General features: G+C 35.7%; 191 protein-coding genes and 24 tRNA genes (2 of these 215 running past the window's edge). 108 read left to right on the forward strand and 107 right to left on the reverse strand.

All coding sequences use genetic code 11. From position 1 onward, the window contains the following. Both KORDIASMS9_RS01685 and KORDIASMS9_RS01690 read right to left on the reverse strand, forming a co-directional pair. Window positions 1–606, reverse strand: the 5' portion of a protein-coding gene (locus tag KORDIASMS9_RS01685) for a TIGR03915 family putative DNA repair protein (protein WP_371412751.1). It extends 165 nt beyond the left edge of the window; the window shows 606 of its 771 coding nt (coding positions 1–606); it begins with the start codon at window positions 604–606; its stop codon lies off the left edge, out of view. Next, window positions 603–1,865: a putative DNA modification/repair radical SAM protein gene (locus KORDIASMS9_RS01690; RefSeq protein WP_114901180.1), complete on the reverse strand. Its 1,263-nt coding sequence runs from the start codon at window positions 1,863–1,865 to the stop codon at window positions 603–605. Before KORDIASMS9_RS01690 ends, KORDIASMS9_RS01685 begins: the two co-directional genes overlap by 4 nt. A gap of 407 nt (window positions 1,866–2,272) precedes the next feature. Here KORDIASMS9_RS01690 and KORDIASMS9_RS01695 point away from each other — a divergent pair, with 407 nt between their 5' ends. Further along, complete coding sequence (locus KORDIASMS9_RS01695) at window positions 2,273–3,334, forward strand: hypothetical protein (protein ID WP_114901181.1); 1,062 nt, start codon at window positions 2,273–2,275, stop codon at window positions 3,332–3,334. Between the two features lie 5 nt (window positions 3,335–3,339). Next, window positions 3,340–5,139, forward strand: coding sequence for a zinc-dependent metalloprotease (locus KORDIASMS9_RS01700; RefSeq protein ID WP_114901182.1), 1,800 nt, complete (start codon window positions 3,340–3,342; stop codon window positions 5,137–5,139). A 71-nt stretch (window positions 5,140–5,210) separates the two neighbouring features. Here the strand turns inward: KORDIASMS9_RS01700 and KORDIASMS9_RS23005 are convergent, their stop codons facing one another. Further along, the gene (locus KORDIASMS9_RS23005) at window positions 5,211–5,378 is read right to left on the reverse strand and encodes a hypothetical protein (RefSeq protein ID WP_162819718.1); all 168 of its coding nucleotides are present in this window, start codon (window positions 5,376–5,378) and stop codon (window positions 5,211–5,213) included. 212 nt (window positions 5,379–5,590) lie between these two features. Next, window positions 5,591–6,397: an RICIN domain-containing protein gene (locus KORDIASMS9_RS01705; RefSeq protein WP_114901183.1), complete on the reverse strand. Its 807-nt coding sequence runs from the start codon at window positions 6,395–6,397 to the stop codon at window positions 5,591–5,593. A 268-nt stretch (window positions 6,398–6,665) separates the two neighbouring features. Between KORDIASMS9_RS01705 and KORDIASMS9_RS01710 the strand changes: the two genes are divergently transcribed. From KORDIASMS9_RS01710 to KORDIASMS9_RS01720, 3 genes are read left to right on the forward strand one after another with little or no spacing between them, the layout of a single operon-like run. Further along, a complete protein-coding gene (locus KORDIASMS9_RS01710) occupies window positions 6,666–7,202 on the forward strand; it encodes an RNA polymerase sigma factor (protein WP_162819719.1) in 537 nt (178 codons plus the stop codon). Further along, window positions 7,199–7,822: a HEAT repeat domain-containing protein gene (locus KORDIASMS9_RS01715; protein ID WP_114901185.1), complete on the forward strand. Its 624-nt coding sequence runs from the start codon at window positions 7,199–7,201 to the stop codon at window positions 7,820–7,822. Before KORDIASMS9_RS01710 ends, KORDIASMS9_RS01715 begins: the two co-directional genes overlap by 4 nt. A gap of 13 nt (window positions 7,823–7,835) precedes the next feature. After that, the gene (locus KORDIASMS9_RS01720; RefSeq protein ID WP_114901186.1) at window positions 7,836–8,786 is read left to right on the forward strand and encodes a hypothetical protein; all 951 of its coding nucleotides are present in this window, start codon (window positions 7,836–7,838) and stop codon (window positions 8,784–8,786) included. A gap of 396 nt (window positions 8,787–9,182) precedes the next feature. On the opposite strand, the gene KORDIASMS9_RS01725 is transcribed toward KORDIASMS9_RS01720, so the two are convergent. From KORDIASMS9_RS01725 to KORDIASMS9_RS01775, 11 genes are all read right to left on the reverse strand, one after another. Continuing rightward, entirely contained in the window at window positions 9,183–10,979 is a 1,797-nt protein-coding gene (locus KORDIASMS9_RS01725) for an ABC transporter ATP-binding protein (RefSeq protein ID WP_114901187.1), read from the reverse strand. A gap of 51 nt (window positions 10,980–11,030) precedes the next feature. Continuing rightward, entirely contained in the window at window positions 11,031–12,638 is a 1,608-nt protein-coding gene (locus tag KORDIASMS9_RS01730) for an MBL fold metallo-hydrolase (protein ID WP_114901188.1), read from the reverse strand. Continuing rightward, window positions 12,635–16,462 carry a non-ribosomal peptide synthetase gene (locus tag KORDIASMS9_RS01735; RefSeq protein WP_114901189.1) on the reverse strand — a complete coding sequence of 1,276 codons (3,828 nt, stop codon included), beginning with the start codon at window positions 16,460–16,462 and terminating at the stop codon, window positions 12,635–12,637. Before KORDIASMS9_RS01735 ends, KORDIASMS9_RS01730 begins: the two co-directional genes overlap by 4 nt. A 20-nt stretch (window positions 16,463–16,482) precedes the next feature. Next, window positions 16,483–18,219: an NAD(P)/FAD-dependent oxidoreductase gene (locus tag KORDIASMS9_RS01740; protein WP_114901190.1), complete on the reverse strand. Its 1,737-nt coding sequence runs from the start codon at window positions 18,217–18,219 to the stop codon at window positions 16,483–16,485. A gap of 12 nt (window positions 18,220–18,231) precedes the next feature. Further along, window positions 18,232–24,732, reverse strand: coding sequence for a non-ribosomal peptide synthetase (locus tag KORDIASMS9_RS01745; RefSeq protein WP_114901191.1), 6,501 nt, complete (start codon window positions 24,730–24,732; stop codon window positions 18,232–18,234). A 3-nt stretch (window positions 24,733–24,735) separates the two neighbouring features. Then, complete coding sequence (locus KORDIASMS9_RS01750) at window positions 24,736–26,667, reverse strand: lanthionine synthetase LanC family protein (RefSeq protein WP_114901192.1); 1,932 nt, start codon at window positions 26,665–26,667, stop codon at window positions 24,736–24,738. Window positions 26,668–26,672: 5 nt separating this feature from the next. After that, window positions 26,673–27,566 carry a DUF6734 family protein gene (locus tag KORDIASMS9_RS01755; protein WP_114901193.1) on the reverse strand — a complete coding sequence of 298 codons (894 nt, stop codon included), beginning with the start codon at window positions 27,564–27,566 and terminating at the stop codon, window positions 26,673–26,675. A gap of 114 nt (window positions 27,567–27,680) precedes the next feature. Next, window positions 27,681–28,850: an acyl-CoA dehydrogenase family protein gene (locus KORDIASMS9_RS01760; RefSeq protein ID WP_114901194.1), complete on the reverse strand. Its 1,170-nt coding sequence runs from the start codon at window positions 28,848–28,850 to the stop codon at window positions 27,681–27,683. Window positions 28,851–29,156: 306 nt separating this feature from the next. Beyond that, window positions 29,157–29,696 carry a LacI family DNA-binding transcriptional regulator gene (locus KORDIASMS9_RS01765; protein WP_114901195.1) on the reverse strand — a complete coding sequence of 180 codons (540 nt, stop codon included), beginning with the start codon at window positions 29,694–29,696 and terminating at the stop codon, window positions 29,157–29,159. Continuing rightward, complete coding sequence (locus KORDIASMS9_RS01770) at window positions 29,693–30,361, reverse strand: bifunctional 4-hydroxy-2-oxoglutarate aldolase/2-dehydro-3-deoxy-phosphogluconate aldolase (RefSeq protein ID WP_114901196.1); 669 nt, start codon at window positions 30,359–30,361, stop codon at window positions 29,693–29,695. The genes KORDIASMS9_RS01765 and KORDIASMS9_RS01770 overlap by 4 nt, the downstream gene beginning before the upstream one ends. Before the next feature lie 70 nt (window positions 30,362–30,431). Further along, window positions 30,432–31,478: a sugar kinase gene (locus tag KORDIASMS9_RS01775; protein ID WP_114901197.1), complete on the reverse strand. Its 1,047-nt coding sequence runs from the start codon at window positions 31,476–31,478 to the stop codon at window positions 30,432–30,434. Between the two features lie 148 nt (window positions 31,479–31,626). Here KORDIASMS9_RS01775 and KORDIASMS9_RS01780 point away from each other — a divergent pair, with 148 nt between their 5' ends. After that, a complete protein-coding gene (locus KORDIASMS9_RS01780; protein WP_114901198.1) occupies window positions 31,627–32,649 on the forward strand; it encodes a LacI family DNA-binding transcriptional regulator in 1,023 nt (340 codons plus the stop codon). A 221-nt stretch (window positions 32,650–32,870) separates the two neighbouring features. Here KORDIASMS9_RS01780 and KORDIASMS9_RS01785 read toward each other — a convergent pair whose 3' ends face one another. The 11 genes from KORDIASMS9_RS01785 to KORDIASMS9_RS01835 all read right to left on the reverse strand — a co-directional run bounded on the left by KORDIASMS9_RS01785 (window position 32,871) and on the right by KORDIASMS9_RS01835 (window position 48,079). Then, a complete protein-coding gene (locus KORDIASMS9_RS01785) occupies window positions 32,871–33,635 on the reverse strand; it encodes an SDR family NAD(P)-dependent oxidoreductase (RefSeq protein ID WP_114901199.1) in 765 nt (254 codons plus the stop codon). A 28-nt stretch (window positions 33,636–33,663) separates the two neighbouring features. Then, window positions 33,664–34,965: an MFS transporter gene (locus tag KORDIASMS9_RS01790; RefSeq protein WP_114901200.1), complete on the reverse strand. Its 1,302-nt coding sequence runs from the start codon at window positions 34,963–34,965 to the stop codon at window positions 33,664–33,666. Window positions 34,966–35,167: 202 nt separating this feature from the next. Next, window positions 35,168–35,869 (reverse strand): FadR/GntR family transcriptional regulator, encoded by a 702-nt coding sequence (locus KORDIASMS9_RS01795; RefSeq protein ID WP_114901201.1) that lies wholly within the window; start codon window positions 35,867–35,869, stop codon window positions 35,168–35,170. A 166-nt stretch (window positions 35,870–36,035) separates the two neighbouring features. After that, window positions 36,036–36,944, reverse strand: coding sequence for a polysaccharide lyase family 7 protein (locus KORDIASMS9_RS01800; protein WP_114901202.1), 909 nt, complete (start codon window positions 36,942–36,944; stop codon window positions 36,036–36,038). Window positions 36,945–36,949: 5 nt separating this feature from the next. Then, window positions 36,950–37,948, reverse strand: coding sequence for a PKD domain-containing protein (locus KORDIASMS9_RS01805; RefSeq protein WP_114901203.1), 999 nt, complete (start codon window positions 37,946–37,948; stop codon window positions 36,950–36,952). 19 nt (window positions 37,949–37,967) lie between these two features. After that, on the reverse strand, window positions 37,968–39,389 hold the full coding sequence (locus tag KORDIASMS9_RS01810; protein WP_114901204.1) for a RagB/SusD family nutrient uptake outer membrane protein: 1,422 nt from the start codon (window positions 39,387–39,389) through the stop codon (window positions 37,968–37,970). A gap of 29 nt (window positions 39,390–39,418) precedes the next feature. Beyond that, window positions 39,419–42,481 (reverse strand): TonB-dependent receptor, encoded by a 3,063-nt coding sequence (locus KORDIASMS9_RS01815; protein WP_114901205.1) that lies wholly within the window; start codon window positions 42,479–42,481, stop codon window positions 39,419–39,421. A 290-nt stretch (window positions 42,482–42,771) separates the two neighbouring features. Further along, the gene (locus KORDIASMS9_RS01820) at window positions 42,772–43,119 is read right to left on the reverse strand and encodes a cupin domain-containing protein (RefSeq protein ID WP_114901206.1); all 348 of its coding nucleotides are present in this window, start codon (window positions 43,117–43,119) and stop codon (window positions 42,772–42,774) included. Window positions 43,120–43,164: 45 nt separating this feature from the next. Continuing rightward, entirely contained in the window at window positions 43,165–45,201 is a 2,037-nt protein-coding gene (locus KORDIASMS9_RS23990; RefSeq protein ID WP_114901207.1) for a polysaccharide lyase family 7 protein, read from the reverse strand. Between the two features lie 102 nt (window positions 45,202–45,303). Continuing rightward, window positions 45,304–47,121 carry a T9SS type A sorting domain-containing protein gene (locus KORDIASMS9_RS01830; protein ID WP_114901208.1) on the reverse strand — a complete coding sequence of 606 codons (1,818 nt, stop codon included), beginning with the start codon at window positions 47,119–47,121 and terminating at the stop codon, window positions 45,304–45,306. 10 nt (window positions 47,122–47,131) lie between these two features. Continuing rightward, window positions 47,132–48,079 carry a polysaccharide lyase family 7 protein gene (locus tag KORDIASMS9_RS01835; protein ID WP_114901209.1) on the reverse strand — a complete coding sequence of 316 codons (948 nt, stop codon included), beginning with the start codon at window positions 48,077–48,079 and terminating at the stop codon, window positions 47,132–47,134. Window positions 48,080–48,348: 269 nt separating this feature from the next. Here KORDIASMS9_RS01835 and KORDIASMS9_RS01840 point away from each other — a divergent pair, with 269 nt between their 5' ends. Beyond that, window positions 48,349–51,540, forward strand: a complete 3,192-nt coding sequence (locus KORDIASMS9_RS01840; protein WP_114901210.1) for an AsmA-like C-terminal region-containing protein — start codon at window positions 48,349–48,351, stop codon at window positions 51,538–51,540. A 105-nt stretch (window positions 51,541–51,645) separates the two neighbouring features. Here KORDIASMS9_RS01840 and KORDIASMS9_RS01845 read toward each other — a convergent pair whose 3' ends face one another. Next, on the reverse strand, window positions 51,646–52,353 hold the full coding sequence (locus tag KORDIASMS9_RS01845) for a hypothetical protein (RefSeq protein WP_162819720.1): 708 nt from the start codon (window positions 52,351–52,353) through the stop codon (window positions 51,646–51,648). Between the two features lie 283 nt (window positions 52,354–52,636). Further along, window positions 52,637–53,368, reverse strand: a complete 732-nt coding sequence (locus KORDIASMS9_RS01850; protein WP_114901212.1) for an SOS response-associated peptidase — start codon at window positions 53,366–53,368, stop codon at window positions 52,637–52,639. 255 nt (window positions 53,369–53,623) lie between these two features. Between KORDIASMS9_RS01850 and KORDIASMS9_RS01855 the strand changes: the two genes are divergently transcribed. After that, a complete protein-coding gene (locus KORDIASMS9_RS01855; protein WP_114901213.1) occupies window positions 53,624–54,889 on the forward strand; it encodes a Y-family DNA polymerase in 1,266 nt (421 codons plus the stop codon). 3 nt (window positions 54,890–54,892) lie between these two features. Here the strand turns inward: KORDIASMS9_RS01855 and KORDIASMS9_RS01860 are convergent, their stop codons facing one another. The 4 genes from KORDIASMS9_RS01860 to KORDIASMS9_RS01875 form a co-directional block, all read right to left on the reverse strand. Continuing rightward, window positions 54,893–55,399, reverse strand: a complete 507-nt coding sequence (locus tag KORDIASMS9_RS01860) for a hypothetical protein (protein ID WP_162819721.1) — start codon at window positions 55,397–55,399, stop codon at window positions 54,893–54,895. Between the two features lie 2 nt (window positions 55,400–55,401). Continuing rightward, window positions 55,402–56,973: a S8 family serine peptidase gene (locus KORDIASMS9_RS01865; protein ID WP_162819722.1), complete on the reverse strand. Its 1,572-nt coding sequence runs from the start codon at window positions 56,971–56,973 to the stop codon at window positions 55,402–55,404. A 119-nt stretch (window positions 56,974–57,092) separates the two neighbouring features. Further along, window positions 57,093–57,314, reverse strand: a complete 222-nt coding sequence (locus KORDIASMS9_RS01870) for a hypothetical protein (RefSeq protein ID WP_114901216.1) — start codon at window positions 57,312–57,314, stop codon at window positions 57,093–57,095. Window positions 57,315–57,443: 129 nt separating this feature from the next. Next, window positions 57,444–59,129: a helix-turn-helix domain-containing protein gene (locus KORDIASMS9_RS01875; protein WP_114901217.1), complete on the reverse strand. Its 1,686-nt coding sequence runs from the start codon at window positions 59,127–59,129 to the stop codon at window positions 57,444–57,446. 345 nt (window positions 59,130–59,474) lie between these two features. On the opposite strand from KORDIASMS9_RS01875, the gene KORDIASMS9_RS01880 reads away from it, so the two are divergent. The 5 genes from KORDIASMS9_RS01880 to KORDIASMS9_RS01895 all read left to right on the forward strand — a co-directional run bounded on the left by KORDIASMS9_RS01880 (window position 59,475) and on the right by KORDIASMS9_RS01895 (window position 62,944). Continuing rightward, window positions 59,475–60,479 carry a hypothetical protein gene (locus tag KORDIASMS9_RS01880; RefSeq protein ID WP_162819723.1) on the forward strand — a complete coding sequence of 335 codons (1,005 nt, stop codon included), beginning with the start codon at window positions 59,475–59,477 and terminating at the stop codon, window positions 60,477–60,479. 376 nt (window positions 60,480–60,855) lie between these two features. Next, window positions 60,856–61,146, forward strand: coding sequence for a hypothetical protein (locus KORDIASMS9_RS01885; protein ID WP_114901219.1), 291 nt, complete (start codon window positions 60,856–60,858; stop codon window positions 61,144–61,146). 44 nt (window positions 61,147–61,190) lie between these two features. Further along, the gene (locus KORDIASMS9_RS23010; protein ID WP_162819724.1) at window positions 61,191–61,361 is read left to right on the forward strand and encodes a hypothetical protein; all 171 of its coding nucleotides are present in this window, start codon (window positions 61,191–61,193) and stop codon (window positions 61,359–61,361) included. 16 nt (window positions 61,362–61,377) lie between these two features. After that, window positions 61,378–62,115 carry an AraC family transcriptional regulator gene (locus tag KORDIASMS9_RS01890; protein WP_114901220.1) on the forward strand — a complete coding sequence of 246 codons (738 nt, stop codon included), beginning with the start codon at window positions 61,378–61,380 and terminating at the stop codon, window positions 62,113–62,115. A gap of 610 nt (window positions 62,116–62,725) precedes the next feature. Then, a complete protein-coding gene (locus KORDIASMS9_RS01895) occupies window positions 62,726–62,944 on the forward strand; it encodes a hypothetical protein (RefSeq protein ID WP_114901221.1) in 219 nt (72 codons plus the stop codon). A gap of 128 nt (window positions 62,945–63,072) precedes the next feature. Here the strand turns inward: KORDIASMS9_RS01895 and KORDIASMS9_RS01900 are convergent, their stop codons facing one another. From KORDIASMS9_RS01900 to KORDIASMS9_RS01930, 7 genes are all read right to left on the reverse strand, one after another. Further along, window positions 63,073–63,708: a hypothetical protein gene (locus KORDIASMS9_RS01900; RefSeq protein WP_162819725.1), complete on the reverse strand. Its 636-nt coding sequence runs from the start codon at window positions 63,706–63,708 to the stop codon at window positions 63,073–63,075. A 203-nt stretch (window positions 63,709–63,911) separates the two neighbouring features. Next, the gene (locus tag KORDIASMS9_RS01905) at window positions 63,912–65,396 is read right to left on the reverse strand and encodes a hypothetical protein (RefSeq protein WP_114901223.1); all 1,485 of its coding nucleotides are present in this window, start codon (window positions 65,394–65,396) and stop codon (window positions 63,912–63,914) included. Window positions 65,397–65,409: 13 nt separating this feature from the next. Beyond that, window positions 65,410–66,753 (reverse strand): helicase C-terminal domain-containing protein, encoded by a 1,344-nt coding sequence (locus KORDIASMS9_RS01910; RefSeq protein WP_114901224.1) that lies wholly within the window; start codon window positions 66,751–66,753, stop codon window positions 65,410–65,412. A gap of 21 nt (window positions 66,754–66,774) precedes the next feature. After that, window positions 66,775–68,970 (reverse strand): SNF2-related protein, encoded by a 2,196-nt coding sequence (locus tag KORDIASMS9_RS01915; protein ID WP_114901225.1) that lies wholly within the window; start codon window positions 68,968–68,970, stop codon window positions 66,775–66,777. Continuing rightward, a complete protein-coding gene (locus KORDIASMS9_RS01920; RefSeq protein ID WP_114901226.1) occupies window positions 68,957–69,193 on the reverse strand; it encodes a hypothetical protein in 237 nt (78 codons plus the stop codon). The genes KORDIASMS9_RS01915 and KORDIASMS9_RS01920 overlap by 14 nt, the downstream gene beginning before the upstream one ends. Further along, on the reverse strand, window positions 69,194–69,385 hold the full coding sequence (locus tag KORDIASMS9_RS01925) for a hypothetical protein (protein WP_114901227.1): 192 nt from the start codon (window positions 69,383–69,385) through the stop codon (window positions 69,194–69,196). After that, complete coding sequence (locus tag KORDIASMS9_RS01930; protein ID WP_114901228.1) at window positions 69,382–70,086, reverse strand: class I SAM-dependent methyltransferase; 705 nt, start codon at window positions 70,084–70,086, stop codon at window positions 69,382–69,384. Before KORDIASMS9_RS01930 ends, KORDIASMS9_RS01925 begins: the two co-directional genes overlap by 4 nt. 96 nt (window positions 70,087–70,182) lie before the next feature. Here KORDIASMS9_RS01930 and KORDIASMS9_RS01935 point away from each other — a divergent pair, with 96 nt between their 5' ends. Then, on the forward strand, window positions 70,183–70,365 hold the full coding sequence (locus KORDIASMS9_RS01935; protein ID WP_114901229.1) for a hypothetical protein: 183 nt from the start codon (window positions 70,183–70,185) through the stop codon (window positions 70,363–70,365). A gap of 44 nt (window positions 70,366–70,409) precedes the next feature. On the opposite strand, the gene KORDIASMS9_RS01940 is transcribed toward KORDIASMS9_RS01935, so the two are convergent. The 12 genes from KORDIASMS9_RS01940 to KORDIASMS9_RS01995 all read right to left on the reverse strand — a co-directional run bounded on the left by KORDIASMS9_RS01940 (window position 70,410) and on the right by KORDIASMS9_RS01995 (window position 77,669). Then, the gene (locus KORDIASMS9_RS01940) at window positions 70,410–70,877 is read right to left on the reverse strand and encodes a hypothetical protein (protein ID WP_114901230.1); all 468 of its coding nucleotides are present in this window, start codon (window positions 70,875–70,877) and stop codon (window positions 70,410–70,412) included. Between the two features lie 10 nt (window positions 70,878–70,887). Next, entirely contained in the window at window positions 70,888–71,259 is a 372-nt protein-coding gene (locus KORDIASMS9_RS01945) for a hypothetical protein (protein ID WP_114901231.1), read from the reverse strand. After that, window positions 71,256–71,864, reverse strand: coding sequence for a hypothetical protein (locus KORDIASMS9_RS01950; RefSeq protein WP_114901232.1), 609 nt, complete (start codon window positions 71,862–71,864; stop codon window positions 71,256–71,258). Before KORDIASMS9_RS01950 ends, KORDIASMS9_RS01945 begins: the two co-directional genes overlap by 4 nt. Before the next feature lie 7 nt (window positions 71,865–71,871). Further along, window positions 71,872–72,303, reverse strand: coding sequence for a carboxypeptidase-like regulatory domain-containing protein (locus KORDIASMS9_RS01955; RefSeq protein WP_114901233.1), 432 nt, complete (start codon window positions 72,301–72,303; stop codon window positions 71,872–71,874). Between the two features lie 5 nt (window positions 72,304–72,308). After that, on the reverse strand, window positions 72,309–73,052 hold the full coding sequence (locus KORDIASMS9_RS01960) for a hypothetical protein (protein WP_114901234.1): 744 nt from the start codon (window positions 73,050–73,052) through the stop codon (window positions 72,309–72,311). 16 nt (window positions 73,053–73,068) lie between these two features. Next, window positions 73,069–73,254 carry a hypothetical protein gene (locus tag KORDIASMS9_RS01965; RefSeq protein ID WP_114901235.1) on the reverse strand — a complete coding sequence of 62 codons (186 nt, stop codon included), beginning with the start codon at window positions 73,252–73,254 and terminating at the stop codon, window positions 73,069–73,071. A 13-nt stretch (window positions 73,255–73,267) separates the two neighbouring features. Beyond that, on the reverse strand, window positions 73,268–74,206 hold the full coding sequence (locus KORDIASMS9_RS01970; RefSeq protein ID WP_114901236.1) for a bZIP transcription factor: 939 nt from the start codon (window positions 74,204–74,206) through the stop codon (window positions 73,268–73,270). After that, window positions 74,178–74,471 (reverse strand): hypothetical protein, encoded by a 294-nt coding sequence (locus tag KORDIASMS9_RS01975; protein WP_114901237.1) that lies wholly within the window; start codon window positions 74,469–74,471, stop codon window positions 74,178–74,180. Before KORDIASMS9_RS01975 ends, KORDIASMS9_RS01970 begins: the two co-directional genes overlap by 29 nt. After that, window positions 74,461–74,829 (reverse strand): hypothetical protein, encoded by a 369-nt coding sequence (locus KORDIASMS9_RS01980; RefSeq protein WP_114901238.1) that lies wholly within the window; start codon window positions 74,827–74,829, stop codon window positions 74,461–74,463. The genes KORDIASMS9_RS01975 and KORDIASMS9_RS01980 overlap by 11 nt, the downstream gene beginning before the upstream one ends. A 25-nt stretch (window positions 74,830–74,854) precedes the next feature. Continuing rightward, the gene (locus tag KORDIASMS9_RS01985) at window positions 74,855–75,451 is read right to left on the reverse strand and encodes a hypothetical protein (protein WP_114901239.1); all 597 of its coding nucleotides are present in this window, start codon (window positions 75,449–75,451) and stop codon (window positions 74,855–74,857) included. A 145-nt stretch (window positions 75,452–75,596) separates the two neighbouring features. Beyond that, window positions 75,597–76,016: a hypothetical protein gene (locus tag KORDIASMS9_RS01990; protein ID WP_114901240.1), complete on the reverse strand. Its 420-nt coding sequence runs from the start codon at window positions 76,014–76,016 to the stop codon at window positions 75,597–75,599. A gap of 33 nt (window positions 76,017–76,049) precedes the next feature. After that, window positions 76,050–77,669, reverse strand: coding sequence for a hypothetical protein (locus tag KORDIASMS9_RS01995; protein ID WP_114901241.1), 1,620 nt, complete (start codon window positions 77,667–77,669; stop codon window positions 76,050–76,052). A 402-nt stretch (window positions 77,670–78,071) separates the two neighbouring features. Here KORDIASMS9_RS01995 and KORDIASMS9_RS02000 point away from each other — a divergent pair, with 402 nt between their 5' ends. Next, entirely contained in the window at window positions 78,072–78,287 is a 216-nt protein-coding gene (locus KORDIASMS9_RS02000; RefSeq protein WP_114901242.1) for a helix-turn-helix domain-containing protein, read from the forward strand. After that, window positions 78,272–79,324, forward strand: coding sequence for a hypothetical protein (locus tag KORDIASMS9_RS02005; protein ID WP_114901243.1), 1,053 nt, complete (start codon window positions 78,272–78,274; stop codon window positions 79,322–79,324). Before KORDIASMS9_RS02000 ends, KORDIASMS9_RS02005 begins: the two co-directional genes overlap by 16 nt. Here the strand turns inward: KORDIASMS9_RS02005 and KORDIASMS9_RS02010 are convergent. From KORDIASMS9_RS02010 to KORDIASMS9_RS02050, 8 genes are all read right to left on the reverse strand, one after another. Then, complete coding sequence (locus tag KORDIASMS9_RS02010) at window positions 79,321–80,388, reverse strand: DNA adenine methylase (protein WP_114901244.1); 1,068 nt, start codon at window positions 80,386–80,388, stop codon at window positions 79,321–79,323. The two genes, KORDIASMS9_RS02005 and KORDIASMS9_RS02010, sit on opposite strands and share 4 nt — an antisense overlap. Beyond that, on the reverse strand, window positions 80,389–82,122 hold the full coding sequence (locus tag KORDIASMS9_RS02015; RefSeq protein ID WP_114901245.1) for an N-6 DNA methylase: 1,734 nt from the start codon (window positions 82,120–82,122) through the stop codon (window positions 80,389–80,391). After that, window positions 82,119–82,409: a helix-turn-helix domain-containing protein gene (locus KORDIASMS9_RS02020; RefSeq protein WP_114901246.1), complete on the reverse strand. Its 291-nt coding sequence runs from the start codon at window positions 82,407–82,409 to the stop codon at window positions 82,119–82,121. The genes KORDIASMS9_RS02015 and KORDIASMS9_RS02020 overlap by 4 nt, the downstream gene beginning before the upstream one ends. 226 nt (window positions 82,410–82,635) lie before the next feature. After that, complete coding sequence (locus KORDIASMS9_RS02025; RefSeq protein ID WP_114901247.1) at window positions 82,636–82,848, reverse strand: hypothetical protein; 213 nt, start codon at window positions 82,846–82,848, stop codon at window positions 82,636–82,638. A gap of 5 nt (window positions 82,849–82,853) precedes the next feature. Then, entirely contained in the window at window positions 82,854–83,141 is a 288-nt protein-coding gene (locus KORDIASMS9_RS02030; protein ID WP_162819727.1) for a hypothetical protein, read from the reverse strand. After that, window positions 83,131–84,789, reverse strand: coding sequence for a hypothetical protein (locus tag KORDIASMS9_RS02035; RefSeq protein WP_162819728.1), 1,659 nt, complete (start codon window positions 84,787–84,789; stop codon window positions 83,131–83,133). Before KORDIASMS9_RS02035 ends, KORDIASMS9_RS02030 begins: the two co-directional genes overlap by 11 nt. Window positions 84,790–85,173: 384 nt before the next feature. Next, window positions 85,174–85,356, reverse strand: a complete 183-nt coding sequence (locus KORDIASMS9_RS02045; protein WP_114901251.1) for a hypothetical protein — start codon at window positions 85,354–85,356, stop codon at window positions 85,174–85,176. Between the two features lie 11 nt (window positions 85,357–85,367). Continuing rightward, entirely contained in the window at window positions 85,368–85,547 is a 180-nt protein-coding gene (locus KORDIASMS9_RS02050) for a hypothetical protein (RefSeq protein ID WP_114901252.1), read from the reverse strand. Between the two features lie 163 nt (window positions 85,548–85,710). Here KORDIASMS9_RS02050 and KORDIASMS9_RS02055 point away from each other — a divergent pair, with 163 nt between their 5' ends. Continuing rightward, window positions 85,711–86,127 (forward strand): hypothetical protein, encoded by a 417-nt coding sequence (locus tag KORDIASMS9_RS02055; RefSeq protein WP_114901253.1) that lies wholly within the window; start codon window positions 85,711–85,713, stop codon window positions 86,125–86,127. A 7-nt stretch (window positions 86,128–86,134) separates the two neighbouring features. Here KORDIASMS9_RS02055 and KORDIASMS9_RS02060 read toward each other — a convergent pair whose 3' ends face one another. From KORDIASMS9_RS02060 to KORDIASMS9_RS02080, 5 genes are all read right to left on the reverse strand, one after another. Further along, window positions 86,135–86,344, reverse strand: a complete 210-nt coding sequence (locus tag KORDIASMS9_RS02060) for a hypothetical protein (protein ID WP_114901254.1) — start codon at window positions 86,342–86,344, stop codon at window positions 86,135–86,137. Window positions 86,345–86,474: 130 nt separating this feature from the next. After that, on the reverse strand, window positions 86,475–87,812 hold the full coding sequence (locus tag KORDIASMS9_RS02065; protein ID WP_114901255.1) for a site-specific integrase: 1,338 nt from the start codon (window positions 87,810–87,812) through the stop codon (window positions 86,475–86,477). A 65-nt stretch (window positions 87,813–87,877) separates the two neighbouring features. Beyond that, window positions 87,878–87,950: transfer RNA gene (locus tag KORDIASMS9_RS02070), tRNA-Met, on the reverse strand. A gap of 56 nt (window positions 87,951–88,006) precedes the next feature. Continuing rightward, entirely contained in the window at window positions 88,007–88,189 is a 183-nt protein-coding gene (locus KORDIASMS9_RS02075) for a CPXCG motif-containing cysteine-rich protein (protein ID WP_114901256.1), read from the reverse strand. A gap of 17 nt (window positions 88,190–88,206) precedes the next feature. Further along, window positions 88,207–90,129 (reverse strand): ABC-F family ATP-binding cassette domain-containing protein, encoded by a 1,923-nt coding sequence (locus tag KORDIASMS9_RS02080; protein WP_114901257.1) that lies wholly within the window; start codon window positions 90,127–90,129, stop codon window positions 88,207–88,209. An 84-nt stretch (window positions 90,130–90,213) separates the two neighbouring features. Here KORDIASMS9_RS02080 and KORDIASMS9_RS02085 point away from each other — a divergent pair, with 84 nt between their 5' ends. After that, complete coding sequence (locus tag KORDIASMS9_RS02085) at window positions 90,214–90,606, forward strand: DUF983 domain-containing protein (RefSeq protein WP_114901258.1); 393 nt, start codon at window positions 90,214–90,216, stop codon at window positions 90,604–90,606. Window positions 90,607–90,817: 211 nt separating this feature from the next. Here the strand turns inward: KORDIASMS9_RS02085 and KORDIASMS9_RS02090 are convergent, their stop codons facing one another. The 12 genes from KORDIASMS9_RS02090 to KORDIASMS9_RS02145 form a co-directional block, all read right to left on the reverse strand. Beyond that, window positions 90,818–91,927: an FAD-binding oxidoreductase gene (locus KORDIASMS9_RS02090; RefSeq protein WP_114901259.1), complete on the reverse strand. Its 1,110-nt coding sequence runs from the start codon at window positions 91,925–91,927 to the stop codon at window positions 90,818–90,820. 62 nt (window positions 91,928–91,989) lie between these two features. Further along, a complete protein-coding gene (gldN, locus tag KORDIASMS9_RS02095; RefSeq protein ID WP_114905118.1) occupies window positions 91,990–92,883 on the reverse strand; it encodes a gliding motility protein GldN in 894 nt (297 codons plus the stop codon). Window positions 92,884–92,902: 19 nt separating this feature from the next. Continuing rightward, a complete protein-coding gene (gene gldM / locus KORDIASMS9_RS02100; protein ID WP_114901260.1) occupies window positions 92,903–94,471 on the reverse strand; it encodes a gliding motility protein GldM in 1,569 nt (522 codons plus the stop codon). Between the two features lie 52 nt (window positions 94,472–94,523). After that, on the reverse strand, window positions 94,524–95,159 hold the full coding sequence (gene gldL, locus KORDIASMS9_RS02105; protein WP_114901261.1) for a gliding motility protein GldL: 636 nt from the start codon (window positions 95,157–95,159) through the stop codon (window positions 94,524–94,526). A gap of 84 nt (window positions 95,160–95,243) precedes the next feature. Beyond that, window positions 95,244–96,608, reverse strand: coding sequence for a gliding motility lipoprotein GldK (gene gldK / locus KORDIASMS9_RS02110; RefSeq protein ID WP_114901262.1), 1,365 nt, complete (start codon window positions 96,606–96,608; stop codon window positions 95,244–95,246). A 151-nt stretch (window positions 96,609–96,759) separates the two neighbouring features. Then, window positions 96,760–97,929, reverse strand: a complete 1,170-nt coding sequence (locus tag KORDIASMS9_RS02115) for a formimidoylglutamase (RefSeq protein WP_114901263.1) — start codon at window positions 97,927–97,929, stop codon at window positions 96,760–96,762. Beyond that, complete coding sequence (gene topA / locus KORDIASMS9_RS02120) at window positions 97,929–100,436, reverse strand: type I DNA topoisomerase (RefSeq protein WP_114901264.1); 2,508 nt, start codon at window positions 100,434–100,436, stop codon at window positions 97,929–97,931. Before topA ends, KORDIASMS9_RS02115 begins: the two co-directional genes overlap by 1 nt. Before the next feature lie 104 nt (window positions 100,437–100,540). Next, the gene (locus KORDIASMS9_RS02125; protein WP_114901265.1) at window positions 100,541–101,701 is read right to left on the reverse strand and encodes a hypothetical protein; all 1,161 of its coding nucleotides are present in this window, start codon (window positions 101,699–101,701) and stop codon (window positions 100,541–100,543) included. Continuing rightward, window positions 101,688–102,284 carry an RNA polymerase sigma factor gene (locus KORDIASMS9_RS02130; protein WP_114901266.1) on the reverse strand — a complete coding sequence of 199 codons (597 nt, stop codon included), beginning with the start codon at window positions 102,282–102,284 and terminating at the stop codon, window positions 101,688–101,690. The genes KORDIASMS9_RS02125 and KORDIASMS9_RS02130 overlap by 14 nt, the downstream gene beginning before the upstream one ends. Continuing rightward, window positions 102,278–103,336, reverse strand: a complete 1,059-nt coding sequence (locus KORDIASMS9_RS02135) for a hypothetical protein (protein ID WP_162819729.1) — start codon at window positions 103,334–103,336, stop codon at window positions 102,278–102,280. The genes KORDIASMS9_RS02130 and KORDIASMS9_RS02135 overlap by 7 nt, the downstream gene beginning before the upstream one ends. Window positions 103,337–103,408: 72 nt before the next feature. Further along, window positions 103,409–104,797, reverse strand: coding sequence for a hypothetical protein (locus KORDIASMS9_RS02140; RefSeq protein WP_114901268.1), 1,389 nt, complete (start codon window positions 104,795–104,797; stop codon window positions 103,409–103,411). Between the two features lie 132 nt (window positions 104,798–104,929). After that, window positions 104,930–106,177 (reverse strand): LVIVD repeat-containing protein, encoded by a 1,248-nt coding sequence (locus KORDIASMS9_RS02145; RefSeq protein ID WP_114901269.1) that lies wholly within the window; start codon window positions 106,175–106,177, stop codon window positions 104,930–104,932. 160 nt (window positions 106,178–106,337) lie between these two features. On the opposite strand from KORDIASMS9_RS02145, the gene miaB reads away from it, so the two are divergent. The 14 genes from miaB (at window position 106,338) to KORDIASMS9_RS02215 (ending at window position 127,607) form a co-directional block, all read left to right on the forward strand. Next, the gene (miaB, locus tag KORDIASMS9_RS02150) at window positions 106,338–107,783 is read left to right on the forward strand and encodes a tRNA (N6-isopentenyl adenosine(37)-C2)-methylthiotransferase MiaB (RefSeq protein WP_114901270.1); all 1,446 of its coding nucleotides are present in this window, start codon (window positions 106,338–106,340) and stop codon (window positions 107,781–107,783) included. A 36-nt stretch (window positions 107,784–107,819) separates the two neighbouring features. Continuing rightward, window positions 107,820–108,776: a hypothetical protein gene (locus tag KORDIASMS9_RS02155; protein ID WP_114901271.1), complete on the forward strand. Its 957-nt coding sequence runs from the start codon at window positions 107,820–107,822 to the stop codon at window positions 108,774–108,776. 12 nt (window positions 108,777–108,788) lie between these two features. Continuing rightward, complete coding sequence (locus KORDIASMS9_RS02160; protein WP_114901272.1) at window positions 108,789–109,766, forward strand: hypothetical protein; 978 nt, start codon at window positions 108,789–108,791, stop codon at window positions 109,764–109,766. 11 nt (window positions 109,767–109,777) lie between these two features. Then, window positions 109,778–111,040, forward strand: coding sequence for a sigma-54-dependent Fis family transcriptional regulator (locus tag KORDIASMS9_RS02165; protein WP_114901273.1), 1,263 nt, complete (start codon window positions 109,778–109,780; stop codon window positions 111,038–111,040). A 16-nt stretch (window positions 111,041–111,056) separates the two neighbouring features. Then, a complete protein-coding gene (locus tag KORDIASMS9_RS02170) occupies window positions 111,057–111,560 on the forward strand; it encodes an LptE family protein (protein ID WP_114901274.1) in 504 nt (167 codons plus the stop codon). 1 nt (window position 111,561) lies between these two features. After that, complete coding sequence (locus KORDIASMS9_RS23015; RefSeq protein WP_162819730.1) at window positions 111,562–112,605, forward strand: hypothetical protein; 1,044 nt, start codon at window positions 111,562–111,564, stop codon at window positions 112,603–112,605. Window positions 112,606–112,611: 6 nt separating this feature from the next. Next, complete coding sequence (secG, locus tag KORDIASMS9_RS02180) at window positions 112,612–112,965, forward strand: preprotein translocase subunit SecG (protein WP_114901276.1); 354 nt, start codon at window positions 112,612–112,614, stop codon at window positions 112,963–112,965. Window positions 112,966–113,118: 153 nt separating this feature from the next. After that, window positions 113,119–113,397, forward strand: a complete 279-nt coding sequence (groES, locus tag KORDIASMS9_RS02185; RefSeq protein WP_114901277.1) for a co-chaperone GroES — start codon at window positions 113,119–113,121, stop codon at window positions 113,395–113,397. A gap of 26 nt (window positions 113,398–113,423) precedes the next feature. Next, the gene (gene groL / locus KORDIASMS9_RS02190) at window positions 113,424–115,061 is read left to right on the forward strand and encodes a chaperonin GroEL (RefSeq protein ID WP_114901278.1); all 1,638 of its coding nucleotides are present in this window, start codon (window positions 113,424–113,426) and stop codon (window positions 115,059–115,061) included. Between the two features lie 286 nt (window positions 115,062–115,347). Further along, on the forward strand, window positions 115,348–117,690 hold the full coding sequence (locus KORDIASMS9_RS02195; RefSeq protein ID WP_114901279.1) for a hypothetical protein: 2,343 nt from the start codon (window positions 115,348–115,350) through the stop codon (window positions 117,688–117,690). A gap of 51 nt (window positions 117,691–117,741) precedes the next feature. Then, a complete protein-coding gene (locus KORDIASMS9_RS02200; protein WP_240321113.1) occupies window positions 117,742–120,036 on the forward strand; it encodes a hypothetical protein in 2,295 nt (764 codons plus the stop codon). Window positions 120,037–120,122: 86 nt separating this feature from the next. Next, window positions 120,123–122,462: a hypothetical protein gene (locus tag KORDIASMS9_RS02205; RefSeq protein ID WP_114901281.1), complete on the forward strand. Its 2,340-nt coding sequence runs from the start codon at window positions 120,123–120,125 to the stop codon at window positions 122,460–122,462. Window positions 122,463–122,647: 185 nt separating this feature from the next. Then, the gene (locus KORDIASMS9_RS02210; protein ID WP_114901282.1) at window positions 122,648–124,987 is read left to right on the forward strand and encodes a hypothetical protein; all 2,340 of its coding nucleotides are present in this window, start codon (window positions 122,648–122,650) and stop codon (window positions 124,985–124,987) included. Between the two features lie 226 nt (window positions 124,988–125,213). Continuing rightward, complete coding sequence (locus KORDIASMS9_RS02215) at window positions 125,214–127,607, forward strand: hypothetical protein (protein ID WP_114901283.1); 2,394 nt, start codon at window positions 125,214–125,216, stop codon at window positions 127,605–127,607. Between the two features lie 92 nt (window positions 127,608–127,699). Here KORDIASMS9_RS02215 and KORDIASMS9_RS02220 read toward each other — a convergent pair whose 3' ends face one another. Together KORDIASMS9_RS02220 and xrtF are read right to left on the reverse strand one after the other, a co-directional pair. Then, complete coding sequence (locus KORDIASMS9_RS02220; protein ID WP_114901284.1) at window positions 127,700–128,140, reverse strand: exosortase F system-associated protein; 441 nt, start codon at window positions 128,138–128,140, stop codon at window positions 127,700–127,702. Further along, a complete protein-coding gene (gene xrtF / locus KORDIASMS9_RS02225) occupies window positions 128,141–128,668 on the reverse strand; it encodes an exosortase family protein XrtF (protein ID WP_114901285.1) in 528 nt (175 codons plus the stop codon). Between the two features lie 168 nt (window positions 128,669–128,836). On the opposite strand from xrtF, the gene KORDIASMS9_RS02230 reads away from it, so the two are divergent. From KORDIASMS9_RS02230 to KORDIASMS9_RS02275, 10 genes are all read left to right on the forward strand, one after another. Then, window positions 128,837–129,292 carry a GAF domain-containing protein gene (locus KORDIASMS9_RS02230; RefSeq protein ID WP_114901286.1) on the forward strand — a complete coding sequence of 152 codons (456 nt, stop codon included), beginning with the start codon at window positions 128,837–128,839 and terminating at the stop codon, window positions 129,290–129,292. 370 nt (window positions 129,293–129,662) lie between these two features. After that, window positions 129,663–131,195, forward strand: coding sequence for a bifunctional phosphoribosylaminoimidazolecarboxamide formyltransferase/IMP cyclohydrolase (purH, locus tag KORDIASMS9_RS02235; protein WP_114901287.1), 1,533 nt, complete (start codon window positions 129,663–129,665; stop codon window positions 131,193–131,195). 68 nt (window positions 131,196–131,263) lie between these two features. After that, window positions 131,264–132,301, forward strand: a complete 1,038-nt coding sequence (locus tag KORDIASMS9_RS02240; protein ID WP_114901288.1) for a rod shape-determining protein — start codon at window positions 131,264–131,266, stop codon at window positions 132,299–132,301. 7 nt (window positions 132,302–132,308) lie between these two features. Beyond that, window positions 132,309–133,133 (forward strand): rod shape-determining protein MreC, encoded by an 825-nt coding sequence (gene mreC, locus KORDIASMS9_RS02245; protein ID WP_114901289.1) that lies wholly within the window; start codon window positions 132,309–132,311, stop codon window positions 133,131–133,133. Beyond that, on the forward strand, window positions 133,134–133,640 hold the full coding sequence (locus KORDIASMS9_RS02250) for a rod shape-determining protein MreD (RefSeq protein ID WP_114901290.1): 507 nt from the start codon (window positions 133,134–133,136) through the stop codon (window positions 133,638–133,640). It begins immediately after the preceding gene. Then, window positions 133,637–135,520, forward strand: coding sequence for a penicillin-binding protein 2 (gene mrdA / locus KORDIASMS9_RS02255; protein WP_114901291.1), 1,884 nt, complete (start codon window positions 133,637–133,639; stop codon window positions 135,518–135,520). Before KORDIASMS9_RS02250 ends, mrdA begins: the two co-directional genes overlap by 4 nt. Further along, on the forward strand, window positions 135,513–136,805 hold the full coding sequence (gene rodA / locus KORDIASMS9_RS02260; RefSeq protein ID WP_114901292.1) for a rod shape-determining protein RodA: 1,293 nt from the start codon (window positions 135,513–135,515) through the stop codon (window positions 136,803–136,805). The genes mrdA and rodA overlap by 8 nt, the downstream gene beginning before the upstream one ends. A gap of 19 nt (window positions 136,806–136,824) precedes the next feature. After that, entirely contained in the window at window positions 136,825–137,301 is a 477-nt protein-coding gene (locus KORDIASMS9_RS02265) for a hypothetical protein (protein WP_114901293.1), read from the forward strand. Between the two features lie 175 nt (window positions 137,302–137,476). Beyond that, window positions 137,477–139,033 carry a vitamin K epoxide reductase family protein gene (locus KORDIASMS9_RS02270; RefSeq protein WP_114901294.1) on the forward strand — a complete coding sequence of 519 codons (1,557 nt, stop codon included), beginning with the start codon at window positions 137,477–137,479 and terminating at the stop codon, window positions 139,031–139,033. A gap of 12 nt (window positions 139,034–139,045) precedes the next feature. Then, window positions 139,046–139,528 carry a DinB family protein gene (locus tag KORDIASMS9_RS02275; RefSeq protein ID WP_114901295.1) on the forward strand — a complete coding sequence of 161 codons (483 nt, stop codon included), beginning with the start codon at window positions 139,046–139,048 and terminating at the stop codon, window positions 139,526–139,528. On the opposite strand, the gene KORDIASMS9_RS02280 is transcribed toward KORDIASMS9_RS02275, so the two are convergent. The 4 genes from KORDIASMS9_RS02280 to KORDIASMS9_RS02295 form a co-directional block, all read right to left on the reverse strand. After that, window positions 139,518–139,811, reverse strand: a complete 294-nt coding sequence (locus tag KORDIASMS9_RS02280; RefSeq protein WP_114901296.1) for a hypothetical protein — start codon at window positions 139,809–139,811, stop codon at window positions 139,518–139,520. The two genes, KORDIASMS9_RS02275 and KORDIASMS9_RS02280, sit on opposite strands and share 11 nt — an antisense overlap. A gap of 37 nt (window positions 139,812–139,848) precedes the next feature. Further along, window positions 139,849–140,691, reverse strand: a complete 843-nt coding sequence (locus tag KORDIASMS9_RS02285) for a DNA/RNA non-specific endonuclease (RefSeq protein WP_114901297.1) — start codon at window positions 140,689–140,691, stop codon at window positions 139,849–139,851. Window positions 140,692–140,820: 129 nt separating this feature from the next. Further along, window positions 140,821–141,930 carry an ABC transporter permease gene (locus KORDIASMS9_RS02290; RefSeq protein WP_114901298.1) on the reverse strand — a complete coding sequence of 370 codons (1,110 nt, stop codon included), beginning with the start codon at window positions 141,928–141,930 and terminating at the stop codon, window positions 140,821–140,823. A gap of 14 nt (window positions 141,931–141,944) precedes the next feature. Continuing rightward, window positions 141,945–144,071, reverse strand: coding sequence for a carboxy terminal-processing peptidase (locus KORDIASMS9_RS02295; RefSeq protein WP_205318025.1), 2,127 nt, complete (start codon window positions 144,069–144,071; stop codon window positions 141,945–141,947). Window positions 144,072–144,307: 236 nt separating this feature from the next. Between KORDIASMS9_RS02295 and surE the strand changes: the two genes are divergently transcribed. Genes surE through lpxB form a run of 3 tightly spaced genes read left to right on the forward strand, consistent with a single transcriptional unit; the run spans window position 144,308 to window position 146,493 of the window. Further along, entirely contained in the window at window positions 144,308–145,087 is a 780-nt protein-coding gene (surE, locus tag KORDIASMS9_RS02300; protein ID WP_114901300.1) for a 5'/3'-nucleotidase SurE, read from the forward strand. Continuing rightward, complete coding sequence (locus tag KORDIASMS9_RS02305; RefSeq protein WP_114901301.1) at window positions 145,077–145,373, forward strand: hypothetical protein; 297 nt, start codon at window positions 145,077–145,079, stop codon at window positions 145,371–145,373. Before surE ends, KORDIASMS9_RS02305 begins: the two co-directional genes overlap by 11 nt. A 10-nt stretch (window positions 145,374–145,383) precedes the next feature. Continuing rightward, the gene (gene lpxB, locus KORDIASMS9_RS02310) at window positions 145,384–146,493 is read left to right on the forward strand and encodes a lipid-A-disaccharide synthase (RefSeq protein WP_114901302.1); all 1,110 of its coding nucleotides are present in this window, start codon (window positions 145,384–145,386) and stop codon (window positions 146,491–146,493) included. 14 nt (window positions 146,494–146,507) lie between these two features. On the opposite strand, the gene KORDIASMS9_RS02315 is transcribed toward lpxB, so the two are convergent. Then, the gene (locus tag KORDIASMS9_RS02315; protein WP_114901303.1) at window positions 146,508–147,188 is read right to left on the reverse strand and encodes a hypothetical protein; all 681 of its coding nucleotides are present in this window, start codon (window positions 147,186–147,188) and stop codon (window positions 146,508–146,510) included. 193 nt (window positions 147,189–147,381) lie between these two features. Between KORDIASMS9_RS02315 and KORDIASMS9_RS02320 the strand changes: the two genes are divergently transcribed. Beyond that, window positions 147,382–147,915, forward strand: coding sequence for a C40 family peptidase (locus tag KORDIASMS9_RS02320; protein ID WP_114901304.1), 534 nt, complete (start codon window positions 147,382–147,384; stop codon window positions 147,913–147,915). 91 nt (window positions 147,916–148,006) lie between these two features. On the opposite strand, the gene KORDIASMS9_RS02325 is transcribed toward KORDIASMS9_RS02320, so the two are convergent. Next, window positions 148,007–150,295, reverse strand: coding sequence for a T9SS type A sorting domain-containing protein (locus KORDIASMS9_RS02325; protein WP_114901305.1), 2,289 nt, complete (start codon window positions 150,293–150,295; stop codon window positions 148,007–148,009). Window positions 150,296–150,499: 204 nt separating this feature from the next. On the opposite strand from KORDIASMS9_RS02325, the gene KORDIASMS9_RS02330 reads away from it, so the two are divergent. Next, complete coding sequence (locus KORDIASMS9_RS02330) at window positions 150,500–152,548, forward strand: ComEC/Rec2 family competence protein (protein ID WP_114901306.1); 2,049 nt, start codon at window positions 150,500–150,502, stop codon at window positions 152,546–152,548. 3 nt (window positions 152,549–152,551) lie between these two features. Here KORDIASMS9_RS02330 and KORDIASMS9_RS02335 read toward each other — a convergent pair whose 3' ends face one another. The 4 genes from KORDIASMS9_RS02335 to KORDIASMS9_RS02350 form a co-directional block, all read right to left on the reverse strand. Then, window positions 152,552–153,100 (reverse strand): thioredoxin fold domain-containing protein, encoded by a 549-nt coding sequence (locus KORDIASMS9_RS02335; RefSeq protein ID WP_114901307.1) that lies wholly within the window; start codon window positions 153,098–153,100, stop codon window positions 152,552–152,554. A gap of 134 nt (window positions 153,101–153,234) precedes the next feature. Beyond that, complete coding sequence (locus tag KORDIASMS9_RS02340) at window positions 153,235–155,253, reverse strand: peptide MFS transporter (RefSeq protein WP_114901308.1); 2,019 nt, start codon at window positions 155,251–155,253, stop codon at window positions 153,235–153,237. 27 nt (window positions 155,254–155,280) lie between these two features. Continuing rightward, window positions 155,281–156,852, reverse strand: coding sequence for a peptide MFS transporter (locus tag KORDIASMS9_RS02345; RefSeq protein ID WP_114901309.1), 1,572 nt, complete (start codon window positions 156,850–156,852; stop codon window positions 155,281–155,283). 43 nt (window positions 156,853–156,895) lie between these two features. Further along, on the reverse strand, window positions 156,896–159,064 hold the full coding sequence (locus KORDIASMS9_RS02350; protein ID WP_114905119.1) for a S9 family peptidase: 2,169 nt from the start codon (window positions 159,062–159,064) through the stop codon (window positions 156,896–156,898). Window positions 159,065–159,357: 293 nt separating this feature from the next. On the opposite strand from KORDIASMS9_RS02350, the gene KORDIASMS9_RS02355 reads away from it, so the two are divergent. Both KORDIASMS9_RS02355 and KORDIASMS9_RS02360 read left to right on the forward strand, forming a co-directional pair. After that, entirely contained in the window at window positions 159,358–160,686 is a 1,329-nt protein-coding gene (locus tag KORDIASMS9_RS02355; RefSeq protein ID WP_114901310.1) for a hydroxymethylglutaryl-CoA reductase, degradative, read from the forward strand. After that, window positions 160,683–161,612 (forward strand): GYDIA family GHMP kinase, encoded by a 930-nt coding sequence (locus KORDIASMS9_RS02360; RefSeq protein WP_114901311.1) that lies wholly within the window; start codon window positions 160,683–160,685, stop codon window positions 161,610–161,612. Before KORDIASMS9_RS02355 ends, KORDIASMS9_RS02360 begins: the two co-directional genes overlap by 4 nt. 68 nt (window positions 161,613–161,680) lie before the next feature. Here KORDIASMS9_RS02360 and KORDIASMS9_RS02365 read toward each other — a convergent pair whose 3' ends face one another. The 8 genes from KORDIASMS9_RS02365 to KORDIASMS9_RS02400 form a co-directional block, all read right to left on the reverse strand. Continuing rightward, window positions 161,681–161,875 (reverse strand): hypothetical protein, encoded by a 195-nt coding sequence (locus tag KORDIASMS9_RS02365; RefSeq protein WP_114901312.1) that lies wholly within the window; start codon window positions 161,873–161,875, stop codon window positions 161,681–161,683. Window positions 161,876–162,056: 181 nt separating this feature from the next. Further along, window positions 162,057–164,168, reverse strand: coding sequence for a peptidylprolyl isomerase (locus tag KORDIASMS9_RS02370; protein ID WP_114901313.1), 2,112 nt, complete (start codon window positions 164,166–164,168; stop codon window positions 162,057–162,059). A 96-nt stretch (window positions 164,169–164,264) separates the two neighbouring features. Next, complete coding sequence (locus KORDIASMS9_RS02375; RefSeq protein ID WP_114901314.1) at window positions 164,265–165,542, reverse strand: hemolysin family protein; 1,278 nt, start codon at window positions 165,540–165,542, stop codon at window positions 164,265–164,267. Continuing rightward, window positions 165,543–165,746 (reverse strand): hypothetical protein, encoded by a 204-nt coding sequence (locus KORDIASMS9_RS02380; protein ID WP_114901315.1) that lies wholly within the window; start codon window positions 165,744–165,746, stop codon window positions 165,543–165,545. Window positions 165,747–165,777: 31 nt separating this feature from the next. After that, the gene (gene lptC, locus KORDIASMS9_RS02385; protein WP_114901316.1) at window positions 165,778–166,350 is read right to left on the reverse strand and encodes an LPS export ABC transporter periplasmic protein LptC; all 573 of its coding nucleotides are present in this window, start codon (window positions 166,348–166,350) and stop codon (window positions 165,778–165,780) included. Between the two features lies 1 nt (window position 166,351). Then, window positions 166,352–167,725, reverse strand: a complete 1,374-nt coding sequence (locus tag KORDIASMS9_RS02390) for a lipopolysaccharide assembly protein LapB (RefSeq protein ID WP_114901317.1) — start codon at window positions 167,723–167,725, stop codon at window positions 166,352–166,354. Window positions 167,726–167,743: 18 nt separating this feature from the next. Continuing rightward, window positions 167,744–169,057 (reverse strand): hypothetical protein, encoded by a 1,314-nt coding sequence (locus KORDIASMS9_RS02395; protein ID WP_114901318.1) that lies wholly within the window; start codon window positions 169,055–169,057, stop codon window positions 167,744–167,746. Further along, on the reverse strand, window positions 169,050–169,787 hold the full coding sequence (locus tag KORDIASMS9_RS02400; RefSeq protein WP_114905120.1) for a type III pantothenate kinase: 738 nt from the start codon (window positions 169,785–169,787) through the stop codon (window positions 169,050–169,052). Before KORDIASMS9_RS02400 ends, KORDIASMS9_RS02395 begins: the two co-directional genes overlap by 8 nt. A 99-nt stretch (window positions 169,788–169,886) precedes the next feature. Here KORDIASMS9_RS02400 and KORDIASMS9_RS02405 point away from each other — a divergent pair. Then, window positions 169,887–169,959 (forward strand) — tRNA-Phe (locus tag KORDIASMS9_RS02405). 1,127 nt (window positions 169,960–171,086) lie between these two features. Here the strand turns inward: KORDIASMS9_RS02405 and KORDIASMS9_RS02415 are convergent. The 7 genes from KORDIASMS9_RS02415 to KORDIASMS9_RS02450 form a co-directional block, all read right to left on the reverse strand. Further along, window positions 171,087–171,683, reverse strand: coding sequence for a DUF6705 family protein (locus tag KORDIASMS9_RS02415; protein ID WP_114901320.1), 597 nt, complete (start codon window positions 171,681–171,683; stop codon window positions 171,087–171,089). An 11-nt stretch (window positions 171,684–171,694) separates the two neighbouring features. Continuing rightward, window positions 171,695–173,206, reverse strand: coding sequence for a hypothetical protein (locus KORDIASMS9_RS02420; protein WP_114901321.1), 1,512 nt, complete (start codon window positions 173,204–173,206; stop codon window positions 171,695–171,697). 774 nt (window positions 173,207–173,980) lie between these two features. Then, window positions 173,981–174,799, reverse strand: coding sequence for a T9SS type A sorting domain-containing protein (locus KORDIASMS9_RS02430; RefSeq protein ID WP_114901323.1), 819 nt, complete (start codon window positions 174,797–174,799; stop codon window positions 173,981–173,983). A gap of 29 nt (window positions 174,800–174,828) precedes the next feature. Further along, on the reverse strand, window positions 174,829–175,818 hold the full coding sequence (locus KORDIASMS9_RS02435) for a hemagglutinin protein (protein WP_114901324.1): 990 nt from the start codon (window positions 175,816–175,818) through the stop codon (window positions 174,829–174,831). Window positions 175,819–175,832: 14 nt separating this feature from the next. Continuing rightward, window positions 175,833–179,171, reverse strand: a complete 3,339-nt coding sequence (locus tag KORDIASMS9_RS02440; RefSeq protein WP_162819731.1) for a hypothetical protein — start codon at window positions 179,169–179,171, stop codon at window positions 175,833–175,835. A 115-nt stretch (window positions 179,172–179,286) separates the two neighbouring features. Beyond that, a complete protein-coding gene (locus tag KORDIASMS9_RS02445; RefSeq protein ID WP_162819732.1) occupies window positions 179,287–183,222 on the reverse strand; it encodes a glycosyl hydrolase in 3,936 nt (1,311 codons plus the stop codon). Between the two features lie 98 nt (window positions 183,223–183,320). Beyond that, window positions 183,321–187,415, reverse strand: coding sequence for a hypothetical protein (locus KORDIASMS9_RS02450; protein ID WP_114901327.1), 4,095 nt, complete (start codon window positions 187,413–187,415; stop codon window positions 183,321–183,323). Window positions 187,416–187,904: 489 nt separating this feature from the next. Between KORDIASMS9_RS02450 and KORDIASMS9_RS02455 the strand changes: the two genes are divergently transcribed. The 4 genes from KORDIASMS9_RS02455 (at window position 187,905) to KORDIASMS9_RS02470 (ending at window position 192,366) form a co-directional block, all read left to right on the forward strand. Continuing rightward, a complete protein-coding gene (locus KORDIASMS9_RS02455; protein WP_114901328.1) occupies window positions 187,905–188,426 on the forward strand; it encodes an RNA polymerase sigma factor in 522 nt (173 codons plus the stop codon). A 50-nt stretch (window positions 188,427–188,476) separates the two neighbouring features. After that, a complete protein-coding gene (locus tag KORDIASMS9_RS02460) occupies window positions 188,477–189,379 on the forward strand; it encodes a FecR family protein (RefSeq protein ID WP_114901329.1) in 903 nt (300 codons plus the stop codon). A 47-nt stretch (window positions 189,380–189,426) separates the two neighbouring features. Continuing rightward, entirely contained in the window at window positions 189,427–192,069 is a 2,643-nt protein-coding gene (locus tag KORDIASMS9_RS02465; protein ID WP_114901330.1) for a TonB-dependent receptor domain-containing protein, read from the forward strand. Window positions 192,070–192,144: 75 nt separating this feature from the next. Next, on the forward strand, window positions 192,145–192,366 hold the full coding sequence (locus tag KORDIASMS9_RS02470; protein ID WP_114901331.1) for a hypothetical protein: 222 nt from the start codon (window positions 192,145–192,147) through the stop codon (window positions 192,364–192,366). Between the two features lie 9 nt (window positions 192,367–192,375). Here KORDIASMS9_RS02470 and KORDIASMS9_RS02475 read toward each other — a convergent pair whose 3' ends face one another. Both KORDIASMS9_RS02475 and KORDIASMS9_RS02480 read right to left on the reverse strand, forming a co-directional pair. Continuing rightward, window positions 192,376–194,628, reverse strand: coding sequence for an endonuclease/exonuclease/phosphatase family protein (locus tag KORDIASMS9_RS02475; RefSeq protein ID WP_114901332.1), 2,253 nt, complete (start codon window positions 194,626–194,628; stop codon window positions 192,376–192,378). 37 nt (window positions 194,629–194,665) lie between these two features. After that, the gene (locus KORDIASMS9_RS02480) at window positions 194,666–195,679 is read right to left on the reverse strand and encodes a YafY family protein (RefSeq protein ID WP_114901333.1); all 1,014 of its coding nucleotides are present in this window, start codon (window positions 195,677–195,679) and stop codon (window positions 194,666–194,668) included. Between the two features lie 150 nt (window positions 195,680–195,829). Here KORDIASMS9_RS02480 and KORDIASMS9_RS02485 point away from each other — a divergent pair, with 150 nt between their 5' ends. The 54 genes from KORDIASMS9_RS02485 to KORDIASMS9_RS02720 all read left to right on the forward strand — a co-directional run bounded on the left by KORDIASMS9_RS02485 (window position 195,830) and on the right by KORDIASMS9_RS02720 (window position 229,557). Next, a complete protein-coding gene (locus KORDIASMS9_RS02485; RefSeq protein ID WP_114901334.1) occupies window positions 195,830–196,381 on the forward strand; it encodes a 3'-5' exonuclease in 552 nt (183 codons plus the stop codon). Window positions 196,382–196,573: 192 nt separating this feature from the next. After that, complete coding sequence (locus KORDIASMS9_RS02490; RefSeq protein ID WP_046756516.1) at window positions 196,574–196,870, forward strand: hypothetical protein; 297 nt, start codon at window positions 196,574–196,576, stop codon at window positions 196,868–196,870. Between the two features lie 407 nt (window positions 196,871–197,277). After that, complete coding sequence (locus KORDIASMS9_RS02495; RefSeq protein WP_205318026.1) at window positions 197,278–198,663, forward strand: RtcB family protein; 1,386 nt, start codon at window positions 197,278–197,280, stop codon at window positions 198,661–198,663. Between the two features lie 44 nt (window positions 198,664–198,707). Further along, window positions 198,708–199,175 (forward strand): hypothetical protein, encoded by a 468-nt coding sequence (locus KORDIASMS9_RS02500; RefSeq protein ID WP_114901335.1) that lies wholly within the window; start codon window positions 198,708–198,710, stop codon window positions 199,173–199,175. Window positions 199,176–199,189: 14 nt separating this feature from the next. Further along, window positions 199,190–199,903: a DUF434 domain-containing protein gene (locus KORDIASMS9_RS02505; protein ID WP_114901336.1), complete on the forward strand. Its 714-nt coding sequence runs from the start codon at window positions 199,190–199,192 to the stop codon at window positions 199,901–199,903. 135 nt (window positions 199,904–200,038) lie between these two features. Continuing rightward, a complete protein-coding gene (locus KORDIASMS9_RS02510; RefSeq protein ID WP_114901337.1) occupies window positions 200,039–200,263 on the forward strand; it encodes a hypothetical protein in 225 nt (74 codons plus the stop codon). Between the two features lie 11 nt (window positions 200,264–200,274). Then, window positions 200,275–201,021, forward strand: a complete 747-nt coding sequence (locus KORDIASMS9_RS02515) for a nucleotidyltransferase domain-containing protein (RefSeq protein ID WP_114905122.1) — start codon at window positions 200,275–200,277, stop codon at window positions 201,019–201,021. Beyond that, window positions 201,018–202,079, forward strand: coding sequence for a DNA polymerase beta superfamily protein (locus KORDIASMS9_RS02520; RefSeq protein ID WP_114901338.1), 1,062 nt, complete (start codon window positions 201,018–201,020; stop codon window positions 202,077–202,079). The genes KORDIASMS9_RS02515 and KORDIASMS9_RS02520 overlap by 4 nt, the downstream gene beginning before the upstream one ends. Further along, the gene (locus KORDIASMS9_RS02525; protein ID WP_114901339.1) at window positions 202,076–202,783 is read left to right on the forward strand and encodes a hypothetical protein; all 708 of its coding nucleotides are present in this window, start codon (window positions 202,076–202,078) and stop codon (window positions 202,781–202,783) included. Before KORDIASMS9_RS02520 ends, KORDIASMS9_RS02525 begins: the two co-directional genes overlap by 4 nt. Continuing rightward, entirely contained in the window at window positions 202,773–204,140 is a 1,368-nt protein-coding gene (locus KORDIASMS9_RS02530) for an SDR family NAD(P)-dependent oxidoreductase (RefSeq protein ID WP_114901340.1), read from the forward strand. The genes KORDIASMS9_RS02525 and KORDIASMS9_RS02530 overlap by 11 nt, the downstream gene beginning before the upstream one ends. 15 nt (window positions 204,141–204,155) lie before the next feature. Then, window positions 204,156–204,230: transfer RNA gene (locus tag KORDIASMS9_RS02535), tRNA-Cys, on the forward strand. Between the two features lie 35 nt (window positions 204,231–204,265). After that, a tRNA-Met gene (locus tag KORDIASMS9_RS23020) sits at window positions 204,266–204,336 on the forward strand. A 108-nt stretch (window positions 204,337–204,444) separates the two neighbouring features. Continuing rightward, window positions 204,445–204,520 (forward strand) — tRNA-Gly (locus KORDIASMS9_RS02540). 13 nt (window positions 204,521–204,533) lie between these two features. Then, a tRNA-Asp gene (locus KORDIASMS9_RS02545) sits at window positions 204,534–204,606 on the forward strand. Window positions 204,607–204,628: 22 nt separating this feature from the next. Further along, entirely contained in the window at window positions 204,629–204,853 is a 225-nt protein-coding gene (locus KORDIASMS9_RS02550; RefSeq protein WP_114901341.1) for a hypothetical protein, read from the forward strand. A 12-nt stretch (window positions 204,854–204,865) separates the two neighbouring features. Beyond that, the gene (locus tag KORDIASMS9_RS02555; protein WP_114901342.1) at window positions 204,866–206,896 is read left to right on the forward strand and encodes a hypothetical protein; all 2,031 of its coding nucleotides are present in this window, start codon (window positions 204,866–204,868) and stop codon (window positions 206,894–206,896) included. A gap of 738 nt (window positions 206,897–207,634) precedes the next feature. After that, window positions 207,635–207,709 (forward strand) — tRNA-Lys (locus KORDIASMS9_RS02560). Between the two features lie 6 nt (window positions 207,710–207,715). Beyond that, window positions 207,716–207,802: transfer RNA gene (locus KORDIASMS9_RS23025), tRNA-Ser, on the forward strand. Window positions 207,803–207,812: 10 nt separating this feature from the next. Beyond that, window positions 207,813–207,899: transfer RNA gene (locus KORDIASMS9_RS23030), tRNA-Ser, on the forward strand. A 142-nt stretch (window positions 207,900–208,041) separates the two neighbouring features. Next, a tRNA-Asn gene (locus KORDIASMS9_RS02565) sits at window positions 208,042–208,113 on the forward strand. 4 nt (window positions 208,114–208,117) lie between these two features. Continuing rightward, window positions 208,118–208,190: transfer RNA gene (locus KORDIASMS9_RS02570), tRNA-Cys, on the forward strand. A gap of 48 nt (window positions 208,191–208,238) precedes the next feature. After that, a tRNA-Tyr gene (locus KORDIASMS9_RS02575) sits at window positions 208,239–208,321 on the forward strand. A 6-nt stretch (window positions 208,322–208,327) separates the two neighbouring features. Continuing rightward, window positions 208,328–208,399, forward strand: a tRNA-Trp gene (locus KORDIASMS9_RS02580). Between the two features lie 189 nt (window positions 208,400–208,588). Beyond that, window positions 208,589–208,660, forward strand: a tRNA-Asp gene (locus KORDIASMS9_RS02585). A gap of 6 nt (window positions 208,661–208,666) precedes the next feature. Then, window positions 208,667–208,739 (forward strand) — tRNA-Pro (locus KORDIASMS9_RS02590). A 91-nt stretch (window positions 208,740–208,830) separates the two neighbouring features. Beyond that, a tRNA-Glu gene (locus KORDIASMS9_RS02595) sits at window positions 208,831–208,902 on the forward strand. A gap of 6 nt (window positions 208,903–208,908) precedes the next feature. Beyond that, a tRNA-Leu gene (locus KORDIASMS9_RS02600) sits at window positions 208,909–208,981 on the forward strand. Window positions 208,982–209,008: 27 nt separating this feature from the next. After that, window positions 209,009–209,080, forward strand: a tRNA-Arg gene (locus KORDIASMS9_RS02605). Window positions 209,081–209,087: 7 nt separating this feature from the next. Then, window positions 209,088–209,158, forward strand: a tRNA-Gln gene (locus KORDIASMS9_RS02610). A 5-nt stretch (window positions 209,159–209,163) separates the two neighbouring features. Beyond that, window positions 209,164–209,258: transfer RNA gene (locus tag KORDIASMS9_RS23035), tRNA-Met, on the forward strand. An 8-nt stretch (window positions 209,259–209,266) separates the two neighbouring features. After that, window positions 209,267–209,339, forward strand: a tRNA-Ile gene (locus KORDIASMS9_RS02615). An 8-nt stretch (window positions 209,340–209,347) separates the two neighbouring features. After that, window positions 209,348–209,418, forward strand: a tRNA-His gene (locus KORDIASMS9_RS02620). A gap of 6 nt (window positions 209,419–209,424) precedes the next feature. Further along, window positions 209,425–209,551: transfer RNA gene (locus KORDIASMS9_RS23040), tRNA-OTHER, on the forward strand. Between the two features lie 103 nt (window positions 209,552–209,654). Further along, window positions 209,655–209,969, forward strand: coding sequence for a hypothetical protein (locus tag KORDIASMS9_RS02625; RefSeq protein ID WP_114901343.1), 315 nt, complete (start codon window positions 209,655–209,657; stop codon window positions 209,967–209,969). Between the two features lie 158 nt (window positions 209,970–210,127). After that, entirely contained in the window at window positions 210,128–211,135 is a 1,008-nt protein-coding gene (locus KORDIASMS9_RS02630; protein WP_114901344.1) for an RNA ligase, Rnl2 family, read from the forward strand. 128 nt (window positions 211,136–211,263) lie between these two features. Beyond that, entirely contained in the window at window positions 211,264–211,749 is a 486-nt protein-coding gene (locus KORDIASMS9_RS02635) for a ribonuclease H-like YkuK family protein (protein WP_205318027.1), read from the forward strand. A gap of 436 nt (window positions 211,750–212,185) precedes the next feature. Beyond that, a tRNA-Lys gene (locus KORDIASMS9_RS23045) sits at window positions 212,186–212,262 on the forward strand. A 309-nt stretch (window positions 212,263–212,571) separates the two neighbouring features. Beyond that, the gene (locus tag KORDIASMS9_RS02640; protein ID WP_114901346.1) at window positions 212,572–213,672 is read left to right on the forward strand and encodes a slipin family protein; all 1,101 of its coding nucleotides are present in this window, start codon (window positions 212,572–212,574) and stop codon (window positions 213,670–213,672) included. Window positions 213,673–213,782: 110 nt separating this feature from the next. Continuing rightward, the gene (locus KORDIASMS9_RS02645; RefSeq protein ID WP_114901347.1) at window positions 213,783–214,223 is read left to right on the forward strand and encodes a helix-turn-helix domain-containing protein; all 441 of its coding nucleotides are present in this window, start codon (window positions 213,783–213,785) and stop codon (window positions 214,221–214,223) included. A 348-nt stretch (window positions 214,224–214,571) separates the two neighbouring features. Then, a complete protein-coding gene (locus KORDIASMS9_RS02650) occupies window positions 214,572–216,098 on the forward strand; it encodes a S53 family peptidase (RefSeq protein ID WP_114901348.1) in 1,527 nt (508 codons plus the stop codon). Between the two features lie 38 nt (window positions 216,099–216,136). Next, window positions 216,137–216,571 (forward strand): hypothetical protein, encoded by a 435-nt coding sequence (locus KORDIASMS9_RS02655; RefSeq protein ID WP_114901349.1) that lies wholly within the window; start codon window positions 216,137–216,139, stop codon window positions 216,569–216,571. 92 nt (window positions 216,572–216,663) lie between these two features. After that, window positions 216,664–217,971 carry a hypothetical protein gene (locus KORDIASMS9_RS02660; RefSeq protein ID WP_114901350.1) on the forward strand — a complete coding sequence of 436 codons (1,308 nt, stop codon included), beginning with the start codon at window positions 216,664–216,666 and terminating at the stop codon, window positions 217,969–217,971. Between the two features lie 94 nt (window positions 217,972–218,065). After that, window positions 218,066–219,148: a phosphotransferase gene (locus KORDIASMS9_RS02665; RefSeq protein ID WP_162819733.1), complete on the forward strand. Its 1,083-nt coding sequence runs from the start codon at window positions 218,066–218,068 to the stop codon at window positions 219,146–219,148. Between the two features lie 4 nt (window positions 219,149–219,152). Continuing rightward, window positions 219,153–220,208, forward strand: a complete 1,056-nt coding sequence (locus KORDIASMS9_RS02670; protein ID WP_114901352.1) for a T3SS effector HopA1 family protein — start codon at window positions 219,153–219,155, stop codon at window positions 220,206–220,208. Further along, complete coding sequence (locus KORDIASMS9_RS02675; protein ID WP_114901353.1) at window positions 220,201–221,463, forward strand: lanthionine synthetase LanC family protein; 1,263 nt, start codon at window positions 220,201–220,203, stop codon at window positions 221,461–221,463. Before KORDIASMS9_RS02670 ends, KORDIASMS9_RS02675 begins: the two co-directional genes overlap by 8 nt. Window positions 221,464–221,799: 336 nt before the next feature. After that, entirely contained in the window at window positions 221,800–222,135 is a 336-nt protein-coding gene (locus tag KORDIASMS9_RS02680; RefSeq protein ID WP_007095315.1) for an arsenosugar biosynthesis-associated peroxidase-like protein, read from the forward strand. 113 nt (window positions 222,136–222,248) lie between these two features. Further along, window positions 222,249–223,304, forward strand: coding sequence for an arsenosugar biosynthesis radical SAM (seleno)protein ArsS (arsS, locus tag KORDIASMS9_RS02685; RefSeq protein WP_114901354.1), 1,056 nt, complete (start codon window positions 222,249–222,251; stop codon window positions 223,302–223,304). 300 nt (window positions 223,305–223,604) lie between these two features. Beyond that, the gene (locus KORDIASMS9_RS02690; RefSeq protein ID WP_114901355.1) at window positions 223,605–224,126 is read left to right on the forward strand and encodes a rhodanese-like domain-containing protein; all 522 of its coding nucleotides are present in this window, start codon (window positions 223,605–223,607) and stop codon (window positions 224,124–224,126) included. 26 nt (window positions 224,127–224,152) lie between these two features. Continuing rightward, window positions 224,153–224,737, forward strand: a complete 585-nt coding sequence (locus tag KORDIASMS9_RS02695) for a TIGR04282 family arsenosugar biosynthesis glycosyltransferase (RefSeq protein WP_371412752.1) — start codon at window positions 224,153–224,155, stop codon at window positions 224,735–224,737. Window positions 224,738–224,745: 8 nt separating this feature from the next. Next, window positions 224,746–225,558: a purine-nucleoside phosphorylase gene (locus tag KORDIASMS9_RS02700; RefSeq protein ID WP_114901357.1), complete on the forward strand. Its 813-nt coding sequence runs from the start codon at window positions 224,746–224,748 to the stop codon at window positions 225,556–225,558. A 138-nt stretch (window positions 225,559–225,696) separates the two neighbouring features. Continuing rightward, window positions 225,697–226,665, forward strand: coding sequence for an arsenosugar biosynthesis arsenite methyltransferase ArsM (gene arsM / locus KORDIASMS9_RS02705; protein WP_114901358.1), 969 nt, complete (start codon window positions 225,697–225,699; stop codon window positions 226,663–226,665). Window positions 226,666–227,010: 345 nt separating this feature from the next. Continuing rightward, window positions 227,011–227,892: a sterol desaturase family protein gene (locus KORDIASMS9_RS02710; RefSeq protein WP_114901359.1), complete on the forward strand. Its 882-nt coding sequence runs from the start codon at window positions 227,011–227,013 to the stop codon at window positions 227,890–227,892. A gap of 4 nt (window positions 227,893–227,896) precedes the next feature. After that, window positions 227,897–228,739, forward strand: coding sequence for a DUF547 domain-containing protein (locus tag KORDIASMS9_RS02715; RefSeq protein WP_114901360.1), 843 nt, complete (start codon window positions 227,897–227,899; stop codon window positions 228,737–228,739). A 41-nt stretch (window positions 228,740–228,780) separates the two neighbouring features. Further along, window positions 228,781–229,557, forward strand: coding sequence for a TIGR04283 family arsenosugar biosynthesis glycosyltransferase (locus KORDIASMS9_RS02720; protein WP_114901361.1), 777 nt, complete (start codon window positions 228,781–228,783; stop codon window positions 229,555–229,557). A gap of 447 nt (window positions 229,558–230,004) precedes the next feature. Here KORDIASMS9_RS02720 and KORDIASMS9_RS02725 read toward each other — a convergent pair whose 3' ends face one another. Both KORDIASMS9_RS02725 and KORDIASMS9_RS02730 read right to left on the reverse strand, forming a co-directional pair. Further along, on the reverse strand, window positions 230,005–230,628 hold the full coding sequence (locus tag KORDIASMS9_RS02725; RefSeq protein WP_114901362.1) for a hypothetical protein: 624 nt from the start codon (window positions 230,626–230,628) through the stop codon (window positions 230,005–230,007). Next, a protein-coding gene (locus KORDIASMS9_RS02730; protein WP_114901363.1) for an RNA polymerase sigma factor crosses the window boundary here: on the reverse strand, window positions 230,618–230,686 show its 3' portion. It continues 435 nt past the right edge of the window; 69 of the gene's 504 nt are visible here — the last part of the coding sequence; its start codon lies beyond the right edge, outside the window; its stop codon occupies window positions 230,618–230,620. Before KORDIASMS9_RS02730 ends, KORDIASMS9_RS02725 begins: the two co-directional genes overlap by 11 nt.

A 230,686-nucleotide genomic window follows, 5' to 3' on the forward strand; every position in this document is an offset into this window, starting at 1 on the left:
AAAATCAAACTCCTTTGGAAAATCCATTACAATGGTTTCTACAGTATCTAAATTGTAATGCAAACCATAATTTCGTTTGATGTCGTAAATTACCCATTTCTGATCTGCATAGCGCGATTTGAAATGCTTTGCAATTAAAGGCAATACATTAAAATCGGGTTCCACATTTGAAAAATACAAACCATCTTTCGTCAGCTTAAAACGTACAAAAGCTTCCATACGATGCTTTTCACGACCGACACTTCTGGTAATTTTAGACACTTTTAAAACCGTCAAATTGGAAAAATCTTTTTCAATAGTATCTGAAGAAGCAAAAACTTGCCGAATATAATCGAGCAATACATTTTCAACCGAATTCATTTCACTTAAAAACGCATAATACAATTGATTTCGTCCATACGAAGTCAATTTTTTTTTGAGCCCATTCCACACACGATCTGCGTGTTTTTTATTGGAAATAATTTCTTCTGTATTGCCAAAAAAAGAAGGTTGTACACTCGTTTCTCGCTGAATGTCCACATGTTCAATTTTTTCTTCATACACTTTAAAAACTGCACTTAAAAATCCTTCAAACGAACCGTCGTACACCAATACTTTTTGCATCATCCGAATAAGTTTAATTGATTGCTCGTGGCTTGTCGAAACTTACTTTTAGAGTTTTGCAAAATGAATCCTTTGATTTTCTCGGGTTCCAAATCGCGACGCTCAAAATCGTTGGAATTACAGATGATGAAATACTTCGCTCGGTTCAATGCCACGCCCAAACGCTTTAAATGTTCCCAATTGAGTTGACGAAATTTTCGCGCATGTAAAATTTTATACACCGATGTCATTCCCAAACCTGGCACACGCGCCAACATGCCATTATCTGCACGATTTACATCTACAGGAAATTCGTGAATATTCCGCAATGCCCACGATAATTTTGGATCAATATCTAAGTCTAAATGTTGATGCGTTTCGTTGACAATTTCATGCACGTGAAAGCCGTAAAAGCGCATTAACCAATCGGTTTGATACAATCTATTTTCACGCAACATCGGCACTTCGCTTCCAATTTGCGGCAAACGACTGTCGTAACTAATTGGCACATACCCCGAATAATACACACGTTTTAGATTGAACTTTTTATAGAAAAAATTAGAAGCCGTCATGATTTGATAATCATTTTCGCCACTTGCGCCAATAATCATTTGTGTGCTTTGTCCCGCTGGCGCATATTTTGGCGTGCTTTTGATAATTTTTTTCTCTGCTTTGTATTGAATGATTTCATTTTTCACCTTTTTCATCGGTTTGATGAAATCTTCTCTATTTTTATCGGGAGCAAGTCGCTTCAAACCTTCTCGCGTAGGAATTTCGATATTAACACTCAATCGGTCTGCATACAAACCTGCTTCGCGCATCAATTCGTCAGAAGCACCTGGAATGGATTTTAAGTGAATGTAGCCGTTAAAGTTTTCTTCCAAGCGTAATTTTTTAGCGACAGACACCAAACGTTCCATCGTATAATCGGCATTTTTAAAGATTCCGGAACTTAAAAAAAGTCCTTCAATATAGTTTCTGCGGTAAAAATTAATTGTCAAATCGACTACTTCCTGCACTTTGAACGCGGCACGTTTAATGTCGTTACTTTTTCGCGTCACGCAATAGGCACAATCAAAAATACAGTGATTCGTCAATAAAATTTTCAACAAGGACACGCAGCGACCATCTTCGGTATACGTATGGCAAATTCCCATGCCAGTTGCGTCGCCTAATCCTTTGTTTTTATTCGTACGATTGCTTCCGCTAGAAGAACAAGACACATCGTATTTTGCGGCATCAGCCAGTATGTTTAGTTTTTCTTTAATTCGTTCAAAAGACATGAAAAGTTTTGTATAAGTATTGGGTTTTATTAAAATCTACGATACACAAATATAACATTTTACAGATGTTTTTAAAACATTTGTGGGAATTTTTTCTGTTAAATGTTTCAAATACGTCTTTTCTGAAAAAAGAAACTCATCATATGAATATAACTTAGACTATTTCACAATCACTTTTGTATGACTGGACATAATTCATACACCAAAAAGGAACTTTCGTTCCTAAAAATTTGATGCTCATGCTCTTTTTTTCGAATTACATCTGCTGTTTTTACAACTTTAAGCTATAAATCAAAACAAATAGTTCGATTAAGTAGCTACAAGCGTTTGTTCTTGATTTAGGAGGCGGAATCTGAAAAGCCTGAATGAATAGAGTAAGAAATTAAATAACCAAAAAACAAGAACTCATGAAAAATTTAAACGTAAATCAACAAAAACAGGCACAGACATTGTCTATGGCAAAATCTACAGTCATCGTACTCATTACAATGATGATGACCATTTTTTGTACCAATTCAGTTACTGCACAAACTTGGAGTAATTTAGGAGATGGAGAATACTTAGATCGTTGGACTATTAACGATGATAATTCAGATCATTGGTCACAATTACGATTACAAGTAGGTACTACTCAAGCTTGGAACATATTGAGCGAAGGATCCTTAAAATGGAGTTATGATACCAGTGCAAATCACTCAAATTTAGGTTACAGAAAAATGTCGTTAACTACCGATGGAAAATTAGGAATTGGAGATTTTGATCCTGTAATACATTTGGCAATTGGTGATAGCGACACTGGATTTAACCAAAATGGAGATGGAGAATTGGGAATTTACACAAACAATATAGAAAGAATTAGAATTGACAATTATGGTTTTGTGGGTATTGGAACTGTAGAACCAACAGAGAAACTTCAAGTATATGGTAATATCAGATTACAGGGAAATCTTGATATTGAACACAATAAAAGTATTAAATCAGAAGGTATTATGCATATTCAAGCTGATGATGATAATACTGGCGATGGTATTATCCACTTCAAAGCAGGACCTGATACAAGAATGACCTTGGCGGACAGCGGAAAGTTGGGAATCGGTACCACAAATATGCCTAATACTGTTGGAGGAGCCGATGTAAGTGCTTATAAACTTTATGTACAAGGAGGCGTATTAACAGAAGAAGTACGCGTACGCACGGGATGGGCAGATTATGTGTTTGCTGATGATTATCAATTACTTTCGATTAAAGAAGTAGAAAACTTCATCAAAGAAAACAAACATTTACCAAATGTTCCATCTGCAAAAACTGTTGAAGAAGAAGGACTAGAATTAGGCGATATTACAAGAATTCAACAAGAAAAAATTGAAGAATTAATGCTGTACATCATTGAGCAACAGAAACAAATTGATGCATTAAAACTGTCTATTGATGGCTTGATAAGAAGAAATAAAAACAGCACTAAAAATTAAATTTTATGAAACTAAAAATATATAGTTGCTGTTTCTTCTTATGTTGTATGTTCTTCTCCATGTTAGGACAGGAAAGTATCATTTACAGTAAGGTTCAGCAAGAAAAAAACAAAGGAAAAGTATTTAATAGCGTAAAGATTTTTTCTTCAAGCAAGTTAAATACAGATGTGTTGAGAAGTTTTAAAAATAAAGAAGAAGTCTACTTTTTTAGTTATGACAATTCTATCCTTAAAACTAAAAAGAAAACCATATCAATCGACATTCCTATGGGAAGCACAAAAATGAGTTTGGAACTTATAGAAGTTGACAATTCGTTTTACGATTATACGATTACGACAGGTAGCGGAAAAATAATTTCTGCAAACAGAAGTAATAAACATTATCAAGGAATTGTAAAAGGCAATCCTAATAGTTTGGCTGCTGTCAGTTTCTTTAAAGACGATGTTATGGGCATTGTAAGTACAGAAAAAGGAAACTTTAACATCGTTAAAATAAATGATATAGGACAATACATGATATATAACGATTTAAATCTCAAAGAACGTCCAGAGTTTGAATGTTCGGCAATTGATGATAAAAAGTTTAAAGGATACGATCCAAACGTATTATCACGAAAAGGCAAAACTATGAAATCAGCCAATACGCCTTGTGTGGATTTGTATTATGAAACAAAATATGATATGTTTCAGAATCTTGGTAGCATCACAGCCGTTGAAAACTATGTCTGTGGATTACATAATCAAGTTGCTGTATTGTATTTGAATGAAAATATTCCAACAAAAATTTCTGAAATTAGAGTTTGGGATATAAGTGATCCGTATACGGGAACAAACCCGCGTGATTTACTTTATGAATTTAGAAATAGTTCGTATCAATTTAGCGGAGATTTAGGGCAATTGTTAACGTTTGATAACATAGGAGGCGGAATTGCCTTTGTAAACACCTTATGTAATAGTATTTACAATGTATCTGTGTCTGGCAGTCTCAGTAATACAATAACCAATATTCCTAATTACAGCTGGAATGTATATGTCGTTGCCCACGAATTTGGTCATTCATTTGGTTCAGGACATACACATGCTTGTATATGGAATGGAAATAATACGCCTATTGACGGATGTGGAACTGTTTCAGGCTGTGTTGACCCTGGAATTCCCTCAGGTGGAGGAACCATCATGAGTTATTGCCATTTGCAAAGTGGTGTCGGCATCAATTTTTCTTTAGGATTTGGATTGCAACCTGGTAATGTGATGCGCAATAATGTTTCAAATGCTAGTTGTGTAAATTATTGTTGTCCCATTGATGAAATAGTTACAACCGATCTTTCCAACAGCACAGACGAAGTACAAGCGTCACAAACGATTACCGCGACAAATACAGTTTATTTTGGCGGAACTGCCATATACCATGCTGGACAAGAAGTGCTATTGCAAGACGACTTTAGTGCCTTGAGTGGTGCTACTTTTAGAGCGTATATTGAAGGTTGTACAGATTCATTTGCAAGCAGATCAGCTACGGATGCGCTCACTTTTTCAGATGAAATCAGTAAGGATGAAACTTCGGAAGAAATACAGCAAATGTACATTGCTCCCAATCCAAACCGAGGTGCATTTTCTGTGTATTTTGAAGAAGAAGAAAGCGGAATATTACAAATCTTAGATTTCAAAGGCGAACTTATACAAACTTTGGAATTTGAAAAAACTACCAAACTTTCTGTAGATATTCAGCAAAATCTTCCAGGTATGTATTTTGTAAAAGTCCGAACAGCGTCAAAAACTTTTATAGAAAAAGTGATCAAAAAGTAATTTACATACTTCATAAATACAAACAAAGATTGTCTAAAGAGTAACACTCATTAGACAATCTTTAGTTTTATCTATAAAAATACACATATTCTGTTGATACATCTCGAAGCACGGTCAATGAAGAAACAATCTCTACGATCTACACATCCTATTGGAAATTGAATTCCACCTTGAATGCCTTTTTGTGCTTCTTTCTTTAATTCTTGAACACCTTCTAAGTTTAAAATTGATTTTAGCATGATATAGGTTTTTAAAGTTATCCTCTAAAGTATTGTTTTAAACGCTGAATCCTTTACGGGAAAACCATAATTAATCTGCTGACTTATGGGTGATTATATTCAATAAAGATCATATTTGAGTGTTATGCTCCTTTTTTAACAACGTTTTTAAAGCTTTCTTTCACGTTGTAGTTTAGCTCGTGTAAAACATTCATATTTGGCAAATTACATCACTAAAAAACTTCCACTATAAACATAAATTTTTGCTTCTTTCTGTTTCGCATGTTGGGCATAGGTTTGTTGAGTAGTATGGTTGGCAAAACTCTTCGTATTAAAAACGTTTTCCCACAAATTGATGGCTTTTTAGGATTGAAAGAAAGCCCTTTTTTGTTTGCCGCGACCAATTGTTGAGGAAAGAAATAAATACGTTGTCCGTTTCTAGGCTTAATACCTTCAATCGTAATTTCACCTGTATTGCGTACATACGCCATTGCTATTTTTCCACCGTGTCTTGGTCGAAACGCATTGATATTGGTATTTCTTGGCAGTCCTTTATTTACGACTACCTCAGCAGGTTTCCATGTGATTCGTGAAGTTAATGCTCTGGCTTGTACCAAATCTGTTTGATTGTTTTCACTGGCAATTCCTATAAATAATAAAGAAACTTTATTTTGTAGTAACACGCTTCCTCCTTGAAGCTGTACAATTCTCCAAAGTGCGCCGCTGCCAGGTGTATCCGTTTGTCTAACACGTGAACCTATATTTGTTTTCCCATAAGAAGCCAAATACATTTTAGAAGCTTTGTTCTGTATTTTGTAAAGTCCATTGTCATTTGGAATGAATTTCCAGTGTCCACCAATAAGAACTCTTTGTTTCGCAACCATGATGTCTCCAGCTTCCATCTTACCACCATTCCCTATGAAGGTATCACTTTTTCCGTTTTGCAGCGTGTACCAAGTATTAGGTTTAATGGTGGTTTGTGCTTGAACAATGAACGTAATGCACATAAAAAGTGTCAAAAGAGATATATTTTTTTTCATACAATAGTTTTGAGTTAAATAGCTTATTTAATAAATAGAATCCGTTTTTTTTATCTTTTTAAAGATACTTAAATTATTGAATTACTGTGCAACCCTAAGAAATAGCAATGGTATTTTCCTTAAAGATTATGTGAAACTTGTTTGGAAAAATTTGCACAGGAATGATCTTCTGAATAACACTCAAAAAACACTTAGTAAAAAATAAAATGTACCTTTTTTGCGACATTTTTCAAAAACGAGAGTTATAACTATAAACTAACAACACATTTTGAACCAATCAGAATTAATAAAAGCATGCCAACAACATAATTTGAAAGCACAAATGCAAGTGTATCAGCAATACAAGAATATGCTGTACAATACAAGCTTTCGGATTGTGAAGAATCAACATGATGCACAAGATGTCGTGCACGATGCTTTTATGAAAGCGTTTCAGAATATTTCGAAGTTAGAAAAAGATCTTAACCTAGGCGCCTGGTTAAAACGGATTGTCATCAATTGTTCTTTAGATTTTTTACGGAAGAAAAAGAAATTAGGTTGGTTGCAAGACGTCACAGAATTTCTCGAAGAGGAAGAAGACACAAATGCATACGAAGACATTTCTTTTCAAATTGAAGAAGTCAAAAAAGCACTGAACGGACTGAAAGAAAAATACCGAATTATTATTGTGTTGTACTTGATTGAAGACTATTCGCATAAAGAAATAGCACAACAATTAGGGGTAAATGAAAGCACGGTACGAAATCAATATAGACGCGGAAAACGGCTTTTACAACAGCAATTTCAAAACAAAATAACATCATGAGTTTGGAAAAATTTATTAAGCAGCATCAAGAAGCATTTGACGATCAACAAATGCCCGAAAACGCAGCATTCGATTTTGAAGCTCGATTGAAAAAGGAGTTGCATACAAGTAATCGTGTAAAACGACTGAAAACGATTCGATATGTTTCTATGGCAGCGACTTTGGTTCTTTTATTAAGTGTTGGATATTTCTATGTAGATCAACAAAAAAAGCTAGAAATCAGAGACAATCTCGTGTTGGCTTTGGAAGAAGAGCAAACTAACAGTTCGCGCTTACAGACTATTTACGAAATTGAAGATAATGTACAATATCAAAAAGAAGACGAAAAAATACTCCATGCTTTTTTTAAAATTTTAAAAGAAGATTCAGATGCAAATTCAAAAGTAGCTGTCATTGAAGCATTGTTAAAATTTCCAGACAATCCACAAGTACGCAGCAGTTTAATTGATGCTTTAGGAGCTGAAAAAGAACCTTTGGTGCAACTTAAATTGATAAAGTCGATTGCCACTTTACGAGAACAGCGTGCCAAAGCACCTTTGCAAAAAATTATAGATAATAAAGAATCGCTGCCTTTGGTAAAAGGAAATGCTTCCGAGCTATTAGCGATGTTAAATCAATAAAAAAACGAACAAGATGAAAAAAATAGTAACCCTATTGACACTTTTTTCACTACTAGGTGTCTGCCATGCACAAGAAAGCGAAAAGCGAATCAAATTCAACAAAGGAACCTTAAAAATCTGTAGTACTTCACATATGACGATCAAAGGGTATGATGGAAATGAAGTCATCATTAAAAGTTTGAACAATACGAATCATTTTGTCTTTCGCAATAACTTTATTAGCAAGAACAAAGACTCTGTAAGATTCTATAGATCAACGGATTCCGCAACAACGAAAGGATATACTTTTATTACAAATCAATTAGATGAGATAAATCTTGAAAAAGGATTGAAACCATTAGGAAGTAAATCGACAAATCCAGCCGACAATTTGTACTTGGATATCACCCAAAAGTCAGGAGAATTGATTATTCGTGATTACCAATACAAAGACTCTGGTCAAAATAGTGTAATCGTAGCTTCAAGTTTTACTTCGCACAGTAATAAATATGAATTGTTAGTCCCAAATTCTGTAAAACTCCTTTGGAATACAGAAAATTGCACCAAAAAGAACTCAAACACCTTTTATTTTAGAACCAATTCAACTCCTTGGGAATTGTCTGATTTTACAGGAGAAGTAGAAATTTCCACTTCGTATAATTCTATTAACCTCACCAATGTGACCGGACCTGTAATTGCGAATACTATTGGTGGAAATATCAAAGTAGTTTTTGAAAATAGTGCGCCTTCTAAACTATACTCATTGGTCAGTAATGACGGCTATATTGATGTAACCTTACCCGAAAATGCCAATCTAAAAGTTGACGCTACTGGATATCGTATTCTGAGTGATATTGATTTCAAAATCATCACAGAAACCATTACAAATGCTTCAAAAAGCATGCAATTGCAGTTAAATGCTGGACGTACAAAAATGAAGTTAGATGCAGGTTCAGGAAGTGTCTATTTGAGAAAACGCGAGTAGTTCACTGAAAACCTAACTATTACACAAACTTAAAAAAGCTTCACTCTTCAGTGGAGCTTTTGTCGTTTTTATAGATTTGGTATTATACCAATTTACATTTAAAATGGTGTTTTGGATACGAAGTTGCTTTGGCTGTATAGAATGCTGTGAATGGTTTGCATAGCCGTAGCTACGGAAAGTATTCGCAAAGAACTAAACTGCCAAATGAACGAGTTTATAAACATCATTTCATGTGTAAATTGGTATTAGAGTATATTTAAGGAAATATTCCTTGAATTCAACCTATGAAAACACCCTCAAAATCACATATCATTCGATTCGTAATTGTGTTGGTTATTGGTGCTGGAATCTTACTGTATTTTAATACATTCCATAACTTCAATTACCAACTAGCTCCTACTGATACTGCAATTCACTCAAACCTTTATACACACCATTTTCTAACAAAATCAATTCATCATGCGTGCCAGTTTCATGAATCTTTCCGTGTTTGATGACCAAAATCGTATCGCAATCTTTGATCGTTGATAAACGATGCGCAATGATAAACGACGTTCTTCCTACCATCAATCTGTCCAATGCTTCCTGAATTAACAGTTCCGATTCAGAATCTAACGAACTTGTAGCTTCGTCCAAAATTAAGATGGAAGGATTTTTTAAAATCGCTCTCGCAATGGCAATCCGTTGTTTTTGTCCACCCGACAATTGAATGCCTCGATCGCCTACAAAAGTTTCGTATCCGTCTGGAAAATTCATGATAAAATCGTGTGCATTGGCGTCTTTTGCAGCAGCGATAATTTCTTCTTCCGTAGCGTTCAAATCGCCATAAATAATATTTTCTTTGATCGTTCCACCAAACAAAATCACTTCTTGAGGCACTAACGCCATTTCGTTTCGAAGTTTGCTCAATTCAAACTCTTTTGCGGGAATTCCATCAAACAAAATCGTACCCGAACTCGGTTGATAAAACTGTAATAACAACGCAGACAGGGTAGATTTCCCCGAACCAGACGTACCGACCAACGCAATTTGTTTTCCCGCTTCTACATGTAGTGAAATATTTTTCAAAACCTCTACATCCAAGCGTGAATCGTAGGCAAAGTTTACATTTTGAAGTGTTACTGTTCCGTTTAACTGTAACGGATCTTTGATTGGCTCTAAAATAATATTTTCGGTGTTTCCTTCTAAGATTTTCATCAAGCTTTCCGTAGCGCCAAGTGCTTTTTGAATTTTTGCATATAAATCGGGCAATCCGCCAATAGAACCGCCAATAAAAATGGTATACAATATAAAACTAATGAAATGTTTTCCGCTAATATCTCCAGCTTCTACCATTAATTTTCCTTGCCAAATGACAAACACAATCGAGCCAAACATACAGAAGATAATCAACGTCCCAAAAAACCCTTGCCATTTGACAATTTTCATAGTTTTGTCGCGCACTTTCAACACAGTTCGTGTATACCGTTTGATTTCAAAAAATTCATTCACAAACGATTTTACATTCGAGATTCCCATCAAACTTTCTTCTAAAATTGCATTGGATTTTGCAGCGTATTCCTGAGTTTCCATAGAAACTTTTTTGATAAAATTCCCAAAAAACATACCAATGATTGCTACCACAGGAACGACGGCTAAGGTAATTAAACACAATTTTGGAGACATTAAAAACAGTGCTGTCAAACAAATGACTACCGTAATAATTTGCCCAATAAAAGAAGGCAATGTCGTATTGAAGGTGTCGCGCAACAATTCAATATCTGTGGCAACTCTACTTGTCAACTCGCCTACTTTATTTTCATTAAAAAACTGCAACGGCGAGGTCACCATTTTTTGAAAAGCTTGTACTTTGATATCTTTCATCGTGTTCGCCGTAAAATACCCAAAAAGATAGGTTTTAAAGAACGAAAACAAGGCTTGCACACCAAATACGATGAACAAAACTTTCACAAGCGTATTGGTGTCGTCTAAGTTGATAAACGCTTCTGCGGCTTCCGTCGGATTTGTCGTGTCTTGTCCTAACAATTGCCCAATGAGATACGGAAATAACATCATGGTAATGCTGGAAAGTAAGAGAAACAACATGCCAAAAGAGAAGATGCCACGATACGGTTTTATAAATTGCAACAGCTTTTTTCGTGCGATTGCATTGCTCTTTTTGGGTGCTTTTTTAGTTGATTTTTTTGTGCTCATTGTATGTAAAAATGAAGGTGCTAATTATCGTTTTATTTCTTTTAAATGTACTTATATGTTGGAAACTTCTTGTCCTTGATATAGAATTTCTTTTTCTCCGAAAAGTCGTTCTGAAATGATTCCGTTGGCTTCACAGGCTTTGATCAACGCATTGGATTCTATGATCGGAATGGATGCTTCGGTGTATTTGATACTGCTGATGTATTTTAACCAAGGTTCCATGCCCATCGCGTACACGTAGACTTCCGAAGGATTGAAGGTATTCACTAAATCCATTCCTCGTTTTGAATTTGAACCTGCCAATCTTCTGGATTCGTCCATTTCTTTGGGAACTTTGTCAGTCAAATACGGCCCGTAAATCCACGACAATGGCGCGCCTTCACATTCCATTCCTAAAAAGATGACATCGGTGTCGCCGATAATTTGGTGGACTTTTTTATAGATTTCATTTTCTACATTGCAAGAATCTGCCACAAATAACATAGAAAAGGACGCTATTTTTACGTGAAAGCACAATTTGGTCGGAATGTTTAAATCGCAATGTTCACCTAAAAACGGAACGCCTGTAATATGACAATCGGCTAAGGAAAAACGTTCCATCACATCCAACTCGGTGACATTGTGAAACCCAATGTTTTGAAACATCAATTTTAAACTCGGATCTTGTAATTTTCCGTTTCCGCCGCGCGGAATGATGATATTTTTGATTTTATGGCGTAATGGCAAGAGCGTTTCAAACATGACATGATCTTGATGATTGTGCGTGATTAAGACATAATCAATCACATCGGGCAAATCTACATCTGAAAAATGATCAACTTCCGACACGTAGCCGTAATAACTAATTAATGGATCTACCAAAATGCTGATATCTTTCGTTTCTACCAGAATACACGCGTGACCAAAGTAACGCATACGAATATGATCGCCAGTGTATTTTTCGTATTTCGGCGGTTTTTCTTCTGTAAAGAACGACTTAAATAATTCGTCATTTTCACAATCCAATAATTTTGCAATTTCGGAAAACGAACCTGCTTCTTTTTTCATGCGACTCAATTGATCGATTGCAGAATTTGCAAACGGAATTTCAATATGTTTAATGTGATCTTCGTCCAAACGCGGTGTACTCAACACAAACGGTCGGTCGTCGTTATCGGTCATCCAAAGTGCAATACTTTGCATACTTTCGTCGTAATATTCACTTTGATACAACAAACTTTCAAAAATGTTGTACGAAGGATTGTTATTCAAATCGTACACCAACTCCACATAACCGCGCAATGGTGTTGGAATTTTAGCATATAAATCGTCTAACGATTGTCCGCTTGCCTCCTTTTTCAGCATGGTTTCCAGTTCAGAAATCGCATCTGCCAACTGCAATAATTGTCCTTGTCGCGTTTCCGTCGTTTGTTTTAACGCCATGACATCTTCTTTTCGTTCTGTGGGATAATCCATAAAAGGACCGCCCAACAGTTTTGGATTTTTCGTCGCGGCTTTGTGTGCTTTTGGCGCTTGAATGTATGAGTTGATAATCTTTAAGTTTCGCTCTTTGACAATCTTAGCTGCCGTTGCCGGAGAAATTAAATGCGACCAGCAATACCAGCGATTCAACAAAGGTTCAATAACTACATTCGGTTTTAAATATACCTGATCGTTCATGCGGTTGTAGTATTTAATGTGTTGATAATTTCTTCAAGTGTGTGTGTTTCGTTTTCTAATAACAATCGTAAAAGTTTGCTATATTGATCAGCTCTTTTGATGGCATCTGCTTCTGTAAATCGGTTGGAATTGTAGAGTACATTGAGCAAAATTGTATGTTCTTTTTCGGTGAAATTGAATGAGAAACTACGTCCAAACCATTTGTGCACCGATGAACTGTCTGTACTAAACGAAATGCCTTCCATTTGCGTGTCATTGCTTACTTTCGTGAAATTTTCTATTCCAATTCCAATAGGACATTCGGCAAATTTTAGTTGTTCCACCAACAGACTGTACGGATAGTTTTGATGCGAAAAGACATCTAACATATTCTGTTTACTGTTTTTTATAAATTCTTCGGCTGTGACAGAAGTATCAATCGAAGTTCTAAAAATAGTATCGTTCGCGTAGTAGCCAATTTGATTGTTTAAATCTTTGTGTTCACGTCCCGCATTGACACTGGCAATGGCGACATCTTCTTGATCGGTTGCAGCATGAATCAACAATTGCAACGTTCCCACCAAAAAGGTAAAAATCGTTGTATTGTATTTTATGGCATGATCGCGAAGCAATTTGGTAAATGCTTCATCCAAGATAATTTCATGCTCAAATCCGTTATAAATATTAAATTCTTGTTGTTCCACCGTGTGCGGGAAATCAACCGCTTGGGTTAACTCTTTCAAATACGAAAACCAAAAATCTTTCGAAGCGTCCAATTCTCCTTGATGGATTTTGTCATTTTTCCAATAGGCAAATTCTTTGTAATGAATCTTTAACGGTGCTAACGATGAATCTTCTCCTTTTGCAAAATTGTTGTAGCTTTCAAACAATTCGTCAAATAATACATTCATCGACCAACCATCCGAAACAATGTGATGAATGACCATAATCAACGAATGTTCGGTGTCTGATTTTTTAATCAAACGCATGCGCAACAATGGACCTTCAAACAAATCTATGGACAGTTTATCTTCAATTTCTAAGTATTCTGCAACCTTTTCAGATGGTTCATCTTCTTCCGATGCATCATGATAGGTAAAGCTAAACGTGTGATCGCCGTTTTCAAAGATTTGCTGTTTCAATTCGCCATCAACTTCTAAAAATAAGGTGCGCAAACTTTCATGACGTTGTACAATATGTCGCAAGGCTTTTTCAAACGCTGCTACATTTAAGTGACCTTCTAATTTGAACGCTCCAGGAAACGCATTGTTTGGTTTTTCGTCTTTGCTCATCATTTGAAACGCCTTTTCAAATCCTAAGAAACGTTTTTGATTGAACGATATGTCGTAAATACCACTTTCTTCATGTATGACAGGAATGATGACTTCTTTTTGCGAATAGTTTTCTGTGTGTTTTGCCAAAGTTTGCGGCGTAGAATGATCAAATACATCGCGGACATCAATGGTGATTCCTGTGACTTTGTATACTTCAGAAACCACTTGAATGGCTTTTAGTGAGTTGCCTCCAAATTCAAAAAAGCTATCGGTAATGCTCAACGGTTTGTGCAGTAATACTTCTTCAAAAATGGTGAGAATGTGTTGTTCATATTCCGTTGTCGGCCCCACAATTTCTTTTTCTTTTTGTGCTGTTGCCGCTATTTGAATTTGTGCTTTTAGGGCATTCATATCCACTTTACCTGCATTGTTTAACGGAAATTCATCAAAATACACAAAAGCATTGGGCAACATGTACGGCGGAATGATATTGGCGAGATACGATTTGAGTGCTTCCGAATCAATCTCCACAGTTTTTTCCACAAAAGCCACCAATTGTTTTCGGTTGTTGGCTTCATCCAGAATCACAACAGTATTTTTAACATGTTCATGTGATGTAATTGCGGATTCAATTTCGTGCAATTCTACGCGAATTCCGTTGAGTTGTACTTGCGAATCCATGCGTCCGTGAAATAACAATGCGCCATCTTCTGTAAACGAAGCATAATCGCCCGTTTTGTAGATGCGATCATCATTTAAGTAGGAAGTTGTCGTAAACTTTTCTGCGGTTAATGCATCATTATTCAAATATCCATCCGACAAGCCCAAACCTGCGACACAAATTTCGCCTTGCAATCCGTTTGGTACTAAGTGTAGATCTTCATCCAACAGTAAAATCGTGGTATTTTTAAACGGTTCTCCAATTGGCACACTGTTTTCTGCGTAATAGTCTTTTTTGTCATACTCAATTTTATAGAACGAAGCGCCAATACAGGTTTCCGTCGGTCCGTAACCGTTATACACATCTTTGGTTTGCGAATAGTGAATACAGTCTGGAATGGAAGCTTTTTCACCTGTCGTGATGATTTTTTGCATCGTTGGCAATTCGCGTTTGTTTAAGATTTTGAGATACGAAGGCGGAAAAATTGCCACATTTACATTGTATGTTTCTAACAATTGCGTTAAGACATTCGTATCATTTTTTTCACGTTCAGAACTTACAACTAGCGTATTTCCTGCCGCCAATGCCATAAAAATTTCTACCAAAGACGCATCAAACGAAATAGACGCAAATTGCAATACTGTGTGATCTTTCAATTCCAAATAATCAATATGATACAGCATACGATCGGAAATACTTTTATGCTTGATCGGAATGGCTTTCGGTTCGCCTGTAGAACCTGATGTATGAATGATATACGCTGTTTGTGCAGCACTCGATTTGTTTTGAAAAGCAATTTCTTCCGAAGAATCAAAATCAATTTCTAGGTCAATCGCGAGTAAATTTCCTGTGTATTCTTGCAAATCGAACATTAAATCGCTCACCGTAATTAACACATTCGTGTTGGTTTTTTCGAGAATTGTATCGCGGCGTTCCACGGGTAATTTTAAATCTAACGGCACGTAGATTCCGCCACATTTCCAAATCGCCAATAAAGCGATCAACCAATTATCAGAACGTTCTAGCATTACTCCGACACAATCGCCAATTTGCAAATTGTATTCTTCCATAAGATAGTTTGCTAAGATGTTGATCCGATTGTCAAATGCTTGATAACTTAGCGTTTCTCCGTTGTAAATAATCGCGTCTTTTTCAGGATTTGTCGTTACAAACTCTTCCATGATTGTTGCCAAGGTTTTGTCAGAATCGTATGCTTTTTTGGTATCGTTAAAAACATTGATGATGGTGTTTTTTTCTTCGTCAGACACTATGTTTACATCTTTCAGTACCGTTTCAGGTTGTTGAAATAATGCCAAACACACATCAAAATGTGAAGGTATGTTTTGAATGAAAAAAGTATCATAAGATGCTGTATCGTATGTGATATTAATTAGCATTTTATCGGTTTCTTTGCTACACGAAAACACGAAATCAACCGTTTCGGTTATTGCAGAATCGTGTGCATTTTCATAGACAAACAATACATTGCTTTTCGCCGTTTTTCCTAACAAATCACTTTTTTGCTTGCAGTATTGTTCTTTGAGCGTTTCTTGACACATTTTTAAATGTTCTTTGAAACTTCGGTTTGTATCTACGTGTAACGAAATCGGAATTTGTAGCGCATCTTTTTCTACATTTGCCAAATGTGGCGTGTTAATCACAATGTCTTGTTGCGCTGTATATTTACGAATCAATACGGAAAAAGCCGAAAAAAGTACTACTAAGGAAATGGTGTCATTGCTTTTTGCCAATTCGAAAAATTTGGCGTGTTTCTCAATATCAAGCTCAAATTGAAATGTAGCTTTTTCTGCTTGCGAAATTCCGTTTTTTTGCTTGAACAAAAATTGAATTCCTGCTTCGCCAGTCCAAGAAGTTTGTGATGTGGTTTCTATAGTATTTTGTGTATTCATAACGATGCTGACGTTTTATTTTAAAATATGGATATGTCTAAATCTATTTTTTCTTTGAGTTGATCTTTGTACTGAATCACCTTGAGGATTTGATGTTGTACAATGGTCAAATCGCGCGGTTTGGTTTTGGGTTCAAATAATCCTTCTTCATCCCAGGCATCTGGATTCAAACTAATAGCATTTACATTCAGCCAAATCGGTTCTTGGAAGCGTTCCAATTGTTCGGGCATCACATCTTTTACCACAATTAAGAAAATGGCTTGTGCAAATTCTTCCAAGCGTTCTACGGTGTGAATTCTGTCTTCAATAAGTGTTTCTAAAGATTTATTCGGCACTAAATTCCGCTTGAAAATATCCAGAATGAACGGAATGTTTAGATAGTCGATAAAGTCGAACGTAAAGGTGTTTTTTGCTACTTTATGCCAATCCAAGAAGAGTTTTTTCATTCTTCCTAACGCAAAAATGATGTTTGCATTTTCTTTGTCTAAGCGCGTTTTTACCTCAATATCTAAAAAAGTTTTGTTGAACATTTGCGGACAATCCAATGACCAACCAATGACAACGCTCCACAAATACGCCAACGTGTATACTTGCTGATGTCCGAAATACGGATAGGAACCTTGAATATGATCTATCAGCCATTCGTTTTGCGAGATGATGAACTGACTTAAACGATCGACATGCTTTTCCTCCAAATTGTTGCTCAAATCTTTTCGCAACATATCCACAATACAGGTGTTTTCATACCCAATCATGTTGGAACCTGGAGAATACAACGGATCGGCAAAAACCGCAGCTTCTCCCGTACACGCCCAACGATCTATGGAAGCGACGCGGGTTGCGGAATGACTGTAGTTTTTGTTTCGGAGAAAATCTTCCATCTTGAAGTTCTCTAAATGTTTCGCAATTGTAGGTTCGTATTGCTCCAACCACGCTTTTGCTTTGGCTTTGGTATTGTACGTACTAAAATCGTGATACGCTTCCGAAGTCACGATTCCGATGCTTGTGTGACCCGAATTGAGTGGAATTAACCAAACCCAATAGCCTTGTCCCATAATGTGAAACGTAGAATAATAGCGGTTTTTATGTGGCACATGATTGCGAAAAGTTGCATTGTCTTTGTTTACCATATCTTCTACATCAAAACGTCCTTTTACACGAAACCACGCGGCATTGTGCGGCGTTTCCATTTTTTTGGTGAGATTGTATTTGTTGTGAAAAAACAAACGTCGTCCCATCGAGTCAATTACCCAACGACATTGCAAATCGAACGTTTGATCATCTTTTTTAATTTTCACAATATTGTCTTGTGCTTTTTCATTGATTTCAATGTCTATAATTGCTGTATCGTCAATGATTTCCACACCGCTGACTTTGTTGATTTCGCACAAATCATTTTCCAACACGCCTCTGTCCATTTGCAAGGAATCGTACGGCGGATATTTGGACAAGCCAATTTCTGGGCGTGATGTCCATTCGTCGCGTCCGTCACCTAGAATAAAGCGGAATCCTAATTTTTTGAAGTGTGCATTTTTAAAATAGTCGGACAGTTGTAAATCTTCCTTAAAGTAGAACGACGCAATTTCCGTGGTTGATTCGCCCACTTTGTAAGTCGCAACAGGTTTTGGAAACGTGCGTTTTTCTATCACTAAGGTTGAAAGTTGTGGAAATTCTACTTTTAATTGTCTCGCTAATGTGAGTCCAGCTAAGCCGCCGCCACAAATAATCACATCATATTTTCTTTTCTTTGGGTTCATAACATTGCTTTTTTAGTTGTCAAAGAAGAAATCGAAGTCAAATGATTTCTTAATTTCTTGGTTACTGGTATCTTTTTTAAGTGCTTCCATCTGAATGCTTGGATTTTCAATGACTTCGTTGGTCACGAAAACAATCGCATCCGCAATTTCTTGAATCGTACTTGCTTTAAATAAGTCACTATTATAATCGAGTGCAATGAGCATGGAATCTTCCAATTCATTGAGTTCTATGCGTAAATCTACCATGCTGATGATGCCTGCATCGCTTAAATCAGCCGTAGAAATGTCTTCAGCATTTTGCAAACCTGTTTCTGCCAATTCTTTGTTTTGCATCACAATAACTACATCCGAAAACGGCATTCGGTCGTAATAGCGTTTTACATTCAAGTCGCTCGCTAGTTTGTCAATGGGATAGAATTGATAGTTGAAAACGCCCAACATAAAATCTTTGATCGTTTTGATCAGTGATAGAAATGTTGCTGCATCTTTCAATTCGGTATGTACAGGAATACTGTTAATGTACGGTCCAATTTGGTTTTGCAAATCCAAATGAAAGCGTCCGTGTACTGGCGTTCGTACGGTGATTTCATTCGCATTGATGTGTCGTGCCAAACTCATCTTCATCACACTCAACAACACCATGTACAGACTTGCATTTTGTTTTTCTGCCAAGGTTCTGAGTTTTTTTAGTTGATGTTCGGCAAGGTTTACGGAAATTCGTTGTCCGTTGGTTGTTTTTTCTTTTTTACGTTCAAAATCTGTGGGAAAGTGAAAATCGTTCACGTCATTTGGAAATTGTTTTTTCCAGAATTCCAGTGCTCTTTTTCCTAAACCGCCTGACAGTTGTGATTGCAACCAAACGCTGTAATCTTTGTAATGAATTCGTAAAGCTTCTGGTTGATAATTCGCATCAAGAGTTAATTTTTTGTAATTGTCTAGGATTTCTTCATAGAGTAATTTGATGGACCAACCATCTACAATACTGTGATGCAGCGTCATGACAAATACATATTTTTCAGCTTCCACTTTTATCAATTGTCCTCGCAATAACGGCGCGTTTGCCAAGTCAAAAGGTGTTGCATAGTCTTCTTTTGCAAGTTTTATAATCGAGGATTTCCAGTTGTCATTTTCAGAGAAATCTTTTACATCTAAATTAAATTCAAATGTGTCTTCGGATCGTATTTTTTGCATGGGCGATTGCGCTACTTCCACAAAAGCCGTACGGAGAATTTCATGTTTTTGAATGCACAAACGTATGGCTTTTTCAAAAATAGTTGTGTCAATTTTTTCTTTTAGATTGTATAAACTGATACTATTTGCCACAATTTTTAAGCCCATTTGGTATTGCATCCAAAAGCGTAATTGCGTGTTTGAAACAGGATAATAGTCTGCCATTGGTGCCGATTCTATCCGCTCGTTTTCAATGCCTTTTTGCGTATTGATCACTTTGGAAAGCTTCGCAATTGTTGGATGATCTGAAAATACCGTAACATCTACTTTTTGTTTGAATTCGTGTTGAATCTTCCCTAAAATCTGCATGATTTTTATGGAATCGCCACCAAGCTCATAGAAATTATCCGTAATACTCACGCTTTCTAGCTTTAGCGTTTCTTTCCAAATTTCTGCTAGCTTTTCTTCTATTTCGTTCGTAGGTTCCACAATTTCGCTTGCGGTTGCAAATGTAATTTCGTGCGCTTTTAGTTTCTTAAGATCAACTTTACCATTCAGCGTGACTGGCAAATTTTCTAATTGAATGAATTTTGAAGGAATCATGTAATCGGGCAGGTATTTTTGTAAAAACATGCGCAAATCCAACGTTGCTACCGTAATGTCATTTTCAGTACTGTAAAAACATACTAAGAATGATGCTGTGTCCGTTTTCTTGTGAATGACCACATTTTGTTGGATGCCTGAAAATTTGAGCAATGTGTTTTCTATTTCGCCCAACTCAATACGATGGCCTCTAATTTTGACTTGAAAATCGGTTCGTTCCACAAAAACTAAGTTCCTATCAGGCAACCATTTGACCATATCGCCAGTTTTGTAAATCGTTTCAGAGTTGTCGAACGGACTTTTTAGCAATACTTTTTTACTGAGTGTTTCATTGTTTATATATCCTTTCGTCAAACTAATTCCACCAATATATAATTCGCCTGCTACACCAATTGGTTGTGGATTCAAATGTTTATCTAAGACATATAGTTTTGTATTCGCTATTGATTTCCCAATAGGAATGTTGTGTGGAATGTTTTCAGCATCGACTACATAAAAAGTAGCACAAATAGAAGCTTCTGTCGGACCATACGCGTTGATATACGTTAGGTATTTACTGTAATGTGCAACATCTGCTGTTTTGGCTTTTTCTCCTCCAGACACCAAGGTTCGTAACGAAAGCTTCTGAGTTTTATCTAATGCCGCAATGTACGCTGGCGTAAACGTTCCGATCGTAATTTGATGCTCATTTAAGTATGAAATTAAATCTGTTCCTGATTTTTTCACCTTTTCAGGAATGATCACCAACGTTGCACCTGCAAATAAGGAAAGAAACATTTCCGAAATAGACGCATCAAACGATAACGACACAATTTGCGACAAGCGATCATTTGGCTGAATGTTGAAACGTTGTACTTTATCCGACATCATATTTACAAACGAACGATGCGCAATTGGAACGCCTTTCGGTTTCCCCGTAGAACCTGATGTGTAAATGATATACGCAGTATCCGTTTGCGAAACTTTTGGCATTGTATACTCTTTCGTTTCATCATTGAAATCCGTTTCTACTGTAATGATATTGTCAATCCTATCGTTAAAAATTGCTAAACGATCTTGTAGCTTTTCTTGCGTAATAACAGCTTTTACCTCCGCATTTTCCAAAATATAACCCACTCTGTTTTCAGGAGTCGCACTGTCAACAGGAACATAGATTGCGCCAGCTTTCATAATTCCTAACATCGCAATGATTACATCCGCAGAACGTTCTAAAAATACGGCAACTGCGTTTCCTGTTGTAATGTTTTGTTTGTGTAAGTAGTTTGCCAATTGATTGCTTTTTGCTTCCAATTCTGCATACGAAATTTGGGTAGAAGCATCTTGTACTGCAATTTTGTTTGAATATTGTAACGCTTGTTTTGTGACGATTTCATGAATGCAATCGGTTGGAATTGGCGCGGCATTGTCATTCCAATCGTACACCAACTTTTTGACGTCTTTTTCTTGTAATATTGGCAAAGAAGCTATTGTTAGATTTGTTTCATCGCGAATTATCGCAGTCAACACATTTTTAAAGTAATAGATGAGTGTGTCAATTGTTTTTTCAGCATAGCGATTTGCATCATAATTGAGAATGACTTCCAAGTTGTTGCTGAACGAAAAGGCAAATCCCAACGGATAATGATCTTGCTCAATGGTTTCCAATTTCGTGATGTTAATATCGGTTTGTTGACTTTCCACTTGGTATTTTGGAAAGTTTTGAAAACCGTATAATATTTGAAATAATCCTTCGGGCGATTTGTATTCCGAATACGAATAAATGTCTGCCATAGACGTGTGTTCGTACGCCAAACGTTGCAAACTGGTTTCTTGGATGATTTTTAAGAAATTTTCAATAGATTGTTCCTCTTCCAATTGCATTCGAAATGGCGTTGTGTTTACGTGCAATCCGATGGAATCTTTGGTGTCAATTCCACGCAACGAGCGTCCTGAACTGATGCCACCAACTAAAATATCATTCGTATTCGTCAGTTTTTTGAGCAACATAAATATCGCTGCAAGCGTGATGGTATTTGGCGTCACACGCTTTTTTTGTGCAAATGCCGTGAATGCTTCTGCATCTACTAAATTGGTATATAGTTTAGTTTGTTTTTGGATTTCTTTATTTGTAGTGCTGCGTTTGTTTTCCAAATTTTCTAGCGGCAACGGTGTAATTTCTTCAAAACCTTTTAAATGCGTTTCCCAAAATGTTTTTTCGGCAGTTTCATTCTTGATTCGCAATAATTGCGTTACGTAATCGCGGTATAAAATTGGCGTTGTCGGCTGAAAAGTTGTTTGGTATTTTTTGTGTGAATACGAATTGAAAATATAGTTCAACAGAATTCCATTGGACCAACCATCCATCAAAATATGATGCGATTCTACCAAGAGTTTTACCGTGGTATCATCAAATTCTATGAAACATATTCGAAGTAATGGCGGTTTGCTGACATCAAAGTTTTGCCGTCTGCGTTGCATGATGATTTCCTGTAATTTTTCTACTTTGTTCGGCTCCTTTCGCCAGTCTAAAACTTCTACAATTGGTTTGCAATATTTGAACGTAACTTGTAATGGATTTGCCATATTTTGATAAAAAACACCTGTGCGCAACGCATCGTAACGCGCAACAAGTTCAGTGATGCTTTCTTCAAAAAGTGTGTAGTCAATTTTTTCTTCAATCGTCACTACTGATTGCAAATAGTACAGATCGGAGTTCGTTGCTTTGATGTGTTCGAACAGAATTCCCAATTGCAATGGTGTGAGCTTAAAAACTGCTTCTATATTTTCTTTGGCTTCCGACAATTTATTTTCTTCTAAAAAAGTCTCAATTTCTTCTGCGCTAAGTGTTTCTATAGGAACAATTGTACCGTTTTCAGTTGCTTTGTTTGTTGAAAATTGTACATTTTTTGATAATTCTTGAATGGTTTGATGCTTGAAAAGATCTTCATTTTTTAAATCCAATCCGTATTTGGAAGCTTTGTTGATCACTTGAATATTTTTGATGGAATCGCCTCCCAAATCAAAGAAATTATCTTCCACACCAACTGCATCAATTCCTAAGATATCTTCCCAAATAGCGACCAATTCTTTTTCTGTTTTGCTTGCTGCAGCAACGTATTCATTTTCTAAATCGAGTTTGATTTCTTTGTGTTGCAGGTGTTCGCGATCTATTTTTTTGTTGATCGTTAATGGCATTTCTTCTAGTTGAATGAAAAAATGTGGCACCATATACGATGGCAATTTTGCTTCCAAAAATGTTTTCAGTTCCTGGCTTTTGATCGTTTCTACAGCAGTGAAATACGCAATTAAACTCAGGTTTTCATTGACTTTCTTCGGAATGATCGTGGCGCTTTCAATTTGATTGAATTCTTGCAACACGACTTCGATTTCTTGCGGATCTACTCGAAAACCTCTGATTTTGACTTGATGATCCGTTCTGCCTAAAAAGTAGATATTTCCATCAGGTTTGCACAATACGCGATCGCCTGTTTTGTAACTGCGAATTCCATCAATTGTGCAAAATCGCTCAGCTGTCAGTTCTGGATTGTGGAGATATCCGCGTGCTAATCCAGCTCCCGAAAGGTACAATTCGCCTGCTTGTCCTACAGAAACTGCTTGTTGTTCTTCGTCTAAGATGTGAAATTGAATGTTGCTCAGCGGAATCCCAATTGGAATTTCTTCGTGTAAACTATTCGGATCTACCGTAAAACTCGACGCACACACTGTACTTTCTGTCGGTCCGTACGCGTTGATGTACGTTAAATACTTTGAATAATGTTTTACATCGGCAATGCGAGCCGCTTCTCCTGCCGTGATGAGCGTTTTGAGTGGTAATTTTTCCTCTTTTGGAACTGTTGCCAAAAGTGTTGGTGGTAAGGTCGCAATTGTGATTTTTTTCTCGATGAAATATTCCAACAGTAAGCGTCCATTTTTTTTGACAGTTTCAGGAATCATCACTAAGGTTCCGCCACTTAATACCGCTAAAAATATTTCCGAAACCGAAGCGTCAAACGAAATCGAAGCAAATTGTGCATACACATCTTTTTCTGTGCATAAGAAACGGGTCAACTGATCTGTAATCATGGGCACAAAACTATTGTGTTGCAACATCACACCTTTGGGAACGCCCGTAGTTCCTGACGTGTAAATGATGTAGGCTAAGTTTTTTGGAGTGACTTTTTGAAGAATATTCGTCGTTCCATTTAGTTCTAACCTATCAATTGTAATATGGTTTTGGATTTTTATATCATCATCAATTGCTGCTAATTTTTCTTGGAAAGCTGTTTTTGTGATGATTGTTTTTAGTTGACTGTTTTGAATGATGTAAGAAATTCTAGCTGTTGGATAGTTGATGTCTAGCGGAAGAAAAGCGGCGCCTGCTTTTAAAATTCCAAGCATGGAAATAATGCTTTCTACAGAACGATCCATGTAGATTCCGACAATGTCATCAGGTTGTATTCCAGATTGCTGAATTTTGTGTGCCAACGCATTACTTTTTGCAAGTAATTCTGCATAGGAAATATGTTTTTCGTCATAAATTACTGCGATTTGTGTTGGATATTTAGCCGCAATTTCATCAAACAACGTATGGATGCATTTTTGGGAAGTAAACGGTTGCGCACGTTCATTTAAGGTATCAAGCGCACTTTTCTTTTTGGGCGCAATCAATGTTGCATTGCCTTTGTTGGCTAGCAATTCCTTGTAACTTTCGATCGAAATTTCTCCTTTTCGTAATGCTTGTATTAACTCTTTACTATTCATTCGTTAGTTTGATTTAGTCCTATTTTCCACAATTTCTAAAAGTCCAATTGCCATATATTCTTTGATGATTTTTAATAGAATCGTGTCTAAATTTTCAAGCACATAGCTTGATGCTGCCATGACGAATTGTGAAAAATTGTCTATATAGATGGCGTCTTGCGACAGATAGAATTGTTTGAGTTGTGCAATTGCAACAGCAATTTGTGTTTGATTTTTAAAGTATTCCAATACAACATTGTTGGGATGTTGCCAATATTCTTTGATCAAATGTGTGTAATATGGTAAGATATAGACATTCGTTTTCGATTCAGGAAGTTGTAAGTTTTCTTGTGAAATGTTGCCTTGTTTCTGTTCCCAACTCCACGAAGTGATGAGCTTTTTTGCTTTTGGATTTAATTGAAGTGTATGCGTTTTTACGACTTCATCAGATTGGTTGAAAATCGCTTGCACTTTTTGATACGTGTGAATGTTTTTTGCTTCTAATTGCGCATAGTTTTTGATGCTTTTTTTCAGGTTTTGCAGACTGATTTCTAGTTTTAAAATCTCGGATACTTGTTTTTTCTGAGCGATTGGAAATTGATGGAGATTCTTTTTGATGAACATCATAAAATTGAAAACGACTTTCTCTTCTATGGGTTGTGCTAGATAGTCTGAAATCAACTTTTCATGATGTGTTTTCAAATATGCCAACGTTCGTTTGAAGGTGTTTTGCAGTACACTTTCTTTGAGATTGATTGGCAGTGTTTGCACTTCACTATTTCTTTGCGGAATTGTATATGCTGGTATGACAGCATTGCGAATTGTTTCGTTTTCTAACGCCAATTGAAAGTGTGTAATTTGTGCGGCAATTACAGCATCTTCAAAGTTTTCAATTGTTTGTTTTGCTTGTTTTTCTTGAATGAAGTTCGAAATCGTTTTCGAGATCCATGCATATTTTTCATCTTTTAGTATTTGTGCAACTTCCCAAAAAAGTGTTCCTAATAGAAGGTGTTTTTCTGTAGCGAGTGTTGCTTTTTGATCTTCATATAGCTTTGTACATCTTTCTAAATATGTTATAAGTTCATTTTTGATGGTTTCATCGGCAGTTTTTTGCCATAAATGCAGTGTAAATTTGGCTACTCCAACATGAATGAACAGATTGTCCAACAACGGTCCGAAAAACGTACTGTTTTCTTGCTGTACAGCTTCTAGCGCAGCTTGATAGGTTTTTGTGTTTTCCATTCCTTTTTTCGTCGCTTTCCAACCTAAGTTTTCATCCCAAAATTGACGTTGGTAAGAATATATTTGTTTCGCAATTGTCACAAATTCATCTTGATGATACGCTTCTGAAAGTATTAAGAAAGCTGTTCCAATTCCTGCATTGCCGTATTCAAAATTGAGCAAGCCATGTTGTTTTTCTAACCGATCTTTCCAAAAGATACCTTTGTCCGTAATTTGTGCTTCTGCTATCATTTTTTCCGCAAGTGCATCGATCCATTTTTTCGCTTTTGCATCATTTGTTACATCATAATAATATTGCAATACCAACAAACAGCCAGAACGACCTGCATTGATAGTATTGTTCGTATATGGAGAAATGATAAAGTTGTGAATGTCTTTTTCTAGTAACGCAAACGCATCGTCAATAAAAGTTTTAGACGTGTCTACTTCTGACAATCGCAACGCGGCATATAAAAACCCTGCTTTTCCTTTTTCAAACGAACAATCGCCTTTTATTTTTTGAACGCATTGATGATACAATTCCATTAACGAATGTAGCTGCGTTCGTGTCTCTGCATTGCGTTGAACCGAATACGAATCTATATAGCATAGTAGTATTTGCATCCAACCTGCTGAATTTTCATCTCTTTTATGTAACGCATTAATATTTACATACAATTCCTCCGTGTTGTATGTGAAATTTTTAGGTTTTATAGTTTCATGTATCTCTTTCATAACGGCTAAATTTTATGCGAATCTAATAAGTCAATGATGTGGAAATAGTGTTCAGGATAATCCATCATCAAGCGATGTTCTATGTGATTGCAGATGGTTTCACTCTTTTTTGCGTAGTTGGCAGGATGCGCATAGTGTACGTTGGTAGGAACGCCATTGAATTCAATTTTTACACCTTCTACGCCTTTGTCAAGATCATTTAATACGGCACGTACCTCTTTGTTGTGATGATCTATCATGCAGTAAAAGAGATATTGTTCGTAGATACAGTTAAAATATCCTACATTAATTTTATCAAGATGTTTTAGGTTTTTGTTGACAAATTCAAACGCTTTGGCGCAGTATTCTTTAAGAAATGGAATGTCATTTCCGCCAAAAACGCCTGCGTTGCATGAATGTACAATTCTGTTTTTTTGGCGTTGTTTTTTGACAACTTTAGGAATGTATGTAAGGTTTTCTTCAACTTCGTTGAGAATTGGGTAGTAAAACGGTAAGTCTTTGTCTAAATTTTGTACGATTAACGGCGCATTGTTGACCTGTTCGTCAAATTTTTTCCAAATAAACACGTCACCATCTATATGCATGAAGGGTTCGTCTTGGATGGAATAGGTATACAACTTTCCTATTGCCCATAAGTCGTTGTGATAGTGATTGACATCTTCAAGCGTAACCGTGACTTTACTGTAGGGAAGATTTAGTTTTTCTATCAGCAACGCTTCGCCTTCTTGATCAGTGACTAATTCCACACGATCATAGAACGCATTGAGCTGAAGACAACTTAATGTCCAACTCATGAAATTGTATCGTTTGTCTAGCCATCCGCCGTTAAAACGATCAAAGTCATTTAAGTTTTTAAATTTTAAACTCGGTTTTGACCAAAAACTTTGTACTATTTTCATAAACTGTTTTCCTTTTTCAACAATTAGATTTGATGCAGGGGAATTACAGTTTTTAGGTCTTTTGTATATATATTAATTTCTGGGGAAAATAACTATACTATGTACTTCTTGTGTTTATATGTGTCCTTCTAGTAATTTTTTTGCGATTAGTATTTTCATGATTTCATTGGTACCTCCGTAGATTTTAGCGACTCTATTATCGGCAAATCTTCGTGCGATTGGATATTCCCACATATAACCGTAACCACCAAATAGTTGTAAACATTCGTCAATGATATTGGTACTCATTTCAGAGGCTGAGCATTTGGCAATTGCTGCTGATTCGGCACTGAGTTCTCCGCGTATTTCCAAGGCAATACATTGATCTATAAATGCCTGATGAATTTGTAGCTGTGTAGCACATTCTGCAAGCTTAAATTGCGTGTTTTGAAAACCTGCAATTGGCTTTTTGAACGCTTTTCGTATGGTCGTATATTTGATCGTTTCTTCAATAGCTCCTTTTGCCATTCCTGCACTAGCAATAGCAATGGTTAGACGTTCTCGTGATAGTTCATTCATCATCAACTGAAAGCCTTTCCCTTCTTCAAACAACACTTGTTCTTTGGGCACTTTTACATTGTCAAAAAATAATGTACATGTATCTTGCGCGTGCATTCCTAGTTTTTTGAAGGTTGTTCCTTTTTGAAAACCTTCTGCGGTGGCATCCATCAAAAGCAATGTAATACTGTCTTTTTGGGACGCATTGGGTGTTTTTACGGCAACAATTGCAAAATCGCACAACAACCCATTTGTGATAAAAATTTTCTGTCCGTTCACCAAATAATAGGAACCTTTGTCAACAGCTGTGGTTTTTATGTTTGACAAATCGCTTCCACAATCGGGTTCTGTCATGGCTATGGCACCAATTTTAGTTCCTTGTGACATTGCGGGCAGATAGCTATTTTTCTGCGCTTCCGTACCATATTTTACAATGTAATTGGCAATAATATCTGAGTGTAATGAGAAGCCAGGACCTGTAATTCCGAAATTGGCTAATTTTTCAATGAATAAGGCACTAAAAGAGAAATCGAACCCAACACCTCCATATTTTTCTGGAACGTCAATACAGAGCAATCCTTGTGTGCCAGTTTGTTCCCAAATTTCTCTGGAAACCTTGCCGTTTTTTTCCCATTCGGCATGAAATGGAAGTATTTCTCTTTTCAAAAAATCGTCAATCATTAACCCAATGAGTTCATGATTTTGACTTTCGTATATGTTTCTTTTTACTAGTAATTCGCTCAGCATTACGATACTTACAATCTTATTTTTTTGGCACTATAGCAATTATTTTCTAGGTAAGTTAGTAAAAAAATAGCTGTTAAAATAGATTTTAAATCAAAATTAACGATTGTTTGACTGTTCGATAAACACTACAACGATTGCGTAAATTGATCCTGGTATTTTTATGTTTAATTTGAGACGTTTTTTGTTCTGAAGATGATTTTTTCAAGATTCCAAAGCTGTCCGTATTTGCATACTTTTTTCTCAACCAAAAAAAAGCTTCACATGTACTGCAAAGCTTTTTTTTAATCTATTGATCAAACTATTTTTTTAAACCACAATGAACGAAGCAAGCAGCTCAGAAAACGCTTGCATACAGTTTTGCTTTAATTCCTTTTCTTGAATTTCTTCCGAAAGTTGAACACATTGTATTGGTAAGGAGTGATTTTGTGGTTTTCGAAGTGAGTTCAATGAATTTTTTGTGACTAAAATTGCGCCGTCTACACTGCCGTCGTTGATGCTTTTCAGACATTCTTTTTCGCGTTTTTTTTCCTCAAAAGATTGAAATACTAGGATGCGATAGCCATATTTGGAAGCTACTTTTTCAATATTGTATAAAAAGCAACTATAAAAATTCGTGTTAATTTGAGGAATGATCACTGCAATCGCTTTGGTTTGTTTTTTACGTAATGCCACCGCATAATTATTAGGAACATAATTATGCTGGTCGGCGATTTTTTGAATGGCTTTTCGGGTAGAAGGACTGATATCGAATTTGTTATTCAATGCCTTTGAAACCGTTGATACCGAAAAACCTGAAAGTTGCGATAAATCTTTTAACGTCATTGTAGAAAATGATGACAAACTCATGTTTTTAATTGTTTTATAATCTGAAGTGCTTTTTGCGTTGTTGCTTTTATTTTTTCTAGATCAAAGGTTCCATTTGCTTCTTTTTTCACCAATTTGGAACCCATTCCCACGCAAGTGGCACCTGCGTTGAACCAACCTTCTAAGTTTTCCTGTGTTGGCGCCACACCACCAGTTGGCATGATACTCGTCCAAGGTTGTGGTCCTTTGATCGCTTTGATAAAATTTGGTCCGTAAATTCCGCCAGGGAATAATTTCACAATTTCACAGCCTAATTCTTCTGCTTTCGCGATTTCTGTGAGCGATCCGCAACCTGGCGACCATAGTACTTTTCTACGATTGCAAACGATGGCAATGTCTTCTCGCAATACAGGTGTTACGATAAAATTCGCGCCAAGCGACATGTATAAAGAAGCGGCAGCAGCATCTGTAACAGAGCCAACACCCATAATCATTCCAGGCAATTCTGCAATGGCGTATTTTGTTAGTTCACTGAAAATTTCATGGGCAAAATCGCCACGTGCTGTAAATTCTAGCAAGCGAGCGCCGCCGTCATAACAAGCTTTGACTACTTTTTTACTTACTTCTATATCATTGTTGAAGAAGAGCGGAACCAATCCTGTTTCCTTCATTATTTGTGCTACTTCGAGTCTTGAATATTGTGCCATTAAATGATTTATTTTTATTCCCGTGAAAACGGGAAGTATTTTAATATTGAGCTGAAATTAAACAGATTACTTATCTCGCAACTCTTCCAGAAGCGTCTCCACCCATTAATTTTTCTACTTCTGCAATGGTGGATAGGTTTGCGTCTCCTTTGATGGTGTGCTTTAAACAAGAAGCTGCAACTGCAAAGTCCAATGCATTTTGATCATCTTCTGGGTATTTGAGCAATCCGTAGATCAATCCGCCCATAAACGAATCGCCACCACCAACTCTATCTACGATATCTGTAATTTGATATTGACGTGTTTCGTACATTTTTGAACCATCGTATAAAACGCCTGCCCATGTATTGTGTGAAGCTGAGATAGATCCTCTTAACGTTGTGATTACTTTTTTGGCTCTTGGAAATTTTTCCATCATTTGTTTACAAACTGATAAGAATGCTTCTGCTTTTACATCGTGTCCGTGTTTGTGTACATCGAGTCCTTCTGGGTGAATGCCGAAGTGTTTTTCCGCATCTTCTTCGTTTCCTAATACGATATCACAATAGGAAGTCAATTCAGTCATGACTTTTTCTCTGTGCGCGTCATCACAATATTTCCAAAGTTTTGCTCTGTAGTTTAAGTCGGTAGAGATTGTAATTCCTTTGGCGCTTGCTGCTTTTACAGCTTCTAAACAAACATCTGCGGCTCCTTGTGATATGGCTGGTGTAATTCCTGTCCAGTGAAACCATTTTACACCATCAAAAACAGCGTCCCAATCAATCATTCCCGACGTAACTTCTGCGATGGCTGAATGTGCTCTGTCGTACACAACTTTACTTCCTCTACTTACCGCTCCAGTTTCCAAGAAATAGATTCCCAAACGGTCTCCGCCCCACACAATTTTGTTGACACCAACGCCGCGTTTTCGCATTTCCATCATAGCGCAATGTCCAATATCGTTGTCGGGCAAACGTGTTACAAAATCTACATCTACTCCATAATTGGCTAATGAAACCGCTACGTTCGATTCTCCTCCTCCATACACGACGTCGAAACTATTTGTTTGCGAAAACCTTAAAAATCCTGGAGGTGCTAAACGAAGCATGATTTCTCCAAAAGTGACTACTTTACTCATTTTATATCGTCTTTATTTGTTAAAATTTCTTTTTTGCTTAAACGTTTAACCAAGAGTCGAAAAATAAATCAAAACGGGTATGTTTTGATTTTTTACTTTAAAAAAGCTACTTTTGCTTAATCGTTTAAGCAAATATATAAAAAACTACGTGAAAAAAAAAAGAACTACGATAAAAGACATTGCTACTGTGTTGAATATTTCTCCTGCAGCGGTTTCGAAAGCACTTCATGACGATTCTAGAATTAGTGCAAAAACCAAAGCTGCTGTGAAACGTGTTGCGAAGGAATTGAATTATCAACCCAATCATTTAGCAAGCGCACTGCGAAAAGGGAAAAGTAATTTAGTGGGCGTTATTGTTCCGAGAACGAGTAGCAACTTTTTTTCATCCGTGATTCAAAATATCGAAGAAGTTCTCAATAAGGAAGGCTATAATATCATTATTACACAATCTAACGAATCTTTTCAGAAAGAATGTAATAATATAGACACGTTGCTTTTTACCCAAGTTGATGGCATTATTGCTTCAATGGCAAATGAAACAGTTGATTTGTCATATTATGAAAAAGTAAAATCGAAAGGAATTCCATTGATTTTATTTGACAGAGGAGAGAACGATTTGAATGTAGATTATATCGGAATTAACGATTATGATAGTAGTTTTATGATTGTGGAACACCTTATTTCCAAAGGGTGCAAACGTATTGCGCATATTGGCGGTTTTAGACATACGCGAATTTTTAATAATAGAATTCGAGGATATGTTGATGCCATACATTCGTATAATTTACCTCATGATGATGATTTGCTTATAGAAAGTAGTTTGACCTTGGAAGACGGAAAGTTAAAAATGCAAGAATTGTTAGCCTTAGAAAATCCTCCAGATGCCGTGTATATTGCAGGAGATTATGCTGCCTTGGGCGCGTTGCAGTTGTTGAAAGAAAAGAATATCAATGTTCCTAATGATATTTGCTTGGTGGGTTTTGGAAACGAACCTTTTACTTCGTTAGTCACTCCAACCATTACAAGTATTAATCAACACAGTGCGCAAATAGGGCAATTGGCTGCCAAAACTTTTTTGGAACGTGTAAAGATGGATCCTTTGAAACAAACGCTGAATAAGATTATTTTAGACGCGGCGTTGATTGAACGCGATTCGTCTCAAAAAGAATAAGCGCTATTGCCAATACCATTTACACCTTGAATGTACCCAATAAAATGTGTCTTTTTGCGCTTTATTACGTTGTAAAAATAAAACAGAACTTAGGCTGTGCTTAATTTTCACGTCTCATCTATCACAAAAATTCATCATTTTATTTCTGGCTAAATTCAAAATATAACTGGTATAAAAAACAATAACGCCTATTCATTCTGAAAATAAAAAATATTTTTATGCTAGATTCCTAACGCTTGTCCACCACCAATTTGGATCGTTTCCGCAGTGATAAATGAAGCATCTTTACTTGCTAAGAATGAAATAACACCTGCTACATCTTCTGGTTGTCCTAAGCGTCCTAACATAATATTGTTTGCCCAAGAAGCAAAAACTTCTGGTTTTGTTGATTTTATTTGTGCGTGAAATGGCGTATCAATCGTTCCTGGTGATACTGCATTGGATCGAATCCCATATTCTGCTAAATCTTTGGCTAATGCTCTTGTGATGGCATGTACTCCAGCTTTTGAAGTTCCGTAAATTCCAGCACCTGGTCCACCAGCAGTCCATCCTGCATTTGAGGTGTAGTTAATGATGGAAGGATGTTCTCCTTTTTTCAGGTATGGTATTGCCGCTCTGGATGCAAAAAATACAGAATCAAGGTTTAGTGCCATGACAAAACGATAGAATTCCGTGGTCATTTCTTCAAATCGAGAACGTCCGCCTAATCCACCAGCGTTGTTTACAAGTACATCTATTTTGCCATATTTTTCTCCAATTTTGACAATGTTTTCTGTTACTTGATCTTCTTTTGTAACATCAAAACCGTAATATTCGGCAGTTATTCCTGCATCTGTTAATTGTTTTAGTTTTTCAGCACCAGCTTTATCATCTATACCATTTAAAATTACGGTATACCCATCTTCTCCCAATCTTTTTGCTACTTCGAAACCAATACCACCAGTAGCTCCAGTGATGATTGCTACTTTTCCGTTGTTTGTGTTCATTTTATATTCTTTTATGTATTGTTTTTGATTATTTTTTTGCTTTTAAAGGTTCTATTTTAGGAATTAAGCCCCAAACACTTGCTATGACTATAAATGCTAACACTGCTCCAATGATAAATGCAGGTGCATAATTTCCTCCTTTTGTTAACATTGGTACTAAGGCTACCAAACCTGCTCCTGATAATTTTGCGGCTGTTCCTGCAAAACCTGAAAGTGTGCCTACTGTTTTCTTTCCGTATAAATCACTTGGCAAGGTTTGTACATTTCCGATAGCTGTTTGAAAACCAAAGAGAACGACCGCCATGATTAATACTGCGGCAATAGGCGAACCTGGATTTGACAAGGCTAATAAAGCTGGAAGCATAATGACACATCCTAGCGTGATGACTACTTTACGTGTTTTATTGACATTCCAACCCGCTTTTAATCTGTTTTGCGCATATAAGCCACCAAACCAAGCGCCTAACATTGCACCTACATACGGAACCCAACCGTAAATACCAATGCCTTTTACGTCCATCCCGTATACTTCTGATAAGTATAGTGGAATCCAAAAAACAAATAACCACCAAATTGGATCTATTGCTGCGGAAGCTATAATAACTCCCCAACTTTGTTTGCGTGATAGTAGTTCGCCTGTAGTTGGATTATATTCTTCTTCTTTTTGAGTATTATCTTCAGCTTCTTTTACTTTTTGACCGCTTAGAATGTATTTTTTTTCTTCTTCCGTTAACCATGGATGCTTTTTTGGTGGTGCTTTTACGATGATTAACCAAGGAACTAACCACAGCAAACCGATCAAACCTACAATGACAAATATCATTTGCCAACTAAAATACACCGTTAAGAAAGCGATGGCTGGTATAGCAACGATACCGCCTATTGCGGCTCCAGAGTTGAATAATCCTTGTGCAAAGGCTCTTTCAGTTGTAGGAAACCATTCTGCATTTCCTTTGGCGGCTCCTGGCCAGTTTCCTGCTTCTGAGATTCCTAGTATAGATCGAAAAATAGCAAAGCTTGCGACGCCTTTTGCTAATGCGTGAAGTGCGGTTGCTATGGACCAAAAACCTATGGATAATACAAAACCTATTCTTGTGCCTACTTTGTCAAATATTTTCCCGAAAATTGACTGTCCAAAGGCATATGAAAACATAAAAACTACTGAAATAAAAGCGTAAATTTCTTTTCTTTCTGTGGTTGTTTTTTCTGGATACAAATCTTCTGCTATACTTGGCCATAGTACGACCAATGCTTGTCTATCGATATAGTTAATTATAGTTGCTAAGGCTATTAAACCTATAATCCACCATCGTAATCCTTTTATCTTCATGTTGTGTGTATGAGATGTATGCATACTTGAATGAACAAGTATCACACATTATTTTTTTAGAGCAATGTAGCCCATTGAATTTTTGAAAGTAATTCGTTTCATGAAGAAATGTATGTTACGTTTCTATCTATAAAATTACGTTCCCTCCTATTTTTTTGACAATTTTGAAGTCGTGCATCTTCAAAATTGGTTGTATTATTCATTAAACATTATAACAGTATTGATATAATATTTTAAAGTGTTCTTTCATTTTTTGTTTTGCCAATTGCGGATTTTGATTTTTGATAGCTTCATAAATTTCGGTGTGTTCATGAATTCCCGATTCTGCTAAATCTTTGTCACATACATGGTATTTTTCAAAGTTTGTGATGATTTCTGGTGTTATACTTAGCATGAAGGTATTCATGGTACTGTTTCCACAGGCTTTGGCAATGGCTAAATGAAACAGCAAGTCTTCCTGTACTGCATCTTCTCCACGCAGAACTTTTTCGGTATACGCATCAAGTGTAGCTTTTATTTTTTGAAGATCTTCATCCGTTCTGCGAAGTGCTGCGAGTCGTACTGTTTTTAGTTCTAACAAAATTCTAGTTTCTACCAACGATTTAAAGTCAGGCTCTTCTAAGCCTAAGATATCTTCAATCATACCATTCATTGCAACGACACCGATGTTGGCAACAAATGTTCCACTTTGCGGAATTGATTTTAGCAACCCATAATATTCAAGTTTTTGAATGGCTTCTCGAACATTACTACGTGTCACATCAAACTTTTCAGACAGCATTCGCTCAGACGGAAGTTTGTCTCCAGGTTCTAAGTTTTTTGCATTGATTAAGTCTTTTATTTTCGAGATAATCTCACTTTGAACGTTTAGTGTTTCTTTTTTTGTTACGATGTCTAATTTCATACGCTAGTGACTGTAATTGGTTAACCAGATTTGTATGTTAAATTTATAAAATTAATAAGGAATACACGTTAACATTTTTAGAAATCTTTACTGGAATCTTACTGATCAATTTTTCAGATCAGTAAAATCCGAGCAAAGCACAATCCAAATTAAATAAACTTTATTATTAATGTGTTACTTCTAAACTGTAATACCGAACTTTGGCAAACGCGCCTTCATCACGTGATTGAAAGTAGTTGCCAGCTTTGAAATAGTTTTCAAAGATTCCCCATTTTCGCATGTGTACGTTTTTATAGGTTTTGAATTCGTTATTGTTTAGCACTATTGTCATTTTTCCTTCACTGACTCTGACTTCCAACCGGAATTTTTTAAAGCTTACTTTTTCTTTGAATGTAAATCCTTTGTCATTACCCCAAGCATCTTCATGGAGCATTTCTGTTTCTGTAGCATTCAAATTTTTTAAGACTTTGGTCTTGACACGTATTTTACCATTTTGCCAATATATTTTTAACATTGGCGGTGCATTGTTATCTTTTTGACCAATTAAATCGCGCTGTGCATTGGTTAGTCGCCCATGAATTTGCATGATGATAATTTTGTGATATTTACCATCTTTATCACGAGAAACTTCATCAATTGCCAACTTCCCTTTCATGATACCACCTTGCTTAAATGTCCAATTGACATTGTTGTTGCCAGGTTCCATTTGCTCTCGCAATTCCGAACGCGAATATTTGGTATTTGCAGTCGTCGCTTTGCTTGGATAGGCATAGAAAACAATTGCACCGCGCACAGAATCATTGTACATATACGGTTTTAAGTCTTCATTTGTGGCATAGTCCAGTATTTCTGGTGGTGACACTTCCTGCGGTTTTTTTCCGCTACCCGCAGGTGTTGTCACTTTCCAATGCGATAAATCAATTTCAGGTAATTTATATTTTTTACGCTTCTTTTTTTTCTTTTTGCGTTTTCGTTCCTTTTTTACAACATCTGTAGTGCCACTGTCGTTAGACTGTGCCATGCCAATGCTTAGGTTGAAAGCAAAAAATAGTATGAATAGCGTTCTTAATGTCATAATACTTAATTAACGGCTTCTATTACTACAGAGTCTGCGCGTATTTCTTCGTCTCCACTACTATATCCATAACTACCAACACTGCTATCGCCTCCTAAACCTCTGATGAAGAGTGCAGCACTATCACTAGCTCCTGCAGTGAATAAATAGGTGTATGTAAAATAACCATCATCATCTGGATTTGAGATTGTCTCAGTTAAAAGGTTGTTTGCAGGATCTTCTACTTGTGCAACAGTAGTGTATCCATACCCTGAACTAGGAAACTCTGTAGCAGTTGCATAGTACGTTGGTGTGTATCCACTTATATAACCTGCACCTGACAACACTCTTACTTCAAGCATACTACCAGGATATGTACCAGGTGTAGAAGCTATTTCTTTATGAGATACTACTAGTGTAACTCTATACTCTGCATTTGGTGTAACGGCAAATTCTTGATATACGTGATCTGGCTCGTTGTTGTCAAATTTTACCACATTGTCAGAACCTCCATTACCTGAACTAGATTCTCCTTGTTCACCAATATCATCATTATCCCAACCAGAGCAAGAACAATCACTTGAGTTTCCATTGTTCTTCTCGAGTTTGTCAAAATCAGCATTGATTAATACTGGATCTGGAACTAGTGGCGCTTCTGGCTCAATTACTTCTATGGTTTGTGTAGATGTACTTACAACACCTAATGCGTCGGAAGCTGTTAGCGTTACTGTATATGTACCTTCTCCTGGATAGGTGTTTTGACCATCTATTTCCGTAGAAGTGTTTCCGTCTCCAAAGTCCCACACATACATGGTAGCACTTGTAGATAGGTTGGCAAATGTATAATCTTTCCATTCTTCTTCTGCTCCTTCTCCTTGTGTGAATGAAAAGTTAGCTTCTGGTGGTGTTGCATCTGCAATTGAATTTTCTCCTAGCGGTTCAAATTTGTCGATGTCACACGATTGATATATGAACGCTCCTGCAAGCAGGAATGCCATACACACGATTTTTATTGTTTTTTTCATAATATCTCTTTATTAATTTTTAGTAGCCTGGATTTTGAGTCATTACACCATTACTAAGATTTATTTCGCGCTGTGGAATCGGCAATAATAAATCGGTAGCAGTAAAGCTGTAGTTATTAGCCGTTGATAAAGCTGATAATACATTTTGCGCTTCTCCAAAACGCAGTAAATCGTATAAACGTTGATTTTCAAAAGCTAATTCTGCGCGTCTTTCATCTAAGAGTTCTTGTTTTGTGATGGAAGTTACAGGATCTGTTAAGCCAGCTCTGTTTCGCACCATTTGGAATGATCCAATAGCAGCAGTGTTGGTTGTTTCTTGATTTCCTGCTAAAATCGCTTCTGTATGCATGAGCAATACATCTGCATATCTTAATACTACCCAATCGTTTCCAGATAAGGTTGCATCTGAATTAAATTGGTTTCCATTAGCACCACCATCTTCACCGTTTGGCAGGTATTTTACCACTTGTCTTTGTGTTGGTTGAAATGGATCTATACGATATGAAAACTCCGTTCTGTTTCCACCGTTGTTATCTAAAAATGTAGCAGCATCTTGCGTTACGTAGTTTACTCCTACCGTACGCCCAACACCATTCATAAATTCCGCAGAGAAGTCTTGACTATCTGCTTCTACTCCTATTGAGTACGCTATTACAAAAATAAGCTCGTTGTTTCCTTCGTTGTAGAAGATATCATTAAAGTTTGGCTCTAAAGTATATCCATAACTCATTACGTTTTCGCAAAGAATTTGTGCGTCTAAATAGTTTCCTAGTGTTAGGTGAACTTTTGCCAATAATGCTTCTGCAGCAGCTTTGGAAGCTCTTGTGTATTCGCCGTTACTTAAATTTGCAGCAGCAGTTTCTAAGTCACTCACGATTAAATCGTACACGGTAGCTGTAGCCACTCTTGTAAAGGCTAATTCATCTTCTTGTGGTGTAATTGGTCTCTCTACCAAAGGAACATCTCCAAAGAGACGCACTAAGTTAAAGTAGCTATACGCTCTTGCAAATTTTGCTTCTCCTTCAAAAACAGGCGACATCGTTTCGGATGCATTTGCAAGATTCTCCAATACTAAATTCGCTCTAAAAATAGTGCTGTAACAGCTTCTGTAATAGTTTTCTACAATACCATTGTTTGGTGTAATGGCATAGCTTTCAAACTGAGCCGCTTCTCCTTCTTGATTTTTGGTTCTTGTGTTATCACTACGCATTTCTGTTACATAGTATTCTTCTTGTACACCACGATTGTCCCTTAAATCTGTGGAATTTACACCTTGCATCGCGTCATAAATAGCAATGACACCGGTTTCAATTTGAGCGTCATTGAGAAAGTAACCTTCACTACTTATGGCTGCTTGTGGCACTGGCTCCAAGAGGTCTTTATGACACGACTGAAAGCCTATCATTAACATCAAAAAACTGATATATTTTAGTTGTTTCATAATTGAATGTTTTTATAAATAGTGTGTTTTTAAAATTGTACGTTTACTCCAAAAGATACCGTGCTAAATATAGGTGAACCAGCACGCTGATATCCATAGGTTGTTGCACTTGTATCGTTTATTGATTCTGGGTTAAACCCTGTATATCCATCTGCCGTAAAATATAATAAATTTTGACCTGTTGCGTATATTCTAAATGAAGATGCACCCAATCTGTTCGCAAGGTCATCAGGAAGATTGTAGCCAAATGTCAAATTACGAAGCGCAATGTAGCTTGCATCTTGTATGATGGCGTCTGTAAATATTTTTTCTCTGATGAAACTTTGATCTGGCGTGGTAGATGTGCTAAAATCTTGTCCACTGTTAAAGTGATTGAATAAGTACTGATCTCCCATGTTACGGATTTCGGCACCGTGACTTCCTTGAAACATAAAGCTTAGATCGAAATTTTTGTATTGGAAATTGTTCGTTACACTCCAAACTAGGTCTGGATACGGATTTCCTAAGATCGTTTTATCATCATCATCAATAAGTCCATCACCATTTAAATCTTTTACATATACATCTTGCGCTTGTCCGCCAACTGGATGGTATGGATCGTTGATGAATTCTAAAGGAATTTCACGATCTACAACCCAACCATAGAACGACGAAATAGGATTTCCTACTAAGTTGATCCATTCTGCAGCTCTTTTGCTGTCTACATTTTGAATTTGTCCGTTAGAATCGGCAAAGTCAAGTAATTCATTTTTATTGTGAGAAGCAATTACGGTTGTATTCCATCTGAAATCTTCCGTAGAAATGTTTCTCGACGAAAGTTCAAGTTCTATTCCTGAGTTTCTCACTTCTCCTAAGTTTTCAAGCGCTGCCGAAAATCCTGTAGAAGATGGAACTGGATTGAATAGTAATAGTTGATCACTCGTTCTTGTGTAGTAATCGAAAGAACCTGTAATTCTGTTGTTGAACAATCCGAAGTCGATTCCTGGGTTAAATTCTATCAATCGCTCCCATTGTAATTCAGGGTTTGCAATGTTCAACGCTACAAACGCTGCCTGTGAGTTGTAATTGTCTGTTCCTAATAAGGAGATTGAAGGATATAAATCCGTCAAATTATCGCCTGTATCAATATCTTTGTTTCCTGTAATACCGAAACTTGCTCTCAGTTTTAAAGTACTTACAATTTCACTTTCACTTAAAAAGTCTTCTTGAGAAACTACCCAACCTACAGAAGCAGAAGGGAAATTTCCGTATTTGTTATCTACACCAAAAATGGAACTACCATCGCGTCTAAAGCTTAACGATGCTAAGTATTTGTCTTTGTAAGCATAATTTACTCTTGCGAATAAAGAAGAGAATCCTTCTTCATATATATATGATTCTATTTCATTTAAAACGGTAGCAGCACTTAGGGTTTGTACTAAATCTGAAGTATACCCAGATCCAAGTGCGCTATCGCCTTGCCATTCCCACTTTTCAGCAGAAGCTCCAGCCACTATATTGAATTCGTGGTCTCCAAAAGCTTTGTCGTACGTAAAGTATCCTTCCGATAAGGTGTGAATTCTAGTTTCGTTAGATTCAAAGTAACTTGCCGCAGCTGCAAGATTTCTGCTAGATTGAACTCCTTGCCATCTGTTTCTGAATGTGTTTTGGTAGTCACCACCTAAGCTTGCTCTAAATCGCAAACCATCTATGATTTTATATTCACCATAAAACAATCCTGCAATTTTGAATTTGTAATCATTACGATCGCGCTCTAATACTTTTGCTGCCGGATTTGTATTGGATGTGTTACTGATATCTTGTGACACTGTACCGTCACCAAATAAATCGTAGTTATCAAAGTGTCTTTGAAGTGCGTAATCACCAATTTGCACATTTGGATACGTTGCTGTATCTACAAATTGAATCGTGTTGGCATCATGGTATAGTGGCAACCATGGCGCTTGCCTTAGAATATCGTGTGTAGATCCGTCAAAACGTCTTCTTCTTGTGTATGAAGGCGCAAAGTTGACACCTAGCTTTATTTTGTCATTTAGTTTTGTGTCTAATTTTAATCGGGCATTGTAACGTTTGTAATCATCTGTTAGCAATACACCTTCATCATGATTGTATCCTAAAGAGGCACTAAATTTCGTGTTTTTGTTTCCTCCACGCGCATTGAATGAATGTGTCGTGATGGTTCCTCCTTCAAAAATAACATCTTGCCAATCTCTATCAATTCCTGTTGTTTGTACAAGTAATTCTTTATACGCAGTTCTGTTGGAAAGTGTTCCAGTGGCAGCGCGTTCTGCCGCAACAGTTTCTGCTACTGTAAAGTAGTAGTCATCACTTTGTCGGGCTTCTTTAAAACCAAAGAACGAATTGTAAGAGAACGTTGTTTTCCCGTCTTTCCCTTGTTTTGTAGTAATTTGAATAACACCATTGGCACCACGAGAACCATATATTGAGGTAGAAGCGGCATCTTTTAAGATATCAAACGTTTCTACTTCGTTCATGTCTAAGTTTCCAAGGAAATCACTATCTACAACCAATCCGTCAATTACAATTAAAGGCGCAGAATCTCCATTTAACGAACCGACACCACGAATACGAATCGTAGGATCGGAACCTGCTTCCCCTTCTGTGGCAGCCACATTTAAACCTGCTACTTGTCCTACTAAAGCATCATCTAATCTTGAAACTGCAATTTTGTCTAAGCCTTTCTTTTCTACATTTAAGGTAGACATTGCCCCTGTTAAGTTGCTTTTCTTTTGTGTACCGTATCCAATGACAACCACTTCATCTAAAGCATTTGTATCTTCTACCAAGCTAATATTTATTGTTGCCTGCGCATCAATAATTACGGTTTGTGAAGTATATCCAACATACGAAAATTGTAATACATCACCTTTCTTTACTTCAATTTGATAATTACCATCAAAATTTGTCGTAGTACCTTTCGATGTTTTCACTACCTGAATGTTTGCGCCAGGAATAGGTTGGTTGTCAGCTTTGTCCACAACTTTCCCTTTCAGAAGGTAAGGCTCCTGTGCATACGTTGCAATGCAAAAGAGGAGCATCACAATACAGGTAAGCTTAGTTTTTAAATTCATAATTAAGTTTTTTAATTAGTTAATATTCAACTAATCACTTAAAGCTTTCTTTCTACTGCTAAAAAATTTGTATTTTTACAGTATGCATGTTACTATAAGTAATTATGTATAATTTACTTCCCTCCAAAAGAAGTAATGATCAAAAAGGATAGGCGTGCACCTGTCCTTTTTTTGTGGCTAACTAAACTGGTTAACCAGATTGGTTTACCAAATATATATAATTTTTTGAAACTATCAACATTTTCTTAAATTTTATTAAGGAAATGTTAATTTAAAGTCGCTTTTTTTAGTTATTCCATAAAGTCTTCACGAATCGGACTGAATACATCGATAAGTATTCCTTCTTCTGTGCAGATAGCTCCGTGCAATACATGAGGTGGAATGTAGACGGTATCGCCTCCTTTGACAACTTTTGTTTCTTCCCCGATCGAAAATTCAAAAGAACCACTTTCTACATAAGTTACTTGACTGTGATGATGTTCGTGCTTGTATCCGATGCCACCTTTTTCAAAATGCACTTTTACGAGCATGATTTTGTCATCATAGCCCATTATTTTTCGTTTTACACCTTCGCCCACAACTTCCCAATCTAAATCGTTATCGTAGATGAATTCTTTACTTGCTCCAAATGTTTTCATATCGTTCTCTTAATTATTTTTTGATTGTTGTTCTTTTTATTTTTTCTATTTATTTGGTGGAGTTCCTGCGCCTATTGTAGCTTCTCTGAACCATACTTCTGTGTAGCAACCATTTTCATATTGCTTGGCAATGTCACCTCCATAGGTTTCTGCACCTGCACACCAAACCCTGTTTTTTTCAGGACTTTTTCCGTTGGTTTGATTGTATGCACCTTGCTTAAAGTAGTTGAGTTCTCCACTATACGCTTCCGCACGTTCAGTGCCGTCTTGTCCGATAGGTACAAATAGTTTTTTGACTTGTTCTGGAAGATCAGACTTGTGTACGTACTCCGATTTCAGTAGGTTTTTAGTGAATGTTTTTGTTGGATGACCTTCACTTGTAAATGTGAGGTACATGATTCCTTTGTATACATTGACTTCATAACTGAATTCTTCACCGAGTTCTATACCATCTGCAGGTTCCGCAGGATAGTCATCTTTACTTTTACCAATAACTGACATGTCGTGTCCCCAAACAGCCGTTGAATAATCCCATCTTCCTGAGTTATCATCACCCGCAGTATTGATTTCGTAGTTCCAAAAGACAGAACCTTTGGTATGTTTTGGGAATTTTTTGTAGAATAGTTTAAAAGGTTCATTTTCATGCCCTTCTCCACTGTGAATTTGTCCAACTACTGTTGCATACGAAGCCGCTACTCTAGCATCGCCCGAAGTAGAAACTTGCATTACTTTACAAGTTCCTGTGAGTTTTCCACCTTCTTCTGGCATCCATTCTCTTTTTTCTTGTAATTCCGTTCTAGTATTGCTTGAATTTTTTGAGGTAACTCCAGAATTTGGCGTTTTGTACACTACCCAACGACGTGTACCATCAATGACAGTGTAGAAAAAATCTTTTTGTTCATAATTGACAAGATTCTTTACGTTTGTACCATCACCTAGTAATATTTTAAATTTATCCATGAAGGGAATGACCTCGCTTGGATAGACTGTTTTTTTGCTTAATCCGTCATTTGCTTCAAAATATCCTGCATTCGAAATAGCATCGTCGCTGATTGTAATTTTTGCTTTTTTAAACCAAACTTCTGCATAGTTGCCATCGGCATATTGTTTTTGGAGGTCTCCGTTATGTGTTTCTGCGCCAGAACACCAAACTTTGTTTACTTTCGGATCTTTTCCGTTGGTTTGGTTGTAGCAGCCAAGTTTGAAAAATAATCCTTCGCCTGTGTAGGCTTTTTCACGTTCTACGCCATCTTGACCAATTGGCACAAATAGTTGTTGTACTTGTTGAGGAATGTCTGAACGCTTTGCATATTCTGAAGCTATCAAGTTTTTGGTGAAGGTTTTGGTTTCGTGTCCTTTACTTGTGAAAGTTAGGTGCATCATTCCATCTTTGATTTCCACTTTGTAACTGAATTCTTCTCCTAATGCAATTCCGTCTTTTGGTTCTGCCGGATAGGTATTTGCATCCGTTCCGACCACAGAAAAATCATAACCCCAAATTGGATATGAGTAATCCCATCGTTTTGAGTTATCATCTCCAGCAGTATTGATTTCATAATTCCAAAATACAGAACCTTTGGTGTGTCCTGGGAATTTTTTGTAGAATATTTTTAGCGGTTCATTTTCATGTCCGTCTGCACTATGAATCTGTCCTACTACAACCGAATACGTTGCTGCCACTGTTGCATCACCTGTAGTAGCTACATTCATTACTTTGAGTGTAGCATTCATGGTAGCTTCTGTCATTGGCATCCATTTTTTGAGTTGTGCCAATTCTGTGCGTGTGTTGTTGGACGTTCCGTGTGTATTTCCTGCATTGGGCGATTTGAATACTACCCAGTTTCCGTTGGCATCGTTTGCCGTGTAAAAGTAGTTTTTATCATCATAATCCGTAGCTTTTCCTACATTAGCACCATCGCCTAAGATTAAATTCCAATGTTGAAAAAATGGTATGACCTCGTTTGGCTTCACACTGTTTTCGATATTTTCTTTTTTGTTTTCAGCACAGCTATTACATAGCAAAATGACACTCATCAATAGCGTATTAAAAATAAAAGTTGATTTGGATATGTTGAATCTCATGGTGTATGATTTGTTTTGTAAAACTGTACTTAGTTTTCGGTGTAAAACTTGTTAAGGCACTTATTTCTTTATAAAACAAATGCCTTTATTGATATTAAAAAATTATTCTTTGATTATTTTTTTGGTGATACTTCCATCGTTGGTTGAAATTTTAACTATATACATTCCGTTGTTAAGATTAGAAATATCAATACTATTTGTTACGTTATTGGCAGTGAACACTTCTTTCCCTAACATATCGTACATATTTACCGAAACTGAACCAATGGTATTCGTTTGAATGTTTAGCGTTCCTTTACTTGGATTTGGATACAGTCTGAAAGTAGTAGTTTCCGCATCATTTATACTTAAAGTTGCATCTGATACTATTAGTTCATTAGAGTAATTGAACGCTTTGTCTACCGCATATATTTTATAAAAATTCCCTGTTGCATAAATGTCTGTAAAGCTTGTATCGGTTCCAATATAGATTACGGTTCCTGTAAGACCGCCTGTTCCGTTTGTTGTGGTTCCTCCAAATTGATAGATTCCATTTTGGTTAGGATCGTTATCTGCATTCGGCATTGAGGTATATTTGATAACAACATAACCTCCAGCATCTACGCCACCTGCGGGAGCTGTCCAACCTACTGTAGCAATACCTGAATTATTAGCATACGTTCCTGTTGTTGGATCACTTGGAGCAGTATCATCATACGGCCCTGAATATACAACAAAATCGTCTACTCTTACCGCTGTTAAATTACTTCCGCTCATTCTGGCAACTGCCCAATGTGATGCGTTGATAGCGCCACCTGTTGTGACAGTACCGTACGTTTTAGTCCATGTATTGGCCATAAAAGGTATTGCATCTGTTTTATTCGTTGTATTACTTCCAGACGTATTATTTAAATAGATTCCAGGATCTAAATCGTTTCCTGGATCTGCGCTTGCACTGTAAAAAAACTGTACTGTATATTCTGTATTGATTTGCAATTGATTTGGAGCAACGGTTGAAGGACTTTGCAATCTTAAATTACTACTTCCTGATGTTATTTGAAATGCTGCTGAAAAATCTCCAGTTCGTGCCAATGTTGCATTGTTTGTCATATCTCTAACTGCTGAGTTACCAGTGGATGAAACTGTCCATTCTGTTTGGGCTGTTCCAGATTGACCACTACCCGCAGAACTCATATTACCTGCAGTTTGACTTTCCATACCACCATCCATGATAGGAAATTCACCAATTACTTGACCAGATGTTGCTGGCGTCGTTGCTCCAGAGTACACAATTTGTGTGTTTACACGTTGCGCTTTCCTGCTTGTTAGTGTTGTTGGAGCGGATGAAGAACCAGCTCTGTAATTGAGGGATTGATGCGCTGTATTGTCCCAACGCCAATTTAACGAACCATTTCCTGAAAATAGTAAATTAGGTTGTAAAGGATCAGCAGGAACTAAATTAGAGCAATCCCAGTCTACAGCAACTTCTAACGCATCGCCTGTATAATTGAAAGGTGTTGTTAAAGCAAAACTCACATACCCTGTAGCACCAGGAAAGTTATTTGTTGTATTAAATGTGTAGGTTCCTACGATGGTAGCTCCGTTTATGGCATCTGTCCAAGTACTTCCACTAGCAACTACTTCTGTAGCACTTGAATTTCTCATGTAAATTGTCATTGTAGCATCGCCTGAAGCTGTAATAATGTTAGAAGAACCTAAGTCAAAATTAATTTGAGATATGGTTGCAGAAGGTGACATAGCTGCTAATTCCGTTGCAGTATACAATATACTCGCACGAGAATATACAGAACTTGATCCGTCATCTGAACGTTGAAAAGGACCTCTGGTTGCAGAGGAAGATGTTCCTGCGCCTAACGTAAGGGTTTGCGCTTCTGCAAAACTTATAAAAAGGATTGCTATAAAAAGTAATTTTGTTTTCATATAGTTGATTTTAATGCGTTATGTAAAGATTGTAGTATTTTATATAGGAAAATGCGTTGTTGTCAGTAGTAGTTAAATAGTTTCCTGCTTTGAAATAGTTTTCAAAAGGCCATTTGTCCAAACTTATATCTTCGTATATATACGGTGTATTGTTGTTCAGTTGTACACTTATTCGCGCATCGGACGCAATAATTTCAAAATTGAATGCATCATAGCCTACGTAGCCAAGGTTTTGTTTGACATCTGTCCAAATTGTGTTTGAAGTCGTTAATAATGCGTCTCCAGAAGTGCTTTCATCTACCAATGATTTTTTGTGTGACCAAATGTATCCGTCTTTCCAGTAAATTTTAATTAATGGCGGACCGTTATTTGACGGAAAATTGAATGCATTTACATCTTCTTCCGAGAGGATTCCGTGAATTTGCATGATGATGACATCGTGAAATTCATCACTTGAGTTGGTATCTTGTGAAACAGAAACTACTTTTAAACGACCTTTCATCGTGCCGCCTTCTGATAAGGTCCAATTTTCTCTTGAGTTGCTTGGATTGATGAGTTCGCGCAATTCGGTTCGTGAATAGGAACTATTTGTGGTTGAACTTTCAGGATATGTATAAAAAACGAGCGATTCATCTTCTGTATCATCATACATAAAAGGTTGTACAGACGTGAGTGTTTGATAGCCAAAATTGATCAATTCGTTCGGCAGATATTCATCGGGTTTTCCGTTATTATTTTCATCTACAGGAAGCGTTACTTTCCAATTAGAAAAGTTGATATCTGCAAAATTTACTGTCGGTACTTCAGCTGCCGGAACATCGCTTGACGGTGTATTTGTTGTGGTTCCTGTTGGAGGAGTTAATTCATCATTATTGGAACAACCTATAGTAAATACAGTAGCTAACAAAAGAGTTACTACTTTATTTTTGTGTTTTATGAATGATTTTTGTGTGTGCATTTTTAAATTGGTTAACCAGATTGGTTTACCAAATATAAACATATTTCTGAATGTTCCAAATTTTTATGGTGTGTGATTTTAAAAAAGGTATTTTCATTTTGCTTTATTGTGAGTTGAAGACTTACACTAGGTTTAAAGTTTTTTCAGATCTTATTTGCATCAAAAGAGTTATACTAAATTTGCGCTAGACATAATTATTATGATTTATTTCGTAAGAATTCGTTACTTTTAAAGGCAAACACTTTTTCTAATTCCAAAAGACAGCTACTTTGAAGATTAAAAAATTATGGAAACGAATTTTATTAGGGTTAATCTTAATTCCAATTTTAGTATTAGGAGGACTGATTCTTTACATTCAGAGCAACCAAACGGAAATTATTAAAAGTGAAATTGAAAAACTAAACCAGGAACATAAAGGGCTTGTCCGTATTGGTGAGAGTGAATTATCTCTTTTTGGCAACTTTCCATATATTTCTGTAAAGGTATATGATTTCCAAATTTTTGAAACCAAAGAAGACAATGCGCCTGTCATCATGGATGTGAAGGATATTTACGTTGGTTTTGATTTTTGGGACATTGTCAATGGAAATTATGACATTCAATCGTTAGTGGTGGAAGATGGTGTGTTTAATATTGTGATTCACGAAAATAATACGACGAATATTCAAAATTCCATAGCGAGTACTTCCGATACAGAAACTCCATCTACTAATATTCATCTCAAAAAAATAAAATTTAAAAATCTAGATATTCACACCTTAGATGAAGCCACCAATACAGATGTTGAAAAGTTTGTGTACGAAGGCTCAGGTGGTTTTACGCTAAAAGATAGCATCATCGCAGGACATATAGATGCCAATTTGGAATTAAATGTCATCAAAAATAAGGACACAACCTTCATCAATAAGAAGCATTTTGAAATTCACACCGATGTAGAATATAATGAAGATACAACCATTCTCGACATACTTCCTTCAAGGATTACTATGGAAAATGGCGATTTTGAGTTAGAAGGTTCTATAGATATTAAGAATGACGTAGACCTTAATTTTATAATGCGAGGAACAAAGCCCAATTTTGATATGTTTATTGCGTTTGCACCTGCAGATGTGATACCCGTTTTGGAAAAATACAAAAATGCTGGAGAAATTTATTTTAATGCAACAATTCAGGGACCCGCAAACAAAGGAAACAGACCTGCTATCGATGCTAATTTTGGAGCTGGAAAAGCTTTTTTAGAAAATACGAAAAGAGGCAAAAAAATAGACAATATGAGCTTTAAAGGTCATTTTACGAATGGTGAAAATAGAGATGCCAGCACGATGGAATTTTCGCTCACCGACATGACTGCTTCTTTGGACAAGGGAGAATTTAACGGTGCTATTCTTGTTAAGAATTTTGACGCTCCAGAAATTGACATGCAGATAGACTCTAACTTCAATTTGAATTTTATTGCAGATTTTTTTGAATTGGAGCAAGTACAAGGTGCTTCTGGAGAAGTTTCGCTGAAAATGAATTTTCACGATATTATTGATATTGACAAACCCGAAAAAGCATTACAAAAGCTCAATCAAGCCTACTTTGCACAGTTGAAAGTAAAAGACTTGCGTTTAAGCGCAGAAAACCTTCCCGCTCCTTTAGACACTTTGAATGTAGATTTGGTCATGAACGGTAAAGAAGCGACGCTGAAACAATTTGACATGTCTATGGGCAATACAAACCTATCTATTAGCGGTTTTATATCAGATTTACCCGCAGTAGTGCATCATACTGATATTCCAGTAGAAGCGCATTTTGACATTAGTTCTAAGTATTTGGATATTGCAGAATTGACAGGATATTCAAAGCAAGACTCTATTCAAAAAGGTATTGATGAGCAATTGGAAAATCTGAGTTTAGGACTTTCTTTTAAGGCTTCTGCAAAAGATTTTACGGAATCTAAGTATTTGCCTAAAGGTGAATTTTTTATTGATAGTTTGTATGTAGATTTAAAACATTATCCGCATACACTACATGATTTTCATGCCGATGTACTGATTGATAGTACAGACTTAAAAGTTGTAGATTTTTCAGGTTTTATTGATGATAGTGATTTTCATTTTGATGGATTGATTCACGATTATGCTTTTTGGATGCAACCTGAGCTTAACGGCGATGTAGATTTAGATATCAATCTTACTTCTAAAAAATTAAGACTAGAAGATGTTTTTTCGTATAAAGGAGAAAATTATGTTCCTGAAGAATACAGACATGAAAAATTTGATGATTTGGCATTGCATTTTGACGCTCGTATGCATTATAAAGATTCTGCTTTACACTCTATAGATTTGGCTTTAGATAAGTTAGACACAAAAATGGAAGTACATCCACTTCGTTTTCATGATTTTAGAGGAAACATTCATTATGAAGACCAGCACATTGTGATAAAAGACTTTCACGGTGAAATAGGAACTACAAATTTCAATTTCGATTTAAATTATTATGTGGGAGAAAATCCGCAAATAATGAAAAGAGATAATTACTTAGCGGTACAAGCAAATTATATAGATTATGATGCGCTTTTTAAGTTTAATACACAACCCCCAAAACCCGCGGAAGTTGTCAAGTCAGAAACTGCTGATGTGAAAGCACATGCTGATGCTTTTAATATCTATGAGTTGCCATTTACAGACATGCGATTTAAAGCAGATATTGCGCATTTTATATATCATCGAATTGATCTTCAAAAGATCAAGGCAGATTTCAGAATAACACCCAACCATTATATATATGTAGATACATTACAGATGAATGCTGCTGGAGGAAATATTCAATTCAGTGGCTATTTTAATGGGAGCGATCCAAAACATATTTATCTGCAACCCGATTTGGTTATTACTAATGTTGATTTGGATAAATTACTCTTCAAGTTCGAAAATCTCGGGCAAGATCATCTCGTTTCCGAAAATTTACAGGGAAAAATCACCTCCAGAATTACAGGAAAGATTAGAGTATATCCAGATATGGTGCCAGATTTGGATCAATCTACTTTAGAAATGGATGTAAAAGTATTGAATGGTAGACTGAAAAATTACGACCCAATGTTGGCACTTTCAGATTACATGGGAAATAAAAACTTGCGAAACATTCGGTTTGATACGTTGCAAAATAGCTTGAATGTAGATAAAGGAAAGATTTATATTCCTTCTATGACAATTGAATCTACTTTAGGTCACATGGAACTGTCTGGCTCACATGACAACAATCATAATATTGATTATTATTTGCGTATTCCATGGAAAACTGTACGAAAAGCTGCTTGGTATAAACTATTTAAACGCAAAGATCGTACTATTGATGAAGAACAAGAAGATGAGATTGTAGAAGTAAATACAAACAAGAGAACGCGGTATATCAATGTAAAAGTCAAAGGAACCATAGATGATTATAAGGTTTCATTGGGCAAGAAAAAGAAAAAGTAAAATACAGCACATATAGTAGCCTTGGAATGCATACCTAATGCTTTTTCACAAAAATACCTCCTTGATTTCTCAAGAAGTCTTGCTGTATTTTATACTTGTATGGTCTTAATTTTCTAAGAAATCTTTTAGCATCTCTTTCAATACGGTGGTGTCATTTTCCGTATTTCGGATCAATTTGCCATTTTCGTCACATTCAAATTGTGCAAAATTGATTTTCATATACCGAAATCTTTTGTTGAGAACCGCTTCTTTTTTGAGTTCGTCATAGTATTTTATTTGTGTAACACGCGCTTGTTCTTTTTCATCTAAATCTTCAAAATTTTTCTCTTTCTGAAAAAACTCAATCACAAGTTTTGAATCTTTGTAATACGCATCTAACGGTAGTTTTGTACGTCCTTTTCCTCTTTTATGAAGATTTCCTACCAAGGTGTCAAATGTGTGTTTTCGGGAAGCTTTCTGCGCTAACAACTCGTCACATACATCCAATAAGTAATTTTCATCACTATTTTTAATGTCTAGAATATGTTGTGCTTTTTTAGAAATTTCAGGAATTACTTCTTTTGGTGTATACTCTTTGCCTTCTCTTACCAAATACCAATAGGTGTTTTCTTTTTTTCGTTCTGCATGAACCGCAGGTATTTTAGCAAGTTGCGATTGTTTATCTAATTTCCGAAGTACTTTACGCAATGGAAATCCTTTTTTTACATCTTTTAAAAACACACCAGCCTCCACTAATGCGGGCATAATTGTTTTTACAGGAATCCAATCAACCGTAGTATTTTCATTAAAATACTGAGCTATTGCTTCATTCACTTTTGTTATATTTTCATCAGTCATATGTATACAGATTACTTTTATACAAGTATAATAAAAAAGCTCCACATTTCTGTGAAGCTTTTGCTTAGTAGCGGGAACTGGACTCGAACCAGTGACCTTCGGGTTATGAGTTCATCTTGGGACATTTCCCCTTTGATTATCAACACATTACCCATGCTCCATTCCGCTTAAACTCTCAAATCGTATTCAGAAACGTATTCGATTTTCGATTATTAATGATGTAAATATACTAAAATTATTAACTCTTCCTAATTGATTTTCAAAACAAAGTATGCATCTCTGCATAATAAAACGGCTCTACAATATCCGCTCTATCAGAATCAATCTTATTCGAAAACAAATCCTTTGAAACAGGATAATCTTCAAAATCTTCTTTGGTGAATGAGAACATCATTTGTTCTTTAATGTCGCCTTCTTTTAAATCGGGATTGAGCCATTCTATTTCTTCACTTTTATCTAAAATGATGGGCATTCTATATTGACCTTGACGATTTGGATTATTATGTACACGCTTAAAATAATCATTAGCAGTTGTTGTCAAAATACTTGCGGTATAAATATCATCTTCCAAGTGATTATAAATTCCCGCCATTGCAAATGCTTCTTGATTCTTACATCTAATAAAATATGGGTATTTCTTTCCTTGAAATTGATGTGGTTCAAAAAAACCACTAACTAAAATTAAACATCTATTCTCTAAAGTCGGTTTTCTAAATAAGCTACTTTCTAATACACGTTCACTTCTCGCATTTAAAGTATTCCAATTACCTAAATAATTTTTTCGTTCTGATATATCAATATTATTTGGCATTAATCCCCAATAGCTCGGTTTGATAATGTACGGATCATCTTGAGTAATGATATACAGTGACTTATTCTCCCATCCATTGAAGTGATAATAAGGTTCATATATGCCATCGTACTCAAAAGCTGCATCAAAACGTTTTTCGAGTTCTTTTTCTTTCTTTACTTGGGAAACATGGAAACACATATTTTTTAATTTTAGGGGATAACTTTATAAATATAACAAATATTTGTTGTCATGCTATCTTATGATTTTTTCTTTAAAATTTAGGTTCTTATAATTTTACATCCTTTTCTTTCAAACACTTACAACTATAAAAACCAATTCTGTAGTATTTGTTTATTGGATACTGCAACTACAGAAACGCTTGTAAGAAAGTGAAAATTACTTAAAATCTACACTCATACATTCGTAATCCCTTAACCCCTAAATGTATTGCAAATGTATGCGCTTGTAGACGTAAATAATATGTATTGTTCTTGCGAAAGAATATTTAATCCTGCATTAAATAAGAAACCTGTTGTGGTTCTGTCTAATAACGACGGTTGTGTTATTTCTCGAAGTAACGAAGCAAAAGCACTAGGAATTCCAATGGGTGCAGTCGCCCATTTATTCGAAAAAACCTTTAAAGAAAATAATGTGCTTATATATTCATCTAATTATTCTTTATATGGTGATATGAGCGATAGACTTATGCAAATTCTCTCTGATTATACGCCTGATGTTGAAGTGTATAGCATAGACGAAGCTTTTCTTCATTTTAAAGGCTTTAAACGCTTTAATTTTGATGAAATAGGCATAGATATTAAAAACACAGTAGCGCGCGGATTAGGGCTTCCTATTAGTATTGGAATTGCCCCTACAAAAGCACTAGCCAAAGTAGCGAACAAGATCGCTAAAAAGTTTTCGAATCAGACCAATGGTGTCTATGTTATGAATTCCGATTTGAAGCGAATCAAAGCTTTAAAATGGCTCAACGTAGATGACATTTGGGGAATTGGTAGACGGCATGCACAAAAACTAAATAGGTATGGAATTACAAAAGCAATACAGTTTGTGGACGCTCACGACAATTGGGTACGTAAGGAGTTTTCTGTTGTCGGATTACGACTAAAAAAAGATTTGCAAGGAATTCCAACACTTGGACTAGGTGAAGTACAGAATAAAAAATCTATTGCAGTAACTAGAAGCTTTGCAAAAATAAAAAGTGACATCAATGATTTGCAGGAAATTATTTCTAGTTATGCGTGTGTCACTGCTGAAAAGTTAAGACACCAAAAAAGCTGTTGTAATTTAATTATGGTATTTGTTAGAACAAATCCTTTTAAGAATGATAAACCACAATACAGTAACAATGTCGTTTTAAAGCTGCCTTATCCAACAAATTCAAGTATCGTACTGGCTAAGTATGCAAAACATGGAGTGCAACAAATTTTTAAAAAGGATTATGAATATAAAAAGGCAGGAGTTATAGTTATGGGATTGGTTCCAGATACGGCTAAACAATTAAATATGTTTGAACCTGTGAATGCAGATCATAGTAAGTTGATGGCTACTATGGATAAAATGAATACTAAATACGGAAAAAATACGCTAAATGTGGCAAGTCAAAAGCTAGACTCGCCTTGGGCAATGCGTCAGAATCATTTGTCACCAAATTATACGACTGACTTGAATGAGATTATTACAGTGAATTGTAACTTTTAAGTGTTAATCTATGGTAAAAGTTCCTGTGAGTTCTTTATATTCCTCGTATATTTTAATATCTAAAAAATACCAATCTAACACACCATGTACTGTGTATGAATATGTATTGCCACCTAGTTTGTCAATTTCTGCATAATCATAATTCCATCTGTGGTCACTTGTAAACCCATTTAATCCACTTCTTGTGAAAACTGGTATTAATTCTTCATCGTTGTTTTTACGGAATCGAACCAACATTGTTATGTCAAAAAGTGTATTATCTTCAATGAGAATTCGTTTTTGATCTACAATTCTCCCCAAGGATTCATCATCTGTTGGTAAAGTATATTCACCTCTTATAGAGTTTTCTTTTTCACCAGCAAGACCGACAAATCCGACAACTAGTATTACAATAATTACTATGCTATACTTTTTTTGAAGTAGTGTTTTATATTTTGCAATCATAGTTAATATCAATGCAAAAAATAGAATGATAAAGGCATAATTTATGATTGTCCAAATGAGGTACATGGTTAGTTCCGTTTTTTCTTTTTGGATACTTCTTCTGCCATGAGTAAAGCGTTGTACGCATTTACTATTTTTCCCGATTTGGAAAGGGAACTGAAAAGAACAAGTTCTTTTTCTTTGCTTGTAGATGGTTTATTGACCATAATATCATACGAAACTCCTGATTCCATGATAATTTGTTTGACTTCGGCTGCTGTTAGGTTTGGGTAGTAGGAACGGATGAGTGCGGCTACTCCTGATGTAATTGATGCTGCCATAGAAGTTCCATTTTGGAATTCATATTTATTACTTACAGCTGTAGTGTATATATAATAACCTGGTGCAAAAATATCAACGTCTACATTTCCGTAGTTTGAGAATGAGGAAACTAATTTTTCATTGACATTATAGGTTGATGCTCCTACCAATAGAAAATTATTTGAAACTTCTGTACCGTTATTTTCATTGTCATTAGGGTAATAATTATTTTCAACACTTAAATCTTGACCTCCATTACCAGCAGATGAAATAATCAAAACATCATTCTTCTCAGCATACTTAAAAGCTTCAAAAACCCACTCTTTATGTAATGAAAACTTTTTACCAAAGCTCATATTAATCACTTTAGCACCGTTGTCAACAGCATATCTAATTGCTAGTGCTATGTCTTTGTCATGTTCATCTCCATAGCAAGAAATGCTTAAAGGCATTATTTTAGCATTTTCAGTGATACCTTCAACTTCATCTAAGATATCTTTTGATTTTACCAAAACTCCTGAAACTAAAGTTCCATGATTTAAAACTTCTAAATTGTGACTAATGTCATTATTACCATAGCTGGTATCAGTAATATCATCAGAATCATCTCCTGTAATACCTCTATCATTAAAATCTTTATTCAAAAGTTTTTCAATGTGGTTATTATATATTAAATAGTTTCTGTAAATGTAATCTTTACCAAAATATTCCTTAAAATTAGACATTCTAAGAACTGCACTTTCAAGTATTGTATCTTTAGGATGCTGTAATTTTAAACTATCTAATTGCTCTAAAGAATAGTCTATACTTGAGAAATATTTTGACAATACTTTTTCTGCATCATTATATGAATTATGCATCATAGTAAAATAGTCTTTTTCTTTTAGTGACTTTTCTCGCATTTTATTATAATCAGCTTTTGCACTTTTATAGATTCTATAATTAGACTTATCAACGATATCTTTGTATTGCTTACCTTCGAAAACGGATTCATATTTTTGTAAAATACGTGAGCTTTCCATCTTAGAAAAAATTTGATTTTCACCACTACTATTGCCCAAAAAGTTCCAACCATGAACGTCATCTACGAAGCCATTTTTATCATCATCAATATTATTATTGGGAATCTCTTTTTCATTAATCCAAATAGCATTTTTTAAATATTGGTGTTCTATATCCACAGGATTATCAATGACAGCAATAATAATTGTATTACTCTTTTTTTTATCCATTAGACTATCATACGCTTTTATTAAACTTATTCCAGCGATAGAATCTTCATGGATATCTCCATATTGCCAGTTTTTAAGATCATTTTTAGAAATTTTCTTATTAAACACAATGGAAGTTGGTTTGATATAGCTATACTTTTGACTGTAGCACGACGTAAATATCAAACTAAGTAATACAATTATTATTAATCTCATTTTAGTACTATTAAGTTAAATCACTTCAATTTTTATATTACTACTTTAACTTCTTTAATTTTCCTTTTTGAAGTTTGAATACATCTAATTACCACAACTTCTGTTTCATTTATTGTTGGTGGTTCTGTTTCTGTATTCCCAGTATTGTCTGTTTCATTTTCGCCTCCATTTCCTGCGAAAATAGAATGTAAGTTGTTAAGTTTAGCCACATTTCTTTTTATTAATTCTAGGCTTTTTTTCTGTTTGTTCTTCATTTCTTTTTAATGTTTTAAATTGAATCCAAATATATCTTTTTACTCAAAACAAATCTATTCAATTTAGCTACTTGTTGTCTTAAATTAAAAATCAAGACTTTTAAAACATTGACATTTAGGCTTTTATATTTATTCTGTTTTATCGAGTTGCTTTATAAAATATGAAGGGTATATTCCTGTTTTTTTATAAAATGTCTTAGAAAAAGTTTCAGAGCTTTTAAATCCGACTTCTCTAGCTATAGCTTTTATAGTATAATTCCTAAACTTTTTGTCTTCTTTTAATTTTTCAATAGCATATTCAACACGTAGCTCATTCAAATACGCATTAATATTTTTTCCTTTGTAGTAGTTTATTGTTTTTGATAAATAATTTGTATTGGTATCTAAAAGTTTCGCTAAGGTTGATAATTTAATACTTGAGTCTAAAAAGCCTTTATTAGCTTCAAATGATTTCAGTCCTCCTAATATAATTTCGACTAATTCTTTAGGAACATCTAACAATGATTTTTGCTTTTCTATTTTGTTTATTTCAATAGCATTATTCCTATTTTCTTTTGAATCATATAATAGTTTTTCAAATCGTTTTTTAAATATTTGTTGTCGCCTGTAGAAAAAAACTATAACCAAAAGAATAAAGGCTACTCCTATATAAATATAAGTAGTTTTTGATTTATTAGTTTTCTTTAATCTTTGTATTAGATCTTCTTTTTCAGAAATTATCTTAGGGATATCAAATTCGTTCTTTAGATAATCACTGATGTACATATTATTGCTATTTAGAATACTATCAATTTTTGTTAATTTTTCAGTATACAGCAATTGTTTTTTCAAGTTTTTTTGTTGCTTGTAATAACTCCTTAGTAAGAGGTAATTTTCTCTCAATTCTGGAAACAAATCATTAATCTCAGAAAATATTGTATCCACTTTTTTAAAATACTTAATAGCTTCGTTTTTGTAGCTTTGGTCGTATGCTATCTTCCCCAAATAAAAATAAGCTTCTGATAAATTTGGAAGATCATTAGTCTTTTTAAAGCTTTCTTTTGATGATTCGATTCTGAATTTAGCAGAATCATATTCTTTTTTTAAATACATTACAACTCCTTCATTCATATTGAAATAGGGTTTCATTTTTTCAATATTGAATTCGTCTGATAATTCTAATCCTAGATTATTATAGTAAGATGCAGAATCAATATTTCGTGAATTTTTATGGGTAAAAGCCAATGCATATAAAGATCTTAGATAAGTAGCATTTTTCAACTCTTTAATGTTTTTTTTTGCAAATTGAGTATTTTTTTGATGTATTTTTAACGCTTCTAATTGGTTGCCAGTTCTATCTTTAATGCGAGCAATATAATTATTTGTTAAAAAAATAAATGCATTATTAGAATACTCTGTTGCATATTCATTTCCTTTTACAAAAGCATTGATAGCTTTTTTAAAGTCCCTTTCCTTATATAATAATATACCCTTATCGTAATATGCAGTTGTAGGGAAATCTGTATCAGGATATCTTTTAGATATATCTATTAAACTATCAAGATATAGAAGTCTTGGTTTTTTTCTGTTCCCTCTATATATGTTAGTATAAAAATAGTAAGCTATAATTTGCCTTAAAGTATCTTTCTCCTTTTTTGACTTTTGCAAGATACTTTCAGTAAAAACTTCTTTGTCTGCTAATTCTGAAGAATTATAAAAACTATCAATTAATACTTGGTAAGACAACTTACTTAATGAGTCAATATCATTATTATTTTGCTGTCCAAAGCCGAAATAAAAAAAGAATATAAATAAATAAATACATTTATTACGCATTGCTATATCAAAATTTACTATGGTAGAAACTATATTTTACTGAAAAACACACGAGTAGATCTGAAAAAAATAAGAGTCTGATTTCTAAAATTTTATCTATAAAAAAAGAGTCTTGAATTTTAATATGACGGTCTTGAATTAAGAATTACGACAACAAGTATTTGAAAAACACCTCTAAATTCCACTACATTTACATCAACAAAAAAAGCTTCCGTCTTACTGAAAGCCTTTTTGTAAACAAATAAACATTTGCCTACGATCTGCAAATCAAAGATAGGTATTTTTTTAATACACATCACGGCGAATGTTTATTTAAGTGTAGCTAATCACTTAAAAAAAACAGTCGTGGAAACCGAAAAACGTACGAGTAGGTGTATTTTAAAAAACAATAAAAAAATGAATAACGGAATTAAAAGAATTGGAAAAGGATTGTTTGCAATCTTTGTGATGAAGGTAGTATTAGTTTGTGGAGTACTTGTCTTTCAAGCATGTCAAACTGATAGCAATAGTGACTTGAATTATGAAACATCTGAAGAAATAAAAAATAACTTTTTGGATGCTTTAAAAATTACTAGTAATAATTTATCAAGTGTTCCAATAAGTCCAATACCATCAAAACTTCCAACCGAAAATGGAGCAATTGTTAAAAGAGATGGTGATACTACAAATACAGGAAGTAATGTTGAAACTCAAACATTTTGTTTAATGCATTATGATGCAAGTAGCACTAGTCAAGCAGTAGATGATATCGTTAATAGCATCAATTCTGTTGGTGACTTAATGAATGCTAGAACTCAACACGGTGTAACGACTCAGTTTGATCTCACTTATAATCCGAGTGATACAACAGATACAGGAAATAATCAAGATCCGAATAGTTTCGATCCAAATGATTGTTTATCAATTTTTGAACTCCCTGTACAACCTGTTATTGATGCCATGATTCCAGCTATTGTAGAAGCTAAAAATTATTTTTATTCTAAAGGTTTCTCAGATAATGAAATTACAGAAATTCTTGATGGAGAAGAAGAATATAATTTAGTACCTTTAGTTACAGCCCTAATAGCGCAAGAAGATATTACAAATTCAAATGTATCTATTGATTATATGCATTTATTTGGTTTTTCTGTTTATGCACAAGATAGTGAAAGTGTATCTGGAAGAATGTATGATTGTCTTATGCGTTCGCTAGGGGTTACAGCTTTACAAGAAGCAATGCAACAAGGACTTAAAAGTACAGCTGGAAAAAGGGCTTTAAAAAAAGCTATTCGAAAAATTGCTGCTAAGACACTTAGTTGGATAGGTGCTGCTTGGGCTGTGTTTGAGTTTGTAAGCTGCATGTTTTTCTAAACATTAATTAAAAACTTAACTATATATTTTATGTCTAAATTTAAAAATAATCTTCCAACCTTTCTTGTATACTGCATTTTACTAATAGGTGGATTATATGAAATACTATTTTCAGGCAATTTTTCATCTTACAGTACTTCGGGTAAAATAAAATCACTCATCCTTTTAGCCTTAATAGGATTATTGATTGTAATGTATTTTTACAGAGATAAAGAAAAGAAGGAGCACTAAACATTTCAATACTTAATCAATATTTTAAAGACTTTATAAACTTAAAAAGCCATGCTTTTACATAGCATAGCCTGCTATCCGCATGGCTTTTTTATACACCTAGTTCAATTTATTGATAGCCATTAATAAACAATTATAAAGAACTATGATTACAAAAAAACAACACGAAAAGTTGAAATCAATTTTGGGATATCATTATGCAAATGATGTACTAAAAATTTTAAAAACACGCGGCATCACCAATAGAAAAGGAACTGCGTACGGCAAGTCTATGATTCGAAATGTTTACAATGGCTTAAATGAAAACAAAAAAATTGAAGCTGCCATTTTTGACTTGTGCGCCCAAAAACTGAAAGAAAAGGAAGAAGAAACCAACAGAAGAAATAAAATGCTAGGCATTGAATCTAATACAGATACCCTAAATCAAAATAACTAAACAATAAAACCCTTTACAATTGGTAGCCATTAATTATAAAAAACATGGATACCATTACAAAAAGCTTATTAGTAATATGTATAATACTTGTCATTTTTATCATCATTGTACTGATACTTTATTTTAGAAACACTCCCGAAAAATATGCTCAAAAGTGTCAAAAGAAAAACGAAGTCGATGAAGAAATTGAAAAAGAATTAAAAAAGAAACATTAACACAAAAACCGTTACCATGAAGTTTATTTATAACTGTATTCTAATCATAAGTAGTTGTTTTTTGAACGTTAGCTCAAGCTACGGAAGTGAGCATATTGAAGCCAATAAAATTATTCAAAGCTTATCTATTTCCAAAAAGGAAATACAAGTAGACAGTTTAGCCATATTGCGGCAACAAGAAAAGATGATTGCAACGTTACTCGAAAAACAAGAAGCGTTTGAACTGAAGCATTTTGTGCTGATTGGTATTGTATTATTTCTAGTGATCCTTTTTGGAATGCTCTGCTTCTTAAATAAGCGCGGTGACAAACGATTAAACAAGATTGTGTCATTGTTAGAAAAAACAAAACAAGAAAATGTAGATATTAATGATAAAAAAGACACAAGTTTCAAACTGAACATTGATCCCGTAATTGTGCATGCGATCCTCGAAAACTTGAAAGCGTTTGAAAACGAAAAAGGATTTTTAAATACTAAAATCACACTACATAGTTTCGCTAAAAAACTACAGACAAACACTAAATACTTATCGAAAGTAATCAATACCCACAAATTAAAATCATTTCGAAATTACATCAATGATTTGAGAGTGCAGTACAGCATTGAAGAATTACAAAACAACACAAATTATAAAAATTATACGGTACACGCCATGGCACAAGAAGCAGGTTTCAGCAATAGAGAATCATTTTCAAAGGCATTCCGAAAAAAAACTGGTGAAACAGTTTCTGACTTTCTGAAACAAGCACCCTAAAAATAAATTAATTAGTAAGTTAAAAAAGCAGCTATTGATAGTTAAGTATCACGTTGGATTGGGGAATCTTTAGGTAAAGCTGTTTATTTAGCTAGGCAGGGCGGCATTGTCGATAGTTCCTCAGTCCGCCTTGCTGTTTTTAATAAGAAAATAAAAAGAGTCTAAAACGAAATCAGTTTGGGGGAGCTGTAACTGTATAACTAAAAACTAACATAGTATTGCTGAAATAGTATGGTTGGATAAAAGTTTATTCATGGTTTTAAGTTATGGGTTAATTTAGACTTTGTAGTAGTAGAGTAGCTATGTATTTAGCTGCTCTACTTACTTAAAAATAGAAACAAACATGTGTAAATTAGATACTCATTTTTTTAAAGGATTTGTTTTTGGCTTTTTAGCCGCATCTACACTCTTTGCGCTGATTGTGTTTATTGGAATCTATTTTTATGTGACTTGAAAATTTTCACTATAAAATTCCTTAATTTAATCTTAAAGCCTCAATGATTCCCAATATTGAGGTTTTTTATTTAAAAAAATGTCACGTTTATATAGTAGGTTAGTTATAAATATGAAAAGAAGTCAAAAGGACTTTTTGTAACTAAATTAATGTCAAATGAAAAAAAATAAAGTAAATCATCTAAAGCTTAGAAAAAGTAAAGTTTGTAAACTAAATGAAGATTTTCCGTTTAAAATTCGTGGAGGAGTATTTAGAGATTCTTGTTGGTGTTTAACTGGAACAACTAGTATTGGAACACAAATGCCTGATGATAAACCAAATGAACCAGACCAAGATCACACAAGAGGCTGTCCATCATGGAATGTTGCTTGCTAATACTTATTGATTCTTGTTTAATTATTCAGATTAATATTTTCAAGTAAGCTTGTCTAAGTAGTAGAAACCTAGTTAACATCATTATTTAGTTCTTCTAATAGTCTTTACTATTTAGACAACTTTTGATATTATAGATACAATAAACTCTGTGATTGTAATTCTTGAGATGGCATCAACTCCGCATATTTTTTTGGCTGAAGCTTTTTAAACTCCTCCTCCCAAACAATGTGAAAACCATTCCCATAACGTCCTCTAGTTTCCATCAAATAGTCTTTTACTTCCACAATTTGATCTACGATATGCATCCACTTTTGATCGCCTTTAAAGTTTCCTGTTTTTGTCACTTCAAACAAAAGAATAAAAGAAATATTCGGATACTTTTTTATGTATTTATCCTCAAATTCATGCGGCTTTATTTTGGTTCGGTCAATATAACTGTTAATTAAATCAATAAAGATATACTGAAATTCTCCCGAAGCGCATACCGAATCTAAATCTTCCAACGTATTAAAGTCCGAAGCTTCCGCATTTGGGTTTGTATGTAGCCCTGCCAACTTCCATAAATCTTGCGTGTTTTTAATAATCCCTTGATCGGCAAAATTATAAAGCACTTTTCCAAACTTAGTCAGATATGCTGCAAATTGACATGCACCTGCGGTTTTTCCGTTTTTAGGTTTTCCCGAAATCCCTAAATTCATTCGTTTGGTAGCATTGGGTAAAAAATGTTCCCAACCGCTATCAAATTGCACCGTATCAAAGTGCATGTTCATCAGTTCTTTGGAAGTGAGCGTACGTTTGTTTTTTGAAACTTTCTTTTGTTTTTTTCTACCTTTAGGTTGGTTGATTCCCTGGTCTTTATCTTTAACAACTGGTGTAACATCTTGGAGTGGAAAAGTATCTTGTATCGGAACTGTATTTTGAGGAACACCTTGGTATTCTAATTCGTTAATGACAAGAACGTTAGTACCTAAACCACTTTTTTTTTTACGCGAGCAACATTGCCACCATCCACAAAACGATATCCTTTATTGAGTTTCCCATCTTTTCTAAGTCCCGCACATTTGATACGATTGGTACACAAACTTCTTGCAGGAAGTGAGAGTCCAATTTGTGTGGGCTCTATTTTAGTTGTTGGTTTCTCAAGATAATCTATCAGTTCTGACTTCGCGATTAAGATTTGATGAAATAAACGATTATCCTTTGTTACTCTTCCTTTTTCTATAGCATTTTCAATTCGATTTAAAAGTCGTTCCACTTTTTCTGTATCGGGTTTTAACCCTTGTAGGGAAACAAATGATTTTAATAAGGTGATGGCATAATTTACTTTGTGACCTTTGACATAATTTTGCATCTGCTCCAATAGTTTTTTATCAGTAAAATCAATATTTGCATCACTTTTAGTTGGATTTACTGCTTTGAATAGTGCTACTACTTTTTTATTGATTTTCGTAAACAAATCAGCATCCGCACTCGTTTTACGAATAGAGCGTTCTAAAGGTGCTTTTTGAAATGCTGTGTAGAGTAATTGTATTTTTCTGAAGGTTGTTGTTTTGTGGAGTCTTATAAGATTGTAAAAACGTCTTATGAGCCTGTACTCGGTTGAGAAATGATCTACCGTTTTAATATCTACTACTTTCTGTATCGCTTTAGAATTTGGTTTTGATTTTTTAGCAGGTGCTTTGCCAGCAGACTTTGTATTGTTAGTAGTCGGTTTTGGATATGCTTTGGGATATCTTTTATATAGAATATTTTCTAGTGTATCCTTTTTAAAATGAAAATCAAGTTCTATAAATCCAATTCTAGCATTTCTTTCTTCCGTTAATTCATCAATAGAGAAATAACCCGCTTCAGCATCTTGTGTATTTCCATTGAGAATAATATATCCAAAAAGCAGATTATTTTCTTCCACGATATCAACAATATACCAATCAGTGTTTCCATGGTAATAATGGGCATGAACACTACTTTTTTCGATGGACTCACCTTGTGATTTTTTCGGTATTTCTTCGAGTTGCTTTTCTACTTTAGTGATGATTTTGTCAAACTCACTATTATCCATCTGCACAAGTGCCTTTTTTTGATTGTAGGGTACAAGTTTCTTAAAATATGTAGTCAAGCGAATTTGCTCGTAAGTACTTAGGCGCTCATCTTGCTTTTCTTCTTGGATAGTACCTTTTGAAGCTTGCTTGTTTTTAACAGGACGCTTTTCTTTTTTTGAAGTCGAAGCTGTACTACTTTTTTTTCGAGTCGTTTTCTGTTTTGCTGCTTTGTTAATTTCAGCTAAAAAAATAGTTATTTCTGTTTCGATTTCCTTGACATCTAAAGATTCGGGAACATCAATAGCCGTTTGCATGAGTAACTCTATATCTTTTATATTCGCTTTGGTTACTTCACTTATCTTTGACCAATCAATTTGATCTTTTTTTTCAAAATAGTTTTGTAGTGTAATCATCGGATTGTGTGTTTTATGCTGCTCTTTTTCGTTTTAATTGTATGGCGATTGCTTTAGCTTTAGCAATTTTTATTCGTTTTACTTTCGCTGCTAATTTTGGATTTTCTTTATCAGGAATAGCACAGGTGTTTTGCTTTACTTCGTTGAATTTATAGCTGAGTAAATGATTAAGGGATTCAAATTCCTTTACTCTAGTTTCAAGATCAGCACCAACTACGGAAAGCTTTTGTTTTTCTTCAATGATTTTCGCTTCTAGCTTGTCTTGAAACTCCTTTGTGGAGAGTTCTTCATATTCTTTTTCAGTTGCTTGCAATTCTTGTTGAAACTTCTCTAATATATCAGCCGTTTTCATGTTTTTCTCATACCCTTTTGAGGTAAACACTCTTTCAATTTTACCAAGTTTCGAAGCGGTTTCTTTAAAGTCATTAAAATAGGTTGGGTAGCCATAAAAATTAAGTAGCCTATAATATTTTGGAAGTGTTTGAATAAGCAGCGTAGCATCAAAATTATTGGTGAGACTGATAAGCTGCTCTTGTAATTCTTGCAGACGTTTCACCTTTTTCTGTGCAGCTTGCGGTAAATCTTCTATGTTGATATCAACTAGTTGATAAAAATATACTGTACGAACCGTGGTGGCATGTACCTCAAAATCTTGCAGGTTATTAAGTGCTAATTGAATGTCTTTTTGGACTCTTTCTTTTTGAAGTGCATATTTTTCTTTTAAATCGTCATACGTCTTGACATCTGCAATTCGCTTATTTAAAAAACTAATTTTCGATTGCAAATCATAAGCCATTTCTTTGAGTTCAAATCGCAAAAGTACCTTTGTATCAGTGATAAGCGCATATTTGATTTCATTGGGATTTAAACTTTCTTCATCCAAAACGTTTCCGCGATCAGATTTGTTCCAAATATCATTGATACGCGCGGTTTTCTCCTCTAGTTTTTGAAAAACAAATATATCCATGCTATTCTCCATCAGTGGCATGGTGACTCTGACAAATGCATTTTCATTTTTTTGTCGCCAAATACGCCCCTCAACTTGACGCAAGTCCGTAGGATTCCAATCGGGATATAGGTTGTATAAATCTGTCGCTTTTTTTTGTAGATTGATTCCCTCTCTTATGGTGCTTGTTCCAATAATTACTTTGCAAACGCCCTCATTAAAAGCTTGTTTTATTTTTTCTTTTTTAGCTTCAGATATACCGCCAGTGATGAATTCTACTTCATCTACTTTTTTTCTCGAATTGCTTTTTAAAGGTCTGTCTTTTTTAAAACCCAAAACCACTTCTAAATATTCTTTGATATAGGGGAAAAAATCTTTTCCACGATTTAGATAAATCACTTGTCCTATCATCGGCAAGTTTCTTTTCTCATGCTATTTCTTCACGCTCGCGATACATTCCATAGTATATTTGATTTTTGGCGCGCTATCTATAAAATCGACAAAGTCTTTTGGAACTCCTTCATTCAAATATGGACTTACAGCATTGTTTAAACTCTTACTTAAAAGACGTAATAATCTGTTAGGATCACTTCTTGTAGCACCTAAAGAAGCATCTTCATTAAAGCCTAACTGATTCATAGACTGTTTGGGTGTCATCTTTAAATACGTAAGTAGCTGCTTATCTTTTGGAAGTTTTTGAAGTCCTTTTTCAGTTTGCTGTGAGGTTTTAGGTAAATTTATCTTGCATGGACGCGGTATGTTGGCTTCTTCACCTGTCTTGTAATTAATGTGTGAATTAATGAGTTTTTGAAGTGACACACGATTGTTAAAACTCTTTACAATGTTTTTAGATTGTATTTCCCCGTCAATGGTGATAACATTATCAGTAGTTTCTTGTATGTACTGCTCAAAAAAGGAACGGATATTTAAAATTCCCCAACTACGCATATACTCATAAGCTACTAAAGATAACATCGAGTATATTTCCATCGGACTATTGGTAAATGGTGTCGCGGTAAGGAGCATTACATTTCTACCAAAGGTGCGCTGAATGTAATTACACAAAAAGAATGCTTTGATTCCTCGATTCGAGGGTGTTCCTCCTGTGATGTGAAATTGCTTTCCATTTTTTTGATCGCCTTTGACCTCAGAAAAAATATTTTTAAAATTGTGCGCTTCATCAATGACGATATAATCTATTCCTAAATCTTCAATATCAGCAATAGTACTCATGAGTCCTACACCAATAATTCCACGGATTCTCTCATAATCTTTTTCGATATTACGCTTACTTATGTCTGTATTTTGAGATAAAATATTAGCAAGTTGTTCAAAATGTGCATCCTGTGTACGTTCATTAAAACCAATTTTTTCTAGTCCTTTGTATGTGACCAGTGTAATAGAGTTTTCGGGCACTTTTTTGGAAAGATCAAGGTGCTTGTAGTCTACTCCTAGATTGAACCATTTATTTACAGTAATTCCTGTGCCTGTTAAAATTCCTTGCATAGTATCGCTTGTTCCTAGCATTTCTTTAAGCCAATTGGCATAGGTTGGATTGGGAACTACAATCATTGGGCGTTTACATTTTCCATTTAAAATCGCCGAAGCTGTTTCAATAATTGCGGTAATGGTTTTTCCAACGCCCACATCATAAGCAATTACTCCAGAACCGATGAGTTCCATAAAAGCAATCCCCTCACGCTGTGCAGCTCTGATATCTAAATCCAAGCCCATAAACTTTTTTGAAACTTCAATACCGACAGGAATTTTATGATGCTGTAAAGGTGCAATAGCATTGTAATTACTATTATAATGTGCATCTATTCGTAATTGATCGGTTATAGTAAGGGCAGTATGTAAAAACTCTTTAAAAAGTCGCTCTGCTTCATTGCGCGTAATTTTCTTTAGCTCGCGCCATGCAATTTTTTCTATGTCCATCGGTTTACGACTTTTTTGCAAGTAGTAACTCTTTATCTCAAAGGCATTGGTGTTTTTTATAAATTCATCGTCTAAAGCTTCAAGCCATTTAATATACGCCCCGCGTAAAGTAGTTTCTTCAGAAATCAGTACGCCCGATTCAATTTTTAAAGCACTAATTTTAAATTCATTGGTAAATCTTGCTATGGATAAAATTACAGGGCGTTCACTCTCAATCGGGTTTTGAATAGATAGTGCAGCAGGTTTATTCGCTTCCAGTATTTCCAAACTATTAACAAATACGGCTTCGCCATGATTATCAATAATAGTGCTGCGCATTTGTTCAAGCTTGCTTATTTTGGTATAGATGTTTCCAAAAACAAATACAGGATAGGGAACATACGTTTTAAGTACAGGATCAATAAATAGAAAACCTTTGGCTACAAAGTATGTGAGCCGTTCGTGTGTCATATCCACATGGTAGGCTTTCCAATTCTCCATAGGAATACCGTTTTGTCTGCGATACCATACCCACGCTTGAATTTCTTCTTTGGAAATACCAACATTGTGTTTGGCTATACTTTCTTCAATAGAATAGGTAGGCGCACTTGGTTTTCCAAGTCCTACACTGATAAGTCGTTTGAGTTTGCCCTTTGAAGCTTCCACAAGAGCAAGCGTATCTTTATAGAGTGTTCCTTTATATACGTTCATTTCTTTTTCTTTTTAATTGTAAGGCAATGGCTTTTGCTTTGGCTATTTTAATTCTTTGCGTATTGGTTTGTGTTTTAATTCCTGTTACTCTAAGTACATCTTCTTTTGTTCCTTTGACCATCACTGGAAAGTATAGTGAAGTGGTTAGGTATTCTTCACCTGCGATTTTTTGTGGATACTTTTTAAACCAATTATTATCACTTGTAATACCAACAAAATCCATTTATAAGCTATTTTCAATATGAACTATACAGGCACTTGCAGTCATATTTTCACTGATCATCATTCGGATGATTTGATCTTCAATATTTTTATATCCTTGCTGCTCACTGATGGCTAGATATACATTTGGTGCATTTTCAGTGGTAACTGCCCTTAGTGCATTTTGTATGTGTGTTCTAAGTTGTGTAATCATTTTCGTTTGAGTATTATAATATCGGTAGGAACTTGTGTATGTTTAAATACTTTAGGCATTCGGTAGGCATCAACAAATTCAGCAAGCTGACCGATGCGTTGTTTTTCTTTTGTGTAGGTATCTTTATTTCGTAAAAATGAAGATGCAGTGATAAATACCAACAAGCCATCTTTTTTTAATAGCTCTAAACATTTGTACATAAAAAATTGTTCAACTTGTTTAAATTTTAAAGACTTGAAATACGGAGCGTACATTCCTAGATACTTTCCGTAAGGTGGATTGCCAATGACCAAATCAAACGGTGCAGCTTCAAGCCAGGTAATCTTGTTTTTTAGTTTACTTCTAAAACGTGGCGGTTGTAAAAAAGCCGTTTCAAAATATTGATTATAAATAGTAGTTTTTGGACTTCTTTTTTGTGCAATTTTATAATTAAGGGTATCGAGTTCAAAGGCAGTTGCATTTTGTGGATTGTCCAACACGGTTAAAAAGTTCCCTGTTCCGCAGGCAGGTTCTAACACGTTACCATTTGTATCAAAACCATAACGAATGGCTAGTTTATACATTACTTCACAAAGCCAAATAGGGGTGAAAAACGAATACAAAAGATTTTGATTCTCTTTTGGCTCATAGCTTTCTAAAATAGCTATATCAGTATTGGAAAGTGTTTGTTTTGATAGTATGTTTTCGATTTTTTGATTCATTTTTAAATACTTATAATTTATAAATATCGAGAGGTATTACTTTTTTAATAAATTCACTTTTCCTACTTTTATTGTATAAACTTTAAAACAAAAGACATGAAAAAAAAGAAGCTTAAATTATTGAAATTGAACAAAAAGTCAATATGTAATTTTGAACAAAAAGTCAATGGAGGAAAAGCATATCCGACCTTCCAAGATAATTCAGTATGTAATTTTTGTGAAACTGAGTTAATTTGTTCTTCTTGGTGGGGAGGTCAGTTATGTAAACCATGTGATTGACAAATAAAAAAAGACTTTTAAGCGAACTAAAAGTTCGCTTTTTTTTATGTCCAGACTTTAAACTCTTTTCCAAAGGCTTTGATTGTGATTTGATACTGTAAATTATTAGTTGTGATTAATTCAATGATGGTGTCTAGTTTATCAATAAGTCTGTAGGTTGCTAGTTCCACCTGTATATTTTCAATTAAAAAACTACCATTAGCAGGTAACTCAATGGCTGAAATATCTGTCTTAATATCAGCAAGTAAAACAGCGTCGAGTGTAAAGACTTTAATTTCTGTAATCTCAATGAGCGAACCTGTGGTAAACCCTAAATCATAATGGGTTTGATTTAAAAGTTGTAAATCAAAGGTAAAGCTGAACTTTTCCAAACTCACTTTAACATTTTTAATATGTTTAGGGTGTACGACTAATTTTTCTATAATTGCCGCCGCAGCTTTGTATTTTTTTATGGAATAGCATCCAACTGCAAGTAGGCTAATCATTGTTATAGCTACTATTCTTTTTTTCATCTGTTTTTTATTAAAAATTATTGACTAAAAACTCTATATTGATTTCTTTAATCTCTTTGGATGCTATGGTGAATTCCTTTGTTAAAACCACATCTTTTCGAAACTCAATCGTGTAGCTTTTCGGGGCATTGATTGCATCAAAAATGTAAATTCCCTCATCACTAGTTAGGTTAAATGCTACCAGTGTATTTTCATCAAATACAGTGATATTTACATCTCTTATGTTTCGTACTTCATCAGAGTTGATATTTCGCTCTGTGACTTTGCCATAAATACCACCTTGTCCATCCTGTAAATTGAAACTTGGAATTGTATCTACGGGTGTGGGTATTGTATTGTCATTACTAGATTGTGATTGCTTTTTATTTTTTACACCGATCATTGGATGATTATTTTATAGGTTAGGTATCCAAGCAGCGATATTCCGATCACTTTAGGCATCAAACTTTTTTTTTTCGAATCATCACCGTCGAAATAAAAACGCCATGACTGCGGAATTTTATTAGTGATTACTTCTTTGATTTCTCCTACTGTAATTTTCCGATCATTGTTCAGATCAAAAACAGGGTTTACATCTGCGATAGCACTAGCACTGATTCCTTTTGTCTGAAGAATATAGCTATCCTGTTTTCCGATGGCTACGGGAAAAAAAGTAGCCAAGTACAAATCCACATAACTCTTTATCCGTTGTCTGTATGGATAATAATAACTATACACATAATACAACTGTTCCTCTGCGCTCATTAGTGCGAGTTCATCTATACTAGTTCCTAAATCTATTGCCGTTGTTGGCATAAACTGGATAAGCCCTGTAGCATCACTATACGGATTGCGAATGGATGCACTAAATGTGCCTGCGGTTTCAAAATACATCACAGCCATGAGCCAATTCGGATCAATTCCTAAAGACTCGCTATAATCTATAACCGAATCCACAAAACTGCTTCCGTATACCGTTGGTACACTTTCTTGAAAAATCAGTCTCATAGCTTGCCTATATTTTCACGTTCATTGGTTGTCCTAGTGCGGGTTTTTTCTTTTTGTCAGAACTAGACGCCATCTTTAGTGCTGCACCACCAAGGAGTAACCACCAAAGCCAATTATTACTTTTCTTTTTATTTTCTCCGTGAATGACAACAGGTGCTAACTGATCATCGGGCGTTAAAAACACTTCGGTAAAATTTTCATCTACCATATATTTAAAAGGATAATAGCCCACAAAACTCACTACGATGGTACTTCCCTTTGGAACACTTAAACGAAATTTTCCGTCCATATCTGCTGCCGTTCCAACACTACTATCTAAGGCTAGATATACATTGGCAAACGGCAAGGTTTCATTTGAATTACCATCAAAAACTTGTCCTGTTACGGTAATATGTGTAGTGTCTCTTGCACATACTGGATTTATAGTGTGTATACTCATTTTCTTTAGATTTGATAATTAATAACTTGATCGCTCCATACGATTCCTTCATAGCACCAAATTCCCCAAACGGCACACCATTCAATGATGTAGTAACGCTTATTTTCTGGCTCATAGATGTCGGTGGCAATAATTTGCCCTATATATTCTTTGTGTTTATAGTTTCCGTATAGTTCCTCGGTGGTGAGCCAAGAACCGTCACTTCTTTGTTCTACCAGTGGCACTTGTACTCCCGATTTTTTAGCACAATACAGGTAGTCACCAATCAAATAATGATCACCGTTATTTATTTGTGGATTTGGATTGTGATTTGGCGCGTTGATCGCATTGTAAAAAGAGTTGAGTTCATCGGTAGACAATCCGTTAAGAGTATCGCTAAATAAATCCCTGTCAAAAAGAATTTCGTATGCCTTAGCCACTTCTCTGATATCATTGATTTTAGAAGCAATTGCCATCAGGGAAGCTTCGTCGGTATAGATATCAAATTCAGGAATCAAATAGCTAAAGAGTCCATCTTTAAAACCTGCACGCGTAAATGACTCATGAATAATTGCAGCGGCAGTAACTACGGGATGTCCAATATTGGCACGCGCATAACGTTCAGCTTCCTTTCTTTTTAAATATGCAGGAATTGTATTCCATGCATAGACAGCGGCAAGTGTTCCCCCTATTAAAAGTGCATTATTGGATAGTAAACTTCCTGCGGTACTTGTGACTCCTGCGACTATTGGATTTCCTAGTTGACTCATTTTTTACTTTTTTATATTACATTCCTAAGAATGCTTTGACTGTTTTAAACCCACTCTCAGTCTTTAAATAGGTGAGTGCGCTTTGACTCTTTGATAGCTGTTCAAGTCTTGTAAGTACTTGTGTGGAAAGCTTGTTTAATGCTTGTAAAGCTTCCAAGCGTAAGTCTGTATCTAAATCGTTTTTTCCTTTTACTTGTATCATAATTACGTTTGTTTTATGGTATTTGAAATTGTATTATTAATTGCTGTACGGCTGCTGCAAAATCTTGATTTTTAACCATGTGTTTGTAGATTTTATAGACATTACCCACATCGGCATCAGTAACACGATCACTGGTGATAAAATCAATGAATTGTTTCTTTTCACTAGAAAGATTTGAAGCTGTACCCATTCCTATTTGCGCAGGTTGTCCGCTAATGATTTGTGGCAGTGCAGGCGCAAGATTGGCTGCAATGGTTTTCATCGCGTCACTGTCCATAAAACTCTTACGGTTTAAGTCCGCTTGCAAAATGGCTAGTTCCTTGTGCTTTTCAGCGGTGTTGACTTCCAATTTTAAAGAGTTATTTTCTTCTTTTAATTGACGTTCTGTAGATTGGAGGTCTTTACATTGACTTTTAAGATCATCGTAGCGTTCTTTTAAATCTTCATACTTGGCTGTAATGGCTTCAAGTCTACTTTCGGCGGGATGTACTCCCATCATTGGATTGCCCATTCCATAGTAGGGTTGACTTGACTGAATAGGTTGCATCTGACTGCTTAGTACTGCTGATTCATTATGTGATGCCTCTTGTGTCATAAACTCATTGTTTTTGATATCGCCGCTAAATTGTAAGGTGATCGGCTGCCCAATAACCTTTGAGGTGCTTCCGTTGGGAATACGTAAGTATATTTTTGTTCCACTTGGAAAACCATCATTTTTTAAGCCCTTTAAAAATTGTGGTACACTATGCCATCCACTTTCAATACGTTCTTGAGTAAAGAGGTATTTATTTTTTATAGCATAGGGATTCATCTTTTTACGACCGTTATATTCCACGCTTATGGAATTACTCGGATGCTGTAGTAAATGATGAATGATCTGTTGCATTTTGTTGCGACTTGTTGCGTTTTGTTGCGTTTTGTTGTTATTGTTGCTGACAATGAAGTGTTCCATACCAAATCACAAGTCGTGGATTGACTTGTTCTTCTTCATTAGGCACAAAGTCAATCCGAAAACTCGAATTGGTCGCTGCAAAGGGAACTTCCGCTACAAAAGTTTCTTCGGGCTTGATATCGTCTATACCGTTTATCATCGCTGTTTGATTACCACGATTTCGAATGGTTAGACGATATACACCACGCCCGTTCAACTGTTTTAAATTCAAGATGGTATCACTTGTAATGGCAATAACACTAATGGTTCCTGTCCTATCTATCATAGCCATCGGTATCAATTACAAATAAAAAGTGTCCGCTAAATGATCTACCAAATACCACTGGAGAAAACATATTGATAAATACTTTTCCATTGGTTTTAAAGTTAACAGACTTATAGGATTGTAAACCACCTATTGTGCCTTTTTTGTAGTCACGTATATCGACCGCTTCCAATATGGGATTGCCTTGTGTATCTTCAATAGATAGATTGATATTTTGTAGAGGAACACTTCCAAAGTCAAAAAAAGCGACACCAATACAACGACCTCTTACAAGTTCTTTTGGTTGTTGAACAAATTTACTGCCCGTATCGACGGTTAGATTCACACCAATATATTTTAGATTCCTTCGCGTTTGCATGACTCGTATTAGATTTTAGAGGTTATTACTTTTTACTTGCCGAAGTTTCAAACCCGATATAACGCAGTTCAATAAATCCTTTTTCACCTGCATTAAGACCAAGACTTGCACCATCGGGTACTCTGATTTCTGCATTTAGTGTCTTGTTGTCCCTAAAGAGTATGAATTTGTTGAACTTGTATTTATAGCTGTCTGTTTGAATGGCATCACAAATAGATTTGATCGGTAAATCCATAATGATATTTGAGTCCAGTTTTTGAATGATCTGTCCGTTTAAAAGTGCAATCGGCAGATTGTTGGTATATTCTACCAAACCGCGTGAAGTATCACTATTGGCAACTCCATAGGTAAGACGAACACTGGTTGCGATAAAATAGCGTCCTGTATCGAGTTTGTTGCCATCAAAAAGGTTTTCTCCCACAATCTTTTGTAGTTCCTTTTCAAATAAATCCTGCGAACTTCCATTGGCTTGTAATTCCTGTCGAATATAGATTTCACTATCCTGTAATTTGATGTTTTGGTTACGGATGTTAGTGATCATATCGTTTGAGAAGTTCCCTGACTCACCTGCAACCCTTGATAGAAATTGCAATACTTCGCCGTATAATTCTGTTTGTTTCATTTGTGTATGTATTTATAAAATTTGTTGTTGTGTTTTGTTGCAAACTGTTGCAAACTGTTGCGTTTTGTTGCAAGTTGTTGCGGGTATTTTAAGTTAGTGGAAACTCTAAGCGAGCTGGCTGCATGTTTGTTTGATAACTACCAACTTACGTGTTGTTTCGATTTGGCGTAAAACGATAGCCCATCCCCATGCGTCTGCGCGCTTCCACTGTTGGTTTGACAACATCACCGCCGCCTGTCTCTAACATGTCGTGCATGAATTTGTTCATCGCTGTTCCGTCTGCTTCGGGAAGTGTTGGTGTTGCTGCTTCTGCGATAAAACGTTGTCCTTGTCGAATTCCCATTCCTAATAACAAATTCCTTACAAGTTTTGCTGTAGTGTCATTTCCTTGTATGGAAGCTGCACCAAAAACACCCAATGCTGCTAATGCAGCTTTTCGCATTTTAGAATCTTCAATAGGTACTAAACCCTCAATTCCCGAAGAAAGTAGTCCGCCTGCAAGCATACCACCTGCATCAAAGGATGCACCTGCGATTGTCTTGCCTGTAAACATTTTTAATTTCATAGTGTATTTATATTTAATGATTAATACTTGATTTTAAGCCTTGGCTAATAGTGTTCCTATGACTGCTGTGGCTGTTAGTAAAAGTCCTGCATTTGATTTTTTCTTTGTTGGTATATCTGAGCCACCAACAACGGTTGGTAATGGTACTACATCGACTGGCTCTGTAGGATCAGTAGTAGTTTTAGATTCTACTAAAAAAACAGGATAGATCGCGGTGGTATTCTCTGACCACTGATGGTTATAGCCCTCAAATATCCATGCTGCATCGGTAGTTTCTTGTGCTATCTCTGTAATTCTGTAGGTAATACTAAGTGAGGAAACAATACTTTCAAAGGCAGGAATAAGTGCATAAAACACCTCATTGTATTGATCGAGTGCCAAGCGGGAACACCTGCGCCAATTTTCATTCACGCGTAAGAACCAATACATGTCACGACAAACATACACTGCCATTGCTAAGTAATTGAGTCTATCATTTAATTGATTGACCGTAATAGCCGTTTGTAATTCTTGAAATAAGTTTTGAAAATACGGTTCATGAATAGCGGATATTTCAGCTACGGTTTGTTGTGGCGTAAAGGTGGAGTTCCAACAGGTAAGTTCAAGTCCATTGGCGAAAATTGCGCCGAATGTATTGGAAAAGAAATTGTCTCCTAATATAGAACCAATTAAAGAATCTGCTATCGGATCGCCTGTGGATGGATTGCCTAAACCTGTATGTGATTTTGCTCTTTTTAATCGCGCAAAAGTTTTTGAAAAGTTGACAAACTCATCATCTACATAAATCCCTTTGCTAGTAAATTTTAGTGTAGGATTGTGACCATACCAAAGTTTGTCAAATATCTTTCCCCGAAGTAGATCACTACTGTGTTGTGAGGTCGTATAAGGTGTAAGTATATTTAAAAAGTCATCTACACGGTTTAAGGATTCGTAGATAGCTTTGTGATACTCATTTTTGTTAAAATCTGTAATGGATTGTCCTGCATAAGCTGCTGAGAGTCCAATAGGTTGCGAGTCGTTGTATGTGTTGTGATTGTTGCATCCGCATGATGGCGCGGAGAGTCCGACATATTGTAAGTTTGCTTCTTCCATGTAGATATCGTGTTTTTGTAAGTATGGTAATTCAGATAAAGAGTTGATAGTGCCATCAATAACATGATAGCCGCTTTTAAGACTGCCCCGTTTTTGATCTTTGGGTACAATCACATATACATGCGTGTAGAGTGTTGGGTAGTAGGCTGCTTGTTTAATGCGTCTTAGGTAATGTTTGATACCTAAATTCAGTAGAATCGTAGATGCGTTTAAGCTAAAACTTTTACAATCATTCCCCTCATGGCGTGTTGCCCACATACAATTCGGTGCTTTAAGGCGTTGCAGTTCGGTATCTAGTTCGTATTGAAAGTGATTGAATAAAAAAGAGTGAATGCGACGGCATGTATTGGAGAGAGAAAAACCTGAAAACTCTGCCTTTGCAATGGCTGCCGATTCACCCTTATGTTTTTTTGCCCAAGCAGCAATGGTTTTCATGCCATGTGCCGTTGTGCCTTTGCCAAGAAAATCTCTGCTGCAATTTGATGGCGCGTAGTACTTTTTGTAGGCTTCTCCCGAAGCTACGACGCGTTTTAATGAAGTATTGGTGTGTTCTCTTGACATTGTTGCTGCTTGTTGCAACTTGTTGCGTTTTGTTGCAAACTGTTGCGCTTTGTTGCAGCTAAATTGTTAAGAAATAAAATTTGTGTGGGAGGATTGTGTTGGGTAGGGGCGGATTGGGTTTGTTAATGTTTGATAATAAAAATTATAGGCTCATATGTCTATTTTTAAATTCATAAATGATTTTGAATCTATAATTCTTTTTTCATTTAGTTGCTTAACAACTATTTATTAGTATAATTAATTTTGTTTTCGCTCTATTTCCTTTTGTTTTGTTGGCAATGACTAATTATTCATTTGTAATTTTTGGCTTGTGTATGGCTGAAGCGAATTACAGATTCATATCACTTTAGTGTTGACTATTGTCCGTTGTATAGTTGTCAACATATGCTCAACTTTGCATTTATGGATATAAAAATCAAATTCGGTCAAAAAGTAAAAGAGTTAAGGCTTGAAAAAGGTTTGTCTCAAGAAGCATTTGCTCACTTGGCGGAACTTGATAGAACTTATATCTCTAGTATTGAGAAAGGTGATAGAAATGTTTCAATAACAGTTATTGAAAAAATTGCGACAGCTTTAGATATAGAGATTACAAAACTTTTCGAATGGAAAAAAGAGTAGAGAGCATAGTTTTTAGAAGAATGACCTATGCCGATTATAGACACATAAATAAAGTCGGAGGCGAAGAACAAGGAGGTGGGGGACAATCTTACATAGATTTTCCAATTGCAAATATAGGTTTACAAGAATGGTATTCTTTTTTAGGAGACCATACCTCCACAGGAGCTGGTAATAGACCAAAATGGGATTTTAAAATACAAAGTTTAGGAATAGCCGTAAATGAAGATATTCGGATTTATCAAAGAAGACCAGCTTCAGTTAGTATTGCATCTCAAAAATTGCCAGAACATAGTAGAGGAGGAAAAAGGATAGCTTCTTGGCACCCCAATAATTCATTTCCTCTAGATTATAACCCCGACAGTGATAACTTGGTTATTTATATAATTAAAACTACCGATGGAGAATATTGGGCTGGATGGTTTTTGAAAAATGATATACCAAAAAATTGGAATTTTAATGATGAATTAAAGGTTTTGTTTGAAGAAGAATCTGGTAAAATTGATGTTCAAACTAAAGTTTTGTTTGATACAGAAAATAAAGATTGGCCTTTCTACTTTGATGCACAAACAATTGTTAATCAGATTAAAACTGATGAAGATGTTGAAGAAGATTTATTGAATCAAGATACTTCTCCAAAGCTTGTAGAATTGGATGACGAAGGTGTTGAACCAGAATTAAAAGAGAGAATATTTAAAATAAGGAAAAGGAATAACAAAATAGTTAAGGAGTTAAAGAAGTTATATGGCGGAAAATGCCAAATAACAGGAGAAACAATGACTTTTAAAAAGAAAAATGGTGAACTTTATTCAGAGGTTCATCATTTGATTCCATTAGGGGAAAGCGGTTCCGATTCTTATGCTAACGCGATTGTTATATCTCCATTGATTCATAGAATGTTACACTATGCAGATGTTTCTGAAATAGATTTAAATAATATCGTGGATAACAAGCTAAAAATCACAATTAATGGAGATGAGTATGAAATAACTTGGCTACCACAACATCTTGAAACAGTGCAAAAATCTTTAGAAGACTAATCCTTTTTAAGATGTATTAAATACTCGTTTAAAGTTGATTCTTTCTTGCTATTATTGCTTTTGAATCGTTTGTATTCTATATTCTTTTTTGAAACAGTGCCATAATTAGATAAAAACAAAATTAAATCAGATATAGGAATTAGTCCGTCTTCACTATAACTAATTAAGAAATCTTGACAGTTAATACTTGTAATTATTTTATCGAAAGAGTCTCTAATTTTAACTTTCGAACAAAAATTTGAATATTGGTCACGCCAAGGTCTTAAACCACTTTCTCCAATAGCTTCTGGCTCATCTTCTCTTGCTAAAGTTTCTAAAATATGATAATTAGCTGCGTATTGTCTTTTGATATATGGTGGGTCTATATAACAAATATCACCAACTAATTTTGGTGCTATTTCTTCTGCATAACCTTTAAAAACTTGATGTCCTTCTGTTTGTCCAAGGTTTGAAAATTTTGATTGATACAGTAACATTGGACTTTCAGCTCGCTTTACAAATTTTGATAAATAATGACCGTAAGTACCTGCTATATTAGCAATATCATTACTAGCCATAATAAGGTCGTGTAATAAAAGAGAATGCTCTATGTCTGTAATTAAGTTTCTCTTCTTTAGGCTTTTAATTTCTTTTCTTATTGCATCAATTTTTGCGGCATTTTCTGCTGTATAATACTTTCTTGGTTTTGTTGCATTAATTGGATTTCCCTCAGGACTAAATTCATTAAAAAAGTAACCTTTTATGGGCTTAACATTATTTAAATAGTCAAGAATTAGGGTGTAATTACTTTTTTTGTTGTCAAGGTTTTGATTTTTAACGATTGACGAAATTTTATTAAAATCAGGTGCTTTTGATAATAGTAAATGTAAATGCAAATGATGATAAGAATAAGTCATTACATCATTTGCCACAACTTTAAAATTGTTTTCGCGGAGTGCAAGAGACAATAATCCAGTGCCAGCCATTAAATCAATTACTGTTTCAGTGTTATTATTTATTCTATGAATTTCTGATATTATTATATCGGAAAGCTTGTCTTTTGAACCAATGTACCTGTAACCCATTTATTGAAAAATTTCTTTAGTATCACATTCTAACAGCCTCTTAATTGGGATTAATTGGTCTGCTGAATGCAGGGTTTCAAATATTGTTTCATAGTCATTGTTATTTAAGCCGAAGAAACTCGCTATAATTTTCTCAATCAGTAAGTCATTTTCTATTGAGATGTTTTTATTATTTGAGTTTACAACTTCATTTTCAATTATATATGATATACTTTTAATCTTTGACAATGTTTTTCTACATTCAAAATTAATTTTTGGAAAAGGTAAATTTACAAGCATAGTTTGTGTCAAATAAGGATGACTTTTCCATTCATTCTCACCATATTTCTTTATTAAATAATATGTCATTAATCTTGAATTTAGTACTGCAAGAATAAACTCTAAAGTGATTTTTGATTTGTATTTAGGATTAAGTTTTAAGATGTAAACAACTTGATTTGTAATAGAGTTTTCATAATCAATACTAGCTGTTATGCCTATACCGGTTTTTCTGACCAATATTTTTTTCCCCTGATATATGGATAGATTTTTATAGTTAATTCCTTCTTTTTGAGTATTAATCCAGCTTTTTGATTTTGATGTATAGCGGTATAAATCTTCTCCTACTTTGATTTTTATATTTCCAACACCATTGTGATTTAAAATTATTTTTTCTTTTATGGTGTTTTCAACGAAAGGGGTGTTACACTTTTTACACCTAGGTTCTTTTGAGCGAGGTTCAGGTGTCCAATTTTTACATTTATGGCATTGCCAAACAATTCCCTTTTTAGAAATTTCAGCACCTCTAGTATTATTAACAAATGTTTTTAGCTTTAAACTTCCTTGTTGAATTTTGTCAAAAGTTTCTCTTGAATCAGCTTTTAAGTCAATATCAAATACGCAATTTTCATTTTCTGAAAATCGAGATTGCAAAACTTTATGTGAAAGTTCATTGTCTATTTCTAAAAGAGAGACTTCATTAGAAATAACTCTTTTCTTATTTGCTGTTGATAACCTGAAACAATCAACTTTGTGATTCTTTTTTGGCATCTTATTTTTTCCGATAATTACAACACAAGCTCTATTGATTCCTGGAAAGATTTTTTCTCCTAATCTGGCAATAAAATTTATTGTTGTGTTTTTCGACAATAAACACCTCAAAGAACTTTGTTCTTGACTAAAAATAGAATCAGGTAATATCAATCCGTAAGTTCCATTGTCGTTTAGATTATTTAAAATAACCTCAATGAATAAATTGTAAATATCAAATTGACCTTTGGTTAATTTAAAATTGGAATATAGTGTTTGCGAAGTGTAATTACTTAAATCAGCTCCCCAAGGTGGATTACTTAATGCAATGTCAAAACCATTTTCAATTTCAAGATTATCTTTTAATTTATTCCATCCATCTTTTGAATTCAATTCTGGATAAGGGAATAAACCATCACATTTAACGAAACTATGATTAAAGTTTTGAAAATCAGGCTCTGAAAATTTTATAATGGAATTATTTATTGCATTTATATCTATATCAAGTCCAATAAACTTTGTAGCATTATTCTTTTTAATTTGTTCTGCAAAACTTCTCAATAACATACTATCTCCACAAGCAGGGTCAAGTATTGAATAATTCTCTTTTTTTAAGGAATGATATTGAATTACTTTTTTTGACAAATAATTAGAAAGAAAATCAGGAGTATAAAAAACTCCGTTTTGCTTTCTTTTTTCTCGGGAGTATAATTCTACTAAACTCATTTTTTTTCGTATTTCATTTGTTTTTCGGCAACTTTTAAGGCATTCATTCCTTCTTTTTCATCTTTCACTATATCGTAAATCTTTGAACCAATCCACAGAGCTTCTAATTCTGAAAACGAACAATTGAAAGTTTCACTTATTGTTTTTAAGTGTTCTCGTTTTAAGGGTTTTTGGTCGCTTTCAACTTTACTTAAAAAACCATCTCCGATTTCAAGTATTGAAGCTAATTGCCTTTGAAACATTCCTTTTGATTCTCTTAATTCCTTAATTTTTTGCCCAAGTGTCACTTTACCAAATTTAGACTTGACTAATCAAGGTCAAATTTAATTAATTTTATTTGATAATTCAATTAGAAGTTGGATATTTTTAGCACTTTTGAATTATTCTAGTAATTAGAATAAATATTTTGATATACAAGAAATTAATTAAAATATATTCAGTAAGTCTAGAAAAAACGATAAAAAAAGATACATAATAATACGAATCATTCTTTTTGTATCTTATTGAAATAAATTAATCAACAACCTCAAACCCAAAATAATCAGCAACTTTCATAGCTTCATGTGCTAACACCAATTTCTTCTTTTTGGCTTCTTCTACAGATATATTTCGGCATTTGGCAATGGTTTCATTCGTTATTTCTCTAACATCCCTACGAGAAATTCCATATAATAACCTGCGAAGTTCAATTTTCCCCATCGTTTTAAATTGCTCTTTTTTAATCATACAACTTAGTTTTTCTTGAATTCAAATAATTGAGGTTTCCCTGCGGTTCGGTTATCAAATACTACTATTTTATGATATCGCCCTCGATGCAGCTTTGCAAGTCTATCAAGCATTTGCTGGGCTAATTCTTTACCATCTTTATACTTACGATCTTCCGCCTGAAAAGAATAGTAGACAGGGTTTTGAATATTACCCAACTCATAATCCATTAAAAACACCATTCGTAGCCTGGAACAATTACCGCAAGCTGTTCGTGTTTTACTGTTGCATTTGCAGTTTTTATTAACATTCATATAATTCAAATTCTTTATGCGTGAGTATATTTAAGATTCTTGGTACTTCCGAAACAAAGTAGTTTGGAATTCCTCTGTTGTGTTCTATATAATGATACACTTGTGGAAGCGTAAACTCACCTTTTATATATTGTTTGACTTTAGCACGTACTTTTTCTTCAGCGGTCATCACTCTACGTCTTACTCCTGCTTTTGTTGCGTTTTGTTGGCGTCTTGTTGCACGCATGTCTTGATACTTTTGATAATTTTTGAGCCACTCTAGTGTATAGGCAAATCCGCCCTCATTGGCTCGCTTTCGTGTAGCATCAAAGTAGATACATGGAAAATGTATTTGATACTGTTTTTTACGCCTAAAAAAGCGTTTAGCGCGATTGATTCGATACACCAAAAAGCCAAACATGTACAGCAGGGTTTCTTTTCGTGGAATACTTCCGTTAGGATTGCGTGAAACTTCATCATCCAATTGCACCAGTGCATTATGCCAACTCCCGTAATACACGTCTTTTCCTTTCCAAATCGGTGCGGCAATCTTTAGAAATAATTGCAAGAGCAGTTCCCGAAATTCTTCTTTGGACAGTGCGCCAGTGGTGGCTTCGGTGTCCAATCGTCGGTTCATCTGTGCTGCCGAAAAGCTGTAATTGTCGTAATGATGCTCGGTGAGTGCTTGTAAAAACTCGGATCGGTACTGAATTTGTGATCGCAAGTACTCGGAAAGCTTATTTTTGGGGAAAATTTCGCGCGCCCCTAGTTTGCCTGCGTTCTGATTGGAAGTTTCTAGGGCTTCATCTTTTGTGGTGATCTTGTAAGAGTTCTTGTTTTTGCTGATTTTTTCATCAGCAAAAGAATCAACTTCCGCTTCTCGGGAATGGTTATCAACATTCCCTACTTTTTTTATTCTTTTTTTAGTAATTGTTCTTGTATCTACACTATGTAGTACTAATTTTTGTGGTTTAAAATCACTAATGTGTTGATTTTCAGTAGTAGGATTTTGCTTGTCACGGAAGACAAAAATGGCTTCATTGATGAAGTAATTCACAGGTTTCTTTCTTCCTCTAGACTGATATTGTTCAAATACACCTGCTTTGTACAAACGCTTGATATGATTGAGAATCGTATTTTGACAATATAGTATTCTTGCGACTCCATCTTTGGTGAAATTGGCAATTTCGTATGAATTGGTATGCACTTTTGGAAATGCTACTTTCGCATCATCAGATAAGAGTTGTAGCTGTTTCCTAAGTTTAATGAGTTGCTGACTGTACAACCATAAAATGACCTCAAAAATGTTTTCATGAGGTTGTCGAACAGGTAAGTACTTTTCTTTGTAGAGCAGAAGCATACTATCTGTATTTATATTTTCAACAAGTGCATTATACGCCGAAGTAGAAAGTTGACTGTTTACAGTTCCATTTGTTTTTTGCTTTTTAAAATTGGTAGTAATGGTGTAGGCATGTGCTTGTAAATTATGTTCTTTGATAAAGGTGCGTACCTTTTGATTATATTGCTTCACTTCTTTGTTCAGCTTTGGAAGCTTCGCATTAAAATCATTGATAAAAATGCGGTAGCGTTGCATAGTTTCTATTTTATCCTCACTCAAAAAATAAGGACATGAAATATGTGAAGGTCTGTACTTACTGATTAATTGCATTGAGTTTACATTTTATGATTAGAAGATCGTAGGTATCGAAGTTTGTGAAGGTGTTAGATATTTGGGAAGCATTAACGCCAGTAAGATTGGTTACAATGCCGCAAATTGAATGAAGACTTACTAATTTTTCATCAACACAGTCAATCTTTTTGATCGTAATACTGAATTCAACAATGTCTTCATATTTAGAAATTAGCACATTGCAAAAGGATGGAATACTCAAAAATTTGAGAATGACTACTGTTTCTTTATTTGAAAAATTATGTATCGTTACATTTCTCCGATCAAGTATTGCACTTGCTATCGGTTGTTTTATTTGATCTGCATACATTAGCTATACTTTATTAGAAAAACCAAAGGCGATAAGAATCGCCTTTGATTTTATTACAGATGAAAAACTTCATCTTTCGTGGCTTTTTCTAAATCATTTGTACTAACAATTTGCCCATTGGCGAGTCTGCAAAACCCTTTTCGAGTCATTCCATTGGCTAGTTTTCCAAATCCTTTGTAATCTCTTAATGTATCTTTAATACTTAGTCTGACTTTCTTTCTACGAATTGTTGCCATATCTATTCCAGTTATGAATTATTACTATACATGATTAAAATATCTTCCATTGCTTGTTCAATAGTGATCAAAGCTTTTTTCTTTTGATTCTTTTTTTGTTTAGGATGATTTATACCTAACATTTTATACAGCTTTGATAACTCATCGTCAGATAAGGCTTGAATTACATTATATGCTGTTACTGCTTTCAAAGAATCTATTTACTGTAAGATTTAACTTATTTTATTGTTCTGTTTTCGTTTTAAAAACTATATTTGTGACTATAAATCACTCACAAAGTAGATTTATTTACTCAAATATAGAACATTTTAGAACATTAAAGAACATTAGTTCTTTTATTTAACATTTTCTTGTATGATAGATTTTAAAGATGCATTAGCTTATTTGCAGAAAAAAGGAGTAACAGCGAGAGAACTTTCCAATTTTTCAGGATTAAGTGCTGGCTCTCTTTTTGCCGTGTTGGATGGTACTACACAGAATCCTAGAAAAAAGACAAAAGATGTAGTGATTGAGTACGCAAAAAAGTTGATGGAAGATCATAAAGAAAGTTTCAATAATGGAGTGATCTTTAACAGTGATGTAGATATTCTTGATAAAAAAGATGCAAACTATATAAAGAAATTAGCACTTGAAATAAGAGCAAATGAGGAAGCTTTGTTGCAAGAACAATCATTTAAGGATATGATTTATATTCAAGCTTTGAAAATGGCGCTATTAGCCAAAGAGGGTGAGAGTATCAGTATTGAAAAGCTTATGAAGTTAAACAAATAGTATACACTCATTCTTCTTCGTTATTAATTTCAATATTGAGTTTAAAAGAAACTTTAGAATCAATTATTTTTATGTAGTTTTCTAAAGAAACAGAATCACTTCCTATTTCATTGAGTAATTCTTTAATCTTGTCTTGATCTTTAATTTTAATGATTTTCTCTAAAGCCTTTAGTTTTTTTAACTCTTGTTCTTTTTTTAATTTTTCGCTTTCTTCCATATTCAACTTAGTAACCAAATAATGATCGCTTAATTTTTTTATGAAATCAGCAGGGGAAGCTTACTTTAGAATTTTACGGAAAACCGTACAGCAAAAATAACGACAAATATTATACCATATTGTGCCCTTATTAAAATTCAATTGTATAAATATCACTGTAATCTTCGGGCAATGTTGCTCCAATATCACGTAAATAATTTTTAAGTCCTGCAATAGATTTGTGTCTAGTAATCGACATAAGTCGAAACAAAATTTGATCGTGTGGCATTCCTGTATCTCTCAAAGACTTAAAAATATTTATGGCTGCTGTATGCCTAAACGAATACAATGTATGGTCAGTATCTAATTTTAATGGTTCTCTTACATTCTTATTGAACCTCTTACCGAAATGGCTAGACTTATTATCTGCATCAATATCCCATGCAGCAGGATGACCAAATCGTGTAATTAAAAAATCATTTCGATCGTAGTTTTCAATATTCATTGCACGAATTTCATCTTCCAATTCTTTAATGATTGGAATTGCCGTTTGCGATTCTACTTTTGTACCAATAAAGATACGTTTTGAATCTAAATCAATATCCTTAATACGAATATTGCATACTTCTTTATTTCTTAAAAAAGCATAGGACATAAATTTTATGAATATTCTTAGATATGGATCATGTATATCTAAATGCTTACGAATTGTTTCAATTTGTTTATTTGAAAATGGCTTGTTCTTTTTTGGAGTAGTCTTTTTCTTTTCAATTGTCTCTACTATATTTTCAGAAATAATCTTTTCAGTTTTCAGAATAGCAAATAACGGTGATAAGGTTCCTCTATAATTATTTTTTGTTTTAGGAGAAACTGATACTGGTTTCAGTCCTAGCTCTTTTTCTTTTTTTGTTTGACGCTTTGTCAATGTGTTAAGAAAATAAGATATATGACTTCTTTCTAAGTCAACAATATCTTTATCTAGCAGATCATTCTTGCCTAACCACTCGATTAGTCTATTATAATGCCCATGCATTGATTCACCAGATTTTTTTGACCAATCCGATTCCTTTTGTTTTAAAGCAAATTCAAGTGCTTTTTTTACTGTCCATTTAGATTTCTTTTTGATTGTATGAACTACTTTCTCAGTTGTATCAATTGAACTCCGATGTTTTTCTAAACGATTTTTTGTTTGTTCATCGGTATCATAAGGTGAAAATCCGTCTTTTAATAATCTAAGTAATGCTCTACGATATGTATTTAAAACTTCCATTCGTTCGGCTCTAGTTTTAAATCTATTAGCTCCCTTGAAGATTGGTTTTTGCTTTTCCATCTTTCCCGATGTTGGATTTCTATAATAGAAATACACATACCAACGCTTAGAAAGATCGCCTTTGGCATCATATATTTTTGGCTCGGAAAACTTTTTTTTTGCCATAGAAATATACTCGTTTACATACTCGTTTGTTAAAAGTTCATCGAATTTAGTCATAAAAAAACGGTTTACCAAAAGAGGTAAACCGTGTAAATACTGACTTGAAGTCTATTTTATCTTAGTAGCGGGAACTGGACTCGAACCAGTGACCTTCGGGTTATGAGCCCGACGAGCTACCTACTGCTCTATCCCGCGATATTGGACTGCAAATATACAACCATTTTCCATTCCACCAACAAAAAAATGATTTTTTATTGCTCTATGTTTTGCGCTTGAAATCCTGTGATATATCCATCTTCACTAATAACCTCTAATTCAATTGGATTGCAGCAAACTTCGCAGTCTTCAATGTATTTTTGAGCGCGTACCGACGTGTCAATCAACATGGAAATTTCCTCCCAACAATATGGACATTGAAAAAAATGTTCGTTCATACTGCAAAAATACGACTTTACAATTGTGATTCCAACGTGTCCATTTCCTCTTGAATGGCTTCCCAATCTTCCATCAAGGTTTCTAAAGTTTTCTTTTTCCCTTGATAGGTGTCAAAGAAATCGGCTTGCGCAATGGTTTGTTCGTAATTCACCGCCAATTCCATGTCAATATCCTTGATTTCTTTTTCCAAATCAGAAATAGCACGCTCTACTTTGTTGAGTTTGTTGTTGAGCGATTTCAGCTTTTTCTGCGATTCGTATGATTGCTTTGGCGCTTCTTCTTTAACGATTTCCTGCTTTACCACAGTTCGCTTTTCAACTTCACGCAAATTTGCCACTTTTCGTTCTTCCAAGTAATAGTTGATATCACCGAGGTATTCTTTGATTTTTTGATCTTTAAATTCGTACACTTTGTTGGTCAGTCCTTGTAAAAAGTCACGATCATGCGAAACAAGAATTAAAGTTCCTTCAAAGTTTTGCAATGCTTTTTTGAGTACGTTTTTCGATTTGATGTCTAAGTGATTGGTAGGTTCATCCATCACCAATACATTAAACGGTTGCAAGAGCATTTTACACAACGCCAAACGGTTTCGTTCTCCTCCCGAAAGGACTTTTACTTTTTTATCCACTTCTTCACCACGAAATAAGAACGCACCCAACATATCACGCACTTTTGGACGCGTTTTTTCATCAGCAGCTTCAATCATAGTTTCTTCTACCGTAAGGTTTCCCTCTAAATATTCTGCCTGATTTTGCGCAAAATAACTAATCTGAACGTTGTGACCGTGTTCTAATGTTCCGTCATGCGAGATTTCGTTTACGATAATTTTAGCCAAGGTCGATTTTCCTTGTCCATTCTGCCCAACAAACGCAATTTTACTACTTCGCTCCACAAATAAGTCAACGTTTGAAAGTACTTGCTTCACACCATAATTTTTTGAAATTTGTTCGCCTTCTATGACCACTTTTCCAGGCTGAACTGACACTGGAAACTGAATCGCCATCACCGCATTGTCATCTTCATCAACCTCAATACGATCTATACGTTCCAGCTTTTTGATGAGCGATTGTGCCATGGTCGCTTTGGAAGCTTTGGCACGGAATTTTTCAATCAGTTTTTCCGTATGTTGAATGTGTTTTTCCTGATTTTTTTGTGTGGCTAATTGCTGCTCGCGAATTTCTTCACGTAATACTAGATATTTTGAATACGGTTTGTTGTAATCGTAAATTCGCCCCAAAGAAATTTCAATAGTTCTGTTGGTTACATTATCTAAAAACATTTTATCGTGCGACACAATGATGACAACGCCAGGAAACGTTTTTAAGAACTGTTCTAACCAAATGATAGATTCTATATCCAAATGGTTTGTGGGCTCATCTAAGAGTAAAATATCGTTTTTTTGTAATAAGAGTTTTGCCAATTCAATTCGCATCCGCCAACCGCCCGAAAAAGTATCTGTTTTTTTGTCAAAATCTTCTCGTTTAAAACCCAATCCTTGTAATACACGTTCAGTATCACCTTTGTAATTGTATCCGCCTAATATTTCGTATCGCGTGGTGAATTCGCTTAAATCTTCTATTAGTTTTGTATATGATTCGCTGTCATAATCGGTACGTTCGGAAAGCTGATGATTAATTTGATCTATTTTCAATTCTAACTCCCGAATTTCCTCAAAAGCTTCATAACTTTCTTCCAACACAGTGCGTCCTTGCGTGAATTCAATGTCTTGCTTTAAGAAACCGATTTCAATATCTTTATCCGTCGCAATTTCACCTTCATCAGGTTCGTTTTCTTTCGCCAGAATTTTTAATAATGTAGATTTTCCTGCGCCGTTTTTTCCGATCAGTCCGACACTGTCGCCCGCATTCAATCGGAACGCAATGTCTTTAAATAGATACGTTCCGCCGAAAGCGACCGCAATATTGTGAATATTTATCATGAGTGTGACAAAAGTTACCGTTTTTATAAAATGTATGTCTTATTTTTGTAAGTAATCAAGACAGTTTTATTATATATTTTACAAATGTTAAAAAAAGGAACGAAATTAAATAGTATTTTAACGGGAAGTTGCCCAAAATGCCAAAACGAAAGCATGTACTTGGTAAAAAATCCGTACAAATTAAGTACTACGTTAAAAATGCACGAAACCTGTTCGCATTGTGGCACTCGTTACAAAATTGAACCTTCCTTTTTTTACGGTGCCATGTACGTGAGTTATGGTGTCGGAATCGCTTTTGCGGTCGCTGCATTTATCATCACACGCTATTTTTTGGGAATCAACGATTTGTTGATCACCTTTTTTGCAATTATGGGAACCTTAATTGGTTTTATGCCGATCATCATGCGCTTGTCGCGAAATATTTGGATCAATCTTTTTATGTCGTATGATCAAGAGAAAGATTTGAAGCGAAGTTGACTTTAGTAGTGAGATGTTAGTATTGAGTATTGAGTATTGAGTATTGAGTATTGAGTATTGAGAAGTTTCAAAGAAAATCTTCAGCTCAACATAATTCGCGAAAATTTACATTCAACCTAAAAAGAAAGACTATTTGTGCATTCGTGACGAAAAGCAGTGAGGTATTAGTAGTGAGTATTGAGATTTCGTTGTGAAAATCTTTTGATTTGTTTTATTTTTCGCGATGAGAATGTTGTGCCCTTCGTTGTTCGTCTAGTGCTTTAGCAACACTTTTTCGGTATCTTTTTTCAAAACGTTTGATATTGATTTCATCTGGCAATGCTGTTTGATGCGTAAGATGATTGTAGAGCTGTTTGGCTACGGTTGGACCAATCATAACGCCACGCGTTCCCAAACCGTTTAAAACAGCCAATTGCATGTGCTTGGGATGCGTTCCGACTAACGGTCTTCGATCGGCAACGGTGGGTCGTATGCCTGCGACTTGATTTATGATTTCATAGTCACATTGTATCAAATTAGACAACTTTTCTTTTAATTCTTTTTTGGCTTTTTCTGTGGGAAGATGGGTTTTGTCTTCCCAATTATAGGTAGCTCCAACCGTATAAATGTCATTTCCTTGCGGGATAAGAAACACGGAAGATTTTAAGACGTAATCAATTTTTAATTGTGGTGCTTTGATGTATAGTAATTCACCTTTGGTTCCGTTGAGCGGTAAATATGAAAAGTACGGATTTTGTTTGATGCCAAAACCTTCACAGAATATAATGTGCTTCGCTTGAAGGTTGTCGTAGCGCACTGAATTTTCTGTAATGACTAATTTTTCGTAGTGAAAACGTTCGTTTCGAAAGCTGTGTTTCTGTTGAAGATACTCACGGTAAGCTTTGAGTAATCTTTCAGTAAAAACTCTACCTGTTTCTTTTACTTTACCCAATGCATACGACGCGTTAACAGCTTCATTTTTATTTGTGATTAGGTCTGTATCTAAATATCTGGATAGTTTTGGCTTGTCAGATGCTTCAAACCATAAGTTTTGTTCTTCAACACTTGCAAAGCGTCGTTTTACAGTAATTTTTTCATCAAAATGGGTTTGTAGTTTTTCTTCTAAAGCTTCGTAAAAAGGCAAGGCAACTTCCAATTGTTCGTTAGCATTCCAAGATAGTGTGAAACGTTTTAGAATCACAGGATTGTACAATCCGCCTGCAACTGTAGAAGATTTCTGAGAGTTATCTTCAAACACCACAAATTCTTTCCCTGTGGCTTCTAATTCTTCACAGAAAGCAATTCCTGCTAAGCCCAATCCGACAACTATATACTCTATCATAGTGCAAAAATAAAAAACGCCCACCAAATAGTGAGCGTTTTTGTATTGTTATGTTATGAATTTTAGTAATTCCACATGTCTTGTTCTCTTCCTCTGATCTTTTCTTTGATACGTTCAGATTCTAGTAACTGCATGAGTGAGTTATCTTTGACATACTCACGGACTCGTCGATCACCTTGCACATTTTCTTCTTTGTAGATGATCCCGTTAAAGCGTCTAGAGTTCAGCAAGTGATCAAATGATAATGGTACAGCGGCATTACGATCATTAAAGGCTTTCGATTCGTGCAAAATTTCTCTTGCATCTGGATAGAATACCCAAAACAATTCGATTAAATCTTGCTCACCATCCATGTCCACAAATTGTGCTTCTGGTGATACTGGAGCAATTCCTAACAATCGATATTTAAGTTCTCCTTGACGTTTATCAAAATACCAAACACCTTTTACGTGATATGCTTCAATATCAGCTGCAGTTAATTCTCTAACTTCTACAAATTCATCAGAAAGCTTTTCATTTCGGTTCAATTGGTCAAAACCTTCAGGCAATGTATCTACTTTCTTCAAACTTGCTTGAATGTCGTTTAAAGTACGTGTTTCTGTAAAGTTTCCGTCTACGTATATCTTATCAATTTTGTTAGACTTGATATTTTTCATCAAAACATCATATAATGAACGTCTATCTGAACGCATTCCAACAGAATCAATTGGATAGTATAAAGGAAAGTTTACTCTTTCATCCAAATCAATGATTTCCCAAGTGGTAGCTGACCAAAGAATATCTCTGTCGTCTACATAGCCATACGGCAATGGACCATCATTGTCTGCTTTTTTCTGCGCTTCTGTTTTTACTCCAATTTCACTTGGATCTTTCGCATTCAATAGATTTGCTTGCGCAAACATTGACGCTGATAGCAGCATAGCAAATGCAATTGTAAATAAACTCTTCCAATTCATAACAAATAGTTTAATAATTTTAGTTTGTAATTTCAATAATTACTGGCGATACTTTCTTAATAAGCGGGCCTCTACTTTTCGCTTTGATATTAAGAATTTGTACGGTTTGCCCTCTTTTTGCTCTGTTTAAAGCGTTTTTAGCTCTTGTATCTAACCTTCCTCCTTTGACAGTTATTGTTGGCTGCCCAGGAACTTTAAAATCAAATTGTGTTACCGTTAGTGGTAAGTCAAAATCAAAGTCTTCAAAGATTGCTTTCACAGTTCCTTTTGCAATACCAGCTTTAGACATTTTTTGAGCTCCTGAAAGTCCTCTAAATTGTCCAGTTGGTGCAGGAATTTCTTTAATTCTGAATGTTTTCTTATCGGTAGCTTTTGAACCGTCGTCAAGTGTAGCAGATACATTAATTGTAACTTCTCTTCCTCCTTGTGGTTTCATGTTATATGCGCCAGCTGCACTTCCTTTTTTACTCAATCCAGGGGCGTTAGCTGCAACTTTATTGTCAGACACACCTGCAAAAGAAATCGTCATTGGATTGTCTACCCCACGATATACTACGTTCATTTTATCAGCAGAAATAGTTGCTGAGTTTGGACGCGGTACTACTACATAGTTTGCTTTGATAGGAATTTTTAATTCTTTATTGTTTTCAATAAATGTAAATTCACCTTTTATTTCGTGCTCGCCTACATTTCCAACATTGAAATCTAAAGTAGCAGCTCCTTCGTCATCAATAGATTCTCCTAAATTGATCTCTTTTCCTTGAACTACTAGTTTTGTTGGCGGTACGTTTGCATACTTACCAATTACAACTTTTCCTTGGAACTTTTCTCCTGCAAAGAAAGCCGATTTATCAGCCAATACGATTGCTTCGTAGTTGTTCAATGTAGTTGCTTCAGTAACAATGTTTCCTAAGAAAAGACTAAACATGTCTGATTCAGTAACTTTTACATCATTTTGCATTGCTGTAAGCTTTGTGTATGATGCAATAGCTGGGAAACCTTGGAAATGGTAGTCTAACCAGTCAATTTTTTTTCCGTCTTTGTTTTCTACTTTATCAGTACTAAATGTTTTAGCAAATTCCTCTGCTTTTCCTCGGTAGTTCTCGTCAGTAGCTAAGATATCATTGATAGCAGTTTTGTACTCTTCAATGTTAGCCATTACTTCTTTTCCTTTCACCGTTAAGCCGTCACCTGTAAACCAAGCTTCGTCAAGAATATCTGTTTTATCCATTGATTCGAAAGGAAGTTTTCCTGTTTCGGCATCAACTTCATACTTTCCTTGCTTAATTAAGTCTTTTTTTAGTTCTTCAAGATATGCGTAGAATTTATCTGAAGCTATTTTTACTTGTTGAGCTCTTGCTGCTGGCGCTTTGAATTCTTTCGGATTCTCGTCAGCTTTTACTTTAAGCTCTTTTAATAATTTATCGTTCCTATCAGTTGTAGCTGTATTTGAGTCAGCAAACTTTGCTTCCATTAATCCGAAAGCCGAGAGTACTTCTTTTGACATTTGCATCGCCATCATTGCGATAAATACCAAGTACATCAAGTTAATCATTTTCTGCCTTGCAGATACTTTTCCTCCTGCCATTTCTAATTAGTTTTTTTGTTAAATTTTGTTGAATTAAATTATAAGTAACTAATTAGTTCTTGTTCATTGCAGATAACATTCCTCCGTATACACCGTTTAATGATGATAGGTTAGATGCTAATGATTGCATTTGGTCTTTCAACTTCGCAGCATTTTCTGCAGCTTCTTCGTTGATGGTTGCTTGACGGTTAGCACTTTCCATTTGAACTTTGTAAAGGCTATTCAAAGATTCCATTTGTGCTGCCGCTAATGACATTTCTTCACTGTATTTCTTTGTAGATGCAATTGCGTCTACTGTTGGAGAGATACTTTTTGCAGCTCCTTCAAAGTTGCGAATGCTGTCTCCTAAGCTACTCATTAATTCGCCGTCAATTCTAGCATCTTTTAATAAGCCATCTAATTTTTTAGATAATAATCCTTCTGCATCCGTTGCTTCTTCTTCTTTTTTAGCTTTCGCTTTAGCTGATCCTCCTGATAATTCAGGATATACTAGTGACCAATCCAACTCGTCAGATTGTCTCTCAAATGCTGAATATGTAAATACGAGTGCTTCTACAATCATACCTATAGTTAAAATTTCACTTCCGTAAGGCCAGTGCTGAATTTTAAATAATGCTCCTACAATTACAATTGCCGCTCCCAGTCCATATACCATGTTCGTTAGCGTGATCTTGCCATTCTTTGCCATAATAATCTAATTTTTAGTTTAGTGTTTAGTTAATAAATTTAAGTGTTGTTGGGTTAACCGTGGTATTTAAGGTATTACGATTTATTAATTTTTTACTGTTCCGATAACATCTGTTCCCATGTAACTTTGTACCGTTCTGAAACCAATGTAGCTTCTTGCTGAATCTTTGTATTCAAAATCCCTTGTACTTACTTGCAAGAAATATTCAACATCTTTCCAAGAACCTCCACGAATTACTTTTCGTTTGTTTAAAGTGTCATTTACGTTTGGACTCATTGTAGACATGTACTCATAAGAACTCGGATCGTAAGACGATGCTGTCCACTCAGCTACGTTTCCTGCCATATTGTACAAGTTAAAGTCGTTTGGTTCAAATGCATCAGCTTCTACGGTATATAACGCTTGATCTGCCGCATAGTTTCCACGTAAAGGTTTGAAGTTGGCTAAGAAACAACCTCTATCGTTCATTGTATAAGGTCCACCCCAAGGATATGTTGCTCCTTCAAGTCCGCCTCTAGCTGCGTATTCCCACTCTGCTTCAGATGGTAATCTGAATTTGTTGATCATGTGACGCTTTCTTTCTTTTCTGTAGATATTTTTCTTCAACGTTCTCCACTCACAAAATGCTTTTGCTTGTTTCCATGTTACACCTACAACTGGATAGTCATTGTAAGCATCATGCCAAAAATAGTCATTGTGCATTGGTTCGTTGTATGAGTATTCGAAGTCTCTAATCCAAACAGTAGTATCAGGATAGATTTCTAAGTTTTCTCTTTTGATGAATTTAGTACGATCCATTCCTTTGTTCTTGGCAGCACTTTGAATGTCCATCCAAGTGTATTGAAATCTTACTTTAGTCCAATCTATAGTACGTTGTCCGTTATACGCTTGTTCTTCAGGAATATAAATAGAGTCCATTACCTCAGCATAAAACTCATCTGGAATTTCAGAGAAATCCCAAATTAAATCCACATCTTGATTTAAACGTCTGCCTTCATACCCAGTTGGTCCCATTCCGGCATAATTATCATTATAATATTTTTGCCAAGCAGTTTGGTCAGTAGTATCCGCATCTTTGAATGCATATTTTGCAATTCCATCTTCGTTCGGATCAGTTTTATCTTCTTCATCCGCTAAGATTGCCAGTTTCGTTCTGATGACAGAGTCACGAACCCAGTATACAAATTCTCTATATTCACTATTTGTAATTTCAGTTTCATCCATATAGAATGATGGAACTGTTACAGTTTTAGTAGGTGCGTTTTTAGTCTGAGCAATGTCATCATCTGACTTACCCATGATAAAGGAACCACCCGGAACTAGCGTCATACCATACGGTTTTTCAGGATGCCATTTTTTACCTTTGACACCAACTAGCTCACCTCTGTCTTTAGAACCACAGCTATAAAGAAATGCTAAAACGGCTGTTAATACAACAATCTTTTTCATACGGAATTATTGAGGTTAATACGTTTTTTATAGATTTTAAGGGCGTAAACCTATCTATTTATTTTTAAAAAAACAATTTTTTATTCTAAAAACTAATGGTTTTAAATTGCTTTTTCTCAATATAATTTTAAGGTTTTCTTAACACGCTTATTTAATTTATACTCTTTTTATACGCCATCCACCATCTTTCAGGGACAATTTGATTGCAAGCATTCAAATAATCTTGGTGTGTGCAAGGTAATAACGTATGTCTTTTTAATTTATTATTCAAACTTGAAATAAATGGTATTTCTATCCACCATCTTTCTGTTTTATTGCTTTTGTAAAAAATCATTTCTTCTGTATCATTGGGCACAATATACTTTAAATACTGATCTTTTGAGGTAAAAGGATAATCTTTAACACGATAATTGACTCCTTCAATGAAGTACCAAATCATTTGTGCCGCTAACATCGCTGTAATTTCTTCGTCTTTTGAGTTTTTATATTCAAAGATACCAAAAGAAGATACTTTATCACTAATTCCTGCGTAACGACTAATAGCACAGATTTCTTTTCCATCCAAACCATTAGGTGATGTACTTTGGTTTCCGCTCATTTCAGAAGCTTTTACCGCAGATAAATCTATTCCGACAATATCGGCATCACGCGTAATAGGTTCTACAATGCTTATGTCGTTTGACACTTGCCCTAAACGATACGCATCAAAAAAGAGTTTTTGCATTAAGTCTATTTCTTCTTGTGCATTGAAATAGGTTTGATACCCAATGTTACTGTAATTAAATAGGTTGTGTGGTGCTTCGGTAATTATTTTTCCCATGTAGGAATGATTACTGACCGATTCTGTAATCGCACCAAAATCAAATTTACTGTCTACATTGACAATGTTGACCGTTTGCTCCAAATTGTCATACGCTCGATACATGGCGTACATTAAATCTTGACTTCCCCCTAATATAATAGGAATGCTGTTTTTTTTGAGCAAGGGCTCCATGATGGTTTTCAACGCTGCATATGTATCATCCACCGATGCTCCTTTTTGAAGATTGCCTAAATCTACTATTTTGTGATTCCAGTTGCCTGGATATAAACTGTACAGTGCTTTTCGAATTTCTAGCAAATCTAAGTTTTCACCTAAGTAATTGATGTCGCTTCGATTTTCTAAGACGGCAATGATGATAAATTTTGCTTCCGCCACCGATTCAGGGATTCCATGTTTGGACGTGTGAATGTCTATATGGTTTCCCAGTGCTTGTTTGGGCAATAGTTCATTATGAGCCATCAACAAATCATTGACTGGCGATAAGAATTCGAACTCCATTATTTTTTAGCTTTTGCTTTGCTTTTCGGTTTTGCCTTTGCTTTTGCTTTGGTTTTTTTCTTTGGTGCTTTGTCCTCTATTATTTTTTGAACTTCTTCTAACGTCAATTTGGTAGCATCCACCGTTTTTGGAAGTTCTATTTTTGTTTTTCCTTTGAGGATGTTACTTCGTCCCCAACGCGCTTTTTCCACACGAATGCCTTCTTCTTCCCAGTTATGGATGATTTTATCGCGCTCTTTTTGCTTTTTATCTTCTATCAATTCTTCAATATCAGCTTGTGAAAGATTGTCGAAATCGTATTTTTTATTCACATTGATAAAGATGCCATTCCATTTGAGGAAAGGTCCAAAGCGTCCTACACCTTTGGTCACATCATGACCTTCGTAATTTGCAATAGGCGCATCTGCTTTTTCACGCGCAACGATCAATTCCATCGCTCTGTCCATTTCCACACTGAGTGGATCTTCTCCTTTATCTAACGAAATGAATTTTTTACCAAATTTCACATACGGACCATAACGACCGTTGTTTACCTCAACCGTTTCGCCTTTGTATTCGCCCAACGTTTTTGGCAATTGGAATAAATCCATGGCTTCTTCGTAGGTGATTGTATTTAGTTGCTGATCGGGACTGAGACTGGCAAATTTTGGCTTTTCTTCATCGTCAACCGTTCCAATTTGCACCATCGGTCCAAATTTTCCGAGTCGCACACTTACTTGTTTGCCCGTGTCTGGATCGGTTCCTAAGATACGTTCGCCTGATTCGCGTTCGGCATTTTCTTTAACATCTTCTACTTTTGGATGAAAATCTTTGTAGAAATCCTTCATCATGTCTTTCCACTTTTCGTTTCCAGAAGCGATGTCGTCAAAATCTTGCTCTACTTTTGCGGTAAAGTTATAATCTAAGATAGAAGCGAAATTTTTTACCAAGAAATCATTTACAATCATTCCAATGTCTGTTGGCACGAGTTTCCCTTTGTCTGAACCTACTTTTTCCGTGAGTTCTTTTTCGATGATTTTATCACCTTGCAACGTGAGTTGTTCGTATTTCCGTTCAACACCTTCCACGGTTCCTTTTTCTACATATCCTCTATTTTGAATGGTAGAAATGGTTGGCGCGTATGTAGATGGTCGTCCAATACCTAATTCTTCTAATTGTTTTACCAAAGATGCTTCTGTAAATCGGTATGGTGCTTTGGTGTAGCGTTGTGTGGCGCTGATGAATTCGTTCGTTAGTGATTCACCTATAAATAATGCTGGCAACATGCCATCTTGCTCTTCATCGTCGTCGTCTTTTCCTTCTAAATATACTTTTAAGAAACCTTCAAACTTCAACACTTCTCCGTTTGCCGTGAAGCGTTCGTCATGCGTATTGGCTTCTATTTTTGCGTTGGTACGTTCTAGTTTTGCATCACTCATTTGCGACGCAACGGTACGTTTCCAAATTAATTCGTACAAACGCACTTGATCGTATTCTGCATCAACCGAATGGTTTTCCATGTTTGTCGGACGAATTGCCTCATGCGCTTCCTGTGCACCTTTTGCTTTGCTTTTGTAGTTTCTTGGGTGACTGTATTCTTCTCCGTATGAACGTATGATTTCCTCTTGTGCTGCATTTTTAGCATCGTTGGAAAGATTCACGCTGTCTGTTCTCATATAGGTAATTAGACCAGCTTCATATAAGCGTTGCGCCAAGGTCATTGTTTTACTTACCGAGAAATAGAGCTTTCGCGATGCTTCTTGTTGTAGTGTTGATGTAGTAAATGGCGCTGCTGGTGATTTTTTTGCGGGCTTGGTTTCTAAGTTTGCAATTTTAAAATCGGCACCTACATTTTTCGCCAAGAAATCTTTAGCAGCTTGATGCGTTGAAAATGTTTTATTAAGTCTGGCTTTGAATTTTTTCCCTTTCGAGTTGGTAAATTCAGCGGCAATTTTAAAAGATGCTTTTGGTTTGAAGTCTTGAATGCTACGTTCGCGCTCTACAATTAAACGAACTGAAACCGATTGCACACGTCCGGCAGACAATCCGCCTTTTACTTTTCGCCATAATACAGGTGAAAGTTCGTAACCCACCAATCTGTCTAAGATTCTTCGTGCTTGTTGCGCGTTGACTAAGTTGTAGTCAATATCTCTTGGATTTTGAATTGCTTTTTGGATGGCTGTTTTCGTAATTTCATGAAAAACGATGCGTTTCGTGCGTTCTGGATCTAACTTTAACGTTTCTGCCAAATGCCACGCAATGGCTTCTCCTTCCCGATCTTCATCACTAGCAAGCCAAACAATTTCTGCTTTCTTAGCTAAGTCTTTTAATTTTTTTACTACTGATTTTTTATCATCAGAGACAATATATTCAGGTTCAAAATCGCCCTCAACATTTACGCCCAATTCTTTGGAAGGTAGATCTGCAATGTGTCCAAAACTAGATTCTACTTTGTAATCTTTTCCAAGAAATTTTTCAATTGTTTTCGCCTTTGCAGGTGACTCAACAATTACCAGATTCTTTGCCATATATTATTTTTTCAGAATACAAAAGTAGTTAGATTTTTAAAAACGGACACATTTTTTTGTGAATACACTTTTTTAAGCGCTGTAATATTTTGTTTTTACCCAAGTTAAAAATCATATTTGACACCAATGGTAAATGCGCCAAATTCCTTAGTTCCGAGATAGTTTATATATGGTGAAAATTCATACTTAAATACCAATCCAACTTTTTTGTAATGAAAGATAGAAAAGAGTCCATAATTTATTTTTTCCTCAAAGAAGTTGCTCGTATTGTTATTGAAAAATTCATTATTTGGCGAATGCAATTCATATCCTAAGTACGGACCAGCTTCTATACCAAAGTTCCCAAAACGCTTTTCAATAGCTGAATGTATGTTGATACTGAGTTCGCCTTTGTTAAAACTGATGGAATCTTTTTTAAAACGCAGATTTCGAAATTGCAATGACGCTCCATATTTGAAGAAATAGTCGTTTTTCAACTTTTTTTCATCTGTATATGATAACTCCACTACATACGAACCTGTAAAATTGTAATCATTTGGACGTGTAAAACCATTGAAACCCACCATGACATCTAATTGTTCGTAGATTTTTTGAGGCTTTTTAGAGTTGTTTTTTGTTTTACGCTTCTTTGTAAGCATGTCTGATTGTATCAACTCCCAATTGTATAATTGGATTCCTGCGGCGTTTAAAGAGTCTAATCCGCCATCTTTATTTAAAAAAGAAGACGTTGCCTCTTTGTCAAGTTGCGATTCACTGTAGGTGAAGCTAGAAGCATTTATTGTAGTTGCAGTCGAATTTCTATCTTTTTCAACAAATCGTGAATGATGTTTTGTCTGCGTTTGCGCTAATCCATTTTTCTCTCCATGTACGTTGTTGGTAGTTGGATGCTGGTTTTTTTCTTCTGTTGCAACCGCAGCAGTGTTTGTTCCAGCTTGACTGGCATCATTCACGATAGAAGTTGAATCTGAATTTGAGATTGTGTTTCGTTCGTTATTATTATTAGTAGTAGTAGTAGTTGGTTTTATGTGTTCTGTTTTTGTGGTTTGGTTAGATATCGAAGCATCTTCGGCTGTTCCTGAATTTATGCCTACAAAAATCCCCAACGAGCAAAGCAGCGCGAACAACACTATATATATAAAGAATCGTTTGCGTTTTTTGCGCTTCATTTGTTGCTGCACCACAGTCCAGCCTTCTGCAGAAGGTTCCACAGTGCGATCTGAAAGTGCTTTTTTAGCAAGTGCATCTATGTAATCAAAATCTTCCATTCGCTTTTTTTAGGGTTTGCAATTGTTCTTTTAATAGTGTTCGTGCTCTAAACAAGCGTGTTTTGGACGTTGCAGCTGGTATTTTTAAGAGTTCGGAAATTTCTTTGTGCGCATAGCCTTCCACCGCATAGAGATTGAATACCAATTTGAATTCCAGCGGAAGCTCATCCACAAGTCGCTGAATTTCCGAAACTTCATCAACTGGTTTTTGATAGGTTTTTTGTCGTTCCAGAATGACGTCACTTTGCGAAGCGATGAGGAATTTTTTCTTCCGCAGAAACGACAAACTTTCTCGGATCATGATTTTACGAATCCAACCTTCAAAACTTCCTTCGTTTTTATATTTTTTTATGTTGAAAAATACTTTTACAAAACCATTATTCATCGCTTCTTCCGCCATCGTTTTGTCAGAAATAAAGTTTTGACACGCCGCTAACATTTTGGGTGCAAAGGCATCGTAGACCGCTTTTTGTGCCAACTCATCGCCTTTGATCAATGCTTTGATGTTATATGTTGCTGCGTTTGTGTTTTCCAAAAACGTTTGCCCTATTTGGTTGTTTTGTATTTGAATGGTTTTTAACAAGCTGTCGATATAATAATAATCGGAATGATGAAAAATTCGCCACTTATGCCATAATTCACACGTACATACATCGTTTGCTCTTGCTGAATATTTTGATACGAGGTTTGCGAAAGCGGATTGGTTTCTGCATCAGCATCTTGTTGTGTTTCATAAAAGGCGATGCTGTCATCATCTGTGAGTGTTGCTAAATCTTCAATTTGTAAAATGCAAGGTATGTAATTTTCAAAAACAAATTCTGAAATTTCAGCACCGACTGTGGTTTCACATTCCTCAAATATGAGCTGTGTGCAATAGTTGTCATCGCATTCTTTGGTAAGCGTAAAACTCACCCCATTATTTTCAAATTGCATTACTTCATCCGTAAAGCTAACTACTTTCCAGTCAAAATTCCAGTCGTCTGCGGTGATTCCTTCTTCCTCAAATGTGATATTTACATGCAATTCGTCTTCAATGAAGTAGAAAATCCAAGTGCCTTCATGCAATTCACCATTGTTGTAAAATTGAAACGTTCCGTTGTCAGCCACATCAAAAACCGCGTTTTCATAAATGTCTTCGGTTTCGTCATCGTGACTTACAATCCACACACATTCTTGAAATATTAAATTACATTCTCCTATAATTTCTTCTTGCTGTGCTTCTATACAATCGTCAATCGCTTGTTTCAGCTCGTCTTTGTTTTGAATGAGAAATTCTTCGCCACTTTCTAAAATACTTTGAATGGGAAAATTGATTCCGATACTGTTGCCGTCGGGAATGTTTTCAAGAATCGCACTAAAATCTGGATCGCTAGAAACCGTATATTGATTCACCACCATTAAATCCGCATCAAATTCTAACATTGTAAACGAATAAATAAATTTGATACAGGTAATTTCATCTTCATCATCTGTTTCGGCAACGCGTTCAATCAAGTCAAACAATTCCGATTCTTTTTGAATGATGTTTTCTAAAGATACTGTACCTACTTCTTCGTTGTCATCTAAATCAGAACATGAAAATGTAAAGATTCCCACAAAAAGGACGAGTACTATTTTTATAAATTGCTTTTTCATATATGGTTTTGTTAATGTTTCTATTTGTATAGACGTGTCTATTTTAGAAAAGGTTTCCAAAAAAATGTTTTTTTAATCTAACGTTGCCTCGTAAACTTTCCAATCTTGTGAAGGGAACGCGTTTTCACCATACAACACATATATTTTATTTCCTAGCAAACACATGCCTTGAATAGCATTTTGCGGATTTGTAGTATCCAAATCGTGTGACAAGTCTTGATACGTATTGTCCAATGTATTGAACACACTAATTGTATTGCGCAATCCTGTACTCGTTTCTGCTACGGATGCAATGTAGATTAAGTTTTGATATGCTCTTACATACGTAATTGCAGCACTTTGCGTCATTTGCAGGGTTTGCACAGCACTCGGATTGCTCAAAGGAACAATATAGATCGTTGTTTGCTCTGGCGCTGTAAAGTATGGAATGATGGTCTTTCCTCCAAAAACGTACAAATTATCTCCTACAACAACAGCATCGGCTCCAAAGCGATCTTCTGGAAGATTGGCAAATTCTGAATACGTTTGCGTCTGCAAATTATATCTGTAAATCAAGGAACGATCTCCATGAAGACGTCCGCCTACAATGTAAATATCATCTCCTTGTGTTGCCGATCCGAAATTTTCCCAACCTTCTAGCAATGTGTTTTCGACACCATTCCCTAAATATTGAAGTCCATTTACACTGTAATCATCCACTGTTAAAGCACTTGCTATGGACAAACGATTTCCTACAATATGTATTCTTTTATCCGCAAAACGATCTTCTAAAAACGTAACTTCGTTTTGAGCCATTGTGGTCATATTTACTTGTATGAGTTTTTGTAATAATAAGTCTTCTTGTGTAACAATGTAGATACTATTTTGACTTTGAGCACTTTCCATGCCTGTTTTTCCAATTCTGTTTAGGATGGTATTTACTGTGAATGCTTGCGTAAATTGAAGCGCCGTATTTTCCACAGAAGCATAATCTTGTACTGTTTTTGGAACTAACAAAAGCTGCAATTCCACTCCGTTAGACACGTCAAAATTTGCACTGATGGAATCGTTGTGTATAATTTCGTATTGCATTGCTGCGTTTGACGAAAATCGCGTAGCACTTTCTGGTTCAAAACTGTATGAATAGTTTTCGGGAGCTACATAATAATCTTGCTTTGCTTCATCAGCATTGGCAGCAATGTATTTGATTGCGTGCGCTTGTCGCCACTCAATGGAAGCGTCCGTAAAGATAAATTCGTCATCTACCACATTAAAATTAGAAGAAATATCAATATTGTTTTGTTGATTTTGCAAGGATGCTTGAATGATTTGCCACACTCTCCCATCGGTTCCTGCTAACATTTCGATGCTTTCTGCACGTAAATCCTCAAGAGCAGGTTCATCGATCACAATTTCATTTCCATCATCAGATGCACAAGAAACTACACAAACTATAATAAAACTTAGAAGTATTTTTTTCATTGGTAACTTTTTAATTGGTTTCTACATACATAGACGCCATTATTTTTAAAAGAGTTCCCGAGAATATGAAAAAAGGCTTATTTTTTTTCAAAATAGACCTTTTGTTTTATAAAGTTGTCGTAGTGTTTGTAATTATTGAATGGTAAATTCGCTAATGACCTCAATGCCTGTTGCCGTATAATTGTATTGTGTGAGTGTGTTTCCGCCGATGAGTAGTAATTTGTCTTGCATCGGAATGACGTCGTACGCTTCGTTTGTGTTGAAATTTTGCGTGAGTTGTAAATTTGAAATATCTTGTTTGTTGTACACTTTCAAGCCAGAAGCGCCATCGCAGATAAATAGTTTTTCTCCTTTAATTCCCAATCCGTACGGTTCGTCCATAAAATAGGTTTCTACCAATTGCGGATTGTAAATGTCTGAAATGTCTATGATTTCTAAGCGACTTTCCAAGGTTTGAAAATCTCCATTCATACAGCTAGAACCTGCGCGCAACGTTACATACGCATAGTTGCCATCAACCACAACAGGATCACAGAATTTCATGTGATCGTAACTGGAAATGAACGTTGGCGAACTCGGATTGGTAATGTCATAAATATACATTCCTGTGCGCGATCCAATGAATAGTTTGTTGTCTTGATAAAAAATTGTTTCAGATTCCCAGGTTACATATTCTTCATTTACTTTTACTGGTGCTTCTAAATTTTGAATATCAAATACATTTATTTGATTGATATCAACTGCATATAAATAATTATCTACAATTTTGAAACGCGCCAACGATCCGCCCGAACCTGTATTACCACCACCATCGGAAGCCGCTTCCGCAAGATCGATAGTATACATATTGTCATCTTGTATTTCTCTTTGTTCCACTACAATATCCCAACCGATAATGATATCTTCATAATTGTAATTTTCCAAATTATAAATATCCACACCTTCGGGATAATCTACGGTTTGCTGTACATTCAACACGTTTTCTACATGTCCTACAAACTGAATATTGTTTACTTGACTGATATCGAAAACCACCAAATCTTTTCCGCTATCAGCGTATAAATAGTTTCCTTTTACAGAAACATCTTTATTGTATGGAATTTTTAAAAAATTTACTAGTGTTGGTTGCTGTGGATTTCTGTTGTCAATAATATGAACACCTTTGTCCACATCGTTTATAAAAATATACTGTTCATACGCGTATATTTTTCCAGATTGCACCATACTTTTTGGCGATTGTACTTCAATGGATGCACGCAATTCTGCGGAAGTGATGGTAATAGGTGTTGCTACGTTAACAAGTTCGTACTGTTTATCATCGTCCGAACAAGACAAAAATAAGCAACAAACCATACCTAAAATGAAATGGTGTAGTTTCATGGTGTAGTTGTTAATTAATTGATTTACAGAAAAGATACAAATATCCTAAAAAGGTTGCGTATAAAAGTTGGTATTTAACATGTCATTATGTCACTATGACTGAAATAATTCTATCTTTGTACCTTATTTGAATACAAATACAAGGTCACACTACTAGGACATGGAGAAGATTATTGACGAAAGTAAACAAGGAGAACGTATTGTTTTAGCACAAAATCCTAAGAATACGCGAAAATTATATATAGAAAGTTACGGCTGCCAGATGAATTTTTCTGATAGCGAAATTGTTGCGTCCATTTTAGCAAAAGAAGGATTTAACACCACAAATAGTTTAGAAGAAGCCGATTTGGTATTAGTAAACACGTGTTCTATTCGCGATAAAGCGGAACAAACAGTACGCAAACGTTTGGAAAAATACAATGCAGTAAAAAGAAACAATCCAAAAATGAAAGTGGGCGTATTGGGCTGTATGGCTGAACGCTTGAAAAATAAGTTTTTGGAGGAAGAAAAAATTGTAGACATGGTCGTTGGACCAGATGCTTACAAAGACTTACCCAATTTAGTGCAGGAAATTGACGAAGGACGCAATGCCGTTAATGTCATTTTATCAAAAGAAGAAACCTATGGTGATATTTCGCCTGTGCGATTAAATTCGAACGGAATTAACGCATTAGTTTCCATTACCAGAGGTTGCGACAATATGTGTACGTTTTGTGTAGTTCCGTTTACGCGTGGACGTGAACGCAGTCGCGATCCGCAATCCATTATAGAAGAAATTCAAGAATTGGTCGACAAAAATTACAAAGAAGTAACGCTACTTGGACAAAATGTAGATAGTTATTTATGGTATGGCGGCGGCTTGAAAAAGGATTTTGTCAAAGCTTCTGAAATGCAAAAAGCTACCGCAGTTGATTTTGCCAAATTGCTGGAAATGGTGGCGACCAAATTTCCAAAGTTACGGTTGCGTTTCTCTACGTCAAATCCACAAGACATGCATGAAAATGTATTGTTAGTGATGGCAAAACATCAAAATATTTGCAATCACATTCACTTGCCTGTACAAAGTGGAAGCGACCGTATTTTAAAAGAAATGAACCGTTTGCATACGCGTGAAGAATATTTCAGATTGATCGATAAAATTCGTGAAATTTTACCTGGATGTGGCATTTCACAAGATATGATTGCTGGCTTTCCAACAGAAACTGAAGAAGACCATCAAGATACCTTATCGCTGATGGAATATGTAAAATATGGATTCGGATACATGTTTTCCTATTCGGAACGACCAGGAACTGTGGCAGGAAGAAAAATGGAAGACGATGTGCCAGAACCTGTAAAAAAGCGCAGACTTGCAGAAATTATTGCGTTACAGCGCAAGCATAGTGAATACAGAACCAACGCGCAACTTGGCAAGATCAAAGAAGTACTGATTGAAGGAACTTCTAAAAAATCAGACGCGCATTGGAAAGGAAGAACTTCTGAAAATACAGTTGCCGTGTTCCCAAAAGAAAATTACAAACCTGGCGATTTTGTCAATGTAAAAGTAATAGACTGTACTTCTGCCACTTTAATTGGTGAACCAATAGGCTACTCAGACAATAATTAAACACACCTATTTAATATCAATCAAAAAAACAAACACATGAAAAAAGCCTTTATACGAGCATTCATACTTTTAGCATTTTTTTGCGTTTCGTGTGATAATGAGCCGCTTGATAGCGATATTTCTCTACAAGTGCCAGCAGTTGGCATACCAACCGATCCGACTGACCCAACTGATCCAACCGATCCAACCGACCCGACGAATCCAGGAAGCATGCTTTCTACATATTCATTAGACACCACTTCAAACGTTCCATTTTTTGGAGAAATTATCATAAATTCTGATTTCATCATCAACAATGGTATTGTACTATCTTTAAATGTTGAAACAACACTATTAGGAAGTACTGCAAATGCTGTAAGCATCATTACGAGAGATGGAAACGGGCGCATTATACAAAGTGAAAGCATGCCGACTGGAAGTAGCGTAGTGAGCGACCGAACAACGATCACTTACACTGGAGATAACATTACGCAAATAGCGTATGAAGATATTTCCGAAGGAACAGACAGCTATACATACACATTTGCCTACACTGGCAATACCGTAACACGCACAGATGCTGCCAACGGTCAATCAGCTGTTTTTACGTTTGATGCTAATAGCCGTTTAATCTCTAAAGAATCATTTACTGGAACTACGAGCACACAACTGGAAACGCTTACGTATGCCAACGGGAACTGCACAAACTCTACGCTAACGGGAGATACGAATGTAAGCAATACATTTGTGTATGACACATTTACCAATCCGTTAAAAGCTGTTTTCAATGATCAAATATTAATTACAATTCTTGACAGTGATCAAGACGATGAAATTGGAAGTTATCTTGCAACTTTCTACTCTACAAACAATTGGACCGTTCTTGATTCAAGCGATGGAACTGTAGACTTAAATGCAATGTACAACACAAACAATGATATTATAAGTAGAAATGCAGTTATTGATTTGGGCGATGGTGTAGATGTCACGCAATCAGAAGCATTTCAATACTAAACAACGACATTCATGAAAAAAATACAATCATACTTTTTACTCACGTTATTGCTGGTTTGTTTTTCTTGCGATAACGAACCGTATGATGGTGAAATTTTTATAGAGCAACCCGTAACTGTAGATCCGACACCAGATCCTGAACCAGATCCCGTAGATCCTGATCCGATACCAGGCGCTTCGTTACAACTAAACGATTATGACTATATCAAAACATTTTCGTCAGATACTGGTGATGACTTAACATTCACCGCCGATTTCACCATTAATGCCAACAATCAATTCTTATCGCAACAAACAAGTATTAGTTTTCTAGGTTCGACAACGAACGCTGTAAGCAATGTCATTCGAGATGAAAATAGTAGAGTTACACAAGTTCGAACCACAGTTGATGGCGTATTGGTCAATAGAACCATTGTAACGTATAATTTAGATAAAATAACAGAAATTACTTTTGAAGATTTGCAAGACGCTTCAGGAGATTTCACATTTACATTTACACATCTAAACAACGAAATTACTCGCGTCAGAGAATTTACGGCTTTCTCAACCAAATTTACGTTTGATGAAACTTCCAGTAAATTAATCAAAAGAGAAACAATGGAAAACGGAACCATCGTAAAAACAGAAAATATTTCCTATGATGCCAACGGAAATTTGTCAACAGTTGTAATTACGGGACAAGATGCCAATACCTACAATTATGTATATGACAATAATACAAACCCATTGCTCATTTCATTAAACGATTTGTACTTGTACGCTATTTTAAATGACGAATATGACGATCAGTACGAGCATTGGCAAGCGATGATGTACAGTCCAAACAATGTAGCCAGCGTTACCACGCAACAAGGAAGCTCCAATTTGGACATTCAATACGATGCTAATGATAGAATCTTAACTAGAAACGGAACCATTTTTACATCAGTTCCCACAGTTTCTAGTGATGCTGTCATTACTATTGACGAAACATTTCAATATATAAACTAAAAGAACCACAAATGGAATCCATGCAAGCGATCAAACAACGTTTTGGAATCATTGGAAACAATCCAGGACTCAATCGCGCTATAGAAAAAGCCATGCAAGTTGCGCCCACCGATATTTCGGTATTAGTGACTGGTGAAAGTGGTGTTGGTAAAGAAAGTATTCCCAAAATAATTCATGCACTTTCGCACCGAAAACACGGAAAATACATTGCTGTCAACTGTGGTGCCATTCCCGAAGGAACGATTGATAGTGAATTATTCGGTCACGAAAAAGGCGCTTTTACAGGTGCTACACAAACCCGAAACGGGTATTTTGAAGTGGCAGATAATGGTACTATTTTTTTGGATGAAGTGGGAGAATTGCCACTGACAACCCAAGTACGTTTGCTGCGTGTGTTGGAAAATGGCGAATTCATCAAAGTAGGTTCGTCCAAAGTGCAAAAAACCAACGTTCGCATTGTCGCAGCAACCAATGTCAATATGTTTGAAGCGATCAAAAAAGGAAAATTCAGAGAAGATTTATACTATCGTTTGAGTACCGTTGAAATTCACCTTCCGCCATTGCGCGCCCGAAAAGATGACATTCACTTGCTATTTCGAAAATTTGCTTCTGATTTTGCCATGAAATACAAAATGCCGTCCATTCGCCTAAACGAAGAAGCAACAGAAATGTTGACAAAATACCGCTGGAACGGAAACATTCGTCAGTTGCGAAATGTAGCAGAACAAATTTCGGTATTGGAAGAAAAACGATCCATTACGCCTGAAACCTTACGTCAATACTTACCAAATAACACAGGAAACTTGCCTGCTGTAATTGAAAATGACAAAAAAGACAGCGATTTCAGTTCGGAACGTGAAATTTTGTACAAAGTGCTTTTCGACATGAAAAGCGACTTAAACGATCTTAAAAAACTCACGATGGAACTCATGCAGAAAGGAGTTTCTCAAAAAGTAAAAGATGAAAACGAAAGTCTCATCCAAAAAATATACGGCGAAGATGAAAACGAAGAATTCTTCCCAGAAGAAGAAACCGCAGCGGCACCCGTAAAACTTTTGTCGATTGCTCCAGAAGTCTCCGTAGTTTCTGAAACCGACAAATATCACTTTGCCGAAGATGTAGAGGAAGAAGAAACGCTTTCGCTACACGACAAAGAACTAGAACTGATCAAAAAAGCGCTAGAACGCAACAAAGGCAAACGAAAAGCTGCCGCTAAAGAATTGGGCATCTCTGAACGAACACTCTATAGAAAAATCAAACAATTTGATTTATAAATTCAAGAATACACACATGAAAAAGATAAAAATTATCATCGCAACAATTGTCTTCACAATCACAGTGACAGGTTGTGGCCTCTATAATTTTACAGGAACAGGCGATTTGAATGCAGACACGTTTCAAGTCAACTTTTTCCAAAACAGCGCGCCAATTATTGAGCCTGGACTCGACAGAGACTTTACCTTGGCATTACAAGATTTTATTCTGAATCAAACCAGTTTAGATTTGGTCAGAGCCAATGGCGATTTATTATATGAAGGTGAAATTGTAGAATATCGTGTATCACCAATGACGGCGACAGCAAACAATACGGCTGCACAAAACCGTTTAACGATTGGTGTACAAGTACGTTTCTCACACAAAAACAAACCTGAAGATGATTTTGATCAACGTTTTTCATTCTTTTATGATTTTCCCGCAACCTCACAATTGACAGCAGTGCAAGCAACCGCTTTTCAAGAAATCTTTGAACGTTTAACCTTAGATATTTTCAACGCAAGTTTAGCAAAATGGTAATATGAATATTTCTGATTTTACATACATCCTTCAAAACCCTGTGCACATCAACGAAGCGCAAACGGAAGCTATTGCCAGCATTACCAAGCAATTTCCGTACTTTCAAGCGGCGCGTGTGGTACATTTAAAAGGATTAAAAAATCAGGACAGCTTTCAGTACAATCAACACTTAAAAATTACGGCAGCGTACACAAACGATCGCAGTATTTTATTTGATTTTATTACCTCGAAAACCTTTGAACAGCATGGAATTTCAAGTACAATCAAAGAAGCACAAAACAATGTGAATGATATTGAAATTACTGTTGAAGAAGTTACCGTAGATCGAAATCTTCGCATGGAAGAAGCAATCAAAACGAAAATTCAAGAAGCCAACGCAATTCTCGATCCTAATTTGTTTCTGCCAAAAGAAGAAGTTGAAGCTGAATTTGAGACTGAGACTGAATTTGATACTGAGACTGAAATCAAATTAGAAACTGCTAAAGACAAAGAAAAGCGCAAAAAGAAGGAGAAAAAAGCGAAGAAAAAGAAAAAAACAAAAGAAAAGAAGGCTGCAAAAGCTGCTGAAAAACAAGAAACAACTCCTGATGCGCCAGAGGAAATCTTAGCATTGGGAAAACCACTTGCGTTTAACAAAAGTGAAAAACATTCTTTTGCAGAATGGTTGCAACTCACCAGTTTTCAACCGATTGATCGCTCGGAAAAAAATGAAGTCGAAACTGAAACTGAAGTTGAAAACGAGGCTGAGAATCTAATTTCCACAGAAGAAAAACAAAAAAGGTTTGAGCTGATAGACAAGTTTATAGACACCAATCCGAAGATAAAACCCAAACCAACTTTAGAAAAAACCACCAATCTTGCCAGTGAAATTCACGTAGATCAATCCGTACTCATGACGGAAACCTTGGCAAAAGTCTATTTGGAACAAAAAAAATATAAAAAGGCAATCAAAGCTTATGATATTTTAATTTTGAAATATCCAGAAAAAAGTGGTTTCTTTGCAGACCAAATTCGAGCAATAAAAAAATTACAACAAAATAATTAACATACAATGAGTTCAACTTATTACATATTTATCATCTTAATCCTTATTGTAGCATTCTTATTAATGCTAGTAATCATGGTACAAAATCCAAAAGGTGGAGGATTATCTTCTACGTTTGGTGGAGGCGGAAATCAGCAGATTGGTGGTGTGCAGAAAACGACAGACTTTTTAGATAAAAGTACGTGGGCATTAGGAACCATCTTAATCGCGTTGATCTTAATTACAAACTTTACAAATTTGAGTGCAGCCGATCAGCAATCAAAACTTGCTAACAAAAACATTCAAACAACAGAGCAGCCTGCCACTACAAACGATTCAAACACAAATTCTACGGACACGACAAACGGAGGTAACGAGTAGATATTAATTATAAAAAATCATATAAAAAATGCCAGCTTGTCAGAAGCTGGCATTTTTTTATTTCAATTTGTCAGCATTGCTACAATGGCACAATTTCTGACTACTGTATTTGCGTAAATAATCAAACAATTAAAACATTAAATACTTAACAAAATGAGCAAAGTTAATATCAAACCACTTGCAGATAGAGTTTTGATTTCCCCATTGCCAGCAGCCACAAAAACTGCTTCAGGGCTCTACATTCCAGATTCAGCAAAAGAAAAACAACAACGCGGAACTGTTGTGGCAGCTGGACCCGGCAAAAAAGACGAACCGTTAACGGTAAAAGTTGGTGACACTGTTTTGTATGGAAAGTTTTCTGGAACTGAAATCAAGTTTGACGGTGAAGACTACATCATCATGAGAGAAGATGACATTTTAGCAATTATTTAATTCAAAAAATAACATACCAAAAAATTATGGCAAAAGATATAAAATTTGATGTAGAAGCACGCGACGGACTCAAACGTGGTGTGGATGCATTAGCAAATGCAGTAAAAGTTACTTTAGGACCAAAAGGAAGAAATGTAATCATTAGCAAATCATTTGGTGCGCCATCGGTAACGAAAGATGGTGTTTCTGTAGCGAAAGAAATAGAGCTAGAAGATGCCTTAGAAAACATGGGCGCGCAAATGGTAAAAGAAGTAGCTTCTCGTACGAACGATTTAGCAGGAGATGGAACCACAACTGCAACTGTACTAGCACAAGCTATTGTAAAAGAAGGATTGAAAAACGTGGCTGCAGGTGCAAATCCGATGGATTTAAAACGAGGAATTGACAAAGCAGTTACTGCCATCGTTGAAGACTTACAAAAGCAATCGAAAAAAGTAGGTGATTCTTCTGAAAAAATAAAACAAGTAGCTTCGATCTCTTCAAATAACGACGAAGTTGTGGGTGATTTAATCGCGCAAGCTTTTGGAAAAGTTGGTAAAGAAGGTGTCATCACGGTAGAAGAAGCTAAAGGAACGGACACGTATGTAGATGTAGTTGAAGGAATGCAGTTTGACAGAGGATATTTGTCACCGTATTTCGTGACCAACTCTGAAAAAATGGAAGCAGAATTGGAAAGTCCGTACATCTTATTATTTGATAAGAAAATTTCTTCCATGAAGGACTTAATGCCTGTATTGGAACCCGTAGCGCAAACAGGAAAGCCATTATTAATCATTGCGGAAGATGTAGATGGTGAAGCATTGGCAACTCTAGTAGTAAACAAATTAAGAGGCGCTTTAAAAATTGCGGCGGTAAAAGCACCTGGATTTGGTGATCGTAGAAAAGCAATGTTAGAAGATATCGCCATTTTAACTGGTGGAACGGTTATTTCGGAAGAAAGAGGATTTACGTTAGAAAGTGCTACGATTGATCTTTTAGGAACTGCTGAGAAAATCACAATCGACAAAGACAATACAACCATTGTAAATGGTGCTGGTGATGCAGAAATGATTCAAACACGTGTGGGACAAATAAAAGCTCAAATTGAATCTACTACTTCTGATTACGATAAAGAAAAACTACAAGAACGTTTGGCAAAATTAGCTGGCGGAGTGGCAGTTTTATATGTTGGAGCAGCTTCTGAAGTAGAAATGAAAGAGAAAAAAGACAGAGTAGACGATGCTTTACACGCCACAAGAGCTGCGGTTGAAGAAGGAATTGTTGCTGGCGGTGGTGTTGCTTTAGTTCGTGCGAAAAATGTACTAGAAAGCATTACTACAGATAATTTAGACGAAGTAACAGGAATCAAAATTATTGCACGTGCTATTGAAGAGCCATTACGTACCATTGTTTCCAACGCTGGTGGCGAAGGAAGCGTAGTTGTTTCAAAAGTAATGGAAGGTGAAAAAGATTTTGGATACGATGCTAAAACGGAAGAATATGTAGACATGCTGAAAGCAGGAATCATTGATCCGAAGAAAGTAACGCGTATTGCATTGGAAAATGCAGCATCTGTAGCAGGAATGATTTTAACTACAGAATGTGCATTGGTTGACATCAAAGAAGAAGCACCAGCTGGAGGCGGAATGCCACCAATGGGCGGCGGAATGCCAGGAATGATGTAATCAATTACACTATAAAAACACAAAAAGTCTTTCGAATCCTTGAATTTGAAAGGCTTTTTTTATGGGTGAAAGTTTTGAAGCTATAGAAACATATAGGTTTCTACCTTTGCAGTAATCATCTTCGAAACTTCTCAATACTCAATACTCAATACTAATATCTCATTACTTTTCAAATTCGTCTTTACAAGAATTTGAAAATCTAAAAACCAGTCTTTCAGCAACTTTTCTTTAAAATATATACTATTGGTACTCTTTTTGTGGTAGTTTTTTGCAAAAATTGCTTCCTATGAAAAAAAATTATTCTTTTTTATTCATCCTCATCTGCTGTTTCTCTTTCAGCGTATTTAGCCAAGAATCCTTAAAAATCGAAGACGAATATTACGCGTACTTCAAACTTCCTAGAGAAGGCTTGTATCTTCACCTTAACAAAACTACGTATTTTCAAGGCGAAGAAATTTGGTTCAAAGGCTATGCGTACGATCAACGGAATCAGCTTGCATCCAAAGCTACCACCAATATTAATATTGGAATTTATGACGCCGCAGGAAATCAACTGCAAAAACATTTATTTGCGGCAGAAAATGGTGTAACCAATGGAAATTTTGCAGTAGATTCTACGTTTACAGCAGGAACCTATTATATAAAAGCGGAAACCAATTGGATGAAAAACTTCAAGGAAGACAACGCGTATATTCAAAAAATTGAAATTAAAACCAATGAACAACTAGCAAAAAGCAACGCTACTGAAGAAAAGCAATACGATTTTCAATTTTTACCAGAAGGCGGACATATCCTCACAGAAACCATCAACAATGTTGGTTTTAAAATCATTGACAACAACGGAAAAGGCGTCGCGGTTTCTGGCATTGTGTACGATCAGGAAAAAAATCAAGTGGCTTCCTTTGAAAGCAATACTGTAGGCATGGGAAAATTTATACTGCAACCCAAAAAAGAGGCAATATATACTGCGGAAATCACGCTGAAAGATGGCACCATGATTACCAAAGAACTACCGTCTATCCAAACACAAGGCATTTCACTTATAATTCAAAATTCATTACAAGATAAAGTGATTCTCGACTTTAGCACGAATGAAGAAACCTTGACAAACTATCCTAATAAAACGTATAAAATACTCATTCATCAAAATGGACAGTTAAAAATAGCAGCGTTACAATTTAGCAATCTTAAAAAAGCCGTGAGTATTGAAAAAGAACGTTTGTTTAAAGGCGTGAACACAATTACTGTATTTGACGATCAAAAACAACCCATTTTAGAACGTTTATTTTTTAATGATTATGGCATCAAAAACACAAAGATGCAAGTTTCTAAACTCAACACGATTAAAGATTCTATCATCCTTTCTGTAAAAGAACTCAACTTACAGAACAAGGCAAATGTGAGTATTTCTGTATTGCCAGAAACTACGCAAGGATACAATCCGCAGCACAATATCATTTCCAACTTTTACTTAAAACCACATGTGAGCGGTTTTATTGAAAATCCACAATATTATTTCCATAAAATGGACCGAAAGAAAAAGTATGAACTAGATGTTTTATTGCTCACACAAGGTTGGAGTCGCTATGATTGGAACGACATTTTTGGCAAAAAACCAACGGCAACACATCGTTTTGAAAACGGAATTGGTATTTCGGGACGTGTCAACAGACCTGCGACAGGTGTAAAGCAAGTATTTTTATATGAGACAAAAAATCATGCGGCTAAATTTATTGACTTGGACGAAAATCAAAAGTTTGAATTGGCAAACGTGTTTTTGGAAGAAGGAGAAGAAATAAAGTTTTCGTACATCACTCCAAAAGGTGCACTGAAAAAGCCAGGTATGTATTTACGATTTTTGATTACAAACAAAGAGGACAAAATTTCGGAAGCATTTTTAGAAAATACCAAAAAACTCAAATCTGACACTGCTAATTTTAAAGTTCCAGAAAATTTCTTTTATGAAAACGCAGAAGAGCTAGATGCTGTAGTGTTAAATGCGGAAAAGGAAAAACCAAAATACAACAGTATCTTTTTAATGAATCCGTCTGTTACAGAAATCACAATAGAAGAATACAAAAGATATCTCAACTTGGTACAATATCTTAATTTTAATGGTTTTAATGCTTCCGAAGACATGGGAAATGTATTTATTTCTTCTAGAATTGCGCGTGGCGGATCGCCTACTGTATTTTTTAATGACGTACGTTTAAACGATTTAAATATTCTATACAGCATGTCATTGGCTGAAATTGAACGCATTGTGGTAGACAGATATAGCAGAGTACCAAGTGCGCGTGGTGGCGGATTGGGCGTCATTAAAATATACTCACGCATTACACCATTGTTCAAAAAACCAGGAGTCGAAATTCAATATCTCGCAGCTACATCACCTGCATCATTTTCAACGGGTAAAAAATACTATGCACCTAATTATTCATCGTATTTAAATCCTGTATTTCAAAAATATGGTGCCATTTCTTGGTTGCCAACAGTTGAGCTGAACAGTGAAACGGCCACTACTTTTAAAATATACGATACGTATACTAAAAACGTAACGCTATTTATTGAGGGAATTGCGGAAAATGGTGATTTAATCTCCGAACGAAAAACCATTCAAGTGCGTTAACCGATTGCTATGAAAAAAAAGTGTTTTTTATTGTTACTGATGATATTAAGCATGATTCCACTTCTCTGTCAAGAGAAAACTGTGGAAGCAGTTTATACAGCCTATTTTGAACTTCCGCGAGAAGCATTATACCTGCATTTGAACAAAACCACGTATTTTCAAGGAGAAGAAATCTGGTTTACAGGCTATGCGTACGATCAAAAGAATCAGCTTTCTTCCAAAGCAACGACCAATATTAAAGTTGGAATTTACGATGCAAAAGGCAATCAAGTAAAAAAAGCATTGTATGCCGCAGAAAATGGTTTTACCAACGGAAACTTCTTAATTGATTCCACCTTTACCGCAGGAACCTATTATGTAAAAGCAGGCACCAATTGGATGAAAAATTTCAAGGAAAACAACGCGTTTGTCCAAAAAATTGAAATTGTTACTGATGAAAGTATCAATGAAAAGAAAGTTGCCAAAAAAGCGACGTATGATTTTCAATTTTTACCTGAAGGCGGACATATCTTAGCAAATACCAACAATAATATTGGCTTTAAAATCATTGGCAATGATGGAAAAGGTGTCAAAGTTTCAGGAATTGTGTTTGATGAAGCAAAAAAGCAAGTCGCTTCGTTTGAAAGCAATACATTAGGCGTGGGAAAATTTTTATTTCAACCTAAAAAAGAAATACAATACACCGCAGAAATTACCCTTGAAAATAATACCATAATTACAAAATTTTTGCCGTTAGCAAAACCAAAAGGCATTTCGTTAATACTGCAAAGTCTCACGGAAAACGATGTGATTCTCGATTTTAGCACAAATGAAGAAACGCTCAAAAATACTCCGAATAAAACTTACAAAATACTCATTCATCAACATGGAAAGTTGAAAACAATTGCTTTAAAATTTGATGAACTCCAAAAAGCAATTCGCATCAAAAAAGAGGAATTATTCAAAGGAATTAATACCATAACCGTTTTTGACAATGATCAAAATCCCATCTTGGAACGTTTGTTTTTTAACGATGTATACATTCAAAAAGCCAACATTAGAGTTTCAAAACTCAACAAAATTCAAGATTCTATTTTGTTGTCTGTGCAGAAATTGAACCTGCAAAAAAATGCACAAATCAGCATTTCTGTATTGCCAGAAGCAACGGAAAGCTATCAACCAAAACACAGTATTGTATCTAATTTTTACCTAAAACCGCACCTACGAGGCTTTGTGGAAAATCCGCAGTATTATTTTCAAAATATGGATCGAAAAAAAAAATACGAGTTGGATATTTTATTACTCACCCAAGGTTGGAGTCGCTACGATTGGAACGCTATTTTTGATACAAAACCAACAGCAACACATCGTTTTGAAAACGGAATTACTATTTCTGGACGCGTCAATCGACCAAAAACAAACGTAAAACAACTCTTCTTTCACACCACCGTAAATCACGATGCACGATTTATCAACTTGGACGAAAATCAAAAATTTGAAATGTCTGGTTTATTTTTAAAAGAAGACGAAGAAGTGCGTTTCTCGTATGTGAACGAAAAAGGAGAATTTAAAAAACCGAGCATGTATCTTCGGTTTATTCTATCGGATACAAAAGATAAACTTTCCAAACGTTTCTTAGATACAATTCGCAACATCAAAACGAGTGCTAAACAGGCATCGCTCAAAGAATTTTTGTACGCAAACAGGGAAGCTCTTGACACAGTAGTTTTGACAGGAAAAAAGAAAAGAAAAAGATACGAAGACCGTTTCATGAAACGTCCGGAAGTTACGGAAGTTACCGAGGAAGTCGTAAAAGAGTATGACGATATTGCCAATTTTATACGATTGAATGGTTTTTACACCGTACAAGAAGGCGGCGAAGTTTTTGATCCAAGCAAACTTATAGGAGGCAACCCAGTTATTTTTTATAACAACCAATATTTACGCAAAGAAAACATGGTGGTTTTATACAATTTAAAACTCGAAAACATAGAACGTGTTATTGTTGACAGATATAGCGACATTTTGTTTAATGGAGAAGTACGGACAGGTATTATTAAAATATTTACACGTGATACGCCCTTATTTTCAAGAAAACTGAGAAATTTTGTGTATTTGAGTACCAAAACACCGAAATCATTTACGGAAGGGAAAAAGTATTACACACCTAATTACGCGTCATTCCTAAGTCCAACATTTCAACAATACGGAGCCATTTCTTGGCTTCCGAACCTAGAACTCAATCCTGAAACTGCAACCACTTTCAAAATCTATGATACGTTTACTGAAAACGTAACTTTATTCATTGAAGGAATTACGGAAGATGGTGATTTGATTTCGGAACGAAAAACCATTCAAGTACGTTGACCATCATTTTCATGATTGTTCTTACCAAACACTTTTGAAAAAAACGATTCTTGATTTTTTTAATTATTTAGCTTAAACCGATTATTATGAAAAAAAAGTACATTTTATTACCAATTATTTTACTGAGTATTTTACCACTGTTCAGTCAAAAACAAACTGCGGAAGCAGCTTATGCATCCTATTTTGAACTTCCCCGAGAATCCTTATACCTTCATTTGAACAAAACTACCTATTTTCAAGGGGAAGAAATCTGGTTTAAAGGCTATGCGTACGATCAAAAGAATCAGCTTTCTTCCAAAGCAACGACCAATATTAATGTGGGAATTTACGATGCACAAGGAAATCAAATAAAAAAAGCATTGTACGCTGCAAAAGATGGAGTCACCAATGGAAACTTCTTAATTGATTCTACCTTTACAGCAGGAACATATTATATAAAAGCGGACACCAATTGGATGAAAAATTTCAAAGAAAATGATGCGTTCGTTCAAAAAATAGAAATCGTTACTAATGAAAGTATCAATGAAAAAAAAGTCACTGAAAAAGCACGTTTCGATTTTCAGTTTTTGCCCGAAGGTGGACACATTGTAGCAAATACCACCAACAATATTGGTTTCAAAATCATTGCCAACGATGGAAAAGGTGTGACGGCTTCTGGAGTGGTGTATGACGAAGAAAAAAACCAAGTCGCTTCGTTTGAAAGCAATACGTTGGGAATGGGGAAATTTTTATTTCAACCTAAAAAAGAAATACAATACACGGCAGAAATTACACTTGAAAATAATGCCATACTAACAAAACTCTTGCCGCAAGCAAAAGCACAAGGCATTTCTTTAATATTACAAAGTCTCACCGAAAATGATATCATTCTCGATTTTAGCACGAATGAGGAAACACTCAAAAACAATCCAAATAAAAAGTACAAAATACTCATACATCAACATGGAAAGTTAAAAACAGTTGCGCTTCAGTTTGACGAACTCCAAAAAGCAATTCGCATCCCAAAAGTGGAATTGTTTAAAGGAATTAACACTATAACGGTATTTGATAATGATCAAAATCCAATTTTGGAACGTTTATTTTTTAACGATGTAGGCATCAAAAAAGCCAACATTCATGTTTCAAAACTCAATACAATTCAAGATTCCATTTTGTTATCTGTAAAAGCATTTAACTTAAACGAAAACGCAAATGTGAGCATTTCTGTGCTGCCAGAAACGACCGAAAGTTACCAACCACAGCACAACATGCTATCAAATTTATACCTAAAACCACATCTAAGAGGTGTTATTGAAAATCCGCAGTATTACTTCCAAAAGATGGATAGAAAAAAGAAATACGAACTGGATATTTTGCTACTCACACAAGGCTGGAGTCGCTATGAGTGGAAAAACATTTTTGAAACAAAACCAATAGCAAGACATCCTTTTGAAAACGGAATTACGATTTCTGGACGTGTCAACGTTCCTAAAAAAGGGATAAAACAATTATTTTTTCACACCACAAAAAATCACAGTGCACAATTTATTGACTTGGACGAAGATCAAAAATTTGAAATATCAGGCTTATTTTTAGAAAAAGATGAAGAAGTGCGTTTCTCGTATTTAGATACAAAAAACGTATTTAAAAAGCCGAGCATGTATCTTCGGTTTATCGCAAAAAATCCAACAGATAAAATTTCTGAAGCTTTTTTGAATACAACAAAACATATTTCTACATCTGCCGATTTTACGATCCCAAAAGATTTCTTTACTGAAAAAGCAGAAGCGCTTGATACCATTGTATTGCAAGCTGAAAATCCGAAATATACATTTTTAGATGAATTTATGGCTGATGCAGAAATAACAGATGTCACAGAAGAAACCTATTATATGTATTACAATATTGTACAATTTTTAAACTTTAATGGATTCACTGCTACAGAAGGCGGAGGAAGTGTTTCTATTTCACACAGAGCCTCAAAAAGACCTAAACCTTCTGTGTTTTTGAATAATTTCCGAATTCGAGATCCTGGTTTGCATATTTTGTATAACATGTCATTGGCTAATATAGAACGTATTGAAATTGACAGATACAACATTATTCCGTTTAATGGAGGAAGATCTGATGGTATTATAAAAATTTATACTCGTGAACGGTCGATGTTTGCACAAACTGCCAAAGATTATATTTACATAGCGGCAAAAACGACCAAATCTTTCACCAAAGGGAAAACATATTATGCGCCAAACTATGCATCGTATTTACATCCTGTGTTTCAAAAATATGGAACGATTTCATGGTTACCCACAGTGCAACTCAATACCGAAACGCCAACGAGTTTTAAAATATATGATACGTATACAAAAAATGTAACGTTGTTTATTGAAGGAATTTCAGAAAGCGGACATTTGATTTCAGCACAAAAAACTATTAAAGTGCGGTAAAAATCTATTAAAATCATGTTAATCGGCGTAAAATTTTAGCTTTTTTTTAATAGTTAAAAAAGACATTTCAGCCATCAAAAATTGTAATTTAGAAACTGAGAAAAGCTTTCATCAACTCGTGAGAAAAACACAGTATGTTGGTGTTCTTTTTGTGGTGAACTGACCAAACATTAAAACCGCATAATATGAAAAAAAACTATCTATTTTTACTATTATTCATTATAGGAAGTTCTGTGAGTAGTTACGCGCAACAGAAAAAAGTGGAAGATGAATACGCCGCTTATTTTACCTTACCGAGAGAAGCACTGTATGTACATTTAAACAAAACTACCTATTTGCAAGGAGAAGAAATTTGGTTAAAAGGGTATGCGTACGATCAAAAAAATCAGTTGACTTCAAAAGCGACTACTAACATTCATGTAGGTGTGTACAATGCCAACGGAAAGCAAGTACAAAAAGCATTATTCAGAGCTGAAAACGGTGTTGCCAAAGGAAATATTTTAATTGATTCTACTTTTACTTCTGGCACCTATTATGTAAAAGCAGAAACCAATTGGATGAAAAACTTCAAGGAAAGCAATGCATTTATTCAAAAAATTGAAGTACTATCAGAAAAAATTACTGAAAAAAATGCTTTGGAAACTGCTGAAAATTATGACTTTCAATTTCTTCCTGAAGGTGGAAATTTAGTGGCAAATTCGCGAAATACCGTTGGTTTCAAAGTCATCAATACAGAAGGAAATGGAGTTTTGGCAACTGGGGTAATTTACGATGCCAATCAAAATAAAATCATTACGTTTGAAACCAATGGGATCGGTTTAGGGAAATTTCTATTCAATCCGAAAGCGAATGAAGAATATACGGCTAAAATTAGGTTTGAAACTGGAAAAGAAATCACGAAAGTGTTGCCAAAAGCTAACGAAAAAGGAATTGCACTCACGCTAAATGATCCGTTTCAAGATAAAATCATGCTAAATTTTCATACCAATGAAGCGACCTTAGCAAAATTTCCAAATAACAAATACAAAGTATTGATTCATCAAAATGGGAAACAAAAAACGATTGAATTTTCCTTTGACAATGCTTCACAAAAAGTGCTTACCATACTCAAGAAAGATTTATACAAAGGCGTCAACACCATTACAGTATTTACCGAAGACAACACACCAATTTTAGAACGATTATTTTTCAACGATTACTTCTTAAAAACGACAGCACTCAATGTTGCTAAAGTAAGCACTGTAAACGATTCTATCGTATTTTCAATAAACGAATCGCAATTGCAAGACAATATCAACCTTAGTATTTCTGTCTTGCCAGAATTGACCAAAAGTTATAAGCCGACACACAATATTGTATCGTATTTCTATCTAAAACCACATGTAAAAGGTACGGTGGAAAATCCACAATATTATTTTAGAAATATAAATCGTAAAAAGAAATACGAACTTGATATTTTATTATTAACGCAAGGTTGGAGTCGCTACGATTGGAAAAATATTTTTGAAGAAAAACCCAATGGAAACAATCGTTTTGAAAACGGAATTACCATCATTGGAAAGGTAAATCGTCCAAAACAAGGCATTGACCGCTTGTTCTTGTATGCAACCAAAAATCATGCTGCACGCTTTATTGATATAGACAAAGATCAAAGTTTCACACTTACGAATCTATTTTTAGAAAAAGGAGAAGAAATTCGTTTTTCATACATGAATAAGAAAGGTATATTTAAAAAACCAAGTGTGTATTTGCGCTTTAAAGTTTCTGATGGAAATGATGAAATTCCTTTGAAAGTATTACAAGAAAAAACGTCGGTATTGACAAATGCATCTAGTTTTCAAGTACCCAAAAATTTCTTTTACAAAGAAGCTGAACAATTGGACAGAGTTGTGATCAAAGCAAAGAAAAAGAAAGAAGAAAGAGATCCAATTTTAATGAATGCTAAAATTACGAAAGTCACCAAAGAAATCTACGAACGTTATTTTAATGTGACCGACTTTATTGTTGACAATGGATACGATGTGTATGAAAACATGGGACAAATTTCCATTTTTACGAGAAGACGCCCAAGAGCAACACCATTGGTCTTTTATGATGGTGCACAATTGACCAATTTGAGCATTTTATACGGTTTATCAACGGCAAATGTTGAAAAAATAGTCATTGATAAAACTGGGCAAGGACAAGGAATGAATGCAGGTTTTGGCGGTGTCATACGCATCTTTTCGCGTCAAACTCCACTGTTTGAAAAAGGGCCAGGTGAAAAAGTGTACACAAGTGCAAAAGCACCACAAGCATTTTCTCCAACCAAAGAATACTATGCTCCAAGATATGCTTCGTATCTAAGCAATACATTTGAAAAATATGGTACTATTTCTTGGATTCCAGAAATAAAACTGAGCAAATCGGAAGTTTCCAATTTTAAAATCTATGATACGCGTACTAAAAATGTAACGCTTTTTATAGAAGGTATTTCAGAAAGTGGTGAACTCATTTCAGAACGAAAAACAATTCAAGTACGATAATTTTCTTTACATACAATATAAAAAAAAAGTAGTATCTTTAAAAGATATTGAACCATGCGACTATTGTTCAGTAACACTAGTTGCATGCTTCTATATACAAATTCCTGTTTTTACAAAATCCTCGCAAAAGTGAATTGTTCCCAGCAAAATTCATTAAAAACTTGTAGCTAACGACGTAGTTAGTGATCGTATTTAAAAAAGAATTAAAACTGTAGAACCTGTATTTATGAAAAAAAAATATTGTTTATTATTCACTTTACTCTGTTTTTCTTGGACTGTATTTTCGCAAACGTATCTATCTATTCGTGAAAATTATCAAAAACACTTCAAACATTCCGAACAAGAAGCTGTCTACATTCACCTCAACAAAACCAGTTATTTGGTGGGAGAAGAAATTTGGTTTAAAGGTTATATTTTTAGCCAACGTGACGAGAAATCCTCGCAAAAATCTACCAATTTATATGTTGGATTGTACGATGCAAATGGCATACAAATCTCCAAAAAACTTGTTCATATCCAAAACGGAGTTGCTGCTGGAAATTTGGAGTTGGACAAAGAATTAAGTTCTGGTCGTTATTACATCAAAGCGGCAACACAATACATGATTGATACAAAATCGAAAAATGTGTTCATTGAAGAAATTACGCTATACGGAACAAAAGCTGCTGCGGAAACACAAAAAGATAAAACAAAAAACTACGACATTCAGTTTTTACCAGAAGGTGGACATTTGGTGAACAATATTGAAAATACCATTGCTTATAAAGCGATCAATCAAGAAGGAAAAGGCGTGTTTGCACGGGGAACTATATATGATGAAAACAATCAAAAAGTCACCACTTTTGAAAGCAACACGTACGGAATTGGCACGTTTCAATTCACTCCAAAAAACAATAGTTCTTACACTGTAGACACTACTTTTGAAGAAGAAAAAACGACGAAACAAACCTTACCAAATGCAAAAAATACTGGAATCAACATTCAGGTAAACAACATGGAAACAGACAGTGTAAAAGTTGCACTAGGCACCAATAAAGAAACATTGCGTGCTATTGTTTCCAAAGAATATACGCTATTGATTCACAAAGATGGAAAAGCGCGCTCGATGCCTTTTTCTTTTAAAGATACAGAAGAAGTGGTTTTAACCATTGCACGAAAAGGACTTTTTAACGGCGTGAATACCATCACTTTATTTGATGGCAAAATTCCTGTTTTGGAACGTTTATTTTTCAATAGAAAAACACCCAAAAACCTTTCTGTAGTTGTTAAAAAAGGAGACACTGAAAAGGAATATTCAAATTTCTCTTTATATCTTATCAAAAGAAGAAAAGGAATTTTGGAAGCCAATGTGAGTATTTCTGTGCTTCCAGAAACGACAGAAGCGTACAATCCTGCGCATAATATCTATTCTAGTTTTTACCTAAAACCGTATGTGCGAGGCGAAATTGAAAACCCGAAATACTATTTTCCAAACACGACCAAAACCAAGCGAAAAGCACTCGATGACTTGCTAATTTCACAAGGTTGGAGTGCTTATGATTGGACAGCCATTTTTCAAGAAGCTAGAAAAAATCAAGAGATTGAGCGCGGTATTACGATCAATGGCACGGTAAACTTTCCTGTAAAACGCGTGAAAGGAGTATTTTTACACGATTCCAAAAAACACCCTGCTCGCTTCATTCCGATAGATAAAGATCGAAAATTTGTAATCAAAGATTTATTTCCGCAGGCGGAAGAAGAACTTCGCTTTTCGGTGGTCGATTTCAACAAAAAATTTCTGGAGCCTAAGCTATATTTAACGTATAGCGCGAGTGCTGAAAAAGATCAAATTTCAGAAAATGCACGGATTGATCGTTCTTTTTTAAACAAAAACGAAATTTTTACGTTGCCAAACGGATTCTTCCCTAAAGATGCCGAAGCACTTGATGCTGTCCTTTTAAAAGGTGAAAACAACAAAGAAGAGGAAAATGTAGATCCTATGATGGTCAATGCAAAAGTGACTAAAATTGGTGTGAAAGAATATTTACAATACCCACAAGTTAAAAACATTATAGAAAACAGTGGTTATGATGTTTCCGATGATCCTTTTGACATGCAAAACCTCAGAATTTATACACGAAAAAGACTCACCCTAGAAACAGGAGATCCACCTGGTCACATATCTCCTTTAATATTTTTAGATGAAGCACCGCTGTCTGACTTCAATATTTTACGAAATTTCTCAACCGCAAATGTAGACCGAGTTGTGATCAATAAAACGGGACAAGGGTACGGAGTACGTGGTGTTGGAGGCGTAATTAAGATTTATACCCGAAAAACACCGTTGACACCTACCGCAAAAGGAAGAAGAGCATCGTATGTACTATATACGCCGCCAATTGGTTTCAGCGCTGCAAAACAATATTACGAACCCAAATACCGATCGTATACAAGTGATACGTATCAAAAATTTGCAGCCATTGACTGGAAACCTAATATTACAATTCCACGACGCGGACCTTTTAATTTTATCGTAAAACACAAAGAAGTAAAAGCAATCACGATGTTTATTGAAGGAATTTCAAAAGATGGAAGCTTGATTTCAGAAAAACGAATTATTGTTCTTGAAGAAGATGAATAGGGTTTTGGGAATTATACCAATTAAACGAAGAAACATCCCAAAACACCAAGAGCATTCATACGAAGCCTGTCGAAGTGAAGTGCAGCTAATTATTAAAACTCCTCATGTTTTATTTTCCGCTGGTAATAAAATGCTGGCAGTAAAATCAATACGAAAAGTGGTTGAATTAAAAAGCGGCGAACATAAAATGTGAGTAAATAATCTTCTGTCAAATCGTGTTTGATGAGATAAAAATACAGCGAGACTAAAATCACAAAAGCAATTGCATACAAGCCCAATGAAAATTTGACAACACTTTTATTTTCAAACGCAATGTAAATAATGGCTAAGGAAACTAGCATATTCAAACCATAGCGAAATATGTAATTCAAAAAAAGCGACCAGGTTTCATATTCGGGAATCGTTCCTTGAAAATAATCATACTTAAAAAAAAGCAAAAACGGATCGTAAAACAGTTCGTTTTCAAAGGCGCGTATCAACACCAATACTGCGAAAAGGAATCCAATAGCGATATATTTCCATACTTTTCCCATCTACTTTTTTGAAAATTTTTGAACCCACAACATCCACAATAAAAAAACCATTCCGTAAATAATTGTTGGAAATACAATTTGATGCAATAAATATTCCTGTTCAGGAAAACTGTACAATCCAATGCCTAACACAACAATTCGCAACAAATTTGCTACATACACTAAAACGCTTCCGACAAGAATAAAAAGTATCGTATTTTTCAAATTTCCCGTGAAAGCAATCACAAAAGTGATAAACAAAATCAATACACTAATGGAATTACATCCTTCTACAATTCTACCTACATAATTCCCATGAACGAGCAATTTCATGGTAGGTTCAGATTCGTGAACTTCTACGTTTGCAGCATAACCCAATGCATTGATAATACTTTCGGTCTGACCAGCGACAATGCGCGTTACGCCATCAGGTTCTCCTTCAAAATTGGACAAATACAAACTATACGCGTAGGTCAAAATCGCATACACGACAAAGAATTTGACAATAAACCCTAAAGCTGATTTGTATTTTTGAATGCTTTTTATCACAAATAATGAATGAATTCGAGTGTTACAAACTTACTCTAAAACGATTGAAAATATCACATTTTCTATAAAATTTGTCGAATTCATTTTTGAAGTCATTTTATTCCCAATTTCGTGAAAGGGAATTCGATTTTTTTCGACTATTTTTGCTCAAATTAAGATACAACACAGATGAAATTCAACACATACAAACCCGAAATCGAAAATATTATTGCCAACGAAACACTTTCTGTAAACGATCGCATGACGAAAATCTGCGAACTTTTACAAGAAAACATTGCACATTACGATTGGGTTGGATTTTACTTTAAAAACGGCGACAAACCTGAATTAAAACTACGTGCTTTTGCTGGTGAACCCACCGATCATACGATCATTCCATTCGGAAAAGGCATCTGCGGACAAGTAGCTGTTTCTAACGAAAACTTCTTGGTACCAGACGTAAAAGCACAAGACAATTACATTGCGTGTAGCATTTATGTAAAAGCAGAAATCGTAATTCCGCTATTCGTCAACGGCGAGAACATTGGACAAATTGACATTGACTCGCACACGCCAGATCCGTTTACCAAAGAAGATGAAGAGTTTTTGGAATTTATCAATGCGAAAGTGGCGGAGATACTTTAAAGAGTATTGAGATGTTAGTAATGAGAATTTAGATACCTTCAAAGAACAATCTTTATAAAAAACGAGATTTCCTTTGAAACAAAAACAATTCGTGAAAATTATTAAAAGCAAACCAACTAACAAAAAAATATTCGTGAATTCGTGACAAATTGTTTTACTAGCAGTAAACTATATTCATAAAAAATTATAAGCTGATGTACATATTTAAAAATGTTCATCAGTTTTTTTATGTATTAATTTTAACATTTCATGAATCAATCTAAAACCAAGCTAAATTTCTCTATTTTTTATTTGATTAAGAACGTGTTTTTTACCTGTTAATTATTACTTTTGCAGCTTCACAACAACACATTTAAACAACTCAATTCTAATGAATTCCCAAAAACAAGCAACATCCGCTTTAATTTCGGTTTTTAGCAAAGATGGTTTAGCGCCAATTGTAGAAAAATTACACGCTTTAGGCATCACGATTTACTCCACAGGTGGCACAGAAAAATTTATCAAAGACCTTGGTATTCCTGTCGTTCCTGTAGAAGATGTAACGTCGTATCCTTCTATTTTAGGCGGACGCGTAAAAACATTGCATCCAAAAGTATTTGGTGGTATCTTAAATCGTCAACACAACGAAAGTGATGTGGCTGAATTGGAACAATACGAAATTCCACAACTAGATATTGTCATTGTCGATTTATATCCGTTTGAAAAAACCGTGGCTTCAGGCGCAAGTGAGCAAGAAATCATCGAAAAAATTGACATTGGAGGAATCTCTCTCATCAGAGCTGCCGCGAAAAACTTTGCAGATGTCATGTGTGTGTCTTCAGTAGACGATTACGGAAGCTTTTTGGAATTATTAGAAGCGCAAGAAGGTGCTTTTTCTTTGGCAGATAGAAAAGCCTTTGCGGCGAATGCGTTCAATGTATCATCACATTACGATACGGCAATTTTTAACTACTTCAATCACGATCATGCCATTCCAACATTGAAAATAAGCGAAACACAAGGAAAAGTATTGCGCTACGGAGAAAATCCACACCAAAAAGGATTCTTCTTTGGCAATTTTGACGACATGTTTGAAAAGCTTCACGGAAAAGAATTGAGCTATAACAACTTATTAGATGTAGATGCTGCCGTCAATTTAATGAACGAGTTTACTAATGACGATCCAACATTTGCCATCTTAAAACACAACAATGCGTGCGGATTTGCAACACGCAACACAATTCACCAAGCGTATGTAGATGCGTTGGCAGGCGATCCTGTTTCTGCTTTTGGTGGAATATTAATTGCAAATACAGAAATTGACAGAGCAACAGCAGACGAAATTCACAAACTATTCTGTGAAGTTGTCATTGCACCATCATACACGGAAGCTGCATTAAAAGCATTGAAAAGAAAGAAAAACAGAATCATCCTTATTCAAAACGAAGTGGAATTACCAAAAACACTAGTACGTACCTGTTTAAATGGTGCCTTAGTGCAAGAAAAAGATGCAAAAACGGATGTGCTGGAAGATTTAACATACGCAACCAACAATAAACCAACCGATTCGCAGTTAGAAGATTTACTATTCGCTTCTAAAATTTGCAAACACACAAAATCAAACACAATTGTTTTGGTAAAAAACAAACAATTATGTGCAAGTGGAACAGGACAAACTAGTAGAGTTGATGCGTTAAATCAATCTATTGTAAAAGCTACTAGTTTTAAATTTGATTTAAATGGTGCAGTCATGGCAAGTGATGCTTTCTTTCCATTTCCAGACTGTGTAGAAATTGCCGGAAACGCAGGAATCAAAGCTGTAATTCAGCCTGGCGGATCTATAAAAGACCAATTGAGCATCGATTATTGCAATACAGCAGATATTGCAATGGTATTTACAGGCACAAGACACTTTAAACACTAAAATTTTTGTACCTTTAAAAGTCAACACGAACTGAATAACAAAACACATATTAATAGCAGACACAACACATGGGATTTTTTGATTTCTTAACAGAGGAAATAGCGATAGATTTAGGAACTGCAAACACGTTAATCATTCACAATGATAAAGTGGTTGTTGACAGTCCATCAATTGTCGCCAGGGACCGAATCACCAACAAAATCATTGCTGTCGGTCAAGAAGCTGCGCGTATGCAGGGAAAAACTCATGAGAACATTAAAACGATTCGTCCGTTAAAAGATGGCGTTATTGCCGATTTTGATGCGTCTGAAAAAATGATCAGTCTGTTCATAAAAAATATTCCAGCACTCAAAAAGAAACTATTTCCACCTTCGTTGCGAATGGTAATTTGCATTCCTTCAGGAATCACAGAAGTGGAAATGCGCGCCGTAAAAGAATCGGCAGAGCGTGTCAATGGAAAAGAAGTATATCTGATACACGAACCAATGGCTGCGGCTATTGGTATCGGCGTCGATATCATGCAACCCAAAGGAAATATGATTGTCGACATTGGTGGTGGAACTACGGAAATTGCGGTGATCGCTTTGGGCGGAATTGTCTGTGACAAATCGGTAAAAGTGGCTGGTGATGTATTTACTAACGACATTGTATACTACATGCGTACGCAACACAACTTATATGTGGGAGAACGTACGGCAGAAAAAATCAAAATTCAAATTGGAGCAGCCACGGAAGATTTAGAAGTTCCGCCAGAAGAAATGTCGGTACAAGGACGTGACTTGTTAACAGGAAAACCAAAACAGGTACAAATTTCCTATCGTGAAGTTGCCAAAGCCTTAGACAAATCTATCTTACGAATTGAAGATGCCGTGATGGAAACCTTATCGCAAACACCTCCAGAATTGGCAGCCGATATTTACAACACAGGAATCTATTTGGCTGGTGGTGGCTCTATGTTACGTGGTTTAGACAAGCGTTTATCGCAAAAAACAGATTTACCTGTATACATTGCAGAAGATCCATTGCGTGCCGTAGTTCGCGGAACAGGAATTACCCTGAAAAATCTAAGTAAATTCAAAAGTGTATTAATTGGGAAGAAGAACTAGGTAGCACATGCAACATATCATTAACTTTCTAATCAAGAATAAAAATTTTATTCTGTTTTTAGTGTTGCTATCGATTTCGTTGCTCTTTACGGTGCAATCGCATTCCTATCATAAAAGTAAATTTATCAACTCTGCCAATTGGCTTTCAGGTGGTATCTATGAAGGCGCCAATGGTGTTTCTTCGTATTTCAACCTAAAATCTGAAAATGAACGTTTGGTTGAAGAAAATCGGCAACTCAAAAACATTCTGTACAACAAAAAAGATAGTGTAAATTCCATTGAGTTTATCGACAGTATTTCTTTTCCAACCGATTATCTATTTCGTGGAGCAAGCATTACTAAAAACAGCTATTCCAACACTAATAACATCTTACTAATCAACAAAGGAAACAACGACAGTATTGCCACCGATATGGGCGTTGTAAATGCAAAAGGCATCATCGGAATTGTAGATCGCGTTAGTGGAAATCATGCTACTGTCATCAGCATTTTAAATGTAGATAACTCAAAAATTAATGCACAACTCAAAAACACCAATCATTTTGGAACACTTACGTGGGATGGAAAAAATCCAAACGTTGTACAGTTGGAAGACATCGAAAAGCTTGCAAAATTTACTGAAAATGATACAATTGTTACGGGCGGAAACTCTACGTTGTTTCCCAAAGGCATTCCTATTGGAACAGTGAAAAACTTTAAATTGAATACCACTGAAAATTTATACAACATAAACGTGCAATTATTCAACGATATGACCGATTTAGAACACGTCTACGTCATTGAAAATTTACACAGAGAAGAAATTGATAACTTATTAGCTCCTGAAAACTAAATGGGTCCAGTTATTTTTTGGAATAGTCTCCGATTTGTCATCGCGGTTTTAGCGCAAGTATTGATATGCAATCATATTGACTTCTTGGGTTACATCAATCCGTTGGTGTACATCTACTTTATCTTTCTATTTCCGCTCAACGCCAACCGAAGTGCCTTTTTAATCATTGCTTTTTTATTAGGATTGACCGTAGATATGTTCTCAGATACAGGCGGCGCGCATGCTGCTGCGTGTGTCATTATTGCATACATTCGTCCGTTTGTATTGCGCTTTGCGTTTGGAGTGAGTTATGAGCATCAATCAATAAAACTTGAAAATACAGCCGTCGGACAGCGCTTTGTATACATTCTCATTTTGACCTTTATTCATCACTTTTTCTTTTTCTTATTAGAAATTTTTAACATATCTTCTATCCTAATCATCCTAAGAAATACAGCTTTCTTTAGTATCTTTACTATCCTAATCATCACACTATCAATAACTTTATTTAGTCGAAAAAATTCATGAGGAAACTGTTGTTATACCTTATTGTAATCTCTGTTGGACTCATCTATACAGGACGTCTCTCCTATTTGCAATTATTCAATGATGTAGAAGTTGCCACTAATTTCTTAAATGATAGTGCTATCAAAACAGAATATACCTATCCTGAACGCGGTTATGTATACGATAGAAACGGAACATTGCTCGTTGCCAACCAACCGTCGTATGATGTCATGGTCATTCCACGCGAGGTGAAAGAATTCAACAAAGCGGAATTTTGCAAACTATTGCGCATTACGGAAGAAGAATTCGCCACAAAATTAGAAAAAGCTAAAAAACACTCTTGGCGTGTTCCATCGGTGTTTGTCGCACAAATGGCAAAGCGCGATTACGCATATCTTCAAGAAAAAATGCATCGTTTTAAAGGTTTTTACATTCAAAAACGTTCCATTCGTAACTACCAAACCGATCACGGCGCCAATGTGTTAGGGTTTATCAGCGAAGTAGACGATCGTGATTTAAAAAAGAATCCATATTACCAATCTGGCGAATTGATTGGTCGTACAGGCATTGAAAAGTCGTATGAAAACGAATTGCGCGGCGTCAAAGGTGTGAAGCGCATTCAAAAAGACATCCACAACAAGGTGATTGGTTCTTATGAAAATGGGCGTTTAGACACACTTCCCGTGAACGGAAAAGACATTCAAATCACGCTTGACGCGAAATTACAAGCATACGGCGAACAATTAATGGTTAACAAACGCGGCGGCATTGTCGCAATTGAACCTTCTTCGGGAGAAATATTAGCCTTGGTTTCTGCACCAAGTTACGATCCTGATCTGTTGGTTGGTCGTCAACGTTCCAAGAATTACAGTGCCATGCATTATGATTCTATCAGAAAACCAATGTATGACAGAGGTTTGTTAGCACAATACGCGCCTGGTTCGCCATTTAAAACCTTAAATGCATTAGTAGCACTGCAAGAAGGTGTGATTACGACACAAACAACCTACACGTGTCGTAGTGGCTATTATTACGGCAGAAGCGGACGAAAAATGGGCTGTCACTGTGGAAGCGGAAAGCGAAATGTAATCAATGGAGTAGCAAAATCCTGTAATGCGTACTTTGCCAATGCATATCGACAAATCATCAGCAAATACGATTCGCCACGAGAAGGCATGAATGTTTGGAGTGATCATATCAAAAGTTTTGGTTTGGGCGACTATTTTGGCAATGACTTATCTACAGGACGTAAAGGACGCATTCCGACAGGAGATTATTATACAAACAATTATTTTAAGCATGACAAATGGCACGTTCTCAACACTATTTCCAATGCTATTGGACAAGGACAAGTAGAATTGACGCCGATTCAATTGGCAAATATGACCGCAGCAATTGCCAACAGAGGACATTATTTTACGCCACACATCATCAAAAAAATTAATGGAGTATCTATAAATAATCCACATTTTACGGAACCAAAACACACAACTATTGACAAGCAACATTTTGAACCTGTGATTCAAGGAATGCACGATGTATTCAGTATGAAAAAAGGTGGAACCGCTCGTTGGCTAAATGTTCCTGGAATTGAAATTTGTGGAAAAACAGGAACGGCAGAAAACTTTATCAAAATTGATGGCGAACGAACACAACTGACCGATCATTCAATTTTTGTGGCGTTTGCTCCAAAAGATAATCCTAAGATTGCCATTGCGGTTTTTGTAGAAAACGGTTATTATGGAGCGCGTTGGGCAGGAAAAATTTCTAGCTTAATGATTGAGCAATATCTCAAAGGCGAAATTAGCTTGAAAGCTATGGAAAAGTTAGTCTTAGAGAAGAGTTTGGAAGAAGAATATGCAAAGCCACTAAGTGGAGAACCATTTACCATCAATGAGTAGAGAAGTAAAATTTGTCAAAAAAATAGACTGGCTTTCCATATTGCTGTACTTTTTGTTGGTCGGAATTGGTTGGATTAATATCTACTCCGCTTCTGTGACCGAAAGTGCTAACGGACTTTTGGATATGAATCAGTTATACGGAAAACAATTGTTTTTTATTGGCACAAGTCTCGTTTTAATTCTGCTCATCCTTTCCATAGAAGCCAAGTTTTACGAACGATTTTCTAGTATTATTTATGTCATTGCTTTACTAAGCCTGCTCGGTTTGATGATACTTGGTAAAAATATCAATGGCGCCACTTCTTGGTATGCCATAGGAAGTTTTACACTACAACCTTCTGAATTTGCCAAAGCTGCCACCGTACTTGCCTTAGCGAAGTTTCTGAGTGATATTCAAACGAATATCAACATCTTTAAGCATCAATTATTTGCCTTTGCTATTATTTTATTGCCGCCTATGCTCATCATGCTACAACCTGATGCAGGAAGTGCCATGGTGTATATGGCGTTCTTTTTTGTATTGTATCGCGAAGGTTTGCCTGCTATTTATTTGTGGATTGGCTTTTTGCTGGTGCTACTCTTTGTGGTCACCTTAAAACTAGGATATATTTATACCATTATTGGAACCGCTGTTTTAGGACTTGCCTGTATATTTTTCTTTTTCAAGAAGAAACTAAAGCGAGAACGCAAAACAACGCTGGCATTGACCTCTTTGGTTGCCGCAATCGGTTTTATTTTGGTGGTAAACTATATCTTTTACAATGTATTTCAGCAACACCACCGCGATCGTTTTACCTTGGTGTTAGGCTTGGAAAAAGATCCTGTAAAGCTTGAAAAGATGCGAAAAACCTTTGGCTTTAACACCAATCAATCAGAAATTGCCATTAGTTCGGGTGGTTTTTCTGGAAAAGGCTGGCAAAAAGGAACGCGTACACGAGGTGATTTTGTCCCTGAACAAGACACTGACTATATTTTTACAACCGTTGGTGAAGAATGGGGATTTTTAGGAAGTTCGGTTGTCATCTTTTTATTTGTCTTTCTATTATTACGAATTCTGCACAGAGCCGAACAGCAAAAAAACAAATTTAGCCGCGTATATGGTTATAGTGTTGCTGCGATTTTGTTTTTTCACTTTGCCATCAATATTGGAATGGTGATTGGCTTATTTCCAACGGTTGGAATTCCGCTGCCATTCTTTAGTTATGGTGGTTCAGGACTTTGGGGTTTTACCATTTTACTCTTTATTTTTATTAAGTTGGATGCGAATCGGATTAATGAGTGGTAAGTTTTAAAAAAATATTCTTATGAAATTATTAATTACAGGTATTACCGCGCTCCTATTTCTATCATGTGAAAGCATTCCAAAACAACCAGAGGACATTATCGAAGATTTCATTGTGAAAATTTTTAAGAGCGATTCATACACAATTGAAGATATAGAAGCCTTTATGATTCCTGAATACTTTCAAAAGAAGAATACTTTATCTGAAAAAAACTTAGATATACATCTTTCCTTCATGAGAGAGATCACAAATAGAATGAAGGTATTTCTTAAAGAGAATAATTTTGAATATAAAATTATACCAAAAAATTCTACTGAAAGTAAAAACTATAAAAACATTGTTTACAGTCGAAATGGCTCCGTATTTTTAATGACCTGTAATGACGAACATGTTGCTACTTTTATTATTGAAGACAAAAAACTATATGCATACTATGTAGACATTTATCTTTCTGATAAGAAAAATTATGTTCCTTATTTTTTCTTTGAGAAGAATTAATGCGTAAATAAGTAATAAAACGTAGAAATGATTACTGTAAGCTTATCATTTTATAAAACAGCCAATACGATTTCTTAAAATTAGCTTTTCATAGAATATTCTTCAAAAATACTTTCTATCTTTAGTGAGTAAAAAAGCAGTTTTAATTTCCCCTACCAAAATTAAAAATATTTGAATGGAACATATCATACTTTCTTTACTAACCAATAATGGGTATTTACATGTGGATCGTGAGTTGTTAAACCTACAATTATTATCGCATCCTGAGTATCCAAGTTTAAAATCTATTACAGATACGCTCGATTATTTTGAGATTGAAAATTTAGCCGCCACAGTTCCAAAAGAAGCTTTAGACCAAATGCCAGCATCATTTTTAGCATTGGCAAAAGGCGAAAATGGCGATGAAGTCGTATTGGTAGAAAAGAAACGCAATGGCATTCACGTTACAAATCCGGAAGAAAAGAAAGAGAAACTTACTGAAGCTGCATTTTCTGAACGTTGGACAGGAACGATTGTCGCGGTAGAAGAGCAAGAAAAAGCAAGTGGCATACAATCCATTCAACAAGCACTTCCCTATTTTGTGGTGGCAGCCGTAGCTTCCGCGAATGTGATTTTGAATTTTAGTATTTCGTACTTGTTATATACTTCGCTCACCTTAGTTGGTTTGTACATTAGCATTTTAATTATCCGAGAAGATTTAGGTATTAAAAGTAAAGCAGTTGCCAAAGTGTGTGGTGCCATTTCTAAAACGAGCACCTGTGGCGAAGTCATCAATACCGAAGGCAATAAAATCTTTGGAATTATTTCTTTAAGCGATGCTTCGTTTGTGTTTTTTGCAGGTTTATTTTTGATTTTATCTTCCATCGGATTTCACCAAGCAACCTTACTAGGTTTGTCGTTAGCAGGAATTCCTGTGGTGATTTATGCCTTGTACAGACAAGGAGTTGTGTTGAAAAAATGGTGTGCTTTGTGTTTGTTAATTGCTGGAATTTTGATACTTCAAACAGCTTTATTATTGGCAACCTTTAATTTTTATTGGTATTTCTTTACGCCATACATTGTGAAACTCGTGAGCATCTTTGCACTTTTATATATTGGTTGGATGTATTGCAAATCGTATTGGGAAAGTCATGAAAAATTGGCAACTACCGAAACTGACTTTTTAAAGTTTAAGCGAAATCCTCAACTGTTTAAAACCCTATTAGAAGAGCAAAGTGTGACGAATGCAAATGTGATTGATCCACAATTTCGGGTGGTTTTTGGGAATCCTGAAGGAGTAATTAAGCTGCAAGGTGTTACCAATCCGTTGTGTGGTTTTTGTACGGCTGCTTTTGAAGCGTATGACAAGTTGATGACAACCTACGGAAACGATATTCAGTTGGAATTTATTTTCAATGTTCCGCCAAATGCGGAAAATAAAAGTACACAAATTGCTTCACAGTTGATTGATTTGTACACGAAAGATCCTTTAAAATCGTATGCAGCTTTCAAAGATTGGTTTGCCAATAGAGATGTGGATTCTTGGCAAAAAAAGTTTGGTATTTCAGAAAATTCAATGGTGTTGGAAGTATTGGAAGCACATAGAAAATGGTGTAACACGAATGATGTGAATTATACGCCTGCCAGTATTTTGAACAATCAATTCTTCCCAAAATCGTATGAAATTAAGGATTTGCCTTTGTTTATTCAAGATATGATTTTGGAATTGCGAGGAAGTGAGGAAAACGCGTAATTTCTAAGAATCATGAATCAGAAAATTGAATCTATTTTAGTTGCTTTACAGCAAACACCTAGATTATTATGTGAATTGATTGACGAAATTGATACTGAGCTTTACCAAAAAGAAATCATACAAGGCAAATGGTCTATTCACGAACATGCAACACATATTGCGGTTGGTGATATTTATGGTTTTCAAAAACGTTTGGAAGATTTTAAGTTGCAAGAAAAACCTATTTTTCAGCCTTTATCTGGTGACAGTTTCCATAAAAACTTCTTTATAGAGTTAGACTTGCACAAGTCGATAGCTGATTTTTTTGAAATTCGAAACACAACGATTGAACTCGCCAGAAATTTCCATGAAAATGATTGGCATAAAGTATCTATTCATCCCGAATACAAAACCTATACACCGTATATTATGTTACGCCATTTATTAATGCATGATCATGCACATCTGTATAAAATAGAAGATATGGGATTTGGAACAAGGCATGTTAATCTTTAAAACTTGAATTGTGTTCGTTTGAGTTATTCCACCAATCTACCACTTCAATTGTCAGCTTGGAAACTTCATCATGCTGTACATCAAAACCATAATTGTCATTCAATTCGAACGTAAGTTTCTTTGATATTTTTACAGCATCAGCATCTTTATACAATTCACTGAGAAGCAAGTGGTTTATAGAGTCAAATTCATCTTCTGGCGAATCAGGTATCAATTCCCAAGCATTAATGATCGTTCTTAATTCCGTAAATTTTCTTTTGTATTCTTTGCTTCGTTTTGACATTATTTAAAAGCTTTTAATTTTTGCACCAATTAGTTCGCTATCGAAAACTCCATTGTTTATACGTCGTCATGGCTTCTAATTTATTTTCTTTAGCATCGTCTAATTCGGGAAAGAAGTCGATTCCTGTGCGTTTTTCGAGTTCATCTACGGAAACTACATATTCATACAGCGGTTTGTTGGAAACTTTGTGCGGCAACAAAAACGCAATGATTTTGGTATTTCCGCCAGAATTATCTAATAAGATTTTATAAAAATACTTAGGAACCGCCACAGCTTCGCTTCCAATAGTTTTGAGATTGTTTTCTAAAATGCCGCCTGTAACCACATATACGCCGTCATATTTTTTTGCCCAATAGCGTACTTTTTGCTCCAATCGGTTCCAAACACCTGCGTTAAATTCGTGCTGTTGCGGAGAAATATTACTCGTCAAGAAGGTTTCCGTAAAGGCAGCTTTGGTATACTTTCGGTCGGCAGCCGGACATAAATGCCCACGATCGTATCCAGAGTTTTTATAATTTCGCCAATGTGCTGATTCCGTTGGCACAGCTTCGTCCTGTTCAAAATACGGACGTTTAAAATCTGTATATACTAATTGGTTTTTCTTCAATTCGTACGCCACCCATTCTGCCTGTTCGAATGCTTCATGATACGACAACGAATAGCCTTCATGATGGATCACTTGTCCCGTAGTTGAACTTGGTAAGTAAAATTTGTTGGTTAGCTTTTTTGGTTGACTGTTATCAGATTGCTTTTTCGTTTCGTGAACTTCCACATTAGAATCGTCAGTATTTACAACCTGATTGTCAAGATATTGCTCAAACAGAATCACCGCTGCTCCAATGAGCAATGCGAGTAAAGGATATATTTTGTTTCGTTTCAATTATTTTAGTTTGTTTTTATGTTTATTCGCGGATTTGTTTTTGTGAATTTGTTTTTATGAATTTCCTTAGAAAATTTTCAGCCCAAGTTATCAAATTAGTACATTTTCAAATCATCAAATTAAAAACAACTAGCTTTTCACATCCAACGCATCACGCAACGCGTTTCCAATCAACATAAACGCCATCACCAAACTCATGATCGCAATTCCTGGAATGATAGCTAAATACGGTTTCCCAAGAATGATGTAACTGTAATGATCTTTAATCATCGCGCCCCAACTTGGCATCGGTGGTTGCGCTCCAATTCCTAAAAAACTCAGTCCACTTTCTATGAGAATTGCCGCTGCAAAGTTTGCTGCGGAAATTACAATGACAGGCGCCATAATGTTGGGCAATATATGTTTGATGATGATTCTAAAATCATGATAACCCAACGCACGCGCCGCAGTTACGTATTGCATCTGTTTGACGCTTAATACTTGCCCGCGCACAATCCGTGCAACTTCTACCCACATGGTCAATCCGACGGCGACAAATACTTGCCAAAATCCTTTTCCCAGCGTAAGCGTAATCGCGATGACTAATAATAAGGTTGGAATAGACCAAGTCACGTTGATAATCCACATGATAATAGCATCTACTCTGCCTTCAAAGTAACCTGCCAATGCACCTAATGAAATTCCAATGATGAGCGATATAAATACGGCGACAAATCCGATTGTGAAAGAAATTCGCATGCCAACAAGCATTCTACTCAATACATCACGTCCGTATTTATCGGTTCCTAAGTAAAAGGTTTTTTGCTGAATGAATTGTGTGGGAATGTCACTTGCTTGTGTCAATGTTGGAAAGGAATTCAGTGGAATTTCCTTTTCGATTCCTGTCACGGCTTCATCGGTATATTCTGTAATAAAAAGTTGATTGTTATCGATTCGATAGTTGGTGATGGGAATTTCTTCAGCGGCATTTTCTTTCCCAAAAAAAAGTGTGCTTATAAAACTTTCTTCCTTTTTTTCTGTAGAAGGAATGGTCAACATTTGCACAGAAAACCCAGGTTTTTTCGAGTGAATAGACAAGTGCATTTGGTTCGCATTCTTGGTATCGTCAGGAGTAAAAATGTATGCAAAAATTACCACAAACGCACAGAGTACAATAAAGCTAAAACTCAAAACGCCCCAAAAATTCTTTTTAAATTTTTGGAGCGCTAATTTTGTAAGTGAATTTGAGTTTTGACTCATTAATATCTTTTAAATTATCCTTTTACAACGGATCTTTTTTTCTTTTTGATGTTGTTCAATTGAATATCTCCCAATACGTTGATTGCTTCTTCTACGTATACATCTTTTGACAAATCTTCATGCCACGCTTGTCGTTTTCCTTGTAAGGTAGAATCTTTTTTCATCAACAATTCTTCGTACGGCAATGAGTTGAACACTAAATTGGTATCGTAGTCAGAAATAGCTTTGAAACGTTTTGCATATTCTTCATCCGCGTCTGCTTCTTTTTTATATTCCACATAGTTTAATGGATATACATTATCATCACGACGTTTCTTAATCCACTTTGCATTTTCTTCAATCAATTTTAATTGCGCATTGTTTGCCATACGCGCTTTGCTTTGATTAATGGTTTCTTCATATCCAATATACCCATCCCAAAGATCATACAAAGCAGGATCAATTTGATCCCAAGGTAATGGATTTTCTTGATCTTTTTCACCAATGTCAATAAAACTATATTTATCAACCACAACCACATCACTTTTTACACCTTCCAATTGTGTAGATCCACCATTGATTCTGTAGAATTTTTGTGTCGTAAGTTTTAAAGCTCCAACATTTCCGTCGTTGCCACGCACAAATCTGTTTAAGTCCACAACATTTTGCACTGTTCCTTTTCCGTATGTTTGCTTACTTCCGATGACAATCGCTCTTTTATAATCTTGCAACGCTGCCGCTAATATTTCAGAAGCAGAAGCTGATAATTCGTTTACCAAAATTACCAACGGTCCATCCCACTGAATGCGACTGTCTTCATCTTTGAGTACTTCTTTCGCGTCTATGGAACTTTTTACTTGTACAATTGGACCATCTTTAATGAAGAATCCTGCCATATCCACCACAGTTTTCAACGAGCCACCACCATTATTTCTTAGGTCTAATACCAAACCTTCCATGCCTTGATCTTTAAGACGCTCAATTTCTTTTTTCACGTCGCTTGCAGCATTTCGCTTGTTATAGTCTTCAAAATCTACGTAAAATTTAGGCAAATTGATGATTCCGAAGGTACGTTGTCCTTTTTTCACTACCGCCGATTTCGCATACGTTTCTTCAATTTCCACCAAATCTCTTTGGATCGTTATGATTTCGATAGAACCATCTACTTTTTTAACCGTTAAGCTTACTTTCGTTCCTTTTGGTCCTTTGATCAATTTTACAGCATCATCCAAGCGCATTCCCACAATATCCACAGGTTCTTCGTCTTCTTGTGCAACTTTTAGAATGATATCGCCTGCTTCAATTTTTTTGCTTCTCCAAGCTGGACCACCCGAAATTACTTCAAAGATTTTAGCACCTTCTGTACGTTTTTGCAAACGCGCTCCAATTCCTTCTAACTTTCCAGACATATTCATATCAAAACGATCTTTGTCTTGCGGTGCTAAATAAGATGTATGCGGATCGAATTCTTCTACGATTGTATTCACATAAATGCTAAACCAATCTTTTCGTTCTAAATCATCCATCAAGTCAAAAAACTCAACGTATGTTTTTGCTGTAGATTCACGTGCTTCTTTTTCTAAGCTATCAAAGTCTTTGATTTTATGAGAAGCATCTTCTTCTTTTTTATTTTTTTCAACTTCGAGTTTGATGTCATAGTTGGCAAGCGTAGAAAATTTCAATTCTTTTCGCCAGCGTTCTTTTAATTCCTTGACATTTTTGGCGAAATTTAATTTTTCGTAATCCCTATCAATCGTTTCATTCTCAGTAAAGTCGAAAGGTTTTTTCAAGAGTTTTTCTTGAAATGCTTTTGCTTCTTCCATACGTTTCATCAAACGACCGTATACCAAACTAAAGAATTTTACACCTGGTTCTTTGATTTCATCGTCAATTTTATCTTTGTATTCGCTGAATTCTCTGAGGTCTGACGCTAAAAAGTAACGCTTCATTGGATCAACCGCACTGATAAAATCGTTGTATACATTTTCAGAAAAATCGTCATTAATATCTTGCGGATTAAAATGCCATCTTTTTAGCACATAAGATATTAAATCAACTAAGTTTTTGTCTTTCCCTGGATCGTCAAAGGATTTTTTTGCAAAACTGCAAGACACCATCGCGAAGATTAATAGTGCCACTAAATATATTCTGTTCCTTCTCATAAAAGCTTTAATTTTCACACATTTATTTTTTTTCATTTTCATAAATTAGCATTTATCTGATTCTCAATACAAATGCCACAATAGCTTTTTCGCTACTCACTTTAATTTTTTACTAAAATAAAGAAAAAATTATGCCGTTTTTTAACAATCGTACTAATTTTTTGTTAAACCCAATTATTGATGCAAGTAAACTGTAAATTGTGTACTTTAGCAACTTAAAATGAAGTCCTTTTTTTATGGAAGAAAAACCTTTGATTTTAGTAACGAATGATGACGGAATTACGGCGCCAGGATTGCGCGCTTTGATTGATGTCATGAACGAATTAGGCGATGTAATTGTCGTAGCTCCAGATAGTCCGCAAAGTGGAATGGGACATGCAATTACGGTAAATTCTACGATTCACTGCAATGCCATTACAATTGATGATGGTCCACAGATTGAATATTCAAGTTCGGGAACGCCTGTAGATTGTGTAAAACTTGCCGTGAATGAAATTTTGAATAAGAAACCAGCCATTTGTGTTTCTGGGATTAATCATGGAGCCAATTCTTCGATCAATGTTATTTATTCAGGAACCATGAGTGCTGCGGTAGAAGCTGGTGTAGAAGGAATTCCTGCGATTGGTTTTTCACTCTTAGATTACGATTGGGAAGCGAATTTTGATGCTACCAAAAATTATGTCAAGAAAATTACACAAAAAGTATTGGAAAATGGCTTGCCAGAAGGCGTTGTGTTGAACGTAAATATTCCAAAGTTAAAAGAAAAGGAAATTAAAGGCATTCGAATTTGCAGACAGGCAAAAGCTTATTGGTCGGCAGATTTTGACAAACGCACCAATCCGTACGGGAAGCAATATTATTGGCTTTCTGGTAATTTTATCAATCAAGATAAAGGGGAAGATACCGACGAATGGGCATTGGCAAACGGCTATGTTTCTATTGTTCCTGTTCAGTTTGATTTGACAGCGCATCACGCGATACAAAAACTTAATAGTTTAGGATTCAATGAAAAATAAAAAAGAAGTTATCATTGGTGCTATCACAGGTTTGTGCACCACGATTTTAGGAACATTTTTGTATTTAATGCTTGTGGCATATCAACGAAATGCTTCTTTGGGTGCTGTTTGGGATTTTGCCACGGATGGAAGCGAAATTAGTTCGGTGATCGTTTTCGGAACCGCATTGAATTTTGCCTCTTTTTTTGGTTTTTTACATTTTAATAAAGAAGCGCACGCCAAAGGTGTGTTGATTGTGACTATTTTAACGGGCGTCGCCGTACTTATTCATAAAGTATTCGGATAATTTTATACAGATGAAGTACTATATTGTTGCAGGAGAAGCGTCGGGCGATTTGCATGGTTCTAACTTGATGAAAGCCATTGCAACGGAAGATCCTACTGCCGATTTTCGGTTTTGGGGCGGCGATTTGATGCAAGCCGTTGGCGGTACGTTGGTCATGCATTATAAGGAACGTGCTTTTATGGGGTTTATTGAAATTATTATGAATCTGCGTAAAATTTTGGGCATGATTTCTTTTTGCAAGAAAGATATTGCCGAGTTTCAACCAGATGTCGTGATTTTTATAGATAATTCAGGATTTAACTTGCGTGTGGCAAAATGGGCAAAAGCTGAAGGTTTCCGCACCAATTATTATATTTCTCCGCAAGTTTGGGCAAGCAGAGCGAGCAGAGTGCAAAAGATAAAGCGCGATATTGATGCTATGTTTGTGATTCTTCCTTTTGAGAAAGATTTTTACAAAAAATATGAGTATGATGTACATTTTGTAGGTCATCCGTTGTTAGATGCGATTGCCGATAGAAAACCTGTTGATGGTGAAATATTCCGCAAAGAACATCAGTTAGACGCACGACCAATTATTGCCTTATTGCCTGGAAGCAGGAAACAAGAAATTACCAAAATGCTCTCTGTGATGCTTTCTGTAGTGGATGATTTTTCGGAATATCAGTTTGTCATTGCAGGTGCACCAAGTCAGGAAAAAGTATTTTACGATCAATTCATTCAAGGGAAAAGCGTTCATTTTATAGATAACAAAACGTATGATTTACTCAGTGTTGCCAATTCTGCATTGGTCACTTCGGGAACCGCAACTTTAGAAACTGCATTGTATAAAGTACCACAAGTTGTTTGCTATAAAGCCAACAATATTTCTTATCAAATTGCGAAGCGCATTATTACGTTGGAGTATATTTCGTTAGTGAATTTGATTATGGACCGAGAAGTTGTCAAAGAATTGATTCAGCATGATTTCAATACAAAAAACCTCAAAAAAGAATTGACACGTATTTTAGACGATACAGAACGCAGCCAACTTTTTGAAGATTATTACGAATTGGAGCAAAAACTCGGTGGCAAAGGTGCAAGTGCCAATGCAGCGAAGTTGATTTGTGGAGCGATTCGGTAGTAGTAAAATGTATTTTATTCGTGATATTGTAACATTCTCACATGTTTTTGTCGCAAGGTATCATTTACAAACATGTTGCGTTCCATCCAGTTTCCGTTTTCGTCTGATTTGGTGTATTTGTAGGTTTTGATTCCGTAGCGTTTGCCTTTGGAGTTTTCATAAAACCCTTTGATTTCACGATTTTGATCATCAAAATACAAACTATCAATTCCGCGGTATTCGCCTTTGCTATTTTCATAGGTTTTTAAAACTGGATTCCCGTTTTTATCCGTTGTGATTGTAGATTTCCAAGAGATCTTTCCTTCTCTGAGAGATGCTTCTACTTTTTTTCCTTCCGAATTTGTATAAACTGTATCGCGACTTGGTTCTATATCACCAACTTCGTAATATTCGGCACCAATTAATTTTTTATTCGCATCATACTTTCGATAGAATCGTAAAATGGTATCTTTTTTTGCATCCAACCAAAATACAGTTTGTGAGTTTCCGTCTTTGTCAAAGTTTTCAATGGTTGCCGAATTGAAGATGATAGAATCATTTCGCAAATCGAATATATCTTCTTTTACTGTGGCTAATTCTTTGATTTCTTCTTTGTTAGTGTCTAATGTTGGTTTTTCTTTTTTAGTTGTATCCGCACAAGCTATTAAAAGCGTTATTAAAAAAGATATACCTGTAAAATATGCTACTTTTTTCATAGGAGATATGGTTTTTTAAGTTGATTTTCTTGAAAGTTAGACTTTTAAAGTTATTAGTATATACACACTTATCAAAGCTATGGATGTGCTTTTTACTTTTTTTTAAGTATTTACTTCTTTTTTGACACTGTTTTTGAATCATTCTCGCATTTTAAATTCATAGTTTTTATTATTTTAGCAAAAACCCTTCTTCATGATTCGAAAACTCCTATTACTTTTTTTGGCAATTTTTGTTGTGTCTTGTGGATCTTCTAAGAAAGCTTCTTCTTCGCGTAAAAGTTCAACATCGACCACAGTAGTAAATAAAACTTCAAAAAAGAAAACCACTACTAAAAAAGCATTTAGTAAAGCCAATGCCGTTGTAAAAACCGCGATGGCATACAAAGGAACACGCTATAAGTTTGGTGGAACGACACGCAAAGGAATGGATTGTTCTGGGTTGACATATATTGCTTTTGGGAAACATCAAGTAGCATTGCCAAGAGTTTCATATCAACAAGCGACGAAAGGGAAACGCATCAAATTAAACACCGTACAAAAAGGAGATTTACTATTTTTTCAGACGAATAAGAATCGAAAACGCATCAACCATGTTGGTTTAGTCGTTTCTCACAAAAGTGGTGATATTAAGTTTATTCATTCCACTACTTCTAAAGGTGTGTTGGTATCTTCTTTGAGCGAGCGTTATTGGAAAAATGCGTTTACGGAAGCGCGGAGGATTCTTTAGGTGCCGCATTTCGACTATGCTCAATGTGGCGGGTGTTGGTATTGGATTTTTGATACTATTTTCTATATGATCAACTTTTAAACTTTTTCGCTTACTTCACCGTAATTTTCTTTGTGAGTCGCGCGGTGTTTGAACTTAATTTTAAGAAATACATTCCGCTTTTTAAGTTAGAAATATTCAGTTCTATTTGTTTGCTTGTAGCGGTTTTTGTCAGTATTTGTTTTCCGTGTATGTCAACCAATTGCAGCCTAATGAGTTCACTTTTTTCAAGTTCTATATATAAAATATCCGTCGCAGGATTTGGATATAGTTTTACTTGAAAATCTGCAATTTCATTGACTGATAACGGTTCTACGAATTCCGTTTCAAAGATATTGGTAATCACAGGCGCGTTAAAGTCAAAATAGATGCCTGCCACTGCGGGAATGATGTCGCCAATGGCGTACCCTGATTGGGGTTTTATTTTAAAGTATACAAAACCATTGCTGCCTTCTGCATCAAACATTTCGGCTGGCAGATTGATATTGTCAAATGTCCAAATTAAATCGCCATCGACACGTTGTACTTGATACGCATGACTCGACGCAAGCATTTGAAACGTTGTTTCGTCTAGTTTTGTGTCTAAGGTTTCTTCTATGCGAACATTGATAGCATCGGCAGTTCCTAAATTTTGGAATCGGATCGTGTAGTACAAGTAATCATTAGCGGTAAAATCTTGAAATATAATTTCTCGGCCGCGCGATTCTCGGATATCATTCGGATCCCAAGAACCAATGACAACTTCTCTTAGCGTAGCACTATTGTTTCCAGGCACAAAATCGTTTGTAGTGGTTGTATAGGTTGCCGTATTGGAAACGATATCGCCTAGCGGAACACTTACCGGACATAGTAATTGTATTTCTATAGCTTCACTAGCTAACGGCGGTAAATTCACAAAATCGACCGTAAAACCTGTGGCTGTGTTGGTAATGATATAATTAGAGTTTACATTGGCAACTCCATTAAGCACCAAATCATCATCAATGATCACTTCTACCGTTCCTGAAGCAATGGTTGAAAATGTTAGATTGTTTAAGTATAGTATGTTCTCGTATGTAAATCCAGGTCTTGGTGGCGTTGAAGGATTGATTAAAATTACTTCTAAGTCTTCACACGCTTGCTGTTGTGTCACAGGAAAGTCTAGCGTGACAGATTGCCCAATGGCAACACTCACATCGTTAATTGTAGGCGTTGTAACGTTGTAGCAATTTTCATATCCGTCAAAAAGCGAAAACGTCACATCATACGAGTTTGTGGCATCATCACTCACAATAAAAAAGTTTCCATCAGACGAACCAACATTTATTTCTCCGTTATCATTTACTTCGTATACTATATTCCCGAAAGGAAAAGTCACTTCTCCAGTGTCAAAAGCACCATTGTTATTATCATCCAAAAAACTGTTCACATTGATGATGCCCACAGTATTGACATCCAAACATGAGGCTGTAAATTGCCAAGGTTCAAATGAATTGGTGGAACACGCAATAGAACCATCTGATTGAATTTGAATGGTAATTTCGCCGCCTGTAGACTGAAATGACAATCCGGTAAGGTCGCCATCATTACCATAACCAGAATATAGTATTGGGTCTGTTATATTGCCATCGTAAATAACCAACTCATCAAAGATGTTTTCTACTTCACCCGCTAAAAATTCTACCGTTATGGGAGCGCCGCTATCACTTTGAAACGCAAATGCTGTTTGATCAAAATTACCGTAACAAAAGGTGTTGATTTGTGGACTTGCATTGCAGGTTATGAGTGTGAAATTGTTTATTACTAGCGTAAAACTCGCAATGCTACTACAACTCGTTGTAAGGTCTTGCACACGTACAAATATTTCTTGCGGATTTATTATATTGACATAACTATTAGGACTTGAAATATTGTTTATATCGGTTTGTGCGTCTGCTAATGTTTCGTAAAAAGTGACGCTGAGATTGGCATTTCCATTCGTAATTTCTGGAATTTTGGTAGTGAGATCAAAAGTGCCAAAATCGACTCCATTCATTGCTTCTATTAGAAGATCAGTGATGTTTCCTATGGCTGGCGTGGGATTAAAAGTTACCAATACACTGTCCGTTGCAGGCATTCCACTGATGATAGCTGTCACTTCATACACACCACCTTGCGTTACAAATAATACAGCACTTACTTCATTCACTAATACTTGTCCATCCAAACTCCATTGATAGGACGTAGCATTTTGCGTAGTAGCATCTAACACTACTGTTTCGCCTTCGCAGGTTGTAACGTCGTCTCCTAAATCTACTTGAGCGAATCCTATGGTGGTAAATGCAATATAGAGTATAAGTGTGCAGTGTAGTATTCTTTTCATAATGCGTAAAAGGCTGATTGTGAGCTATAAATTTACGACTTTATTGACGGTTTTTTATTTGTTTCTTTTTTTAATTTCTTAAAATGTGTCTCAAATTATCATTACATACCTACGCTTACAAACTCAACTCAACGCTTATCAACTTATATGAAGAACGGAATCGTTTTTTGTCTATTTTGAATTGATTTTAATTATTTATAGACAATGAAGTGGCTCCATTTTATCGTAACCAAGTTGACGTTTTCGTTAATTTTAGGCATCTTAATCGCGTATTTCGGTACGATTTCTTGGGCCACAAGTTGTTTTATTTTTGGAGGATTGTTTTGTGTGTTGTGTGTCTTCTTTTGGATTGCCCGAAAGCAATTTATACAAAAGATCAGTTTCGGAATTGTCGCTTTGACGACCATGGTTAGTTTGGGAATGGTGATTGAAAATTTTCATGAAGAGAAAAATCACGCTTCGCATTACAGTCATGTAAATTTAGTTGAAAATATACAGTTTCGCATTCACGAAGTGTTGAAATCGAATTCCTATTACGATCGGTATGTTGGTGAAGTTTTCTGTGTGAATGATACAATGGCTTCTGGAAAATTGTTGATTCATATTCGGAAAGATAGTTTGTCGAAATCGTTGCCCGTAGACGCCATTTTGTATACCCAAAAGTTGCCAATTCCTGTGAAAGCAGCGTTGAATCCGACTGCTTTTGATTATAAAACATATTTGGAAGATCGGTATGTGTATGCACAGTTGTATTTGAAATCGGGTGAGTTTTTGCTGGCTACACATGTTCCGAAAACCTTGTATGGTGCTGCGGCTTCGCTTCGAAATACGATTCATCAACGATTGCTAGACAACAATTTTAAAGCAGACGAACTCGCAGTGATTGAAGCCTTGTTGTTAGGACAACGCCGACAAATTTCCAAAGAGTTGCAGACCAATTATGCCAATGCTGGCGCCATTCACATTCTGGCAATTTCAGGATTGCACGTTGGAATTTTGTCGTTTTTATTGCAGTTCATCTTCAAACCGTTGGATCGTTTTCGGTATGGAAAACCGTTGAAATTAGTGCTCATTTTAAGCATTTTGTGGAGTTTTGCGTTTATTTCTGGACTCTCTGCTTCCGTTGTTCGCGCAGTAACGATGTTTACCGCAATTGTAGTTGCCACACATTTTCGTAGGCAAACAAATACCTTACAAGTATTGACCGTTTCGATGTTTTTCTTGTTGTTGTGCAAACCTCATTTTTTGTTTGATGTTGGTTTTCAGTTGAGTTACGCTGCCGTTTTTGCGATTGTTTGTTTGCAACCTTTGTGGAAAAAACTTTGGAATCCAAGATCTTTTTTAGGGAAATCTTTTTGGGGATTGCTCACGGTAAGTTTGTCTGCTCAGTTAGGAGTTTTGCCTTTGAGTTTGTATTATTTTCATCAGTTTCCTGGATTGTTTTTTGTGGCGAATTTGACCATTGTTCCGGTATTGGGCATTATTTTAGCTGTTGGGATTTTGGTGATCATTCTTGCCTATTTTCAAGTGTTGCCTGAATTTTTAAGCCGTTTCTACAGTGAAATTATTCAATACATGAATGCCTTTGTTTCTTGGATTGCTTCCCACGAGCAGTTTGTATTGACAGACATTCCGATGCGTTTTTTGCAAATGATTGGTTGTTATCTTGTAGTGATTGCGTTTGCACAGTATTTTCATCTTCCCAAAAGGAAACACTTAAAGATAGCATTCTGTAGCATTTTGATGTGTCAAGGATTGTGGTTTTTAGATCGTTTACAAAACTTTCCAACTACAGCTTCATTTGCCGTATTGCATCAATCGAAAGCCACGATTTTAGCCAAACGACAAGGAACTTCTTTGCAATTGTTTCATAATTTAGACAGTTCTGCCACAGCGAAAAATTACACGCTAAAAAATCAACAACAGCAAGATTTTATAGAAAAAGTAACGCAAGACAGTTTGCAAAATGTGTATGCGTTTCACAAAGCTGTTTTGTTGCGAATTGATAGTTTGGGCATTTATCAGATTCCACAATTGAAACCGAACTATATTTTGTTGAGCAATTCGCCTAAAGTTAATTTGAATCGTGTTATGAATGATTTGAAACCTGAATTTATTATTGCTGACGGAAGCAATTATAGAAGTTATGTAGCGCGTTGGAAGGCAGCAGCTAGAAAACAAAAAATCCCTTTTCACTATACGGGTGAAAAAGGATTTTTTTCTATTCCTTATGTTCGACTCGAACTGAGATGAAGTTTAACTTTTAAACTCACTTACAAATTCTTTTTGATATTTTTCCCAATCTTCTTTTGAAACGACTTCTTTGTATTTATCTGTTTTGAAAAGTTTCAAATAGATTTCAAGTTGTTTTGGTAGTAAGTATCCTGAAATTGGCGCAATGAGTTTGAAATCTTCATCAAAAAACACCATTGTTGGATAGGCGCGTACACTTAGATAACGTGCAAATTGATGTTGTGCATTTCTACGTTTTTTCTTTGCCGGATCGTAATTTGGATTGGTAAAGGTGTTTCCTTCAAACGTTACACTCGAATCGCCTTCTGCATTGAATTTGATGGCGTAGTAGTTTTCGTTGATATACTTGGCAACATCGGTATTTCCAAACGTATTTTTGTCTAACATTTTACAAGGTCCACACCAAACAGTATATACATCCATGATGACTTTTCTCGGTTCCTTTTTCATGAGTTCCTGCGCTTCTTCTATGGAAACCCAATTGATTTTCTGTGCTTGAACGGTCGTAACACTTACGAGAAGTATACTTATTAAAAAAATGATTTTCTTCATGTGTTTGTCTTTTATATGGTCTCTGTCGCAAACTTTGTGCCTAGTTTACGAATACAAGGTACAATTTGCTTTTGTAATTTAAAAAAAGCGTTCTCCTAAGAAAACGCTTTTTTTGATTTTTATGATGTTGCTGGTTATTTTACACCGTGCATTAATTTTTTCAATACTGGATTTAACACTACCGATAAAAGCCCAAAACCTATTGGTATTAACGTAAACATTAAAAAGAAAGTACTTAATGAATATTCTTTTGTGATTTCATCAATCATTCCTCCCATCGTTCCCGCTGATTTTTGCCCAATGGCAATAGCTAAGTACCAAATACCAAACATAAACCCTATCATTCTACCTGGCACTAGTTTACTTAAATACGAGAGTCCTACGGGCGAAATACAGAGTTCTCCCATCGTATGAAATAAATATGCTAGAATTAAGAATATCATACTTACAGAAGCTTTTTCTGCCCCTTGTGGAATTCCTAAAGTTCCAAATACTAACACACCAAATCCTGCTCCTAACAATACTAACCCTATTCCATACTTCATAGCAGCACTTGGGTTGTATTTACTTTCCCACCATTTGGAAAATAGCGGCGCCAATGTAATGATAAAGAACGAGTTTAAAATTCCGAACCACGATGCTTTCACTTCCGTTGCTTCTTTACTAAACTCAGTATTTATTTTATAAAATACCACGCACCATAAAAATGCAAAGGTTAGTGCTAGTACAATATTTGAATATGGTATTTTATTATATGTTTTCTTGAATAATAAATATAAAACCCAAGTAATAATAGCCAGTGGCACAACCGTTAATATTAAATCTACTATTTTAAAGATTGTAGCTGCATTTCCTGTTAAGGCACGTTCTGTATAATCTCTAGCAAACAAGGTCATTGAACCTAACGCTTGCTCAAAAGCAGCAAAAAATATTACTGTAAATAATGCAAATACGGTTACCGCAACCATTCTCGCTTTTACCATTGGATTGTACCTAGACATTCTACTGAAAGCCAAGTATAAGAATATATATAATGATATTATTACTATGAAATATTGACCAGATAGACTAGCTTCAGGAGAACTTAATAGGTAGATAAAATGATCATATACACTAATAAAAAAGCTTGTAAAAAATGATATGTATACCAGAATACCCAATAAAACAACTGCTGCTATTCTAAGATGCAATGGTTTATATATGTTTTCAAATTCACTTAAAGTTTTCCTAAAAAACATTACTATAGCTATCAATCCTATTATAGCAACTAACTCTAGTGCAAATATGGTAATTCCTCCTACTTCCTTAAATGGCAACAAGTTAATCTCTCCAATTTTTAACAAAGGATCACTGAATAAAAATAACAATCCACCCATAGCAGATAAGATCATTAATACTTTATCTAACGTTGTAAACGGGTTTAGCTTTATGTTGGCTTTTTCCTCTTTATTTATTGTTGGACTTTCTTCATTAATATTTTGAGGGAGTTCAACTTCGTGTACTTTTGATGGTTTTGCACCGATTGAACCAAATAACCCTTTAGCTAACCAAAATTGAATTAAACCTAGCAACATAAATATACCTGCCAAGCCAAATCCATAGCTCCATCCCCAATCTTCACTTTCTCCAAAATATCCACAAAGCATCATTCCAAAGAAAGCTCCAGCATTTACACCCATGTAATAAATGGTGTATGCGCCATCTTTTTTAGCTTCTTTTCCTTTGTACATTTCGGAAATCATGGAAGTCATGTTTGGTTTAAAGAAACCTGTACCTATAATCAGTAATGCTAGTCCTGCATAAAATGAAAATGAAGTCTCAAATGCCATTGACAAGTGTCCTAGCATCATGATAAAACAACCTATGACTACTGCTAAGCGATATCCTGTAAACTTATCAGCAATCCAACCACCAACTATCGGTGTCAAATATAGAAGCGAGCCATACGTTCCAATGAGTGACAGTGCATTTTCTGATGTCCAGCCCCATCCTGGGTTGTCACCAATTAAAGGTGCTGTTAAAAATATTACTAATAAGATACGCATTCCGTAAAACGAGAAGCGTTCCCACATTTCTGTAAAGAAGATTACAAACAATCCCGCAGGATGTCCAATTACTTTGTCTTTAAATAAATTTTCTATATCTGTATTCATCAAGAAGTATTTTTAAGATTTTACGAATTAATTTTCACCATCAGCTAATTCAAAACCTTCCGCTTCTTCATTGAAAGTTCCTTCATTATCTTCAGCTCCATGCGTTAAACGTTTTAACGGTTTTAATATCGTAATGACAAGCAATCCAAAAATGACTGTAAAAATAGTGATGCTTACAAAGATTGTGTATTCACCATATTCAGAAGCGTTTTCTCCTAAGATTCCTGCTACTTTGTTTCCTAATCCTGTGGATGCAAAGTATAATCCCATCATTAAAGAAGCATAGCGAACTGGTGCTAATTTAGTCACAAATGATAGTGATACTGGCGATGAACATAATTCACCAATGGTATGGAAGAAATATGCTAATACTAACCAATACATTCCTGAAGAACCATTTTCATTGAAGTCTCTTACTGCAAAAACCATGAACACAAAACCTAATCCCATGATGATGGTTCCTGTTGCCATTTTGAATAAAGAAGATGCTTCTTTGTTTTTTAATTTTCTTTTAGCCCAATAATTTGCTACCGTAACAGCAAATAGTATGATAAATCCTGCATTTAAACTTTGAAACCATATAGTAGGAACTTCCCATCCAAATAGCATCCTGTTTGTTTTGTTTTCTGCGTACAGATTCATTAATCCTCCAGCTTGCTCAAAAGCTCCCCAGAAAACAATTACTAAAAGGAATGACAATAATACAACTAAGAAACGATCTTTTTCTACTTGAGAACGTAGGCTTTTGTAGATCATCATTAACATTCCTACTACAAGTGATAGGAATACAAACAATGCTGCATATCCCCAATGATCAACGCCTGTCATTACAAATCCAGCATAGTAAACAGATACTGCAATTAACACCACTACTATTGCTAAATGCATTGGTGATGCAATTAAATTTTTAAATACTTCTGATAGCGAAACCTGATCTTTCTTTTCACTCTCTTCCGTTTTGTTTCCTACATGAACTAAATATTTTTGTCCCCACACGTATACGAGCAAGCCGAATAACATTCCAATTCCTGCAAGACCAAATCCTGCGTGCCATCCCCATTTTGCGACTACCAATCCTACAATTGTTGTTGCCAATAACGAACCTGTGTTGATTCCGATATAGAAGATACTAAATCCTTTATCTCTTCGGATATCGCCTGGCTTGTATAAGCCTCCTACCATCGTAGAGATATTTGGTTTTAGCATTCCAACTCCTAGTATGATTAAAATTAATCCTGTGTAAAAAGCCCACATTTCTTCAATTGCCAAAGTTCCATGACCTAACACTAAAATGATTGCCCCAATAAGTACTGATTTTTTTTGACCGATAAATTTATCTGCTATCATTCCGCCTGGAATCGACATTACATATACAAGCATGGTATACCATCCGTATAATTTTATGGCTTCAGCATCTGTCCAGCCTAATCCTGGACCTCTGTCGTCTCCTACTAGTTCTGCTGCCATGTAAAGAGATAAAAGTCCTCGCATTCCGTAATAGGAAAAGCGTTCCCACATTTCCGTTAAAAACAAAACGTATAGTCCGACTGGATGTCCAAATATTTCTTTTTGTTGGACTTGTTTTTCTGAGTTTGTCATTATAATTAATTGTTAGGATTAGTGTAATTGTAATAAGGTTCGTTTATTTTAACAACGTGTCTTCCACAAATTTTGTCATTTTTGTATAGAGGTGTAAGCGTGTGAAACCACCGTAAATTCCATGGTTTTTATCTGGATAAATCATCCAATCAAATTGTTTGTTGGCATTGATTAATGCTGTAATCATGCGCATGGTGTTTTGCACATGTACATTGTCATCACCTGTTCCGTGAATTAGTAAGTAATCACCTTTTAGCTTGTCTACATGATTGATAGGTGAGTTATCATCGTATCCGCTTGCATTTTCTTGTGGTGTTTGCATATACCGTTCTGTGTAGATAGTATCGTAAAAACGCCAGCTTGTTACAGGCGCTACTGCAATTGCCATGCTAAATACATCGTTTCCTTTTAAGATACAGTTGCTCGACATGAATCCGCCGTAGCTCCATCCCCAAATTCCAATACGATCTTTGTCTACATACGAACGTTTTCCTAGTTCAATGGCTGCATCTATTTGATCTTCCACTTCATACTTCCCTAACTCTTTGTAAGTTACTTTTTTAAAATCTGCGCCTTTAAATCCTGTTCCGCGCCCGTCCACACAAACAACAATGATTCCTTTTTGTGCTAATAATTGATACCAATAGTCATTAGCTGAATTCCATCTGTTGGCAACTTGTTGCGAACCTGGACCTGAATATTGATACATGAATACAGGATATTTTTTAGACGTATCAAAGTCTGCTGGTTTTAGCATCCAAGCATTTAACTCATGTCCTTTTGCAGTGGTTAAGGTGAAGAATTCTTTTTTGGAAGTCTTATACCCTGCAAGTTTCTGTTGAACGTTTTTATTGTTTTTAATTTCTTTGACTAAATCACCATTTTTCGCCAAGTGTAACGAATATTCTGGTGCTGTGGTGGCGCTTGAAAATGTGTTGATGAAATAGGTGAAGTCTGCACTAAATTTAGCACTATTAGTTCCTTCTTTGGCAGATAATCGTTTCTTTTTCTTTCCGTTGATTTTGATCGAATAGATATCACGATTGATAGACCCATTTTCTACCGATTGATAAAATACACGATCCGATTTTTCGTCATACCCATAATATTTCGTTACTTCCCATGCACCATTTGTTACTTGATTGATGAGCGAACCATCTTTTTTGTAATGGTAAATATGGTTGAATCCATCTTTTTCGCTAGTCCAAATAAAGCTATTGTCTTTTAAAAAAGTTAAGTTGTCTGTAATATCTACATACGCTTTGTCCGTTTCTTTCAATGCTATTTTTGCTTGATTGTTTGCCGCATTGTACATGATCAAATCCAACTCGTTTTGGTGTCTGTTGATCACTTGTACGCTCAACACTACAGGATCGTTGGTCCATTTAATTCTTGGAATGTAAAAATCGGTATAGTTTCCTAAGTTAATTTGTGAAGTTTTATCTGCATTCAAGCTGTATAAGTGTAATGAAACATCCGCATTTTTCTCGCCTGCTTTTGGATATTTAAACTCATGTTGCTGTGGATATAATTCGCTTCCATACACATCCATAGAAAATTCTGGAACGCCAGTTTCGTCAAAACGAATAAATGCAATGTGATCGCTGGCTGCGTTCCATTGAAAAGCGCGTACAAAGCTAAATTCTTCTTCATATACCCAATCTGTCACACCATTGATAATTTTATTTTGTACGCCATCCGTAGTAATTTGTTTTTCTTTTCCAGATGACAAGTCTTTCATATAAATATTATTTTCAAATACATACGCGACTTTTTTTCCATTAGGAGACAAGGTAGGTTCTTGAATTTTGTTGTCCGAAATTTTTGTGACTTTTTTTGAAGCGATGTCATACACGTAAAAAATTCCAAGTGTTGATCTTCTAAAAACTGATTCTACTTCCGTAGCCAAGATCAATTTGCTTTCATCATCACTAAAACTATATGAAGAAAAAGAATTTATTTCAGAAAGATTGCTTGCTTTTACAATCGTTTCTACTTTTTCTAATGTTTTATAATCATATTTATCAACCGAGCCAGTACGTCTGTTAAATACGGTATATTGTTTTCCATTATTCATGGAATGTAGTACATCCATTCCACTAGTTCTAAAAGCTCCTGTCCATATTTCTGCTAACGTAATTTCCTTTTCTTGTGCGGTAGTTACACTAGCAATTCCCAAGAAGAGAAAAAGAAAAATGTATTTAATTTTCATTCGCATTGCGTTTTTTAAAGTAAGCATGTTAAATGCTTGTAAGTTTGAGTAATTTTAAATGATAAAGCTGACAATATACAAATATCAAGCAAGTACCACAAAAATCAAACCTTAAATTATGGAAGACGAAAAACACTTCATTTTAGCCCATTTCATAGAGGTTTTAGATTGTATTTTTCACTTTTAGACACATTTTGATTCAAAAACAATACTTTCCTCCTGTTTTTTAATGCTTTTTGGACTAATTTGTTACTATTTCATTGCGTATCTTTGTAGGTACAAAACCCTGTTGTATGATTGCTCCTATTGCTGGATTCTCTAAATTTTCCAAAGAAGAAAAGATTGAATGGCTTGCAAATACGTATTTTCACGATCGTGAAACGGTAATTTCCATGTTGAAAAGATATTGGAATTCCGACGAAAAACTACAAAAACTTCACGATGAGTTTATTGAAAATACCATTACCAATTTTTATCTCCCGTTAGGCATTGCACCAAATTTTTTGATTAATGATCAGATGTATGCGATTCCAATGGCAATTGAAGAAAGTTCCGTTGTAGCTGCTGCCAGTAAAGCCGCTAAGTTTTGGTTAGATCGTGGTGGATTTAAAGCAACGGTGTTGAGTACGGAGAAAGTAGGACAAGTGCATTTTATGTATTTCGGAGCCAAAGAAAAACTACAGCACTATTTTCATCATATAAAACCTGAATTGTTTGCTACTACGAATCATATTACTCAAAATATGGAGAAGCGCGGTGGCGGAATTACCAATATTGAATTGCGCGATAAAACCGACGAACTCAATGGTTATTATCAATTGCACTGCACGTTTGAAACCGTGGATTCGATGGGTGCAAATTTTATCAATTCGTGTTTGGAACAGTTTGCCAAAACCTTTGCAACTGCTGCGGAAGCGTTTGATGCTTTTTCAGCTGAAGAGAAAGACATTCAAATTGTCATGAGTATTTTGTCGAATTACGTGCCAAATTGTATTGTAAAAGCCGAAGTAAGCTGTCCTGTAGCAGCATTAACCGAGAGTGAATCGGTAGATGCTAACGAGTTTGCAGCAAAGTTTATTCGTGCCATAGATATTGCCAAAACTGAACCGTATCGCGCTGTGACGCATAATAAAGGCATTATGAATGGTATTGATGCTGTTGTACTCGCCACAGGAAATGATTTTAGAGCAGTGGAAGCAGGAATTCATGCGTATGCCGCTAAAGACGGAAGGTATTCAAGTTTGACACATGCCGAAGTTGCGGATGGTATTTTTAGATTTTGGATTGAAATTCCGTTGTCATTAGGAACTGTTGGTGGTTTGACGTCTTTGCATCCGTTGGTGAAATTGGCGTTGGAAATGTTGGGAAAACCGAATGCCAAAGAGTTGATGCAAATTGTTGCCGTAGCAGGATTGGCACAAAATTTTGCTGCAGTACGTTCTTTAGTGACCACAGGAATTCAAAAAGGGCACATGAAAATGCATTTGATCAATATTTTGAATCAATTGGAAGCTACCGAAGCTGAAAAAGCGTACTTTGTAACTTATTTTAAAGATAAAACCGTGACACACAGTGCAGTTGTAAATGCATTTACAACCTATAAATCAGAAAATGCTTCATGAAAGAATTCTACAGTAACGGAAAATTACTACTCTCAGGTGAATATGTCGTTCTCGATGGTGCCAAAGCATTGGCTATTCCTACGAAATACGGACAAGCTATGACTGTAACTCCTATTGATTTGCCCAATCCTATTGAGCCACCAAAACTGGTTTGGAAGAGTTTTGATTGTAGAGATATTATTTGGTATCAACGTTCTTTTGAAATCAGTGCTTTTGGCACTGAAGGTTCGTACTATGAAACTATTAGTCAAACATTACATGATATTTTATCGGCAGCCAAGCAGTTGAATCCTGATTTTTTAAATGGCGAAACTAGTTTTGAAGTACAAACAACTTTAGGCTTTCCACAAGATTGGGGATTGGGTTCTTCTTCTACACTCATTCATAATATTGCGCTTTGGGCGGAAGTAAATCCGTATGCATTACTTTGGAATTCGTTTGGAGGAAGTGGTTATGATATTGCCTGTGCAAAACACAACTCGCCCATTATCTATGAGGTGCATCAACAGCAACCAAAAGTAACAGAAATTGAGTTTTCGCCTTCATTTAGCGATCAGTTATACTTTGTACATTTAAACAAAAAACAAAACAGCAGAAACGCCATACAACACTACAACGTACAAAAAGGGACGATTGCCAATGAAATGAAAGTCATTAGCACGATTGGTATGGAAATGACAAAAACAACTTCGTTGGTAGATTTTCAATTGCTTTTGAAAGAACACGAACAGTTGATTGGAACTATTATTAGAGAAACGCCTATACAACAACGCTTGTTTGCTGATTATTTTGGTCAAATGAAAAGTTTAGGTGCTTGGGGCGGCGATTTTGTGTTGACCACAGGAAACCAAGATACAACCGCTTATTTTGAAGCCAAAGGTTATACAACTGTGATTCCTTTTAAGGAGATGGTTTTAGGTTCTTAAAAAAGAGCAACATATTTACCCAATTATAATTGAATACACATCTTGCTCTTAATGAAATTTACTGTCGATTACTTGCAATGCGCTCCGTTAGAATGACAAAACAATCCGTCAGACCAACGATCAATATCACAACGATAACATTGTGTACAATGCTGCCCGATAGATAAAATTCCTTTTCCTTGTACAGTTGCCATTTTTTGTGGATTCAAGTTTGAAATAGCTTTTTTACTAAGTTTAAGTGAAGTGCGATTCTTGTTTTTCATGATTAAATAGTTTTAAGTTTTTTTGAATTCTGAAGTAAACCTAGAGATTAATCATTTGATAAAAAAGAAGAGTTGGTGAGGATTTATAAAATATCATCAGCGTTTTTCCACTACGGAATTACAATAAAAAAACCTGTGAAATTTACTTCACAGGTTTTTTTTATATGTATTTGAACAGGAATTAGTAAAATTCTCCTCTGTTATCTTCTATTTCTGATGAGCTTTTTAGCGCATCGGATACTGAACTTAATGCTTTGGAAACTCTTTCAGTGCGCAGTGCATTGCTTTCCGCTAAGTAGGTATCTTTTGCTGGAGCCTCTTCTTTGGAAACCACTTGAATTATATATACCCCTGAGTTCCCTTCTATTAAGCGTGAAGTAGCTCCTTGCTCTAGTGCAAATGCAGTTCCCACTACTTTTGGCTCTTCTCCTGCCCCAGGAACGATTGGTGACAACATCGATAATGAAGTTGCTTGCTGTTCTACATTGCCTGATGCTGATGCCAAAGCTGCCAATGTTGTTGCAGATGCATATTTTTCTTTGATCATCGCTGCCTTTTTCTCGTTTCTTAATATTGGCAATACTCTTGAAGAAGCTTCAGAAATTGATGAAAGTCCTGCTGGATTTTTTCCAGTAAGTTGTACTATGATTGATCCGCCAGGAATGTTCATACGACTGATATCTCCAACATTGGTATCCTCTCTAAATGCCCATTTTACTACCGTACGTTGATCTAACAAACCAGGAATTCCTTCTTGCAATTCCTTGATATTGTTTGCCACTTTCACTTCGTAATTATTTTCTTTAGCAATGTCTATAAATGGAGCCTCTGATTTTTGTGCGTCAGATTCAAACTTAGATGATGTTGTAAATAAGTCTTTTAAGGTTTCTTCCGTTACTTCTACTTCACCATTGATAGTTGCCAATTTTACTACATCTTGCTTATTTTTTTGATCTTCTACTTCAATGATGTGATATCCAAAAGGAGATTCTACCACGTCTAAAGCACCAACTTCTTGTTCATACACAAATTCTTTAAATGTTGGTGTTAATCGTGCAGAACTGACATTATTGAACCAATCTAAATCTCCACCTTTGTCTGCCGTTGGCGTATCATCTGAAAACTCTTTAGCTAAGTCTGCAAATTTTGATCTGTTTCTTTTGATCAATTTCAATAGACTGTCTGCTCTATTTTTTGCTTCTTCTTTTGTTCTAGTTATTGCTGGATCTGCTCCTTGTGAACCTACAAAACGAACTAAAATATGTTTCGATTTTACAGAATCTGGCAATTGCTTTGTTTCAAGCAATCTTGAAATTTTGTACTTTTCACCTACTTTGTAAGGTCCGTATACATCACCTACTTCCATTGCCATGATATCATTGGCAAACTCTTTTGGCAATTGATTTTTGTATAAGAAATTTTCTGGCTCGTTTGTTTCTGTTTGAATGTTTGCAAATGCACTTGCATCTTCTGCATCTTCAAAACTTTTTTTCAACTTTTCGATTTCTGCTTTTACTAAGTCTTCGTCTGCTTTTGATGGCGCTTCAGGGAAAAACACATATTGAAGATTTCTCGACTCTTCTACTTGGAACGCAGATTTATGGTTGTCAATATATTTTTGAACATCACTCTTTCTTACTTCTACTAACGAATCTGCAATAGAAGTGTAAGGAACACGTACATATTTGAACGTTACTTTGTCGTTTTCTGCTTTGTACGCTAGTTCTCCTTCTTTTTGTGTTACAATTGAACCTGCTTTTACTAAGTTGTTGTACAACGCTCTTTTCGCATTGATGATTGTATAGCGCTCAGTTTCTAACCAGTTTTGGTATTCACCTGCTTTCTCAGGCATGTTTTTCGTCGCTTCTAAATTGTCAATGTATTCTTTTAGTTTTGCTTCCACAAAAACACCTGACTCATCTTTGAAACGCTCGTCGTTGATAATATTAGGGCTTGTGATTAAAAGACTCCATATTTCATCTTTTTCAATGGTAATTCCTAATTCGTCAAGTTGTTGCGTAATCAACATGTTGCTCACCTCTTGATCCCAAAGTGAATTTGCAATTTGCATAGAAGATTGTCTTCCACCATATATACTTTTAGCATATTCTACTTGGTTTTGAAACCTTTGGTAAGGAATGCTTTCTCCATTGATATTTCCTATTTCTGTTGATTGCTTTTCTCCTCCGCTATTGTTGTTAAATACGTCAGATATTACAAAAGCAAAAAGTGCCAATCCAATGATTAAGATTAGTACTAATGTGCGCTGTCTAATTTTTGCAAGAATTGCCATGTATCTTCAATTTTATGAAATTCAGTGGGCGAAAATACAATTTCCTAGTAAATAATAAAAGAAGAACAGCGTATTAATTCGTTAATTTTTGGGATTTTAATCCTCAGAGAGAATTTGTAGTTCAATTGTATCAATTTTAGTGTTCGATACTTCTATGATGGTAAATTTTAAGTTGTTGATCACAATGATCTCATCTTGTTGTGGAATTTCCTCCGTTTCACTCACAATTAAACCTCCTAAGGTTTCATAATTTTCACTTTCAGGAAGATTGAGTTTGTAGGTTTCATTGATATAATCTACTTCTAATCGCGCCGAAAATAGATATTCATACGCGCCGATGCGTTTTTCTAAAAGTTCCGTAACATCGTGTTCGTCTTCTATTTCGCCAAATAGTTCTTCTACAATATCTTCTACGGTTACAATTCCGGAAGTTCCTCCATACTCATCTAACACAACTGCAATACTTTTACGCTTTTTTGTCAATACGTTGAGCACATCGTTTGCCAACATTGCTTCTGGCACAAATACGACAGGCAGTACAATGCTGCGGATGGTTTTTGGTTTTTTGAAAAGTTCAAACGAATGAATGTATCCGATAATATCGTCAATCGTGTTTTTGTACACTAACACTTTGGAATACCCTGTTTCCGAAAACAGTTTGGCTAAGTTTTGCGTTGTTTCATGCAGTTCAATTGCCACAATTTCCGTTCGCGGAATCATGACTTCACGGGTTTTTACTGCTGAAAATTCTAAGGCATTTTGAAATATTTGAATTTCCGAATCTATATCTTCATCATCGTGTCCGGCTTCCATTTGTTCCGAAATGTAATCGCCCAATTCTACTTTGCTGAATTCGAGTTGCACTTCATCGCCTTCTGTTTTGAAGAATTTTTTGAGCACCACATTCGAAATCCACATGACAAATTCAGAAATCAACCAAAATAATTGATAGAAGATATATGCTGGGAATGCCAAAAATTTCAAGAGACTGTTGGCATATACTTGAAAGAATACTTTGGGTAAAAATTCAGCCGTTACTAAAATAACTAAGGTTGAAATGATCGTTTGAAAGAGCAATTCGTATTCTACCGTAATGTATTGATTGAGCCAAGGCGCATCGTGAACCCACGCCGTAATTAAATCGCCCATAAAAAACCCATAGATCACCAGCGCAATGTTGTTTCCAACAAGCATGGTTGCAATGAATTTTGAAGGTTTTTGTGTGAGACGTCTCAGTATTTTCGCAAGAATTCCATCCTGCTTTTTTTCTAGTTCGATATGAATTTTGTTTGCGGAGACGTACGCGATTTCCATACCTGAGAAGAATGCAGAAAACAGTAATGCCGTTACAATAATAAGCACCTGTATTTCCATTTATTGATCGTTGTTATCTTTTTTGTAATCTTGAAATTTTTTCTCGTAATGTCTTCTAAAGAAGAACATGAAGAGCGAAACTACTGTGAATGCAACAAATAAATAATCTACAGTACCATCAGCTTGCCAAACGGCGATTACTTTAAAAATGGATAATGCCGCTACAAGAAGATAAATGTATTTTGTATAACTTAAAACTTTCACCTTGATTTGATTTTGTTAGATTGTTTGAATTTTATTTGTCGTTTTCCTCTATCGGAATGGTACTATCATAGATTTCATGTGCATCAATAATGGTCAAATTTCTATTGAAGTCGATTCCATTCGTTCCTTGCAAAAGTACGCCATATTCGTTGCTCCACTTGAATTCTCCTTCCGTAAAAATCCATTCGCGATCTTGATCCCAATATAATTGTGGCGCTTCCAAAACGTTTCCGTCGTGTGTTGTTAATACCACATTTCCTTGTAAATCTACTAATCTTGTGTCACTATACAAAATAGCATAGTCAGAAGTTACTACACTTTTATTGTTTTCTTCATCAAAAAACTCCAACTCTATTCCGTTTGGGAATTCCATGAACGGGAATTTTTGATTGGAAAAATCTTTGTTATACGGACTTCTGAGAGTAGATTTCACTTTTCCAGAATCCGTATAGATTAAAAACATATTTTCGGCTTCACCCACAGGAAAACGTTTGGTATACGAAAGTTTTTGGATTTCGCTAAAGTTATCCTGACATGAAAAAAGCATTGCCACAATGAATATTGCGACAATGCTTTGTAAGATATGTTTTTTATGTATGATCATTTTATAAACTTGGAACTCTCACGCTTCCGCCAATCCAACAGTTTAATGGAATGGATTCTCCTCCTTTGTATCCTTTGCTGAATACATCTGATTTGCTTGGCGCAGATTTCATGTATGAATCTACAGTTCTGTTAGCAATACTTTTTAACGATGGATCAACTTGTCCCGCTTTTCTAGCCATTTCTGCTGCTTTCCAGTATCCTGCTCTTTTGGTAAACTCGTCGTTTCCACACTGGTTTACACTTGAAGCGTATAATTGTGCAATTTTTAAGTACGCTCCACCTAATGATGGATTGTTTTTTACTGCATCTAAGTAATACTTTCTAGCTTTCGATTTTTGACCTCTTTTCTTCGCTTTTGAAGCAATTTTATATAATAATGTCGCTTTTCTAATTGGATCTTTCTCCATATCTAACGACTGATTTAAGTATTCTTCCGCTCTTACTAAGTTTCCTTTTCTTTCGTAAATACCCGCCAAATATCTTTTAGAGTTTGCAGATGGTTCTAAGGCATCTACTGCTTCTACTAATTCTACAAATAATGGATCTTCATCACAACCTTTAGCATCTAGTCTTCCAGCAGCTCTTTTTAGCCATAAAGCATTGCTTCTGTTTGCGTCAAAGTTCTTTCTAAATAAAGGAATTAATGTTTCACACGTAGATACTTTTTCGATTAACGATTCCATGTTTCCAGAGAAAATTGCAATTGCTTTTACATTGGTATCTGCTACTCTTTCCGTTCTCTTTTCTTTAGAATCTAGCTCTTTTCCTGCGTCTTTTTTAGCGATTAATTTGTTTTTAATTTTCGCTAATCTTTCACTTTCTGACTCAAATTTTTCCGTTAATTCTTCAAACTTTTGAATTAAGTCTTCCAATAATACACCTGAATCACCTGTTTGGTACATTCCGTAGTATAATTCAAAATACTGATATAGTGATTTTGGATTTGTAAAGTTGGCCAAATCTTCTTTGAACGCTTGGTCAAATATATCGTACTGACTTTTTACATCGCCAATTTTATAGTCAACCATTAATGTTCCGATATCCGCCAAAACATCTCCTTTTTTAGTCTTCGCAGGGACATTTGCGAGTCTCTCATTATACAGTTTAATTAATTCTTCAACAACTGCTTTTTTATTGTCAGCTTTTTTAAGTTTCGCCTTGTAAATTCTTTCACCATATGCATAAATAGCTGAACTCGCCGTTGGACATTCTTTTCTTAGCTCGTTTAGCTGTCTTTCAGCTTCATCATAGTTTTTAGCTTTCGCATTTTCAGCAAAAAGAGATAACTTCGTCTTACAATCCTGTGCATTTAAAGTTGTGAAGCTCGCTACCGCAAACAACCCTGCAACCAATAATGTAATTGTCTTCTTCATTTCTTTAATATTTATCGATTAATTGTATTTTCTTTTGACAAACCATTTATCATTTAGTGACAAACTTAATTGAAAGTTTACATAATTCTCTTTGATCAATCCGGAGTTGGTGGTACCTCTTCTTCCGAACTCTACTCCTAGGTTTACATTTGATAATGATCTTGCCACTGGTAGTCCTACTCCAAAAGATATGCCAAAATCATTGATGGCTTCATTTCGGATCATGATTCCTGTGTCTTCATAACGAATTCCAGCTCTGTATGTAACTCGATCCCAGTAACTTGTAAACGAATTGTATTTTGGAATGAAAAATCCTCCAGCAGCAATTTTTGAGCCGTTTTCGTAATTTACGTTTTCAATTATCGTCAATCCATTTCCGAAGTCGCTATTGTTTTGCAAGGTATATTCTGCACCAGCAAACCATTTATTTTTTTCGCCAATTCCTGCTCCAAATGCAAGTCGTGTTGGCAATACTAAATCTGTTTTTGCTCTGTTTCCTAAATCAACTTCATCTATTTGCCCAGGACTGATATCTTCTCCGCCTGCTCCAGTAATGTTTAATGCGGTGAGTACACGAGAATTTCGTGATGTTAAATCCGATTGTGGTGAGAATGTAAGTGATGTTGTTAAGGAAAGTTTGTCATTGAATTTGGTTTCATAGTACGCTCCTAAGTTATAACTCAACCCACTGAGTTTAGATTCATCTCTGGAACGTGTTCCATAGTTTAACGTTCTAAAAAACAATCCATCTTCATTTAATTCTCCTAAAAATTCGGTGTTTTGATTTTCAATGGTACCAAAGTTATAATTTACCGTACCACCGACTGAAAATCCTTTGGAGATTTTATATCCCATAGAGAAAAATACGGAGTTCAAACCGCCTTCACCTTCGTATTGTGCAAACTTATACGGTGCGGATGGAAATCCAGTTTCTCCAATTCCTTCAAAGCTGTATCCAACCGAAGTGAAAGGAACCAAACCAAAACCAACTCCAATTTTACTTGATATTGGAAATGCTACTGCCAAGTAATCTAATGAAGTAGAAGAACCTTTGTCTTCTCCTGCACCACTTTCTAAGCGCAACTGATTGTAACTTGCTCCAAGTGTGTATGTTGTAAATTTTAGATTTCCGTACGCAGCAGGATTTTGTAAGTTGATGTGGATACTGTCTGAAAAGACACTAATGCCACCCATACTTCTATTTTCTATGGTTCCGTTGAACTTTAAATCGCCTATTCCGAGGAATGAATATGGGGAAGACGTTCCTTGCTGTGCAATACTAATTTGGCTACTGAGCAACAAAATCAATAATCCTAAAAACTTTCTAATCATTATATCTTTTATATTCTAAAATATTATTCAATCCTTGTAACAAGAATTTTGAATTCGCAAATATGGTATTTTTTAACCTTTTAGCCAAGAAATTAGTGTCGCCGCCTGTTAAAATAACTGTTAAATGTTGAAATTGTTCTTTATATCGGTCAATTATTCCATCGATTTCGGTGATTACTCCTACGCTTACACCTGAATGAATTGCGTTTTCTGTAGTGTTACCAATGTAACTTTCTGGTATCTTGGGTGCTAATAGTGGAAGGTTTGCAGTTAATAGGTTGAGTGATGTGTATCGAAGTTGGAGTCCTGGAGAAATACCGCCGCCTAGATAGATTTCTTTGTCAGTTTTGAAATCGTATGTAATACACGTTCCTGCGTCAATAACGAGTACATTCTGCTTTGGATATTGGGTAACGGCGGCCACAACGAGTGCAATTCTATCCACACCTAAAGTTGCTGGAGTGGCATAGTTGTTTTGAAACGGCACTTTTGTTTTGTGAGTTAGGGAATGTACTTTGATACTGAGATTTTCCAAAAATTCTATAGTTTCGTCGCTCAATGTGGTGACGGACGATGTAATCATTTGATCAATTTCGGGATACTCTTGTAAAATTTTTGCAATTTTTTTTTGGAACTGTTCTTTTGGAAAACTTTCATGCGAAAGCATTTTATCTTCCTGAAAAACAGCTATTTTTACATACGTATTTCCTGCATCTACAATTAAATTCATTCGTAGTTTTTTGAGATTGCTAATGTAAGAAACGTTTTTTTTGCAAAATAGTTTTGTCAAGTTTAAAAAACACTTATATTTGCATCCGCATTTGCGACTGGTGCCTTAGCTCAGTTGGTAGAGCAAAGGACTGAAAATCCTTGTGTCCCTGGTTCGATTCCTGGAGGCACCACTAATAAAAATGCTAACCCTTGATAAACAATGTTTTATCAAGGGTTTTTTGTTTTAGATACGGAAAATGGGCTGGAAAATTTTCTAATAAAAACTATTAGAATACACGTCAAAGTGAAAAATTTTCGGTAAAATCCGAAAAAATGACAATGAAGCATGAAAATATTTCATTAAAACTTATGAATTAATAGTTTTATTTTCTAAATAATAAACATTTCACTGTTTTATGAATAATAAATCAAGAAATTTGCTTAAAGAATTTTTATCTATAATCATTCATTAAAAGTATGTTAAGAAATATTAATGCTTTACTTATACCATAAGTAATTAAAGAGCCATAAAACATTTTCTTCACAAAAAACTAACTTGATTTATATATCAAGTTAAAATGCATCAAAAAAAAGACCTGTTTTCACATATAAGATATGTTCAAAACAGGTCTTAACTTAAGTCATTTCTCAACTAGTGAGTAACATAAGATGTCAATGTTCCTGTATTTTCGACGACACAGAACAAAAACAATATTTTGTAAATATACAAAAATCTGCAAAATTATTCTTCACTATTGTCTGAAACTACGGAGTTAAGCGTATGTTGGCAAAATCATTTTACTTATAACACTCAAGCAAAATGCAGTATTCCCGATAAGTCCAAAAAAGGGAAAAATGGTTAACAACCATATTCTTCAACTCACAAATAATTGAGGTAAACATATCAGTTGAATTTAGTTTAAGTTACAAGATTATGAAAAATATTTTCAATAAATTCATTGTATCTTTTTCTAAAACACTAGCTGTATCGTCAAGCATTTTAAAGAAAGTTAATTGCCTATTCAAAAACAATTTTTATAAGGTTCATAAAATTACTCAAAAGTTATTAGTTGTTGTTTCGCACAAATTAACGCATTCAATAATTATAGATTCTGCTGTTATTAGTGAAGTAATTGCAAATACATCAAATCAAAAAATAATAACTGAATATTATTTAATAGATATTTCATTAACCTTAGCAATACACATAGCTTATCTAATCTTAAAGGATGTTTATAAAAAACTGCGACAGTTCGTAAAATAGTTAAAGATCAAAACAATGAGGTCGTCTAAAAATTAATTTTTAGGCGATTTCTTCTTATTGTTTTGTTAGTGTGAGATCAAAAGGAATTTTGAAAGGATTAGGTGCCGTATTCCCAACCTCTTTGTAGTAAATAATATTCCATTTAAGTTGAGGATTACAACCAATTGTAGAACACGGTAAATATTCAATATCCAAACTTGGAGATGGCTTTAAACTCTTTGTAGATATTCTGTCATAAATTACAGTTGTTGGCTCATTATAGAATAAATTCATTTTGTTGAGATTGCTGAGATCGAAACCTGAACCAACTATTTTCAATCTAGCAGAGTTACTAAAATCTCCCAATGTATTGTATATTACTGTTCCATTTTCTTCATATTTAAAGCGCGCATAAATCTGATCACAATAATGTTTTCCTATGCTAAAATGTGTTTGCTTACTAAAGACCAACGTTAACTTCTTATTTCCATCATCATAGTGCCATGTACCCAGAAATTTATCTAAGTCTCTATTAATGTCTTTAAAATAATAACTCTTATTAGAGTCTAAATTGTCGTGACTTCCCAGTTGATGAATAGATATTATTTGATCTTCCTGGGCATATGTTAAAGATATACATGCCATAAATATTAAGAATATTACCTTTTTCATTGTTTAAATTTTTATAATTTTCGCCAGTCTGTAATTGTGTTACCATCATCGGCTATCGTTGCTTGGTAAACCGAAATCCCCATAGATTGACCATTTACACTATGTGTATTTATGAAATTAACTACTCTTTTCACAAAGTCAGCATCACTTAGGTTTTGAGAATCTTTAAGCACTAAAAGCCTAAAGGTATATAAAAAAACCTCATAATGGGAATCACTATTCTTTATTGACGTAGCTGCATTTTGCGCCTCATCCTTATCGTTAACAACTAAAGCAAAAGTGCCTTCCCTTGTTATAAGAATAGATGTTACTTTGTCTTTATTTTCATCCGCAACATCATCAATATTTTCAAAAAACTCTAAGATATCGCCTTGTGAATACATAGGAGAGGGAATTTGATTTTCTAGAATCGTTCCATCATCTAATTCAACATCAGCTTCATTTACATGTATGTGAACACTAACAATTTCACCTGTTACATAACGAGGCACATAACTTACCGATGCACCATTACGAGTTGTTGCTTCACGAGCTCCAAAAACACTATCGGAGATTAATCTAAAACGGGCTCCTATCTCTTTTCTATCAGTTGGAATTTTAGCACGATACTCAATCATTTTTGCTTTTATAGTATCGTCATTAGAATAATCCGTTAACCTTTGCTTAATTTGTTCTTGATTCAAATCTATGAATGGCTGCGTTACCACATCGGGATCACTTGGCAGATCATCATTTGAACCATCATTGGTTCCTCCACCTCCACCAGCTGTAGGATTCCCTGTTGAACCAGATGGTCCGCCACTACTACTGTCAGGACAATCATATTCTACAACTAAATATTCATAGCATGGATCGCCCGTAAGCGTATGCTGACATTGATTCTGTATAACGTTTCCATTAGTTGTTGAAGAATATACAAACGTTTCATTTGTATCGGGCGTGAGATGATACACTGTAAAATTAGTGGTACATGGAAGTGGTAGCGAATTTTTGGGTGCTACAACTGAAAAATCTAAATCAATAGATTCATCTGAAATTGTATAATTACCTGTTAAATGACCAGTCTCTATGAATACTTGTTTTTGACCAGCACTTAGATGATAAGTTATAATATTTGCTTCATAATCATCATCTGAAGGCACGTAAGTAAAAACTATATTCTCAATTAAATTTTCAGCACTGTTGGAGCGTCTCATTGAAAACGTGTATGAATGTAAATTACCATCCATATATTCAATATACTGAGTTTCATTAGTGTAAACTACAATACCATTTTGTACATCATAATAATCTTTATCAGAATTTGGCTTATTATCTGTTTCCGATGTAAAAAATTGTAAGCGACTAAGTAAATTCTTGTTTTGTTGATATTCATTTTTGGAAATAATCCTCGAAGTAAAAGGAGAGTCTTTAAGATTATTTTCATCCGAAATGTCATCAACATGATCCTTTAGACAGGCATTAAAGAATAGTCCAATCATTAAAAATAATGACAAGAACAGTAACTTTTGTTTTTGGCTCATCTATTTAACGTTTATTTTTAAACACCTAAAAGTAAGAAAAATTGTGTTTTTTCGCAATATTTTCATCTAAGTACAACATCTGATTTTTTTTAAAATATTCTCTGCATTCAAATCCGTTTCTTCAATTCTTTGTCAAAGCTAATCTTGGCGTAAAACCACAAGGGTTTCTTAGTGAAACTTTTCCTTGTGTTATATACGCTGTTCAAGATTGCTCTGCATGCCAAATAATTGTTTCACTTAAAATTTGGCAAACATGGTCATTACTAATTCTAAAAATCTAATCGGAGAAATTCAGCTTCATTATAAGAAGCAACAAAATATTGAACTTGAAAAAATTACAAGCTCACAACAAGTTAATGATTGCATTCGGAAATTTTTCCCTGTTGATCAAATAAATCATCGAGAGCGTATGTATGCACTTTACCTTAACAACTCTAATCGAATAACAGGATATTATCAATACATACCGCTAATGCCTTAGAAATCGGAAGAAGAATCTACAAAAAACAACAAATAGCAGCATAAAATTTTAAAATAGCTTACCAAAAGTATGGCATAGGTATGTCTTATCGTTAACAAAACTCACTAAAAAGAACATAAAAACAGTCCAAAATAAAAATCCAAGAAATGAAATAGATCAAATCTTGGATTTTTATGTTCTTGTTAGCTTTAAGGCAGCTATTTTCTGAAAGCGCCTTTTCAAATTCAACCCACAAAAAAAGCACCACTGTATGAAGTGATGCTCTTTTATATGTTATGTTTTAAAAGAATATGTTATTCCTTAATCAGTTTTACCGTTTTTGAACCTGCTGCTGCAGTGATTTTAGCAAAGTAGATTCCTGTTTGCAAACTTGTCATATCAATCGTTGAAAGGTTTGATACTTGATTTAATACGCGTTGTCCATTTAAATTTGTTACTACAATAGATTCAATGTCAGTAACTCCTGTAATAGTGGCAATGTTTTTTACAGGGTTTGGATATACATTTACACCTGCTAATTCAACTTCTGCTGTGCTTAACGTTGCAAAGTCAAATGAAGATGGTGCCGTTACAGCCGCTGCATTCGGATCTACTACATTTACAAATTGTGCCATTCCATTATCAATCATGTCAGCTTGCATGAACGATTTTAAAGGTGTTACTGTTGTTGCTAATGCAGAATTATTTTCTAGGATATACATATCTCCTAAAACAGGAGCTCCATTTACAGTAAATGTGTACATATTTGAGTTTGTTCCTGCAGACGGTGCTGATAATGATGCTGGACTTCCTAAGGTTTCTGTAATTAAATATCCATCAATAGTAGGTTGTGCTACATTAGTTCCATCAAAGAACGTGGCGCTTGCAGCTCCTCCCAAAGAAGTTGCTGATCCTGTATCAATTGTTACGCCATCAGGTAAAATGATTGTAAATCCATAACTCTGAACAGAAGTAGCAAAGTTATTGGCACTAGCGTTTGGTACTGCAACTATTGTGAAACTATAGCCTGTATTGTGTTGTAACGAGTATGTATAGCCATCCTGAGCACTTGCTTTGTTTGTAAATAGTGCAAAAGTTGCGCATAGTAATAAGATAAAAGTAGTTTTTTTCATATCGATTTGTTTAGATATTAGGTATTGTTTTAATTTTCTGGTAATTGTTCATTAATGGCAAAAGTACTAAAATTAAGGAAATTTCCGGGATGTGAAAGCACATTCTGTAAAATAAATGGTGTATCGGGGCTTGTTCCTGTATATTGGGTGATTCCATCCATATTGACATCGTGCACATTGTAGCCTGTTAATGCATATGTTGGAAAGTTTAAAAAGTTTCCGGGATCGTTTAAAACTTCTGATAAAATACTTGGCGTATCTGGCGTTGTTCCTGAATATTGTACAATAGTATCTGCATTTACATTTCCTGTCCACATGGCTACAATATTATTCGGCATTCCAAAAACGGTTTGTCCGTTGCTTCCAAACGTGATTTGATTGTTGCTGTTGGTAAAATCTACAATTTCTGTAGTGCTTGATAGCGAAATGGATGCCGCCGTCATGATGCTCAAGTGATTTCTGTGTTTAATGACTACATGGTAATTCCCGAAAGGGATATTAAACTTTATATCAGACATGCCATCAACATCTACTACATCGCCATCGCGTTGTAGTAATGCGGATTGACTCGCCACGATGGTTGTGTTAAGGACTGCGTCGCGTAATTCCACAAAAACCCAATCCACAATCGCGTTATTGCCAGTTTCCGAAAGTACCGTGTTTTGCATGGTAAGTCCATCACTATATGGAGATGTTAACGGAATAAAATCGCTTTCGCGCAAATCGTCACGCATTAAATTTTCTTCTCCTACGTTCGGATTTAATAAAGCGCCTTGTAAAAAAACAATTGGATTTACTTGAATTCCAAGTTTAATTCCGCCTTGCTGAAATCCTTGTGTTAGTGTTGTTGTTCCGTCTGAAATTGTTGTTACAACTAGTTCTCCTACTGTAAAATCGAGGGTAATTGTTCCGCCCGAAATCGTATTTCCTCCAGAAGCAACAACTTGTCGTTCTATGCTTTGCCCTGTAGATAAATGCAAACAGCTTAGAGCTATTATTACGAATATTTTATATTTCATATTAGTATGTTTTTTTAATTTTCAGGTAATTGTTCCGTAATTTGAAAAGTGCTGAAATTCAAGAAGTTTCCAGGATGCGCCAATACGTTTTGTAATATTAAAGGCGTATCAGGAGTGGTTCCTGAATATTGCGAATTTCCATCCATGTTTATATCATTCATATTGTATCCAGCAACCACAAACGTTGGTAAGTTTAAAAAGTTACTAGGATCATTTAATACAATTGAAAGTATTCCTGTTGCATCAGGGGTTGTTCCTGAGTATTGTATAACGGTGTCTACGTTTACATTTCCAGACCACATTCCAACAATTCCAGTTGGCATTCCAAATATAGTTTGTGCATTTGTTCCAAAAGTTATTTGATTTGAAACATCGGTAAAGTCTACAATTGTATTTATGTCTGACAAAGCCATAGTACTTTGCGTCATGATTCCTAAATGATTTCTGTGTTTTAACACAACATAGTACATATCGGGAGCTACTTGAGAGATGGTTACAGGAGAAATTCCATCCACAGCACTTACTACATCACCATCGCGTTGTAATAAGGCAGATGTTCCTTTTATTACGATTGTATTGTCCGTTGCATCGCGCAATTCAACCCAAATCCAATCGACAATAGCAGCATTTCCCGTAGCATCAAATACGGTACTTATTGTTGTTGCGCTATCGCTGTACGGACTTGTTAATGGAATAAAATCATTGCTACGTAAGTCATCACGCATGAGCGTTTCTTCTCCCATATTTGGATTTAAAGCAGCACCTTGTAAAAATACTTTTGGAGATACTAACACTGTTGAGCAGAAATTATTTGTATCTGTAATCGTTACAATTGCTGTTTGTTCTGTAATATTTCCATTTGTGTCTGTAGCTGTAAGCGTTACTGTATTTTCTCCTATGTTAGTACAGTCAAAAGTGGTTTGCGAAGCTATAAAAGTGTTTACACCACATGAATCTGCAACCTCTCCTGTTACAGGTATAAAAGCAACTACATCATTGGCTGCAAACCATTGACTTGCATTGCGTCCTGGAACAATGATAGCTGCTGTTCCATCTATATTTTCTAGCCCTTGTGTTTTGTCATATCCTAAATCAGAAATACTCGTTGCATGAATTTCAATACGATTGCTTGTTTCAAATAGTTTTACTTGTGTAGTTGTTCCTTGCGTATCATCATCAATATGTGCTACATCATCAAAATCCATGATTAAAATACGATTTGGTGCCGTACCAATAGTTTCATAACGAATAGTTCCACCTGATTCTGGATCATAATCATCCCAATCAAAAGCAATTAAATTATTTGGATCATTAACATCAGGTAAAAATTGTCCCTCATAGAATCCGTTATCATTTATAGCTGTAAAAGTGATAAAACCGTTCGATGAAATGTGAAAATTGTTGTAAAGATTACCATAAAATGCAAATTCAAACCCAATTGGCAGTGCTGAAGAAACTTCATCATCAAAAAGTGAAACTACTGTACCTGTCGTTGAGATATCTTCTCTGTTGAATGTCCCTGTTTGATCTACTGTGTAATCTGAAGCTAATGGATCTGAATCTATAAAGTCTTCAGCTGTTATTGAAACGCTTCCATTCATCATAATGTCAAGTGTTAAATCTTTGGATACGAAAGTAGGTCCTTCTTCATCTACTACAGTAACATCGTAACTACAAGAAACGGTTCCACCTGTATTGTCTAAAGTATCATACGCAAATGTGGTGGTGGTTCCTACAGCTAAAAATGTACCGCTTGGAGGTCCTGCTGTAACATTACTCGCACACGGATAATTATAGGTAACACCACAAGCATCTGGTTCGGCTTGTAAAGTTAAATTCCCAGGACATGGAGGTATTGTTATTGTTACTGTTGTGGTACAGGTTGTTTCATTTCCTGCTTGATCTGATGCAGTTACCGTAACTAAATTGTCTCCAATATCTGCACAGGTAAATACCGTTTTATCTAAAGTAACATTTCCAGTTTGACAATTATCCGTAAAACTCGTTAATAGACTATTTGGATCTAGCGTTACACTTCCTGTTCCATCTAATTCTGCAGTATAAGAGGCTACACATTGTATTACTGGTGGTACTTGATCCTCAAGAATAAAAAATACATTCGAGGTTGACACATTTCCATTTACATCTGTTACCGTAATAGTAGCATTATTAAACCCAGTATTACTACAATCAAGCGTTGCTGGACTAATTACTGTACTTGCAATGCCACAATCGTCTGTAACCGTTGCATTTAAGGTTGCTAAATCTAATGTTAACGTTCCATCACTGCCTAAACTTAGAAACATAAAAGGAGCTGGTGGTGGTGCATTTATTACTGGTGGACTTTCTAAAACAGTGACCGTTACATCAATTACTGTACTATTGTTCTGCTCGTCTGTAGCAGTCAACTGTATTATATTATCTCCAATTTCTGAACAGGCAAATACTGTTTGACTTAAACTTACGTTTATATTCGCTTCTGCGCTACAATTATCTGTAAACGTATATCCAAAATCTGCTGGACTTACACTCACGTTTCCTGTGTTGTCTAAAGTAACACTTAAAGCAGGTGTTCCTGCTGGAGAAAGGTCTCCACGAACCCAAACACGATGAATGGTACTTTGACTGTTTACGGGGCTTGTGGCAGTAGGCGTATCATCTACTTCCCAACGATTTCCTAAACCACGGATTCCCCAGTGATTTTGACCACTGTTAAAGAATGGAAACTCTGTTAATGCATTGTCACCTTGACTTCCAAAAAAATTCCCTGCCAGTGCTGGTATATTAGCGGTGTGCCCTGTAAGTGTTGTAAAATTAGCAGGATTATTAATTCCTCCAAAAAAACCTACACCTGTTTTAAGGTAGTTTAAGGCATTTACGTAAGAGGTTTTAAAGTTAACAATACGAGTATGTCCTGTAGTTTCTCCATAAAAGCGAACTTCTTCAAAATCGATGGCTGCTGCTAGTGCATTTCCAATATGTCCCCAATTGGCAGTTCCTGCTTCATTGTCTCCTAAAGTTGAAGAACCTAATAAGGGAAGATCCGTATTTCGCACGGTAAGATCGGTATTATCGCCAGCCAAATGCACATAGTTTAATACCATTAACCAACCGCCACCATCAGTGTCGTTGTCTAAAACTCCTTGAAAAGTACTTCCGTTAAAGTTGAAATAATAGGTTCCACTTGGAAAGCCGCCAACTGTTGATAGTGATAAGCTTCTAAACGGATTTGCCATAGTTCCATCTCCAGCATTTCCAAATACAGGAGCTGTGGTGTCTTCTCCGGGACCGCATTGCGCATGCAAGCTTAGACTTATAAAGAGTAAGAATATGATAGGTAAAAGTTTTTTCATAAAGTAGGTGTTATGTTAAATGAATATATTTAATTCCTTTTATAGTTAAGACATGAGTTTTTGTGTGTACCCTATTTTTTATTTATAAAATTTACATATTCGTTAATTTCTAATTTTAGGGCAATTGCTCTTGTATTTGATAGGTACTGAAATTCAAGAAGTTTCCTGGATGTGCCAATATGTTTTGCAAAATGAAAGGTGTGTCAGGACTGGTTCCTGAATATTGTGTTTTCCCGTCAAGATTCAAGTCATTGACATTGTATCCATTGATCGTGTAGGTTGGAAAGTTTAAAAAGTTTCCTAGATCATTTAGCACAGCAGATAAGATACTTGGCGCATCTGGTGTAGTTCCTGAGTATTGAATGAGAGTATCGCCATTTACATTCCCTGTCCACATAGCGACTTTTCCTGTAGGCATGCCAAATGAAGTTTGCCCATTGCTTCCAAACGTGTTTTGACTCGCTTGATTGGTAAAGTCTACAGTAGTAGGCAATCCTTCTAAAAAGACAATACTGGTATTGGTCATAATTCCTAAGTGATTCCGATGTTTTATAGCAATGTGATAGTTTCCTTCTGGCACTACAAAATTGATGGTTGAGTTTCCATCTGTGTTTACTACATCTCCATCGCGTTGCAGCAAAGCAGATTGACTTGCAATTACCTCTGTATTTGTTGTGGTACTTCTGAGTTCTATCCAAACCCAATCTACAATAGCATCTGTTCCCGTAACATCAAACACCTCAGCTCTCGAGGTCATTCCGTCTGCGTACGGACTTTGTATAGGCAACATATCTAACACACGAAGATCATCGCGCATTAAGGTTTCTTCTCCTACATTTGGATTGAACAAAGCGCCTTGTAAAAATACTTTTGCGGCTACTTCAATCGGATCTTTTCCTTCTACTACAAAATCATCAAGCACAATTCCTTCTTCCGTAATGACACTATCAGACACCAATCGCATTCTAAAGATAATATTGTCTTCCATGGTTAAATCGGTTTCGCCAAGTATTGCATTTGCCTTAAAATCATATCCATATTCATTCATCGTAGTGTTTGCGCCTGTCCATTGTGCTCCAGGACAACCTGGACAATCAAATTGATCCGTTCGATTGCTGTTGTACCAGTTGGGTTGACTATTTGTAGTTCCTAAATTTTGCCATGTTTGTCCACCGTTTAATGAATATTGCACATTTGCCCAATCCCAGTTTTCTTCTAATATATACGCCATTTGAAATTTTAAGACAGGATCAATTATTTGCGTAAAATCATAACAATTAGAGATTAAATATGCTTCTACACCTTCAGGATAATTTCCTGATAAGTTGGTGGCATACGCTTGCGTTCCTGTAGCAACACTGCTTAGTACCGATCCGCTTGGCACACCTCGTTGCCAAACTCCGTTTTCAACAATTAAATTATCGGAAGCACTTTCAAATGAGTTTGTGACATTAAAATCTCCCGATGAATTGACGCTAAAGTCTCGTGTACGAATGTTATTTGCTGTATTTCCATCATTTGCAATTGTAGTACTTACTTCGAGTGTGTACGATCCTGAAGCTACTGTGATTTCAGGTAAATTAATTAGTGTTTCTTCATTAGATTGCAACATGCCATTCCACGTATAGTTATACATTGTGCCGCCAGTAATACCATAGCTAATGGTGATTTCTGTAATGTCATCAATTCCATTGCTTCGTACTTGTATTTGTGGCGAAATGTCTCCACAGCTTGTTTGTGTATTGTTCGGATTGATGATCGCGCGTAAGCTGACATCATTTTGTAATAATTGTATAGGAATTGATGAGCGCCACAAGCCACGACCATACGTAGCTGCTGTGATGGATTGATCGTCCAAGTTGATTTCTAAATCTTCTATTTTAGTATTTGGCAAATTTGTCATAAACGGTTGCCAATCTGTACTACTATCATCTAAACGATAGACTCCTAAATCGGTAGATACATAGATTGGATTTAGTGGATGATTTCCTTGATGTACAATATCTTCTGGATATTCTGTTGCTACAGGAAAGTTTCCTGTGATGTCTGTCCACGTTAACCCGCCATCGGTTGTTTTAAAAATTCCTTTGTTTGCATAATCACCATCAGTGGTAATCCACATTTTACTAGGATCGTCTTTGTGAATGGCGATTCCCGCAATAGCGTTTCCAACTACATTGGTATTAAAGTCTAACGTTTGTCCACCATCAGAGCTTACACGGAAATTTTGATGACCAGATGACACAATGATGTTTGGATTGGAAGGCGCAATTTCCATGATGTCTGTATATCCTTGTAAATCGCCGACCAATTCCCACTCATAGGTTGATCTGTTTAACTTAAATAAATTACTCCAAGCGGCATATACGTCTCCATTACTATCTGCAGATAAAGGTGCTACCCAAACTCCTATACCTGAGTTTGAAGGTCGGTACACTCTTGTAAACCAACCATCTGCGCGATTGGAAACATATAGCGTTCCTCCATCTTGCGTAAGTCCGTAATACGTATCATCGTCTGTCGGTGTTATTAACGCGTTTACGCCATCTCCAGGATGGAATGCACGCCAATCACCGTTTACATCCAAACCATGTCCGCCATTATCTTGCAAGCCACCTGTAATATTGTTTGCATTTCCTTGTGCAACTGCTACATTAAAGAATTCGCCAATTTGCAATCCTTGATGGTGTGCTGTAAAATTTGTTCCGTTGTCTTCACTGCTGTAGATTCCACCATCGGACGCTACAAACACTTTTCCTGCGACTACGCGAATGCTATGAATGTCCGCATGTGTGTAGGCTTCTGTCAATTGATCCCAACGGTTAAGTTTGTCCCATAATTGTCCGCCATTGGTAGATTTCCAAACGTCCATTACTCCAATATAAAGTTCATTGGCATTGGTATCCGACACGCCTATTGCCATGTTGTACCAAACTTGATTGTTTCCGATTAGTGTATACGCACCTTGATCTCGCAATGAAAAACTTTGTCCGCTATTGGTAGATCTGTAAATTCCATGTTCTCGATTGTCGGTAGCATCTGAGCTGAAAAGATATACATAGTTTGGATTTGCAGGTGTTACATCAATCACCATTCGGAAAGTATTTGTTGGTATGCCATTGGTTATTTGCGTAAAGTTTGCGCCTCCATCAGTTGAACGATAAAAAGCTGTGTTACTTACACAGTATATGGTACTCGCATTTCCTGGTTTTATACGTAAATCGCGAATGTTTATTCCTGCCAAACTTTGTGACCAAGTTACTCCTGCATCTGAAGAAGTATATACTCCATCATCTGAAGACGCAATTAGCGTATTTGAATTTGCTGGATCTATGAATAACTCAGTCATTCGATTCATAGTTCCTATCGTATTTACATTTAAGCCTGTAGTGCTCCAAGTGATTCCGCCATCTAATGATTTTAGTACTCCAAAAGTTGGAGTTTGATCTGCATCATCATCTCCTGTAGCGATGTAAATAATGTTTGAATTGTTATAATCTACGGCAATGGCCGAAACGCCTAAGCGTGGTAAGTTGTCTGTCATCGGCGTCCAATTTGCACCAGCATCTAAGGTTTTCCATAAACCTCCGTTTGGCGCACCTACGTACCAAATACTAGCATTGTTCGGATCTACTGTAACTGCGTTGAGTCGCCCTTGTCCAGAAGGTTGTGCATTTGCCTGAATGTGATTGTACGGCCCTAACGGTTGCCAATTGCTTAAATCTGTATTCCTTTGTGTTTGTGCAACTTGACTTTTTGTTTCCCAAGCATCCCATATTTCTTTTGCTTTTGGTAAATAACCATCTTTTTTTACGCGACGTTTCCATTGTTGTTCCCAGCGTTTGAAAGGTTTGTATCCGCTTCCTTTTTCGTCTTTGTCATGCGTTTGCCAATACGTATTGAATGCTTGTTGTACTTCTTGAAAAGTAGGTTTTTTTCCAGTTTGTTTTTGCTTGTTGTTCAACTCCTTCATCCAAGGAGCGTTTTGATTGTGTTGTGCTAGCATAAGTACACTAGAAAGCATACATATTAAAAGTATAATTTTTTTCATTTGGGGTTGGTTATTGTGTAATATTGATGTCTTATACCTAGAAAACTCCCTAGTTGAAAAGTATCAAATACAGGGAGTTGTCATTATTTTTTAATTTTTTATAGTTTATTCACTAAATATCCGTTGAAACCTGATTCAGTTTGTACTATAAAGTTTGCATCTCCAGTACTCTCAACAAATACAGATACGTAATCTCCAGCACTTAGTTTTAAAATTCCGCTTACATGTTGCGTGTCCCAATTGGCAGTTCCTGCATCCGCATTTCTAATAGAGTGTAAACCGTTTCTAAATCCTTGCTTGTTACCATTTTTCACAATCATTAAACGTGAATACACCGAACCAGAAGCGCCATTAATTGCATCAATTCGTACTTGTGCTGAGAAGAAATACAATCCATCTACCGGAGCTGTAAAACGTCCGTTTGTGAGGTTTAAATGACTTCCATCATTAAAAAGGTCTGTATTTACTGAACTATTCCAATCGCCAACTTCTTTTTCTCCTGCTGTAGTGTATACGGTTCCGTTAGCGGCTACATTGAACGCTGGCAAACTTGGTATTTTTACACTAGTAGCTTCTACAGTATTTGTCCAACTAGGGTTTGTTCCGTCAGTAGTTAAAAATTTCCCTGATTCGCCAGCTTGTGTTGGTAATTCAATTTCATTGGTTGGATCATTATCTGCATCGTCTACTGCATCCGTTACCCAAGCATAATTTCCTGAACCATCTGTTTTTAATAGTTGTCCGTCAGTTCCTCCACTAGGAAGCATCGTTCCAGCGGCAACTGCTGCCCAAGCAACATTTCCAGCTCCATCTGTAGTTAGTACTTGATTTGCTGTTCCATCTTGTGCTGGTAATGTATACGAAGCTCCAGCACCTTGATTGTCTCCATCAATTGTTAATTGACCGTTTAAAGTTGTATTTCCGTTTTTAAGCATTACTAAAGCATCACTCCTTGGCGCAGTACCATTATCTGCATCACCATTACCTATAACAAAAAGTCTATCTGTACTTACCCAATTATTCAAATCCCCTTCGACTAATGTATTATATGTTCCTATAGTAATTTGTTCTTTTGATTGTGCAAGTACTCTATAACCTATGGACGTAGAACGCAAGCCATAAGTAGAAGCTGCATGACCTATAGATACCGATTCATCTCCTATAGCAGAAGAAAATGTACCTAAAGCTATAGAAGCACTACCTTCAGCAAATGGTCTTCTTCCTAATGCTATAGAAAATTCTCCAACACTAGCATCGTCCCATTCGTTTATTTCTGCAATTCCAGCTCTAAATGCTCCTTTACTTTTATCAAAAAATAGTCTCCTATCATCATCAGTTGTATTTGTATCGTTATCCAATTGTGTACTTCCAAAAACAAAATCATCTGTAGCAATTGTTCCATTAGCATTGCTAGTTACACTAGCAGTTGTAGAAAACGCAGACATTGCTGCCATTGGCGCATCTACCCAAGAAGTACTTCCTGATCCATCTGTACTTAGTATTTGATTTGCAGTACCATCTTGTCCTGGTAATGTGTATCCAGTTCCAGCACCTTGATTATCCGCATCTATTGTTAATTGACCATTTAGCGTTGTATTTCCGTTTTTTAGCATGACTAAAGCATCACTAAATCCTACAGCCCTAAAAGCTTCATCTGGATTTGTACCGTTACCGATAACAAATAAACGATCTGTTTCAACAAATTGAGTTGCATTTCCTGTTACTCGCGTATTATAGGTTCCAATAGATGTTTGTCCAAATGATTCTGCTGTTAAACTTGTACCAGCGGTTATCGCAGCCACTCCACTCGCAACATTACTTTCTCCTATTGCCACAGCACTCGTATTACTTGCAATAGAGTTATTTCCGAGCACTATAGAATTTCCACCTACATTCATATCATTCCATTGTGAACCACTTGCGCCACCTGCTCTAAAAGCTTGTTTGCTTTTATCAAAAAACATACGACTGTCATCATTGGTAGCAGTTGTAATATCTTCTAATTGTGAACTTCCAAATACAAAGTCGTCTGTAGCGGTATCTCCATTAGCATTGCTAGTTATGTTCGTAGTTGTTATGAATGCTCCTGAACCTGTAGCAGCATCTGCCCAAGCAACATTTCCAGCTCCATCAGTTGTCATTACTTGATCTACGTTACCATCTTGTGCAGGCAAGGTATACCCACGTTCTATTTCTTGATTGTCTCCATCAATGGTTAATGTACCGTTTATAGTTGTGTTTCCGTTTTTTAATACAACTAGAGCATCACTTTTATTTGCCGTATCTGCTCCATTTCCTAATACGAATAATCTATCTGTTGCTACAAAAGTTGCCGCATTACCAGTTACTCCTGTATTGTTTGTTCCTAAAGTAATTTGAGCTAAAGATTCTGAGGTTAATTGTATCCCTAAGCTCATAGCATACGCACCTGAGGTCGTATTATTAGATCCTATTGAAGCTGAACCAGCGCCTGAAGCTGTATTGAAATCTCCTGTTGAGAAAGATGCATATCCACTTGAATTGTTAAAAAACCCCATCGTAGCTGCATAATTTCCTCCTGCTTGATTGTTTACTCCAAAACCAACAGATCCTCCTCCCATTTGATCTTGATTGAAATATGGTGTATTGAAAGCACTACCTGCTCTAAAGGCACCTGCATTACTTTTATCGAATACAATTCTATTATTATCTGGAATTCCAGGGATATCGTCTATTTGTGTACTTCCAAATACAAAATCATCTACTGTCGTATCACCGTTTGCATTACTTGTTACATTTCCAGTTGTAGAAAAACCTGCTGTTGCTGTTTGATTAACCCAAGAATAGACTCCTGAACCATCAGTTACTAATACTTGCCCATTAGTTCCTCCTGTTGGTAATTCATTGGGAACATCTTGCCAAGCTACGGCAGTTCCGTCTGTTGTTAGGAATTTATCTGCTTCTCCAGTTTGTGTTGGCAATTCTATTTCGTTTGTTGGATCGTTATCTGCATCGTCATTAGTTACCCATGATAAAACTCCTAAACCATCTGTAGACAATACATATCCGCTTGTTCCTCCATTTGGAATGGCTGAAGCTGCTGGTGTTACCCACGCAACATTTCCTGAACCATCTGTTTGCATGATTTGATTGGCTGAACCATCTTGAGCAGGAAGTGTAAAAGAAGTTCCAGCTCCTGCGTTATCACCATCTATTGTTAGTGTACCATTTAAGGTTGTATTTCCATTTTTTAGCATGACTAAAGCATCACTGTTTAGTGCTAAGTTGATATCTTCTTGTCCATTACCAATGACAAATAAACGATCAGTTGGCACCCAAGTATCTGTTGAACCAGAAACAAAGTTACTGTACTGACCCAATTGAATTTCTGCCATTGAGTTGGCGTTTAATTGTCGCCCAATTGCTGTCGAATTTATACCATGAGCACGTGCATTTAATCCAAAACCTCTTGCATAATCTGCAAAACCTCCCGCATTTAATCCGAAAGCAAAAGCCTCATTCCCAGTTGCATTGGCATTACGCCCCATAGAGAATGAGTTGCGTCCACTAGCTACTCCACCTTCACCAAAACCTACAGAATAATCTCCTACTTTGGCTTCATCCCATTGATCTGTTTGTGTGTATCCTGCTCTAAAAGCCGCTTTGCTTTTGTCGTAGAACATTCTATTTCCAAAGGCTGCATTAAAAGATCCGTTATTATCTAATTGATCAGATCCAAATACAAAATCGTCTGTTACGTTATTTCCGTTTCCGTTGCTTACAACACCACCATTTACAGCAAATATTCCTGCATTTCCAGCTTCGCCACTGTTTAATGCATACATAGCATACGGTACAAATTGCAGTTTTGAGGTGCCTAGTTGGACATAGCTTGTTCCGCCTGTGATGTCTACTTGAATATCGATCCACTGATTTTGAGAACTCCAATTGATTGCTAAGAAGTTAGCTCCAGAAGTTCCACCACCAACTGGCAGCGTAATGACACCTTGTGCATTGGAAGTTACTGTATGTGTTTCATTGTACACGACACTTCCTGTGGGACTTCCTTCAATAATTCTTACCAGTACACCAATTGACTGATTGGCAACAGGAGTGTTGGACGCATCACGAACAACCGCTTGATAATTGAAGTTTTGCGCATAACTTATCACACAAAATAATAAGGCAATTATTAATAAGGTGTTTTTTTTCATTTTAGTAGGTTTAAGATTTTATAGTTTTCTACTCTTATATTGTTATGACAGCAAAAAAGTGACACACCCTATTTTTTTATCATTTATAATTTTTTTGTTTATGACTACTATATATTTCCTGTAGATACCAGTAGCATCATGATGATGATAACAATGAAAATGACAACTGCTCTGTGAAGTGAAATTTCTTTTTTCATACGATTTTAATGAATTATTTTTTGGTTAAAAATGACGAAGATCAAATCCATACAGATTTGATCTTGTCGCTCGTTAAACTAAAATTGCCCTTTTTGATAATGACATTCGTTTCTCTAAATTCAGTAAAAATATGTTGCCCTAATCTGATAAATTCTACTGATATGTTTTTAGATTGTAATCAAAATTTCTGAGCTGCTTTTATCTCTAAGACCGTAAAAAACGAAGACACCCTATTTTATTTTCTGCTTTTTTAAGAGTTTTCAGTATTTTTGACTCTCATAGTTGAAGTAAATGTCAGAGAAAGAACCTTCTATTTGCGAAGAAAAAAATTATAACACGCTGTTTCGTAAGTTCTACGAACCCGCTACAAAGTACATTTATTACAAATGTGGAAACTTGCAACGCGCTGAAGATATTGTGCAAAATGTGTTTGTCAAACTTTGGAAACTTTGCGCTACAATTACCTTTTCAAAAGCTAAATCCTATATTTATACGGCAAGCAATCATTCTTTTTTAAATGAAGTCGCACATGAAAAAGTAGTGCTAAAACACCAAAAAACAGTGATAGAAAATACCGATCATGAAAGTCCTGATTTTTTAATTGAAGTAGAAGAATTCAGAATCAAACTAAAAGAAGCTATCAACACCTTAAATCCTAAAGAAAGAGAAGTTTTTTTAATGAGTCGCATCGAACAAAAAACCTATAAAGAAATCGCCGAAATTACTGGGCTCACGGTAAAAGCTATTGAACGCAGAATGAGCAAAGCTTTAAAGGAATTACGCGCCATTTTGGGAAAAGAAATAAAAATTTAATAGGGTACACACCTTTTTAAATGTCTAGTTAATAAGAAACTAAGCAAAAGATGAAAAACTACGAAACAGACGAATCATTTTTAGGGCGATGGATTGCTGGTGAACTTTCTGAGGAAGAACGCATTGCTTTTGAAAAGACTGACGCCTTTAGACAATTTGACGTGATCAATAAAGAAGCGCAATTGTTAGATGGTCCTGAGATTGACGTAGAACGCGCTTTGCAAATCGTAAAAGATAAACTTGCCTCGAAACCAAAAAAAGGAAAATTAATCAAATTGTGGCAAAATATTTCTATTGCAGCGATCCTTATTTTGTCAACAGGAATTTTTCTTACCTCAACTAAAACATATACAACTGGCATTGGCGAATCGCAAACAATTACGTTGGCAGATGGCTCCATCATAAATTTGAATGCAAATTCTAGTGTTTCTCACAAACGCTTCTTTTGGTCATCTCATAAAACAGTAGCATTGAAAGGTGAAGCTTATTTTACAATTACAAAAGGAGATAATTTTAGAGTAGCAACATCCAAAGGAACGGTTGCTGTTTTGGGAACTAAATTCAACATTAAAGATCGTACCGATTTTGAATTGAAATGTTATGAAGGGAAAATACAATTCACCCAAAATAATGCCGCTAAAAACAATTATATACTCACAAAAGGAACTCAAATTACCATCACTGATGATGTGTTAATAGAAGAAACTTTTACAGAAGAAACTCCTGCTTGGAAAAAGGGTGTTTCTACGTTTACAGCAAAACCTTTATCAGAAGTTTTAGCGGAATTGTCTCTGTATTTTAATTTAACTTTTGATGCCACGAAAATAGATGCAACACGTCTATTTTCTGGAAGTTTTTATCATTCTAACTTAAAAAATGCATTGAAAGCAACGTTAACACCTATGGGCATTCGTTATAAAAAAGTGAACTCTAAAATCACACTTTTTAAGTAGCATAACATGTAGATATTATTATATTGACACGCCTTAATCTTAATTTTATGAAACAGCTTTGTGCACTTTTTTTGTTGTTGATGTTTGCCGTTTCAAACGCACAAAATATAAAGTACAACTACCTAAACACACCGCTTTTAGAAGTTATTAAAGAAATTGAAAAAACATACGATCTTTCGTTTTCGTATGCAAGTGATTTAATTCAAAATAAAACGATTACGCTCAATGTTTCACAGATAGAATTATCAGAATTATTGATCATTTTAGAAGCGCAAACAGGCTTGACGTTTGATCAACTTTCCGACAAGCAAATCATCGTTGCACCAAAGCAAGGAGACAATAAAATTTGCGGTTATGTGTTGGATGCGATAACGCGAATACCGATTCCGTATGCAACGATTGGCACTGACGAAAACACAGGAGTTATTACCGATTTGAATGGTTTTTTCACCATTAATAAAACAAACAGCAATCGCTTTACGGCAACTAGTTTAGGCTATGAAGCCAAAGAATTTACAGGCAGCAAAACGTGTATGCAAATTTATTTGTCGCAAGGAACAGAATCATTGGAAGCCGTGATTATTTCTGGATACATTACCAATGGAATTGACCGAAATAAAGATGGCTCTATCGTTATAGACACCAAACGTTTAGGCATTTTACCAGGTTTGTTGAATGCGGATATTGCACAAAGTATGCAATTGATTCCAGGGATTTCTACCTTGGACGAATCGGCAACAGGCATTCAAATTCGCGGTGGATCGCCCGATCAAAATTTAATTTTATACGACAATATCAAACTCTACAATACAGGACATTTTTACGGAATGTTTTCATTGTTCAATCCGTTTGCAACAGAAAAAGCGGCCATTTTCAGATCAGGTACAAGCGCGAGTTATGGCGATCGTATTTCTGGAATTATTGATATTTCTAGCGGTGAGGAAATTCCCAAAAAAACCAACGGAGGTTTTGAATTGGACGGTTTGGCAGTAAATGGTTTTGTAAAAATGCCGCTATCAGACAAAACAGCACTGTATGTATTTGCACGTCGTTCCTATCCTGATGTTTGGAAAACGCCAACCTACACAAGTTATGCCGATAAAATTTTTACAAATTTTGGCGTAGCACGCGATATTAATGGCAATGTGTTGGAATTGGAAACCGACGACGATTTTAATCGCGAAAGCAGTAACAACGATTTTTCTTTTGCAGATGTAAATGCAAAAGTGGTTATAAAACCAAATGAAAAAAACACACTTTCCGTTAGCGGATTGTTCTCGCGAAATCGACTTGATTTTAATTTTATGGGCGGCGATGAATTACTGATCGATTCCCTCATTACCAAAAATAAAGGCTTGAGTTTTGAGTGGAAACATCGCACAAGCGAGAAACAACAAGAAAAATTGACGGTGTATTTTTCAGAATACAATTCGTTCTATCAAAATAATGAAATTAAGGATGAAACTGGTGACGATATTCCTGAATTGGCCGAAATTAACATTCGTCAGAATGATATTGTAGATATTGGTGCCAACTTTTCTTTGACAAGAAACTTGACTAATACACAGAGAATTACCGCAGGTTATCAAGTTTCGTATACAAATTTGGACGTGATTATTCGAAAAATAAATCCTCTAGAAAATAGCATAGAAGATTCAGGACAAAGTGATACCAATTTTAAAAATGCGTTGTTTGGTGAATATACGTTAAGCTTTAAAAATGATGCGTTCTTAAACGCAGGTGTACGATTGGTACATTACAATTCGGTAGATCGTTTTTTGGTAGAGCCACGTATCAATTTTGAATATCCGTTGAACGATCGTTTTCGTGTAAAAACAGCAATTGAGCGACGAAATCAACCCATTTCACAACTGATAGAATTCAATCATACGGAATTGCGATTGGAAAACAATTTATGGCGTTTGTCGGATGACAATCAATATCCGTTACTATCAAGCAATCAAATTTCTGGAGGAATTTTGTACAATCACAAAAATCTAAATATTGACATTGATGCATATTATAAAGAACTGGAAGGTTTAACTACGTTTACCAACGGTTTTAGTAATCCACTAGAAAATTTAGAAGAAGGTGAAAGTACCATCAAAGGATTGGACGTTTTATTAAAATACAAATGGCATAATTATAAAATTTGGGCAGGATATACATTTAATGACATTACGTTTTCGTTCCCTAATTTACAAGGAAATGAAGAGTTTCCAGGAAATAATGACATCACACATGCGTTCCGAATTTCCAACACACTTAAAGTTGACAATTGGCAATTTTCATTAGGTTGGCAAATTCGATCTGGAAAACCTGTAACTCCCGTAAATAGGTATGTTATTGAGATTGATGCAGATGGCGAAAATGCAGGTGTTGTCGATTTCGGACCGATTAATAGCGATCGTTTGCCTGCTTTTCATCGGTTGGATGCGTCTATTTTGTATGATTTCAACATTAAAAAACTGCGCGCGCAATTAGGAGTTTCTGTACTCAACTTATACAACAGAGTAAAACCAATAAACGTAATTTACAAGGCAGAACGCAAACCGCTAGATGATGGCGGAATTGCTATTCCAGGCACTACAGGTTCCACTCCAGAAGAATTGGAAGTCATTTTAGAACAAGTGATTCAACGCTTTTCGCTTGGTTTAACGCCGAATGTTTCTTTTAAAATATTCTTTTAGCGGCAAATCATTTAAAACATAAAAATGTACACATACAATTTTGTAACTTTATGAGATAACCAAAAAACTTATCTCATGAAAAAAAAGAAATTACAAAGTTTACAACTCAACAAAAAAGTAGTTTCCAGCTTACATGCTGAAAAAACGCAAGGAGGCGCTGCTGCCGGAACCTTATTTGGCGGGCCATGTCCTGGATCGGTTGGTGGTCCCTGTACTTCTATTCAAATACCGTGTACGTATGAAACTGATTGTTTAATAACGTTACAACAAAAAGAATGCATTGAACAAAAATCTTAATTTAAAATGCTATTCATGTTCAGGCAATTGTTCTTGAATTTGATACGTACTAAAGTTTAAAAAATTACCTGGATGCGCCAGTACATTTTGTAAGATGAATGGCGTATCTGGTGTAGTTCCTGTGTATTGAACGTTTCCATCCATATTGATATCATGAATATTATAACCCGAAATAGTAAACGTCGGAAAGTTTAAAAAGTTTCCAGGATCATTGAGCACTTCACTTAAAATGGCAGGTGCATCAGGATTTGTTCCTGTGTATTGAATAACGTCATTTGTGCTTACATTTCCTGCCCACATGGCAAAACGCCCCGAAGAAATTCCAAATTGCGTTTGCGGGTTGCTTCCGTAGCTTATCAAATTAGAATCTTGTGAAAAGTTAATGGAAACCACACTTTCCGATAATTGTGTTGCGCCAATTGTCATAATTCCTAAATGATTTCTATGTCTAATTGCTACGTAATAATCTGCTGGTGGCACATTGAGTTTCACTGCGGTAGAAACACCATCTATATCTACCACATCGCCGTCGCGTTGAAGCAATGCAGAACGTGCATATTTAACTTGCGCAGCATCGTTTGGATCGCGTAATTCTAGGTAGATCCAATCGACAATATCATTGTTTTCTGCACCCAAATTGGCGTCAAACACACTTGCTTCACAGGTAATTGCATCTTGATATGGAGAAGTGGTTGGCAAGAGATTATTTTGGCGTAAATCGTCTCGCATCAACGCTTCTTGTCCTACATACGGATTGATTCCTGCACCTTGCAAGTATACAATTGGAGAAACCGTGGCAGTTTTTATAGAAAAATCTGTGACAACAGGAAAATGATCCGAAGCCGTTTCAGTATCATTTTGTTGTAAATTATAGCTTGTCAAGCGCGTAGTTGACATCAATTCGGTTTGTAATACGAACGACTTTTCTGCTTCCAACGTAAAATCTGAAAACAACATAAAATCTAGCTTTCCCGGAGGAAATGCTTGCGAATCGGATCGCCATGTGTAATTCATGCGCACATCTGCTTGTAGCGTATTTTCTTCTTTGACTTCCGTATCATCCCAATCTAAAAAACCGCCTTGTCCGTAGGTTGCCGTATCTTGAATGTCGCCTGTTTTTAAGGTTTCTAACTGTTGTGCCAAACCTACCAAATTCAAATCGCCGCCATATACAAAAGGTGTATTCTCTGGAAGATCAATCAATCCGCCAGCAGTTTTCGCATCCAAAATAAATGCGGCATATTGATCTACTTGATCTTGTCGTGAGGTATCAGCGCCGCAACAACTTAAATGTGCATTCGTGAATAATAAATCTGTATGATAGATAGCATCTGGTAAATCAATCAATACAGGAAATTGGCGTGTTAAATGATCCCATTGTTGGGTAATTTCCCAACGTGAAACCGTGACTTCGCCTCCATGCTGCGCCACATACCAACCATGAGCTGTTCCCAAAGGCAACCACGTATCAAACAATCCTTTTACATAGGCTTCCGAAGTATTGTAACTTTCTACAAAACCCACAATATCAGGATGGAGCGATTTGATAATGCGCTCAAATTCATTCAAACGATTGGGTTCTAGCAATCCATTGAATAGCGTATTATACGCTACAATTCTAATGTGTTCGGTAGAATCTTTATTTATGTCAATTGGTGTGTATGCTGGCACAGGCGTTTCATCAAAAGTATAACTAAACACATTCCCAATATTTGGAATGCGATCAAAATTAGCATCGTTTTTGACGAGTATTTTTATGGTAGATGATGGAAATAATGCATTGATGCCATCGGGCAATACATGACGTCCAATCGCAATTTCAAACTCGTCCGAACTTACCGTGGGCGCTACTCTCACTTTTAAATCTGACATGCTTACTTGCGAATACGGCGTTACGTTGTAATGTGCAAATAATCGTGTAAAAAGCAATCCCAATTCCGAACCATAATCTTGCTGAATGTCAAATCCTGTATTCGTATTATTATCTGCATCAATAAAAAGTCCTATTTCTTGTATAATGGTATTGTCATCTGTTAAATCAAATTCTTGATCTGCTTTGATGCGAATGAACAAAAATTCATCATCATTCGTCACTTGAATTTCTAACAAATCAACACCTGAAATACTTTCATTCGTGTCAACATACGTAGTTAATCCGGAATGCCAATCCTCAAAAACACCATCAATGGTAATGGCAGCAGATTGTGAACAAACAAATTGAAGATTCAGCAAAAGAAAAATAAAAAAGTAGTTAAATTTCATAAAAAGTGTATCATTTGTAACCACGCAAAGATAAAATTTACTCCGAATATTGACTTGCAGCGGCAGCTAATTTTTTGCGAATACGTTTGCGCAACAATCGCGGTTCTAATACTTCAATTGTTTCGCCAAAACCAAGAATCAAGCGTTCCAACTCGAAATTGATGTGTACTTGTAATTGTACCGTAATGCTTCCATTTTTATGGACTGAAATAATTTCTTGTGTATGATGAAGCGGTTTTGTGGTGACATACGGCGCGTTGCTTCGATCTATTCTAAGCACAATGCGTTGAATGTGTTTTTGATCTAAAACCGTCACACCAATTGTGTTTTTATAATACGTATCTCCATCAAATTGTTCGTTGCGGTAAGGAATGTCCAAATCATAATCTACATGAATAATTCGGTCCAAAGCCAAGGTCATAATTTTAGGTTTATTCCCAGAAACGCCTACCAAAAACCAGCGATTGTTGAATTCTTTCAAAATAAACGGATGAAAAATAACTTCGGAAGCTTGGCGCGCTTTAAACGATCTGTACGTCAATCGCAACACGATTTTCTTTAAAATAGCTTGATACAACACATCGAGATGTTGCAAACCTTTCAAACCTTCATTTTTGTCTAAATGTATAATTGCCGACTGATGTGTTTTTTCGCTATATACCTTATCTTCCAAACGTTGAATGATGCCGCCTAATTCTGAAAACAACGAAAAATCTTTAAACTGTTTCAACATTTCTACCGTTTCCGAAAGTACGTTCATGTCATTCTCGGTCAACGGAATATCCGTGATGGAATACTCTTCTTCTTCATATTTGTAAAACTTACGATCGTACACTACAATTGGCGCATTATAGCCCAATTTGTCACTGCGCATCATTTGAATATCGAGTTGAACCGTTCTGCGACTCACATTTACTTCACGACCTTCATATTCGTGCAACGCGTCTGAACAGGCTTCAATCAAATCGTTCAACGTCCATTGACGATAATGGTTTTGCAAACATTTATCAATGGTTTTATACCGAATTAGTGCGTTTTTATTAATTGCCATTTTCTTGTATTTGGTGTGAAAATAACAAAAAAATCGCTACTGCGTAAAAAGATTGCGTAGTTAAATAACATTCTTTGCACAAGTTCTTTTACATACATGTGCGTCGGCTTCATCTGTCAAACAAAAACAAATATTAAATTTAATTAAAAGATGAAAACAACAAACAAAATCCTAGTAGTAGACTTAGAAGCTACGTGCTGGGAACAAGATGGCGAATACCAACGAGCTCACAGTGAGATTATTGAAATTGGTGTTTGCGAATTGGATACCCTTACGGGAGAAATATCCAAGCAACAAGGAATTCTCGTAATTCCTGAACATTCCGAAATCAGTCGATTTTGCACAGAACTCACCTCAATTACACCCGAAATGGTAGCGCAAGATGGCGTTCCGTTTGAAGATGCAATTGAGATACTTTTTAACGAGTATGATGCGTCTGCATACACCTGGGCAAGTTACGGCGCGTACGATCGCAACAAAATGATCGAAACATGCAGACAAAAAAATGTCGATTTCCCATTCGGATATCAACACATAAACGTGAAAGAAGAGTTCAGACGTTGCAACCGAATGCGACGCGGCATCGGAATGGCACGCGCATTAAAACAACTTCGGATTCCTTTAGAAGGAAAACATCACCGAGGCGTTGATGATGCCAACAACACCGCAAAAATCTTACATTGGTGTTTAAATAATCCGTAAGATGACCTTATAAATTTTTAAATTTTGATTAGCCTGGTGGCTAATTTTTTTTGCTTAAAAAACTTTACTACGTAAAAAGATTGCGCAGTTTTTTACTTCTTTTGCCAAAGTTCATTGAAACACTTTTGAAATCAGTTTCCAAAAGATATGTGTGCCAATCATGACACATATAACTTTTAAAAAACAAACATTATGAATTGGAAAATTCAAAAACTACTTGATGGTGAGACCATCATTTCAAAAGAACCTGGTAATTCTATGTTGCCACTTTTAAAATCGAAGCAACCTGTAAAGTTGCAGCCTATTTCTTGGGAAGATTGCGAAGTGGGTGATATTGTCTTTTGTAAAGTTCGCGGAAATGTATTTACACATTTAGTGAAAGGAAAAAACGAACGGCGCGGATTGTTAATTGGAAACAATCATGGCAGAATTAACGGATGGACAAAAAATGTATATGGTAAAGTAATAGAAATATTACCGATGTCATAGACATTCTTCACGTATTCAAATTAACAATCGTAATATTTTGGGCGTTCCCGCTAAGCGGTCGGGCTTTCCGTAGTCGCTTTTTTGTGTTGTCATTACAACTCAAAAAGAGCTCCAACAAAACGTCAATCCCTAACGCAAACTACCATTTAAAATTCAAACTACATTGCCACAAAATAAAAACCTAAAAACACTACGCAAAATAATTGCGCACTTCCAATCAATATTTGTTTCGGAATTATAAATAAGGTCATTTCTATATGACAAAGTAACAACGCTCCGCTACATATTGAAAGTAGCGGAGTTTACAAAAAAAGTATCATGAAATGAGGCATAACGAGTAGTTGACACCTACCAAATGACGATGGCGAATTCCATCTGACAAATTAAAAACAATAAAATAGTAACAGATGAAAGAACACATTCAAATCAACGGAAACACTTTAATCGACTTAGGTTTCAAACCTAAAAAATGGTTTAAGGAAGCTATTGCGCATATCAATAACAATCAATTGCAACATGATGAAATGCTCACGTATTTGGAACAGTTCAAATCTGATCCTGAAATAAAATTACATGAAAATCCGATTGCCTTTTCTATCAATATTGAAGCCGAGAATGAAGTAGAAAAGAAAAACGTAGCAGATGTTATCAATACGATGAATACCTTAATGAAAACGCCAACATTGGTCAACGGAGCTGTAATGCCTGATGCCTGTCCTACAGGTCATATTGGCGTGATTCCTGTGGGCGGCGTTGCGGTTGCCAAAAACGCCATTCATCCAGGAATGCACAGCGCAGATATTTGCTGCTCCGTCATGTTAACCGATTTTGGAGATGCCAATCCGCAAGACGTTTTGGATGCCGCACATAGCATTACACATTTTGGTCCTGGCGGAAGATCGAGAGAACATCAATTCAGATTTCCTATGGATTTATTGGCAGAAATTGAAGCAAATTCCTTTTTAAATGATCAAAAATGTATTTCAGCAGCGCGTTCACATTTGGGAACACAAGGTGACGGAAACCATTTCTTATTTGTAGGAACGTCTAAAAAAACAGGAAATACGATGATGGTTACGCATCATGGAAGTAGAGGTTTTGGAGCGAATTTGTATAAAAAAGGAATGAAAGTCGCAGAGCAATTCCGAAAAGAAGTATCGCCACAAACCTTAAAGCATAATGCGTGGATTCCTTTCAATACTGAAGAAGGAAAAAGCTACTGGGAAGCCTTGCAAATTGTACGTAAATGGACCAAGAAAAACCATGAAGTCATTCACGATGCAACCTTAGAGAAATTAGGTATTGCAAAAGAAGACAGATACTGGAACGAACATAACTTTGTTTTCAAAGATGGCGATTTGTTCTATCATGCAAAAGGTGCAACGCCTTTGGATAAAAGGTTCATGCCAGACATTACAGGACCGCGTTTAATTCCACTAAACATGTCGGAACCTGTATTAATTGTAACAGGAGAAACTACGGAATCCAACTTAGGTTTTGCACCACATGGCGCGGGAAGAAACATCAGCAGAACGCAACATAGAAAAAGCAAAACAGGAACGATTCAAGAAATTTTTGAATTAGAAACTAAAGACTTAGATGTGCGTTTCTTTTCCAACGAAATTGACATTACCGAATTGCCATCTGCCTACAAAAATGCTACAACGGTAAGAGCTCAAATGGAACACTTTGGGTTGGGTGAAGTCATTGATGAAGTGATGCCGTTTGGTTGTATCATGGCGGGTGATGTGAGCAAAAATGCGCCTTGGAAGCGTAAAAAAAGGAGAAAATAACCTACATTGTCAAAAACTATCTTAAAAATGCACGGAATAAAAAAATGAAAACAATTAGTAAATTCGTAAAGTTTTTGGGCATAGTTTTTGGCTTTTTAGGCTTCTTATTGGTCCTTTTACTAGTATCTCCTTGGATCTATGTAAAAAACCGAATTTGGGGACGAAAACTTCGAAAAAAAATAAAAGCTCAATTAAAAAAATACGATGGGAAAATAATATTTCTATATGGAGAATATCACACCTTTGACTTTGAATGGTATTTTCAAAAATTTCATCCAGATATCACTTGTTTGCAAGTTCCTAATCATCCTCCAATGGATCCGTTTATTCTGTATTTAAGTGCTAGAAACCCACCTAAAAGCTTACCACAATTGGTAAAGGTTACAGACGGACACACCTTTAAAAAAACACACTATTCGTCATTCAAATATTACATACGAAAACAGAAAGATGTCATCCGTTTTTTTGAACTCATGGAGCGATCTATTAAAAATTTACAAGAAATCGAGTGAAAAATTAAATCACCATGACCAAAAGAAGCAGAGGAAAAGAAGGAAGTGACGACCGTTTATTTGGCGATCCAAAAATGCAGTCAAAAATGCGAGAAGCCATCAAAGACTTGTCGTATTTATTGAGCAGAGGATTCTCTGAAAAATCGTCATTGGCATTGGTTGGAAATCGATATAAGCTCAACAATCGCCAACAACGTGCCGTTCAAGGAATGAGTGAAGCAAGTCACAAACTCGAAAAACGTGCAGCGAACTGTTTATTGCCAAATCAATTAGCAGAAAAGGAAGTCTATATAGACGGTTTTAATGTATTAATCCTATTAGAAAGTGCGTTGTCGGGCGCGTATCTCTTCAAAGGTTTAGATGGTTGCTATCGTGATATATCAAGCGTGCATGGAACGTATAAAAAAGTAAAACAAACGCCAGAAGCCATTCAACTCATTGCAAACTTTCTACAAGAAAACAAGGTCAAAAAAGCTACTTGGATCTTTGACAAACCTGTTTCCAATAGTGGACGACTAAAAACAATGCTACGAGAATTCGCAGACGAGCATCAACTCCATTGGGAAATCATTTTAGACAATAATCCTGACAAATTTATCGCAGAAAGTAATCAAATCGCCATCAGTTCGGATGCTTGGATTTTAGACAATGCAACAACTTGGTGCAATATGGTACGACAGATTGTAGACGAACACATTCCACAGAAAAATGTAGTGGAATCTGAATAAAAAATTACTACGCAAAAATAATGCGCACTTACAAATCATCTTTGAACTCAGAAATACAAAACAACGAAACATATAAAATCATGCAAACTAAAAAAGGTACCGTGTATTAAGTTTTAACAAATAACTTAATACAAAATGAAAACACGTGAGAACAAGAAATTTTACAATTTCAAGGAAGTTCACAAACGCAAAAAAAGAACACGAGCTGCAAAAATTCACTGGAAAAGCAACACTTGGGAATACCGTCGCTTTTTGCGTCAACAATACCGAACAAAATGCAAAGTCATTCTCAGAAAACAGCTCGAAGGACACGAAATAGAATTCCCAAGATTCCGAAAAACACTTTGGTGGGAATGGTAAAAACATTTAAAATGAAAACAAGAATACTAGAAAAATTAGCAGAAATAGAACGCGATAAAAATATCGAAATCTTATTCGCTGTCGAATCAGGAAGCAGAGCTTGGGGCTTTGCTTCTCCCGATTCCGATTATGACATTCGTTTTGTGTACAAACACAAAACCGAATGGTATTTGAATCTTTGGGAACAAAAAGATACGATTCAATTCATGACGGAAGACGAATTAGACGGTTCTGGTTGGGACATTAAAAAAGCATTAAAACTGCTCTCAAAATCGAATGCGTCTTTATTGGGCTGGCTCTTCTCTCCTATTGTGTACAGAAGTTCGGGAACGTTCTTGGAAGAAATGAAAATGGTCGCTGAAAAGAATTTCAATCCTGTTGCAGGTTTCTTTCACTATCACAGCATGAACAAAAATTTTGAAGAAACGTTAGACACCAATGAAATGACTTTAAAAAGTTATTTCTATACCATACGAACTGCTTTGTGTGCCAATTGGGTTTACAAAAAGGAAACGGTTCCGCCAGTAAATTTTCGTGAATTATATCCGCTTTTAGATGAGGAATCTAGTGCTCTTTTGGATGAATTAATTCTGCTAAAAAGCAACGAAATTGAAAAAAGTAATGCGCCTGTGGAGGCTTCTTTAATAAATTTGGTAAAAAGGATTGTTGCAGAAAACAACGAGATCAAAAATGATCTTAAAAACGTGAAACCAAACCCTGAAGATTTTAATACGCTATTTATAAAAACAATACAATGACACTCTCAGAACTCAAGAAATCAGGACATATCATCTTTGAATGTATCAGTGGAAGTCGCGCGTACGGATTAGACACGCCAACTTCCGATACCGATATTCGTGGTGTTTTTGTATTGCCAAAATCCATGTATTATTCACTCGACTATATTGATCAAATTAATGATGAAACGAATGATACTGTATATTATGAATTGCAAAAATTCATTTCATTATGCGCCAAAAATAATCCTAACATCTTAGAATTACTGAATGTTTCGGAAGATTGTATTTTATACAAAAATCCGTTGTTTGACAACATTAAATTAGATACATTTCTATCCAAACAATGCGAAAAATCGTTTGCAAACTATGCGTTTACTCAAATCAAAAAAGCACGTGGATTGGAAAAGAAAATAGTCAATCCAATGGAAAAAGAACGCAAATCTGTGTTGGACTTTTGTTTTGTGTATGAAAATGACACTTCCATTCCTTTAAAGGATTTTTTGATTGATAAAAACATCCAACAAGAACACTGTGGTATTGCAAACATTCCGCATCTAAAAGATTGTCACAACCTATATCACAACGAAAATATTCCCTACAAAGGAATCATCAAAAGTGAACTTGCAAACGAATTGGCATTGAGTTCTATCCCAAAAGAAGAAACGACAATTGGAATGCTATTTCACAATAAAGACAGTTATTCTAGTTATTGCAAAAAGTACAAGGAATATTGGAATTGGGTCGAAAAACGAAATGATGAACGTTACAAAACAACGGTTTCTCATGGAAAAAATTACGATTCCAAAAACATGATGCATACGTTTCGTTTGTTGCGCATGGCAAAAGAAATTGCAACTGAAAAAACGATTCACGTAAAGCGCCCAGATCGTGAATTTTTATTAGATGTAAAACATGGAAAATATGAATATGATGAATTGGTGACTTGGGCAACAGAATTAAAAACAGAATTGGAAAGACTATATGCAAATTCAACATTGCCAAAACGTCCTGATATAGAAAAAATTAATAATTTACTCATTAACATTAGAACCGATTTTTACACTAAAAACCCGTGAATGCTCTTCAAAACATAGCATATTCCTGTAAAAGCTTCCTTTCGGAGGAATGGAAAGCAACATATAGCGCGTTTTTACAAAACGAACACTTGTCTGTACTAGCGCGCAATACGTTTGCCTTGTATAAAAATGATGTTGAGAAATTTCACGGGAAACCCAATTTTGAAGAAGAAATTATTCCAAATCTCACGGAAGCATTTGCAATCTTTAAAGAACAATTCAAAACTTTAAAAAAGTATAACTTTGAAGATAATAAACTAACGCGTAAAGCGTTTGCCACTGCCGTAGAACGGACAAACTTTGAACACATTTTGATACTTTCCGGACAACGATTGACCTCAGCGAGTTTGCAAGACGAAAACGCAATTCCGCCATTGCAATACGCATTGATGAAACACAGTTTTGAAGCACACAACGATCAAATTTCAAAAGCAGTCCGCGCTTGGGAAAAACATGCGCAACGCTCTACGGAAAGTTTCTGGGGAACCGTCAAAGGAAGTGCCGAAGACAAAGAAAAATATGTACAAAAATTGATAACACACATCCTAAAACACAAAACCTGGTGGAATGTATTTACACATTACAAACACGAAGTTGTATATGAAGCTAGAATTGCAAGCGGACACGGAATTCGCTGGAAAAAAGCTACCTTAGAACTCATCGGATTTTTAGAACCTTTTGAAGATTTTGACAATGGAACATAACGAACAAACCTATAATTTTTCGCAACAAGAATGGGAAACGTGCTTAAAAGTATTGCATGCGCTCAAAGAAAATCCGTTTGAAAATCCAGATAACAAACAATTTGGAACACTCATCACGAAGATTTCTAAAAAGGCAAAAAAGGCAAATCGGAAAGATACATTTTCAACCAAAAGACAAGAAGATTTAGAAACGATCTTACATAGTGAAATCTCTAAAAATGCTTTGCAAAACAAGACCATTTATCAAGACGAAAAAAAATCGCAACACTCGTTTACAAAACTGAATGTTCCAAAAAATTGTTATTGCTGTAATACTTCGTTCACTTTTGCACATTCGTTCTACAACCGTTTGTGTCCAACCTGCGCTGAACTCAATTATGAAAACCGGTTCAAAAATCTCGATCTATCAAATCGCAAGGTAATCTTAACAGGCGGACGTGTAAAAATTGGCTATGCAACAGCGTTGAAAATGCTACGTTTTCATGCACATGTAACGGTAACAACACGTTTTCCTGCAACTGCTTTAGACTTATTTCGCCAAGAAAAAGATTATGAATCTTGGAAAGATAACTTAGTCATATACGGATTGGATTTACGAAATCTAAAATCGGTTGAAAACTTCATTCACTATTACAAAAACACACACAAAACGCTCGATATTCTCATCAATAATGCAGCGCAAACGATCAAATATACCGACCAATACTACACACCATTAATTGCGAGAGAACAACAATTGGCATTAGAATTTTCTGGTCAGCAAAACTTAATCGCGAATGAAACACCTGTGGCGAATGTGAAATTATTGAACAATCATGTAGAAAAAAGTTTCTTGGAACTCAATCGTTTTGGACAACCTATTGACACTCGTTCAAAAAATAGCTGGAATGCTACTTTGGAAGAAATCTCCATGCAGGAATTGATTGAAGTCAACTTGATCAATCAAATTTCGCCGTACTTTATCATCAAAGAATTGTTGCCATTGTTGAAAAATTCTAGCTTTCCTAAAAAACACATCATCAATGTCACTTCTTCGGAAGGACAATTCAGTTACAACAACAAAACTATGTTTCATCCGCACACCAATATGACCAAAGCGGCTTTAAACATGATGTCGTTAACCGCGGCAAAAACCTTTGAAAAAGATAACATTTACATGAACGCTATAGATGTTGGTTGGGTTTCTACAGGAGCAAACGAAACCTTACGAAAACAACAATTTGAAAAAGGATACATTCCGCCACTTGATCCTGTGGATGGCGCTTCAAGAATCGTACATCCTATCTATGAAAATGAAGAAAACAATACTATCTTTACAGGAAAGTTATTAAAAAACTACTGTATTGTAGATTGGTAAAAGCTAAAAGATACAGCAGTAGTTCAAAAGAGTTGGAAGAACACTACCTTGCAAAGGTAGAGGATGCGGGTTCGAGTCCCATTTACTGCTCTTTAAAAACAATAATAAGAAATTTTGATACGCAAAGATTGATGGTTTAATTGGAAGAACACCTAGCTCATCACTGGAAGTGCGAGTTCAAACCTCGCTCAATCTTTGCTCAAAAAACGGCAGTGATAGTAGCTCAATTGGAAGAGCATCTGCTCAACCAGCAGAGGGTTTTGAGTTCAAATATCAAGTATTGCTGCCTATTAAAAATCATTACGAGAGTTGGTAGTTTAACTGGAAGAACACCTGGCAACCACTCAGGAAGTGCGAGTTCAAACCTTGCGCAACGCTCGTATCACAATGGCAACGGTAGTAGCTCAGTTGGAAGAGCGCATGCCTGTCACGCATGAGGTCGCGGGTTCGAATCTCGTTTACTGTTGCCTATTTAAAAAAAGAAACACATGAAATACGCATTAGAAAAAACCACCAATACACATATTTTGGAAGCCGAAAACATAAAAGTTCGCCATACAGTTGGTAGTACGCAAGTATTACAAATTGAAGGTGAAGGAATGGTGTCACATGGAGAACACGGAATTATAAAAACAGACAGTAAATATGTGATTAAGTATGTGCAACAAGAATTTAATCCTGTAACACGCATCATTGAAAATGCTTTTGATTAAGAGTTTAGGATCGTGAAAACCATAAAAATACATACTGAAGAAGATATTTCAAAAATCACGGAAACGGATACTATTCGATTAGAAATATATCTAAAAAATGCTGTAATCCCCATTCAGGAAATGAGTGGCGAATTGTACGTACGCGCTGTTGGTTGTAAATTTCCAAACTTAACAACCGTTTTCGGATTGGTTTCTTTAGATGCGCATAAAGCGGAATTGCCAAAACTCACAGAAATTCAAGGAAATTTGAACATTCATGGGAATGATATTTTACTTCCTGAATTAAGCAAAATATTAGGTGATTTTAAACAACATCATCCTGTAGAATTACCCAAACTCAAAATAATCACGGGAAAATCCAATGTGCCAAAAAGTTGTATCCCAAAAAAATGGCAACGTGTTCTTTTTCAAAAGGATTTAGATATCTTGGAACAAGGCGAATTATACAATCTTAGTATAGAAAATTGTAATGTTACTTTGCGTAGTCATGTAATTTATGGAAACTTGAAAACTATCAATGCAAAAGTAAACTGTCCTAACTTAGAAACAATTTATGGTGATTTCACACTTGAAATCTCTGATAAATTCAGTAATTATACAGCAAAACCAAGCTTAAATTTTGATGACATTGAAAGTGGAAAAGCAGCAAGTCTTTTTGAAAGTCCCAAGCTTAAAACAATTCATGGAAGCTGTGAAATCAACACAACAAAACCTATAAATATTGATGTTGAAAACGTTAACGATAGAATTGAAATTCAAAAAGGAAAAGCTTCTTTTAGAAAACTTCTTAAAACGGGAGCGCTAATTGTAAGAGAAAAATCAAAAATGGTTTGTGATGCGCTCACAGAAACAACAAAGAAACTCGTAACGCACCAAGAAAGTTACCTAAGTGCAAAATCACTCTATAAAATTGGAAAACATTGTGGTATCGGTTCCAAAATTGATATTCCGAATTTACTTTTTATTCAGGGAGATTTATCTTTAAGCCAACGCAATTATAATGATCCAAAAATTAAGCATGAATTCAAAAGTCTAAAATATATAGGTGGAAAAATAACGTTTGATGAATTCTGCTCATTTCCTAAATTAGAAGAAGTAAAAGGTGTTTGCAACATAAGAATGTTAAAAAACATCTCTGCTGCAACAGCACCAAAATTAACGTATATAGATACCTTAGATATTGGTGAACAACAAAATTCTCGAATTAGAGAACGACTTCCAAGTCTGCAAAAAGTAGGAACAATGATGTATCAAGACAATACTGAACATCTAGTTATTGATCATTTTTTTCATACTATAGAAAATCGAAATACAAAATTCATCATCTCAAAGGAATCTTTCTCAATATGGAATAGTTTAAGTGAAGATAAATTACCTATACAAAGACTAATTGCTATTTTAAAAATGCGTCATATTTCTTTTGATAATTTTTACACACGTGAAGTGACTCGCGAATGGAAGTATGAAAGCAATCCGTCTTTTGATGAAATAATTCGTTCCATCAAAAAGAAATGGAAAAAGGTTACGCCATTAACGTATGAAGATATATTTCAACTTCATGACTTTTCTTTGCGAAGATTTGCGTTTAACTATGTTGGTGTAGACACTTTTATGCAAAAACTAAAAGCAAAACGAATTGCTACAGAAGGAATTGAAGTCAATCATATTCAATATGATGAATTAGGAAATAAAAAAATGGTGCAAAAACACAACGTTTTTGAAATTTACGAAGCCGATTTTAACAAAGTGGAACACTTTAGATCTTGGCGCGGAGAAAAACAATTGCGTTATGCTGTAAAATGTTGGTGTACTTCTACCCATCAAGAACATTGGATTTGGATTGAAGAAGCATACAAGAATGATCCACTTTCTGCGATTGCTTCTACATTTCGCGTGCATGAAAATGTGATTCCATATATTTCTTGTCTAAAGCGTCAAGGAGATATTTTATTATGTGAAATGAAACGAAATGTACGACCTGAAGGAACAATTAGAGCCTTAACCAAAGAAGAATATTTTGGCCTGCTTGTTGCAGAATCCTAGATATCAATAGGGTTAGAATAATTATAAATAACACCCAAAATTTGGAAGAAACCCTATAAAAATGACATATTTGCCACACTAATGACAAAAAACTATTTACATATAGCCTCAATTTGCCTGAAAAGTCAGGACACAAATCGCGGAATGGTTGAACCATTTTGGCGAAACGAGACGCTTTATGTACATTTTTATCAGTGAAGTTTATGATGAAATAACACAAAAATTATACAAATAGTAAAGCGTCCAAGGAATTGGGCGCTTTTTTTATGAAAAAAAATTAAAAAATGTTCAAAGCATAATCAAATAGAAACATAAAAGGTTGAAACAAAAAGCAATTGAGAGACAGACAGTTGGCAAAAAGTTCAATATCCGTTGCATAACGGACAGGAATTCCCATATCTAAATCTAAACATAACTACTTGATTATCAATAAAATAAATTTAAAAAAATTTGTGTAATCAAAAAATCGTTTTCATATTTGCAACGTCAAAAACAAAAAACGACAATATAAAAAACATCATGAAATATACGATACATCACATATCCGCCTTAGCAAACATTCTCCGATCACTGGAAAATTGCAGCTTGTTTGTTTGGGAACAGAAGGGAGATTTTATGTATAGAAAAAAATGGGAGTATGATAAAGATACGTTACTATGATCGTAACTATATAGAAACTTTATAAAAGCATCTCCCAAAAAAGAGATGCTTTTTTTATGGTTTTTATTTAACAAAAAATGATGCATAGCTTAGTTGGTTAGCCCAGAGGCGCTTTTAACGTCAAGGTCGTGAGTTCGAACCTCACTGCGTCAACAAAAAGGAAGAGCAAGCCAATTGGCGGTGGCCACGGTCTTGAAAACCGTTCGGAGTTAATGACTCGTGTGGGTTCGACTCCCACTTCTTCCGCAACTAATTTGGAGTGTAGGTAAATATTGGTTCGTTACGCTTGACTGCTAATCAAGTCCGTTTAACCGCGGTGAAGGTTCAATTCCTTTGCGCTCCGCAACATATTGGGGATATAGTTTACCAAGCTAAAACAGTGGGTTTAACTCGATGATACCTATTTGATATTATGGTCTCATTGAATTCGCAAGCTTATTTGCTTCTCGCAGCACGGAGTGCAAGTCTCCGTATCTCCACAACATGATATTATAGCTCAATGGCAGAGCAAAGACCTGTTAAGTCTGAGGTTGAAGGTTCGAATCCTTCCGATATCGCAACGACAAGGTGGCTGAATGGCAAAGGCAGCAGTCTGCAAAACTGTTTTGTATGAGTTCGAATCTCATCCTTGTCTCAATGATTATGTAGTATCAAACTTGTTTGAATAGTATATAATTTACTTGGAAGTGTTGAGAAATTGGTTGGCTTGCCAGACTGTAAATCTGGTCTCTTCGGAGCGTGTAGGTTCGAGTCCTACTACTTCCACAACACACGCTTGTGGTGTAACTGGTAGCATGTACGTCTCCAAAACGTACGGTTGAGGTTCAAATCCTTGCGGGCGTGCAAAATATAGCTATGGTGTAATGGATAGCACATGAGATTTAGCTCACATGTTATTCATTATAGATTAAGCAGTTCGTGAATGTGAAAACATTTCTAACCTCATAGTCTAAGTTCGAAATGCTTTGCATTCATGAGTTCCTATTTATTAAGATAAGAACAAAACGAACTAATCTTAGTAGCTATACAAATAGTATCGTGACTCAACGGTAGAGTGCTCGACTGTCTCTCGAGAAGTTGCGGGTTCGAATCCCGTCGGTACTGCAAAATCTGGGAATAGAACAATTGGCTGTTTACTCGCCTTGGACGCGAGAGGATGTAGGTTCGAATCCTGCTTCCCAGACGACTAAATCAAAGCAAGCTTGCTTGAATTTGATTTGCAGTGAGGCATAGCAGGAACACTTTGCAAATCCTGCTTCTGAAACAAATAAAATGCTCCGTTCGTCTAATGGCTAGGACACCTGCCTTTCGAGCAGATAATAAGAGTTCGATTCTCTTACGGAGTACAAAATGCAGAGGTGGCGGAATGGCATACGCAGCTGTCTTAGAAGCAGTTTTTTGAGAGTTCGAATCTCTCTCTCTGTACAAACGCAATCTTGAAAGGAGTGCAACAAGTTTATGGTGTAATGGATAGCACATTGGCCTACGAAGCCAAGAGTATAGGTTCGAATCCTATTAGACTTACAATATTGATCTGTGGTGTAACGGTTAGCACACGAGACTTTGACTCTCGGGGAAGAGGTTCGGTTCCTCTCAGATCTACTATAGCGATATAGCTTAATTGGTAAAGCACTGGTCTCATAAGCCAGAAGTTGAAATGCCTGTACTGAACTTGATTCAGTATCTAAGATTTCTATCGCCACTAAAAATAGTGATATAGCTTAACTGGTAAAGCGTCAATCTGATAAGTTGGCAGATGAAAGTTCAAATCTTTCTATCACTACAAAAATGGTGACTTTAGTTTATTTGGTAAAACGCCTCACTGTGAATGAGAGGAACAGGGTTCGATCCCCGAAGTCACCCAACCAGGAATAATGACAGAGTTGGTCAATGCGATGGATTGAAATGAGTTTACGAATTCATCGAAACCTATTTAATAAAATAGAATTCTATGAGATAAACCCAGAGATATAGGTTCGAATCCTATTTATTCCACAAAAGAAATGTAGTTTAAAATTAAAATAGCGAGCTAGTATCTCGAAGATGCAAGTAAAGTCTTGCCATTTCTCAAATTAAAAATTAATAAAAACAAACAGTCATGAGACCAGATGTATTACAAAGGTTCTTTTACAGAACTGAAGATTCAGGAAGATTCCTTGTGACTTCAAAAAGAACAGGAGTCACCTATTTTGTAGAACCAATAGCTACTGGAAAGCCTGCTATTTTATGGGGCGATGTAGATCCAGCTACAAATAAATTGACGGGAGATTATGGAACTAAAAGAAGAGGCGCCGTTTTGCCAGAAGATTCTCTGATTACTAAGGAGAATGGTTTTCAAAATATTTCCACATTCAAAGGAAGTCCTTTCGGAGAAATTGATCGCAGAGATCGATTGTATGAAGATAAAATTTAATAATAAAAAAGTAATCTGAAAAGATTTAAAAACGTCATTCTGAACTTGATTCAGAATCTCACTCTACTAATTTTCAATTTATGATGAGAAACCGAATCAAGTTCGGCTTGACGAAAATCCAACTTTTTAGGAAATTCTAAAAAAACAAAAAAGAAATCATGTTTAAAAAATATAATAGTATCGAAAATACCTACCGTGAAAAGGCAACCGAACAAGTATATCTTCACGGGTATGGAAACGATGTATTTGTGGTACAAGAAAAAGTACATGGCGCTAATTTTTCTTTCATTACGGATGGAGATACAATTAGAGTTGCCAAACGTACATGTCTAATTGCAGAAGATGAAAACTTCAACAATCACAGATATGTTTTACACAAATATGAAAAAGCAATTACAGGGCTTTTCAAACGTGTAAAGAACGATTTTCCAGAAACAGAAATGATCACTGTTTTTGGTGAAATTTTCGGAGGAAGCTATCCGCATGCGGAGGTAGAAAAGATCGATGGAATGGTTCGCATTCAAAAAGGTGTTTTTTACAGTCCAGAAAATGACTTTTACGCGTTTGATATTTGTATCAATCACACGCAATATCTTGATGTTACCATCGCGAACACATACTTTGAAGCAACAGGAATGTTGTATGCAAAAACACTTTTTGCAGGAACCTTTAGCGAATGTATGGCATATCCAAATGCATTTGAATCAAAAGTTCATGAATGGCTACATCTTCCAAAGATTGAAGACAATGTTTGTGAAGGAACCATCATCAAACCATTAACTAGCAAGCGTTTTGGAAATGGACAACGTGTTATTTTCAAAAACAAAAACGAAAAATGGTCTGAAAAGTCACATGAAAAACGATCAAGAGTTTCAAAGCCAAGTGCAATAGGAATGCTTTCACATACTGAAAAAGAATTGATGCACACGCTTTTGGGCTACGTGAACGAAAATCGTTTGATGAATGTACAAAGTAAGCTTGGAGAGTTTTCACCAAAACAAACGGGAAAAACGATCGGATTGCTTGCCAAAGATGCACTAGAAGATTTTGTAAAAGATCATGAAAATGATTGGAATAACGTACAAAAAGAGCATCAAAAAGTATTAACAAAAATACTGAACAAAGAAGCAGTTACTGTCGTAAAAAAAGTACTTCTTTTTAGGTAATGTAGAAATGACTGTCCAAGCTTCTATTCTTGGACAGTCTTTATAAAAGATACAAACAATGTGTTCAAGTAAAAACAGCCGCAAACCAAAACTGTTGGCTGTAGTTAACTTGATATAAAATTAAACAGATGAAAATAACAATGAACAAGTGGCGAAACTTTTCAGGCAAAGTGTTCAATGAACCCATAACTACACTTGTTGAGAATGCCATTGTAAAAGAACAAAAAGCTGGTCACAGATTGAAAATCTATGTGGGTTCGGATTCACAAGCCTATAAAACACATGTAAACTATGGTACTGTCATAGTGATTCTTAGAAAAGGAAAAGGTGGTTTTATGTTTATCAAAAACGAAAAAGGAACCACTAAAATAGGACTAAAAGAGCGTATGCTAAGAGAGGTAGCACTATCCGTAGAAACAGCCTACCGCATTTGTGACCTATTGGAAAAATACAATATTGAATTGGAAGTTCATGCAGATATCAATACAGACTCAAAATTTGAATCAAATGTGGCACTTAAAGAAGCGATGGGATATATCATAGGAATGGGCTTTGCATTCAAGGCAAAACCGTATGCTTTCGCAAGTTCTTCTTGTGCAGATAGTATTGTCTAAATAACATTATATCTCTTCTTTTTTAATGAATATTTTAACTGCGCAAAATGAATGCGTAGTACTGTAAAATATTTGTTCCCGAAAGAAAAACAGTTGCTAATCAATATACTGTTTATGCAGTTAATCATCCTCGCTACACGTTGATGGTAGCGAGGTTTAATAAAAAAGTATAAAATCTCGATTATCGAGTTAAAAATATCAAGCGAGTCTTGTTGCGTGTTTCTATATAGCACCATTGTATAAAACGTTGCACAATGTGTATCATGCTTTTATATGCAACTCGACTTGGAGGCTTCGGGTTATAGCCAAATATAATCCTCCATAGAGAAACATGGGTCATGGGTTCGAATCCCATTCTCGCAAGAGATAGTTCAGCGGTTAGAACAATGTTTTTGGATGTTGCCGGTTCGAGTCCGGTCAGTAGTTCCGAAAGGGCGGCTATTGTAACTCAATTGGTAGAGTACTACACTTTTAATGTAGATTGAAGTTCGATTTCTTCTAAAAAAATCACCAGCCTGTCACGCTGTTAAATTTGACGAAAACGATGTTGCGTGTATCTGCTGAAGTTTCACAAGAAACGAACAGCAATTTTGAAGTCACTTCGACATAAAAAGTGCTTACTGATCGCAACTGGAATTTCTTGAAGATCAGATCAAACTAAAAATATAGCTTTTGTTGTGTTTTGGTGCGATTCCATCCTCAAAAAAGAACAAGTGAACATGAGTAAAATCTTTTATCTCCGTGAACCAGAAATGATACATGTACGTCGTTTTTAAAACAAAGTAGAATCGCCAGTAATGGCACAAAATTAGAATAGAAATCATGAAACGAGTACGAATTCACACTGGAAAAGTAGGGTTGGTTTTCAAAAATGGAAACTACCAAAAAGTTTTGACAGAAGGCACCTATTGGTTAGGCTTCCGCCAGCATGTATTGATCTATAATATTACAGAAAAGTTTCATGCGTCAGTAGCGAGTGAAATTTTACTGCAAGATGTCACCTTGACAAACATGTTAGACGTAATCGACATTAAAGACAACGAAATTGTGTTGCTTTTTGAAAGAGGAAACTTTAAAACAGTTTTAGAAGCTGGACAACATTTGTATTGGAAAGGTTTAGTAGAACGAACGTTTACACGAGTTGACTTGAATACAACAGCAATTACAGAAATCAACGATAAAAACTTGCTAAACGATTATAAATTAACAAAGTATATACGAACGTTTGAAGTCTTAGAATACGAAAAAGCAATTTTATTGATTGATGACAAATTTGAAAAAATTCTAACCTCAGGAATCTATCATTTTTGGCGAAATGCCACTAATATTAAAATTTCAAAAGTAGATATGCGTCAGTTACAATTGGAAATTGCAGGACAAGAATTGTTAACAAAAGATAAAGCCGCAATTCGAATCAACTTTTACACACAATACAAAGTTACTGATGTTAAAAAAGCAATTTTAGACAACAAAGACTTTGAGAAGCAACTATACATTGCTATGCAGTTGAAGCTTCGCGCTTTTGTTGGAAACTATACATTGGATGAATTGTTGGATCAGAAAGAAGACATTGCCAATGCCGTTTTTGAAAACACAAAAGATGCCGCAGAAAACTTAGGAATCAACGTTTTGTATTGTGGTATTCGCGATGTGATTTTAACAGGAGAAATGAAAGATATCATGAATCAGGTTTTAATCGCACAGAAAAAAGCACAAGCAAACATCATTACACGACGTGAAGAAACGGCTTCCACAAGAAGTTTGCTCAACACCGCAAAATTGATGGAAGAAAACGCAATGTTGTATCAGTTGAAAGAGATGGAATATGTGGAGAAAATCGCAGATAAAATTGGCGAAATCACGGTTGCTGGAAACGGCGGCGTGGTAAAGCAATTAAAAGACATCTTTTCTGTCAACAAATAAGCATCAAGAAACATAATCACTATGTTTTTATTTCGGTCTCACGACTGCGCTACCAACGTAGTTGTGAGACTACTTTTATTTAAAAAGCTAACTATGTTAATACCATTAAAATGTCACGCCTATTACAAAAAATTACATACTTTTTTTCTTCTTTTTTTTCGGAAAAAGAGAATGAAAAACCCAAAGCAAATACACTAAAAATAAGTGATGAAATTGTGTTAAATGTTATGGAGCGATTGTCTCATTTTGAGCAAACAAAAGGGTTTTTAAAACCAATGACGTTACATAAATTGGCAAAAAAACTAAAAACAAATCCTAAATATTTATCAAGAATCATCAATGATCAATATCAGAAGAACTATAGTTCCTACATCAACGATTTGCGTATTTCCTACTTACTAAAAGCATTGGAAAACGATGATTCGTTAAAAAAAGTAACCGTAAAATCACTAGCAAAAAAGTTAGGATTTGGCAATACAGAATCCTTCGCAAAAGCATTTAAAAAGTATACAGGAGTCAATCCTTCTGTCTATTTAAATAGCTTGCCATAAATAGGAAATAACATTTTTTATCTGACACTTTTCTTGTATGGATGAGCTCCTTTATTTATAAAAAACGTAAATATTGGAGCTTTTCTTTTTAAGCCAAACTCATAAGTATATTTTTCTTCTTCCCAAAAAAACACAAGTAGGTTTTGTCAATGCAAAAGCTATTTTTTTGTAATAATTATCTGATAATCAACTACAAAAATCGTTTCAAAAAAATCACTAAATCATCAGCAAATACTTTTCCTGCATTCAAAAGTGATAATACTCAATCTGAAAATCAAGTAAAACTACGCATCTATATAATAGGTGTATTGTAGAACTTTGATACACTCTAATCAACCTCAACACTGTATGGAATCTAGCCAAGAAAACACACCGCAAACTGATACAATCGAAATCAAAGTCTATGTCCCAATCAACGAAGTGACAGAGCGACAAAAGGGAATGATTGACAATGCTATTGCCAAACACCCTAGAGATCGAAAATACCTCTCAAACTCAGCGCATTCAGAAATTTTTGCTCCTAGTAAAAATGATGCCAACGACATTATTGAACATGCACAAGCTCAGAACTGGGAAGTAGATTTCAATGAAAAAGCTCGTAAAATTACGATCAAAATAAACTCAGAAGATATTGCTGACCAAAATAATCCTGTTACCCTTGATACGCTTCAATTTCTAAGTTCACAAGGAGATATTCACATGGAAGTACTTGGTGAAGATCAACATGCAAAAGCCGAAGACATTACAGATCCTACACAAAAAACAGGCTTTGTAAAAAGTAATCAAGAACAACGCGTAGGTCGTGGACGCCAAATTCCAATTCAAGAACCTGCACACGGATACAGCGTCTTAGAAATTGCAGAAAGCTACAACTTCCCTGATGGTGATGGCGAAGGACAAACCATAGGAATTATAGAATTAGGTGGAGAAGTACAGCAAAGCGACTTGGAAAAATTCTTTGCAGAATACAACACGCCAATTCCAGAAATTCAAATTGTGGGCAAACCAACTACAACTCCCGTAAATGATAACGTAGAAGTAACTGCAGACATTCAAGTAGCTGGAATCTTAGCGCCAAAAGCAAAGTTTGTCATCTATTACGGAACTACCATCTTAGAAGCAATGAAAGCAGCATTGGCAGATACTGAAAACAAACTAACCGTCATTTCCATCAGTTGGGCAGGATCTGAATTGGGATATGCGCAACAAGAAATTATAGAACTCAACAATGTTTTTCATGAAGCTTCCTTAAAAGGAATTACTGTAGTGGGCGCTTCGGGCGATAATGGTGCTTTAAACAACAAAGCATATGCAAATGTAAATGTGCCTGTAAACTCTCCGTATGTACTCGCTTGTGGCGGAACACAAACCTATATTACAGATGATAAAATTGCAGCAGAAGTTGTATGGAACGAATCTACGCAACAATCGCAAATAGGATCTGGTGGCGGATTCAGTCAGCGTATTTCCCAACAACAATATCAAATAAAATCTTCACAAGAATACATTCAAAAATTTCCAAAATTTGCATCTTACCATCAAGCTGGCGGAAGAGGAATTCCAGACATTGCTGCAAATGCGGCAGATGCTTCGGGCTATAGTATTGTTTTTCAAGGTCAATGGGTTAAAGTTGGCGGAACCAGTTTAGCAACACCACTTTGGGCTGCTCTAATCGGGCGTATGAATCAAAACTTAGGATACCGATTAGGATTTATAAATCCATACTTATATGAGTTAATGGGTTCTTCGTCATTTCATCAAATTTTAGAAGGAAACAACAACCTCTATGTTGCCTCGGAAGGATGGAATCCATGTACAGGATTAGGCACGCCTGATGGAAAAGAACTAATGCATTCCATTGATAGTTTAGAATAAGATTTAGCAAAATCATTACTCACCTAAAACTCAAAATTATGACTAAAAAATTGGCATTAGATGAACTTCCTAAACGTCTCACTATAGATGGTAAAAAAATAGACGATATGCTAATGATCTATGGTTTTGTGGCTCCAGGAACAGCAGAAAACAACATCAAATTCTACCTAGATCCTTCTTTGAAAACATCAGTAGTTATTAACGATGAAGATATCATTCACCATGCAAAAGTGAACAAGTCGCACAATCCTATTGGTGGAACAGTCATTTGGGTTAAAAATGCAGCTAAGTACATACAAGGAAACGCAACACCAGCACAGGCAGTAGCAAACATACAAGCACAACAACATGCTGAACAATTTTTCCAAGGAGACATTTATCAACAATATGCAAACACTGTTCAAGGAAATACCCAACCAAAACCACAAAACCCTTATGCACCAGTTTGTGGATGCGGAAAATGCGAACAGTAAAAGAGATCATACCCAAAATTGATAAGCAACTATCAATTTCCAAAATCGTAAGATTTTAAAAATCATATTATTAACCTTTAACTTAAATTATTATGTTTACATTTTTTCACGGATGTGGAATTCCGCCTATCACAGTAACATGTGGTCAAGGTGGTGCACATGCACAGAATGTTGGACCTACGGGGACATTCGGTTGTACACAACCAGGTCATTGTTTAGGCCCAACAGGAACGCAAGGTTGTACAGTAGCTACTGCGCCACCACATTGCTTAATTGGACCTACGGGAACGCAAGGTTGTACGCAACCAGGTCATTGTGTTGGACCTACTGGAACGTATGGATGTACAGTAGTTGGACCAACAGGAACACAAGGCTGTACACAACCACAAACTATTTTACCTCCAACTATTGGATGTATTACAGTTACAACAACAGTAGTAACACATGCGCAAGCACAAGCTAATGTACCTAACACTATTGGATGTACAGCTATTACACCTTGTCCTACTTTACCTTGTCCACAAGGTGGAAATGCACAAGCGCAAACTATTTTACCGCCAACATTACCTCCAGCATGCGTACCTCATACAGTAGGATGTACGGCTATTACGCCATGTGTAACAATTGGTGGTCATGCACAAGCACAAACTGTTCCACGTCCATCTGCCATTTGTGCAACAGCTATTGCATGCACAATTACGACAGCTCCACAGGCTGCACAAGCACAAACTATTGGTATTACTGGATGGCATGGATGCACTGTGGTTGGACCAACAGGAACACAAGGATGTACAGTTGTAGGACCGACAGGTTACCAAGGTTGTCTAACACCAACAGGAACACCTCCAGCTACAGTTTGCCCAGGTGGTAATGCACAAGCACAAACAATCGGTGTTACGGGATGGCATGGTTGCACAGTTGTAGGACCAACTGGTTATCTAGGATGTTTAACTCCAACAGGAACGCCTCCAGCTACAGTTTGCCCAGGTGGTAATGCACAAGCACAAAACGTAGGACCAACAGGATGGGAAGGTTGTCACCAACAAAACACGCTTGCTACTGTTTGCACACAAATTGATTGTGGCGGACCAACACACCTTTTAGGTTGTACAGGTTACGAAGGTTGCCTAACTCCAACAGGAACGCCTCCAGCTACAGTTTGCCCAGGCGGCGATGCACAGGCACAGACTCTTGGTCATACAGCGTATGAAGGTTGTGGACAGCATGGAACAGAAGCTACGGTATGTACACAAATTGGATGCGGACCAACACATCTTTTAGGATGTACTGGATATGAAGGATGTCATAATGGAGGAAATGCTCAGGCACAAATTCATAGTATTCCTGTAGCAGACTGTATTCCTACACGTAGTTGTACAGGAGCTTGGCCAGTATGTTAATGATAGCTTATCTACAATAGATACAGCTATTTTTTAGTAGTATAAAGCTGCCTGTACATTGCAGGCAGCTTTCAAAACTCAAAAAACTATTTTTATGCGCTTAACGAAAAAAAACATCACTCATTACCTACTAGACAAAGGATTTTTAGAACCTACATCCTTTATGTCAGGAGAGTATATGCTTACGCAAACTCAAAGTAGAAACTCCATCTTTAAAATTCAACAACAACAAGACAAAGGATTATTTGTTAAGCAACTCATCGCGCAAGATGCTACAAATAGCTACTTGATGCAGAAAGATGCCACAAGTCACTATTTAATTCATCAATCAGATTTATATAAAGAAACCGCAACACATATTCCTGAATATTACGGGTACGATCCGTATCATAACATTTTAGTCACGGAATATTTTGCAAACACCAAAAACATACACGAAGTTGTTTATCGTGATAAAAAATTATCAGAATCACACGCAGTAAAAATGGCGCATATATTAGCTTCGTTTCATTTTGATATTACAAAAGAGATTAAAAATAATAGTTCGCTTCAATTCTTCAGTAAACAAATTCCGTGGATTTTAAACACAAATCAACTACTAAACAACAACTCCCAAAGTATTAATAATGCTGTCATTGCAGAAATTCACAAACATCAAGATTTGGTGAAACGCATGGACAAAGTGGCTTCGCAGTGGGAAACTTCAAGCTTGATTCATGGAGATATTAAGTGGATGAATTTCATCGTAATGCCAAATAATGAAGAGGTAAAACTCATTGATTGGGAAATTGCCGATTTAGGCGATCCACTATGGGATGTAGCCGGAGTTTTTCAATCGTATTTCTGTGCTTGGGTTTTAAGTTTTAACAATCAAAACATACAGGATCATCAACAAATGCCTGGTACGGAGTTTTTATCGGTAGAAACCATCACACCAGTTGTAAAATTGCTTTGGGAAACCTATGCATCTGCTCAAAAATTTACAGCTACCGAAGCTAGAGAAAAGTTACTCAAAACACTTTCCTACATGGCAGCTCGCATGATACAAACTGCTTTTGAAAACAATATGGCGCAACAACAACAAATGTATCCGAATTCGGCACGTATCCTACAATTCTGCAATCATATTTTAGCAGATGTTGAAGGAATTGCAAAACAATGGAATTTAATAGACTAAAACCATGAAAAACAACACACATACAAAACAAGTACGTCAAATTATAGATGCTATTGAAATTACTTCGTTAACCACGTATAAAGTACATGGTGAAGAAGAATATGTGCAAAATCAAATGCCGTATCAAACCTTTGCAGAAGATTTTAAATCGTTTGGAAGCAATGCCACTGTAGATTCACAGCAACAGCGCACCAACTTAACCAACGCACTTACCAATACGATTTACGCTAAATTCTATTGTGGAATTCAAAATGGCAATCATACGTCAAAAATTCCACCAAAAGTGGAACGAGATGAATTTATGAATCAACTTTCGCAGGCAAATACTTCCGTTAATGGACTCGACTATCATTGGAATATTTACAATATTGACGCCAAAACAGGAAGCGCATACGTTCAAAAAAACGGCGAATTGCGTTGGTTACAACCGAACGGATTTCAATTTGTAAATCCGCAGCAAAAACAAGCAATCGTGAATACGAAAGTAAATCTAACACGTCAAAAAGAAAACAGAAACCTTCAACCTGTATTTTATCATGTGTTTAGCAATGAAATGTTTCCGCAGGAAGTCGAAATTGGAAGATTCTACTGGAACGTTTCGCCAGAAGGCGCTGCCAAACTCGTCAACTTGCTCACAACAACGTTGAATGATTATAAAATTCCATTTCAATTCAAATGCTTAAATCACCCTGAGTTGTATGTCCGATCCGACTCCGCCGTTTTATATGTAAGTAAAAAACACGTGCAATTAGTTTCCATCATTTTACAAAGTGTCATTCCGAATTTAGAACCGTATCTTGTAGACGAAATTCCGATGTTTACCAAACAGCTTCACAAAGGTGTTGGGTACGCAGAAGATCCTGGGAAAGGGCAAAGTTTTGGAATGAGTCGCTCATCTACCATTGCAGAAGCGTTGGTAGAAGCATTCTTGCAAGAACAAAATGCCACACAAAGGTTCAACACAGTGGTCAATTCTTTATCGCGAAAAGGAATGTCACTCGATCGTTTGCACCTAAACAAACACACCGCATTAACGCCAACATTCCCAACATATGAATAGTATAGAAACCACCCAAAAAACAGACGTACAAATGTATGTAAAAACGGCACACAATATTGGCAAGTACTTAGCCAAAGAAGCATTATGGTATAAAGATATGTGCAACTGGACTGGGCATGAAGTGGCGCCCGTTGGCGATACATTCCAAACGGTTGTCAAAGCGTGTAGCATTGATTTGTACAGCGGACTCACAGGAATTGCTTTATTTTTAGCAGAATTATATGATAAAACGCAAGATACAATCATTTTGCACACCTTAAATGGTGCCTTAAAAACCATCTATTCAAATTTAGAAGGTGACAAAGTAAACAACTTCGGATACTACTCTGGAAAAATTGGATTGGGATATACGCTGTGGCGCATTGGGAAAAAATCAGCAAATGCGGAATTGGTAGACAAAGCACTTTCCATAGTAAAATCTGTCAAAGACAAAGACATTGCCGATTATGAAGTAGATATCATTTCTGGCGCTGCGGGATCCATCTCAGTGTTATTAAAACTATACTATGCCGAACAAGACAATGACTTTTTGGAAATTGCTGAAAAATGTGGTCAATTTCTATTGAAAAAAGCGATCCGACAAGGTGAAATCTGTTCATGGATGACGGTTGACAAATCCAATGCACTTACAGGCTATTCGCATGGCGCTTCGGGTATTGCTTCCGCATTGATGGAACTCTATGCAACCACAAAGAAAGAGGAATACTGGCATACCGCTATGGGCGGATACAACTATGAGAAACAATGGTTCAATCAGCAAACTCAAAACTGGCCCGATTTACGTGAATATGATGGTTCCAAACCGTTAAACTACGGCGTTATGTGGTGTCACGGCGCACCCGGAATTGCCATTGCGCAACTAAAAGCCTACGAAATGACGAAGCATGAATACTTTTTACAGGAAGCGAAAGTTGCTTTGGAAACTACCAAAAGAACAGTCATTCAAGAAATCAATATAAACTCGAAAGCAAACTTTTCACTATGTCACGGATTGGCTGGAAATGCTGATATATTACTCTACGGAAGTCAAATACTAAATCATCCAGAATATGCGCAAATTGCCAAAAATGCAGGCGATTTCGGAATTGCACACTACGATGCAACAGGTGTGATATTTCCAAGTGGCGTGAACGATCCTAGCGGACTCACCATCGGACAAGAAGAAAATCCTGGACTCATGTTAGGACTTTCAGGAACAGGCATGTTTTACTTGCGTTTGGCAGATATCATGGTTCCTTCGGCGTTGGTGCCTTGACATAAAAAATAATTCCTACAACCAAAACTTCATAACAAGGGTTTTTTTCCCTTTTATTTTTAAGGTATTCCCTAGAGGATTCCTATTCAGAAGCATGTACTTTTATTTGCTGAAAGTTCACATACAATTTATGTATATTTCTGAATAGAGGTTGTAGTCATTCATAGATAGTTAGATGCATAAACTCAATGAACTTTCGAAAATCCCAAGTGTCCGCTTGGGATTTTTAAAATATCTTCACTTCGCTTGTAAAGTTTTGAAAAAAATCTCGTCTCATTATAGAATGTTTGTTTTTGCGTATTTTAGCAAATCTCAAATGAAAAATAAGAACGAAGCATGGACAAATCATACTACAACCCAAGAGACTTAAAAAAATTCGGATCCATTACTGAATGGAGTGAAGAATTGGGAAACAAATTCTTTGAATACTACGGAAAAGTGTTTGAAGAAGGCGCGCTCACACCTCGCGAAAAATCACTCATCGCTTTAGCAGTAGCACATACCGAGCAATGTCCGTATTGCATTGATGCCTATTCACAAGACGGTTTGCAACGCGGAATCACAAAAGAAGAAATGATGGAAGCCATTCACGTTGGTGCCGCCATCAAAAGTGGTGCAACATTAGTGCATGGTGTGCAAATGATGAACAAAGTAAATAAATTGGAAATGTGATTTTTATAATTTCAAAAATTATAAAAATCATCCTGAGCACCGTCGAAGGATCTTTGAAACTCAAATACTCTGAATTACGTATATAATTTAGAAACGAAACACAAAACATATACATGGCGACAAAGTCCCTACAAAAAAGAGAAAGTGAACTTGCAAGTACAAAACGACAACTGGAAATTCTGTCTAACGGAATCTTTCAAAGTGGCGAATTGCCAACGTTTGCCAACAAAATAAAAGAAACAAATCAATTTCCCCTAAAGCCCAAAAAAATTGAAATCTTACAAATCAATGTTGGGTATATGTGCAATCAAGTCTGTTCGCATTGTCATGTAGATGCAGGTCCCGACCGAAAGGAAATCATGACGCGTGAAACCATGCAACAATGTTTGGATGTCATTGAAAAAACGGGCGCACATACGCTCGATTTAACAGGTGGCGCACCCGAAATGAATCCACACTTTCGTTGGTTTGTAGAAGAAGCGTCTAAAATTGGTGTGAAAGATTTTATTGTACGATCAAATCTTACGATCATTCGTGCGAACAAAAAATACTACGATTTGCCAGAATTCTTCAAAAAACACAATGTACATGTCGTTTCTTCCATGCCGCACTGGACACGTGGAAAAACGGACAAACAACGTGGCGACGGTGTTTTTGACAAATCTATCAAAGCCTTACAAGAACTCAACGCAGTTGGCTACGGAATGCCCGATAGCGATTTGCGATTAGACTTGGTATACAATCCGTCAGGAGCGTTTTTACCGGGAGATCAAACAGCGATGGAAAAAGATTTCAAAAAAGCCTTATTCGACGATTTCGGCATTCAATTTCACAACCTATTTGCCATTACTAACTTGCCGATCAGTCGTTTTTTGGATTACCTTATTGCTTCTGAAAACTATGAAGATTATATGTACTCTTTGGTGGAAGCGTTCAATCCGGGCGCGGTGACAAATGTCATGTGCACCAATACCATTTCCGTAAGTTGGGACGGTTGGTTGTACGATTGCGATTTCAACCAAATGCTCGATTTAAAAGTAGCAAGCAAGGTAAAACACATTTCAGAATACAACGAAGAACTATTACAAAACAGAAACATCATCATCTCTCAACACTGTTATGGTTGCACCGCTGGCGCAGGAAGCAGTTGTCAAGGAAGTGTTGCTTAAAATATACAAAATTTGGTATGATAGCTTTTCCGCAGTGTCGCAATGATTTTTCGTTAAAAATTTTTGAAGCCTTGGAAAAAATTTAGAAAAATTATTGCGGTTGTAGTTTTTCAATAACAGAAAAACTACAAACACCTCTGGAAAAATTCCCTTTCTTTTGTTGACGCCTGTGCTGAACTTGATTCAGTATTCTTTGGGAAGGCAAAGAAAACGAAAATAAAAAACTGAAAATTGAGCTATGAAACAAATGATTACTTTGAGTATTTCAATTTTTCTTTGAAAGAATTAAATTTATATTAAATGAAAAACATTCTTTACATACTAACTTTTCTAGGTGTCGCTTTCGCGAATAGCCAAACCGCACTCGACAGTCTCTTGCAAAAAGAAAACAAAGCATCTGTTCCCTACATCACGGTTTCAGAATTGCTTCAAAAGGAAAACATCGTTCTCTTAGACAGTCGCGAAAAAGTAGAATATGAAACCAGCCATATTGAAAATGCGGTGTGTGTTGGCTATGATAAATTCAAACTGAAAAAAGTAAAAAAACTATTGCCTAAAGATAAAAACACGCCAATTGTTGTTTATTGTTCTTTGGGAATTCGCTCAGAAGATGTTGGCGAAAAACTACAAAAAGCAGGCTACAAAAACGTGTACAATCTTTATGGGGGTATTTTTGAATGGAAAAATCAAGATCAGACTGTGGTAGACAACAAAGGAGAAACGACCGAAAACATACACACGTTCAATGAAGATTGGAGCATTTGGCTAAAAAAAGGCGTGAAAATTTTCGACAAGAAAAAATCCAACAAAGACAAATCATAAACATGCATAAAAGCAACACGTTACTTATGACGTTTACACGAAATCCCGAATTGGGAAAAGTAAAAAGTCGCTTGGCAAAAGGCATTGGTGAAAAAGCCGCATTGGAAGTATATATTCAACTTTTAGAACATACCAAAAGTGTACTGCAACAAATAGACGTAGACAAATGTGTATGGTATTCTGTCGCAGTGCGAAAAAATGATTTGTGGAATGATAAAATCTATCAAAAAAAAGCACAAATTGGAGACGATTTAGGCGCACGAATGTTAAATTCATTCAAAGATGCTTTTCAAAATAATTATGAAAAAGTCATTATCATTGGAAGCGATTTATACGATTTGCGCCCAACACACATTCAAGAAGCCATTGATGCTTTAGACACTAATGATGTTGTCATCGGACCTGCAAAAGATGGCGGATACTATTTATTGGGAATGAAAACACTGCACGAAAAAGCGTTTGCACCAAAAGCTTGGGGAACGGAAACCGTATTGGCAGACACCTTAAAAGAGTTAGATTCACAAAAAATACAGTTGTTAGAAACGCTAAACGATATAGATTACGCAGAAGATTTACTACCTTACGAAACTTTTAAAAAATACACTTCATAAATATATTTATGTTAAAACACATCGCAGAAACCACCGAATATTTACAAAAAAAAGGATTTGACAATCCTGAAATTGGCATCGTTCTAGGAACAGGTTTGGGAAAACTCATAGACGATATCGAAATCATCGCAGAAGCCCATTATAACAATATTCCTTACTTTCCATTGGCAACAGTAGAATTCCATACGGGAAAGCTTGTCTTTGGAAACTTGGCAGGAAAAAAAGTAGTCGTAATGCAAGGACGTTTTCATTTATATGAAGGCTATGATTTTATCGACATCACCTACCCGATTCGCATCATGCACAAACTCGGAATTCAAAAACTCCTAGTGTCTAATGCCGCAGGTGCCATCAATCTCAATTACAAAAAAGGCGACATCATGATCATTGACGATCACATCAACTTGCAAGGTGGATCGCCATTGGCTTTTAAAGGTGTGAGCGAATTTGGAGAACGTTTTGCAGACATGAGCGCTCCGTACGATGCAGACATGATTGCAACCGTGGAGAACATTGCCGCAAATCACAATATTGACATTCAAAAAGGGGTTTACGCAAGTGTTGTGGGGCCGCAATTAGAAACACGTGCCGAATACCGAATGTTAAAAATCATTGGTGCAGATGCCGTGGGAATGAGTACCGTTCCCGAAGTTATTGTTGCCAATCACTTAAACGTGCCGTGTTTGGCAGTTTCGGTGTTGACAGACGAATGCGATCCTGATAACTTAGCACCTGTAGACATTGCGGACATCATTGCAGTCGCTGGAAAAGCCGAACCAAAAATGATTACTCTTTTTAGTGAACTGATCAAAACGTTGTAAGATGTCAGTATGAAGTTATGAGTATTGAGAGGTTAGTATTGAGAAATTAGTATTGAGTATTGAGAAGTTAAAAAGCGTGGTCTGAGGCACTCGAAGACCACCCCAAAGCAAACAGCTAGAAGCTAAAAAAACAAAAAAATGAGTTATTTAGACACTACACACGACGTATATAAAGAAGCAGCCTTAACGCCAGACGTTGGACTGTGTTGCACTACAAACCCAATTTGGGAATTGCCAGGGTTAAAAATTCCGAAAATCATGCAGGAAATGAATTATGGATGCGGAAGTACAGTGCATGCGCGCGATTTAACCAACAATCCAACGATGTTATATGTTGGCGTTGGTGGCGGAATGGAATTATTGCAATTTTCATATTTCAATCGCCAAAAAGGTGGCGTGATTGGATTGGATGTCGTAGATGAAATGTTAGAAGCATCTCGTAAAAACTTTACAGAAGCCGAAGCACAAAACGATTGGTTTAAAAGTGAGTTTGTAGACTTGCGAAAAGGCGATGCGCTCAACTTGCCTGTGGATGATAATAGTATAGATGTAGCAGCGCAAAACTGCTTGTTCAACATCTTTAAAACAGACGATTTAAAGAAAGCGATTGCAGAAATGTATCGTGTACTCAAACCACATGGAAAACTCGTCATGAGTGATCCAACGTGTGAACAACCGATGAACGAAACCTTACGTAACGACGAACGCTTACGCGCTTTATGTTTAAGTGGAAGCTTGCCAATTGCAGAATATGTAAAAATGTTGACAGACGCAGGTTTTGGAACCATTGAAATTCGCGCTAGAAAACCATACAGAATTTTAGATCCAAAAAACTATCCAACAGACGAATTAATCTACATCGAATCTATTGAAGTGGCAGCCATCAAAGATCCAATGCCAGCGGACGGACCGTGTATTTTTACAGGAAAAGCGGCAATTTACTTTGGTACAGAAGATTACTTTGACGATGAAAAAGGACATATTTTATTGAAAAATCAGCCGATTGCGATTTGTGACAAAACTGCACAAGCGTTGGCCGATTTAGGACGCGACGATATTTTCATTTCAGAATCTACCTATCATTATGATGGTGGTGGATGTTGTTAAAAAGTATTGAGTATTGAGATGTTAGTATTGAGAAGTACTTTGAAACGTCATCATTACGAGCGATAGCGCGGTAATCTGTTTATCATAAGCAGTTTCGTTATTTGAAGCATGAGATTGCCATGAATTTTCACAAAAACTTGTAAAACAAATCTAAACGTTCTCTATGAACGCAAACTATATAAACACCACAGTTTACGAATTGAACTGTGGTGTTTTTTTATTTTTTGAAAGGTCGCTACAAAAAACACGACCGATTCCTTAGGTTTTTTTGCGAAGTTTGAGTTACCAAACGAACGAAAAAGCAAGCTCAATAGAAACGGAAAAGAATACGTAAATTTGTAAGCTATGGAAAACTATCTTGATATCTTTCTAAAATCATACAGCGAGTATTGGAATTACTTTTTGAACTTGATTTATTTTAGAGAAATTGAAAACTATTTTTACGGCTTAATCGCAATTTCTTTGATCGTTTGGATATTGGAAATCTTATTTCCTTGGCGAAAAAATCAAGCTATTTTTCGCAAAGATTTTTGGTTGGATACGTTTTACATGTTTTTCAACTTCTTCATTTTTAATTTGATTCTTTTTACAGCACTTTCCAACACAACCGCGGCGTTTTTTAATGATATTTTAGGTGTAATCGGACTTTCGATAGAAAGCATACAATTGTTCAATGTGAGCGCGCTTCCAGCTTGGGCTGGCTTGTTGATTTTCTTTGTCGTTTCTGATTTTGTGCAATGGAATACACATCGTTTGTTGCACAGAGTTGACTTTTTGTGGAACTTTCACAAAGTGCATCATTCCGTAAAAGAAATGGGCTTTGCCGCACATTTACGCTATCATTGGATGGAAACGGTTGTGTACAAATCGTTGCTTTACATTCCGATTGCGCTTATTGGTGGATTTAGTGTTCAAAATGTTGCGTTTGTATATTTCTTTACCATTTCTGTTGGTCATTTGAATCATGCCAATTTGGGTTGGGATTATGGTTTTTTAAAATATATTTTCAACAATCCGAAGATGCATATTTGGCATCACAGCAAGAAATTGCCTAGAAAATACGGTGTCAATTTCGGTCTTACGTTAAGCATTTGGGATTATCTTTTCAGAACAAATTATATTCCAAAAAGCGGGCGCGATATTGAACTAGGTTTTGCAAATGACGAAACCTTTCCGCAAGATTTTCTACAACAAGAAATCTATCCTATCAAACTAAAAAAAGATTAACACTATGCGACAAATTATAAGTACAATTGTGATAACAATTTGTTTCATTTCTTGTGGAACGCAGCAAAAATCTACTAAAAAAACTCCAGAAACGGTGTTCACTATATTAGATTCTATTCAGAAGAAATTTGATGAAATTGCGGAAAAAGATAGTATCAATTTTAAAAAGAATGCAAAGTTTGTTTCTAGTAAATCCATTTCAAAATCCAATCATACAGCGTGGCACAATCTGCTTCAAAAATATGTGTCTGACGACGGAAAGGTAAATTATGTAGGATTGAAAGAAGATCGCCAAAAGGTATTGATGTATATTGATCAGTTGGGAGCACAAAAACCTACGAAAGACTGGTCTAGAAACGAAACTTTGGCGTATTGGATCAATGCGTATAATGTGATGACCGTTGATTTGATTTTGGATAGTTATCCTGCAAGAAAAGGCATCAAAGAAATTCGAAATCCTTGGAAACAACGACGCTGGACAATTGAAGGAAGAGCGTATAATTTAGATGAAATTGAGCATGACATTTTACGTAAAATGAACGAACCAAGAATTCATTTTGCCATCAATTGCGCTTCGTTTTCCTGTCCTCCATTATTGAATGAAGCATTTACGGCAAACAAAATGGAATCGCAATTAACGCAAGTTACCAAAGCATTTTTGGCGGATTCAAAACGAAATACCATCACCAAAAATCAACTGGAAATCTCTAAGATTTTTAAGTGGTTTTCAAAAGATTTTAAACAAAAGGGTTCGCTGATCGATTTTTTAAATTTGTACAGTCCCATCAAAATAAACGCAGACGCCAATATTGATTATAAAGACTACGATTGGCGTTTGAACGAATAGATTTTCAATAAAACCATCAAGACAGTTTCGTATACAAAGCAATGACAGCAAACAAAATTTCCATCATCGTTCCAATTTTCAACGAAGCAAATACCATTGTTTCGTTGCTGGAAACGTTGTTGGATCGCATGAAATATAAACATCATGAAATACTTTTGGTTGATGGCGGAAGTTCGGACGAAACGGTTGAACTTGTTTCCAACTTCATCTCAAAATTCAACAGAACTCAAAATGAACATCGAAAAAGATGTGTAGATCAGTTGTTTGGAAACGAAGATTTTGCCGTGTACATTCAACTTTTTGAATCTAAAAAAGGACGTGCCAAACAGATGAATTTTGGCGCGCAGAAAGCAACTGGAGACACCTTGTATTTTCTGCATGCAGACACGTTTCCTCCACAACATTTTGATGAATTTATTCTACAAGAAATCAACAACGGAAACGAAGCTGGCTGTTTTCGCATGAAATTTAATTCGTGGCATCCTGTGTTGCTCGTTTCACAGTTTTTTACACGTTTCAATCTCAGTTGGTGTCGTGGTGGCGACCAATCTTTATACATTTCTAAATCACTTTTTGACGAATTAAATGGTTTTGACGAATCATATATTATTTATGAAGATTGCGAATTTATCAATCGGTTGTATGCGCAGAAACAGTTTACTATCATTCCCAAAAGCGTGAAAACTTCTGCCAGAAAATACAAAACCAATGGCACCTGGAAATTACAATATCATTTCGCCATGATTCACGTCAAAAAATCTAAAGGTGCTACTCCACAAGAATTGTACGCGTATTATCAAAAACATATAGCTTCTTAGATAGTTAGACGCGCTTCGCTGTTAGATTTTAGACATGTTCGATACGTCTGTGCAAAAATTTCAGAAAAATTCGTGGCAATCTGTTTGTTTCATATTTGTATGTGTTATTTGGATTTTTCATAAAATAAGCTAATCGTTTTTAAATTCTCTATCAAAAAGTTCGACTTTAGAAACTTTGGGTTTAGGCTTCTTAGACAATATTAGAAAGAAGTATTAGAAACGTCCTTGAGGAGCATAACGACGTGGCAATCTGTTTCTTTAATAATTAAAAAGTTTTCTTTGAAAAACGCTAAATACTCACAGCTTTTTACCACGAATGCACGAATGTAGACGCACTTTGGGTTTAGACTTTTTCCACTTAGCAAAAATCTCTTAGATTGTTAGATAATTTCATTGTAAAAAGTTCAAAAAGCAATCGCGTGTCTAAAAGCGCAGCGTATCTAACAATCATTCTTCAAACTGTTCCAAAATCTCTTCTAACTTTCGTACGTGTACGCCATACAATTTATCTGTCCAAAGTACCGTAATGTAGTAAATTAGTAATCCGCACACCAAGTATCCTAAAATCACTAAAATCAACGTGCTAGTTGGCATTTGTAATAAAAACCATTCTGAAAAACGATCGACATCATTACGAACAGAGCCCATAAACAAGGCTGCGATAGGAATTGGTAATACTAACGAACCCGCAATAATTCCTGATTTATACACTTCCATGGTGAGTTTAATGTCGTAAATAAAACGCAATATAGTTTCTTTGGTTTGCTGAGTTATATTAGACGTTCTTCGCAGAAACCAAACCATTTTTGCTAAATATCCAAGCGTCATAATAAACGTTAGAAACATACAAATAAGGTAGGTCGCACGTGGCAATTCGTACATTTTAATGATAAATGGATAGCAAAAGAAAACAATAAAAGCAACCAATTGAATCGCAATTTCTCCTTTCATCGTTTTGCGAATTTGAGCAATTGGCATTTGACTTTTTTTGAGGTTTTCTAAACTTGTTGGCAGTTGTAAATCGTCTTGATTTTCGTCATCCATCAATTCTTTTATTTTATCAAAATCCATGATGTTGTGTTTTTATAATTTCTTTTAATTTTTTCTTCGTTCTATTGAGCTTTACGCG

Source organism: Kordia sp. SMS9 (assembly GCF_003352465.1).
In the GTDB taxonomy this organism is placed as follows: domain Bacteria; phylum Bacteroidota; class Bacteroidia; order Flavobacteriales; family Flavobacteriaceae; genus Kordia.

What these genes read in the sequence shown, in the direction of transcription:
- KORDIASMS9_RS01690 (WP_114901180.1), bottom strand. Translation starts at nt 1,865, where the DNA reads ATGTCTTTTGAACGAATTAAAGAAAAACTAAACATACTGGCTGATGCC.
- KORDIASMS9_RS01695 (WP_114901181.1), top strand. Translation starts at nt 2,273, where the DNA reads ATGAAAAATTTAAACGTAAATCAACAAAAACAGGCACAGACATTGTCT.
- KORDIASMS9_RS01700 (WP_114901182.1), top strand. Translation starts at nt 3,340, where the DNA reads ATGAAACTAAAAATATATAGTTGCTGTTTCTTCTTATGTTGTATGTTC.
- KORDIASMS9_RS23005 (WP_162819718.1), bottom strand. Translation starts at nt 5,378, where the DNA reads ATGCTAAAATCAATTTTAAACTTAGAAGGTGTTCAAGAATTAAAGAAA.
- KORDIASMS9_RS01705 (WP_114901183.1), bottom strand. Translation starts at nt 6,397, where the DNA reads ATGAAAAAAAATATATCTCTTTTGACACTTTTTATGTGCATTACGTTC.
- KORDIASMS9_RS01715 (WP_114901185.1), top strand. Translation starts at nt 7,199, where the DNA reads ATGAGTTTGGAAAAATTTATTAAGCAGCATCAAGAAGCATTTGACGAT.
- KORDIASMS9_RS01720 (WP_114901186.1), top strand. Translation starts at nt 7,836, where the DNA reads ATGAAAAAAATAGTAACCCTATTGACACTTTTTTCACTACTAGGTGTC.
- KORDIASMS9_RS01725 (WP_114901187.1), bottom strand. Translation starts at nt 10,979, where the DNA reads ATGAGCACAAAAAAATCAACTAAAAAAGCACCCAAAAAGAGCAATGCA.
- KORDIASMS9_RS01730 (WP_114901188.1), bottom strand. Translation starts at nt 12,638, where the DNA reads ATGAACGATCAGGTATATTTAAAACCGAATGTAGTTATTGAACCTTTG.
- KORDIASMS9_RS01735 (WP_114901189.1), bottom strand. Translation starts at nt 16,462, where the DNA reads ATGAATACACAAAATACTATAGAAACCACATCACAAACTTCTTGGACT.
- KORDIASMS9_RS01740 (WP_114901190.1), bottom strand. Translation starts at nt 18,219, where the DNA reads ATGAACCCAAAGAAAAGAAAATATGATGTGATTATTTGTGGCGGCGGC.
- KORDIASMS9_RS01745 (WP_114901191.1), bottom strand. Translation starts at nt 24,732, where the DNA reads ATGAATAGTAAAGAGTTAATACAAGCATTACGAAAAGGAGAAATTTCG.
- KORDIASMS9_RS01750 (WP_114901192.1), bottom strand. Translation starts at nt 26,667, where the DNA reads ATGAAAGAGATACATGAAACTATAAAACCTAAAAATTTCACATACAAC.
- KORDIASMS9_RS01755 (WP_114901193.1), bottom strand. Translation starts at nt 27,566, where the DNA reads ATGAAAATAGTACAAAGTTTTTGGTCAAAACCGAGTTTAAAATTTAAA.
- KORDIASMS9_RS01760 (WP_114901194.1), bottom strand. Translation starts at nt 28,850, where the DNA reads ATGCTGAGCGAATTACTAGTAAAAAGAAACATATACGAAAGTCAAAAT.
- KORDIASMS9_RS01765 (WP_114901195.1), bottom strand. Translation starts at nt 29,696, where the DNA reads ATGAGTTTGTCATCATTTTCTACAATGACGTTAAAAGATTTATCGCAA.
- KORDIASMS9_RS01770 (WP_114901196.1), bottom strand. Translation starts at nt 30,361, where the DNA reads ATGGCACAATATTCAAGACTCGAAGTAGCACAAATAATGAAGGAAACA.
- KORDIASMS9_RS01775 (WP_114901197.1), bottom strand. Translation starts at nt 31,478, where the DNA reads ATGAGTAAAGTAGTCACTTTTGGAGAAATCATGCTTCGTTTAGCACCT.
- KORDIASMS9_RS01785 (WP_114901199.1), bottom strand. Translation starts at nt 33,635, where the DNA reads ATGAACACAAACAACGGAAAAGTAGCAATCATCACTGGAGCTACTGGT.
- KORDIASMS9_RS01790 (WP_114901200.1), bottom strand. Translation starts at nt 34,965, where the DNA reads ATGAAGATAAAAGGATTACGATGGTGGATTATAGGTTTAATAGCCTTA.
- KORDIASMS9_RS01795 (WP_114901201.1), bottom strand. Translation starts at nt 35,869, where the DNA reads ATGAAATTAGACATCGTAACAAAAAAAGAAACACTAAACGTTCAAAGT.
- KORDIASMS9_RS01800 (WP_114901202.1), bottom strand. Translation starts at nt 36,944, where the DNA reads ATGACATTAAGAACGCTATTCATACTATTTTTTGCTTTCAACCTAAGC.
- KORDIASMS9_RS01805 (WP_114901203.1), bottom strand. Translation starts at nt 37,948, where the DNA reads ATGAAAAAAACAATAAAAATCGTGTGTATGGCATTCCTGCTTGCAGGA.
- KORDIASMS9_RS01810 (WP_114901204.1), bottom strand. Translation starts at nt 39,389, where the DNA reads ATGAAACAACTAAAATATATCAGTTTTTTGATGTTAATGATAGGCTTT.
- KORDIASMS9_RS01815 (WP_114901205.1), bottom strand. Translation starts at nt 42,481, where the DNA reads ATGAATTTAAAAACTAAGCTTACCTGTATTGTGATGCTCCTCTTTTGC.
- KORDIASMS9_RS01820 (WP_114901206.1), bottom strand. Translation starts at nt 43,119, where the DNA reads ATGAAAACATTTGGAGCAAGTAAAGAATTCATCTACGATAACGATTTA.
- KORDIASMS9_RS23990 (WP_114901207.1), bottom strand. Translation starts at nt 45,201, where the DNA reads ATGAGATTCAACATATCCAAATCAACTTTTATTTTTAATACGCTATTG.
- KORDIASMS9_RS01830 (WP_114901208.1), bottom strand. Translation starts at nt 47,121, where the DNA reads ATGAAAACAAAATTACTTTTTATAGCAATCCTTTTTATAAGTTTTGCA.
- KORDIASMS9_RS01835 (WP_114901209.1), bottom strand. Translation starts at nt 48,079, where the DNA reads ATGCACACACAAAAATCATTCATAAAACACAAAAATAAAGTAGTAACT.
- KORDIASMS9_RS01850 (WP_114901212.1), bottom strand. Translation starts at nt 53,368, where the DNA reads ATGTGTTTCCATGTTTCCCAAGTAAAGAAAGAAAAAGAACTCGAAAAA.
- KORDIASMS9_RS01855 (WP_114901213.1), top strand. Translation starts at nt 53,624, where the DNA reads ATGTATGCGCTTGTAGACGTAAATAATATGTATTGTTCTTGCGAAAGA.
- KORDIASMS9_RS01860 (WP_162819721.1), bottom strand. Translation starts at nt 55,399, where the DNA reads ATGTACCTCATTTGGACAATCATAAATTATGCCTTTATCATTCTATTT.
- KORDIASMS9_RS01870 (WP_114901216.1), bottom strand. Translation starts at nt 57,314, where the DNA reads ATGAAGAACAAACAGAAAAAAAGCCTAGAATTAATAAAAAGAAATGTG.
- KORDIASMS9_RS01875 (WP_114901217.1), bottom strand. Translation starts at nt 59,129, where the DNA reads ATGCGTAATAAATGTATTTATTTATTTATATTCTTTTTTTATTTCGGC.
- KORDIASMS9_RS01885 (WP_114901219.1), top strand. Translation starts at nt 60,856, where the DNA reads ATGATTACAAAAAAACAACACGAAAAGTTGAAATCAATTTTGGGATAT.
- KORDIASMS9_RS23010 (WP_162819724.1), top strand. Translation starts at nt 61,191, where the DNA reads ATGGATACCATTACAAAAAGCTTATTAGTAATATGTATAATACTTGTC.
- KORDIASMS9_RS01890 (WP_114901220.1), top strand. Translation starts at nt 61,378, where the DNA reads ATGAAGTTTATTTATAACTGTATTCTAATCATAAGTAGTTGTTTTTTG.
- KORDIASMS9_RS01895 (WP_114901221.1), top strand. Translation starts at nt 62,726, where the DNA reads ATGAAAAAAAATAAAGTAAATCATCTAAAGCTTAGAAAAAGTAAAGTT.
- KORDIASMS9_RS01900 (WP_162819725.1), bottom strand. Translation starts at nt 63,708, where the DNA reads ATGCACTTTGATACGGTGCAATTTGATAGCGGTTGGGAACATTTTTTA.
- KORDIASMS9_RS01905 (WP_114901223.1), bottom strand. Translation starts at nt 65,396, where the DNA reads ATGATTACACTACAAAACTATTTTGAAAAAAAAGATCAAATTGATTGG.
- KORDIASMS9_RS01910 (WP_114901224.1), bottom strand. Translation starts at nt 66,753, where the DNA reads ATGATAGGACAAGTGATTTATCTAAATCGTGGAAAAGATTTTTTCCCC.
- KORDIASMS9_RS01915 (WP_114901225.1), bottom strand. Translation starts at nt 68,970, where the DNA reads ATGAACGTATATAAAGGAACACTCTATAAAGATACGCTTGCTCTTGTG.
- KORDIASMS9_RS01920 (WP_114901226.1), bottom strand. Translation starts at nt 69,193, where the DNA reads ATGGATTTTGTTGGTATTACAAGTGATAATAATTGGTTTAAAAAGTAT.
- KORDIASMS9_RS01925 (WP_114901227.1), bottom strand. Translation starts at nt 69,385, where the DNA reads ATGATTACACAACTTAGAACACACATACAAAATGCACTAAGGGCAGTT.
- KORDIASMS9_RS01930 (WP_114901228.1), bottom strand. Translation starts at nt 70,086, where the DNA reads ATGAATCAAAAAATCGAAAACATACTATCAAAACAAACACTTTCCAAT.
- KORDIASMS9_RS01935 (WP_114901229.1), top strand. Translation starts at nt 70,183, where the DNA reads ATGAAAAAAAAGAAGCTTAAATTATTGAAATTGAACAAAAAGTCAATA.
- KORDIASMS9_RS01940 (WP_114901230.1), bottom strand. Translation starts at nt 70,877, where the DNA reads ATGAAAAAAAGAATAGTAGCTATAACAATGATTAGCCTACTTGCAGTT.
- KORDIASMS9_RS01945 (WP_114901231.1), bottom strand. Translation starts at nt 71,259, where the DNA reads ATGATCGGTGTAAAAAATAAAAAGCAATCACAATCTAGTAATGACAAT.
- KORDIASMS9_RS01950 (WP_114901232.1), bottom strand. Translation starts at nt 71,864, where the DNA reads ATGAGACTGATTTTTCAAGAAAGTGTACCAACGGTATACGGAAGCAGT.
- KORDIASMS9_RS01955 (WP_114901233.1), bottom strand. Translation starts at nt 72,303, where the DNA reads ATGAGTATACACACTATAAATCCAGTATGTGCAAGAGACACTACACAT.
- KORDIASMS9_RS01960 (WP_114901234.1), bottom strand. Translation starts at nt 73,052, where the DNA reads ATGAGTCAACTAGGAAATCCAATAGTCGCAGGAGTCACAAGTACCGCA.
- KORDIASMS9_RS01965 (WP_114901235.1), bottom strand. Translation starts at nt 73,254, where the DNA reads ATGATACAAGTAAAAGGAAAAAACGATTTAGATACAGACTTACGCTTG.
- KORDIASMS9_RS01970 (WP_114901236.1), bottom strand. Translation starts at nt 74,206, where the DNA reads ATGGAACACTTCATTGTCAGCAACAATAACAACAAAACGCAACAAAAC.
- KORDIASMS9_RS01975 (WP_114901237.1), bottom strand. Translation starts at nt 74,471, where the DNA reads ATGATAGATAGGACAGGAACCATTAGTGTTATTGCCATTACAAGTGAT.
- KORDIASMS9_RS01980 (WP_114901238.1), bottom strand. Translation starts at nt 74,829, where the DNA reads ATGCAAACGCGAAGGAATCTAAAATATATTGGTGTGAATCTAACCGTC.
- KORDIASMS9_RS01985 (WP_114901239.1), bottom strand. Translation starts at nt 75,451, where the DNA reads ATGAAACAAACAGAATTATACGGCGAAGTATTGCAATTTCTATCAAGG.
- KORDIASMS9_RS01990 (WP_114901240.1), bottom strand. Translation starts at nt 76,016, where the DNA reads ATGAAATTAAAAATGTTTACAGGCAAGACAATCGCAGGTGCATCCTTT.
- KORDIASMS9_RS01995 (WP_114901241.1), bottom strand. Translation starts at nt 77,669, where the DNA reads ATGTCAAGAGAACACACCAATACTTCATTAAAACGCGTCGTAGCTTCG.
- KORDIASMS9_RS02000 (WP_114901242.1), top strand. Translation starts at nt 78,072, where the DNA reads ATGGATATAAAAATCAAATTCGGTCAAAAAGTAAAAGAGTTAAGGCTT.
- KORDIASMS9_RS02005 (WP_114901243.1), top strand. Translation starts at nt 78,272, where the DNA reads ATGGAAAAAAGAGTAGAGAGCATAGTTTTTAGAAGAATGACCTATGCC.
- KORDIASMS9_RS02010 (WP_114901244.1), bottom strand. Translation starts at nt 80,388, where the DNA reads ATGGGTTACAGGTACATTGGTTCAAAAGACAAGCTTTCCGATATAATA.
- KORDIASMS9_RS02015 (WP_114901245.1), bottom strand. Translation starts at nt 82,122, where the DNA reads ATGAGTTTAGTAGAATTATACTCCCGAGAAAAAAGAAAGCAAAACGGA.
- KORDIASMS9_RS02025 (WP_114901247.1), bottom strand. Translation starts at nt 82,848, where the DNA reads ATGATTAAAAAAGAGCAATTTAAAACGATGGGGAAAATTGAACTTCGC.
- KORDIASMS9_RS02030 (WP_162819727.1), bottom strand. Translation starts at nt 83,141, where the DNA reads ATGAATGTTAATAAAAACTGCAAATGCAACAGTAAAACACGAACAGCT.
- KORDIASMS9_RS02035 (WP_162819728.1), bottom strand. Translation starts at nt 84,789, where the DNA reads ATGCAATTAATCAGTAAGTACAGACCTTCACATATTTCATGTCCTTAT.
- KORDIASMS9_RS02045 (WP_114901251.1), bottom strand. Translation starts at nt 85,356, where the DNA reads ATGGCAACAATTCGTAGAAAGAAAGTCAGACTAAGTATTAAAGATACA.
- KORDIASMS9_RS02055 (WP_114901253.1), top strand. Translation starts at nt 85,711, where the DNA reads ATGATAGATTTTAAAGATGCATTAGCTTATTTGCAGAAAAAAGGAGTA.
- KORDIASMS9_RS02060 (WP_114901254.1), bottom strand. Translation starts at nt 86,344, where the DNA reads ATGGAAGAAAGCGAAAAATTAAAAAAAGAACAAGAGTTAAAAAAACTA.
- KORDIASMS9_RS02065 (WP_114901255.1), bottom strand. Translation starts at nt 87,812, where the DNA reads ATGACTAAATTCGATGAACTTTTAACAAACGAGTATGTAAACGAGTAT.
- KORDIASMS9_RS02075 (WP_114901256.1), bottom strand. Translation starts at nt 88,189, where the DNA reads ATGAACGAACATTTTTTTCAATGTCCATATTGTTGGGAGGAAATTTCC.
- KORDIASMS9_RS02080 (WP_114901257.1), bottom strand. Translation starts at nt 90,129, where the DNA reads ATGATAAATATTCACAATATTGCGGTCGCTTTCGGCGGAACGTATCTA.
- KORDIASMS9_RS02085 (WP_114901258.1), top strand. Translation starts at nt 90,214, where the DNA reads ATGTTAAAAAAAGGAACGAAATTAAATAGTATTTTAACGGGAAGTTGC.
- KORDIASMS9_RS02090 (WP_114901259.1), bottom strand. Translation starts at nt 91,927, where the DNA reads ATGATAGAGTATATAGTTGTCGGATTGGGCTTAGCAGGAATTGCTTTC.
- gldN (WP_114905118.1), bottom strand. Translation starts at nt 92,883, where the DNA reads ATGAATTGGAAGAGTTTATTTACAATTGCATTTGCTATGCTGCTATCA.
- gldM (WP_114901260.1), bottom strand. Translation starts at nt 94,471, where the DNA reads ATGGCAGGAGGAAAAGTATCTGCAAGGCAGAAAATGATTAACTTGATG.
- gldL (WP_114901261.1), bottom strand. Translation starts at nt 95,159, where the DNA reads ATGGCAAAGAATGGCAAGATCACGCTAACGAACATGGTATATGGACTG.
- gldK (WP_114901262.1), bottom strand. Translation starts at nt 96,608, where the DNA reads ATGAAAAAGATTGTTGTATTAACAGCCGTTTTAGCATTTCTTTATAGC.
- KORDIASMS9_RS02115 (WP_114901263.1), bottom strand. Translation starts at nt 97,929, where the DNA reads ATGGAGTTCGAATTCTTATCGCCAGTCAATGATTTGTTGATGGCTCAT.
- topA (WP_114901264.1), bottom strand. Translation starts at nt 100,436, where the DNA reads ATGGCAAAGAATCTGGTAATTGTTGAGTCACCTGCAAAGGCGAAAACA.
- KORDIASMS9_RS02125 (WP_114901265.1), bottom strand. Translation starts at nt 101,701, where the DNA reads ATGGAAGATTTTGATTACATAGATGCACTTGCTAAAAAAGCACTTTCA.
- KORDIASMS9_RS02135 (WP_162819729.1), bottom strand. Translation starts at nt 103,336, where the DNA reads ATGAAAAAGCAATTTATAAAAATAGTACTCGTCCTTTTTGTGGGAATC.
- KORDIASMS9_RS02140 (WP_114901268.1), bottom strand. Translation starts at nt 104,797, where the DNA reads ATGAAAAAAATACTTCTAAGTTTTATTATAGTTTGTGTAGTTTCTTGT.
- KORDIASMS9_RS02145 (WP_114901269.1), bottom strand. Translation starts at nt 106,177, where the DNA reads ATGAAACTACACCATTTCATTTTAGGTATGGTTTGTTGCTTATTTTTG.
- miaB (WP_114901270.1), top strand. Translation starts at nt 106,338, where the DNA reads ATGGAGAAGATTATTGACGAAAGTAAACAAGGAGAACGTATTGTTTTA.
- KORDIASMS9_RS02155 (WP_114901271.1), top strand. Translation starts at nt 107,820, where the DNA reads ATGAAAAAAGCCTTTATACGAGCATTCATACTTTTAGCATTTTTTTGC.
- KORDIASMS9_RS02160 (WP_114901272.1), top strand. Translation starts at nt 108,789, where the DNA reads ATGAAAAAAATACAATCATACTTTTTACTCACGTTATTGCTGGTTTGT.
- KORDIASMS9_RS02165 (WP_114901273.1), top strand. Translation starts at nt 109,778, where the DNA reads ATGGAATCCATGCAAGCGATCAAACAACGTTTTGGAATCATTGGAAAC.
- KORDIASMS9_RS02170 (WP_114901274.1), top strand. Translation starts at nt 111,057, where the DNA reads ATGAAAAAGATAAAAATTATCATCGCAACAATTGTCTTCACAATCACA.
- KORDIASMS9_RS23015 (WP_162819730.1), top strand. Translation starts at nt 111,562, where the DNA reads ATGAATATTTCTGATTTTACATACATCCTTCAAAACCCTGTGCACATC.
- secG (WP_114901276.1), top strand. Translation starts at nt 112,612, where the DNA reads ATGAGTTCAACTTATTACATATTTATCATCTTAATCCTTATTGTAGCA.
- groES (WP_114901277.1), top strand. Translation starts at nt 113,119, where the DNA reads ATGAGCAAAGTTAATATCAAACCACTTGCAGATAGAGTTTTGATTTCC.
- groL (WP_114901278.1), top strand. Translation starts at nt 113,424, where the DNA reads ATGGCAAAAGATATAAAATTTGATGTAGAAGCACGCGACGGACTCAAA.
- KORDIASMS9_RS02195 (WP_114901279.1), top strand. Translation starts at nt 115,348, where the DNA reads ATGAAAAAAAATTATTCTTTTTTATTCATCCTCATCTGCTGTTTCTCT.
- KORDIASMS9_RS02200 (WP_240321113.1), top strand. Translation starts at nt 117,742, where the DNA reads ATGATTCCACTTCTCTGTCAAGAGAAAACTGTGGAAGCAGTTTATACA.
- KORDIASMS9_RS02205 (WP_114901281.1), top strand. Translation starts at nt 120,123, where the DNA reads ATGAAAAAAAAGTACATTTTATTACCAATTATTTTACTGAGTATTTTA.
- KORDIASMS9_RS02210 (WP_114901282.1), top strand. Translation starts at nt 122,648, where the DNA reads ATGAAAAAAAACTATCTATTTTTACTATTATTCATTATAGGAAGTTCT.
- KORDIASMS9_RS02215 (WP_114901283.1), top strand. Translation starts at nt 125,214, where the DNA reads ATGAAAAAAAAATATTGTTTATTATTCACTTTACTCTGTTTTTCTTGG.
- KORDIASMS9_RS02220 (WP_114901284.1), bottom strand. Translation starts at nt 128,140, where the DNA reads ATGGGAAAAGTATGGAAATATATCGCTATTGGATTCCTTTTCGCAGTA.
- KORDIASMS9_RS02230 (WP_114901286.1), top strand. Translation starts at nt 128,837, where the DNA reads ATGAAATTCAACACATACAAACCCGAAATCGAAAATATTATTGCCAAC.
- purH (WP_114901287.1), top strand. Translation starts at nt 129,663, where the DNA reads ATGAATTCCCAAAAACAAGCAACATCCGCTTTAATTTCGGTTTTTAGC.
- KORDIASMS9_RS02240 (WP_114901288.1), top strand. Translation starts at nt 131,264, where the DNA reads ATGGGATTTTTTGATTTCTTAACAGAGGAAATAGCGATAGATTTAGGA.
- mreC (WP_114901289.1), top strand. Translation starts at nt 132,309, where the DNA reads ATGCAACATATCATTAACTTTCTAATCAAGAATAAAAATTTTATTCTG.
- KORDIASMS9_RS02250 (WP_114901290.1), top strand. Translation starts at nt 133,134, where the DNA reads ATGGGTCCAGTTATTTTTTGGAATAGTCTCCGATTTGTCATCGCGGTT.
- mrdA (WP_114901291.1), top strand. Translation starts at nt 133,637, where the DNA reads ATGAGGAAACTGTTGTTATACCTTATTGTAATCTCTGTTGGACTCATC.
- rodA (WP_114901292.1), top strand. Translation starts at nt 135,513, where the DNA reads ATGAGTAGAGAAGTAAAATTTGTCAAAAAAATAGACTGGCTTTCCATA.
- KORDIASMS9_RS02265 (WP_114901293.1), top strand. Translation starts at nt 136,825, where the DNA reads ATGAAATTATTAATTACAGGTATTACCGCGCTCCTATTTCTATCATGT.
- KORDIASMS9_RS02270 (WP_114901294.1), top strand. Translation starts at nt 137,477, where the DNA reads ATGGAACATATCATACTTTCTTTACTAACCAATAATGGGTATTTACAT.
- KORDIASMS9_RS02275 (WP_114901295.1), top strand. Translation starts at nt 139,046, where the DNA reads ATGAATCAGAAAATTGAATCTATTTTAGTTGCTTTACAGCAAACACCT.
- KORDIASMS9_RS02280 (WP_114901296.1), bottom strand. Translation starts at nt 139,811, where the DNA reads ATGTCAAAACGAAGCAAAGAATACAAAAGAAAATTTACGGAATTAAGA.
- KORDIASMS9_RS02290 (WP_114901298.1), bottom strand. Translation starts at nt 141,930, where the DNA reads ATGAGTCAAAACTCAAATTCACTTACAAAATTAGCGCTCCAAAAATTT.
- KORDIASMS9_RS02295 (WP_205318025.1), bottom strand. Translation starts at nt 144,071, where the DNA reads ATGAGAAGGAACAGAATATATTTAGTGGCACTATTAATCTTCGCGATG.
- surE (WP_114901300.1), top strand. Translation starts at nt 144,308, where the DNA reads ATGGAAGAAAAACCTTTGATTTTAGTAACGAATGATGACGGAATTACG.
- KORDIASMS9_RS02305 (WP_114901301.1), top strand. Translation starts at nt 145,077, where the DNA reads ATGAAAAATAAAAAAGAAGTTATCATTGGTGCTATCACAGGTTTGTGC.
- lpxB (WP_114901302.1), top strand. Translation starts at nt 145,384, where the DNA reads ATGAAGTACTATATTGTTGCAGGAGAAGCGTCGGGCGATTTGCATGGT.
- KORDIASMS9_RS02315 (WP_114901303.1), bottom strand. Translation starts at nt 147,188, where the DNA reads ATGAAAAAAGTAGCATATTTTACAGGTATATCTTTTTTAATAACGCTT.
- KORDIASMS9_RS02320 (WP_114901304.1), top strand. Translation starts at nt 147,382, where the DNA reads ATGATTCGAAAACTCCTATTACTTTTTTTGGCAATTTTTGTTGTGTCT.
- KORDIASMS9_RS02325 (WP_114901305.1), bottom strand. Translation starts at nt 150,295, where the DNA reads ATGAAAAGAATACTACACTGCACACTTATACTCTATATTGCATTTACC.
- KORDIASMS9_RS02330 (WP_114901306.1), top strand. Translation starts at nt 150,500, where the DNA reads ATGAAGTGGCTCCATTTTATCGTAACCAAGTTGACGTTTTCGTTAATT.
- KORDIASMS9_RS02335 (WP_114901307.1), bottom strand. Translation starts at nt 153,100, where the DNA reads ATGAAGAAAATCATTTTTTTAATAAGTATACTTCTCGTAAGTGTTACG.
- KORDIASMS9_RS02340 (WP_114901308.1), bottom strand. Translation starts at nt 155,253, where the DNA reads ATGAATACAGATATAGAAAATTTATTTAAAGACAAAGTAATTGGACAT.
- KORDIASMS9_RS02345 (WP_114901309.1), bottom strand. Translation starts at nt 156,852, where the DNA reads ATGACAAACTCAGAAAAACAAGTCCAACAAAAAGAAATATTTGGACAT.
- KORDIASMS9_RS02350 (WP_114905119.1), bottom strand. Translation starts at nt 159,064, where the DNA reads ATGAAAATTAAATACATTTTTCTTTTTCTCTTCTTGGGAATTGCTAGT.
- KORDIASMS9_RS02355 (WP_114901310.1), top strand. Translation starts at nt 159,358, where the DNA reads ATGATTGCTCCTATTGCTGGATTCTCTAAATTTTCCAAAGAAGAAAAG.
- KORDIASMS9_RS02360 (WP_114901311.1), top strand. Translation starts at nt 160,683, where the DNA reads ATGAAAGAATTCTACAGTAACGGAAAATTACTACTCTCAGGTGAATAT.
- KORDIASMS9_RS02365 (WP_114901312.1), bottom strand. Translation starts at nt 161,875, where the DNA reads ATGAAAAACAAGAATCGCACTTCACTTAAACTTAGTAAAAAAGCTATT.
- KORDIASMS9_RS02370 (WP_114901313.1), bottom strand. Translation starts at nt 164,168, where the DNA reads ATGGCAATTCTTGCAAAAATTAGACAGCGCACATTAGTACTAATCTTA.
- KORDIASMS9_RS02375 (WP_114901314.1), bottom strand. Translation starts at nt 165,542, where the DNA reads ATGGAAATACAGGTGCTTATTATTGTAACGGCATTACTGTTTTCTGCA.
- lptC (WP_114901316.1), bottom strand. Translation starts at nt 166,350, where the DNA reads ATGATCATACATAAAAAACATATCTTACAAAGCATTGTCGCAATATTC.
- KORDIASMS9_RS02390 (WP_114901317.1), bottom strand. Translation starts at nt 167,725, where the DNA reads ATGAAGAAGACAATTACATTATTGGTTGCAGGGTTGTTTGCGGTAGCG.
- KORDIASMS9_RS02395 (WP_114901318.1), bottom strand. Translation starts at nt 169,057, where the DNA reads ATGATTAGAAAGTTTTTAGGATTATTGATTTTGTTGCTCAGTAGCCAA.
- KORDIASMS9_RS02400 (WP_114905120.1), bottom strand. Translation starts at nt 169,787, where the DNA reads ATGAATTTAATTGTAGATGCAGGAAATACGTATGTAAAAATAGCTGTT.
- KORDIASMS9_RS02415 (WP_114901320.1), bottom strand. Translation starts at nt 171,683, where the DNA reads ATGAAAAAGGTAATATTCTTAATATTTATGGCATGTATATCTTTAACA.
- KORDIASMS9_RS02420 (WP_114901321.1), bottom strand. Translation starts at nt 173,206, where the DNA reads ATGAGCCAAAAACAAAAGTTACTGTTCTTGTCATTATTTTTAATGATT.
- KORDIASMS9_RS02430 (WP_114901323.1), bottom strand. Translation starts at nt 174,799, where the DNA reads ATGAAAAAAACTACTTTTATCTTATTACTATGCGCAACTTTTGCACTA.
- KORDIASMS9_RS02435 (WP_114901324.1), bottom strand. Translation starts at nt 175,818, where the DNA reads ATGAAATATAAAATATTCGTAATAATAGCTCTAAGCTGTTTGCATTTA.
- KORDIASMS9_RS02440 (WP_162819731.1), bottom strand. Translation starts at nt 179,171, where the DNA reads ATGAAAAAACTTTTACCTATCATATTCTTACTCTTTATAAGTCTAAGC.
- KORDIASMS9_RS02445 (WP_162819732.1), bottom strand. Translation starts at nt 183,222, where the DNA reads ATGAAAAAAATTATACTTTTAATATGTATGCTTTCTAGTGTACTTATG.
- KORDIASMS9_RS02450 (WP_114901327.1), bottom strand. Translation starts at nt 187,415, where the DNA reads ATGAAAAAAAACACCTTATTAATAATTGCCTTATTATTTTGTGTGATA.
- KORDIASMS9_RS02455 (WP_114901328.1), top strand. Translation starts at nt 187,905, where the DNA reads ATGTCAGAGAAAGAACCTTCTATTTGCGAAGAAAAAAATTATAACACG.
- KORDIASMS9_RS02460 (WP_114901329.1), top strand. Translation starts at nt 188,477, where the DNA reads ATGAAAAACTACGAAACAGACGAATCATTTTTAGGGCGATGGATTGCT.
- KORDIASMS9_RS02465 (WP_114901330.1), top strand. Translation starts at nt 189,427, where the DNA reads ATGAAACAGCTTTGTGCACTTTTTTTGTTGTTGATGTTTGCCGTTTCA.
- KORDIASMS9_RS02470 (WP_114901331.1), top strand. Translation starts at nt 192,145, where the DNA reads ATGAAAAAAAAGAAATTACAAAGTTTACAACTCAACAAAAAAGTAGTT.
- KORDIASMS9_RS02475 (WP_114901332.1), bottom strand. Translation starts at nt 194,628, where the DNA reads ATGAAATTTAACTACTTTTTTATTTTTCTTTTGCTGAATCTTCAATTT.
- KORDIASMS9_RS02480 (WP_114901333.1), bottom strand. Translation starts at nt 195,679, where the DNA reads ATGGCAATTAATAAAAACGCACTAATTCGGTATAAAACCATTGATAAA.
- KORDIASMS9_RS02485 (WP_114901334.1), top strand. Translation starts at nt 195,830, where the DNA reads ATGAAAACAACAAACAAAATCCTAGTAGTAGACTTAGAAGCTACGTGC.
- KORDIASMS9_RS02490 (WP_046756516.1), top strand. Translation starts at nt 196,574, where the DNA reads ATGAATTGGAAAATTCAAAAACTACTTGATGGTGAGACCATCATTTCA.
- KORDIASMS9_RS02495 (WP_205318026.1), top strand. Translation starts at nt 197,278, where the DNA reads ATGAAAGAACACATTCAAATCAACGGAAACACTTTAATCGACTTAGGT.
- KORDIASMS9_RS02500 (WP_114901335.1), top strand. Translation starts at nt 198,708, where the DNA reads ATGAAAACAATTAGTAAATTCGTAAAGTTTTTGGGCATAGTTTTTGGC.
- KORDIASMS9_RS02505 (WP_114901336.1), top strand. Translation starts at nt 199,190, where the DNA reads ATGACCAAAAGAAGCAGAGGAAAAGAAGGAAGTGACGACCGTTTATTT.
- KORDIASMS9_RS02510 (WP_114901337.1), top strand. Translation starts at nt 200,039, where the DNA reads ATGAAAACACGTGAGAACAAGAAATTTTACAATTTCAAGGAAGTTCAC.
- KORDIASMS9_RS02515 (WP_114905122.1), top strand. Translation starts at nt 200,275, where the DNA reads ATGAAAACAAGAATACTAGAAAAATTAGCAGAAATAGAACGCGATAAA.
- KORDIASMS9_RS02520 (WP_114901338.1), top strand. Translation starts at nt 201,018, where the DNA reads ATGACACTCTCAGAACTCAAGAAATCAGGACATATCATCTTTGAATGT.
- KORDIASMS9_RS02530 (WP_114901340.1), top strand. Translation starts at nt 202,773, where the DNA reads ATGGAACATAACGAACAAACCTATAATTTTTCGCAACAAGAATGGGAA.
- KORDIASMS9_RS02550 (WP_114901341.1), top strand. Translation starts at nt 204,629, where the DNA reads ATGAAATACGCATTAGAAAAAACCACCAATACACATATTTTGGAAGCC.
- KORDIASMS9_RS02625 (WP_114901343.1), top strand. Translation starts at nt 209,655, where the DNA reads ATGAGACCAGATGTATTACAAAGGTTCTTTTACAGAACTGAAGATTCA.
- KORDIASMS9_RS02630 (WP_114901344.1), top strand. Translation starts at nt 210,128, where the DNA reads ATGTTTAAAAAATATAATAGTATCGAAAATACCTACCGTGAAAAGGCA.
- KORDIASMS9_RS02635 (WP_205318027.1), top strand. Translation starts at nt 211,264, where the DNA reads ATGAAAATAACAATGAACAAGTGGCGAAACTTTTCAGGCAAAGTGTTC.
- KORDIASMS9_RS02640 (WP_114901346.1), top strand. Translation starts at nt 212,572, where the DNA reads ATGAAACGAGTACGAATTCACACTGGAAAAGTAGGGTTGGTTTTCAAA.
- KORDIASMS9_RS02645 (WP_114901347.1), top strand. Translation starts at nt 213,783, where the DNA reads ATGTCACGCCTATTACAAAAAATTACATACTTTTTTTCTTCTTTTTTT.
- KORDIASMS9_RS02650 (WP_114901348.1), top strand. Translation starts at nt 214,572, where the DNA reads ATGGAATCTAGCCAAGAAAACACACCGCAAACTGATACAATCGAAATC.
- KORDIASMS9_RS02655 (WP_114901349.1), top strand. Translation starts at nt 216,137, where the DNA reads ATGACTAAAAAATTGGCATTAGATGAACTTCCTAAACGTCTCACTATA.
- KORDIASMS9_RS02660 (WP_114901350.1), top strand. Translation starts at nt 216,664, where the DNA reads ATGTTTACATTTTTTCACGGATGTGGAATTCCGCCTATCACAGTAACA.
- KORDIASMS9_RS02665 (WP_162819733.1), top strand. Translation starts at nt 218,066, where the DNA reads ATGCGCTTAACGAAAAAAAACATCACTCATTACCTACTAGACAAAGGA.
- KORDIASMS9_RS02670 (WP_114901352.1), top strand. Translation starts at nt 219,153, where the DNA reads ATGAAAAACAACACACATACAAAACAAGTACGTCAAATTATAGATGCT.
- KORDIASMS9_RS02675 (WP_114901353.1), top strand. Translation starts at nt 220,201, where the DNA reads ATGAATAGTATAGAAACCACCCAAAAAACAGACGTACAAATGTATGTA.
- KORDIASMS9_RS02680 (WP_007095315.1), top strand. Translation starts at nt 221,800, where the DNA reads ATGGACAAATCATACTACAACCCAAGAGACTTAAAAAAATTCGGATCC.
- arsS (WP_114901354.1), top strand. Translation starts at nt 222,249, where the DNA reads ATGGCGACAAAGTCCCTACAAAAAAGAGAAAGTGAACTTGCAAGTACA.
- KORDIASMS9_RS02690 (WP_114901355.1), top strand. Translation starts at nt 223,605, where the DNA reads ATGAAAAACATTCTTTACATACTAACTTTTCTAGGTGTCGCTTTCGCG.
- KORDIASMS9_RS02695 (WP_371412752.1), top strand. Translation starts at nt 224,153, where the DNA reads ATGACGTTTACACGAAATCCCGAATTGGGAAAAGTAAAAAGTCGCTTG.
- KORDIASMS9_RS02700 (WP_114901357.1), top strand. Translation starts at nt 224,746, where the DNA reads ATGTTAAAACACATCGCAGAAACCACCGAATATTTACAAAAAAAAGGA.
- arsM (WP_114901358.1), top strand. Translation starts at nt 225,697, where the DNA reads ATGAGTTATTTAGACACTACACACGACGTATATAAAGAAGCAGCCTTA.
- KORDIASMS9_RS02710 (WP_114901359.1), top strand. Translation starts at nt 227,011, where the DNA reads ATGGAAAACTATCTTGATATCTTTCTAAAATCATACAGCGAGTATTGG.
- KORDIASMS9_RS02715 (WP_114901360.1), top strand. Translation starts at nt 227,897, where the DNA reads ATGCGACAAATTATAAGTACAATTGTGATAACAATTTGTTTCATTTCT.
- KORDIASMS9_RS02720 (WP_114901361.1), top strand. Translation starts at nt 228,781, where the DNA reads ATGACAGCAAACAAAATTTCCATCATCGTTCCAATTTTCAACGAAGCA.
- KORDIASMS9_RS02725 (WP_114901362.1), bottom strand. Translation starts at nt 230,628, where the DNA reads ATGGATTTTGATAAAATAAAAGAATTGATGGATGACGAAAATCAAGAC.